The 230,686-nt window shown below is 60.5% G+C and carries 204 protein-coding genes and 8 pseudogenes (2 of these 212 cut by a window edge); 110 read left to right on the top strand and 102 right to left on the bottom strand.

The window, feature by feature from the left end; all coding sequences use genetic code 11:
- Together V1289_RS08920 and V1289_RS08915 are read left to right on the top strand one after the other, a co-directional pair.
- Positions 1-112 carry the end of a hypothetical protein gene (locus tag V1289_RS08920; RefSeq protein WP_334396604.1) on the top strand. It extends 560 nt beyond the left edge of the window, so the window shows 112 of its 672 coding nt (coding positions 561-672); the start codon falls outside the window, past its left edge; the stop codon is at positions 110-112.
- A 64-nt stretch (positions 113-176) separates the two neighbouring features.
- Positions 177-950, top strand: a complete 774-nt coding sequence (locus V1289_RS08915) for a helix-turn-helix domain-containing protein (protein WP_334396603.1) — start codon at positions 177-179, stop codon at positions 948-950.
- A gap of 59 nt (positions 951-1,009) precedes the next feature.
- Here the strand turns inward: V1289_RS08915 and V1289_RS08910 are convergent, their stop codons facing one another.
- Positions 1,010-1,903, bottom strand: a complete 894-nt coding sequence (locus V1289_RS08910; protein WP_334396602.1) for a LysR family transcriptional regulator — start codon at positions 1,901-1,903, stop codon at positions 1,010-1,012.
- 103 nt (positions 1,904-2,006) lie between these two features.
- Between V1289_RS08910 and V1289_RS08905 the strand changes: the two genes are divergently transcribed.
- The 16 genes from V1289_RS08905 to V1289_RS08830 all read left to right on the top strand — a co-directional run bounded on the left by V1289_RS08905 (position 2,007) and on the right by V1289_RS08830 (position 22,898).
- Positions 2,007-3,428, top strand: coding sequence for an aldehyde dehydrogenase family protein (locus V1289_RS08905; RefSeq protein ID WP_334396601.1), 1,422 nt, complete (start codon positions 2,007-2,009; stop codon positions 3,426-3,428).
- A gap of 495 nt (positions 3,429-3,923) precedes the next feature.
- The gene (locus V1289_RS08900) at positions 3,924-4,607 is read left to right on the top strand and encodes a helix-turn-helix domain-containing protein (protein WP_334407352.1); all 684 of its coding nucleotides are present in this window, start codon (positions 3,924-3,926) and stop codon (positions 4,605-4,607) included.
- A gap of 186 nt (positions 4,608-4,793) precedes the next feature.
- Positions 4,794-5,696: an alpha/beta fold hydrolase gene (locus V1289_RS08895; RefSeq protein ID WP_334396600.1), complete on the top strand. Its 903-nt coding sequence runs from the start codon at positions 4,794-4,796 to the stop codon at positions 5,694-5,696.
- 63 nt (positions 5,697-5,759) lie between these two features.
- A complete protein-coding gene (locus tag V1289_RS08890) occupies positions 5,760-6,212 on the top strand; it encodes a (2Fe-2S)-binding protein (protein ID WP_334396599.1) in 453 nt (150 codons plus the stop codon).
- A complete protein-coding gene (locus V1289_RS08885; RefSeq protein ID WP_334407350.1) occupies positions 6,209-8,359 on the top strand; it encodes a xanthine dehydrogenase family protein molybdopterin-binding subunit in 2,151 nt (716 codons plus the stop codon). Before V1289_RS08890 ends, V1289_RS08885 begins: the two co-directional genes overlap by 4 nt.
- Complete coding sequence (locus tag V1289_RS08880; RefSeq protein WP_334396598.1) at positions 8,356-9,654, top strand: c-type cytochrome; 1,299 nt, start codon at positions 8,356-8,358, stop codon at positions 9,652-9,654. The genes V1289_RS08885 and V1289_RS08880 overlap by 4 nt, the downstream gene beginning before the upstream one ends.
- A gap of 498 nt (positions 9,655-10,152) precedes the next feature.
- The gene (locus V1289_RS08875; protein WP_334396597.1) at positions 10,153-11,184 is read left to right on the top strand and encodes a GlxA family transcriptional regulator; all 1,032 of its coding nucleotides are present in this window, start codon (positions 10,153-10,155) and stop codon (positions 11,182-11,184) included.
- A 190-nt stretch (positions 11,185-11,374) separates the two neighbouring features.
- Complete coding sequence (locus V1289_RS08870; RefSeq protein WP_334396596.1) at positions 11,375-11,746, top strand: nuclear transport factor 2 family protein; 372 nt, start codon at positions 11,375-11,377, stop codon at positions 11,744-11,746.
- Positions 11,747-11,902: 156 nt separating this feature from the next.
- On the top strand, positions 11,903-12,925 hold the full coding sequence (locus V1289_RS08865) for a zinc-binding dehydrogenase (protein WP_334396595.1): 1,023 nt from the start codon (positions 11,903-11,905) through the stop codon (positions 12,923-12,925).
- A gap of 38 nt (positions 12,926-12,963) precedes the next feature.
- Positions 12,964-13,392: a nuclear transport factor 2 family protein gene (locus V1289_RS08860; protein ID WP_334396594.1), complete on the top strand. Its 429-nt coding sequence runs from the start codon at positions 12,964-12,966 to the stop codon at positions 13,390-13,392.
- A gap of 19 nt (positions 13,393-13,411) precedes the next feature.
- Positions 13,412-14,791 (top strand): aldehyde dehydrogenase family protein, encoded by a 1,380-nt coding sequence (locus tag V1289_RS08855; RefSeq protein ID WP_334396593.1) that lies wholly within the window; start codon positions 13,412-13,414, stop codon positions 14,789-14,791.
- A gap of 209 nt (positions 14,792-15,000) precedes the next feature.
- Positions 15,001-15,567, top strand: coding sequence for a hypothetical protein (locus V1289_RS08850; protein WP_334396592.1), 567 nt, complete (start codon positions 15,001-15,003; stop codon positions 15,565-15,567).
- Between the two features lie 282 nt (positions 15,568-15,849).
- Positions 15,850-17,637 (top strand): hypothetical protein, encoded by a 1,788-nt coding sequence (locus V1289_RS08845; RefSeq protein ID WP_334396591.1) that lies wholly within the window; start codon positions 15,850-15,852, stop codon positions 17,635-17,637.
- 950 nt (positions 17,638-18,587) lie between these two features.
- Complete coding sequence (gene ltrA, locus V1289_RS08840) at positions 18,588-19,760, top strand: group II intron reverse transcriptase/maturase (protein ID WP_334396590.1); 1,173 nt, start codon at positions 18,588-18,590, stop codon at positions 19,758-19,760.
- Between the two features lie 545 nt (positions 19,761-20,305).
- Positions 20,306-20,725: a hypothetical protein gene (locus tag V1289_RS08835; RefSeq protein WP_334396589.1), complete on the top strand. Its 420-nt coding sequence runs from the start codon at positions 20,306-20,308 to the stop codon at positions 20,723-20,725.
- 373 nt (positions 20,726-21,098) lie between these two features.
- Positions 21,099-22,898: an adenylate/guanylate cyclase domain-containing protein gene (locus V1289_RS08830; RefSeq protein ID WP_334396588.1), complete on the top strand. Its 1,800-nt coding sequence runs from the start codon at positions 21,099-21,101 to the stop codon at positions 22,896-22,898.
- A gap of 170 nt (positions 22,899-23,068) precedes the next feature.
- Here V1289_RS08830 and V1289_RS08825 read toward each other — a convergent pair whose 3' ends face one another.
- The 5 genes and pseudogenes from V1289_RS08825 to V1289_RS49580 all read right to left on the bottom strand — a co-directional run.
- A complete protein-coding gene (locus V1289_RS08825; RefSeq protein WP_079586564.1) occupies positions 23,069-24,043 on the bottom strand; it encodes an ABC transporter substrate-binding protein in 975 nt (324 codons plus the stop codon).
- A 244-nt stretch (positions 24,044-24,287) separates the two neighbouring features.
- Positions 24,288-25,277 carry an ABC transporter substrate-binding protein gene (locus V1289_RS08820; RefSeq protein ID WP_334396587.1) on the bottom strand — a complete coding sequence of 330 codons (990 nt, stop codon included), beginning with the start codon at positions 25,275-25,277 and terminating at the stop codon, positions 24,288-24,290.
- A gap of 230 nt (positions 25,278-25,507) precedes the next feature.
- Entirely contained in the window at positions 25,508-26,743 is a 1,236-nt protein-coding gene (locus V1289_RS08815) for an NAD(P)/FAD-dependent oxidoreductase (RefSeq protein ID WP_334396586.1), read from the bottom strand.
- A 214-nt stretch (positions 26,744-26,957) separates the two neighbouring features.
- A complete protein-coding gene (locus V1289_RS49585) occupies positions 26,958-27,272 on the bottom strand; it encodes an ABC transporter substrate binding protein (RefSeq protein WP_442896169.1) in 315 nt (104 codons plus the stop codon).
- A gap of 22 nt (positions 27,273-27,294) precedes the next feature.
- A pseudogene (locus V1289_RS49580) lies at positions 27,295-27,822 on the bottom strand (ABC transporter substrate-binding protein); the annotation flags it as partial.
- 294 nt (positions 27,823-28,116) lie between these two features.
- Between V1289_RS49580 and V1289_RS08805 the strand changes: the two are divergent.
- Positions 28,117-28,482: an alpha/beta fold hydrolase gene (locus V1289_RS08805; RefSeq protein WP_334396584.1), complete on the top strand. Its 366-nt coding sequence runs from the start codon at positions 28,117-28,119 to the stop codon at positions 28,480-28,482.
- 522 nt (positions 28,483-29,004) lie between these two features.
- Here the strand turns inward: V1289_RS08805 and V1289_RS08800 are convergent.
- Positions 29,005-30,060 (bottom strand): GlxA family transcriptional regulator, encoded by a 1,056-nt coding sequence (locus tag V1289_RS08800; protein ID WP_334396583.1) that lies wholly within the window; start codon positions 30,058-30,060, stop codon positions 29,005-29,007.
- 104 nt (positions 30,061-30,164) lie between these two features.
- On the opposite strand from V1289_RS08800, the gene V1289_RS08795 reads away from it, so the two are divergent.
- The 6 genes and pseudogenes from V1289_RS08795 to V1289_RS08770 all read left to right on the top strand — a co-directional run bounded on the left by V1289_RS08795 (position 30,165) and on the right by V1289_RS08770 (position 34,983).
- On the top strand, positions 30,165-31,184 hold the full coding sequence (locus V1289_RS08795; RefSeq protein WP_334396582.1) for an alcohol dehydrogenase catalytic domain-containing protein: 1,020 nt from the start codon (positions 30,165-30,167) through the stop codon (positions 31,182-31,184).
- A gap of 35 nt (positions 31,185-31,219) precedes the next feature.
- A complete protein-coding gene (locus V1289_RS08790; protein WP_334396581.1) occupies positions 31,220-31,648 on the top strand; it encodes a nuclear transport factor 2 family protein in 429 nt (142 codons plus the stop codon).
- 20 nt (positions 31,649-31,668) lie between these two features.
- On the top strand, positions 31,669-33,048 hold the full coding sequence (locus V1289_RS08785) for an aldehyde dehydrogenase family protein (protein WP_334396580.1): 1,380 nt from the start codon (positions 31,669-31,671) through the stop codon (positions 33,046-33,048).
- Between the two features lie 7 nt (positions 33,049-33,055).
- Entirely contained in the window at positions 33,056-33,385 is a 330-nt protein-coding gene (locus V1289_RS08780; RefSeq protein WP_334396579.1) for an HD domain-containing protein, read from the top strand.
- 42 nt (positions 33,386-33,427) lie between these two features.
- Positions 33,428-33,715 (top strand): hypothetical protein, encoded by a 288-nt coding sequence (locus V1289_RS08775; protein WP_334396578.1) that lies wholly within the window; start codon positions 33,428-33,430, stop codon positions 33,713-33,715.
- A gap of 203 nt (positions 33,716-33,918) precedes the next feature.
- Positions 33,919-34,983, top strand: a pseudogene (locus V1289_RS08770) (IS110 family transposase).
- Between the two features lie 575 nt (positions 34,984-35,558).
- Here the strand turns inward: V1289_RS08770 and V1289_RS08765 are convergent.
- The 4 genes from V1289_RS08765 to V1289_RS08750 form a co-directional block, all read right to left on the bottom strand.
- On the bottom strand, positions 35,559-36,620 hold the full coding sequence (locus V1289_RS08765; RefSeq protein ID WP_334396577.1) for an LLM class flavin-dependent oxidoreductase: 1,062 nt from the start codon (positions 36,618-36,620) through the stop codon (positions 35,559-35,561).
- 178 nt (positions 36,621-36,798) lie between these two features.
- Positions 36,799-37,656 (bottom strand): aldo/keto reductase, encoded by an 858-nt coding sequence (locus V1289_RS08760; protein WP_334396576.1) that lies wholly within the window; start codon positions 37,654-37,656, stop codon positions 36,799-36,801.
- A 94-nt stretch (positions 37,657-37,750) separates the two neighbouring features.
- Complete coding sequence (locus V1289_RS08755) at positions 37,751-38,632, bottom strand: NmrA family NAD(P)-binding protein (protein ID WP_334396574.1); 882 nt, start codon at positions 38,630-38,632, stop codon at positions 37,751-37,753.
- 38 nt (positions 38,633-38,670) lie between these two features.
- Positions 38,671-39,951, bottom strand: a complete 1,281-nt coding sequence (locus V1289_RS08750; protein ID WP_334396573.1) for a serine hydrolase domain-containing protein — start codon at positions 39,949-39,951, stop codon at positions 38,671-38,673.
- Positions 39,952-40,150: 199 nt separating this feature from the next.
- Here V1289_RS08750 and V1289_RS08745 point away from each other — a divergent pair, with 199 nt between their 5' ends.
- On the top strand, positions 40,151-41,053 hold the full coding sequence (locus tag V1289_RS08745; protein ID WP_334396572.1) for a LysR family transcriptional regulator: 903 nt from the start codon (positions 40,151-40,153) through the stop codon (positions 41,051-41,053).
- 1,588 nt (positions 41,054-42,641) lie between these two features.
- On the opposite strand, the gene V1289_RS08740 is transcribed toward V1289_RS08745, so the two are convergent.
- The 5 genes from V1289_RS08740 to V1289_RS08720 all read right to left on the bottom strand — a co-directional run bounded on the left by V1289_RS08740 (position 42,642) and on the right by V1289_RS08720 (position 48,704).
- Entirely contained in the window at positions 42,642-43,673 is a 1,032-nt protein-coding gene (locus V1289_RS08740) for an IS110 family transposase (RefSeq protein WP_334396571.1), read from the bottom strand.
- 198 nt (positions 43,674-43,871) lie between these two features.
- Positions 43,872-44,261, bottom strand: coding sequence for a response regulator (locus tag V1289_RS08735; RefSeq protein WP_334396570.1), 390 nt, complete (start codon positions 44,259-44,261; stop codon positions 43,872-43,874).
- On the bottom strand, positions 44,258-47,317 hold the full coding sequence (locus tag V1289_RS08730) for a GAF domain-containing protein (RefSeq protein WP_334396569.1): 3,060 nt from the start codon (positions 47,315-47,317) through the stop codon (positions 44,258-44,260). The genes V1289_RS08735 and V1289_RS08730 overlap by 4 nt, the downstream gene beginning before the upstream one ends.
- Before the next feature lie 164 nt (positions 47,318-47,481).
- A complete protein-coding gene (locus V1289_RS08725) occupies positions 47,482-47,760 on the bottom strand; it encodes a hypothetical protein (protein ID WP_334396568.1) in 279 nt (92 codons plus the stop codon).
- A gap of 44 nt (positions 47,761-47,804) precedes the next feature.
- Positions 47,805-48,704: an ABC transporter substrate-binding protein gene (locus tag V1289_RS08720; RefSeq protein WP_334396567.1), complete on the bottom strand. Its 900-nt coding sequence runs from the start codon at positions 48,702-48,704 to the stop codon at positions 47,805-47,807.
- A 217-nt stretch (positions 48,705-48,921) separates the two neighbouring features.
- On the opposite strand from V1289_RS08720, the gene V1289_RS08715 reads away from it, so the two are divergent.
- Positions 48,922-49,806, top strand: coding sequence for a GMC family oxidoreductase (locus V1289_RS08715; protein WP_334396566.1), 885 nt, complete (start codon positions 48,922-48,924; stop codon positions 49,804-49,806).
- A gap of 339 nt (positions 49,807-50,145) precedes the next feature.
- Here the strand turns inward: V1289_RS08715 and V1289_RS08710 are convergent, their stop codons facing one another.
- From V1289_RS08710 to V1289_RS08700, 3 genes are read right to left on the bottom strand one after another with little or no spacing between them, the layout of a single operon-like run.
- Complete coding sequence (locus tag V1289_RS08710; protein ID WP_334396564.1) at positions 50,146-50,970, bottom strand: alpha/beta fold hydrolase; 825 nt, start codon at positions 50,968-50,970, stop codon at positions 50,146-50,148.
- Between the two features lie 54 nt (positions 50,971-51,024).
- On the bottom strand, positions 51,025-51,309 hold the full coding sequence (locus V1289_RS08705) for a hypothetical protein (protein ID WP_442895973.1): 285 nt from the start codon (positions 51,307-51,309) through the stop codon (positions 51,025-51,027).
- Between the two features lie 40 nt (positions 51,310-51,349).
- On the bottom strand, positions 51,350-52,120 hold the full coding sequence (locus V1289_RS08700) for an alpha/beta fold hydrolase (protein WP_334396563.1): 771 nt from the start codon (positions 52,118-52,120) through the stop codon (positions 51,350-51,352).
- Between the two features lie 140 nt (positions 52,121-52,260).
- Here V1289_RS08700 and V1289_RS08695 point away from each other — a divergent pair, with 140 nt between their 5' ends.
- Positions 52,261-52,854 (top strand): integrase core domain-containing protein, encoded by a 594-nt coding sequence (locus V1289_RS08695; protein WP_334396562.1) that lies wholly within the window; start codon positions 52,261-52,263, stop codon positions 52,852-52,854.
- A gap of 11 nt (positions 52,855-52,865) precedes the next feature.
- On the opposite strand, the gene V1289_RS08690 is transcribed toward V1289_RS08695, so the two are convergent.
- The 20 genes and pseudogenes from V1289_RS08690 to V1289_RS08600 all read right to left on the bottom strand — a co-directional run bounded on the left by V1289_RS08690 (position 52,866) and on the right by V1289_RS08600 (position 72,519).
- On the bottom strand, positions 52,866-53,237 hold the full coding sequence (locus tag V1289_RS08690; RefSeq protein ID WP_334396561.1) for a hypothetical protein: 372 nt from the start codon (positions 53,235-53,237) through the stop codon (positions 52,866-52,868).
- A 41-nt stretch (positions 53,238-53,278) separates the two neighbouring features.
- Positions 53,279-53,494, bottom strand: coding sequence for a hypothetical protein (locus V1289_RS08685; protein ID WP_334396559.1), 216 nt, complete (start codon positions 53,492-53,494; stop codon positions 53,279-53,281).
- Between the two features lie 386 nt (positions 53,495-53,880).
- A complete protein-coding gene (locus tag V1289_RS08680; RefSeq protein WP_334396560.1) occupies positions 53,881-55,956 on the bottom strand; it encodes a recombinase family protein in 2,076 nt (691 codons plus the stop codon).
- Positions 55,946-56,161, bottom strand: a complete 216-nt coding sequence (locus V1289_RS08675) for a hypothetical protein (RefSeq protein WP_334396559.1) — start codon at positions 56,159-56,161, stop codon at positions 55,946-55,948. The genes V1289_RS08680 and V1289_RS08675 overlap by 11 nt, the downstream gene beginning before the upstream one ends.
- Positions 56,162-56,667: 506 nt before the next feature.
- Positions 56,668-56,924: pseudogene (locus V1289_RS08670) on the bottom strand (helix-turn-helix domain-containing protein); the annotation flags it as partial.
- A gap of 505 nt (positions 56,925-57,429) precedes the next feature.
- The gene (locus V1289_RS08665) at positions 57,430-57,768 is read right to left on the bottom strand and encodes a hypothetical protein (RefSeq protein ID WP_334396558.1); all 339 of its coding nucleotides are present in this window, start codon (positions 57,766-57,768) and stop codon (positions 57,430-57,432) included.
- A 2,063-nt stretch (positions 57,769-59,831) separates the two neighbouring features.
- Entirely contained in the window at positions 59,832-60,083 is a 252-nt protein-coding gene (locus V1289_RS08660) for a hypothetical protein (protein WP_334396557.1), read from the bottom strand.
- Positions 60,084-60,424: 341 nt separating this feature from the next.
- Positions 60,425-60,607, bottom strand: a complete 183-nt coding sequence (locus V1289_RS49575; RefSeq protein WP_442895972.1) for a zinc finger domain-containing protein — start codon at positions 60,605-60,607, stop codon at positions 60,425-60,427.
- 85 nt (positions 60,608-60,692) lie between these two features.
- Positions 60,693-60,998 (bottom strand): hypothetical protein, encoded by a 306-nt coding sequence (locus V1289_RS08655; protein ID WP_334396555.1) that lies wholly within the window; start codon positions 60,996-60,998, stop codon positions 60,693-60,695.
- A gap of 373 nt (positions 60,999-61,371) precedes the next feature.
- The gene (locus V1289_RS08650) at positions 61,372-62,376 is read right to left on the bottom strand and encodes a hypothetical protein (protein WP_334396554.1); all 1,005 of its coding nucleotides are present in this window, start codon (positions 62,374-62,376) and stop codon (positions 61,372-61,374) included.
- Positions 62,373-64,661, bottom strand: a complete 2,289-nt coding sequence (locus tag V1289_RS08645) for an ATP-binding protein (protein WP_334396553.1) — start codon at positions 64,659-64,661, stop codon at positions 62,373-62,375. The genes V1289_RS08650 and V1289_RS08645 overlap by 4 nt, the downstream gene beginning before the upstream one ends.
- A gap of 101 nt (positions 64,662-64,762) precedes the next feature.
- Positions 64,763-65,014: a hypothetical protein gene (locus V1289_RS08640; RefSeq protein WP_334396552.1), complete on the bottom strand. Its 252-nt coding sequence runs from the start codon at positions 65,012-65,014 to the stop codon at positions 64,763-64,765.
- A gap of 41 nt (positions 65,015-65,055) precedes the next feature.
- Complete coding sequence (locus tag V1289_RS08635; protein WP_334396551.1) at positions 65,056-65,652, bottom strand: hypothetical protein; 597 nt, start codon at positions 65,650-65,652, stop codon at positions 65,056-65,058.
- Between the two features lie 570 nt (positions 65,653-66,222).
- The gene (locus V1289_RS08630; protein WP_334396550.1) at positions 66,223-67,497 is read right to left on the bottom strand and encodes a DUF2130 domain-containing protein; all 1,275 of its coding nucleotides are present in this window, start codon (positions 67,495-67,497) and stop codon (positions 66,223-66,225) included.
- 161 nt (positions 67,498-67,658) lie between these two features.
- Complete coding sequence (locus V1289_RS08625) at positions 67,659-69,197, bottom strand: AAA family ATPase (RefSeq protein WP_334396549.1); 1,539 nt, start codon at positions 69,195-69,197, stop codon at positions 67,659-67,661.
- A 12-nt stretch (positions 69,198-69,209) separates the two neighbouring features.
- On the bottom strand, positions 69,210-69,611 hold the full coding sequence (locus V1289_RS08620; protein ID WP_334396548.1) for a DUF6634 family protein: 402 nt from the start codon (positions 69,609-69,611) through the stop codon (positions 69,210-69,212).
- Positions 69,612-69,663: 52 nt separating this feature from the next.
- Entirely contained in the window at positions 69,664-70,431 is a 768-nt protein-coding gene (locus V1289_RS08615; RefSeq protein ID WP_334396547.1) for a metallophosphoesterase family protein, read from the bottom strand.
- The gene (locus tag V1289_RS08610; protein ID WP_334396546.1) at positions 70,428-71,048 is read right to left on the bottom strand and encodes a hypothetical protein; all 621 of its coding nucleotides are present in this window, start codon (positions 71,046-71,048) and stop codon (positions 70,428-70,430) included. Before V1289_RS08610 ends, V1289_RS08615 begins: the two co-directional genes overlap by 4 nt.
- Positions 71,049-71,059: 11 nt before the next feature.
- Positions 71,060-71,992: a hypothetical protein gene (locus V1289_RS08605; RefSeq protein ID WP_334396545.1), complete on the bottom strand. Its 933-nt coding sequence runs from the start codon at positions 71,990-71,992 to the stop codon at positions 71,060-71,062.
- A 239-nt stretch (positions 71,993-72,231) separates the two neighbouring features.
- Positions 72,232-72,519, bottom strand: a complete 288-nt coding sequence (locus V1289_RS08600; protein ID WP_334396544.1) for a hypothetical protein — start codon at positions 72,517-72,519, stop codon at positions 72,232-72,234.
- Positions 72,520-73,137: 618 nt separating this feature from the next.
- On the opposite strand from V1289_RS08600, the gene V1289_RS08590 reads away from it, so the two are divergent.
- Entirely contained in the window at positions 73,138-73,446 is a 309-nt protein-coding gene (locus V1289_RS08590) for a glutathione S-transferase family protein (RefSeq protein WP_334396542.1), read from the top strand.
- Here V1289_RS08590 and V1289_RS08585 read toward each other — a convergent pair.
- From V1289_RS08585 to V1289_RS08570, 4 genes and pseudogenes are all read right to left on the bottom strand, one after another.
- Positions 73,412-74,191, bottom strand: coding sequence for a CoA transferase (locus V1289_RS08585; protein ID WP_334396541.1), 780 nt, complete (start codon positions 74,189-74,191; stop codon positions 73,412-73,414). The genes V1289_RS08590 and V1289_RS08585 overlap by 35 nt on opposite strands.
- A 22-nt stretch (positions 74,192-74,213) precedes the next feature.
- Positions 74,214-74,918 (bottom strand): annotated as a pseudogene (gene dinB / locus V1289_RS08580) (DNA polymerase IV); the annotation flags it as partial.
- A gap of 119 nt (positions 74,919-75,037) precedes the next feature.
- The gene (locus tag V1289_RS08575; protein ID WP_334396540.1) at positions 75,038-75,835 is read right to left on the bottom strand and encodes a hypothetical protein; all 798 of its coding nucleotides are present in this window, start codon (positions 75,833-75,835) and stop codon (positions 75,038-75,040) included.
- Complete coding sequence (locus V1289_RS08570) at positions 75,832-76,398, bottom strand: hypothetical protein (RefSeq protein ID WP_334396539.1); 567 nt, start codon at positions 76,396-76,398, stop codon at positions 75,832-75,834. The genes V1289_RS08575 and V1289_RS08570 overlap by 4 nt, the downstream gene beginning before the upstream one ends.
- Here V1289_RS08570 and V1289_RS08565 point away from each other — a divergent pair.
- The 6 genes from V1289_RS08565 to V1289_RS08540 all read left to right on the top strand — a co-directional run bounded on the left by V1289_RS08565 (position 76,293) and on the right by V1289_RS08540 (position 80,814).
- Positions 76,293-76,658, top strand: coding sequence for an SbtR family transcriptional regulator (locus tag V1289_RS08565; protein ID WP_334407348.1), 366 nt, complete (start codon positions 76,293-76,295; stop codon positions 76,656-76,658). The two genes, V1289_RS08570 and V1289_RS08565, sit on opposite strands and share 106 nt — an antisense overlap.
- A gap of 122 nt (positions 76,659-76,780) precedes the next feature.
- The gene (gene ku, locus V1289_RS08560; protein ID WP_334396538.1) at positions 76,781-77,713 is read left to right on the top strand and encodes a non-homologous end joining protein Ku; all 933 of its coding nucleotides are present in this window, start codon (positions 76,781-76,783) and stop codon (positions 77,711-77,713) included.
- Between the two features lie 8 nt (positions 77,714-77,721).
- The gene (locus V1289_RS08555; protein ID WP_334396536.1) at positions 77,722-78,222 is read left to right on the top strand and encodes an NUDIX domain-containing protein; all 501 of its coding nucleotides are present in this window, start codon (positions 77,722-77,724) and stop codon (positions 78,220-78,222) included.
- Positions 78,223-78,576: 354 nt separating this feature from the next.
- Positions 78,577-79,323 (top strand): isocitrate lyase/PEP mutase family protein, encoded by a 747-nt coding sequence (locus V1289_RS08550; RefSeq protein ID WP_334396535.1) that lies wholly within the window; start codon positions 78,577-78,579, stop codon positions 79,321-79,323.
- Between the two features lie 236 nt (positions 79,324-79,559).
- Positions 79,560-80,066, top strand: a complete 507-nt coding sequence (locus V1289_RS08545) for a DUF1993 domain-containing protein (protein ID WP_334396534.1) — start codon at positions 79,560-79,562, stop codon at positions 80,064-80,066.
- Positions 80,053-80,814: an alpha-ketoglutarate-dependent dioxygenase AlkB gene (locus tag V1289_RS08540; RefSeq protein WP_334396533.1), complete on the top strand. Its 762-nt coding sequence runs from the start codon at positions 80,053-80,055 to the stop codon at positions 80,812-80,814. Before V1289_RS08545 ends, V1289_RS08540 begins: the two co-directional genes overlap by 14 nt.
- 49 nt (positions 80,815-80,863) lie before the next feature.
- Here V1289_RS08540 and V1289_RS08535 read toward each other — a convergent pair whose 3' ends face one another.
- Complete coding sequence (locus V1289_RS08535; protein WP_334396532.1) at positions 80,864-81,478, bottom strand: TetR/AcrR family transcriptional regulator; 615 nt, start codon at positions 81,476-81,478, stop codon at positions 80,864-80,866.
- Positions 81,479-81,573: 95 nt separating this feature from the next.
- Here V1289_RS08535 and V1289_RS08530 point away from each other — a divergent pair, with 95 nt between their 5' ends.
- On the top strand, positions 81,574-82,434 hold the full coding sequence (locus tag V1289_RS08530) for an alpha/beta fold hydrolase (protein WP_334396531.1): 861 nt from the start codon (positions 81,574-81,576) through the stop codon (positions 82,432-82,434).
- Positions 82,435-82,496: 62 nt separating this feature from the next.
- On the top strand, positions 82,497-84,131 hold the full coding sequence (locus V1289_RS08525; RefSeq protein ID WP_334396530.1) for an FAD-dependent oxidoreductase: 1,635 nt from the start codon (positions 82,497-82,499) through the stop codon (positions 84,129-84,131).
- A 290-nt stretch (positions 84,132-84,421) separates the two neighbouring features.
- Here the strand turns inward: V1289_RS08525 and V1289_RS08520 are convergent, their stop codons facing one another.
- The 4 genes from V1289_RS08520 to V1289_RS08505 all read right to left on the bottom strand — a co-directional run bounded on the left by V1289_RS08520 (position 84,422) and on the right by V1289_RS08505 (position 89,024).
- On the bottom strand, positions 84,422-85,810 hold the full coding sequence (locus tag V1289_RS08520) for an MFS transporter (RefSeq protein WP_334396529.1): 1,389 nt from the start codon (positions 85,808-85,810) through the stop codon (positions 84,422-84,424).
- A 218-nt stretch (positions 85,811-86,028) separates the two neighbouring features.
- Entirely contained in the window at positions 86,029-87,174 is a 1,146-nt protein-coding gene (locus tag V1289_RS08515; RefSeq protein WP_334396528.1) for an alkene reductase, read from the bottom strand.
- Positions 87,175-87,302: 128 nt separating this feature from the next.
- Complete coding sequence (locus tag V1289_RS08510) at positions 87,303-88,076, bottom strand: SDR family NAD(P)-dependent oxidoreductase (protein WP_334396526.1); 774 nt, start codon at positions 88,074-88,076, stop codon at positions 87,303-87,305.
- A gap of 258 nt (positions 88,077-88,334) precedes the next feature.
- Entirely contained in the window at positions 88,335-89,024 is a 690-nt protein-coding gene (locus V1289_RS08505) for an antibiotic biosynthesis monooxygenase family protein (RefSeq protein WP_334407346.1), read from the bottom strand.
- A gap of 225 nt (positions 89,025-89,249) precedes the next feature.
- Between V1289_RS08505 and V1289_RS08500 the strand changes: the two genes are divergently transcribed.
- The 3 genes from V1289_RS08500 (at position 89,250) to V1289_RS08490 (ending at position 91,697) form a co-directional block, all read left to right on the top strand.
- The gene (locus V1289_RS08500; RefSeq protein WP_334396525.1) at positions 89,250-89,801 is read left to right on the top strand and encodes a TetR/AcrR family transcriptional regulator; all 552 of its coding nucleotides are present in this window, start codon (positions 89,250-89,252) and stop codon (positions 89,799-89,801) included.
- A gap of 324 nt (positions 89,802-90,125) precedes the next feature.
- The gene (locus V1289_RS08495; RefSeq protein WP_334396524.1) at positions 90,126-91,031 is read left to right on the top strand and encodes a ribonuclease Z; all 906 of its coding nucleotides are present in this window, start codon (positions 90,126-90,128) and stop codon (positions 91,029-91,031) included.
- Between the two features lie 36 nt (positions 91,032-91,067).
- Entirely contained in the window at positions 91,068-91,697 is a 630-nt protein-coding gene (locus V1289_RS08490; protein ID WP_334396523.1) for a cell envelope biogenesis protein TolA, read from the top strand.
- Positions 91,698-91,712: 15 nt separating this feature from the next.
- On the opposite strand, the gene V1289_RS08485 is transcribed toward V1289_RS08490, so the two are convergent.
- The 6 genes and pseudogenes from V1289_RS08485 to V1289_RS08460 form a co-directional block, all read right to left on the bottom strand.
- Complete coding sequence (locus V1289_RS08485; protein WP_334396522.1) at positions 91,713-92,519, bottom strand: EcsC family protein; 807 nt, start codon at positions 92,517-92,519, stop codon at positions 91,713-91,715.
- A 75-nt stretch (positions 92,520-92,594) separates the two neighbouring features.
- A pseudogene (locus V1289_RS08480) lies at positions 92,595-92,792 on the bottom strand (DUF1810 family protein); the annotation flags it as partial.
- A gap of 56 nt (positions 92,793-92,848) precedes the next feature.
- The gene (locus V1289_RS08475; RefSeq protein ID WP_334396521.1) at positions 92,849-93,343 is read right to left on the bottom strand and encodes a hypothetical protein; all 495 of its coding nucleotides are present in this window, start codon (positions 93,341-93,343) and stop codon (positions 92,849-92,851) included.
- A 24-nt stretch (positions 93,344-93,367) separates the two neighbouring features.
- Positions 93,368-93,943 (bottom strand): hypothetical protein, encoded by a 576-nt coding sequence (locus V1289_RS08470; protein WP_334396520.1) that lies wholly within the window; start codon positions 93,941-93,943, stop codon positions 93,368-93,370.
- 15 nt (positions 93,944-93,958) lie between these two features.
- Complete coding sequence (locus V1289_RS08465; protein ID WP_334396519.1) at positions 93,959-94,588, bottom strand: hypothetical protein; 630 nt, start codon at positions 94,586-94,588, stop codon at positions 93,959-93,961.
- Positions 94,585-95,247 carry a hypothetical protein gene (locus V1289_RS08460; protein ID WP_334396518.1) on the bottom strand — a complete coding sequence of 221 codons (663 nt, stop codon included), beginning with the start codon at positions 95,245-95,247 and terminating at the stop codon, positions 94,585-94,587. The genes V1289_RS08465 and V1289_RS08460 overlap by 4 nt, the downstream gene beginning before the upstream one ends.
- A 77-nt stretch (positions 95,248-95,324) precedes the next feature.
- Between V1289_RS08460 and V1289_RS08455 the strand changes: the two genes are divergently transcribed.
- Complete coding sequence (locus V1289_RS08455) at positions 95,325-96,341, top strand: integrase core domain-containing protein (protein ID WP_334396517.1); 1,017 nt, start codon at positions 95,325-95,327, stop codon at positions 96,339-96,341.
- Positions 96,342-96,974: 633 nt separating this feature from the next.
- Here the strand turns inward: V1289_RS08455 and V1289_RS08450 are convergent.
- The 7 genes from V1289_RS08450 to V1289_RS08420 all read right to left on the bottom strand — a co-directional run bounded on the left by V1289_RS08450 (position 96,975) and on the right by V1289_RS08420 (position 103,551).
- The gene (locus V1289_RS08450) at positions 96,975-98,009 is read right to left on the bottom strand and encodes an MFS transporter (RefSeq protein WP_334396516.1); all 1,035 of its coding nucleotides are present in this window, start codon (positions 98,007-98,009) and stop codon (positions 96,975-96,977) included.
- Positions 98,003-98,974 carry a ParB/RepB/Spo0J family partition protein gene (locus V1289_RS08445; RefSeq protein WP_334396514.1) on the bottom strand — a complete coding sequence of 324 codons (972 nt, stop codon included), beginning with the start codon at positions 98,972-98,974 and terminating at the stop codon, positions 98,003-98,005. The genes V1289_RS08450 and V1289_RS08445 overlap by 7 nt, the downstream gene beginning before the upstream one ends.
- Before the next feature lie 750 nt (positions 98,975-99,724).
- Entirely contained in the window at positions 99,725-100,030 is a 306-nt protein-coding gene (locus V1289_RS08440) for a hypothetical protein (protein ID WP_334396513.1), read from the bottom strand.
- Positions 100,031-100,097: 67 nt separating this feature from the next.
- Positions 100,098-100,712, bottom strand: a complete 615-nt coding sequence (locus tag V1289_RS08435; protein WP_334396512.1) for a hypothetical protein — start codon at positions 100,710-100,712, stop codon at positions 100,098-100,100.
- Entirely contained in the window at positions 100,664-101,104 is a 441-nt protein-coding gene (locus tag V1289_RS08430) for a hypothetical protein (protein ID WP_334396511.1), read from the bottom strand. The genes V1289_RS08435 and V1289_RS08430 overlap by 49 nt, the downstream gene beginning before the upstream one ends.
- 559 nt (positions 101,105-101,663) lie before the next feature.
- Positions 101,664-102,464, bottom strand: coding sequence for a cysteine hydrolase family protein (locus V1289_RS08425; RefSeq protein WP_334396510.1), 801 nt, complete (start codon positions 102,462-102,464; stop codon positions 101,664-101,666).
- A 79-nt stretch (positions 102,465-102,543) separates the two neighbouring features.
- Positions 102,544-103,551, bottom strand: a complete 1,008-nt coding sequence (locus tag V1289_RS08420; RefSeq protein WP_334396509.1) for a LysR family transcriptional regulator — start codon at positions 103,549-103,551, stop codon at positions 102,544-102,546.
- 188 nt (positions 103,552-103,739) lie between these two features.
- Here V1289_RS08420 and V1289_RS08415 point away from each other — a divergent pair, with 188 nt between their 5' ends.
- The 26 genes and pseudogenes from V1289_RS08415 to V1289_RS49570 all read left to right on the top strand — a co-directional run bounded on the left by V1289_RS08415 (position 103,740) and on the right by V1289_RS49570 (position 132,619).
- Complete coding sequence (locus V1289_RS08415) at positions 103,740-104,819, top strand: sugar ABC transporter substrate-binding protein (RefSeq protein ID WP_334396507.1); 1,080 nt, start codon at positions 103,740-103,742, stop codon at positions 104,817-104,819.
- Between the two features lie 84 nt (positions 104,820-104,903).
- Positions 104,904-106,475: a sugar ABC transporter ATP-binding protein gene (locus V1289_RS08410; protein WP_334396506.1), complete on the top strand. Its 1,572-nt coding sequence runs from the start codon at positions 104,904-104,906 to the stop codon at positions 106,473-106,475.
- Positions 106,475-107,470 carry an ABC transporter permease gene (locus V1289_RS08405; RefSeq protein WP_334396505.1) on the top strand — a complete coding sequence of 332 codons (996 nt, stop codon included), beginning with the start codon at positions 106,475-106,477 and terminating at the stop codon, positions 107,468-107,470. Before V1289_RS08410 ends, V1289_RS08405 begins: the two co-directional genes overlap by 1 nt.
- A 57-nt stretch (positions 107,471-107,527) precedes the next feature.
- On the top strand, positions 107,528-109,018 hold the full coding sequence (locus V1289_RS08400; RefSeq protein ID WP_334396504.1) for an amidase: 1,491 nt from the start codon (positions 107,528-107,530) through the stop codon (positions 109,016-109,018).
- Between the two features lie 825 nt (positions 109,019-109,843).
- A protein-coding gene (locus V1289_RS08395) for an IS630 family transposase (RefSeq protein WP_334396503.1) occupies positions 109,844-110,994 on the top strand; the annotation gives its coding sequence in 2 pieces (ribosomal slippage) (positions 109,844-110,306 and positions 110,306-110,994; 1,152 coding nt in all).
- Positions 110,995-111,133: 139 nt separating this feature from the next.
- A pseudogene (locus V1289_RS08390) lies at positions 111,134-111,654 on the top strand (IS5 family transposase); the annotation flags it as partial.
- Positions 111,655-111,673: 19 nt separating this feature from the next.
- Entirely contained in the window at positions 111,674-113,029 is a 1,356-nt protein-coding gene (locus V1289_RS08385) for an ABC transporter substrate-binding protein (protein WP_334396502.1), read from the top strand.
- A complete protein-coding gene (locus V1289_RS08380; protein ID WP_334396501.1) occupies positions 113,026-114,015 on the top strand; it encodes a GntR family transcriptional regulator in 990 nt (329 codons plus the stop codon). Before V1289_RS08385 ends, V1289_RS08380 begins: the two co-directional genes overlap by 4 nt.
- Before the next feature lie 121 nt (positions 114,016-114,136).
- A complete protein-coding gene (locus V1289_RS08375; RefSeq protein ID WP_334396500.1) occupies positions 114,137-115,282 on the top strand; it encodes an ABC transporter ATP-binding protein in 1,146 nt (381 codons plus the stop codon).
- Positions 115,283-115,291: 9 nt separating this feature from the next.
- Positions 115,292-116,191: an ABC transporter permease gene (locus V1289_RS08370; RefSeq protein WP_334396499.1), complete on the top strand. Its 900-nt coding sequence runs from the start codon at positions 115,292-115,294 to the stop codon at positions 116,189-116,191.
- A 5-nt stretch (positions 116,192-116,196) separates the two neighbouring features.
- A complete protein-coding gene (locus tag V1289_RS08365) occupies positions 116,197-117,045 on the top strand; it encodes an ABC transporter permease (RefSeq protein WP_334407344.1) in 849 nt (282 codons plus the stop codon).
- Positions 117,042-117,773: an SDR family NAD(P)-dependent oxidoreductase gene (locus V1289_RS08360; RefSeq protein ID WP_334396498.1), complete on the top strand. Its 732-nt coding sequence runs from the start codon at positions 117,042-117,044 to the stop codon at positions 117,771-117,773. Before V1289_RS08365 ends, V1289_RS08360 begins: the two co-directional genes overlap by 4 nt.
- Positions 117,770-118,525: an SDR family NAD(P)-dependent oxidoreductase gene (locus tag V1289_RS08355; RefSeq protein ID WP_334396497.1), complete on the top strand. Its 756-nt coding sequence runs from the start codon at positions 117,770-117,772 to the stop codon at positions 118,523-118,525. Before V1289_RS08360 ends, V1289_RS08355 begins: the two co-directional genes overlap by 4 nt.
- 57 nt (positions 118,526-118,582) lie before the next feature.
- Complete coding sequence (locus V1289_RS08350; RefSeq protein ID WP_334396496.1) at positions 118,583-119,803, top strand: ABC transporter substrate-binding protein; 1,221 nt, start codon at positions 118,583-118,585, stop codon at positions 119,801-119,803.
- Positions 119,804-119,907: 104 nt separating this feature from the next.
- Positions 119,908-121,008 (top strand): ABC transporter ATP-binding protein, encoded by a 1,101-nt coding sequence (locus V1289_RS08345; RefSeq protein WP_334396495.1) that lies wholly within the window; start codon positions 119,908-119,910, stop codon positions 121,006-121,008.
- Positions 121,009-121,073: 65 nt separating this feature from the next.
- Positions 121,074-122,261, top strand: a complete 1,188-nt coding sequence (locus V1289_RS08340) for an NADH:flavin oxidoreductase (protein WP_334396494.1) — start codon at positions 121,074-121,076, stop codon at positions 122,259-122,261.
- Positions 122,262-122,336: 75 nt separating this feature from the next.
- The gene (locus tag V1289_RS08335) at positions 122,337-124,427 is read left to right on the top strand and encodes a hydantoinase/oxoprolinase family protein (RefSeq protein ID WP_334396493.1); all 2,091 of its coding nucleotides are present in this window, start codon (positions 122,337-122,339) and stop codon (positions 124,425-124,427) included.
- A gap of 14 nt (positions 124,428-124,441) precedes the next feature.
- Positions 124,442-126,226, top strand: coding sequence for a hydantoinase B/oxoprolinase family protein (locus V1289_RS08330; RefSeq protein ID WP_334396492.1), 1,785 nt, complete (start codon positions 124,442-124,444; stop codon positions 126,224-126,226).
- A 46-nt stretch (positions 126,227-126,272) separates the two neighbouring features.
- The gene (locus V1289_RS08325) at positions 126,273-126,971 is read left to right on the top strand and encodes a cyclase family protein (protein ID WP_334396491.1); all 699 of its coding nucleotides are present in this window, start codon (positions 126,273-126,275) and stop codon (positions 126,969-126,971) included.
- Between the two features lie 175 nt (positions 126,972-127,146).
- Entirely contained in the window at positions 127,147-127,881 is a 735-nt protein-coding gene (locus V1289_RS08320) for a LamB/YcsF family protein (protein WP_334396490.1), read from the top strand.
- A gap of 9 nt (positions 127,882-127,890) precedes the next feature.
- Positions 127,891-128,127: an acetyl-CoA carboxylase gene (locus V1289_RS08315; protein WP_334396489.1), complete on the top strand. Its 237-nt coding sequence runs from the start codon at positions 127,891-127,893 to the stop codon at positions 128,125-128,127.
- A gap of 2 nt (positions 128,128-128,129) precedes the next feature.
- The gene (locus V1289_RS08310) at positions 128,130-129,518 is read left to right on the top strand and encodes an acetyl-CoA carboxylase biotin carboxylase subunit (protein WP_334396488.1); all 1,389 of its coding nucleotides are present in this window, start codon (positions 128,130-128,132) and stop codon (positions 129,516-129,518) included.
- Positions 129,515-130,390 carry a 5-oxoprolinase subunit B family protein gene (locus tag V1289_RS08305; protein ID WP_334396487.1) on the top strand — a complete coding sequence of 292 codons (876 nt, stop codon included), beginning with the start codon at positions 129,515-129,517 and terminating at the stop codon, positions 130,388-130,390. Before V1289_RS08310 ends, V1289_RS08305 begins: the two co-directional genes overlap by 4 nt.
- A complete protein-coding gene (locus V1289_RS08300; RefSeq protein WP_334396486.1) occupies positions 130,380-131,348 on the top strand; it encodes a biotin-dependent carboxyltransferase family protein in 969 nt (322 codons plus the stop codon). Before V1289_RS08305 ends, V1289_RS08300 begins: the two co-directional genes overlap by 11 nt.
- Positions 131,349-132,022: 674 nt before the next feature.
- On the top strand, positions 132,023-132,175 hold the full coding sequence (locus V1289_RS08295; protein WP_334396485.1) for a hypothetical protein: 153 nt from the start codon (positions 132,023-132,025) through the stop codon (positions 132,173-132,175).
- Between the two features lie 75 nt (positions 132,176-132,250).
- Positions 132,251-132,619: an integrase core domain-containing protein gene (locus V1289_RS49570; protein ID WP_442895971.1), complete on the top strand. Its 369-nt coding sequence runs from the start codon at positions 132,251-132,253 to the stop codon at positions 132,617-132,619.
- A 283-nt stretch (positions 132,620-132,902) separates the two neighbouring features.
- Here V1289_RS49570 and V1289_RS08290 read toward each other — a convergent pair whose 3' ends face one another.
- Positions 132,903-134,000 (bottom strand): helix-turn-helix transcriptional regulator, encoded by a 1,098-nt coding sequence (locus V1289_RS08290; protein WP_334396483.1) that lies wholly within the window; start codon positions 133,998-134,000, stop codon positions 132,903-132,905.
- Between the two features lie 304 nt (positions 134,001-134,304).
- On the opposite strand from V1289_RS08290, the gene V1289_RS08285 reads away from it, so the two are divergent.
- The 6 genes from V1289_RS08285 (at position 134,305) to V1289_RS08260 (ending at position 148,560) form a co-directional block, all read left to right on the top strand.
- Positions 134,305-134,598, top strand: coding sequence for a hypothetical protein (locus tag V1289_RS08285; RefSeq protein ID WP_334396482.1), 294 nt, complete (start codon positions 134,305-134,307; stop codon positions 134,596-134,598).
- Positions 134,599-134,649: 51 nt separating this feature from the next.
- Positions 134,650-144,786 (top strand): Ig-like domain-containing protein, encoded by a 10,137-nt coding sequence (locus V1289_RS08280; protein WP_334396481.1) that lies wholly within the window; start codon positions 134,650-134,652, stop codon positions 144,784-144,786.
- 67 nt (positions 144,787-144,853) lie between these two features.
- On the top strand, positions 144,854-145,183 hold the full coding sequence (locus V1289_RS08275) for a hypothetical protein (protein WP_334396480.1): 330 nt from the start codon (positions 144,854-144,856) through the stop codon (positions 145,181-145,183).
- Between the two features lie 531 nt (positions 145,184-145,714).
- On the top strand, positions 145,715-145,975 hold the full coding sequence (locus V1289_RS08270) for a type II toxin-antitoxin system Phd/YefM family antitoxin (protein WP_334396479.1): 261 nt from the start codon (positions 145,715-145,717) through the stop codon (positions 145,973-145,975).
- Between the two features lie 11 nt (positions 145,976-145,986).
- On the top strand, positions 145,987-146,388 hold the full coding sequence (locus V1289_RS08265) for a type II toxin-antitoxin system VapC family toxin (RefSeq protein WP_334396478.1): 402 nt from the start codon (positions 145,987-145,989) through the stop codon (positions 146,386-146,388).
- Positions 146,389-146,451: 63 nt separating this feature from the next.
- Entirely contained in the window at positions 146,452-148,560 is a 2,109-nt protein-coding gene (locus V1289_RS08260) for a 2OG-Fe(II) oxygenase (protein WP_334396477.1), read from the top strand.
- 343 nt (positions 148,561-148,903) lie between these two features.
- Here V1289_RS08260 and V1289_RS08255 read toward each other — a convergent pair whose 3' ends face one another.
- From V1289_RS08255 to V1289_RS08215, 8 genes and pseudogenes are all read right to left on the bottom strand, one after another.
- Positions 148,904-149,623, bottom strand: coding sequence for a hypothetical protein (locus V1289_RS08255; RefSeq protein WP_334396476.1), 720 nt, complete (start codon positions 149,621-149,623; stop codon positions 148,904-148,906).
- Between the two features lie 678 nt (positions 149,624-150,301).
- Positions 150,302-150,595 (bottom strand): hypothetical protein, encoded by a 294-nt coding sequence (locus V1289_RS08250; protein WP_334396475.1) that lies wholly within the window; start codon positions 150,593-150,595, stop codon positions 150,302-150,304.
- A 268-nt stretch (positions 150,596-150,863) separates the two neighbouring features.
- Entirely contained in the window at positions 150,864-151,097 is a 234-nt protein-coding gene (locus V1289_RS08245; RefSeq protein WP_334396474.1) for a DNA-directed RNA polymerase subunit alpha C-terminal domain-containing protein, read from the bottom strand.
- Positions 151,098-151,225: 128 nt separating this feature from the next.
- A pseudogene (locus tag V1289_RS08240) lies at positions 151,226-151,433 on the bottom strand (PRC-barrel domain containing protein).
- 130 nt (positions 151,434-151,563) lie between these two features.
- Positions 151,564-151,815, bottom strand: coding sequence for a hypothetical protein (locus V1289_RS08235; RefSeq protein WP_334396473.1), 252 nt, complete (start codon positions 151,813-151,815; stop codon positions 151,564-151,566).
- Between the two features lie 12 nt (positions 151,816-151,827).
- Positions 151,828-152,049 (bottom strand): hypothetical protein, encoded by a 222-nt coding sequence (locus V1289_RS08230; RefSeq protein ID WP_334396472.1) that lies wholly within the window; start codon positions 152,047-152,049, stop codon positions 151,828-151,830.
- Positions 152,050-152,139: 90 nt separating this feature from the next.
- Positions 152,140-152,403, bottom strand: a complete 264-nt coding sequence (locus V1289_RS08225) for a hypothetical protein (protein WP_334396471.1) — start codon at positions 152,401-152,403, stop codon at positions 152,140-152,142.
- An 853-nt stretch (positions 152,404-153,256) separates the two neighbouring features.
- Positions 153,257-153,436 (bottom strand): hypothetical protein, encoded by a 180-nt coding sequence (locus V1289_RS08215; protein WP_334396469.1) that lies wholly within the window; start codon positions 153,434-153,436, stop codon positions 153,257-153,259.
- A 1,416-nt stretch (positions 153,437-154,852) separates the two neighbouring features.
- On the opposite strand from V1289_RS08215, the gene V1289_RS08210 reads away from it, so the two are divergent.
- The gene (locus V1289_RS08210) at positions 154,853-155,203 is read left to right on the top strand and encodes an MAPEG family protein (protein WP_334396468.1); all 351 of its coding nucleotides are present in this window, start codon (positions 154,853-154,855) and stop codon (positions 155,201-155,203) included.
- Positions 155,204-155,505: 302 nt separating this feature from the next.
- Here V1289_RS08210 and V1289_RS08205 read toward each other — a convergent pair whose 3' ends face one another.
- Positions 155,506-156,741 carry an IS701 family transposase gene (locus tag V1289_RS08205; RefSeq protein WP_334396467.1) on the bottom strand — a complete coding sequence of 412 codons (1,236 nt, stop codon included), beginning with the start codon at positions 156,739-156,741 and terminating at the stop codon, positions 155,506-155,508.
- 175 nt (positions 156,742-156,916) lie between these two features.
- On the opposite strand from V1289_RS08205, the gene V1289_RS08200 reads away from it, so the two are divergent.
- On the top strand, positions 156,917-158,677 hold the full coding sequence (locus V1289_RS08200; protein WP_334395305.1) for an IS1634 family transposase: 1,761 nt from the start codon (positions 156,917-156,919) through the stop codon (positions 158,675-158,677).
- Between the two features lie 51 nt (positions 158,678-158,728).
- On the opposite strand, the gene V1289_RS08195 is transcribed toward V1289_RS08200, so the two are convergent.
- Positions 158,729-159,004: a hypothetical protein gene (locus tag V1289_RS08195; RefSeq protein WP_334396466.1), complete on the bottom strand. Its 276-nt coding sequence runs from the start codon at positions 159,002-159,004 to the stop codon at positions 158,729-158,731.
- A 561-nt stretch (positions 159,005-159,565) separates the two neighbouring features.
- On the opposite strand from V1289_RS08195, the gene V1289_RS08190 reads away from it, so the two are divergent.
- The 4 genes from V1289_RS08190 to V1289_RS08175 all read left to right on the top strand — a co-directional run bounded on the left by V1289_RS08190 (position 159,566) and on the right by V1289_RS08175 (position 164,047).
- Positions 159,566-159,829, top strand: a complete 264-nt coding sequence (locus tag V1289_RS08190; protein WP_334396465.1) for a hypothetical protein — start codon at positions 159,566-159,568, stop codon at positions 159,827-159,829.
- Entirely contained in the window at positions 159,829-160,083 is a 255-nt protein-coding gene (locus tag V1289_RS08185) for a hypothetical protein (protein ID WP_334396464.1), read from the top strand. Before V1289_RS08190 ends, V1289_RS08185 begins: the two co-directional genes overlap by 1 nt.
- Before the next feature lie 682 nt (positions 160,084-160,765).
- A complete protein-coding gene (locus V1289_RS08180; RefSeq protein ID WP_074279523.1) occupies positions 160,766-160,969 on the top strand; it encodes a cold-shock protein in 204 nt (67 codons plus the stop codon).
- 2,727 nt (positions 160,970-163,696) lie between these two features.
- Positions 163,697-164,047, top strand: a complete 351-nt coding sequence (locus tag V1289_RS08175; RefSeq protein ID WP_334396463.1) for a hypothetical protein — start codon at positions 163,697-163,699, stop codon at positions 164,045-164,047.
- A gap of 95 nt (positions 164,048-164,142) precedes the next feature.
- Here the strand turns inward: V1289_RS08175 and V1289_RS08170 are convergent, their stop codons facing one another.
- The 6 genes from V1289_RS08170 to V1289_RS08145 form a co-directional block, all read right to left on the bottom strand.
- Entirely contained in the window at positions 164,143-164,772 is a 630-nt protein-coding gene (locus tag V1289_RS08170; protein WP_334396462.1) for a hypothetical protein, read from the bottom strand.
- A gap of 637 nt (positions 164,773-165,409) precedes the next feature.
- Complete coding sequence (locus V1289_RS08165; protein ID WP_334396461.1) at positions 165,410-166,093, bottom strand: hypothetical protein; 684 nt, start codon at positions 166,091-166,093, stop codon at positions 165,410-165,412.
- An 81-nt stretch (positions 166,094-166,174) separates the two neighbouring features.
- The gene (locus tag V1289_RS08160; RefSeq protein ID WP_334396460.1) at positions 166,175-166,423 is read right to left on the bottom strand and encodes a hypothetical protein; all 249 of its coding nucleotides are present in this window, start codon (positions 166,421-166,423) and stop codon (positions 166,175-166,177) included.
- Positions 166,420-167,028 carry a hypothetical protein gene (locus V1289_RS08155; RefSeq protein ID WP_334396459.1) on the bottom strand — a complete coding sequence of 203 codons (609 nt, stop codon included), beginning with the start codon at positions 167,026-167,028 and terminating at the stop codon, positions 166,420-166,422. Before V1289_RS08155 ends, V1289_RS08160 begins: the two co-directional genes overlap by 4 nt.
- Positions 167,012-167,662, bottom strand: coding sequence for a hypothetical protein (locus V1289_RS08150; RefSeq protein ID WP_334396458.1), 651 nt, complete (start codon positions 167,660-167,662; stop codon positions 167,012-167,014). Before V1289_RS08150 ends, V1289_RS08155 begins: the two co-directional genes overlap by 17 nt.
- Positions 167,663-167,691: 29 nt before the next feature.
- Positions 167,692-168,045 carry a hypothetical protein gene (locus tag V1289_RS08145; RefSeq protein WP_334396457.1) on the bottom strand — a complete coding sequence of 118 codons (354 nt, stop codon included), beginning with the start codon at positions 168,043-168,045 and terminating at the stop codon, positions 167,692-167,694.
- 265 nt (positions 168,046-168,310) lie between these two features.
- Here V1289_RS08145 and V1289_RS08140 point away from each other — a divergent pair, with 265 nt between their 5' ends.
- From V1289_RS08140 to V1289_RS08100, 9 genes are all read left to right on the top strand, one after another.
- On the top strand, positions 168,311-168,568 hold the full coding sequence (locus V1289_RS08140; RefSeq protein ID WP_334396456.1) for a hypothetical protein: 258 nt from the start codon (positions 168,311-168,313) through the stop codon (positions 168,566-168,568).
- A gap of 162 nt (positions 168,569-168,730) precedes the next feature.
- Positions 168,731-168,946, top strand: coding sequence for a hypothetical protein (locus V1289_RS08135; RefSeq protein ID WP_334396455.1), 216 nt, complete (start codon positions 168,731-168,733; stop codon positions 168,944-168,946).
- Positions 168,943-169,299: a hypothetical protein gene (locus V1289_RS08130; protein WP_334396454.1), complete on the top strand. Its 357-nt coding sequence runs from the start codon at positions 168,943-168,945 to the stop codon at positions 169,297-169,299. The genes V1289_RS08135 and V1289_RS08130 overlap by 4 nt, the downstream gene beginning before the upstream one ends.
- 1,265 nt (positions 169,300-170,564) lie before the next feature.
- Positions 170,565-170,780, top strand: coding sequence for a ketopantoate reductase family protein (locus V1289_RS08125; RefSeq protein ID WP_334396453.1), 216 nt, complete (start codon positions 170,565-170,567; stop codon positions 170,778-170,780).
- A 452-nt stretch (positions 170,781-171,232) separates the two neighbouring features.
- Positions 171,233-172,048, top strand: coding sequence for a response regulator transcription factor (locus tag V1289_RS08120; protein WP_334396452.1), 816 nt, complete (start codon positions 171,233-171,235; stop codon positions 172,046-172,048).
- 740 nt (positions 172,049-172,788) lie between these two features.
- The gene (locus tag V1289_RS08115; protein WP_334396451.1) at positions 172,789-174,957 is read left to right on the top strand and encodes a hypothetical protein; all 2,169 of its coding nucleotides are present in this window, start codon (positions 172,789-172,791) and stop codon (positions 174,955-174,957) included.
- Between the two features lie 60 nt (positions 174,958-175,017).
- Positions 175,018-176,064 carry a TAXI family TRAP transporter solute-binding subunit gene (locus V1289_RS08110; protein WP_334396450.1) on the top strand — a complete coding sequence of 349 codons (1,047 nt, stop codon included), beginning with the start codon at positions 175,018-175,020 and terminating at the stop codon, positions 176,062-176,064.
- Positions 176,061-176,693 carry a hypothetical protein gene (locus V1289_RS08105; RefSeq protein ID WP_334396449.1) on the top strand — a complete coding sequence of 211 codons (633 nt, stop codon included), beginning with the start codon at positions 176,061-176,063 and terminating at the stop codon, positions 176,691-176,693. Before V1289_RS08110 ends, V1289_RS08105 begins: the two co-directional genes overlap by 4 nt.
- 73 nt (positions 176,694-176,766) lie before the next feature.
- Positions 176,767-176,916, top strand: a complete 150-nt coding sequence (locus tag V1289_RS08100) for a hypothetical protein (RefSeq protein ID WP_334407994.1) — start codon at positions 176,767-176,769, stop codon at positions 176,914-176,916.
- A gap of 166 nt (positions 176,917-177,082) precedes the next feature.
- Here V1289_RS08100 and V1289_RS08095 read toward each other — a convergent pair whose 3' ends face one another.
- The 6 genes from V1289_RS08095 to V1289_RS08070 all read right to left on the bottom strand — a co-directional run bounded on the left by V1289_RS08095 (position 177,083) and on the right by V1289_RS08070 (position 182,610).
- Positions 177,083-177,538 carry a cupin domain-containing protein gene (locus tag V1289_RS08095; RefSeq protein WP_334396448.1) on the bottom strand — a complete coding sequence of 152 codons (456 nt, stop codon included), beginning with the start codon at positions 177,536-177,538 and terminating at the stop codon, positions 177,083-177,085.
- 444 nt (positions 177,539-177,982) lie between these two features.
- Positions 177,983-178,711 (bottom strand): SDR family NAD(P)-dependent oxidoreductase, encoded by a 729-nt coding sequence (locus tag V1289_RS08090; RefSeq protein ID WP_334396446.1) that lies wholly within the window; start codon positions 178,709-178,711, stop codon positions 177,983-177,985.
- Complete coding sequence (locus V1289_RS08085) at positions 178,704-180,089, bottom strand: AMP-binding protein (protein ID WP_334396445.1); 1,386 nt, start codon at positions 180,087-180,089, stop codon at positions 178,704-178,706. The genes V1289_RS08090 and V1289_RS08085 overlap by 8 nt, the downstream gene beginning before the upstream one ends.
- Entirely contained in the window at positions 180,076-180,321 is a 246-nt protein-coding gene (locus V1289_RS08080; RefSeq protein WP_309178794.1) for an acyl carrier protein, read from the bottom strand. Before V1289_RS08080 ends, V1289_RS08085 begins: the two co-directional genes overlap by 14 nt.
- A 42-nt stretch (positions 180,322-180,363) precedes the next feature.
- Positions 180,364-182,172 (bottom strand): long-chain-acyl-CoA synthetase, encoded by a 1,809-nt coding sequence (locus tag V1289_RS08075; protein ID WP_334407343.1) that lies wholly within the window; start codon positions 182,170-182,172, stop codon positions 180,364-180,366.
- 168 nt (positions 182,173-182,340) lie between these two features.
- A complete protein-coding gene (locus V1289_RS08070) occupies positions 182,341-182,610 on the bottom strand; it encodes a phosphopantetheine-binding protein (protein WP_309178792.1) in 270 nt (89 codons plus the stop codon).
- A 231-nt stretch (positions 182,611-182,841) separates the two neighbouring features.
- Here V1289_RS08070 and V1289_RS08065 point away from each other — a divergent pair, with 231 nt between their 5' ends.
- From V1289_RS08065 to V1289_RS08045, 5 genes are all read left to right on the top strand, one after another.
- On the top strand, positions 182,842-184,068 hold the full coding sequence (locus V1289_RS08065) for an acyl-CoA dehydrogenase family protein (protein ID WP_334396444.1): 1,227 nt from the start codon (positions 182,842-182,844) through the stop codon (positions 184,066-184,068).
- Between the two features lie 29 nt (positions 184,069-184,097).
- On the top strand, positions 184,098-185,048 hold the full coding sequence (locus V1289_RS08060) for an amino acid--[acyl-carrier-protein] ligase (RefSeq protein ID WP_334396443.1): 951 nt from the start codon (positions 184,098-184,100) through the stop codon (positions 185,046-185,048).
- 83 nt (positions 185,049-185,131) lie between these two features.
- Complete coding sequence (locus tag V1289_RS08055; protein WP_334396442.1) at positions 185,132-186,406, top strand: O-acetylhomoserine aminocarboxypropyltransferase/cysteine synthase family protein; 1,275 nt, start codon at positions 185,132-185,134, stop codon at positions 186,404-186,406.
- A complete protein-coding gene (metA, locus tag V1289_RS08050) occupies positions 186,407-187,600 on the top strand; it encodes a homoserine O-succinyltransferase MetA (protein ID WP_334396441.1) in 1,194 nt (397 codons plus the stop codon).
- Between the two features lie 302 nt (positions 187,601-187,902).
- Positions 187,903-189,267, top strand: coding sequence for a cytochrome P450 (locus V1289_RS08045; RefSeq protein WP_334396440.1), 1,365 nt, complete (start codon positions 187,903-187,905; stop codon positions 189,265-189,267).
- 131 nt (positions 189,268-189,398) lie between these two features.
- Here the strand turns inward: V1289_RS08045 and V1289_RS08040 are convergent, their stop codons facing one another.
- Positions 189,399-190,280 carry an acyl-CoA acyltransferase gene (locus tag V1289_RS08040; RefSeq protein ID WP_334396439.1) on the bottom strand — a complete coding sequence of 294 codons (882 nt, stop codon included), beginning with the start codon at positions 190,278-190,280 and terminating at the stop codon, positions 189,399-189,401.
- Positions 190,281-191,051: 771 nt separating this feature from the next.
- Here V1289_RS08040 and V1289_RS08035 point away from each other — a divergent pair.
- The 6 genes from V1289_RS08035 (at position 191,052) to V1289_RS08010 (ending at position 199,080) form a co-directional block, all read left to right on the top strand.
- Positions 191,052-191,939, top strand: coding sequence for a branched-chain amino acid aminotransferase (locus V1289_RS08035; protein WP_334396438.1), 888 nt, complete (start codon positions 191,052-191,054; stop codon positions 191,937-191,939).
- 101 nt (positions 191,940-192,040) lie between these two features.
- Entirely contained in the window at positions 192,041-193,618 is a 1,578-nt protein-coding gene (locus tag V1289_RS08030; protein ID WP_442895970.1) for a thiamine pyrophosphate-dependent enzyme, read from the top strand.
- A 662-nt stretch (positions 193,619-194,280) separates the two neighbouring features.
- Positions 194,281-195,981 carry a polysaccharide biosynthesis/export family protein gene (locus V1289_RS08025; RefSeq protein ID WP_334396437.1) on the top strand — a complete coding sequence of 567 codons (1,701 nt, stop codon included), beginning with the start codon at positions 194,281-194,283 and terminating at the stop codon, positions 195,979-195,981.
- A gap of 230 nt (positions 195,982-196,211) precedes the next feature.
- Positions 196,212-197,696, top strand: coding sequence for a lipopolysaccharide biosynthesis protein (locus tag V1289_RS08020; RefSeq protein WP_334396436.1), 1,485 nt, complete (start codon positions 196,212-196,214; stop codon positions 197,694-197,696).
- A 79-nt stretch (positions 197,697-197,775) separates the two neighbouring features.
- On the top strand, positions 197,776-197,985 hold the full coding sequence (locus V1289_RS08015) for a hypothetical protein (RefSeq protein ID WP_334396435.1): 210 nt from the start codon (positions 197,776-197,778) through the stop codon (positions 197,983-197,985).
- Between the two features lie 12 nt (positions 197,986-197,997).
- Positions 197,998-199,080: a glycosyltransferase family 4 protein gene (locus V1289_RS08010; RefSeq protein ID WP_334396434.1), complete on the top strand. Its 1,083-nt coding sequence runs from the start codon at positions 197,998-198,000 to the stop codon at positions 199,078-199,080.
- A 481-nt stretch (positions 199,081-199,561) separates the two neighbouring features.
- On the opposite strand, the gene V1289_RS08005 is transcribed toward V1289_RS08010, so the two are convergent.
- From V1289_RS08005 to V1289_RS07960, 10 genes and pseudogenes are all read right to left on the bottom strand, one after another.
- Positions 199,562-200,401, bottom strand: a complete 840-nt coding sequence (locus V1289_RS08005) for a class I SAM-dependent methyltransferase (RefSeq protein WP_334396433.1) — start codon at positions 200,399-200,401, stop codon at positions 199,562-199,564.
- 641 nt (positions 200,402-201,042) lie between these two features.
- Positions 201,043-201,426, bottom strand: coding sequence for a glycosyltransferase (locus V1289_RS08000; RefSeq protein WP_334407339.1), 384 nt, complete (start codon positions 201,424-201,426; stop codon positions 201,043-201,045).
- 250 nt (positions 201,427-201,676) lie between these two features.
- A pseudogene (locus V1289_RS07995) lies at positions 201,677-202,318 on the bottom strand (glycosyltransferase); the annotation flags it as partial.
- A gap of 13 nt (positions 202,319-202,331) precedes the next feature.
- Complete coding sequence (locus V1289_RS07990) at positions 202,332-203,090, bottom strand: hypothetical protein (protein ID WP_334396432.1); 759 nt, start codon at positions 203,088-203,090, stop codon at positions 202,332-202,334.
- Entirely contained in the window at positions 203,077-205,044 is a 1,968-nt protein-coding gene (locus tag V1289_RS07985; protein WP_334396431.1) for a hypothetical protein, read from the bottom strand. The genes V1289_RS07990 and V1289_RS07985 overlap by 14 nt, the downstream gene beginning before the upstream one ends.
- 5 nt (positions 205,045-205,049) lie before the next feature.
- On the bottom strand, positions 205,050-205,646 hold the full coding sequence (locus V1289_RS07980; protein ID WP_334396430.1) for a glycosyltransferase family 4 protein: 597 nt from the start codon (positions 205,644-205,646) through the stop codon (positions 205,050-205,052).
- A gap of 49 nt (positions 205,647-205,695) precedes the next feature.
- A complete protein-coding gene (locus V1289_RS07975; protein WP_334396429.1) occupies positions 205,696-206,487 on the bottom strand; it encodes a glycosyltransferase family 2 protein in 792 nt (263 codons plus the stop codon).
- A complete protein-coding gene (locus V1289_RS07970; RefSeq protein WP_334396428.1) occupies positions 206,484-207,740 on the bottom strand; it encodes an NAD(P)-binding domain-containing protein in 1,257 nt (418 codons plus the stop codon). Before V1289_RS07970 ends, V1289_RS07975 begins: the two co-directional genes overlap by 4 nt.
- A gap of 222 nt (positions 207,741-207,962) precedes the next feature.
- On the bottom strand, positions 207,963-209,450 hold the full coding sequence (locus tag V1289_RS07965; protein WP_334396427.1) for a glucosamine inositolphosphorylceramide transferase family protein: 1,488 nt from the start codon (positions 209,448-209,450) through the stop codon (positions 207,963-207,965).
- A 106-nt stretch (positions 209,451-209,556) separates the two neighbouring features.
- Positions 209,557-210,147, bottom strand: a complete 591-nt coding sequence (locus V1289_RS07960; protein ID WP_334396426.1) for a hypothetical protein — start codon at positions 210,145-210,147, stop codon at positions 209,557-209,559.
- A gap of 307 nt (positions 210,148-210,454) precedes the next feature.
- On the opposite strand from V1289_RS07960, the gene V1289_RS07955 reads away from it, so the two are divergent.
- Positions 210,455-211,507 (top strand): glycoside hydrolase 5 family protein, encoded by a 1,053-nt coding sequence (locus tag V1289_RS07955; protein ID WP_334396424.1) that lies wholly within the window; start codon positions 210,455-210,457, stop codon positions 211,505-211,507.
- A gap of 114 nt (positions 211,508-211,621) precedes the next feature.
- Positions 211,622-212,710, top strand: coding sequence for a UDP-glucose 4-epimerase GalE (gene galE, locus V1289_RS07950; RefSeq protein ID WP_334396423.1), 1,089 nt, complete (start codon positions 211,622-211,624; stop codon positions 212,708-212,710).
- Positions 212,711-212,818: 108 nt separating this feature from the next.
- Here galE and V1289_RS07945 read toward each other — a convergent pair whose 3' ends face one another.
- Positions 212,819-213,931, bottom strand: a complete 1,113-nt coding sequence (locus V1289_RS07945) for a glycosyltransferase family 4 protein (protein ID WP_334396422.1) — start codon at positions 213,929-213,931, stop codon at positions 212,819-212,821.
- A gap of 16 nt (positions 213,932-213,947) precedes the next feature.
- Positions 213,948-214,991 (bottom strand): glycosyltransferase family 2 protein, encoded by a 1,044-nt coding sequence (locus V1289_RS07940; protein ID WP_334396421.1) that lies wholly within the window; start codon positions 214,989-214,991, stop codon positions 213,948-213,950.
- Positions 214,992-215,183: 192 nt separating this feature from the next.
- Here V1289_RS07940 and V1289_RS07935 point away from each other — a divergent pair, with 192 nt between their 5' ends.
- The 6 genes from V1289_RS07935 (at position 215,184) to V1289_RS07910 (ending at position 225,862) form a co-directional block, all read left to right on the top strand.
- The gene (locus V1289_RS07935) at positions 215,184-216,461 is read left to right on the top strand and encodes a glycosyltransferase family 4 protein (RefSeq protein ID WP_334396420.1); all 1,278 of its coding nucleotides are present in this window, start codon (positions 215,184-215,186) and stop codon (positions 216,459-216,461) included.
- 583 nt (positions 216,462-217,044) lie between these two features.
- Positions 217,045-217,260: a hypothetical protein gene (locus V1289_RS07930; RefSeq protein WP_334396419.1), complete on the top strand. Its 216-nt coding sequence runs from the start codon at positions 217,045-217,047 to the stop codon at positions 217,258-217,260.
- A 628-nt stretch (positions 217,261-217,888) separates the two neighbouring features.
- The gene (locus tag V1289_RS07925) at positions 217,889-220,750 is read left to right on the top strand and encodes a family 16 glycosylhydrolase (protein ID WP_334396418.1); all 2,862 of its coding nucleotides are present in this window, start codon (positions 217,889-217,891) and stop codon (positions 220,748-220,750) included.
- 150 nt (positions 220,751-220,900) lie between these two features.
- Positions 220,901-223,612, top strand: a complete 2,712-nt coding sequence (locus V1289_RS07920; RefSeq protein ID WP_334396416.1) for a type I secretion system permease/ATPase — start codon at positions 220,901-220,903, stop codon at positions 223,610-223,612.
- A complete protein-coding gene (locus V1289_RS07915; protein ID WP_334396415.1) occupies positions 223,599-225,026 on the top strand; it encodes an HlyD family type I secretion periplasmic adaptor subunit in 1,428 nt (475 codons plus the stop codon). Before V1289_RS07920 ends, V1289_RS07915 begins: the two co-directional genes overlap by 14 nt.
- 305 nt (positions 225,027-225,331) lie before the next feature.
- On the top strand, positions 225,332-225,862 hold the full coding sequence (locus V1289_RS07910; protein ID WP_334396414.1) for a DsrE family protein: 531 nt from the start codon (positions 225,332-225,334) through the stop codon (positions 225,860-225,862).
- A 427-nt stretch (positions 225,863-226,289) separates the two neighbouring features.
- Here the strand turns inward: V1289_RS07910 and V1289_RS07905 are convergent, their stop codons facing one another.
- Positions 226,290-226,916: a LuxR C-terminal-related transcriptional regulator gene (locus V1289_RS07905; protein ID WP_334396413.1), complete on the bottom strand. Its 627-nt coding sequence runs from the start codon at positions 226,914-226,916 to the stop codon at positions 226,290-226,292.
- Here V1289_RS07905 and V1289_RS07900 point away from each other — a divergent pair.
- From V1289_RS07900 to V1289_RS07890, 3 genes are all read left to right on the top strand, one after another.
- Positions 226,902-227,060: a hypothetical protein gene (locus V1289_RS07900; RefSeq protein WP_334396412.1), complete on the top strand. Its 159-nt coding sequence runs from the start codon at positions 226,902-226,904 to the stop codon at positions 227,058-227,060. The genes V1289_RS07905 and V1289_RS07900 overlap by 15 nt on opposite strands.
- Positions 227,061-227,866: 806 nt before the next feature.
- Positions 227,867-228,547: a response regulator transcription factor gene (locus tag V1289_RS07895; RefSeq protein WP_334396410.1), complete on the top strand. Its 681-nt coding sequence runs from the start codon at positions 227,867-227,869 to the stop codon at positions 228,545-228,547.
- A gap of 30 nt (positions 228,548-228,577) precedes the next feature.
- Complete coding sequence (locus V1289_RS07890) at positions 228,578-229,009, top strand: hypothetical protein (protein WP_334396409.1); 432 nt, start codon at positions 228,578-228,580, stop codon at positions 229,007-229,009.
- 698 nt (positions 229,010-229,707) lie between these two features.
- Here V1289_RS07890 and V1289_RS49565 read toward each other — a convergent pair.
- The 4 genes in view from V1289_RS49565 to V1289_RS07875 are tightly spaced (at most 58 nt apart) and all read right to left on the bottom strand, a layout consistent with a single transcriptional unit that may run on beyond the window.
- A complete protein-coding gene (locus V1289_RS49565) occupies positions 229,708-230,010 on the bottom strand; it encodes a DUF3551 domain-containing protein (RefSeq protein ID WP_442895969.1) in 303 nt (100 codons plus the stop codon).
- Between the two features lie 40 nt (positions 230,011-230,050).
- Positions 230,051-230,296 (bottom strand): hypothetical protein, encoded by a 246-nt coding sequence (locus tag V1289_RS07885; protein WP_334396408.1) that lies wholly within the window; start codon positions 230,294-230,296, stop codon positions 230,051-230,053.
- 58 nt (positions 230,297-230,354) lie between these two features.
- Entirely contained in the window at positions 230,355-230,600 is a 246-nt protein-coding gene (locus V1289_RS07880) for a hypothetical protein (protein WP_334396407.1), read from the bottom strand.
- 46 nt (positions 230,601-230,646) lie between these two features.
- On the bottom strand, positions 230,647-230,686 hold the 3' portion of the coding sequence (locus V1289_RS07875) for a hypothetical protein (RefSeq protein WP_334396406.1). It continues 191 nt past the right edge of the window; 40 of the gene's 231 nt are visible here — the last part of the coding sequence; its start codon lies beyond the right edge, outside the window; the stop codon is at positions 230,647-230,649.

Raw genomic sequence — 230,686 nt, 5'->3', positions numbered from 1 at the left:
GGCTTCAAATGCCCCAGGGCGTTGTGAAACCTATAGAGGAAGTGATGACCGAGGCTTATGGACAACGGCTTGGTGGGCGATTTCGAGTCGAGAGCGCGCCAGCGATCGTTAGCGGAGCATTGCGTACAGGTGATATCGCGGTCACGGAGATTCGAAGCGACAATCCGCTACCGGAGATGGCCGGTCCGATTCAGTATGAAGATGCTTTTGTCGTCGGTTTGAAACTCCGTGATTTTCCCGCTCACAAATATTGGGAGGATGGCCGACTGACGCCAGTGTGCGACTTGCGGGCTGGCGAGAGTTGTCTCCATGACCTGAAACGGGCTCCCACCGTTCTCCTCGATCAGCCCTATCACACTCTGGCGTTTTATCTGCCGCGTGCGGCGTTAGATGCGATCGCTGACGAGGCCAACGCGCCGCGAATTCGCGATCTGAGCTATCAGCCCGGCGCGGGCGTCAACGACGTCGCGATTTCCGGCCTCGGGGGCTTGCTGCGACCTGCCCTCAGCCATCCCGACCAAGCTAACCGGTTGTTTGTCGACCACGTCCTGCTGGCGCTTGGGGTGCATGTCGCTCAGACCTATGGAGGCATGCGGCCAATGTTGCGGCCGGCCCGGGGTGGGCTCACGCCATGGCAGGAGCGACGCGCGAGGGAATTTCTTCTCGCCAACATCAAGAACGGTGTGGCGCTTAAGCAGGTGGCGCGAGAGTGCGGCCTGTCAGTGGGCTATTTCTCGCACGCCTTTCGTCGCACGCTGGGAGTGGCGCCGCACAAGTGGCTCACTGAGCAGCGTGTCGAGCTATCCAAGGAAAAGCTGCGCGATGACGGGCTGTCGCTATCGGATGTGGCCGCGGAGTGCGGCTTCAGCGACCAAAGCCACCTCACGCGAATCTTCAGACAGGCGGTCGGCGTAACTCCGGGCGTGTGGCGTCGCGCCCTCAAGCGTTAGCGAGCGAGAAGCAAAACATAACCTCTAGTAGAATTCGTCGGGCGGCGTCAAAAGAACTTTCACCTCACTGCCTTTTCCCGGATCAGGTTGATCATGGCGCGCAAGGCGGCGGGTACATGCCGACGTCCGGGATAATAGAGCGACAGGCCTCGAAAGGGCGGCGTCCATGCATCAAGTACGCGAACCAGCGAGCCGGCCGCGAGATCGGCCGCGACATTCCATTCGGTGAGATAGGCTAGGCCGACCCCGGCCCGCGCCGCCGCCAACATTAAATTGGACTCGTCGAGGATCAGCGGTCCTTCACCGTCGATCGCCAGCGTTTCGCCGTGGCGCTCGAACTCCCAACGATAGATGCCACCGCTCGGCAGTCGGCTGCGGATACAGCGATGCCGAGAGAGATCGGCAGGCGTGCGTGGCTTCGGATGCTGCTTGAAATAGGCCGGCGATCCGACAACTGCGAAACGTTGATCGCGCCCCAGCGGCACGGCGATCATGTCCCGCGGCACCATTTCAGCCAGCCGCACGCCGGCGTCGAACCCATCAACGACAATATCGACCAGTCGTCCCTCAGTGACGATGTCGACCGTCACGTCGGGATATCGGCGCAGATACTCGAACACCAGCGGCTCCATCTGCCGCGCCGCGCCCGCCGACGTGCTGATGCGCAATGTTCCGGCCGGCGTCTCGCGATGACTTCCCGCCCGTTCCATTGCTTCTCTGATCTGGCCCAGCGCCGGCGCAACGCCGGAAACGAACTGCTCACCAGCCTCGGTCAGCGACACGCTGCGCGTTGTTCGGTGGAACAGGCGCACGCCGAGTTTCGCTTCCAGCGCGGCGATGGCATGGCTCAACGCCGAGCGCGACATGCCGAGTTCGGTGGCAGCCGCTCGGAAGCCGCGGTGGCGCGCCACCGCCAGCACAGCATCAAGTTCGATTAATCCCGATGACCGCATTGTCCGGATTCCTGCACCACTTCTTGCAGAATTATACACCTTATCGCACCAACGATAACGCCCTATCTTCCGATCCATCCACCGTTCTCTGGGAGAGAGTGCCATGCGCTTCATCGACAAGATCTATATCGACGGCGGCTTCGTCACACCGCACGGGACTGAGCTCTTTGACCTCCACAACCCTGCGACGGCGCAGGTCATCGGTCGGGTGCGCCTCGCCGACGCGGAGGACGCACGCGCCGCTATCGCTGCCGCCAAACGCGCCTTCCCGGCCTTCTCGCGCACGAGCAGGGCCGAACGCATCGCCCTGCTGCGGCGGATGCATGCCGCCATCAAGGCGCGTCGGGCGGACCTGCTGGAAGCAATCGTCGAAGAGTATGGCGCACCCGTCTCGCGTGCCGGCTTCATGGCCGACCACTCGGCAGATGTCCTCCTCGATATGGCGCAGGTGCTGGAGGATTATCGCTTTACACGTCACGTCGGCACCGCCGAGGTGATGATGGAGCCTCTGGGTGTCGCTGGCCTCATAACGCCCTGGAACAGCGATGCCAGCTTCATTTGCGGCAAGCTCGCTGCCGCCATCGCGGCCGGCTGCACGACGGTCATCAAACCGAGCGAGATGAGCGCGATCCAGACACAGGTGGTAACCGAAGCGCTGCATCAGGCCGGAGTACCGGCTGGCGTGTTCAACATCGTCACTGGCCGGGGCGAAGTCGTCGGCGCCGAGATCACCGGCCACCCCGATGTCGCGAAGATCTCCTTCACCGGGTCGACCGCGGTCGGCAAAGCAATCCTGCGCGCCGGCGCGGAGACGATGAAAAGGATCACGCTCGAACTCGGCGGCAAGTCTCCCACCGTCATCCTGGACGATGCCAATCTGGCCCAGGCGATTCCGTTGGCCATCGGTGCGGGCTTCATGAACAGCGGACAGGCTTGTATCGCCGGCACGCGCATCCTCGTGCCACGGAGCAGACTCGGTGAGGTGGAAGAGCTTGCGAAGGCGGCGGTCAGACAGGTCAAGACCGGCGATCCGCGCGACCCCAAAACGACCGTCGGCCCGATGGTCAGCCAGAAGCAATGGGATCGCGTTCAACGTTATATCCTTATCGGTATCGACGAGGGCACGCTGCTTGCCGGCGGCGAGGGCAAGCCGGACGGGCTCGACGGCTGGTTCGTGCGGCCGACGCTGTTCACCAACGTTCGCAATGACATGACCATTGCGCGCGAGGAGATCTTCGGGCCGGTTCTGTCGATCATTCCCTATGCAGATGACGAAGAGGCGATCGCCATCGCCAACGACACGGTCTGCGGCCTGCAAGCGTATGTCCTGTCCGGCGACACGGATCGTGCTAGACGAGTGGCCGACCGGATCGTTGCCGGTCGCGTGCTGATCAACACGCTGGCCCACGAGCCGATGGCACCGTTCGGCGGGTTCAAGCAATCCGGCATCGGCCGCGAATACGGCGACTTCGGGCTGGAGGCGTTTCTTGAGCCGAAATCCCTGCTCGGCCTCCACGCCGCCTGACACGCCAAATCGTCAACAATGCCGGCGGCACGGTCAGCTCAGTCGATATAGAGAGCTCGGTACAGCAAACGACTCACGAAATCGGCATCAACAAAAGTCGATCTCCAGCCCGCGTCTAGCTCGCATCCATCCGTGCTTGGCTGCAAGTCCGCGCCCAAAAAGAGCATAGGAAAACAGCGGAGATCACGTCCGTTCAAGAATTGTCTTAGCAACTGTGGGATGGTCGCCGTTGGACTGGCATTGACCTTCATACGAAAGGAAATCTTCACTGACGATGACCTTCCAATGCGAGTCACGACATCAGATCCAAGAAGCTACGAAATGTGGATCTGCAGTTTGGCGCTTTGAGCGATTGGTTGAGTGATGACCGAGGCCTATGGACACCGGCTTGGTAGGCGATTTCGAGTCGAGAGCGCACCGGCGATCGTTACTCGCGCATTACGCAAAGCGATTATAGCAGTCACAGAGATTCGATGTGACAGTCCGTTGTCCGAAATGTATGGTCCGATCCAGCAGGAAGATGCTTTTCTCGTCGGTTTATACCTCCGCGATTCTCCAAATCGCGAATATTGGGAGGATGGCCGACGAGTGTCGGTGTGCGACCAGCGGATTGGCGAGAGTTGTCTTCATGACCTGAGGCGAGTTCCCACCGCTCGATACGACAAGCCCTATCACACTCTGGCGTTTTATCTGCCGCGTGCGGCGTTAGATGCGATCGCTGACAACGCCAACGCGCCGCGAATTCGTGATTTAAGGTATGAGCCCGGCGCGGGCGTCAACGACCTCACGATTTCCGGCTTGGGAAGCTTGCTGCGGCCCGCCCTCAGTCATCCCGACCAGGCGAACCCGTTGTTTGTCGACCACGTTCTGCTGGCGGTCGGGGTGCATGTCGCTCAGACCTATGGAGGCATGCGGCCAATGTCGCGGCCGGCCCGGGGTGGGCTGACGCCATGGCAGGAGCGACGCGCGAGAGAAATTCTTCAAGCCAACATCAAGCACGGTGTGGCGCTCAAGGAGGTGGCGCGAGAGTGTGGCCTATCAGTGGGCTCTTTCTCGCACGCCTTTCGTCGCACGCTGGGAGTGGCGCCGCACAAGTGGCTCACTGAGCAGCGTGTCGAGCTATCCAAGGAAAAGCTGCGTAATGACGGACTGTCGCTATCCTGCAGAATTCCACAGTAACCGTCCAAATGGATCAGGAACGAACAAGAGCGTCGGAAGTAGGTCGGCTACTCCTCATCCGGAACCAAGAGGAGCAAGTCACATGTCCAAACTTGCAATCGTTACGACAACTTTGCCTGCAATCGGCCCCGTCCGACTTGACAAAGGATGGCGTTCCGAAAACCTGGCGCCGGAGGCACGAGATCGATGACCATCCGTCGAGCTACGTGCCGGGCAAACGGCATCCGCCAGTTCTACCTCGAAGCCGGGGCCGGTCCCCCAGTGGTCCTCCTGCACGGTTTCCCGCAGACCAGCTTCGCTTGGCGTTTCCAGATTCCAGCGCTTGACCCCCATTACCGCGTGATTGCTCCGGACCTGCGTGGGTACGGCGAGACCGACAAGCCGTCGAAAGGCTACGACAAGAGGACAATGGCCAACGATATCGTCGAGCTCTTGAAGACGCTCGGCGTCGGGCGCGTCGCATTGGTCGGCCACGATCGCGGCGCGCGGGTCGCGACCCGCCTCGCCAAGGACCACCCGAATTTGGTCGACCGCCTGGTCGTCATCGACAACGTTCCGACCCGCATCGTCGCGCGCGAAATGAACGCGAAGATCGCCCGCGAGTATTGGTTCTTCATGTTCCACCAGATTCCTGATCTGCCAGAGGCATTGATCGCCGGACGCGAGGACATCTGGCTTCGTCACTTCTTTTCCGACTGGTGCCACGATCCGATGACGATCTCCGGCGAGGCGTTCGAGACCTATGTGAGAGCCTACAGCGCCCCCGGCGCCATACGGGGCGCGATGTCCGACTATCGTGCCAGTGCAGAAGACGTCGCGCAGGACCTTGAGGATGCCGACCGGAAGATCAGGTGCCCCGTGCTTTCGCTTTGGGGCGCCGATTTCGGCGCCGTCGGCCGTCTGTTCGACATGAAGGCCGTTTGGAGCGAGATGGCAGAAAACCTCTCAGTAGCTCCGATCGAACGCTGCGGCCATCTTCCGCAGGAAGAGCAACCGGAAGCCGTCAACAGGCTGCTTCTCGACTTTCTCGACGGATGGGCCGGTCAAACTGGAAAGCAGATACGGCGAGAAACATCCAATGCGCGTTGAGCTCAGACAAGAAACGTTCTTCCCCGCTGGACAATGCTCCGTCCGCATCGACCGAGATGACAAATGATATCGCTTAACGTCAACGGACGGGACTATGCCGTGCAGGCTCCCGATGACATGCCATTACTCTGGGTCCTGCGCGATCTCCTGAACCTCAAGGGGACCAAATTCGGATGCGGGATCGCGCAATGCGGCGCGTGTACCGTGCATGTGGACGGCCGGCCCGTTCGATCTTGCATGTTGCCGGCCGCGAACGTCGGCTCGCGCGAGGTGACGACAATCGAGGCCATCGGGCAAAAGGAGAGCGGGCGCAGGATTCAACAGGCGTGGCTCGAACTCGAGGTCGTCCAATGCGGCTACTGCCAGTCGGGTCAGATCATGAGCGCGGCGGCTCTTATCGAGCACAATCGCTCTCCCGATGATGTTGAAATCGATGCGGCAATGGCTGGAAACATCTGCCGTTGCGCGACCTACGCCCGCATACGCGCCGCGATCAAGTCGGCCTCACGCACATGACCGGGCACCTGTCGATTTCCCGACGCAAGTTAATCGTAGGCGGCCTCATGGTCGCCTTCGCCTGTAGCGCCCGAGCAAGAGCCGCAACGTCCGGAGCGACAGGACCGAGCGCAATTAGTGGTTTCGTCCGCATCTCGCACAAGGGGGGCATATCGCTGGTGATGCCGAGCGTCGAGATGGGTCAGGGTATCTACACCGCGGAAGCGGCCTTGCTGGCCGAGGAACTCGACGTACGTCTCGATCAGATCATGGCGATTGCCGCGCCGCCCGACGCATCGCTTTACGCGCAGCCTCTCTTCAAGGCTCAGATGACGGGCGGGTCCACCTCGATCCGAGGATTCTGGACTCCTCTTCGGCAGGCGGGAGCGGCTGCGCGATCCATGCTCGTTGCCGCAGCGGCGCAGGCTTGGGGAGTGCACCCGGACGAATGCTCCACGAAGGAGGGCACGATCCTGCATTCATTGACGGGCCGTGTGCTGAGATACGAAGAGGTGGCTGAATCGGCCGCGACCCAGCCGATGCCCGAAGATCCGGTACTGAAATCGCGCGAAGAGTTCAAGATCATCGGCAAATCCCAACGTCGGATCGATACGCCGGCCAAGGTGAACGGGAGCGCGGTCTACGGGATCGATGTGACGGTCGATGGAATGAAGACCGCAGCCGTGGCGATTAGCCCCGTGGACGGAGGTAGGCTGAAATCGGTCGATGACAACCGTGCGCGAAAGATCCCGGGCGTCATCGACGTCTTGCGCATCGACGACGCGGTGGCAGTTGTCGGCGAACACTACTGGGCCGCCCGCGCCGGCGTTGAAGCACTGGATATCGATTGGGAGTTGGGACCGAACGCGAAAGTGACCACCGCATCGATTCGCGCCGAAGCAGCTAAAGCGGCCGATGAGGGCACGCCGATCAAGGCTCTCGAACGCGGCGACATCGAGACCAGCCTCAAGAACGCGACGAAGCGGGTGACAGCCGAATACGAACTTCCGTTTTTGGCTCACGCGACGATGGAGCCGATCAATACGACCGTTCACGTCCGTCCCGATAGTTGCGATATCTGGGTCGGCACTCAGACGCCCGTGGTGGCTCAGAAGCATGCGGCCAGGATCACCGGACTTCCGGTCGACAAGGTGGCGTTGCACAATCATCTCATCGGAGGAGGATTCGGGCGCAGGCTCCAAGCGGACACGATCGAGCAGGCCGTTCATTTCGCCAAGCAGGTCCCCTATCCCCTGAAGATCATCTGGACGCGCGAGCAGGATATCCGGCACGATCGCTTTCGCCCCTGTTATCTCGACAGGTTAGCAGCGGGTCTGGACGAGCAAGGCCAGCCCATGGTCTGGACCCATCGCACCATATCGGGAACGGTCAGGCGTTACTTCGCTGAAGACGGCTGGCCGGAAGGAAAGCTCGACAAGGATGCCGTCGATGGCGCCTGGGACAGCCCCTATGCGTTCCCAGCGATAAGGGTCGACTGGATCAGGCACGATCCGCCAGTCAAGTTGAACTGGTGGCGGGGCGTCGGCCCTACGCACAACGTTTTCGTCGTCGAGAGTTTCCTGGACGAGTTGGCGCATGAGGCAGGGCACGATCCGGTCGCCTACAGGCGGGCATTGCTCGACGCCAATCCGCGCGCGATAGCCGTGCTGGACAAGGTTGCCGACGCTGCTGGCTGGAGCATGCCGTTGGAGCCGAGGACGGGGCGTGGGGTGTCGCTACATCAGAACTTCGGAACCTACGCCGCTCTGGTCGTCGAAGTCGGAGTGGCTCTCTCCGGCGAGATCTCCCTGAAGAAGATCGTGGCGGCCGTCGACTGTGGTATCCAGATCAATCCAGACACCGTCCGCGCGCAGATTGAGGGCGGCGTTCTGTTCGGACTATCGGCCGCTCTGTTCAATGGCATTACCTTCGATGAAGGGCGCGTACAACAGGGCAATTTCAACGACTACAGACAACTTCGCATCAACGAGACGCCGCCGATCGAGGTCCACCTGTTGGATAGCGGCGAGGGGCCCGGCGGCCTGGGCGAGGTGGGCACGGTATCTGCGGCCCCGGCGCTCGGGAACGCGATCTTCGCAGCGACCGGCGTCCGCCTCCGCCGCCTGCCGGTCGAGCGGAGGCTGTTGTCCAAAAGGGAAAGCTCATGAATCGGCGGCGCACGCTCATCACTATAGGCGCTCTGGGTGTCGTCGGTGCGATTGCGGCCGCTTGCTTCTTCTTCTGGCCTGCCTCTATCGAGGCGGTCCAGGCCACGGACGCGCAACAAACCGGATCCGCACTGGTCGCGAAGGGTGAGTATCTGACCAAAGCGGCTGATTGCGCCGCCTGCCATACGGTTCCCGGCGGCAAACCATTCGCGGGCGGGCGTGCCTTCAAACTTCCGTTCGGTACGATCTATTCGACTAACATCACGCCCGATCGGGAAACGGGGATCGGCCGGTGGAGCGATGCGGAATTTGTGAGAGCGCTACATCGGGGAATCGGGAGAAATGGAGAGGATCTCTATCCCGCCTTTCCGTATACGGCTTATGCGCTTCTGTCGACCGACGACGTGCTTGCCATCCGTGCCTATCTTTCGACCGTGCTGCCGGTGACCGCGCGGAACGCCGATAACACGCTCGTCTTCCCTTTCAACCAACGGTACGTGCTGAGGGCCTGGAAGCTCCTGTTTGTGCCGACCAGGCCATGGAAGCCGTCTGCGACCCACGACGCCGCATGGAATCGCGGATCGTATCTCGCCGAAGCGCTCGCGCATTGCGGCGAATGCCACACCCCCCGCAATCTGATGTTTGCGACGAAGAGTAGCAGGAAGTACGCCGGGGCGGTCGTTGACGGGTGGAAGGCGTACAACATCACCTCCGACAGTGAGACCGGCATAGGCGCATGGTCCGCCGCCGAAATAGAACAGTATCTGTCTTCCGGGCACGCGCCCGCACATGGTAGCGCCGGGGGTGGCATGGCCGAGGCGATCGATCTCAGTCTTCGTCATCTATCTTCCGAAGACATTGCCGCGCTGGCCCGATATTTGAGGACAGTTCCGCCGCAACGATCCGAACTCGCTGCCCGAGTCGTCCGCGATCCGGGCACGTTGAATGGCGCTACAGCGTGGTCACCCGGAGCGGACCGCGACGAGAGTGCTGGCTTCCAGGTATTCGCTTCGGCGTGTGCGAGTTGCCACGGCTGGGACGGCAATGGTCAGCAGACCGGCAATGCTGGACTTCGCGGCTCCCGCAGCGTGAACGACCCCGATGGCACAAATGTTGTCCGCGCCGTACTTGAAGGCATCAAGATTGGGGCGCTTGGTGGCCACAACACGATGCCCCCATTCGCCGACGCATATTCCGACGCGGAGATCGCTGCCGTCAGCAACTACGTCATCGGGCATTTCGGCGGCAAGCAAGGCAATGTCACGGCGGCAGAGGTTCGTGCCTCTCGCGACTGAGCCATACCGTCAGATGAAGCGAAGTTGAGACCTGTGCAAATCATTGCGTTCCCAGCGCTGGCGCTGCTGATTTAGCGTCTTGTCGCAAACGCGAGCGGTCACGGGATCGCTGCGACGAAGTTAGGGAGTGTTGCGCTTGGCATTTTTTTTCCTCGCCCTGGGACAGACTGCGTCGGCGGACGCAGGATTGCAGAGAAGCTGAAAAGCTGTGTATCGGCGTGGGGTCCCGACGCCGATCGGCGAGCTAAGTTATTGATCTACTAAGCGGTGGAGGGGTCAAGCTTCGGCGCTTCCTCACAGACCAGAAGCGCTGGCCGAAGCTTGCAAAAGCTTTCTCCAGGCGCTTTGATTGAACGTCAAGCCCACGGGTTGGGTCTTGGAGCATTCGGTGATCAGTAGCGGCTCTGCGCTTCTCCTTCAGGCCTGATCAAGTGACTCCTTCTGGCGGATGCGTCGCAATCTAGAAGATTCTGGCTCAAAGCCGTCCGGTCGGACATAATGGCCAACATGAAACTTCAACCCGCCAGGCACGCGCCCACCAGCGATTCCGAGCCCCGCCACATTGGCATTCTCGCTTATCCGGGTGTGGCGTTGCTCGACGCTGTCGGTCCGCTTGAGGTCTTTGCCGCCGCAAATATCATTCTCGCCGAGCGTAAACCACCTTCTGCCAAGGCCTACCACGTCGAGGTCTGGTCCGAACACGTCGGAGCGATTGACGGATCTTGCGGTGTTAGCTTGAACGCGACGCGCTCGATTGCGACGGTAGCACCTTTCGAGCTCGATACCCTGATCGTGGCGGGCGCGCCAGGAATCGACAACCCCGCCTCCCGGCCATGTGTCGACTGGCTCAGGCAGACCACCGGAGGAATTCGCCGGGTGGGCGGAATCTGCACTGGCGTTTTCCTGCTCGCGGAAGCCGGCCTACTGGACGGTTGCCGCGCCGTAACACATTGGGCTTTTTGTGATGAATTGGCGCGGCGCTACCCTGCGATCCAGGTCGAAGCCGATCCGATTTTTCTGCGGGACGGTCGCTTCTATACTACGGCCGGCATGACCGCAGGAATGGACCTCGCCCTGGCGCTGGTGCAGGACGATCTCGGGCGCGATGTAGCACTTGCTGCCGCCCGATTGATGGTGCTGTTTCTCAAGCGGCCTGGAGGCCAGTCGCAGTTCAGCGCTCATCTCGCAGCGCAATTTGATGGGGATGGTCCCATCGGCGAACTGCAGCGCTGGATTCTCGACCACCTGTCCAGCGATCTGACGATCGAGGCGCTTGCTCAACGCGTGCATATGAGTCCCCGCAACTTCGTGCGTAACTTCGAGCGGGAAGCGGGCGCACCGCCCGGCGTGTTCGTGGAGCGCGCCCGCCTGGATGCGGCGCGCCGCGCTCTCGAAGATGACGAGTATCAAATTGAAACTATCGCCAGGCATTGCGGCTTCACCAGCGCCGAGATTCTTCGTCGCCTCTTTCAGCGGCGCTTGGGCGTGAGTCCGACTGCTTACAGAAAGCGCTTTCGATCGACGCATTGAAAGCGCCGCAGGAACGGGACGACCGGAAGATCGACCGACGGCTTACGCATGGTCGGAGATCGGCGCCCGCCTGATCGCGTCGCCGTACCCCTCCCGGTTTTTGGCACGAAACGTGGGATTAATGGCATGGCCTAGGGTGGTGCCGCGTCGGTAGAATTTAGCGGCATCGGCGGGCGGCGGAGCGAACGCAGTGGGAAACGCCAAACAAATCGCGCTTCGTGCATTGACCGGCGCTTTCATTCGGCGGGATCCGAGCGTGGCCGAACGCTATTTCGCCGAAGATTATGTTCAGCACAACCCCGCGATTCCTAACGGACGGGCGGCTATTCCCGGCCTCATAGCGAACTTGAGCAAGGACTTTTCCTATGAGCCCGGCATGGTCGTGGCGGAGGGAGATTTGGTTATGGTGCACGGCCGCTATGTCGGGTGGGGACCGAGGCCAATGATCGCGGTCGATATCTTTCGTGTGGCGAAAGGTAAATTGGCCGAACACTGGGATGTAATGCAGGAGGAAGTCGAGGCGTCCGCGACGGCGAGTGGCAACCCCATGTTTGGCGATTGATGTGCGGCCGCGGAGCGATGTCAAAAGCCACATAGAATTTTTATATCAATACCGAGACGCTGTAGAGCAACACCACCCCTCCTGTTTGGCAGGAAGCGCAGACCAATAGGAGAGGTGTGGATGATCCAGGCTTGAATGTAAGCGACGGAGGGGATTATGGCGAAATCGAAATCCATGTATCGCGCGGTGCACGCGGTGAGCCCGGGAAAGCTGGAGCTGACCGAGAAGCCGTTGTCTGATCCTCCGCCACAGCATGTCCGCATTCGCGTCGAGGCATGCGGCGTATGTCATTCGGATTCCGCGACGGTCGAAGGAATTCTGCCGATCCAGTGGCCCAGAGTGCCTGGTCACGAAGCGGTTGGACGGATCGACGCCATCGGAGACGGAGTCGAAGGCTGGAAGATGGGCCAGCGCGTCGGTGTGGGCTTCCTCGGTGGCAGTTGCGGGTACTGCGTGTACTGCCGCGATGGCGATCTCGTGAACTGCGTGAATCAGGGTTACACCGGCGTACAGCACGACGGCGGCTATGCCGAAATGATGATCGCCAGGTCGAGCGGTTTGATCGCTGTGCCGGATGATCTTTCCTCCGTCGATGCGGCGCCCCTGTTATGTGCCGGCCTGACGACCTTCAGCGCCCTCAGGAATTCTTCGGCGCGAGCCGGAGACCTCGTTGCGGTGTTCGGGGTCGGCGGGCTAGGCCACCTCGGCGTGCAATACGCGCGGCGGATGGGGTTTGAGGTCATCGCGATCGACCGCGGGGCCGATCGGGCCGAGCTTTCAAAAAAACTGGGCGCTCATCACTATATCGACAGCGATACGACGGACATCGCCAAAACACTCCAGGAGCGCGGTGGCGCTCAGATGGTGCTGGCTACCGCTTCCGGCGGCAAGGCGGTCGCAGCCGCACTCGGCGGCCTGCGGCGCGGCGGCGTTGTGATTTCGCTCGGGGCCACCGATGAGCCGATTGAGTTGTCGGCGTTCGAGCTTCTTTTCAAGCAACTCAGTGTTGACGGCGCCTTGACGGGTACGCCAGAGGCGGGAGACGCGACGCTCAGATTCAGCGTCCTTAGCGACGTCGCCGCCATGATCGAAACCTTGCCACTTGAACGCGCCGCGGAGGCCTACGCGCGGATGATGTCCGGCAAGGCGCGCTTTCGGATGGTTCTGACCATGGTGTAGGTGGCACTTGCAATCAATAACGCCTGGGAGAAGTGAGAATGAATAAAGACAACGATGTGAAGGCGATCACAAGAAAGTTTTTCGCCGCCTATAACGCTCATGATGTCGATGGCATGCTGGCTCTTTGCGCCGAAGGCGCACAAGGACGATATCTTCCTTATGGCAAGAAAAGCCTCATGCCGATCCGGGGTGGCCTTGAACAAATCTGGCGCGGCTTGCTGGGGGTCGTGCCGGATTTCGGTGTCGAGGTAGACGAGATGATCCAGGCCGAAGGACACATCGTCGTGGTACAGGCGCTGCTCGGTGGGGCCATGCCGGCGGACGTTCCTGGTCTTGTAGCGAAAGGCAAGTCCGATCGCATCGCCCACGCCTATATCATCCGTTACAACGCGGAAGGCAAAATCACGCATCTGGATTGTTATTGGGACAACACCGCGATCAACGCCATCAAGGCGAGCGTTTTGTGAGATGTCCGGAGAAACCGCAATGAACAAGTTCGAGGATATCTTCAAGGTGCAGAAGGCGCTGTTCGCGACAGGCATCACGCGTACGTACGAATGGCGTGTCGATCAGCTCGACCGTATGGCTCGCATGATCAGGGAGAACGGCGAGCGCTTTCAGAAGGCGATGGCCAAGGATTTCAAGACGGCCTCGCAGGAATACATCTTCGAGACCGCTGCATCGGCTGGCGAGTCCGAGGTCCAGAAGAGCCAGTTGAAGGAATGGATGAAGCCGGTCGAGGCGCCGATTCCAACCTTCCTGGCCAAGACCGGCCACAAGGGGATCATTTATCGCGAGCCATACGGCGTGGCGTTGATCATTGGGCCATTCAACGGGCCCCTGCTGTTGCTGATCCGCCCGGCGCTGGCAGCGCTCGCGGCCGGCAACACCTGCATTCTCACCCTGAGTGAGGCGCTCCCGGGAACGACCGAAGTGCTCCTCGACCTGGTCCCGAAGTATTTCGATCCGGGCGCCGTGACCGCCGTCCCGGGCGGCAAGGAGACGAATACCGAGCTGCTAAAGCTGCCTAATGACTTCATCTTCTTCACTGGCAGCACGTTTGTCGGCAAGATCGTCGCCCGGGCGGCTGCGGAAACCCTCACGCCGGTCCTGCTCGAACTTGGCGGGATGAACCCCGCCGTCGTGGACGAGACCGCCAACATCCCTGATGCGGCGAAGAAGATCGTCTGGGGGGCGATGGCCTGGGGCGGCCAATGGTGTACCTCGCCGGGCTACGCCTATGTCCATGAGTCTGTCGCGGACGCATTTGCGGCCGAGGCAAAAAAGGCGCTGATCGAGCTGTTTGGCAACGATCCAAAATCCAATTCCGACTATTCGCGGATCATCAACGCGCGTACGGTCGACCGGCTGGCGGGGCTCATCGACCCCTCCAAGGTCATCGCTGGCGGCAAGTCGGATCGGGATGCGCATTACCTCGACCCCACGCTCCTCTATCCCATCACCTGGGACGACAAGATCATGGAGGACGAGGTCTTCGGTCCGATCCTGCCAATCCTGACCTACAAGTCCTTCGACGAGGCGATGATGCGGATGGCGAAAACGGGACGTCCGCTCGCCGGCTTCATCTTCAGCCGCGACCAGAAAGCCATTGACCTGTTCATCGGCCAGTTGTCCTTCGGTGGGGGCGGCGTGAACCTGGTGAACGTGCACCTCTTCGTCGAGACCATGCCGTTTGGCGGCAGTGGGTCCGCGGGCATCGGCCACTACTACGGAAAATACGGCTTCGACGCGCTTACCCACGCCAAGTCGATGCTGATCTCTCCGCCCGACGTATCGATAGAACATTTGTACTCGCCCTTCACCGAAGAAAAGAACCGGCAACTTGCGGGATGGTTCGAGTACTGAGGCGGTCATGGCCCCGGTCTCATCCTGGACGGATGCCGTCCTCCCACACGCTCAGAGGCGCTGCGGCGGGCCGCAGCAGGTGTTGACGGGTGCATAGCGCAGCTTTGCGGAATGAAGAAAGTCATGACTTTGGCACGCTTAAAATCGGTGACCGGTATCAGGATTCCGGATACGGCCTTATGCAACGCGGCCGTAGACCTCTTGGAGTCATGCTCACCCGCATTTCTCTGCTCGCATTGTCTGCGCACGTACATTTTCGGAAGCCTGGCCGTCAGGGGTATCGGACGTTCAGTGGTCGACGAGGAGAAGCGTTTTGCGGGGCGGTCTTGCACGATCTGGGTCTGGTCCCGCCCTATCGCGGCGACAACCGGTTTGAGGTGGATGGCGCCGAGGCCGCTTTCTACATAAAGCATCAGGTGTCGCCGGAGCGCGCCGATGTGGTTTGGCAGGCGATCGCGCTACATACCTCGCCCGGGATTCCCACACGGCTGGCGGACGAAATAGCCATGGTTCATCTCGGTGCGGGGCTCGATTTCCTGGGTCTCGGCCTCGATCAGGTGCCGCCGCAAATGGTCGAGGAGATACTCGAAAAATATCCGCGCATGAGTTTCAAAGAAGAATTCAAAAACCTTTTGGTCGAGCACTGTCGGCACAATCCTGCCGCCCAAATCCTGAACTGGACTGACGATGTTGCGCGGACCGCAGGCTGCACACTCCACGGCCAGCCCATCCCGACAGTAACACAAATCATGTCGGCCGCGCCGTTTGATGAGTGACCCGTATTTTGGTCTATATAGCTTGCCGGTGGATGCAACACATTTGCAACACGGCTTTCCTAACCTATTGACATTGTTTCAGGCAAAGCGGTTTCCTAAACCGTAGGTCAGATGCCGACTGAATCCAGGCCGCAAGTCGGATTACCGGTTTTTCGGGTGAGCTAAGGAAGATCGTGGCGACTCGCCAAGAATTCCGCGTCAGCGTTTCGGATCAGCCTCCGCACGGCCGACTACAAGGTCGCCGCGGCGAGGGCGGCCCGAATAGGCTCGTGGATGTTGAACGTGAAGGCGGCGGATGATCCGGAGGCGGCACTGAAGGCGTTGTGGCCCAGGCTGCAGGTGCTTGCCCTCGAGCCGGCCCGGGACGAGGCGGACTACGTCGAGCGGTCCGCCTTCCAGGCCATGGCATTCGAGGCCCAGTATCGGGTACGGACATTGGGGTTGAAACCCAATGCGGTGGTCCCGGGCTGGGACGAGCATTTTGTCGCGCTGGTCCGGGAGAATTCGAGAGCGGCGAACGCCCGCGCCGCTGCCAACTCGGTCGAAGGGCGGTTGGAGCGGCGCCGCCAGGAGCTCTCTGCTCAAGGTGCCGAGCTTGCGCTGCTTCCGCGCGCGCCGGCTGCCGCGTCTTCCACGTCTGCTTTCGGTAGCCTTGCTGCTAATTCTCTAGTCGCAAATGGCGACAAACGCAGTCGGTTGTCCGCTGTGCTGGCGCGCTTTTTAGATTTGCGGGAAGGTGAGGATGGGGACCGCAGCGCTGCAAACGACATTGCTCCCATCGTTCAGTTCGCCGTCGATCTGTGGCAGGACCCCTGCCTGCAAGACGTCGGACCCGATCAAATCGTCCAGCTCAAGCAGGCGATGCCGGAGATCCCGACGACCGAGGGGCTGCCGGCAGACAAGCGGTCGCTGTTCCAGCGCTGGTCGATCGCAAAGGAATGCAATTATGTCTTCGTGAATTCCGACGGCAAGAAGATCAAACTAACCCGGGTCTCCGAATCGACGCTGCGGAAGCGCTATCGCACCGGACTAAACACATTCTGGAAGTTTCTGATCAACAACGGGTATGCGTCGGGTCCGGCTCCGGACTTCTCGAGCAGCTCCAAGAAAAATCCTCCGGCGGTCGAACGCGACGCGTTTCAGGAAGATGAACTTCTTGCGTTCCTCAGCAGGCCCCTGTTTACGGGGTGCGAGAGCATCAGCCGCACGTGGAAAGTTGGCCGCTTCTTCTGCCAGACCTTCTTCTACTGGGCGGTCTTGATTCAGCTGCTGTGTGGCATGCGACCCGGCGAGATCTCCCAGTTGCGCTGCGTGGATGTCGCCTTGCTTTACGACAAGTGGCATTTCCGCTTCGCCAAGCGCTCTCTGCTGGCCGAAGGCGATGAGGATGACGACGGCCCCCACGATGCCGCCGACACGGCCCCTGGGGGCAACGACGCGAAAACCAAGAATGCTTTCCGGTGGATTCCGGTTCATCCGCTGCTGATTGAACTCGGACTCCTTCACCAGCGTGACGCCGTTGTGGACGATTATCTAGCGCGGAAATTTTATGAAGTAGGCGGCAAAGACAAGCTGACGGCCCCAGAAATCGTGAAGCTCACCGACGAAGCAAGGCAACAATGGCTGTTTCCGGACTGGAAAGTCTACGTTCTTCCGACCGGAGAGATTCGCTGGTCGCAGGCTGCCTCGAAAGTTTGGCAGTACGTGAAGTCGAAATTCAAGATGACGCGGCAGGGATTGGCCCTCTATTCGGCACGGCATACGTTCAAGGGCTTCATTGACGATGTGAAAGGTCTTTCGGATCGATCGCGAAGGATCGTAATGGGCCACGCGCCGGCGGTCGATACGCCGGGCGGCTACGGTCCGAAGAGCATTACCGAAGAGCAGGCGGACGTCATTCTGCAACTATCCAATCGCACGATCGACCGCATGTCGATCATCCTTCTTGATGCAAAACGCAAGGCTGACAGCGGGAAGCTCAAGCGCGTGGAAGCTTGGCGCAACGACGAGCGGACCGGTGACGTGAAGCTGCAGGATGCTTTGGAAGAGCGTGCGAAACAGTACCGCTGAATCTTGCAAGGTTCCGGTCTCGCCTATCGTCCTATGAAGTTGCACCATCCCAACTTTGCGCACTGACAAGACGCCGCGGCGGCAGCGGGCGTCCGCTCGGTCCACGGCGCAGTGAGGTCAAGGCGACCAGGATATTCCTATTTCCACAACCTCGCCACTAGAACAATGGCCTCGGCAAGACGCGCGAGGTCGAACGCTAACGGGGGTGAGAGTCCCCCTCCCTCTCCGCCAAAAGCCCGCAGAAATCCAGGAAATTCAAATTGAATCGATGAACTAAGGCTTTTCGAAAACGGCCGGTGGTACACAGGGGTGGTCCACCATGGGTCTTCGAATGCTGTCGCCTTGGCAAAATCCCCGCAGCCGCTTCTAACGGCCGTTGCGAAGCGTAGACAGGGAGGTTGTAGGCCGGAATGAAGTGAACGGGAAAATAGCCCCGAAATCGAACGTGATCGGAGTAGCCGACCCTGTCGCTCAAAGGGGAAGGCGGAATCGCAGGCCGCGACAACGCGAGCGGTCTGAGATGCTCCCGGGGTTCGTACCGCCAGCATGCAACCAAAGGAAGCAACGTGAACAAGGGAGATCCATCCGGTTCAGGCGCAAGCCTGTAGGACCTGCCAAGCCGAAGAGGCGAGAAGGGTCTGATGACCGGGTGGAAGTCAGACTGACTGGTAGTACTCCGAGGACGGGAGAGCCGGCTACATGGGGAAGCGGTCAGCGGTAGTTGAATTGTTCTTGGGCGACATGGGCTCCATTCAACGGGAGTTACGGCCTTCTACTCAGTGAGAAGATCAGCTGACCATGGAAACGAAACTTGAACAAATAGCAGTGAAAGCTCGACGCGAACCAAAACTCCGTTTCACGTCGCTGGCTCATCACATCACGCGCGATCGGGTGCGGAAGAATCTGTTGCAGATTCCGAAGCGGTCGGCCACTGGGGTGGATGGACGACGGTGGAGACGGCGAAGAAGAGCTTCGATGGATGGATAGAGCCGATGCTCCAGTCCATTCACCGCCAAGGATATAGAGCGCCGGATATCCGGCGGGTCTATATCCCCAAACCCGGCAAGACGGAAAAGCGGCCACTTGGCGTGCCGACTGTCGCCGACCGGGCGCTCCAGCGCAGCACGGCCGAAGTGTTGTCTGCCATTTATGAGCAGGACTTTCTGCCCTGCTCATTCGGTGGCCGGCCAAAGCTCAGCGCTCATCATGCTCTGGCGACCCTCAATGAGGTCATCGCCGGCGGCAAGATGGGCTGGGTGCTGGAGGCGGATCTCAAGAACTTCTTCGGGAGTCTCAATCATGATTGGGTGCTCCGGTTCGTCGCGCATCGAGTCGGTGATCCACGCCTGATCAGTTTGATCCGGCGCTGGCTGAAAGCGGGTGTCTTAGAAGATGGAAAGGTCCATCCGAACGAGGAAGGAACACCGCAAGGGGGATCGATCAGCGTACTTTTGAGTAACCTCTATCTTCACTACGTGCTCGACCTCTGGTTCGAACGCGTGGTGAAGAGCCGGTTGCGGGGCGAAGCCCGGCTGGTGCGCTATATCGATGACTTTGTGATCTGCTTCCAATATCGATCGGACGCCATCCGTGTTCAGGACGCCTTACGCCTTCGGTTGGGAAAGTTCGGCCTCACTCTTGAGCCGACCAAGACCAAATTGGTTGAGTTTGGTCGGTTCGCGCAGCGACACGCAGGCAAACGCGGCAGAAAACGCCCGGAGACCATCTACTTCTTGGGTCTGACGCTGTATTGCACGCGAAACCAGAAGGGTAACTTCAAGGTTGGGATGCGCACTGAGAAATCTCGCTTGTGGCGCAGCCTTACGTCTCTGCAGGAGCTTATGCGGCAAATACGACATCACACGATCAGTGACCAGGTCGGCGAAATCAACGCCTTCCTACGCGGCCACTATGCCTATTACGGTGTCGCCGGGAATCTTCGGTGTCTCGTGAAGGTGTACCGCGCCGTGGAGCGTTACTGGCATCGGATGTTGCGCAGCCGCAGCTGGGCCGGACGAGCCCTCAACTGGAGCATGTTCAACCAGATCAACGAACGGACGCCGTTACTGAAACCAAAGCTGCGCCTCCCATATACGGAGTTGCAGGCTCTTGCAGTGCTGTGAATCAACTGTCGAAGAGCGTAGTGCGGCAAATCCGCATGCTACGTTCTGTGGGAGCCGGAGGCGGGCAACTGCCTCCGGCGACCCGGTGGATGTGGAAACGGAGCCATGGTGGAACTACTAAGGCACCGCCAGACGAAAGGGGCGGCAACAGATATGTTCTACCTAACGCCACCGCGCCACATCTCGACTCTACCAATCGCGTCATTTGCGCCGTCGGCCGACTACTTCCGGTCTTCCGCTGTAAACGGACGTCGTCAGGGCCAGTGGGCACGTCTCAAAAGTGCCGCCAGAAGCGGACATTTCATTCAGTACTGGAGCGAACCAACAGTCGCTGCTCAAAGGAGAGCTTTGCCTGTACTACCAATTCGCCGGGCGGGAACCGGATATGTCGGTAATTGGGGGTCTTTGGAGCTTATCTGTGGCCGGCCCGTTCACCACGGGTTCAGTCCAAATGACTAAAGCTGAATTGGTCACAACGGCTGCAGGAATTCCTGACGACGTTGTAGGCGCAGAATCATTGTTGATTTCCAAAGGGAGCAAGTTTGATGATCAATCGGCGTCTCGCACTGGGACTGATCGCGACGGCCACCACGATCGGCGCGTCTCGCATCGCCTTCGCGAAGGAGAAACATCATCTCAACGGAAAAGACCTCCTTGGCGAAAAAATCAAAAAGAATGGCAAGCACAAGATCCATACGACTGGGAAGAAAGCTGATGTCTTTGCCGAAGTGAGCAACGGCAAGGTCACCTCGGTTACCGCCGCTGGAATGCAGGTTAAGAAAGTGAGGTCACGTCAGAAGCTGGCCGACACGACCCCTGGCATAACGCTTGCCAGCATGCAACTCGCACAAGCCGACATCTACTACTACGGCTATTGGGTCTATGACGATCTGACTGACTACTACTATTGGTTCCCAGCTGACTATGTGATCGTCGATTCGTCCTGGATCGACTACGTGGCTTAGGATGCGGGAGCGATCGGCCGAGGATCAAGCTTCGGCCTGACCTGCGCCGTGAGGCTCCCACCTGTGGGCACATGGGTGACTGACCACAACGCTCGCTTCCCAGCGAGCGTTGTGACGGCAGCTTCGGGTCAAACGCGTCGTTTTGGCCGCCCCCCCGATCACTTCCGGTCCACCCCATAGAACAGACATTCTCACGGTTTGTCGGCATGTCTCAAACGTGCCAAGAGCGGAAATGGCTTACGGTCGGGGGCGGACGGTCTAATCCCCGGAAACGCAATCGTTCAGCGATGACACTGCCGTCCACGTTTCCTATAGTGTACCCAAACGGGCTAAAGTGCCCTGGCGCGGCAAGGCGCAATCTTGGGGGCCTTCCTTGACCGGAGAGCGGGTTGTACGGCGACTGGCGGCGGTTTTGGCGGCGGATGTCGTTGGCTATTCGCGCCTAATGGGGCGGGACGAGAACGGCACGCTTACTCGACTGAAAGCCCACCGCACAGAGCGTCTTGAACCGATGCTGGCCCGGCATGGCGGCCGGCTGGTCAAGCTCACGGGCGACGGCGCGCTAGTTGAGTTCTCTAGTGCCGTGGACGCTCTGGGTGCTGCGATCGAGTTCCAAGAAGCAATGACCGAGGCCAACAAGGTTCAGCCCAAAGACACTGCCATCGTCTTCCGCGTAGGCCTTCACCTTGGCGACCTTATCGTCGATGGTGATGATCTCTACGGGGACGGCGTGAATGTCGCGGCACGGCTTGAGGCCGAAGCACCACCGGGCGGCATCGTGATTTCGGGCAATATGCATGACGCAGTGGCGGGCAGGCTCAACGCCAACTTCGACGATCTTGGCGCGCTGTCGCTGAAGAACATCGAGCGGCCGGTGCAAGCGTTCGGCGTGAGGTGGGAACCAAGTGATTGGAAGGTGTTGGCATCGCCGGCCGCTGCAACATCGAATTCTGCAGCGTCATTGGCAGCCGAGGCTCCACTTGCGCTTCCAAATAAGCCGTCGATTGCAGTTCTGCCCTTCCAGAACATGAGCGGTGACCCGGAGCAGGAGTACTTCGCCGACGGGATGGTCGAGGACATCATCACCGGGCTGTCGCGGATCAAATGGCTGTTCGTCATCGCGCGTAACTCGACATTCACCTACAAGGGCAAGCCGATCGACGTAAAACAGGTCGGCCGTGACTTGGGCGTGCGCTATGTGCTGGAAGGCAGCGTGCGCAAGCTCGGCAACCGGGTGCGAATCACCAGCCAGCTGATCGATGCGACAAATGCCGCGCATGTCTGGGCCGAGCGCTATGAGCGCGCGCTCAACGATGTATTCGTCTTGCAGGACGAGCTTACCATGAGCGTCGTCGGCGCAATCGAGCCGAGCCTGCGCCAGGCCGAGATCGAGCGCGCCCGGCGAAAGCGGCCGGACAGCCTTGACGCCTACGACCTCTACCTGCGTGCTCTCCCGGATGCTTTTAGCGGCATGCCCGAACTCTCCGCCAAGGCATTGCCGCTGCTTGAGCGTGCGATCGCGATCGACCCGGACTACGCTATAGCCCATGCGGCGATCGCCCTTTGCCATCATTCCCGCTATCAGCGGGCCGGTTGGCGGGAGGAGGACAAACTTGCCGCGCTCCGCCATGCGCGGATCGCGATCGCCGCCGCCGACGATGCAACGGCGCTTGGGGCTGCTGCCTTCGTGGTCGGCTCCGAGGATCGGGACTACGATACCGCATTCAACGCCTTTAATCGCGCACTGGCATCAAGCCCGTCATCTTTTGTCGCATTGAGTTTCGGCTCGATGATCTACGGCTGGGCCGGCGATTACGCGACCGCGGTCGAATATGGCGAGCGGGCGATCCGCCTCAGCCCGTTCGATGCGGCCCTGCACCTGCCCTATAACGGCCTAGCCTATGCGCATTATTTCGCCGGCGAATTCGAAGAGGCGGCGCTCGCAGCCAGCCGATCCGCGCAAGCTAATCCGCGATTTGGCCCACCGTGGGTCGTGCGGGTCGCCGCGTTAGCCGTGCTGGGGCGGGAAGACGAGGCGCAGGCGAGCGCCCGGCGCCTGTACGAGCTGTTGCCGAATTTCACGGTCACCCGGCTGATGGCGTCCGATTTTAGCAGCCTCGAACACCGCGCCATGCTGGCAAAGGGGCTTCGCCGAGCCGGGGTGCCGGAATGACGGCGCGCCGAATCTCTGCCATCGCTTCGGCCATCCGCCATGGCCGCTCTGGGTCAATCGCGACACTTTCGCCAGTTACCGGCTACTTCCGGTTCTCACCGGACAGCGGACATGGCCGGACGGGCATGGCAGGTCAGTTTCGGACTCATGCACTGCAACAACAAGAAGCTTTATTCGATCACCTCGTCGGCCGTGGCAAGCAGGGTCGGCGGTACCGCAAGCCCGAGCACCCGTGCCGTCCTGAGATTGAGCACGAGTTCGAATTTGGTGGACCGCATCACCGGTAAATCGCCCGGCTTCTCGCCTTTGAGAATACGGCCGGCGTAGATACCGGTTTGGCGATAGGCATCGGCAATGCTGGCGCCGTAGCTCATCAAGCCGCCAATGCTGGCGAACTCTTTGAGGTGATAGGTCGCGGGCAGCGCATCGCGAGCCGCCAGCGCGACCAGCCGTTCCCGATGGGAAAACGTGAAAGTACCTGAACCGATGAGCAAGGCGCCGGCCCCGCGCTGGACGAATGTTGCAAAGGAAGTATCGATTTCTCGGTCGTTGCTGGCATCCAGAACGATGAGTTTTTGCCCGGACACCTGCGCTGCGGCTTGTACGTCGCTTCGTTCCGCCTCGGTATTCGGAGTGTTCGGGTGAACCAGCATGGCAATCGTCCCGGCCTTCGGGACGAGCTGGCGCAGCAGTTCCAGTCGCTTCGCCCCCAACACGCCTCCGAAAAAGCTCACCCCCGTAACGTTGCCGCCCGGCCGGTTCAGTCTGGCGACAAGACCCTCCCCGACCGGATCGCCTCCGGCCGCGAACACGATCGGCACACTCGTGGTTGCGGACTTGGCCGCAAGCATCGCCACGGCATCCCCGACAATCAAGGCCACAGGCCAGTGGATCAGCTCATCCACCAGAGCCGGCAATCGATCGGTCCTGCCCTCTGCCCAGCGAAATTCAATCGCAACATTTTGGCCCTCGACGTAGCCCGTGTCCTTCAAGCCCTGGCGGAACGCTGTTACGAACTCCGTTGCGTCCGCGGCCGTCGTGCTGCGCAGAAATCCGATCACCGGCATCGACTGCTGCGCGCGGGTAGCAAACGGCACACTCGCCGCCGCGCCACCGACCAGTGTGATGAACTCGCGCCGCTGCATGTAACCCCCTGAGAAAGCGCCTTGTGCAAGACTTAAAGCCCAGCACTTTGCGACTGTCCAGCGCGGAACAAATGGCACTCACCTGGCTTTCGACACGACAACTCCTGATGTCTCAATTGGGTCAAAAGCTGAAAAGCTCAATGTGAGCATATGTTTTCCGCTCTGCCCCCAACAACGGACATAGAGCAACCACGGCGGCATGTCCGAGTTGTGCCATTACCGGAAATAGCGGAAATGGCTTCTCTTACTCTATCACCTCGTCGGCCTCGGCGAGTAGTGTCTGCGGGATGGCAAGACCGAGACTTGTCGCCGTGTTACGATTAATGACGAGTTGAAATTGCGTCGGCGCCTGAACCGGCAGCTCCGCAGGCTTTGCGCCACGTAAAATTCTGTCAACGTAGGCTGCGGATTTAGCAAATAGGTCGACCGGATCGACGCCATATGACATCAGCCCGCCGTCCTTGGGAAAATGCGCGTAGCTATAAATCGAAGGCAGCCGATATTTCGCCGCAGCTTCGATGATGGTCGTTCTGTTCTTCGACGTCGTCACATCGGGAAGCACCAAAAGCCCGCTTTTAGGATTGCCCGCGAATGCGCGAATTACCGGTTCAAGCTCTGCGGCATTCCGGAACGGACTAGAAATCACATCAACGCCCAACTTGGGGCCGATGGCCTTGAGGTGATCGGTGTACAGTCCATACACCGGCAGCGTATCCGGATCGTACATGACCCCAATACGTTCAATCTCGGGTTCAATATCCCTGAGCAGGCTGGTCCACTTGCCGGAGAGGCTGATCTCATAATTGGTAAAGCCGGTGATATTGCCTCCCGGCTGCGAAAAGCTATTCACCAGCTTTGCGCCAACGGGATCGACCACCTGCACGAATATGATGGGAATTGTATCAGTCGCCCGTTGGAGCGCGGTCGCGATATAGGTCGATTGCGCGACGATAGCGTCGGGTTTCAACGATACAAGCTCGGTTGCACAAGCGCGCGCTCCCGCGGTGTCCCCTGGCGCCCAGCGAAATTCTAGCTGAATATTGACACCGTCTGTCCATCCCAATTTGCCCAGGCCCTCTCTAAAGACGGCGATCCTCGGCGGCACATCCGGATCGCTTTCCGGAAGTCCCATCAAGATTCCGACCCGTCGCATCTGACCTGGCTGCTGCGCGCGAGCAACAATCGGCCATACGGCCGTCACGCCCAATCCGGCAATAAATTCTCTTCGCTTCATGTGTCCTGCTAAATCAAACTGACGGCCTATCCCTAGCATTTTCTTGCCCAGAAACGAGCGTGCGGGGACCAACTTTATGGATATTTCGCAAGGGAATGTCCGAGATGTGTGCCAAAAGCGCCGTTTGGACGGCGGGTCGGCGACTTCCGATCTTCCCCGATGAACAGACATCGTCAGCGTTGGTCGGCATGTCCCAAAAGCCAGAAGCTGACATTTTCGGAATGCTGACTTTAAGCCGCGAACAGGTTTTCAATTGTCTCTGGCAGGAAAGCTTCCGGCGGCAGGCGCTCGGGACCGATCAGCACAGCCGGGTAAGGCGACAGGCGACGCTCAGCTGCACGCATAGTCACGCGGGCCCGGCGCGCTTTCGCGTCCGGACCGAACTCCACCCTGAGCTGCCTTGCAAGACGGGCCGCGATCCTCAGCCGGCGCATGCGTTCACGCCGTTCCTCGACATAGGGTGCGAAGTCGCTCTGGCTCCAGTCGCCGCCGCCGGAGAGGAGAATGTCCCTCATCAATCGCACATCCCGCAACGTAATCGAGACACCCTGTCCGGTGATGGGATCATTGTGGCCGGCAGCATCGCCGATCAGCACGACGCCAGGTACCGTCGGATCGTCGATCCAATGATCCTCATTTGAAACTCCGTTCAGTGGTCCAATCGGCGTGCCTGCTGCAATAGCCTCGCCCAGCGGCAGACAGTTCAACCGAAAGGCACGGAGCATCTGGGCTTGCTTGTCGGGGCCGGCAAATCGCGCGCGGTCAGCAAAATCGTAACAGGCATAGAGGCGAACTAGATCCTTGCCCTGCGGGAAGACCAAATAATGAAGCCTGTCCTCGGTTCCGATCGCCTGCACGTCGCGGGGCCAATCCGGTACATTGGCCACCAGCATGCCGCAGATAATACTGTGCGGCGGATCGGCTTCGACGCGAAACTCAAGCCGCTTCCTGACTTGCGAATTGCGCCCGTCGGCCCCGATGACGAGACGGGGCGACAGTGTTGTCGTCACTCCGTCGTGGACAAAGGACACCGCAGGCCGAGCGCCTGGCGTCACCTCGATGTGCTCGACGCGCCTGATGAACCGAACGCCGCACTTAACAGCCGCGTCGTGAAGGATATTGCACATCAGCGGATGACCAATGCACAACGCTCCTGGCGCTTCCGGATGCATCACGGTCATATCCATCGCATGCTGCTCGGCGGCATCCGACGGCCAGATTTCGTCGTACAGAACGTTGCGCGAGATGCAGAGGCCGCCGTGCTCCCGCAGCAGATTGAGAAGGTCGAGCCGCTTCGCCTCCGCGACGCCCCAGGGAGCGATCCATTCGCCGCGAACCCGATCGGGAAAGACGCTCTCGCGTTCGAGCACGACGATCTTGATGCCATCGCGGGCGAGCACGCTCGCCAGCGCACCACCGCCAATGCCTCCACCCACTATCACGATATCCGGCGATGCACTGGTCATCATAATCCCCGTTTTATCGACAATCGATTGCGCAAAAACGGGACTATGGAGCAACTTTCGACGATTGACGAGAGGCAACTACTCCAGCCCAGATCAGAGGGGCGAAGAAAACATTGCTCTTAGGCCAATGAAAATACGCTTCCAAGCGCCCGCTATGGGTCAAAACCAGCCCAGACCGGTCCGAAACGCCACTTTCAAGCGGCGCAGCAAACAGTTATTCGATCACCTCATCGGCGTTAAGCAAGATACCTTCGGGTATAACGAGGCCAAGCGCTTTTGCGACCTTGAGGTTGACAACGAATTCGAATTTTGTCGGTTGTTCGACGGGCAAATCGGCGGGTTTGGCACCCTTGAGAATCTTGTCCACGAAGGTCGCCGCCCGTTGAAAATAGGCGGCATGATCGGCCGAATAGGAGATAAAGCCTCCTGCGCGCGTGGTATCGCGATAGCTCGAAATGATGGGCAGGCGATGCTTGGCTGCAAGTTGAACGATTAGTGATGTGAATGACGCGAACAGTGGCTGGATCATCACTGCTTGCGGCACTGATGTTCGCAAACGCGGCTTCAAAATCATTGGGACCGTCGACCATCGCCGGATGGAGCGTGAGAGCGGCCCGTGTCGCCGCCGACTGCACGTCCGCTAGGTAGGGACGAGTGAAAGGATCGCTGCGCGAGGCCAGAACAGCGACGTTCTTGAGACCCGGAATGGCGTCGCGGAGGAGGTTAAGCCGCTTGCTGCCGAGTTCGGCTTCCATGGAGGAAAGCCCAGTAACGTTGCCCCCTGGCCGGGAAAGACTGCCGACGAGCCCGGTTTCTAGCGGCGCGCCCGCCGGTGACATTACGATCGGAATCGTAGTGGTGGCCGTCATGGCGGCTTTAACCGCCGGCGTGTGATGGGCTACAATAATATTGACGCCAAGCTTGACCAATTCCTTCGCTTTTTCGACGGCACGGCTATAAAGCCCGTCTGCGTAGAGCCATTCGATCTCGATGTTACGACCCACAGAGTATCCAAGGCTTTGTAGCCCGGCTTGGAACGCATCTGGAAACGAATGCGGCGCCGCCTCTGCTACGAGCACGCCGAGAAGCGGCACTTTGTTGAATTGCTGCGCTTCGACCCTTTGTGAGGAATTTGATGCCGTAAGGACACCGCCGATGAGCCCTATGAATTCGCGCCGTTTCAATGCACCGCCCCCACTGTCAATGGGACGTGCCTAACACGATTACAACCTGGAGTCGCCTACAAAATCGCGACAGGTTTCGCGATGCGCCGATTTCCGAGTTGGGTTGAGCAAGAAGTATCGTGTCATCGCTCCTGACCTGCGTGGATACGGTGAAACTGACAAGCCATCATTGGCTACGACAAGCGCAATATGGCTAAGGACCTACGCGAACTCATGCGAGCGCTGAAAATCGACAAGATCGCCTTGGTGGGACACGATCGGGGGGCGCGTGTGGCTACCAGGTTTGCAAAAGATCATTCCGACGCCATCGATCGTCTCGTCGTCGTCGACAACGTGCCGACGCGGATTGTCGCAAGAGATTTCAATTTTTCGAAGATGGCCAAGACCTATTGGCTGTTTCTGTTTCATTTAAAGCTCGACCTACCGGAGATATTCAAAGCACGAAGTCGCTGCGCTCCAGCCCGCTGCGCGGGGGCAAGAGCCGAGAGGCCGGTAGCGATGGAGAGGACAGCGATAGCGGGGGTGCCACGATCAACTCGCGTATTGTCGGCGTGATCAAGAACAGCAAGATCATCTGCGGCCGGCCCCGTCTTACACGGCGAACCACATCTACCCAGCCTACAACGCAATGACAAAATTGGCTTGACGAACAGCGCAAACCAGTTTGCTTGAAAGTGCCGTAGGTATTTCTGCTCACAAGAAATTGATTTACACTATACCACTGAATGCAGATCGACCGATTAATCGCGCAACAGTTGTCGGATGCGCTATTTCTACTACGCCCAACTATCTGAGTACACGGGCCAACAAAATTAAATCCCCCATTTAGCAACAATCGTGCCAAAACGCTTAAGTTGTGCACGCATTCGAGGCCGCCACTCTTCGAATTTTCCTAAGTCGAGCACCTCATAGCACTCGCTGCTCCGCCGGTGCCAAACTTCCCGCGACTTCGTGCCTTGGCGCTTTTTGGACGCCGGCCAGTTGAGCATGCGGAGGAGCCACCTTGTTGCCGGCGTCCAAAAACCTACACAATCGCGGACATAGGACAGGGTCGGTCGAAGAATGACGGTATCTCGTTCAGTCCGTACGAGGGTCCGCCTCGAACAAGTGCTTCTTCTGGCTTAAACCATCTTTCGCTGCGAAATCGGGGGACGAGATGTCTTGGCCGCCAAACCTTTTGCGGTAGGTTCCCGGCGTTTCGCCCATAGCCTTGCGAAATACTCGTGCAAATGAGGCCACGTCGCTGTAGCCGAGGGCTTGGGCAATCTCTTTCTGCGAGAGTTCCCCTCCACCCAGGAGCTCGCGCGCTCGCGCAATGCGAACACGCCGAGAATACTCGATTGGGGTCATACCCGTTGCACTTGCAAACCGCCGTAGCAGCGTTCGGCGTCCCAGTCCGGCCGCCGTCGCCAGGGCCGCAAGGGAAACGCCTCGTCCGTCCCTCATATGCACCCACTCTTGAGCCTTCAACACGGCGCCATCTCCGTGCGTCTGAGGAGGAGCAAAGCCAGTAAAATAGCGCGCCTCACTCGCTTCTGGGCCATCAAGAACAACGCGTGCGGTCTCCGCCCTTACGGCTGGGCCAAGAATCCTGCCGACGAGAAACAGGCCAAGATCGACCCATGACAGAAATCCGCCCGCCGTGATGATGTCGCCATGACCAATGATGCGCCGATTTGTGTCGACGACGATTTTCGGAAAACGCTTCGCCAGCGCCATTGCGTACATCTGATGCGTGGCAACCGACTGCCCGTCCATCAGACCCGTTGCGGCAAGGATAAACGCGCCCGAGCACAGGGAAACCAAGGCGGTGCCGGCGGCATGACGGTTACGAACCCACGAAACAACGCCGGCAGGTATATCAGGATCTGGGTCCACCATGGTGGGCGGGATGATTAACGTCCGCGGCTGTGGGCTGTCGCTCGGTGCGCTGTCGTAGATGCATGAAAGATTCGCGTCGGACGCATCGATGGGCTTCCAGTGCGTGACGCGAAGCGCGGTTTGGCCAGATCGCCGTTGATCGAGTGCAATCGTGCAGGCGATGCTGAACAAATCGGTCAGGCCCAGGATACATGCCACCTGTGCGCCGGGGTAATCTACGATGCCGACCTCGTGTGCGGCTCTTTCAGACATCGCTTTGTCCCTCCCGATCAAAACTCTGACCCTTCCGGCAATTGAAGATGCCGAGGGAGCGGAAACATCTTAGCAAAATCAGCATCGGTCGAAGGAACTGAATAATGGAAGGCGCTGCGACATATCGGGCCGTCCAGGCGGTGAGCCCAGGCAAGCTCGAGCTAACCGAAAAGCCGGTGATCGATCCGCCAGAGGGCCATGTCCGCATCCGTGTCGAGGCTTGCGGCGTGTGCCATTCGGATTCAGCGACGGTGGAGGGAATCTTGCCGATCGAGTGGCCGAGGGTGCCTGGCCACGAAGCGGTCGGGCGGATCGACGCAATCGGAGAAGGCGTCCAAGGCTGGAAGATGGGCCAACGCGTCGGCGTCGGATTCCTCGGCGGTAGTTGCGGCTACTGTGTGTACTGCCGCGATGGCGATCTCGTGAACTGTACCAACCAGGGCTACACTGGGGTGCAGCACGACGGCGGCTACGCCGAGATGATGATCGCCAAGTCAAGCGGCCTGATCGCAGTGCCGGACGATCTCTCCTCGGTCGATGCGGCGCCACTGTTGTGCGCCGGCCTGACGACTTTCAGCGCGCTCAGGAACGCGCCGGCGCGGGCGGGAGACCTGGTCGCGGTGTTCGGGGTTGGCGGACTAGGCCACCTCGGGGTGCAATATGCACGTCACATGGGGTTCGAGGTCGTCGCGATCGACCGCGGAAGCGACCGGGCCGAGCTTTCGAAAAAACTGGGCGCGCACCACTATATCGACAGCTCCACCACCGATGTCGCCAAGGCGCTGCAGGCGCGTGGGGGTGCGCAGGTGGTGCTTGCCACCGCCTCGGGCGGCAAGGCGGTTGCCGCCGCTCTTGGTGGCTTGCGACGCGGTGGCGTCGTGATTTCGCTCGGCGCGACCGATGAGCCGATCGAGTTGTCGGCGTTCGAACTTCTATTCAAGCAACTTGGTGTCGACGGCGCCCTCACGGGTACCCCCGAGGCCGGCGATGTGACGCTCCGATTCAGTGTGCTCAGCGACGTCGCCGCTATAGTCGAGACCATGCCGCTCGAGCGGGCTGCGGAGGCCTACGCGCGAATGATGTCCGGGGAAGCACGTTTTCGGATGGTTCTGACCATGGCGTAGGCCGCGCCGCCAACAGCAGCCCCAATGGAGGTCATATGAGCAACAATCCAGATGTGAAGGCGATCACCAAAAAGTTTTTTGCCGCCTACGACGCTCATGACGTCGAAGGTATGCTGGCTCTTTGCGCTGACGGCGCACAAGGACGATATCTTCCCTATGGCAAGAACAGTGTCATGCCGATCCGGGGCGGCCTCGAAAAAATCTGGCGCGGCTTTCCGCAGGCCGTACCGGATTTCGGGGTCGAAATAGCTGAGATGATCCCAGGCGAAGAGAACACCATCGTGGTGCAGGCATTGCTTGGTGGGACTATGCCGGCGGATGTCCCAGGCCTTGTAAAGAAAGGCGAGGTTGGACGCATCGCGCACGCTTATATCATCCGCTTCAACGCGGACGGCAAAATATCGCGCTTGGATTGTTACTGGGACAACACCGCCATCAACGCCATTAAAGCGAGCGCTTTGTAAGCATGTTCCGGAGAAACCCAATGAACAAGTTCCAGGATATCTTCGACGCGCAGAAGGCGCTGTTCGCCTCCGGGATCACCCGTACCTACGAATGGCGCGTCGACCAGCTCGACCGCATGGCCCGCATGATTCGGGAGAACGAGGGGCGCTTCCAGAAGGCGATGGCCAAAGACTTCAAGACCGCCTCGCAAGAATACATCTTCGAGACCGGGGCGTCGGCCGGCGAGTCCGAGGTCCAGAAGAGCCAGTTGAAAGAGTGGATGAAGCCGGTCGAGGCGCCCATCCCACGCTTCTTGGCCAAGACCGGCCACAAGGGGTTAATTTATCGCGAGCCATATGGTGTGGCGCTGATTATCGGCCCGTTCAACGGGCCCTTGCTCTTGCTGATCCGCCCGGCGCTCGCGGCGCTCGCGGCCGGCAACACCTGCATTCTGACGCTGAGTGAAGCGCTCCCGGCAACGACCGAAGTGCTGCTCGAGCTTGTCCCGAAATATTTCGATCCGAGCGCCGTGACCGCCGTGCCGGGCGGCAAGGAGACGAATACCGAACTCCTGAAGCTGCCTAACGACTTCATCTTTTTCACCGGCAGCACATTCGTCGGCAAGATCGTCGCGCGGGCAGCCGCGGAAACCCTCACGCCGGTTTTGCTCGAACTCGGTGGAATGAATCCGGCGATCGTCGACGAGACCGCGAACATTCCCGATGCGGCGAAGAAGATCGTCTGGGGTGCGATGGCCTGGGGCGGCCAATGGTGCACCTCGCCGGGCTACGCCTATGTCCATGAGTCCGTGGCGGACGCCTTCGCCGCCGAGGCCAAGAAGGCATTGGTTGAGCTATTCGGCAATGACCCAAAATCCAACTCCGACTACTCGCGCATCATCAACGCCCGTACGGTTGACCGGCTGGCCTCGCTCATCGATCCCGCCAAGGTGATCGCCGGCGGCAAGTCAGACCGCGATGCGCACTACCTCGATCCCACGCTTCTGTATCCCGTCACCTGGCATGACAAGATCATGGAGGACGAGGTCTTCGGACCCATCCTGCCGATCCTGACCCATAAGTCATTCGATGAGGCGATGGCGCGGATGGCGAAAACGGGACGTCCGCTCGCTGGCTTCATCTTCAGCCGCGACCAGAAGACCATCGACCGGTTCATCGGCGAGCTGTCCTTCGGTGGGGGCGGGGTGAACCTGGTCAACGTTCACCTTTTCGTCGAGACCATGCCGTTCGGCGGCACCGGATCCGCCGGGATCGGCCACTATTACGGCAAATATGGCTTCGACGCGCTCACCCACGCCAAATCGATGCTGATCTCCCCGCCCGACGTGGCGATCGAACACCTATACTCGCCCTTCACCGACGAAAAGAACCGGGCGCTGCATCAGTGGTTTGAGTATTGAGGCGAGCATGGCCTTGGCACGTTTGAAATCGGTGGCCGGTGTTACAATTCCGGATACGGCGCTGTGTAATGCCGCAGTCGACCTGTTGGAGTCTAGTTCACCGGAGTTTCTCTGCGCTCATTGTCTTCGAACATACATTTTCGGTAGCCTTGCTGTCAGGGGCCTCGGCCGTTCGGTGGTCGATGAGGAAGCCGCTTTTTGCGGCGCGGTTTTGCACGACCTCGGACTGGTTCCTCCTTACCGGCGCGACAATCGGTTTGAGGTGGATGGCGCGGATGCTGCTCGCCAGTTCTGCTCAAAGCATCAGGTGGCGCCAGTGCGCGCCGATCTGGTTTGAAAGGCGATCGCCTTGCACACCTCTCCGGGGATCGCAACTCGGTTGGCAGACGAGGTAGCATTGGTCCACCTCGGCGCCGGGCTCGAGTTGTTGGGTCTAGGCCTTGATCAAGTGCCGCCGCAGGTCGTCGAGGAAGTGCTCGAAAGATATCCGCGGATGAAATTCAAAGCCGAATTCCGAAATCTGTTGGTCGAGCATTGTCGGAATAATCCGGCCGCCCAAGTCTTAAACTGGACCGACGATGTTGCGCGCACCGCCGGCTGCAAGTTGCAGGGTCAGCCAATTCCGACGGCATCACAATTGATGTCGGCCGCGCCGTATGACGAGTGACCCGACTCATTGGCCGGCTTTCTTGGGTCGCGTTTGCTGGGAAGCAACGCAACCAGTGGACCGCACATTGGCGATTTGAGGGTCTGCATTGCACAAAGCTGCAAGCGGTGCGCCGAATGCCCGCTAATGGGATGGTCCGGCCGTGCTCCAGCCCCCGCCAGCGATAGAAGCTGGCTCGGGGCAGCGAAGACAAGGAGCACGCCATGTCTCAGCAATCCAATTGCGCAATCGCCGTGATCGGCATCGATATCGGCAAGAACTCGTTTCACGTCGTGGGACACGATCAGCGTGGTGCGATCGTGCTGCGGCAGAAATGGTCACGTGGCCAGGTCGAGGCGCGACTTTCCAACTTGCCACCGTGCCTGATCGGCATGGAGGCCTGCGTCGGCGCGCATCATCTCAGCCGCAAGCTGCAGCTATTCGGCCACAATGCCCGGCTGATGCCGGCCAAATACGTGCGGCCGTATTCGAAGGGACAGAAGAACGACTTCCGCGATGCGGAGGCGATTGCCGAGGCGGTGCAACGCCCGACCATGAAGTTCGTTGCGACCAAGACCGCCGACCAACTCGACCTGCAAGCCCTGCACCGTGCCCGCGAACGCTTGGTCAGTCAGCGTACCGGCATCATAATCAGATCCGCGCCTTCCTGCTGGAGCGGGGTATTGCAGTCCGACAAGGTCTGCGTTTCCTGCGGGCCGAGCTGCCGAGCATTCTGGCCATGCGCACCGATGATGTTCTGTCGCCCCGCATGTCGCGTGTCATCGAGGCGTTGGCTGGAGACTGGCGTCACCCGGATGCACGCATTCAAGAACTCACCGGTGAGATCGAAACGCTCGCCCGTCAGGATCAGCACTGCGAGCGGCTGATGACGGTACCCGGCATCGGCCCCATCATCTCGAGTGCGATAGTGGCTGCGATCGGCACCGGAGACGTGTTCTCCAAAGGCCGCGACTTCGGCGCCTGGCTCGGGCTGGTACCGAAGCAAATCTCGACCGGAGACCGGACGATCCTTGGCAGCATATCAAGGCGCGGCAATCGCTATCTGCGTGCCCTGTTCGTTCAGGCGGCCTGGGTTGTGCTGGTCAAGCTCGGGCCAAAGCATTGGGAACGCTATGGGCTCAAGTCTTGGATCGAGACCGCGAAGAAGCGACTACACCACAACGTGCTCGCCATTGCGCTGGCCAACAAGCCCGCCCGCATCGCGTGGGAACAAGGGACGCGCCTTCGCGTGCGTCAAGACCGATACGATGGCGTCCCATCCAGCGTGATCCTCGCGCCGTGCTCGGGGCCGTCAAGGCGTGGCCTGGCAGCATGGAAGCGAGAGGCAAGGCCCGCGCGACGGCCAGCCTTGACGGCTCCTGCGCGCGGCTCGTCTGAACGTGCAGGTCGGGACGAAGGAACGGCCGCTAGGCACGAACAAAGGAACAGCGCAAAAAGAGAGCTTTCGATGACGTAGCTTAATCCGCCCGCCGAGGTCTGCGAGAGGATGAGACGACGATGGAGGATCGGTCTTCGCGGCGCAGGCGAACACTGGTGACCCCAAATGGCCCCGTTCGAGGCCTGTCCGCTAATCAGATCGCATGCGCGCTGATATCCATGATGGCCCGGAGCAACACAGCTCCAAGCAACGGCCGGATACATTGATGCAAGACCGTATCTACCGGATCGACGAAAACCTCTTGCACCGCATGGCCGGACCATACATTGGGTCAAAACGCGACGTCGCGGGGAGGGCAGCTTTTGGCGCAAAGCGGCCATTCGTGGTCTGGGCCGAACCGGCGCACGCTCTAGGGTTGCGAGCTTCTTTACGATCGACACGTCGAATGCACCACCAGCACCGTCTTCAATGATGCTCACCTTGCACAAAATCGGGCACATGCCACGTGGAATCGGGAATGATGGTCGACCGCATGACCGCGATCGTTTGGAGCGATGCAGCGAGCGGCAGGTCTCCGAAAGCGAGTTGGCACATGACGTATGTCACACCAGCCTCAACGACCTGTCTCTTGAGCGTTTCCCGCACCGTGGAAGGTGATCCGACCAGGCAAAAACCGTCGTCCAAAGCTTGCTCGAACGACTTCGGCAGATTCGGCGGAGCGGGCAAATTGCGAGTGCGCGACAGGAAGGTGAATGTACTGAGCCAGCGCGCATAGGCTGGAGCGGCCAGAGCACGCGCCTCAGCGTCGGACCCGGCAATCACCACAATGCGAACCATGCCAAGCAGCGGCATATCTTGCGTTGGTCGCGTTTTCCAGTGTGCCCGATAAGCGTCCGTAATTGCTCGAATCGCGATGCTCTTTCCGACACAAGCAATATTGATCGAGTTCTCCGCAGCCCATCGGGCTGTCTCAGGCTTCGTCGTCCCGTACCAAAGCGGTGGATAGGGCTTTTGGATGGGTGAGAGCGTGATCGGTACGTCAGTGAAGCTGAAATGGCGGCCGCTGTACGTAAGGGTATCGGTTTCCATGGCCTTGATAACAATCTCAGCCGCCTCGCTGTAACGGTCCTGTGCCTCCGCGGCTGAAACGCCGAAGAAGGAAAGCTCAAGCGGGACGGCGCCGCGGCCAATACCAAGATCGAGTCGGCCCCCGCTCAGCTGGTCAAGCATGCAGATTTCTTCGAAAGCGCGCAGGGGGTGATATAGATTCAACAACATCACCAACGGTCCGAGCCTCAGCTTTCTGGTGCGTTGCGCCACTGCGGACAAGAACAAGTTGGGCGACGCCGCCAGACCATGTGGCGTCCCATGATGCTCTGCGACGTGGTAGGCGCGAAAACCTGCCTCATCGCACGCCGAGGCGATTTCCAATCGGTCGCTGTACTGCTGGCGAAGGCTCCCGCCCGCATGATCTAAATGATCAAAAATGCCAAAGCTCAGGGTGGGCAACATTTGTTGGGTCTGCATTGCAATTCCTCTTCACGTTTCATGACCGGGCAGGACGATGCCTGATCATCTTCCGCGGTAGGTAGGCAAAGCTCCTTGAGCAATTGCTCATAGACCGCGACGTCTCGTTGATGCTCGGCACGCATGGCTTCGGACCAGCGCCGGAACATGGAAGCCGGCATTCCGCCTGGCGCTCGTTTTACCGCGAAGGCCGCGGCGCCGATGAATTGCATCCGATAGCGTCCCACTCTGGCGCGAAGGGCGGCCGGACGAAGCGCTGGTCTTTCGGCAGAGCGGCGATAGCGGCGCGATCCTTGTCATCAAGCTGGGTGCCAAGCGCGTCAAGATTGGCCTTCTGGCTTTCGAAACGGGCGGCCTTCGGAATCACGATGACACCCGTCTGGTCGAGGAGCCAGGCAACGGCCATCTGAGCGGCACTACAACCGTGCTTGTGGCCGAGGAAGGCGAGCGTGGGATCACTTGCCGCCCGCCCTTGCGCGAGGGGCGCATAGGCTGTCAGCGGAATCCCCTTGCCGCGCAGATAGGCGAGCATCGGCGCCTGCGACAGGAACGGGTGGTATTCGACCTGGAGGCTGGCAATCGGCGCGCCGATCTCCTCCACCGCGCGACGGATCATCGGCAGGTTGAAGTTGCACACGCCGATCGCGCGCGTCAGGCCGCGCTCCCGCAGCGACATCAACGCTTCCAGCGTCGCTGCCATGTCCATGTCTCGTGACGGCCAATGGATCATATAGAGATCGACCTGGTCGAGCCCCAGCTTCCGCAGACTGGTGTCGAAGGCGCGGTAGAGCGCATCCGGCGCAAGCTGGTCATGCCAGACCTTGGTGGTGATAAAGAGCTCGTTCCGGTTCACGCCGGACGCCGCGATGGCCGCGCCGACGGCGGTTTCGTTGTCGTACATCGCGGCGGTGTCGATATGTCGGTAGCCGAGCGCGATCGCACTCTCGACGACCGGCTGGGCGTCGGCTCCCGGCATCCGGAAGGTGCCGAAGCCGAGGCGAGGCATAGCAACACCCTGTGTCATGATCGTCTCCATGATGTTTTCCTTTCTCGGATTTCCTGCCGGCGGGTCGGTGCGGTCACCCTTTTGCGCTGCCGGCAGGCGGCAAGCCATCACAAGGGCGGCGGCGTCAGACGGATGCTTTGGCCTGGCTCGCCCTGACGAGTTCGGCGATGACGCTTTCGAGTGCCGTAGTGCCCTTCACCGCCGACCGGCCGTGCTCGCTGAAGTCGATCCAGCCCTCATTGAAGCCGTCGAGCATCCGGATCCGAGGCAATGGATTTCGCGTTCCCTGAGAGCGGAAAATCTGCTCCCAGCTCTCGCGCGGCACCGTCTCGACCCGGACGGGGCTCTTCAGCACCGTGGCGAAGGCCCGGGCGAGATCGTTCGGCGATATGCGTGCGGGCCCCTCCAGTTCGACGACCCGCGTCCCGCTCCAGTCCTCGCGGAGAAGCGCGGCGGCCAGGCGCCCGACATCCTGCGTCGCGACCGTCGGGAACAGCTTGTCGGCCGGCTGCAGGAAGCTGCGCAGCACGCCTTCGTCGCGCGCCGAGGGAATGTCCCAGAGCGCATTCTCCATGAACCAGCCGGGCCTCAGGAAGGTGACCGGAAGGCCGATCTCCTGCAGCGACTGTTCCATCAGCGTGCGCTGGGTCAGCAGGTTCTCGTGCGGCGCATCCGCGCCGATGGTCGACAAGCAGACCACCTTGCCGGGACGAGCCTCAACCAAAGCCGACGTTACGGCGGCGATGACGTGCCTGGCCTCGGGAAAGCCGGGCTCCGGATCGAACTCGGAGGGCGGCAGGATGAATACGCCCGCGGCACCCCTGAAGGCTGAAGTCAGGCTTGCCGCGTCGTCCATCTCGGCCAGGGCGACGTCGCAGCCCCGAGTTCTCCACTCCGCCGCCTTGACCTCGTCGCGCAGAACGGCGCGGACGGGCAGTCTTTCGGCGAGAAGGGCGCGCGCAAGCGCGCCGCCGACCTTGCCAGTGATTCCGGTGATTGCGTACATGATGGTTCTCCAGAAGGTTGATGTCGATCGCGCAGGGCTCAGGCGAGCCCGGCATAGAGGCCGCGCTCGAACTCGCCGTAGAGCGCGACGACCCGCTCGTCGAAGAAGGGCAGGATCTGGGTGAAGAGCGCGCCGGTGACGTGCTTCACCGGGTCGAGCCAGAAGTAGCAGTTGAGCAGGCCCGCCCAGGAGATGCTGCCGGCGGAGCGCCCGTTTGGTCCCGGCTGCATGTTGATGTCGAAGGACAGGCCCCATTTATGCGGCTGTCCCGGGAACTGGTCGAAGCTGCGGGAATAGGGCGGCTGCGCCGAGCGCATCTCCTGGACGTTTAGCTCGCCGATCTGGTTCTGCATCATCATGGCAACCGTCTCCGGACGCAGGATTCGGACGCCATGCAGCGCGCCGCCGTTCAGCAGCGCCTGCAGGAACGCCATGTAGTCCCGCGGCGTGCTGAAGGCGCCGCCGCCGCCCATGAAGAACTCCGGCCGTTGCGGCATCTCGAAGGGCGCCGGATCCAGCCCGCCATCGGCGCGGCGGTTGTGGAAAGTGGCTACGCGCCGCTTCTGCTCGGTCCCGATCAGAAACCCCGAATCCTTCATGCCGAGCGGCGCGAAGATGTTCTCGCGGAAGTAGATCTCGAGCGACTGGTCGGACAGCGCCTCGACCAGCTTGCCGACCCAGTCCATGCTGATGCCGTATTCCCACCGCTCGCCAGGCTCGAACTCGAGCGGAGCCGTGAAGGCGGCGTTCTTGCAGGTCGCGATGTCGGGCATGCCCGTCACCTTCTCGTAGCGGGTCAGAGCCTCGCTCCAGATCGAGTAGGTGTAGCCGGAGGTATGCGTCAGCAGATGGCGCACCTTGATCGCGCCCTTGGCCGGCCGCAGTCGCGGCGTTCCATCCTCGCCGAATCCTTCGAGGACCTGCGGCGAGGCCAGCTCAGGCAGGTACTTCGCCGCGTCGTCGTCCAGATGCAGGCGGCCCTGCTCGATCAGTTGCATGCAGGCTGTTGCCGTGAAGGCTTTGGTCATCGACAGGAGCCAGAACACCGTGTCCACTGTCATCGGCGCGCCGGTCGCAACATTCGCCTTGCCGAAGGCGCCCTCGTAGACAACGCCCTTCGGCGTGGCCGCCATGGCGACGACACCGGCAACGTCGTTCTTTGAGACGCCTCCCCGCAAGGCGGCGTCGATCGCCTTGAATCTTACTGACGAGGCGGCCGGCGTTGTCCCGGCCAGGGTGGGGCTGACCGCATCGAGAGCCAGAATGGCCCCCAGCATTCCCCCGCGCTGAAGCATCGTTCTGCGTGTGAGGTGGTTCATGGCTAACTCCTTTCCGGATCGAAGGAAATCCGATTTGCTCGGCCGCTCACCGCCGATGTTGCTAAGACGTCACCCTTGTAAGCCGTGCCATGACGTGATTCACGCTCATTAGAATCAATGCTACAGTGACTCAGATTCACTGCTTATCCGCCTCGGAGTGAGGCGCCGGCGGAGACCTGCAGAGGCGAAGGGAGATCGAATGGTTTTCGACACGCGGCTTCTGACCGGCGTCGGTGTCCTGACAGCGGTTACGGAGGCTGGGAATTTCGCCCGCGCCGCGGAGATGCTCGGCCTGACGCCGTCAGCGGTGAGCCGCGCCGTCGCGCGTCTGGAGGCGCGGGTCGGCGTGCGGCTTTTCGATCGCAATCCACGCGAAGTCAGCCTCACCGAGGAAGGCCGCCGCTTCCATGCGCAGGTGATGCCGCTTCTCGCTGGCCTGGATGAGGCGACCGCCGAGGTCGCGGGGGCGGCGGCGGTCGTGCGCGGCCGCCTGCGCGTATCGGTGGACCCGTGGTTCGCGCGTACGGTGCTTGCGTCGAAGCTCCAGCAGTTTCTGGTCCGCTATCCTCTGCTGTCGGTCGATTTCTCCACCAGCAACTATCGCCAGGAGATGATGACCGGCGTCGACGTGGCGGTGCGCTTCGGTCCCCCCGATGAGTCATCCCTCATCGTGCGCAAGCTGCTGGAGACCCGCATCCTGACGGTCGCCGCTCCGGCCTATCTCGAAAAACACGGCGAGCCGCGATCACCGCACGACCTCGTCCATCACGAGGCGCTTCTCTTCCGTGATCCTCAGACTGGCCTTCCTTTTCCATGGGAGTTTCACCGAGGCGGGGAGATCGTCGAGGTCAAGGTCTCCAGTCGCCTGGTGTTGGATGATCCTTCCGTCGCGGTAACAGCCTGCGTGGCGGGTCAAGGCATTTTCCAGAGCCTCGCGATCGGCTTGGCGCCTTTACTATCGCGAGGCGAGCTTGTTCAGATCCTGCCGGAATGGTCGGAAGAACTCTATCCGCTCTATGCCTATCATCCCTCGCGCCACCTCCCGCCGGCAAAGGTCCGAGCGCTTCTGGATTTCATCCAGGAGATTGCGGTCTCGACATAATTGGCGCTCGGTCAGAATCGGACTGAAGTACGCGTCGGGATCGAGAAGGCTGTCCGGAGTGTTGGGCCAGGCGTCTGGAGCGGCCATTCGGGCGAGACACGATGTGCAGGTACGTGGGCCGCGCAGAGAAATTGACCACCCGCGCCATCCGACATATCGAATCCGAATATGCATGATGGACGAAGTGATGGTTAGCCGGCCCAAAGCGACAATGACTGAACGACCACTTTTGGCGCAAAGCTGCCGCTCACGGGCATGTCCGTCTTGTCGGTGCCGGCTCAACCGGAGTACGCAACATAGGCGTTAAATCTTTCTGCTGGGGTTCAAATGTAAGGCCTCAAGGTTCTTCCCCAAAGCTTCCGCCAAGTCGGTTGCCGAGTTCGAGACGTTCGTGTCGGTTGCTTGTTTTGCGGCCTGGGTTTGCTGATGTCGCTGAGCGTCCAGCAGTACACGATTGGAAATTCGCGACGCGTGTTGAATGGTTGAACGGACACTAGGATTCCAGCCCAGACTCGCGTCGCCGATCAAAAACCGTTGGCCTGCAGCGCTTTCTGTGGAGCCACGGCGGTCCGTGTCGGCGCACTGTGGACCATCGCTGTGGACCATTCAAGTCGCCGCGGGATAACTGGCACAGCGACGCCCTGGGTGGCTAGGGCCTGGGCTGGCGCCACGAGACTCCATCTTGCCGAACCTGGTAGATGACCGGCAGGGCGGCCTGACGGCCCCGGTCGGTCGTGGCCCCGGGGGTGTGTAGCCGGGCGGTAGCGGAGCCGCTCGCGAGCGCGCCCGCAATGCCAGACGTTGGGTCCGGAATACAGGTTCTCGATGGCGGTTAAGGGCGTCGCTCGCTCATTCCATTGATGTTCCTTTCGATCAGAAGCCAACACCAGCGGCTTCGAATTTGTGGGGCTTATGCCCGCACGCGCGTCGTCTTCAAGGCCGCTCGTTTCGGTCGCCTTCGGCTCCCTGCCAACTCCGCGCCGCTTCGCGGTGCCCTGCGGGCCACCTTTGAAACGCGCCGCTTTTCCGCGCGGGCCTTTGTGCCCCACGAAGGCAAGGTGCATGGCTTTCAAACCAAGACGAAAGGCACATCACATGAGCAAGACAACCAACCCCCCGAGCCACCGGGTTTACGCCGTGACCAAAAACGGTGAGCGCAGTTTCTGGCAGCCGATAGGCGCTGCCTGGGTCCACAGCGACGGTTGGGGTTTCAACGTGAAGCTCGATTAGGCCCGAACTCGTAAATCCAAAAGCGTTGGCGGACGTCCGCTTTGGCTCGCATAGCGGACTCAACTCGGACATCGCGGCATGTCCGGGATGTGCCATGTGTGGACGGCTCCGAGTTGGCAAGAGGCTTTCTTCACGTATGCAGCATTGGTCGGTGCAGCCATGTGTTCGGCCTGTAGGTGCGGTTCACATGACCGCTGGCCATAATGCCCTCCGCGGATCAGGTCCCGGTCAACAACCCGCATTCGACAATGCGATGGCACAAGTGGGGTGTCCTGACCGCCGGATCGACCGGCTCTGCATTACGTGCTGTTCGCCCTCCCAACCTTCACATCACGCCGGCTGTCCGGCGCGATCTCGTTTACGCCGCCAGCGCGGCGGGTTGCTTGTAACGCTCGCCCTTGGCCATCATGGCCCAGGCCATCCGCGCAATCTTGTTGGCAAGCGCGATGGCGGCGACCTTGGTCGGGCGCCGCCCCAACAATGCCGTGAGCCAGGGCCGATGCTGGGTGCCGTGGATCTTGGCGTAGCGGATGACGGCGAGTGCGCCGGCCACGAACAGGCTGCGTAGATAGCGGTCGCCCTGTTTACTGATGCTGCCGAGCCGGTCCTTGCCCCCACTCGAGTGCTGCTTCGGAACGAGCCCAATCCAGGCCGAGAAGTTACGACCTGACCGAAAGGTCCTGGGGTCAGCAACACTCGCGACCAGGGCGGTCGCCAGCATCGGGCCGACCCCGGGAATGTAATGCAGGCGCTTGCTCGTTTGGTTGGATCGGTGCCAGGCCATGATCATCCGATCGAACTCCACAATCTGTTGCTTGAGGCGGAGCAGTTGAGTGCCGAGCGCGGCAAGACACGCACGGGCCACCTCAGGCACCCGTTTGTCGCTTGGGTCGGCAACAACATGCAGCAGTTCCGTGACCCCTCTACGCCCGACCGGCGCGACAATGCCGAACTCGGCAAGGTGCGCTCGGATCGAATTAATCACCGCGGTCTGCTGGCGGATGAACAGATGGCGGGTGCGGTGAAGCATCAAGCAGCTCTGCTGCTCAGGCGTCTTGGTTGGCACGAACCGCATGTTGGCTCTGGTGACCGCTTCGCAGATCGCCTCGGCGTCAGCAGCATCGTTCTTCTGCCGTTTGACGTAGGGCTTCACGTAAGCCGGCGGCATCAATCGAACGGTATGGCCAAGTGCCTGGAGTTCGCGCGACCAATAGTGGGACGAGGCGCAAGCTTCCATGCCAACCAGGCAGGGTGGCAGTTTCTGGAAAAACGCCAGGACGGAGCGCCGCTTCAACTGGCGGCGGATGGCCACCTCGCCAGCGGCATCAACGCCGTGAACCTGGAACACCGACTTGGCGAGGTCGAGGCCGATTGTCGTGATCGTCTGCATGGGTAGCTCCTCTGAATCGTGGGGCCTTTAACAGCGCCCGCATTCATGGCACTTGCGTGCCGGTGGAGGAGCCGTCCACAGCATCAACAAGAGACTCATGCACCGCAGCAATGGCGGCTTTCATTCGATCGCCCCGGGCACGTGCGATGATTGTGGTAGACACGTCGAGGCGACCGAAGCCCAAGGGAAGGCCACCAGTCACACGGCTCGTTCAAGCCGTGTGTCAATTTCTTCCCTTAGCAAGATGAAATCGATGGGCTTGGTCAACAAGCCTTCCGCACCACTTTCGATCGCCTTGCGTTTGGTTTCGGGATCGCCGTAAGCGGTAATCATGATAACGGGCACGTCAGGCCGCAACGCTTTAACTTTGGGCAGCATTTCGAGGCCGGTCATCCCGGGCATGTTGATGTCCGAAAGGATCAGTATCAGCGACTGTTCAATCGTGTTTGCAATGCGCGCCAGCGCGTCCGCCGCTGAAATGGCAAAATCCATTACAAAACGTTGCGCGCGCAAATCCCGCCGGAACTGCTGGCGGAACAGCGCCTCGACGTCGGGCTCGTCATCGACCACAAGAACCAATACGCTCACGTCTGACCTCTGATTTTGTTTGAAAAATTGCTCGTCCGCGGCAAAACGATCGTGAATTCCGTAAAATCTCCGGGTTCCGTCTCGACCTCGATCCTGCCGCCGTGTTGTTTCACGATAATGTCGTGGCTCATCGAGAGGCCAAGCCCGGTCCCTTCGCCCGCGGGTTTCGTCGTAAAGAACGGGTTGAACATCTTTTCCTTCACATCGGCCGGGATGCCGGTGCCGTTGTCGCGAATCCGGATTTCCACCCTGTCGCCCAGATTTCTCGTGGTTGCACTGACAACCGGCTCAAAACCCGAGTTGCCGATCTCCGTCTTGCGCTTGGTTACGGCGTAGAATCCATTCGAGATCAGATTGAGGAATACGCGGGTGATCTCCTGCGGAAACAACTCGATCATACCCGCCATCTCGTCGAAGTTCCGTTGCAGGGTAACGTTGAACTGCGGCTTCTCGGCCCGCGCGCCATGATAGGCAAGATTGAGGCTCTCATCCAGGAGTGCATTGATATCGGCGGGCCGATGCTCGCCGGTCCCTTCGCGCGAATGCAGCAGCATGTTCTTGACGATGGAATCGGCCCGCTTCCCGTGCTGCACGACTTTGTCGAGATTGTCCTTCAAAAGGCCAGTCAATTCATCGACTTCCTCGCGGATCTTATCGCTGAGTGTAGCCGATTTGAGCGCCTCATTAAGTTCGTCGGTCAATTCCGCTGAAAGTGCTGAGAAGTTATTGACGAAGTTGAGCGGGTTCTTGATTTCGTGCGCGATGCCGGCCGTGAGCTGGCCGAGCGAGGCCAGCTTCTCGGTTTGAACCAGGCGGTCCTGCGCGGTGCGCAAGTCGTCGAGCGAAGCGGCGAGTTCTTTGGTTCGCGCCTGCACCTCGTCGAACAGGCGGACGTTCTCGATAGCGATCACCGCCTGGTCGGCGAAGGTGGTCACAAGTTCGATCTGCCGGTCGGTGAACGGGCCCGGCGTGGTCCGCGACAGCGCCATGGCTCCGATCGGCTGCGCTTGCCGCATCAGGGGGACGGCCAACATCGCGCGAAACCCAGTAAGTTCCTGCCACGAATTGTTGCTGAATTCCGGGTCGATCAATACGTCGGGTACGTGCGCGGTTTGGCCGTCGAGCACGGCCCGACCGCTCATCGTGCCCCGATGCGGTGCCGCGGCGAGCGACTTTCTGAACTCGAACTTATCGGAATGTGGGCCGAAATAGGAAAGCGGCTTCAGAACACCGCCCTCTAAAAGCAGCAGCATACCCTGATCTGCGCTGCAGAGCGTCGAGGCCGAGGCGACAAGCGTGTCGAGCACGGTCTGCAGATCGAACGCCGAGCGGCTGATGACCTTGAGCACGTCGGCAGTCGCGGTTTGCTGTTGCAGAGACTCCGTGAGGTCACGAGTTCGCGCCTGCACCTCGTCGAACAGGCGGACGTTCTCGATAGCGATCACCGCCTGGTCGGCGAAGGTTTGGATCAGATCGATCTGCCTCTGCGAAAATGCGCCGACGTGATTGCGGCAAAGAGCAAATACGCCGACACCTCGACCTTCTCTCATCAAGGGCACTATCAGGATCGCCCTGAAACCGATGGCCTGCTGGAACGTTCGCACTCGAGAGGTTGTATCGCTCGCAAAGTCCGGAATATTCGCGACGGTCCCGCTCAGGACGGAACGGCCCATATAGCTTTGATCATCGATCTCGACCCTGGTCTGCCTTAAGAAGTCAGCCATTTTCACGTCAAAAATATCGGAAATGCCGCGGAGAGTCAGAAAATTACCGTCCCGAAGAAACAAGGCGCTCAAATCGGCTGCGCACAACTCTGATGCCGAGCGCGCGAGCGTGTTCATGACGGTTTCGAGATCAAACGCCGAGCGGCTGATGACCTTGAGCACGTCCGCGGTCGCTGTCTGTTGCTGAAGCGCCTCGCTGAGGTCGCGGGTTTTCGCCTGTACCTCGTCGAACAGCCGCGCATTTTCGATTGCGATCACCGCTTGATCGGCGAAGGTCTCAAGCAGCTGAACGTGGTGCGCAGGAAACGTACCGGTCTGTATCCGCGTGACGCTCAGGATGCCAATCGGCGCCCCGCTGTTCATCAACGGCGTAAACACCATGCTGCGATAACCACGCAAGCGGGCTAGTTGCCTGTTCAGGGGCGGCACATTTTCCGCTTCCGTATCGGCAAACTGCACGGTTTCGCCGCCCCGAACCAGCGCGAAAGGCGGAAACTCGGAAAGCGGCCTGGGAAACGATGCCTTCATCGCTTCGTCCGCTGCTGCATTCGTCGGTGTCAATGCGACTAGATGGAGCGCGTCGCCAATAAAGAGCATTACTGTGGCTGTAAAGCCCCCGATCAGCCTTTTGGCGCTCGCCGCAATCGCTTCGAACACGGGCTGCACGTCCGACGGCGACCCGGCGATAACCTTCAGAATGTCGGCAGTTGCGGTTTGTCGCTCCAGCGCCTCTTTGGTCTCGTTGAACAGCCGCGCGTTTTCGATGGCGATCACGGCCTGGTCGGCGAAACCTTGCTGAAGTGCAAGCTCCTCGGCCGTGAAAGGTTCGGGGCGGTCGCGATGCACGATGAGAACGCCGATCGCCTTGCCCTCGCGCCTTAGCGGTGTGCCGGCCATCGCGCGGGTGCCCGCCGCGCGCGCGGGCGGAATACCGGGCCAGTCGGCGATTGCGGGATCGGGATTGTCGAGGTCGCGAATGTGGACCTGCCGGTTTTCGCCTAACACCGTGCTCGGCAGGTTGCGCGCGCCAAGCCGCAGTCGCGCCGCAGAAACCTCCGCGGCGATACGTTCCGAGCCGGCACCGACGTTGATCGACTGGCCCCATTCGTCACCCCGGGCGATACGAATCGTGACGCTGGAAGCGCCGAACAGGCGCGCGGTGGTCTCGGCAACCTTTTGCAACGCACGCTCGGCATCGCCCGGCGCACCGGCGATGGTGCTCAGGATTTCGGCGCTGCAGGCCTGGCGATCCCGGGCGGCGCGCAACTCGGCCAGCAGCCGGGCGTTTTCCTGCCTGAGATCGGCCACCACGTCCTGGGGAAGCCCGGTCATTCACTCAAATCCATTTTGCCTTGCGCCTGGCGGCACCGGGCTCAAATAACAGAGATACCCGTCTGGGTTGCTAATTCATATGACGGACTGACTTGCAATGCCACTCGTCCGTCCAACGGCCAGTATCTGATTATTCCACCCCGGACGCTGCTCGGCCAGCGGCATCAGGCCCCTTTGGCCGCGATCGCCGAAGGCGCGCCGCCCGTAGTCACAAGCACGGCCACAGACCGGCGGACCAAGTCAGCCGCCAATTCCGGCAACCGATCCAACCGGCCATCCGCGAACCGGTAGTCGATAGAAAGGTTCTTGCCTTCGGAAAAGCCGGCTTCCTCCAACCCTTTTCCGAACGCGGCGATCAACCTCGCCAAATCCCTTGCCGACCGAGTGCTGAGAAATCCGATCACCGGCATCGGCGCCTGCTGCGCACGCGCCGCGAACGGCACGCTCGCCGCCGCGCCGCCGAGTAGCGTAATGAGCTCCCGCCGCTTCATTCGATCACCTCGTCGGCACGTGCAAGCAGCGTCGGCGGTACGTCGAGCCCAATGGCCTTGGCGGCTTTCAGATTCACAGCGAGCTCAAATTTTACGGTCGCCTGCACCGGCAGATCGGCAGGTCTGGTGCCCTTCAGGATACGGTCGATATACGAGGCAGCCTGGCGAAATTGATCGACGGTATCGCTGCCATAGGAGAGCAAGGGATACACCGCCGGGAGGCGATACCGGTTGGCCAGCTCAAAAATCATTTGCTGGTGCTCCGTGGTGACTGCATCGGGCGGCACCAGCAGGCCGGCGTCGGGAGTGTTGGCGAACGTCTCGATGCTGCGCGAAATGTCGTCACGGCTCCGGACGGCGCCCGGGATGAGTTCGACACCGGCAACGGGCGCCGCCGCTTGGAGAGCCTGAAAATATCCGGTCCACCGGGCGGTGTTTCCTGGACTGAGCAGGACAAGGAGGCGCGCAACCCGAGGGGCCATCTCCTTAAGAACTTCGAGCCATTTCCCACTCATGGTGTATTCAGCGTCTGTGAAGCCGGTCATGTTACCGTCCGGGCGGGCCAAGGTTGCGACGAAGCCGCCGCCGACGGGATCCGCTACTTGCACGAAGACGACCGGCAGAGAGCGTGTCACCTGCTGCATCGACTGTGCCCCTAGTACACCCTGGGCCAGGATCACATCTGGGTTGGACTGCAACAGATCAGCAGCATGACGTTCAATACGTTTGATATCGCCGTCACCGAATCGATAATCGATCTGGACATTCTTGCCTTCGATCCAGCCGAGGCTTTGCAATCCCTCTTGCAGGGTCTTCTTTCGGGCGGCGGCTACCGGAACCTTCTCACCACTTCCGGTCCACCCCGATAAGCGGACATGCCCAGAGTTCGTCGGCATGTCTCAAAGGTGCCATGTGTGGACGGCTCCGGGTTGGCAAGGACTTTCTTCACGTTTGCAGCATTGGTCGGTGCAGCCATGTGTTCGGCCTGTAGGTGCGGTTCACATGACCGCTGGCCATAATGCCCTCCGCGGATCAGGTCCCGGTCAAAAGCTCGCATAGTCAGCGGGCGATCGGGATCGAATACGTCAAAGACGGAAGGTCCATCAGGCGAAGGTGACGCATGAAGTCGTCTTGACGGCCGGGGCGTTCGCCACGCCCAAGCTCCTGATGCTTTCAGGGATCGGACCTGCCGATCACCTGGCCCAGTTCGATATCCCAGTCGTCGCCGACCTGCCCGGCGTCGGCCAGAATCTGCAAGATCACAACGAAGTCTTTCTGTCGCTTTCGACGAAGGGCCCATTTGGTTATTTCGGCGAGGACGCAGGGATCAAGCTGATCCGGAACGTCATTCAGTATTTCGCTTTTGGCACAGGCCCTATCGCTTCCACGGGATCCGAGACGATGGCGTTCGTCAATTTGGACGATCCCGCCGGGCCGCCCGATATCCAAATCTATTGCATTGGTCTGATGTGGCCAACACTGACGGTCAAGCCACGCAACGCCGTTACGCTTCTGGCCAATTTGGTTCGCCCGCTTTCCTACGGGTCCGTCCGCTTGAAGTCGGCGCTTCCAGAGGATGACGCTGAGGTCGATCCGAATTGGATGAGCGATCCGGAGGACACGCGGCGCCTATTGAAGGCGCTAAAGTATCTCCGGACGATCGTCGCAACAGCACCGTTCATTGACATCGTGGAAGAAGAGCTTTCGCCGGGACAGGCAATAACGGACGACGCGGAGCTCGTCGAATACATGAAAGCGACGACGCAGAGCAACTTTCACCCGGTCGGCACCTGCCGAATGGGCAGGGCGGAAGACCCCACGACCGTGGTCACGCCCGACTTGCGGGTCAAGGGGATAGACGGCCTTCGGGTTATGGACGCCTCCATTATGCCCAGGATCATCAGCGCCAACACGAACGCCACCGTCATGGCGGTCGCCGACAAGGGCGTCGATCTTCTGACTGGGACCTACACAGGGCGCGTTGCCGCCGCGCAGTAAACCTGCCCGGCCATTGGGACCACGCCTTGTCCACGACGCGAAGCCCGTCGCCATCCTTCGGAATGGCGTGTACAGGACCTGAGCCACCAGGCTGCGGCGGCAAGCTCCTGAAGGTTGCGTCGGCTTCCAGCAGTTTGGACAGCTGGGGCGCAGCGAACTCGTGGGAGAGTGGCACCGTGAGCGGTTATGGAACGGCCGCTGTTGGCGCGAAGCGGCCGTTCGTGCGCAAGCAGCACTTCGTGACTGCCGTGAGTTGAGGGCCTATTAGTCTGGAATCAGGCTCGGGAGGGGGCCGGAAAAAGTCCCTGTCCCGGAATTCCTTCGGCATTCGGCTGGCAGCTAACCCTTGATGAAGGCGAGTAGGTCTGTGTTGATGGTGGCCGCTTCGGTCGTGGGCATGCCGTGCGGAAAGCCCTTATAGGTCTTCAGCGTCCCTTTCTTCAGGAGCTTGGCTGACAATGGCCCGGCGGCCACATAGGGAACGATCTGATCGTCCTCGCTATGCATCACCAGCACCGGCACGGCGATCCTCTTGAGGTCTTCGGTGAAATCGGTCTGCGAGAAAGCGACAATGCCGTCGTAATGCGCCTTGGCACCGCCCGTCATGCCCTGACGCCACCAATTCTGGATAACGGCCTCAGAAGATTTGGCGCCCGGCCGGTTGTAGCCATAGAACGGACCTGAGGCGACGTCGCGATAGAACTGCGAGCGATTGGCCGCGAGCTGTATCTGAAATCCGTCAAAGACTTCCTTGGGAAGGCCGTTGGGATTGGCCGGCGTCCTTACCATCAACGGCGGCACCGCGCAGAGAATGGCCGCCTTCGCCACCCGGCTCTCGCCATGCCGCGCCAGGTAATGCACCACTTCGCCGCCACCGGTGGAATGGCCGACGTGAATGGCCTTCTTCAGGTCAAGATGCGCTGTCACGGCAGCGAGATCGTCGGCATAATGATCCATATCGTGGCCTTCGCCGGTCTGGCTAGAGCGACCATGGCCGCGGCGGTCATGGGCGATGACGCGATAGCCGTGATTGAGGAAGAACAGCATCTGCGCGTCCCAGTCATCCGATGATAGCGGCCAGCCATGGCTGAACACGATGGGCTGACCGGAGCCCCAGTCCTTATAGTAAATCTCGACACCGTCTCTGGTCTTGATGGTCGTCATCATTAGCTCCTGTCGTACGTGCCTCGTTATCCGCTATGCCGTTACTTCTGCGCTTCAATCGTCGCGCGTGCTTTCGGTTGAACTCGTCCTCCAATGGGTGACAGGGCCGTTCTGCTCCGGCACGAAGTTCGCCATGTCGAGCAGTCTGACGAACGACATGGTGAAACAGGCGGCGTGAGCCGCCCCAAGCAATTCCTCCGGATTGGTGCCCGGCTTTTCACCGTAGCGGCTGAAGAACGTGTAGGGATAGGTTTCCAGCGCGTGGCTCTCGGTCGAGACCGAGCCCTTGCCTTCACGAAGGCCGCCCTTGTTCCAGGCGGCAGATCCAAAGTGTTTCATGGCTCCTTGCTCCTTTCGTGCTCTGCACGTGCTGGGCTCGTCAGGCTTGCTGTCCCGCGGCTTCGAGGATCAGCCGCGTGATTTCCTCGGGATGGGAAATCAGCGACAGATGGCTGGCCTTCACTTCGATGGTCTTGGCGTTCATCCGCTTGGCCATGAAGCGCTCAAGGTCCGGATTGATGGTGCGGTCTTCCGTTGAAACCGCATAGTAGCTCGGTTTCGATCGCCACGCCGCGTGCGTGGTCTTGCCTGTGAGCAGAGCCTTGTGGAATGGTTCCTGCACGGCATAGAGCACCCTGGCTTTCGCTTCGGGCAGGTCGCCGGCAAAATCGTGAAGGAAAGCCTGCTCGGAAAGGCGTCCTTCATCACCGTCGAAGACAATCCCGGCGGATGCCGGGGGCGTCGGATATGTCTTGGCCAACGCCGTGTAGTCCTCGCCTGCATCCGGTGCCCGCGCCGCCACATAGACAAGCGCCGACACGTTCGGATGCATGCCGGCCTCGGTTACGATCATTCCGGAGAAGGAATGCCCAACCAGGACCGTCGGACCATCCTGCCGCGCCAGCACGCGCTCGGCCGAGGCTACCGCGTCAGGCAGGGTTGTCAGCGGGTTTTGCACGGATGTGGCATTGAGCCCCGCTGCCTGCAATCGTGCAATCACCTCGGACCAGGATGACCCGTCGGCGAACAGCCCGTGCACAAGGACGATGTTTTTGGCCGTCGGCGCCGGCTGTGCAGCGGCGGCGGTGCCCTGGACAAGAGTGCCCGCTGCCCCCGCGGCCACCATGCTTACGAATGCGCGTCGATTCATTGGATACCTTGGCCGAAGATTGTCTTGGCTATTCATGGAAGTTCTCCTTTGCGTAAAATTAGAGTTGGCTACTGGGACGGTAGCGTTAAAGGGGACGTTCTCGCTCCTTGACACCGTGGCGACCGCAGATCGAGACAGAATTGCGCGCGCTGATCCGGCAGATGAGCACAGAGAATTTGCTTTGGGGTGCGCCGCGCATCCACGGCGAACTGCTCAAGCTCGGGTTTAGCGTCGCTCAATCAAGTGTCGCGAAGTATATGGTCAAGCGACGCGGGCCTCCAAGTCAGGAATGGCGGACCTTTCTGCGAAACCACGCGCCGGACATCGCCGCCATGGATTTGTTCGTAGTACCGACCATTGGCTTTAAGCTGCTGTATGGCTTCGTCATCATCCGGCTTGATCGCAGAGATCTCGTCTGGATCGGCGTCACAACCAACCCGGCGGCGGAGTGGGTTGCACGTCAGATCACCGAGGCTTTTCCTTGGGATGGCGCTCCGCGCTATATGATCCGAGATCGAGATCGAATCTACGGCACTGTCGTCACGCGCCGACTGCGTGCCATGGGTATCCGAGACAAGCCAATTGCACCGGCCTCGCCTTGGCAGAACTGCTTTGCCGAACGGCTGATCGGATCGATCCGGCGCGAGTGTTTGGACCACATCATTGTCCTGGACGCGGAACATCTGCGTCGGATTCTGAAAAACTATGCGGACTATTACAATCCTGTTTCATAACACCCATCCGTCTACGCGATTGAAGAGAAGAGGTTTTGCCGATCTGGATGCGATCCCGTGGGGTGATTGGGGTTCTGCCTCGCGCGATGAACGATGCGCTGAGCGGCCGGTTCGCCGAGGGTTGATCGGCGGAAGAGCCACGGACCATCCGGCAGGGGATGCCCCGCTTCGATTTCGCCCGCTTCGGCGGCGAGCCTGAGCGTCTTCGGTGCAATTCCGAGCAAACCCGCCGCCTTGTTCAGATTGAGCCATGGCTCGTTCCCATCCGGCACCGGTCGAAAGACCGGGATCTTATGATGCGACCTGAGCGCGGTGACCCGCTCCCGTGTCCAGCGATTGCCGTGGCCGGTCACCAGGCTGATGGGCGGAGGACTGCCGTACATACAGGATCGCCTTGCGCTCCAGATGATGCGGCCTGATCTTCTCAGACATCATGACGCATCTCCTCCCTTTGCCGGAGGTCGCCGTCGGCGTGGCCGAAGATCAGGCGGACCATCAGCTTCGTCAGCGTATGGCGCGTCTCGGCGGGCAACGCCTGCCATTGCGGCGTCTGCGCCGCGGCGGTGGGCGGATCGCAGAACAGATCGAACTGACGTGCATTGCTGTGAGGATGGCGGTGAGCGGTAGGCGGGCGCGGCATGGACATCTCCCCGATTCGCGTCGTGAGAGCCCAATGCTGCGCTGGAATTCCGCAATTGCGATGGTGCGCCCGAAACCGACGTCACATCCTGCAGCAGCGTTGCCAAGGCGGTGAGCACCGCAAGCTCAACATAGGGAGTGGCGCCAACACGCCAGGTCGCGCGAGCCGCCCGATCGAACATCCAGGCCGGAATCTCCAGCCATCGCGCAGATGCCCGACCAGAGAGGCTGCAACGGAAAACCTCTCTGCCAGCCTTCTCAACCACCTCATGAATATGGACCAGGCAGCCGGCCCAAGGATGCCACGGATAAAGAAGCTCGTACTCCGCGATCCCGTGGGCGTTCCGTCGTCGTGTTGTACAATCCTGTTTCATAACACCCATCCGTCTACGCGATTGAAGAGAAGAGGTTTTGCCGATCTGGATGCGATCCCGTGGGGTGATTGGGGTTCTGCCTCGCGCGATGAACGATGCGCTGAGCGGCCGGTTCGCCGAGGGTTGATCGGCGGAAGAGCCACGGACCATCCGGCAGGGGATGCCCCGCTTCGATTTCGCCCGCTTCGGCGGCGAGCCTGAGCGTCTTCGGTGCAATTCCGAGCAAACCCGCCGCCTTGTTCAGATTGAGCCATGGCTCGTTCCCATCCGGCACCGGTCGAAAGACCGGGATCTTATGATGCGACCTGAGCGCGGTGACCCGCTCCCGTGTCCAGCGATTGCCGTGGCCGGTCACCAGGCCGTTCCGGTTGAGGATGCCGGCAATCAGATCATCATTGGCGATGAGAACCAGCTGGCGGATGGCGGCGAGCATGTCGGCGGAGATGCTGTTGCGCTGTCCGCGGCGACGCCTCGGCAGGCGCAGTTCGGTATGAACGCCGCCCATCCAATGGATCAGGAGAACGATCTCTGACGCTTCGTCATCGATATCGGCGACCACCTCGTGGATGACGGTGCGCACGATTCGCTTCTTGAGCCTCGCGTCGGTCGGCGGCGCCGACCAGACAGCCTTGAGATCAGCGGCCAGCGCGGCGACGTGTCCTGGCGAGCGTGATGGTTCCGATGTCGAGGCATCATGCGCGGCAATCCTGGTCTCGATCTCGCCTACACGTGTGAGCGCGCTGTTCCATCGCAACTCCAGTTCCGCCGCGATCAGCCGGTTCTGCGGATCGATGGCGTCATACTGTCGGAATGCCCGATCGGCGCGGTAGCGCGCCGCCTCGAGGTCGCGCGCCAGCGCATCACGAACCTGATCGCGGCGGCTGGCCGCTTGGGCTTCGGCCTCGACGGCCGCAGCTATCGCTGCCGGTTCGACAACCCGCAGAAGAGCTTCCTCGACGGCGTCGTCGACACGCAATCCTCCGAATGCGATGCAGCGTGGCTCGCCATTGTCGAGCGAACCCCGCCAACAGGAATAGCGCGGAATGTTATGCTTGGCGCCGGTGTAGCGGACCGTCAGCTTGCGTCCGCAACGCCGGCAGCGGACAAGGCCGGCGAGCAAAGCGTCGCCGTGCTTCGGCGCTCCGTGATGTCGGCCTGTGGGCAAGTTGTCGCTCACCATCTTGCGGATCGCCTCCGACCGCTCCCAGCTGACGTAACCCTCATGGACGCCTGGGATCAGCGCCAGCCATTCGGCTCGCGCCTTACGACGGCTCCTGGGTCGGATCACGCCTGCGGCTGCATCATATCCTGTCGCGACACGACTCTTACCATAGGCGTAGGCGCCGCCGTAGATCGGGTTCTCGATCATCCGGTGGATGGTGGTATAGTGCGGCCTGCGCCAGACCACGTCACCATTATGGCGCTTGGCGGGCAAGTCCAGCCCATGCTCGATGAACCAGAGCAGGGCTTGCCGGACACTGCCGAGTTCGGCCACCTTGTCGAAGACGAGGATGATGGCCTCCTGGACACGGCGATCGGGATCCTTCTCGAGCCTGTCGCCGACCTTCACGAAGCCGACCGGGGCAGCGACGATGAGTTCGCCGCGCCGGGCCTTCTCATAGCGGGCCGACAGCGAACGCTGGCGCAGAAGATCGAGCTCGTACTCGTTGAGGCTGCCCTTCAATCCCAGCAACAGCCGGTCGTTGCCCTGACGCGGCGCATAGACCGTCTCCTGATCGATCAGCACGGTATCGACGACGCGGCACATCTCGATCAGCTGCTGCCAGTCACGGCTGTTGCGGGCGAAACGCGAGACTTCCCGCGCCGCGACCGCACCGACCTTGCCCAGGCAGACCTCGGCCACCATTCGATCAAAGCCGGCGCGCGCGACGCCGCCTGCCGCCGAGCGCCCGAGATCGTCATCGACCGTTTCGATGCGAGACCAGCCCAGCGCCGTCAGACGATCGCGCATCGCATATTGCAAGGCGCTGCTCTCGCGATTGTGGAGAACCTGATGGGCGGAGGACTGCCGTACATACAGGATCGCCTTGCGCTCCAGATGATGCGGCCTGATCTTCTCAGACATCATGACGCATCTCCTCCCTTTGCCGGAGGTCGCCGTCGGCGTGGCCGAAGATCAGGCGGACCATCAGCTTCGTCAGCGTATGGCGCGTCTCGGCGGGCAACGCCTGCCATTGCGGCGTCTGCGCCGCGGCGGTGGGCGGATCGCAGAACAGATCGAACTGACGTGCATTGCTGTGAGGATGGCGGTGAGCGGTAGGCGGGCGCGGCATGGACATCTCCCCGATTCGCGTCGTGAGAGCCCAATGCTGCGCTGGAATTCCGCAATTGCGATGGTGCGCCCGAAACCGACGTCACATCCTGCAGCAGCGTTGCCAAGGCGGTGAGCACCGCAAGCTCAACATAGGGAGTGGCGCCAACACGCCAGGTCGCGCGAGCCGCCCGATCGAACATCCAGGCCGGAATCTCCAGCCATCGCGCAGATGCCCGACCAGAGAGGCTGCAACGGAAAACCTCTCTGCCAGCCTTCTCAACCACCTCATGAATATGGACCAGGCAGCCGGCCCAAGGATGCCACGGATAAAGAAGCTCGTACTCCGCGATCCCGTGGGCGTTCCGTCGTCGTGTTGTACAACGGCGTGAGAACGCATCGGTCATTGAACGAAGATGCGCCTGTCTCTCGCCAGGTTCAGCGATCCGGCGTCATAAATTCGCGCGCCATACTGGGCGGACTTCATCGTCAATACGTTCGGATTTAGATTTTCGGTACACACACAGTCCAGTGCGGCTTCTCGGCCTTGAGGCGGACAATCAGGCTCTCGATCTGCTCCGGCAGCTGGTTGGCATAGCGCACCGGCCGCCTCGATCGATCGCTCAGGGCTCAAGCCCGTGCTCCTTGTAGCGATCGAAAATCTTGTAGCCGGTCTTGCGGGATACGCCGAATTCCCGGCACACGTCCGTCATGGCCTCCCCGTCCAGCAGGCGGGCAACAAAGCGAAGGCGCTCTTCCATAACCGAACTCGCTTTCCACGGCATCCACACCTCCCGCTTGCGAAAAAGCGAAAAGTGTAACCCATGTGTCCGGTACGAAATGTCACCTATGTCTCGGGTCGCTCACCTGAAATCAAAGAGTTAGACGCTTCCGCCGCCGGCGGGCTCCTCGCCAAAAATCTCATAGCAAATCCGTAGCAAGGGTTCGGTGCGAATCCTTCGTAAGCGATTTTCCACCGGCAGCCGTCCGCGTAACAGTTTTTCGATGGCCTTAATTGATTTTCGACGGTGAGGGCCTGCAGGATTTGAAATTCCTACACCTCGCGCCGGTGCGGCGAGCCCATGCGGCATCAACTAGTGCATTTATTCAGCACGGAACTAGTGTATTTATACGGCATCAGACTAGGGTATTTATACGTCGCTGACCCTGGAGGTCCTCAGCCGGGCTGCGCCGTCCGGTTGCAATCAGTTTGCGTTGTGCGACTTCAATCAGTTTGTGCAGATGCGGCCACGCCCTTGGAGATTTTACGCTTGGGGCCGGATGTACCATTCACGTTCGCGCTCTGTTTCCGAGGCATTCCTTATGTTGTCGTATGAGACAAAAGTTCACGTTATGTCGTCCGAGTACCCGCGCCAGCACGGCCACATCGACGCCGGCGTCGACGATGACGCGACGATCAGTCCCGATCTCTATCTCCATGCGGTCGCTCGCCGGTGCGGCGGGAACCGACGGCGCCGGATCCGCCACGACCATCGCCCGCGCTAAGCCGGATTTCTGCTCCTCAGCGCCATCCGGTTCTGTACAGAGCGATCGTCGCCAATTCAGCAACAGCGAGCGCGAGATGCCGTACCGCCGCGCGGTCGACGAGATCGCTCGTGGCGTCTCCATGCTCTCCGCAAACGAGCCGCGCCGGTGTGCTCAGCGCACGATTTCAGAAAGGACGTCGTAGGGAGTGGCCTGGGAAGGAGCGTAGGCGGATTTCGGTCGACGCCCCCCGTTACTACCCTAGAAAAGTCACGCGCAATTTGGGAAAAAGTAACGCCCAATTTGGAAAATGTAACGCGCAATTTGGGTCAGTCGAATCTCGAATTGTCCGTTACATAAGTCCGAACTGAGCGTTACATTTTCCAAATTGGGCGTTACCAATCCTGTTCTTTCCATAGGCCGCATCCTTCACGGTCGGAAAGCCGTGTATTGTCGCGCCGCGGCAGACCGTCTTTTGTCGCGTTGCAATTACTGAGATCGAAACCAAGGAAGCCGCTCACGTCCGCACCAATGTATGAATGAAGCTCGCCGACAGCTTAAATTTGGGGCTTGCAAGAGGAAAGCCGCCCAACGCTGCATCCTCCGCAGAACCAGCCGCGAGGGACAATCATGGAGCGGGCTGGCCGGCAAGAGTAGCAAGGCATCCAACGCTGCGGCTCCCGCTGGGGGCCAATGCTTTCCGAATGCGGAGTCGTGTCCACGATCGCGGAATAGCTCGAGCCTGAAGTCATGGCGGAGATGCCGTCGACGTGAGCGCCCGGATGCGGGCTTGGGCTAGTCGACATGGTTCGACGTCTAGATGTCAGCGAGGCGCACACGAGCGGCAAGGCGTGCTTGCAGAGTGCCGCACTGAGATGCTACACACGCAGCGTGTCGCTCCGGTTTTGTGAGTTTTTTCAATCGGTTGGGTGCGGCGCGGTTGTGGCTGAGTACCCTCCCGCCCCAGCCAGGCAGTCCGATGGGCGCAGAAAATGCCCAGGGTACTCGCAGAAAGGCCCGCCAATGGCGGGCTTTTGGGAATTAGCTTCCTGTCTCCAAACTCCGATTTGGGACATTTGCTCAGCCAATTTGGCGATAGTCTCCGGCTCACGTTTGAAAAACTCCCGTTTTCGGGAGATTGAGGCCGGAGACCGGGTTCGATAGCCACTGCCGCGTCGAGTAATGCCGGCATGCTCTGGTTTCCCGTTCTGATTGCAACCGATTAGTTACTCGGAGCGGCTCCGTCGGTGAGTGGCACAATAGTGCTGGGCTCCTCGGATATTTCCTCGGGGACGGCCCTCAATCCACGGCTGGCGACTATGAGTCGGGCCAAACCAGCCGGGGTTCCGGTATGCAATAGACGGCCTCAGCGTAATCGTGCGCTGGGGCCGTTTTCTTTGGATGTCGGAGAGGCCAGACCGGCGCGGTGGAGGCTGATGGATTGATATGCATTGAACAGACGGCAGGGACGACGCCTTGGCCGTGCTGGAGTGCATGAGAGAGTTGGTCCTTACATTCCTCCAGTCGGACGCACCTGAGCCGGCGAGGGCGACGATCGTAACGCTAGTCCGAGATTGCCAAGACTTATCAGCCTGAAAGCACGTGGCCCGCCGGTTCACGCCGGCGGGCTGGTTTCCTTGTCACACGACCGTAACATGAAGATTGCTACGTTTGGCTGCTGGGGATTTGAGTGCCCGGCCGGGGAAATACCAGTGGGACCGAGCGATCATACTCCGCTTGGTGGCAGCTGTTTTGGGAATGCTTTACCCCTGACCTCCAACCGCGGTGCATCACTCACATGCCTGAATCGTATACTCGTGCCGAGCCGTCTCAGCTTCCGATCGAGCGGCATCGTTGCCCCCGGTGTCACAACCACATGATGCTGGCACGTATCGAATATCCCAACGGTTCCAACGTCCGAACGTTCGAATGTCTGCGGTGCGATCATGTGCAAAAAATGTTGGTCGAGTACGTGATGTGAGTGGACGTCGGTGGGGCGGGCGAGCTTAAAGCTGCACAGTCTGTGTCATCCGGACGAGGAGAGGTGAGTCTCGCCGGGTTAACGCCGGCGGGTTTTTCTTGTTGGAATGGTCAGTCGACCAGTCGCAGCACTCTACCCCCATGATCGGTAGGCGGCCGGCTCACGGTCAGTTTATTGCAAACGCTGTCTGATCGCCGAATAATCCCGCTGCGAAAGTGTTGTATGCCTAGGAGCGACCTTCGTCCAAGGGAGGGAAGGCATAATGCGAAAAACGATTATGGCCCTGTTCGCACTGGCAGCGGTCGGCTTGGTTCAGCCAACTGCGGCATTCGCTCGTGGCGGCGGTGGCGGTGGTGGCGGCGGACACGGAGGTGGCGGCGGCGGTGGTGGACACGGAGGCGGCATGGGCGGCGGTGGTGGCTTCCATGGCGGTGGATTTGGTGGTGGTGGCTTCCACGGCGGCGGTGGTGGCTTCCATAGCAGCGCTGGTTTCCACGGCGCTGCTTTAGGTGGAGGAGGTTTCCGCGGTGGCGGCTTTCATGGACGTTTCGCGAGCGGTGGCTTCCACGGTGGAGGATTTCACCGAGGCGGATTTCACCGACGTGCGTTTGTAGGGTTCGGCCTCGGATCCTACGGCTACTACGACGGATACTATCCCTACGCGTACAATGACGACTACTACGATGACGGCGGTTGCTACGTTGTCCGTCGCCGCGTGCATACCCGCTACGGCTGGCGGGTTCGACCGGTCCAGATCTGCGGATAATATGCTGCCTGAAAAGACCCGCCGGTTCGCGCCGGCGGGCCGCTTCTGTCGTTTCAGGGCCGGGGGCGTCGTCGCGCTTCAGCCAGCCGACTCTTAAACCGAACCGGCTTAGGATCAGCAACTACGCCCGTCCCCTTGCAGGTCGGGCACGGCTGGTTGGGTTTGATCGGTTCACCAAGAACCGCATCTTGCATTTTTACGATAATTCCTTCGCCTTTGCAGTTGGGGCATTGCATGACTTTTCTCCAAGAATCGCGGCCCGGTTGGTCCGCCGCTGGAGCCTGTCAGGACCGCGTGCTCTCGCAACGCACTGCCAACTTTTCATTGGTCTCGCTTCAGCTTCCGCTTTCCCCATTGCGTATCCGTGCGGTCCGGGTTGAAGACGCGCTCGACGTGGCGGTCCAGCGCTCGCATAACTCCGATCCGCGCAAGCATCGTTGGCCCGTTCCGCTCGACAACCAACATCAGCGCTTCGATCGCGGCTTGCCATTCCGGGAAAGCCGCTTCCGTTTTCGGAAGTGCAGTGATGTGATGGGTTGCTGCGTCGCGCAAGGTGACGAGTTTCAGACCGTCGGGTAGCGGTATCAGCTCCTCGAACTTGCGCTGCCAGCCGCGTTCTGCCGCCACGGACCTTATCGCTCTGGCCCGGTACCGCGGCTTGCGAACTTGAGATCAATGGGCGTTAGCGTGGTCGGAGGTTTGAGACCATCGTCTTCGTATCGCGCTGCCAAGTCCTGAAGGCGCCTCTTGATGAAGGGATCGGCCGCCTTGTCTGCCAAATCGCGCACGGTTTGGGCGCGTTGCATCTTAAATTCCTGGTCCAACATGACTGAACCCCAACGCTACTGAGTGAAAGGCCGAATGCTAGATCAAAACAATGGCCGGAAAAATAGGGTAATGGGGTCAGGCGAACAGGCCGGCATCGGCTGAGTGAAGCAGCCTGCATGGGCAAGGTTGGACGCATATCCAAGCCCCGCCATAAGGCAGGGAAAACCCGGCCCTAGCGCTGGGGCTGAAGCGAGACCATCGTGGCCATCCGGTCCTCGGTCAGCTGGGCCTCAAAGGCGGTCTCGTCGAAGTGTGCATCGCTGAACGTGGAAAAGCGCGCGGTCCGTCCGCGCATGGTTTCGATGAATTGCTGCTGGCTCACGATGATGTCGACCACGTCGCGGAACCTGGCCTTGCGGACGAAGTCCAGGCCGCGCTCCGACTCGCGCCATACCTCGTCGGGGGGGTCTCCTCGCGTGAGGAGGTCGGTGATGGCGTGGTTGGAGCTGAAACAAGCAATGGCAAGGTCGCCAGCTTCGACGCCGGCGCGAAATGCTGCCCGGATGTAGTCAAGGGCGGTCTCGATCGGCTGTGTCCAGAGGACGACCATCTCCATGGGGAAGTAGGTCTTCGCCTTGCAGGCCACGAACTCGTACCTCTCGACGAGCTCGCAGGCGACTTTTCCGAAGCGGTAGCCGTCGATATAGCGCCGGTACCTCGAACCGAGGGTCGTGCCGAACCAGGAGTAGGCCTGGGCGGAAGCGTCGGTCGTCCCATACCTCATACTGACGTTCACCATGTGGCAGAGGTGCAGGCGGACCAGGTTGATGTCGGTAAAGTACGCCGGCGCGAACAGGACCGACAGCACCCGCATCGCGGCCTGCATGTCAGGGTCGGTCATGAGCGGCAGGTCGATCAGGCTCTCGATCGGCCGTTCGCCCAAACTGGTCCAGACCTTCTCGTACTCGGCGTCAACCTGTTGACTCGTGGGATGCGCCGGCATCTCGATGCCGAAGAGGCGCAGGCACTCCAGGGCGCTTTCGACGCCCTTCGGGTTCTCCGATTTCATGACGTGCAGATCGATCTTGAGACGATAGGCGGCCGCCCTATCGATCTTCGACGCGCCTCTCTCTAGCAGCTCCGCGATGAGCCTCTCGGCCTCATAGAAGTTACCGCTCAGGTATTCGCACTCCGCGCGTTCGAGCCACAAGGCGAACGCGAGCTCGTAGCGGCTCATCCAACCTTCGCGCCAAGCAGGGTCATTCCTGTGGACAGGTAGGTGCACGCCGAGGCGTACGCGGTGGACGCCTTGGCCTTCCTCCCGGCACGCAGCTCGATCGCCACCACCTGGGCTTTCTCGTCGGGGTCGACCAGGAGCTCGGCGCCCCGATTGAGCTGGTTCGCGACATCGAACAGATGATCGGCGAGATCGTTTTGCGTCATGCTCGCGAGCAGCGCGCGGCCAATGCGCAGGTGGACATCGGCGCGTTGCTCGTCGGGAATCAGCGAATAGGCCGCCTGCTGAAACCGGTCATGCAGGAATTTGCAGGCGCTACCCTGATGGACGACGAGGCCGGCGTGGACGGCTTCCCACAGAGCGGCGTGCATCGCCTCCGCTGTTGTCCCGTGAATGAGGGACAGAGTAGCGATCTCGGCGACGTTGCCCAGGCACGCGAGCTGTTTCAGGACTTCCTGGGTGGTGGAAGACAACCGCTTCAGCTTCCCGGCCAAGAGGTCCACGACGTTATCGGTGTAGCTCTTGGCGCGGATGCGATCGATGTTCCATTGCCATGCGGATGCGACTGGGTCGAATGCGAGCAGCCGCTCGTCGGCCAGGGCCATGAAGAACTGGATCGCGAAGAATGGATTACCAGCGGTCTTCTCGTGCACCAGTTGCGCCAGGGGCCTCGCGGGATCCGGCGCGCAATGCAGGGCATCCGCGATGAACCGGTTGACATCATCGAGCCCGAGGGGTGCCAGCACTATCTCACGCACCCTCACATCGGCATCGCGGATAGCATCGAGGGTCCGCAGAAGCGGGTGCGCAGGGCTGATCTCGTTGTCCCGGTACGCTCCGACCAGCAGCAGGTGCCGCACTTCCGAGTGCGTCACCAGATGTTCGAGCAGGTCGAGCGTTGCTCTGTCCAGCCACTGCAAATCATCGAGGAACAGCGCGAGCGGGTGCTCCCTGCGCGCGAACACTCCAAGGAACCGTCGGAAAACCATCTGGAAACGGTTCTGCGCATCCTGCGGCGGCAGCTCCGCGACCGGCGGCTGTTTGCCAATCACGAGTTCCAGCTCGGGAACGAGGTTGACGATGAGCTGACCATTCGGGCCTAGAGCCTCCCTGAGGGAGTCCCGCCAGCGGCCAAGCTCGGCGTCGGTCTGGCTCAGGAGCGAGCGGACAAGGCTCTGGAAGGCTTGGCCGAGAGTGGCGTACGGGATGTCGCGATTGTACTGGTCGAACTTGCCGGAGGCGAACAGGCCACGCGGCGGGACGAGGGCCTTGTGCAGCTCGTTCACCACCGAGGACTTGCCGATGCCGGAATATCCGGACACCAGCACGAGCTCCACGGTGCCGTCCGCCACGACCCGGTCGAAGCAACCGAGCAAAGTGTCGATCTCGCGCTCGCGGCCGTAGAGCTTCTCCGGGATCAGCAGCCGGTCCGAAACGTCGTGCGCGCCCAGCGGAAATGGCCCGATGCGCCCGGTCGCCTCCCATTCCGCGAGGCAGCGCCGGATATCAACCTCGGCACCAGCGGCCGTCTGGTAACGCTCCTCGGCGGTCTTGGCGAGGAGCTTCATCACAATTGCCGAGAGCGGCCCCGGGATGCCCGCGACCCGCTCGTTCGGCGGCACCGGTTGCCGCGCGATATGACAGTGCACCCACTCCATCGGATCGGCGGCGGTGAAGGGGAGCTGTCCCGTAAGCATCTCGTAGAAGGTGACGCCGCCCAGTGCATAGAGATCGCTCCGCGAGTCCACCGAGCGGTTCATCCTGCCAGTTTGTTCCGGCGCCATGTAGGCGAGCGTGCCCGAAATCACTTCAGGCGGCGCCGGGGCTTGGTGCTCGCGCGGCAGGCGCGAGGCAATGCCGAACCCCGTCAGCCACGCGCCGCCGCTTGCCGCGTCCACCAGGACATTTGCCGGCTTGATGTCCTTATGGATAAGGCCGCGCTCGTGCACTCGGCGCAGCGCGCCGGCGAGAGGGATCGCGATGCGCAGGAAATTCGTTACGCCCAGTGGCCGGCCAAGCAGTCGATCGACCGGCGCACCGCCGGGATCCTCAAGCACCAGCGTCAAGCGGTCGTCGTAGCGCGTCAGCGCGACTGGTCGTGCCGCCCAGGCAGCGTCAAGTTCGCCCTTCAGCGCATATTCGTGTTCGAGCCGCTCGATGCAACCCAGCGACGTTTTTTCCGCGGCAGCAAGCAGGATCGGCGCCAAGCCGTTGCCGGAGCCCCGGTAGAGGGCGATGTCTCCTTCCCTCAGCGGCGAGAATACGTAGCCCGAGAGCTCCTTCACGAGGGCCTCCTGCCCGGAGGACTACCTTAGCACATTGATTAGGTTACGTTTGCTCTCGCCCGTCAACCCAAAGTTCGTCGAGTACATGCGTTCTGGGTCCATTACGGCGTGTTGACCGGCAGTGCGGCTACCGGCCGCAGAACCGCTCCCACAGAGGCGCCTGCGGTGGGGACGATTTGAAGGGGCTTCCAATTTAATTCGGCCGCCTTCTTCAAGGCCTGGGCAGTGAACTTGGCCGATGTGACATTGACGAACACATCGGCCTGCGAGGCCTTAAGCTTGACTATTCGAGAGTCTAGAGGCGGCTCGGATACTTCGTAAGCTTCTTCGCCGACGATATAGCCATTACACATCTCCAGCTAATTCGTAGCACTCACACTGAGACAACTCGATTTCAGTCGGTCCAACCTACCTCGCAAGCCAGATACCCCCTCAACTCCATGAAAATGCGAACCCCGTCTTCCCAACAAGGGCGGTATCGATACCGGTTCTCCTGAACAACAATCCAGCCGTTTTCAAACACGTCCGGATCCGCTTCGACTAGCCTTGTCAACATGCGCGACCCAACCTCAGGCCACAGGCCAACCAGGCCGTTAGGCCTTCCTTCGAAGTAGTCACGTTCGTTCGCAGACAAGGTGCAGAGAGGGCGAGCCCAATATACGTCTGGTTCATCCATCCTGGGTGTGTTGAGTTCGAACGTCGCGTGCCCCCGCGCCAACTTCAAAAGCACACGCTTTACCCTATCTTCCTCGGTCGCCCAGACGGGCCCCGCGTCGGTTTCAGTTCTAGCTCGCTTCAACCGCTCAACCAACGCCGGGCTATTCTTGAGGATGTTCGCCACCTTGCGCCGCTCCACCAATTCGGGATCGGCTTGCCCAGTTGCGGCGCACTCCAGTATGCAAGCGAGGTACTCTTCGTCTGACCCGAGCGAGTTGTTGCATGCAAAACACGCGGCACAGCCGTCCACGTTGGCAGGCAGTGGCTCGTCCAAGAGTAGTTTCGATGGCACGTGGTCCAGAGTGTCGGCCGGGCCGCCACAGTGAATGCAGCCGCCGATCTCTCGCTCATCACCGGTAAACAATACCCGCCGCAACTGATTCCTCCGCCTGACGAAGCTAGATTACAGGTGGAGCGTATGGCGGGATTCGACAAGTTGGTATCGGAAAAACGACGGATTCCTATGACTGCACTCTAGAAAGGACCCCCCTCGGTTTTTCCGCGGTCAAAAATTGGCGAAAAAATCGAGACGAAATTCGTTAGGTGTGTCAGCGGGATGGGAAATCGAGTCGTTCTCAAAACGAAATCGAGTCGTTCTCAAAGTGTCCGCACATAAATTTCGGAATTGGTGATCCCGTCAGACATAAGTCCGCAACCAGGCGGTTATGAACGAATGATTCTAACCATTGGACTACGAGTACAAACATTCATCACATACAAACGGAGTTGTCGCACCAACTGATAAGAAAATTACACAAAGCTTATCAGTTTAGCGGCACTTTTTCGCTCTTGCTCCATAACATGCGATTGCGAACGTCGTGTCTGGCGCAACGGGCAAGGCGTCCTATTCCGCCGCCTGGTCCTTCACCTCGATCATCAACACATCCAGGCTCTCGATCTCCTGCATGGCGCGGCCAGCGATGCCCTGCAGGTCGCCGTAGAGGCCGGCGGTGGAATCGAGCACGCCTCTGAGCTGTTCCTCCCTCTTGGCCCACAGCCGCATCATGGTCTTGCGTTCGCGATCGAGGTCGGCCTGCATTTCGGTGAATTTTTCGACGATGGCGTCGATGCGGTGACGGAAGCGCGGACCGGTCAGGTAGGCATAGACCATCTCCATCTTGGTCTGCTGGCCTTCCTGCGCCTGGCGGCTGGCGGTGACGTCGATCAGCGACTGCCGAAGTGCAATGGCGAGCGGGATCGCGAACCTGGGCTCCGTGACCCAGACGTTATCAACGAGGTCGAAGGTCTCAATCCCCTTGGGAAGCGCGGTCGAAACGATTAGCGCGACCTCCGCCTTGGCGGCGCGCTGGTCATCGCGCAGCTTCGCGAGCCAGGCGTCATTCCAATTCCGCGTGCGCTTGGACTCCCAGAGAATGGTGCCGCAGGTTTGACCGCCGGGGCCAAGCACGCGGTGGATCACATCGCCGCCGAACTCGCCCTTGGCCACCGGCTCGATCAGGTCGCGCGGAAAGCGGCTGCGGAGCAGGGATTCAAGTTCGATCTCGAGCGCTTCGCCCTGCAGCTGCTGCGAGCCCTGGTCGGCCTTCCGCCGGAGTTCCTCGATCTGGCGCTGCATGCCGGCGATCTGGGCCTCCTTCTCGGTGACCTTGGACTTGAGCGCGTCCTCTGCCTCGAGCCTGGCCTTGTCGCGGACGGCACCGAGATTCGCCTGCACCTTTTTCTCTACGGTGAGCTCGACCTCGCGCTTGGCGTCTTCGAGTTCACGCTGCTTGCGCAGCATATCGGTCTGGGCTTGCTGGGCTTCGGCGAGCTTCGCGCTGTTCGCGGCCAGCATCTGCTGCAGTTCCGCAAGCTGCCGGTCGCGCTGGCCAAGATCGTCAGCCAGCGCCAGACGGGCTTTCCTTGCCTCGGCTTCGGCGATGGCAGTGCGCTCGGACCGCAGCTTGGCCGCGACCTGTTCGTCGATCGCTTCGCGCGCCTTGGCGAGGTCGTCCTGCGTTTGCCTGAGCTGGGCCTCACGACGGCTGAAATCGGCCTCCTTGGCCGCAAGCTGCGCCTCGAACTGCTTGCGGGTCTCGGCGACCAAGGGCGCCGCGAGCGATTCGTTGAGCTTGATCTCGGTGTGGCAGTTCGGGCAGAGGATCTGAGGGTCGGTCACGGTGTCGGTCCTTTGGTGATTGCGCGGGATTGTATCGGGATTTCCGCCGTGGCTCGGGCCGAGTCGGGGCGTTATCCCCGGCAATCGCGCCGGTCGTGGCAATGGCGAAGCCCTGCGCGGTGTCGTCGGTTTCGGCTTCTCGGCGGGGTCGTGCGTCATGGTCAGTTCCTCGTGGCGCGGAGGTCGCGTTCGCGCAGGATGGCTTCGACGATCCGGCGCAGGCGGCGCACCGAGCCGCCACGCCAGTGCCGCGCGACCGCGGCATGTTCGGCACCATCGAGAGGCAGCACCCAGCTTTCGTCGAGGCCGCGTTCTCGGGCGAGGTCGGCGATCACGGCTGGCAAGAGGCTGTCGCGATCTTCAGCGGCTGGCTTTCTAAAGGTGGTGACACGAAACCGGTCGCGGATCGGACTCGGCAGAGGATCAAGACTGTTGGCTGTTGCCACGAACGAGACGTGCGATAGATCGAGGTTCGTCTGCAGCGCGGGATCCGGATAGCGCGCACTAGTTTCGGGTTCGAGGAAACCGAGCAGACAATCCCATAGCCGTCCATAGTCGGTGCGGGTGGCGGCCTTCTCGATCTCGTCTATGAGGACGAGCGGATTGGCGATTTTGCCTTGGGCAACAGCGAGAAAGGGATGGCAGGGTTCGGCCGAATACCAACGCCGGTCGGTTCCCCCGAATGTGGCGCCGTCGGCACGGGACGCGTCTTCGCGCCAGACGCTCAGACCGAGGATCTCCCCGAGCCGCCGAGCAAATCGGCTCTTGCCGCCGCCGGGGTCGCCGACCAAAAGCAGCGGCCGCAGCAGGATCGTGGTGCGGCCGACGAGATCAGCGAGGGCAAAGTCGATGGCGTCCATTGCATAGGGGAATTCGAACAGCAGCTTGCTGCGCACCTCATGCAGCGGCGGCACCTCGATCAACGGCAGGGGAACGTTGATGACGCCCTTCAGCGGACCGAGGATGTCCTTCAACTTGGTGTTCTTCATCTCCTCGCTGCTCAAGCGCGCGACCATCAGGTAATGGTCGGGAACAGCTTGCACGCCAGCCAAGGAAGCTTGGTCCGAGACCTCGACGGCCTTTTCTTCGGCCTCCTTCCTCCTGCGCTCTTCCTCCTCCTTGACCTTACGTCGCACAGCATTGGCGGCCGCGGCGACGCGGTGCTCCGCCATGCGATTACCGACGAAGCCGGCGTTCCGCCCCGCTGAAGTTCCCCGCCGCAACAGGTCGGTGCAGGCCGGTAGCGCCGCCCAGCCAAAGACAAAATGCTCAAGGTCGCAGCAAAGCTTTTCCCCGGCATGCTGAGAGGCGGCCTGGAAAGCCTGGATCAGCGCTTTCCCGACCCTACGGTGATCCTCGAAGTAGGTCCGGTCGCGCGGTGTCGGCAGGCACAACAGTCGTACGCAATCGGCAAGGCTGCGCAAGTTCGGCTCGTTCTGGGTGACGGCGCGGTGGTCGAGCTCGGCGGCGAGCACAAGTCCGGCATCGACGCCAAGCGCCGCGGCCCAGGCCGCATTGTGGGGGAGCTGCGGACACAACTCGTCGATCTCTGCGATCAGCCGCTGCTCGACGTGGTCGGCGCTGTCGGTGACGAGCATGGCGTAGCGCAGGAGCCGGGGCAGGTCCTTCAAACGCTCATCCCAGTCTGACGAATCGGCCGCCGCTCCGGTCGAGACGGCGTCGTCTGCCGCCGCCGGCATCGTCGGTCGTGCTCATGCCTCGTCCTCCGAGCCGTCGCCGCCGGCACCGCTGGAGGTCGCCATCTGCGTCAGCACGCGGCGGAGATCCTCGCGATCGAGTGGCGGCCCCAGCCGGTAGAAGCGCGACAGCGAGCGCGCCCATCCGCCATCGGGATCGGCGAACCACAGGGGCGTGGTGACAGCTGCGCAATCCCCGAGCCGGGGGTGGCCGGTGACGCGCCCGATCAGCTGCACGCCTTGCGGCGTCAGGGCAGGCAACCAGTCCGTAAGGAGCGGGGCCTTCTGCAGCACGACCGGCGAGACGGGGCGCCCGCGTTCGAGGCGGTCGCAGTCATCGGCCAAGGCGCGGAGCCGGCGGCCCAGGTCAGGCGTAGCGTGGGTGGGATCGAGGAAAGGAAACAGGCGCGTCAGCATGGATGAGCACTCACATATATGGGATGGGGGGACTGACAGTGATGGTCGTCGCTCATTCGATCTCCACGGTGAGGGCGCCGTCGAACTCCGGGTTCTCGGGCCCGTAGCCGTGGGGATTGCAGACGATCCGGGTCCCGCCGACGCGATAGTCGCAGGAGTTGTGAACGTGGCCATGTACCCACAGCGTCGGACGGAACGCTTCGATCGTTGCGGACATGTCAGACACGAAGGCCGCCGTGACCGGATCAGTCCGGTACTTCGGCAGGATCGAATTCCAGTGGACGGCGTGATGGGTGATGACCACGGTGGGGCCGGCGAACCCTGTGGAAAGCGTTTCTTCCAGGTATGACTTCGAGCGGTAGTGCAGCAGCGCGGCCTCCTGCGGCCTGAATCTCAGCCAGGGTTCCTTCTGCCAGCCGATCCGACGGTGATCGTTCATGCCGGCCGCGCACGCGTTCATGGCCGCCATCAGGTTCGCGTCGCCGAAGACTCGGTAGTCGGTCCAAAGGGTCGCGCCGACGAAACGAACCCCGTTGAGCACGACAGTGTCGCACTCCATGAGGTGAAGGTTAAAGGCCTGAGCCCGTGAACGAGCGAGCGCGAGCTCATCCGGGACGAAGCGGCGATAAAATTCGTGGTTGCCGAGTACCATGAGGATCGGAATGGACATCGGAACGATCCGCCGCAGGTGCTCGAAGGCCTGCACCGCACCTTCGCAGGTGTCGCCGGCCACGATGACGGCGTGGATGCCGTCGACGATCGTAATTTTCTTGATCGGCATCACATCGAGATGCAGGTCCGAAAACACTTGAACCTTCATGCGCTCTCTCCGTCGCGGTGACGTTCCTGGAAGGCCGTGAGCAGCACGGCCTCGGCCTGGCTGAACTTGCGCGGATTGCTCGAGTAACGCAGTCCGTGCGTGTACCAGGACGCGGCCAGCTCGGTGGCCAATCCGTGATCGAGGCCGGTCAAGCCGATGACCTGAGCCAGGACCAGCGCAGCCGCTGCGTTCCGCGCGAGCGCGCAGCGGCAAAGCGCCGTCATCGCGATGTCGATGGTGAGCGTGGTCTCTTCGATCGGCATCAGGGAGAACGCGACGCCGATGGCGGCTGCCGCGTCGCCTGCGAGCGCGCCCGTGAGATCATCGCCACCATGGAGCACGCCGATCCGCTCCACCGTCGTGAGCAGGAGGATCTGCTCGGCGTCGCGAAACGCATCGGACAGCAGCGTTCGCCACCATTGCAGGGGCGAGACATTCGCGGCCTTGAACGGCCACGGACGATCCGGCGGCCTCTTGATCCGCCAGGCCGGGTTGTCGATGGACGCGTTCGCCGCGACCGATCCGCGATCGATCGCGAGCGGAGCGCTGGCAGCGCTGGCACGGCGGGGTTCCTTGTGCCGGAGCTTGCGCTCCGGCACCTTCGTGTCATCCGTCATGGTCGACATCCTTACGCCGCGATCAGGATCGGCCGCGGATAGCGCGGCGGCTGCCACTTGCTGGAGTCGACATGCGCGCCGGTGACGACCTTCGCCGCGATGGCCGCGGACGGGAAGCGGACGGCGACGCACAGACGCTGCCGGTCCTGCACGCCCGGGATCGCCACGAGCGCCTCGGCGTCCATCAGCTCGTCACGCCGCGTATCGACGATCTGCGGCGCGCTCGGGTTGACCGTGCTGCGGACCTCGGAGCCCGCCAGCACCACGAAGCCCTCGGGCGTCGGATAGCCCCTCGCCCAGAGATCGCCATAGACGAGCTCGAGCTCGCTGCCGACCGGCGGCGTGGCAACCACGCCGATCTGCATCGGGCCGGCGTCATCGAGCCCGACGGCGTCGGCCTCGACGACCGGGCGACGCTGGCTGGCGAAGTTGGAGCGCAGCACACGGCACCCGGCGTCGAACAGCAGGCGCTCGCCGTGCTCGACAAAGATATCGAGCGAGGCGCGGCGGTGGCTCGGCAGCTCCAGGACTTGCGGGTTGGCGCCCTTCATGATGTCGACCAGGCCAGCCTGCTCGGCGATCTTGGTGAGGCGGTACTGCAGATACAGAGCCGCGGTGGTGTCGAACCAGGCGCCTTCGTACCCCGAGATCACGTAGACCTCCCGCGCGAAGCTCTTGCTCTGGTCGCGGAAGTGGTCGGAGAGGCGGCGGCCAATGTTGCCGGTCTCGCCGATATAGGCCGTGCAGTGGTCGGCCAGAACGTAGCAGGCCGGCACGGCGGCGCGCGTCATCGACATGTCCTTGATCATCGCGGCCGGGAAGGCGGACACCGAGAGGCGGCCGACGTCGTCGTGCACCTCACGCAAGCCCTCGATGCCGCCCATCGGACGGTGAACGTTGGTGCAGGCGGCCTGCACCGAGCTGTTGGCAGAAAAAAGCGTCATGGTGGTTCTCTCTTTCTCGTCAGTTGTGTTTGAGAGATCGAAGAGCCCAGCGCCGTCGAACCTGAGCGAGCACGGCAACCCCACCGCTAAAGGGCGGAGGCATGCCCGGCCGTCCCGACTTTCGCCCGTTGGCAGGGTCGACGCCGCGTTTGAGCGCCGTGACCTTGCCTGGAGAGCTGGACGGGAGACGAACGGTCCGTGCAACGCTTGCGTTGCCGACGTCGAGCTTCGCGATCCGGCTAGTCGATGGAGGAGGTGGGGGTGGAGGGCGAAATCCCGTCCGGGCACGGCGTCGCGTCGGCGCCGTGATCCCGCAGCCGGCGCGCGCAGTCGATGCTCTCGCCGATGTACATGGCCGCGCCGCCGTTCAGGATGTAGGGCGCGGGCACGGGGGACGCCTCGATCGCCGGCATGGCCGGGAAGGAAGCGCGCTTGACGGGAATGGTCTCGGGGCTGCCGGACATGCCGGGGTGCTCAGAGATCGGGGACGGGAACAGCGAATCGCCGTTATACTGGCTCTTAGCCATGATCGACTCCTAACTAGTCGGTTGTGGTCAGGCCGTTGTCGTGTGTTGGTAGCACCGGCAGCGGCCGCCTTCGCAGGGATTGCGATCGGCACGACTAATATGGGGAGCCTTGTTTCCGAATTGCAAGTTCCGCCCCCGCTCCGCCGAGCGACATGGTTAATTGGCGTTCACAAATGGCGCCCCGGGGGGTCGGCGTCGATGCGCGCCGCGGACAAGGCGGCCACGCCGCTTTAACCGCGCATCATGGTTCGCAGGCGCGCGCACTGAGATCTCGGCGCCCGCGCCGTGCTGGCCGCCGATAGTGTCCCTTGAGCGTGGTGTTGCCGGCGGAGGCTCAGCCGCCGGTGCCGGCTTGGCGACGGTCCGGCCGGCGGGGCCGCGAGCAAAGCGGCCGGCCCGATGCTGTCAGAGATAGGTGATCTAGCCGCCTTCGGTGGATTAAATTGACGTGATTTGGCCCACTTGCTCAACGAGATGCGCAAGGGAGGGGCGCTGGGTCGAACCGATTGCCGAAGTATTGCGTTTCGCTGGACACCAGCCCCTCGCGGAATTCCATGATGCTCACTGCATAAGAGGGGATGCCGTCGTAGGTAAGGATGAATTCGCGCCCACTGGGCAATGCACGAACTCGGACTGCAATACGAATGTCGTCCGATACTACCTCGCTCCGGCGAAACGAAGACTCCTGAGTATACGAAGTTGAATCCGCGTCAGAAGATCCCGCTGCTCCAGGATGGCTCATTCACCATTGGAGAAAGTGCGGCGATCGTAACGTATTTGTCGCGGACCTATTCGAAGCCGGACAGTTCGCTTGTCCCCGATGACCCCGCGGAGTTCGCCCGATGGCTCGAATGGTGCTTTTTTGGCCATCGCCGACCAGTGTTCGGGCGTCTCAATCGAAAGCGCCGAAGGGTCCTCGGCGACTAAGAAGAACCTTGCGTTTCTTCAAGTCCACGATCTCATCCGCGGTAAGATTTCGCTCCGTGAGGATCTCTTCGTTGTGTTCGCCTTGGAATGCCGGTACGCCGGGGGCAGGCAGCTCAGACCGACTGAATATCCACGGGTTACCTGGCATGCGTACCGTGCCGCCGGCACGGTCGTCGATCTCGACCACCGCGTTCCATTCCTTGACCCAATCCGATGCAGCAAATTCATTAACAGATCGAATCTGCCCGATTGCGAGTCCACCCTCGCTGACTTGAGCCTGCAACTGCTCGAGATCGTCAAAAGTTCCGAGCCACGCTCTGACCTCCGCGAGCAATGAAGGAAGGTTCTTGCGGCGGAGGTTCGCTGTTGCATAGCGAGGATCCCGTAGCAGGTCGCTTCGCCGCATCATGGCGCAGTAGCGCGTGAACATCGGCGAATAGATCGGACTGCCCGCGATGGTCAGGCGGGTGCCGTCGGACATCTCAAAAATGTGGGACTCGTTGGCCGATAGCGCGATCGGCTCGCCGTCGGTATCGATTCCAGACAGTAGGGCGCCGGCACGTTCGTTGACCGACAACATCGTCGCCGCCATCGAAACGTCGACATATTGTCCTTCACCGGTGTTGTTGCGGTGCTGCAGGGCCGCGAGTACAGCAATCACCCCTTGCAATCCGGTGTAGACATCGGCATGGCTGCAGGCATCGCCCCGGGCTTCAGAAAGCGCTTCGCCGAAGTGATCCTGCACGATTTCCGTCAGGCCTGTTTCGGCCTGCCGACTTCCGTATCCGGTTGGCGCGAACCTCGCGATTGTCGACGCCTCTGGAAATCCAATAGTAATACGCGCCTGCCTTGCCGAAATGGGCCTGCATGAATTCCAGCGTCTGATTGCGCATGTCGAGGCCGGTGTGGAGGCCGAGCGAATTCATCTTCGCGCTCGTCGCTGGCCCGATGCCGTGGAATTTGCCGACGGGCAGCGTCTCGACGAACCCCGGGCCCATCTCCGGCGTGATGACGTACTGGCCGTTCGGTTTGCGATGGTCGGAGGCGAGCTTTGCCAAGAACTTGTTGTAGGAGATGCCGGCGGATGCGTTGAGCCCGGTCACTTCCTTGATCTTGGCGCAGATCGCCAGCGCGACGTCGCGCGCCAACGGTATGTTCTGCAGGTTCTCGGTGACGTCGAGATATGCCTCGTCTAGCGACAGCGGCTCGACGATCGGCGTGTGATCGGCGAAGATCTCGCGGATCTGCTGCGAGACCGCCTTGTAGACCTCGAAGCGCGGCTTCACGAAGATCAGGTCTGGACACTGTCGCTTCGCCGTCACCGACGGCATCGCGGACCGCACGCCGAACTTGCGCGCTTCGTAGCTCGCCGCCGCCACGACCCCGCGTTCGCGGGATCCGCCGACGGCGACCGGCTTGCCGCGGAGTTCCGGATCGTCGCGTTGCTCGACGGAGGCGTAGAACGCGTCCATGTCGACATGAATAATCTTCCGCTGGCGAAGCGGCGCTTGATCGATCGTGAACGTCGTATCGTCTTCGAGGTCGGGCAAGAGGATTACTTGTTGGAACGAGTTCGGGCCGGCTTTCGGCGTCAGGGCGCCGCGGTGGTGGTATCCGTCTCTGGAGGCAACAAAAGTGAAATCCAGTATTGCGGAGGAACGGGTAGCCGGTAGTGCCTGCAGGCAGTCAGAATTAAAGGAAAACAGCCTACCCCGATGGCGGAAAGGCTGTTGAACCAATCCGTCGCTTTGCAGGCCGCGAGCAGAACTTTGAGTAGATCTTTACCACCGGCGCTCGTAGGAAGATCGGCTAAGGCTGCGCCGTGAACGGCGTCGTTCAGGTAGAAGTGCTTCTCGCTTTCCTCGTCCGGGAGCCAAAGCTGCAAAGTGCAATGAGCAAGTGGGCCGGCGATGAGTTCCTCCAGCGAAGCGATGCTTTTCACGTCTCCGAGTCCGGCGGCAAAGGCAAGCAACAAGGGAATCAACACGCTGCCGGAAGTGACCTCTCGCCTGTATTCGTCGGTTTGGGCTTTCGGATGCGCGAGCAGGTCGGGATAGTCGGTCAGAGCAGCGGGATATCTGCCGTGGCTTACGACGGCGACCTTCAAGCGGTGCACCATCTCCGATAGCCACCCCGCAACGTCCGCCTGCGCGTGGCCCATCAGGGTCGCGAGCGAAAGGAAGAGAGCCAGTTCGATCGCATGCTCATCCATGATTGGCAGTAGCAAAGATGGATTGTTCGCGATCATGCTGAAACCGCTGGTGACATGCTTGCGCAGTCCCGCGATCTGCTCGGCATTGAGGTCCCGTCCGCTGCGCCGTCCCAACCAAATCATCCAGTGGCCGGTCAATGCCAAACGCCCCAACGTATCGAACATCTTGAGGTTCACGTCGGTCGGCTCGGTAGAGTTAACGGCGAACGAAAGGGCGTGTTGTCGAAACGAACATCCTCGTCCGAATCTCCATCGACGATCGCGATTAGCCTTCCGAGCGTTGCGTCGGCCGCTTTCATACTCCGCGGCTTAATCGCGCCCAATGCGGCGATTGCCGGCTGCCTTCTGGCGTCGGCCGCGGCAATGAACGACGTCGCGGCGGTTTCGTCTCCAAAAGCAACGAGGGCATCCACCAGTATATCGCGGTCGAAAGCGGGATCCGACCGTGCCATCTCGACGACTTCCTTCGCGCGCTCTGGGACCTGTCCGATCCAAATACGTAACGTGCCACGCGGCAGTGCCGCGAATCCGCCGATTTGCTTTTCGATACGGCGGATCAACTCCAACATGTCGGACGGAGTTGCCTTCATGTCGGGTATGGCGTTGCGGTAGACCTGTTGAATCGTGAAGAAATATCGCCGGTCGAGACCCTGAAATTCGGGCGTGGCGCTTAACGCGAGCAAATCGATGCTTTGCGAGTTGTGCAGCGCCGCCAACCGGGCATGCAACTCCTCCTGCACGGTCGTGTCGGCCGGCCGATGCAGTTCTCGAATATTCGAGCAGGCTCTACACTGATGCCGTTACCCTACTTGTTCAACGCGCGACCGAGAGTGGGGATATTCGTGAAGGTGTCGATCCGGTCGATTTGCTAGGAGCGCTGGGGGCTCTTGCACACGGAAGCGCACGGGCGGACTGGCAGGCGCGCGCACTACGGCTTCTTGATATTCTAATGGATGGATTGCGATGCAAGCAGCCGATACGGCTACCGACGCCGGAATAGTGCGGTAGCGGGAAGAACGGATAGTCGGAAAGAGAAAAAATCATCCGGGGACGCCGCCTCGGGTGTCGGAACCAAGGTCCCCCGTTCGTCTTGAATCCGGATCAGTAATCGGAGTTCCCGCCATGGCCCCCCGCGCGAATTGGAAAGGCTTTCTGCGTCTTTCGCTCGTCACCTGTCCCGTCGCGCTCTACCCGGCTACGTCGGAGTCCGAGAAGGTCTCGTTCAACCAGCTCAACCGGAAGACCGGCCACCGGATCAAGTACGCAAAGGTGGATGCCGACACCGGCGAGGAGGTGTCCAACGAGGACATCGTCAAGGGCTACAAGGTCGACACCGACACCTTCATCGAGGTGACGAAGGAGGAGCTCGAGAACGTCGCCCTGGAATCGACGCGAACCATCGACATCGACGAATTCGTCGACCGCAGCGAGATCGACCCGAGGTACCTGATCCGTCCTTACTACCTGGTGCCGGACGGGAAAGTCGGCCACGACGCCTTCGCGGTCATCCGCGAAACCATCCGGGAGATGAACAAGGTCGCGATCGGACGCGTGGTTCTGACCAATCGGGAGCACATCATCGCGCTCGATCCGCTGGACAAGGGCTTGATGGGAACGTTGCTGCGCTATCCCTACGAAGTCCGCTCCGAAAAGGAATATTTCGACGACATCCAGGACGTCAAAGTCACCAAGGACATGCTCGATCTCGCCAGGCACATCGTCAATCAGAAGGCGGGCCATTTCGAGCCGGACAAGTTCGAAGACCAGTACGAAACCGCGCTCCTCGATTTGATCAACCAGAAGCGCGCAGGCAAACCCATCGCCGCGAAAGAGCGGCCGCGCGGCGAGAACGTGGTGGATCTGATGGACGCGCTGCGCAAGAGCATTGGAGGAGGCGCGGCGCCCCCGACAGAGGCGCCGAAGAAGTCAGCCAAGAAGCCGCGCAACGCGGCGGCCGGTCAGAAGGAAATGCTGATGCCGATCGCTGGCAAGAAACCGGCGAAGGAGACGGTGGCGAAGAAGCCGGCGGCCAAGCCGCAGCGGAAGTCGGCCTAGCGTCCGCGATGGCTTCGCGGAAACCGCAGAGCGCCGGGCTCCTCCTGTTTCGAAAAGGTGCCGCCGATCTCGAAGTCCTGCTCGGTCACCCGGGAGGACCATTTTGGCAAAAGAAGGATGACGGTGCCTGGAGCATCCCGAAGGGCCTGATCGGCGCCGACGAAGCGCCGCTATCCGCCGCTCGGCGCGAATTCGCCGAAGAGACCGGGTACGACCCGGACGGAGACTTCTGGCCGCTCGGCGAGGCGCGGCAGCCGGGCGGCAAGATCGTTCAAGCTTGGGCCGTCGAGGGCGACTGGGATCCCGCACTCATCAGCAGCAATACCTTCGAAATGGAATGGCCGCCGCGCTCCGGACGCCGTCGGAGTTTTCCGGAGATCGACCGCGCCGCTTGGTTCGGTATCGCCGACGCACGACGGAAGATCCTGAAGGGACAGACGGTTTTCGTCGATCGATTGCTTGAGGCTTTGGGTCCTAGCCCGCTGCCTGAAGAGGGCTTCGGGTGGTGACCAGGAGGAGGCCGAAGAGGAGTGCGGTCTGGCGGCTTAGGTCCTACACCAGGCCTGTCGCGCCGCCTCCCAAAGAGCTTTGTCCGCTACCTGCAGGTTTACGTTTCTCGCGACTGGGCCTTCGAAGTTACCGAAGGTTCATGGAGGTTGACATGGTTGGATAGCGAGCGTATCACCGCCACGATCTATCGGTAGATAGATTGCGCCGCTCAGTGACGCGCGGCAGCCGATGGTGACCCGCTGCTCAATGCTGCGCGGCGGGTCACGGTCGCCGGCAGCGTGCGCAAGCAAGGCTTCGACTCCAAGTCTGTCTGCGATTTCACCATTGAGCAATCTATGAACGGGAGGATGACAGTGAGCCAGACCAAGAAAGCCAAACAGTTCGCCGCCCTTCACGTCAAAGGGACGCCATTGATACTTTACAACGCGTGGGATGCAGGCAGTGCGAAAACGATCGTCGATGCCGGCGCGACGGCGATCGCGACCAGCAGTTGGTCTGTCGCCAGTGCGCAGGGATATGAGGACGGCGAGGACCTTCCGCTTCCTCTTGCCGAACAGATCGTCGAGCGGATCGCGGCGGCAGTCGACGTGCCTGTGACCGTGGACTTCGAAGGCGGGTATAGCGACGATGATCGCAAGCTGGCCTCGAACATTTCCAGGCTTCTCGATCTTGGAATCATCGGGATCAATTTCGAGGACCGCGTGGTCAAGGGCAGAGGGCTCTACGACATTGATCGACAGGCGAAACGGATCGCAGCGATTCGCCATGCTGCCGAGCGGAAGGGCGTTCCCCTCTTTATCAATGCACGGACTGATGTGTTCTTAGGTAACAGCGGCGATGTCGACGAAGCTCTGAAAAGAGCGAAAACATACGCGTCGGCCGGGGCGTCCGGCTTCTTCATTCCCGGGCTGACCGAGGCCGACCATATCCGTCGGATTGCTGAGGAAGCGACGCTGCCGGTCAACGTCATGGTCATGGAAGGCGTCCCGTCGAACGACAAACTCGCGAAACTGGGGGTTGCCCGCGTGAGCTACGGGCCGATTCCGTACATCGAGACGATGGAAGCCCTCCAGAAGAAGGCGGGCAAGCTCTTTTCGTAATGCGCCCGCGACGTCTGGAGGACGGCCAATCCTGCGACGCCCTTGCAAGGATTGTGAGTAAACTTGCGCCGCGAAGGATACGGCCAATTCCGCGGCGCCGTTTGCCCAGATATCCTCATCTTCGTCTCGTGGACGTGGACCAGGACGCTTTCTATAGGGCCGTTTGAGCACGCAACGGCCCCCTTTTACGACGGCATGACAAGCCACTAGCGCAAAGTCTACCAAAGGAAGATCCCATGTATTATCAAGTCGTTTCGCAGTGCGTCCAGTCCTTGAAGAATGTGGAGGTCTTGCTCGGCAAGGCCGAACAATTTGCATCTGCCAAGCAGCTTGACGTCCGTGTGCTGTTGAGCGGCCGTCTTGCGCCCGACATGAAGCCCTTGATCTACCAGGTGCAGAGCGCTTGCGACTATGTCAAGGCCGCCGCCGCCTGGCTTTCGGGGCAGACGCCTCCAAAGCACGAAGATAATGAGCAAACCCTCGAAGAGCTGCGCGCTCGCATTCGGAAAACCGTCGATTTCGCCGAAAGCGTACACGAAGCACAATACGAAGGCGCAGAAGGCCGCAAGGTCAGCCTTTCGTGGGTTCCCGGGAAGGTCATCGGCGGCGAGGACTATCTGCTTCAGATAACGATTCCGAACGTCTATTTTCACATTGCGATGACGTACGCGGTCCTCCGCAACGGCGGCGTCGACGTCGGCAAGATGGACTTCCTTGGGCCAATGAATTTTGTCCAAGCTTGACAAGACAGGCTCTCCTTTCTTGCCCGGACCCTCTCGGCGCCGATCGGGGGCGCGGTCGCCCTGCGGCAAGCCGTCCGCTCACTACAAGTCGAGCCCCCAAGAAGAATCTCCAGATTCGATGCCCGTGAAACGCGCTTCAGCGAAATACACCAGCAGTCCCATCAGCAGCATGGACAACCTGTTCGGGGAGCCTGAGCTGCCTGCCGGTTTCCAATATATCCCGGATGCAATATCGACCGCCGACGAAAAGAGCCTCGTTCAGCGATTTGAAAAGCTGCCCCTGAAGCCTTTCGAATTTCACGGCCATCAAGGCAATCGCCGCATATACACCTTCGGGCACAGGTATGTCTTCGCAGGCCAAGAGCCACGCGCCGATGCGAGCATTCCCGATTACCTTCTGCCGCTCACCGACGTTGCAAGCCAGATCAGCGGCGTACCGGCCGAGGCGTTTGAACAGCTCATGGTGACGGAATATGCGCCGGGTGCTGGAATCGGCTGGCACCGCGACCGACCGTCGTATGAAGATATCGTCGCAGTGTCGTTTCTCGCGCCTTGCACATTGCGGCTGCGTCGGAGGCTGGGGGAGGGCTGGGAGCGCCGGTCCGCGCATGTCGAGCCACGATCGGTGTATTTGCTCCATGGCCCGGTGCGGAACAGCTGGCAGCACAGCATCGCGCCGATGGACGTTCTGCGCTACTCCGTGACCTTGCGTACGTTTCGCCCTGGCCGAAGCTCCTCGAGCGATTAGCGTTCCACCATTGCGGTTGTCAGATCGGCGAATAGATGGGGCGAAGTGATCAGACAAAACGTCCGCGGCGATGGTGACGTCGCTTCAGCCCGGAGCCGGGAGCATGACAGCGCGCTTTCGCGCGATCATCAGGCGACTGCGAATGTGGACCCGGTAAGCCCCGCAGTCGCCTGACGAACGCAGAGATGTCGCCATAGGCACGCGCAAGAATCAGGCCTCCTTCCAAGGCCGCCATCACATGGAACGCCCGAGCCACAGCATCCGCTCCGCCAATTCTGCTCGAAAGGTCGTCGATGCAGCGTCGAAAGAACATCTCGATTTCCTGCACGATCTCGGGCGGTAGACCGCCCGCTTGAGCGCCAAGCATGCCGCCTAGACACATCCGGCCATCCCGTTTGATCGCGCTGCGAAATACGGATCGATAGATCGCAATCACGTCGTCGCCGCTCTCATCCTGCCGCCGCGCAACCATTTCGAAGAAGCGATCCCCGTACCGGCGCGCGACCGCAGCGGCCATTCCCGCCTTGGTCGGGAAATGGTGGTGGACACTGGCGCTCTTGATGCCGATCTCGGCTGCGAGATCGCGGAAGCTGAAGCCACGGTAGCCCGCTTCGCGAATGCGAGCCTCGGCTAGGTCCATCAGGCGCTCTGCCGTTTCGTTCATCGCATTTCCTATCTCTACTGATAGATAGACGTTGACGGCAGAGATTTCCAGAGTTATCCCGTGCTCTACCTATCGATAGAGCGAAGTAGGACCTCATGAGCAACGAACAGGATACGCCGGCCGTTCGCCACGTCGACACGCCGTCAGGCCGAATCGGTTACGTGGAAGTGGGATCGGGACCGGTCGCTCTCTTCGTGCACGGCGTGCTGCTGAACAAGCACATGTGGCGCTACCAGCTCGGCGCGCTTTCGGATTTTCGGCGCTGCATCGCGGTCGATCTGCTTGCGCACGGCGACACGGAGATCGCAGCGGCTCAGGATGTGTCTGTGACCGCCAACGCGAAGATGCTGAAGGAAGTGCTCGACGCGCTGCATATAGATCAGGTCGATCTGATCGGAAACGATAGCGGCGGCGGAATTTGCCAGATCTTCGCCGCGCTCAATCCGGATCGGGTGCGGACGCTGACGCTCACCAACTGCGATACCCATGACAACTGGCCGCCCGAAGCGTTCAAACCTTTCGTGGAAATGGTTGCTGCCGGCGGGCTGAGCAAAACCCTCAACGCAATGCTCGGCGACAAATCGATCTATCGCTCGCCAGGTGCGCTTGGCCCGGCCTACGAGCACCCCGAAGCCGTCAGGGATGAAGATATCGAAATCTACCTGCGGCCACACCTGCGCAACGAGCAGCGTACCCACGATCTGGAGCGCTTCGTCGGCGCATTCGACAACAAGCACACTTTGGCCATCGAGCCCCAATTGCGTCAGCTCAAGGCGCCGACGCTGATCGTCTGGGCCACGGACGATGTCTACTTTCCGGTGGAATGGGCGCACTGGCTGGCCGAGGCGATCCCAGGAGCGAGACCGCCTGTCGAGCTCTCCGGAGCGCGGCTTTTCTTTCCCGAGGAGCGGGCGGACGCATTCAATCGGCTGCTGCGCGGCCATTGGGCCGGCTGACCAATCTGACCCGTACGATTCGGCGTCGCACGAACCGAATCCCCATCAGCGAGGCACTTGGTATGCTGCTGGACGACCGACTGGCCCAAATCGTTCCGACGCTGACTCCGGCTCAAATACAGTTCGCTCTTCGTTTCGCGAGCGGTCCTGAGCGGCGTTTTGCACCGGACGAAAAGCTTCTCGATGTCGGCGATCGGGACATGGCCGTGTGGCTGGTCGTCGAGGGGGGCATCGTTGCGAGCCGACGGGATGGTCTGGGCCGGGAGGGGATATTTGCCACCGGCGGACCGGGTCAGTTCAGCGGAGAAGTAAGCGATCTTGCCGGGCATGCCTCCTTGGCCATGGTCTGCGCGGGACCGGACGGGTGCACAGCCTATCCGTTCGATCTCCCTCACCTTCGAGCTCTGCTCATCAGCAGCGCGGACATCGGTGAACTGATGATGCGAGCCTTTATCCTGCGGCGCGCCGCGCTGTTGGAGGGGGACAGCGTTGGCTCGGTCATCCTTGGAGAAGCGGGATCGCCGGCGACGGTTCGCCTTCGGGGCCTGCTTACCCGGAACAGCTACCCGCACTCGCTGATCGATGCAGGTGGTACTGAAGGTAAAGCCCTTGTCGAGCGCCTCGGCGTGCAGGCGGCCGATTTGCCGATCCTGATCTGCCCGAACGGGACGGTGCTGCGGCGGCCCAGCGATACTGAGGCGGGAGTAGGGCTGGGAATCGTTCCCGATATTAAGCCTGGAACGACGTACGACGTGATCGTCGTTGGCGCGGGCCCGGCAGGCCTCGCTGTTGCCGTGTATGCGGCATCGGAGGGGCTCTCCGTTCTGGTTGTCGATAGCCGCTCGTTCGGTGGCCAAGCGGGCGCCTCCTCGAGGATCGAGAACTATCTGGGATTTCCGACCGGCATTTCCGGCCAGGCGCTTACGGCGCGCGCATTTCTTCAAGCTCAGAAATTCGGTGCTCAATTTGCGGTGCCGGTCTCGGTCGTCGAACTCGATTGCTCGCAGCCACCGTTGCACCGCGTGGCACTCGACAATGGCGTTTCAATTTATGGACGGACGGTTGTGATCGCGTCGGGCGCGCGTTACCGGCGGCCAGAGATCGAAAACCTCGACCGCTTCGAGGCAACCAGCGTCTCGTACTGGGCGACGACGATCGAGGCGGCCCTGTGCGAGGGCCGCGATATCGTTCTCGTCGGAGGAGGCAATTCTGCGGGGCAGGCGGCTGTCTTCCTCGCCGCGCACGCGCGCCAGGTACATCTGGCTGTCCGCTCATCGGGCCTCGATGCCTCCATGTCCCGCTACCTGATCGACAGGATCGAGGCGACGCCCAACATCGACTTGCGGGTCCGCACCGCCGTCACCGGATTGTCGGGTACGGCAGATGGTACACTGGAAAGCATCGACATGACCTGCCGTGAGAGCGGCGACAGTCGCCGGGTCGACGCACGGCACATGTTCTTGTTCATCGGTGCCGATCCCAACACGCAGTGGCTCGATCGGCGTATCACCCTGGACAACAAGGGCTTCGTCGCCACCGGTAGCGATCCGCAATTGCCGTTGGCAACCAGCAGCCCCGGTGTTTTTGCGATCGGAGACGTGCGGCGCGGATCGGTGAAGCGCGTGGCGGCCGGCGTCGGCGAGGGTGCCGCGGCTGTGGCTCAGATCCATGCCTACCTCGCCACCCTTCATTCGTAGTCCATGGTGACTTAAGCGGATGGAGCGTCGGCGGCTTGTCGCAGGCAGGTGAGGCAGTCGAACTGCCTTTGGTCGGCGTACCCGGACCTCCTGCTCGACCTGCACATCGACCCCGCCACCTATGACGACGCTGCACGAAGCGCGGTGCCGGCAGGTCGGTGGCAAACATATGCTGCGTGTCCCGCTCTAGGATGAGCGCGTTCCAGCCGCCCGGATGAGCCGCCAACTCGCCAGGCTTGCAAAAACTGCGACGACCGCGGCAACGGAGAGTGCAGCACCGAAGCCGGCTGCTACGCTGGCGTGCACCGTGCCTTGGAGGGCGATTCGAATCGGATCTGATAAAGCGACAAAGCACCGCTCGCGTCGCCGCCCACGATCCGAAGGCTCAGGTCGTGCCAATCGATCCTCTGATCGAGCACGAGGGGCTTTCCAAGCCTTCGAAGGTTGGCCTCGGCCACGCCCGCGAGCACTGCGCCCAGCCCCGCGACACCGGCGATGATGCCAATGAACCGCGTCGTACTTGCCAATCCGGAGGCCATTCCGGCGCGCTCTGGCGGAACGGAGCTGACTTGAGCTTTCGCCGTCTCGCTGTTGAGCAGGCCCGCGCCGGATCCCGTGATGAACATGCCGATCGCAGCCGTCCAATATGCGAGGTCCGCCAGCACGGCTGCTGCCGCGATCGCATTGCCAAGCGCGACCAATCCAAGACCAAAGCTCAGGATCGCACGGCTCGACATGCGCGTCGCGAGCCTGCCGCCCACGCTGGGACCGATCAGCAGCGGCAATGCGAAAGGTATCATTGCGAGACCTGCGATCGCCGGCGAAAGAACAAACGCATCCTGGAGATAGAGCGGCAGGATCGTCATCATGACCTGTGCCGCGGCCGCGTAACCCAGCATAGCGACGGCTGCTCCGGTGACGGTCGGATCGCGGAATATCGACAGGTCGATCATCGGGCGTGGGTGTTTGCGTTCGGCAAAAACGAACGCCACAAGCAGGACCGCGCCCACGGCTAATCTGATGATTGTCGGCGCACTCTCCCAGCCGATGCTATTTGCATCGATCAGAGCCCACACGACGCTGAAAAGACCGGCGCCAAAGAGGAGGATTCCCCGATAGTCCAAGCCTGACGCTTTCGGGTCGCGAGATTCCGCGACCGACGTCAGGGCGAGGACGATCAATCCGGCGCCCAACGGCAAATTGATGTAAAACGCCCATCGCCATCCCAGATAGGACGTAACGAGGCCGCCGAGGATCGGACCGAGAGGCGGCGCCATGCCCATTACGGTGCCCCAGATCGCGTAGACGCGGTCTCGTTCGTGAGGTTCGAATCCGTGTGCGACGACGGCCAGCGACGACGTCAGCTGGAGCGCGGCGCCGACCGCCTGCAATGCGCGCGCCCCGTTCAGCGTAGCGAGATTGGGTGCCGCACCGCAAAGAAAAGAGGCGAATGTGAAGATCGACAGCCCGATAAGCAGCATGCGCCGCCGCCCAAGACGGTCGGCCAAGGCGCCTGCTGGCATCAGCAGTGCTGCGAACGGAAGGATATACGCGCTGACGACCCATTCGACATCAGTGAATCCGCCGTGCAGGTCGCGCGCGATAGACGGCAGCGAGACCGCGACAATGTTGGTGTCGAGCATGATGAGGAAGGGCGCGCCGGCACAACAAAGCAACATGCGCAGCTTCCGGCCAGAAAACCGAGCCGTCGAAGACGGTGACATGGCGTGAGCCTGCGGCTGTCCCGCTGCCTCACCGAAACTATTTTCGCCATTTCTGAGCACGAAACCATCCATTCCGCTATTCCGCGACCCTGCGCGATGAGCTCGGCTATGCAGATCAATGACAAGAGGTCCTGCCGACGCGCGGACGATCCGCAGGGATTTCGCAATCTCAATCAGGAAGTGGGAAGCAGAGCCTGTAAGGACGCTTCGTAGGTGGGATAGTCGGTGTAGCCGCGCGCGGTGTAGCCATAGAAGGTGCTGCGGTCATATGGGTTCAGCGGCAAGCCGAGTTCGATCCTCCTGGGCAGGTCGGGATTCGCGATGAAGTGACGGCCGAAGGCGATTAGGCTCGCATCGCCATTGACCACGCTTGCCTCGGCCGTCTCCGGATTGAATCCACCGGCTGCGATGACTGGTCCCTTGAAGATCTTGCTCAATTCCTGGGCTGCGACCGGCGCCTGCGCTTCGGCAACGGTCTCACCGCCCTTCACCCGCGGTTCGATGAGGTGAAGATACGCGAGCCCGAAGCCGTCGAGCCGCTCTGCCACCGAGCGGAACAGCGCACGGGGGTTGCTGTCGCCCATGCCGTTGAACGTCCCGCTTGGCGCGAGTCGAACCCCGACCCGATCCGCACCCCAGACCTCAGCCAACGTCTGGACGACCTCGACGAGAAGACGCATTCGATTCTCGACCGTACCGCCGTATTGGTCGGTCCGCTTATTGGTGTTGTCCTGCAGAAACTGATCCATCAGGTGGCCGTTGGCCGCCATCAGTTCGACACCATCGAAACCCGCCTTCTTCGCGTTCTGGGCGGCCGCGCGGTACTGTTCGAGAACACCGGCGATTTCCGCCGTCTCCAGCGCTCGATGCGGCGATGTCTGACGAAACCCGTCACGCGTATCGACCACGATGCTCGGATCAGCCCAGTAAGTCGGATCGACAGACGCCGTGACCGGCTGCGATCCAGTGATCGAGACATGTGTCGTGCGGCCGGCGTGCCAAAGCTGCGTGAAGAAGTATGCGCCCTTGGCGTGAACTGCATCCGTGATCCGTTTCCAGGCCGCCACATGGTCGTCGGCGTAGAGACCGGGCGCATGGTAGTAACCTCGCGCGGATGCCGCGATCGCCGTCGCTTCCGTGACGATCAGCCCGCCGTCAGACGCGCGCTGCGTATAATATTCGAGCTGCAAGTCGCTCGGAATGCCCGTCCCTGGCTGCGCCCGTAGCCGACTCATCGGCGGCATGACGACACGGTGTTTCAGTGTGATGGGCCCGATTTGAACCGGCGTGAAGAGTTTCTTTTGAACGTTTGTACCCACTGGGATTCTCCGTTCGTGACGGGCCTGCGCCGGAAAGGGAAGGGAGGGGCGTGACGGGGGAGGTTGGCCCCGCGCGGTCAGGCGCGGGACGGATCACCGATGTCGGACGTCGACCTGGTCACGAGCGATCACTGCCTGCCAGCCATGACGCCACCGTCGACCGGAAGGATGACACCGGTGATGAAACTCGCCTGATCCGAGGCAAGGAACAGAAGCGCCTCGGCCGCGTCTGCGGGCTGACCGTTGCGGCCAAGAGGGTGCATCGCATTGAAGGTCGGCAAAACGGTCTTCACCTGTTCTGGTGTCAGGAACGTGCTGAAGACCGGTGTCTCGATCACGCCGGGCGCGATCGCATTCACGCGGATCTTGTCGGGGGCGAGCTCGATCGCGAGGTTCTTGACCAGCGCATGGACGCCACCATTGGCCGCCGAATAGGCCGATGATGGCGTGGCGCCGATCGCCTGCAGGGCCCACATAGAGCCGGTCTGCACGATCGCGCCGCCGCGGCCCGCAGCCTTCATGGCCTTCGCCGCCGCCTGCGCGATGAAAAACTTGCCCTTGAGGATGATGTTCAGGAAACGATCGTATTCCTCTTCGGTGACATCGAGGAATGGCTTCGGCCCGAAGATGCCGGCGTTGTTGAAGAGCACGTCTATGCGGCCGAAGCGATCGAGCGCTGTCTTTACCGCTGCTTTTCCTGTCGCCGGCAGGGAAATGTCGCCCACATGGGCGACCGCGCGCTTTCCGGTCGCGTCGATTTGCTTGGCTGCGGCCTCAGCTTTGGCGGCATCGCGTCCGACGATGACGACAGAACCGCCTTCCGCGACGAATCGGGTCGCCACTTCCTTGCCGATGCCTGAACTGCCACCTGTGACGATCGCGACCTTGTCCTGAAAGCGCATGGGTAACTCCCTGGTGAATCTACCTATCGATAGATTTATGAATTTCGGAGAACTAACCCCTGGAAGCTGGATGCGTCAAGCCCGATCTATCGATAGAGAGGAACGATTTTGTGACGGGCGGCGGAAGGACTGACGATTTCGCTGAAAGGTTTCCCTCGATGTCGTTTCGCTGAGCAGGGAGAGGTGCAATTGCGAGTGCGGAGCGGCCTCAGATTTGCCGCGGGCAAATGCTGGCTTTGTTTTGGTGAACCACGGAGCCTATCGGTGCGTCGTCGGGCCACGTTGTATGTCAGGATAATATTGTGGGCTCTCACGTCGATCGAACATGCCGTAGTCACGTACGATGCGCACGACGCGATGACGAACAGCGTCAGCCTCGGTGACCAGCTGTGGTTCAAACTGCTCAGCGGAGTTGCGGTCGCGCCAGGTCGCCAACAATGCAAGTTTTCCCGCATTGTAGATGCTTGAGAAAACATCGTGGTCGATCAGGGCCGGGTGCCTTCGATCGAGCGACAAGCGGTCAGCGAGCTCCGACGGAGCCAGCGACCCAGCTCCAGCCGACGCTGGCAAAGCCTCGGTAAGCGTCGCAAACTTTCCGGCACCGACTTCCGTCTCGTCCAAACGCTGTTCAACCAGAGGGGCGCCATCGGGAAGCGCCGTATCCGACACGACTTCGCCAACCCGCAAACGATAATCTTGAAAGACATCGTCGCGCCCGCGTTGTTGAGTCTCGTGGTGTCTGGCGATGGTGCGCCATCTCACAACGGACTTTTCGTCTCGCCATGTGGAATGCGACAGGATCCACCCCGGCCGACGCGCGCTTTCGAAGCGCTCGTTGTCGATGAACCCGTCGATGCCCTCTAGGATCGGCTTCAAGTCTTTCGCAAGAGCGAGGTAAAGGTCGAATTGCTCTTTCTTGGGATGGACTTCGAAGATCACCGAGAACATCTTGATCACCCAGCTTGCCTGAGATTCGTGCCCGAGGGAGGGGTGATGTCTTCCTGTCGCGATCGACGGGCCGAAGCCCGGCCAAGGGCCCGAAGATCAGGCTTGCGAAAGACGTTCGCTGCCCTGCTTAGCATAATGCCCTATCGATAGATAGACTGACAGGCGCATTGTTTTTTGATCTCTGTAAGCCCTACCTATCGAGAGGTAGCCACGGGAGCAGATCCAATGAGTGACGTCGCCGCCGCCATCATGGACGCCGCTGAGCGGAGAATGCGGAAGGGCGGCTTCAACGGTTTCAGTTTTCGAGAGATTGCAGCGGACGTGGGCGTCAAGAGTTCCAGCGTCCACTATCATTTCCCGACCAAGGAGAATCTCGCGGCTGCCGTCATCCAGCGCTATACCGCACAGACGGCGGATTTGATCGAACGGGAGCTCCAGAAGGAGCCAAACCCGGTGAAGGTTTGGGTGAAAGCGTTCCGAGGGACCCTGCACTCAGAGGATCGCATGTGTCCATGCGCCGTGCTCGGTGCGTCAACCATGGATCTGCCGTTGGAAGTATCAGCGGAAGTAAAGAAGTTCTTCAAGATGTGCCATGAAAAGCTCGTGCAGGAGGGCCTCTCGTCGGATGAGGCCTCGCAATTGCTGGCAACGATCACGGGCGCATTGGTGGTGGCCAATGCGGTAAGTGACTTCGCGACATACGATCGAGCTACGCGTGAGTTTGCCCGAGCGTGGAAACCTGCGCCGGCGAAAGTTGGTCGCCAGCGCTCGAAGTAAGCCTCGAACTCGTGCCGCGTGAATTCTGTTTCGAGATCACGGCTAACGAAGGACCGCTTGGCGGAAGCGGCCAGCCACAGGGCCGATCGGCCCGGCGCTCCCATCCAATGCGGCGACTGCGGCGTCGACGTCCCGGAAGACAGCTGTCGGAGGGCCAGTGCTATTCCGCCGACGTCATCTACGCCTGCTGGCTGCTCTACCGGGTCTGCTGTCTGCCTCTTCTCACAAGATGGGACGAGTTCGTGCGTCCCGGTCTTGCGATCGAGGAACCGGGACGAGGAGGTCTTCGGTAGGAGAAACGAAGAGCGGGGAGGTACCCGCGCGATGTTCGATCTGACCTTTCTCGGGACGTCCGGCAGCGTTCCTTCTGCCGATCGCAATCACCCGGGCCTTCTGGTCGAGGCGGGTGGCCGCCGCATCATGGTCGATTGCGGGGAGGGCACGCAGCGCCAGCTGCTCCGGAGCGGCGCCGGATTCCGCAGATTGGATCGCCTGCTGCTGACGCATGGCCATTTCGACCACGCGCTCGGCATTCCCGGTCTTTTCTCCACGCTGCGGCTGCGGCAGAGTTCCGACCTGATGACCATCCATGGCGGGCCGGGCACGCTGGATGTCGTCGTCCGGATGCTCGCGGGTCTGTGGGGCGAGGGGCGGGCGCCCATTCCGCTCGAACTCGTTCCGCTGTCCGAAGGACAGGTCTTCGACGCCGGCGAATTCACCGTCGACTGCTTCCCGGTCCGCCACCGCGACACCGACAGCTTCGCGTTCACGTTCGAAGCGCGTGCGCGGCGGCATCTGTTGCCCGAGCGGCTGGCGGCGCTAGGCGTCCCGGACGGACCGGCGCGCGGAGAGTTGGCGGCGGGACGACCGGTGGCGCTGCAGGACGGCAGGACGATCGACCCTGCAGACGTTCTGGGGCCGCCTGCGCGCGGCACCAAGTTGGTGGTGGTCGGCGACACCGAAACCACGGGCGGCTTGTCTGAGCACGTCCGGGACGCCGACCTGCTGGTGATCGAGGCGACCTTCCTCGAACGCGATGCCGCCATGGCCCTCGAATACGGCCATCTCACCGCGGCGAAATCGGCCGAGCTTGCCGCGGCCGCCGGCGTGAGGCGACTCGTCCTTACGCACATCTCGGGCCGCTATACCGACGAGGAGATCCTGGCGGAGGCGACAAAAATATTCCCGAACTCCCGAGTGGCGGCTGACCTCGATCGACTTGCGGTCTGAAGCGTTGCCGACGATGTCCACGAAAGAACATGTCGAATGGCTAAGAAGCTAAAGACCTACGAAACTTCGCTGGGATTCTTCGACCTTGCGATAGCGGCGCCCTCGATGAAGGCCGCCTTGGAAGCCTGGGGCGCCGACAGCAATCTCTTTCACCAGGGCGCAGCCAAGCAGAGTGAGGATCCGGACGTCGTGGCAGCGACCATGGCGAAGCCGGGCGTCATGCTCAAGCGTCCTGTGGGTTCGAATGGGCCCTTCAAGGAGCATGCCGAGTTGCCGACGAATCTAGGTAACGCCACCGCACGACCATCTAAAGCCGCCCGCAAGCCGGCCGCCCGCAAACCGAAGAAGACATCCTCCCGGCCGGCCGACAAGGCGGCGGAGCAGAAGGCCGCTGTCGCCTACGAACGGGAGCAGAGGAACCGCGAGCGTGAACAAGCGAAGCAAGAATCCGCCAGGCAGAAGGAGCGTGATCGCCGGCAGCAGGCCATCGACAAGGCGCAAGCGGCGCTGGACAAGGCCGAGCGGGAGCATGCGGACAGAGCCGGAGCCATCCAGGCCGAGGCGGACGCTATCGAGAAGAGAGCGCAGGCCGAAAATGCCCGCTGGAGAAAGGAGAAGGAGCGATTGGATGCGGCGCTGCGGCGTGCTCGGGGCCAGAGTTCCTAGTGCTGATGCCGCCGGTCAAAGCTGTCCGGCGATCAAGTCATATTCGGAGCGGATCCGCTCCTTGCCATAGAGCCGCTCAAGGCGGCGCACCGTAAAATGACCACGGGCGACATCCTGGAAATGCTCGATGAACGCGTAGTTCACCGCTGCACCGCCGAGGGCGCCGACGAGGGGCAGGGCTTGCGCCGCAACCTTCTGCGTGACCACCAATCCGAAGCGTGCAGCGACCTGGGTGACGAACTTCAGCAGGATGGGCGCACCTTCCTTGAGGAGGCCGCGTTCGGCGACGAACCGGGCGGCTTCCGTCACTGTCTTGGCGAGCATACCTCGAACAGCGAAGTATCCGCTCTCCGATGCGTCAGCCGATCCAGCCCGCCCGCCCAATGCGAAGACCTCGACGCAGGCGAGGGCGGTCTCCGGATCGGACAGGTCCTCGCCCTCGCTGCGTGCGATGTCCGCGATCGACCGCAGCATGATGGTAGTCGAAACCGGCAGTTCGACCGGAAGCGCGGCCAGTCCAAACGTTCCTCCCGCCGCGCCCGATGCCGTCGCGAGCACCCGATGCAGAAATTGCGAATTGATCCGGGGTGAAGACCGGAGCGTGCGCAACGCGACCTTGAGCGCCGCTTCGAGCCCCTTCGAGGTGGCGGAAGCGATGGCTTTGGAAGCGAAAGAGGGAAGCGCGTAACCTATAAGTTCGACGGGCTTGCCGACGAGGTTGGTGAGCCGGCCGGCAAGGCTCGGATGCTCAAGCGACTTGACGGCCCTGCGCAGGGCTTCGCGGTCCTCGATGGTGATTTCTGAGGTTTCTTGCAGCGACAATTTTCATCCGGTTCGTTTGGGGGCGCCTGAAAGAACAAGTGAGCTGCGGCCGAGTTCCCTGTCACCGGAGTGCAATCACGATAGGCGTCGGCTCGTTTCCAGAATTTCCAAAGTCGCACGGTCCTTCCCGTCTGGATAGAACGCGGCGATGGCTTCCGCAAAGAGTTCCAGCTTCGAAACGGCGTCGAACAGCGTCATGTACGACCGGAATTTCATGTCATCCGGAGAACCGAGGATATCGGTTATGGTCTTTTCGCTTGCCGCCAGAACGAGGCCTGTGCATCTGCCTCAGTAATAATTGGCGAGGAAAACGGCCGCGCCAGATGGCGCTAATTCCCGCGCTCGAAAAGGACTGTTTCCTTGTCGCCATCTTTAATAATCACTTGCCATTCAGCAGACCAAATAGAATTAGCCGAGTCAGGGCCCGAAATCTGGTTTCCGCTCGTAATGCTATACGTGAGGGTGTGTAGGTTCGGCCCTCTTACGCGAACTAGCACGTCTGTGGGTGTTATGATGAGTGAACCCATGCCTATCGATCCGGCACCAGCGGCGCCGCTGATGATGTTCGCAATCCCTGGCTTTGGGCGAATGATGGCGGCAGGTACTGAAACTACTACCAAGGTGTCTAGGTCATCAACATCCACCAAAGAGGGCTGGCGTCTCCCATCTTGCTGTTCCAAGTTGAGGTCTATCATAGCTTCTTTGCCGTCAGCGCGGATGACCTTTAAAGCAGGGGAATGGTCTCCGGTCAGAGGGTGGAAGAAAAAGTCACCCGCTTTGAGGGCGCTAAACTTGACATTGGAAAACGGACTCTCGAAGTTCATATTGCACCTATGGGTGACTGGTTTCTACGGCTGAGTGCTACGAAGGAAGTAGGGAGGCGGGGCAACGGCCGCTGGCAGAGGAAAAATCTGCTGTTTCAGAGCACCAGAATTGAATCTCCCCTGATAATTGAGGTAGGTGATTAAATTTCGCGTATACCAGAAGAACGCTTCCTGTCTGAGCAAGAGCTCTTCATCGATAAAAAAGAACTTCAGAGTCGTGAGATCGCGGACTTCGGCTGGTTCCTTTGCCAGTTCCTCGACGGACACATAGCAGAGCGTCTTTCCCATGTTGGGGTCGTGCCAGTAGGCGTGTGCGTACTTGTTTCTGATCCGAAGGCAATGCTTCATCGCAGCGATCATGCTGTCGAATTCGGTTTCTAAGTTGACGGCCACGTAGGCAGTCCGGCCGAGTCCATCAGCGATGTCGATACGGTTGGATTCCCCTCGCACCCTGAACATGACTTTAAGCGTGGCGTTCAAATCAAATGATCTCGCCACCTGAACGCAATTCATCAGGTCGAGTTCAAGCTCGCCATAATCGACCAGCAATCGGCCAATGACCGACATTTCTCGCGGGAATGTATTGTGGATCGGGAACATCACCGTTTCCGGTCTCTAAGGTGGCCAGGCATCGATCCGTGTTCGGGGTGGGGAGACAAATTCAAATTCTAGTGGGGTGACCAATGGTGACGGAATAGGGTCTTGCAGCATGGCGCGGTAGCCGACGGGCAGTTGGTCGGCCGGGATGTCACGGCACCGCAGGTAAATCAAGAATCCCGCGCTTTCCCGTTTCCCGTGCTCGATCTTGTCGGCGATGTCGCGAAGTTCGTCCAAGGTGAGCCACGTGTAAGTCGAGTCGGGCTCTCGCCTGGAGATCGGTTTTGTCAGATAAAGCTTATCTGTGTCGCCACCGAAAAGTGTGGGATACAGCTCGGAATGGAGCAGGGTGTTTCGAGCGTTTGAGCACCAGTTGAAATAATCGATTAGTGACGAAACGAATGCTAGGGCAGCCGGCTCTTTCTCGTATGTATCGAATATCGTCCTGATGGCCTTAAGCTGGGACTTCTCGTTAAGCGACGAGTAGTAGAGGTACACCAACTCGTAGGGCATGTGCTGTTGGGCGCAGTGGTTGGCGTAAATCGTGACGAGACCGCGCTCGAACGCGCTGTATCCCAAGGCAATCACGCCCAGAGCATGGATGTGATCCCGCCGACCCCTGTGGTAGCTCGGCCATTCCTCCGTCATGGTTCAACCGGGTTCGGGACGTTGACAGCCATGACGTTGAGAATGATCTCGCGCGCCGGATCGTCCTTGCTGGCAAAGACGTACCTGAAGCGAGTCTCGGTCTCCTGTGTCGGACTACGCTTGCAGTTCGGATGCTCGGTAGCCGTCTCGACCATCTTTTTGACCATGGCGGTGAAGTTCTTATTGCGATTGAACATGACAAGCGCAGCTTTGGTGTCGCGCCACGTCAGGTATGCAAGCAACTGGTCGAGGGCGTCGGTCACGGTCTGTGGGCCGTGCCAGTATTTGCACTCAGCGATAAAGACGTTCCTGTTGTTCTCCCGAATAAGGATGTCGGTCTTTCCGCCCGCATTGAAGGTTTCGCCTGTCGCTCGGCCCTCGTAATGGCCATTTAGGACGACAAGATAGAAGTCCCTCAGATGTTCTTCCTCCAGGCGTTCGAATGCTGTGGGGCTGCGCTCCATCATCACGGACATATCGTCCATGACTTTGAGCATGTACTGGTACTCTGCTTCCGCTATTGCAGGTTCTGGCTCAAACTTCGTGGTTGCTGGGAGCTGGGGCCTGATCTTACGCCTGACCTGTACGTGGGTCATCGGAACATGGCCGGCGCGAATCATCGGGTAACCGAGCGACGCGGCAATGTTGCGAGCGTTCAATATGCTTTGTTTGCGCTTGTGTGTACCGAAAACCCTATCCGGGTTTATCGAATGATAGAATCGGCTAAGTTGGCGCGATGATCGCGCTGATCTGCTTCGTTCTGGCCGTGCTGGCCTCGCCATTCAAGTCGAACATCCGGCTTGAGGCGGAGAATGCAGTGCTTCGACATCAGCTGATCGTCTTGCGACGCAAGCTGAAAGGCCGGGCTCGCCTCACGAACAACGACCGCTGGTTCTTGGTTCAGCTGTATCGCTGGTTCCCGTCGATCCTTCCGGTTCTCATGATTATTCGACCCGAAACGCTGGTACGTTGGCATCGGGCCGGCTTTCGCCGCTATTGGCGTTGGAAATCGTGTCGACGGGGCGGGCGACCGCAGATCGAGACAGAATTGCGCGCGCTGATCCGGCAGATGAGCACAGAGAATTTGCTTTGGGGTGCGCCGCGCATCCACGGCGAACTGCTCAAGCTCGGGTTTAGCGTCGCTCAATCAAGTGTCGCCAAGTACATGGTCAAGCACCGAGGACCACCAAGCCAGGGGTGGCGGACCTTTCTGCGAAACCACGCGCCGGACATCGCCGCCATGGATTTGTTCGTAGTACCGACCATTGGCTTTAAGCTGCTGTATGGCTTCGTCATCATCCGGCTTGATCGCAGAGATCTCGTCTGGATCAACGTCACAGCAAATCCGACGGCGGAGTGGGTTGCACGTCAGATAACGGAGGCGTTTCCTTGGGATGAGGCTCCGCACTACCTCATCCGTGATCGCGACCGGATCTATGGCAGCGTCGTCACCCGCCGATTGCGCTCCATGGGCATCCGGGACAAGCCTACCGCACCAGCCTCGCCTTGGCAGAATGGATATGCTGAAAGGCTGATCGGTTCGATCCGCAGGGAATGCCTCGACCACGTCATTGTATTCAGCGAACGCCACCTCCGTCACTTACTGCTCTGTTACATGAAATATTACAATGGGACCCGCACTCATCTATCCCTGGAGAAAGATGCACCGGTCTCGCGCGCCGTCGATCGCGCCGGGCACATTCTTTGTCGCCCAATATTGGGTGGACTCCATCACCGATATGGCCGGATTTAATTTACGACAGGCACAGGTATCGAGAGCCGGCGGCCCGGAGCGATGGTAGCCAGGCTTCGACGGAATTCCTCGACTGCTCCGTGATATCGAATTGGACTGGTCGACCAGTCTTCTTTTGTACGATCGTTGCTCGTTGCCGCACTCTTAACCCAGAGCAAATGTCGTCCAGCCGTAATTTGACCAGATCGCAAGCGCGCAGCTTGCTGTCGATTGCTAGATTAAAGATTGCAAGATCGCGCTTTGATCCTGCGATTTCTAACCGAACTCGAATCGACCATACATGCTTCGGTTCGAGAGGCTTCTTCTGGCCGACGAGCAATCGTTTGTTCCAAGGTTGACGACTGGGGCTGACACGACGTACAGGCATAGGGGATCCTCCGCCATCCCGCCCACCGCGTCGCTCTCTCGTGAGCGGTTCATTCAATGACGAGCGACCATTTTTGCGCGTTTATGAAGGCGCGACATGCCACTTCTGGCGCAAGGCGGACATTCGCCGAGACATCACGGTCGGCATGTGTTGGACAGCGGAAGTGGGAGTCCTGCTGGAGGGATGATCCGAACTTAGAATAGGTCGGGTCGGTATCGTCAGGATTTGAGAACAGGACGAGGGGAGGAGCAACCGTCATCATCGTTCTACCGATGGTTGGGTTTTCCCGGCGGGGCGATCAACGTAAAAGCGCTCGCCGCTGCTACGGAGCAGATGACTGCGCCCATCGCTGCGGCGACGCCAAAAGCTGAAAGCAAAGCAGGTCCGGATGACGCTATCACAGGTCCAATAAGGGCTGTAGCAACCAATCCGCCAGTACGCGCTGCTGCGCTGTTCAGCCCGGATGCTGCACCCGTGTGGTGGCTGTCGACGGACATCAACACTGCTGTCGTGAGCGGGGCGACCGCACCAGCCATTCCCAAAGCAATCACGACCATCGCGGGAAATACCCCGAGCCAATAGCTTGTGTCCGATCCGATCCGCACCGCCAGGAGAAACCCGGCCGCGACGATAACCGGTCCTGTGATCAGCAGCCATCGTGGACCCACCTTGGCTGCCAACGCACCGGCGGCAGGCGATGCCACGGCGATTACCAGTGGCAGGGGCAGGAGCGCAGCGCCGGCCTGCGTCGCGGCGTAACCGCCCGCCTGAATCAACACATAGGGCACAAGCACGAACAACCCGCCGAGAGCGCCGTACAGCAGGAGTGTCAAAAGCGTGAGGCCGACGAAGCTTGGAGATCCGAACAACGAGAGCGGCGTCATGGCCCTGTCGCCAAGCCGTCGCTCCGCAGACAGGAACAGGAGCAAGAAGATTAGGCCCGTTCCGAGGACGACGAAGGCGGAAGGCGACCAGGCCCGCCCTGATCCTTCGGTCAACGCCCAGGTCGCAAGGGCCAATGCAGCCGTGACCAGCGCTCCACCTAACCAGTCGAGACTGCCGGCTGCGTCGTCGACGTTCCTGTCGACGTAGCGGGACGCCAGTATGATCGCAGCTGCAGACAGCGGAACGTTGATCAGAAAGGCAAGGCGCCAACTGCCGGCATCGATGAGCCACCCGCCAAGGACAGGACCGATCGCGCCCGCAGCAGCTCCGGTCGCCGCCCATATGCCTATCGCCCGGCCTTTCGCCTCTCCAGAGAAACTCTGGCCCAGGATCGCGAGGCTGTTTGGCATCAGCATTGCGGCGCTTGCTCCCTGCACGACGGTGGCACCAGCGGCAACGCATCGAGCTCGGCCCCGCGGTCGAGGCTGGTCCCAGCGATTCGCGCCAGATCCACGCGTCCGTTTTTGGCCGCCCTCTGGACGACGCGTTGTATGGTGCGCGGAGACTTGCCGGTTTTTTTGGCGGTATCGGCGGTAAACGACGCATCCGCCAATTTGGCGGTTGCGTTCCGTCCCATGGCGGCGTTAGCGGCGACCGCGCCCACGGCCTTGGCCTTGCCGTGCAGCTGCTCATGGAGCTCTCGGCGGCGATCGATAAAGATCGCTTCTTCGGCGGGGCTGAGCGGGGCACGAACGAGGTTTTCGTCGATCTCCCACAGCGCGGCCTGGGTGTCGGTGAGTTCGGCCACGCGGCAAAGAATTCCGTCCTTGCCCTGGAGATACGCGGCGTTGATGCGCTGCAAGCCGCTGACCAGCAGGAATTTGCCGGTATTAAGTAAATCGGGACGGACCACCGGAGGCTGGATGACGTCATAGGTGGATAACGACTGGACGATCGTGACGATGAACCCCTCAACGACACCACGCAGCCGCTCACCGATTGCGATGTCAGCCAGTTTCACCAGCCGGAAATCACCTGCGTTTCGAGTATCGAGGGGGTCGTCCAGCGGTTCACTGAGGGGATTGGGCGGCAGCGGGGTCGCTGCGCTGGCCTCGCGAGCGTCGTGGCAGCCCTGCGACAAAGGGGCCGGATAAGTGGCATCTGGGATCTGCTGCGCGAGCGATGCCGACGACGCCCCGAGCTGTGCTGGCGTATGATCCGGAGCCAGCGCGGGCGGCAGTCCATCTTCACTAGAATCCGGCATTGAACCTCCAGCGACCATTGCCATATATTCAGAGACATCGAGCTTTACTGGTGCGCCTGTTCTGTTTTGTGCTACGGTCCGAACGTTCAAAGGCGATGCCCACATCTCAGGGCTCAACTATTCCAGCTCCCTGGATGCCCATCAAATCGCTCTATTCGCGCAAAATTTGTTGACGCGGCCTGAAAGGCTCAAGCGAGATTCAGTGCTGGTGCAAAATTGGCAGAAAAGTTTTCCACGGGAAAATTACATATTGCCCCAAATAGCGCTTGTTTCGATTGACGGCCTATCGATGTCATCATCGGCAATAGCCGGTAGAGCGGCGCTGATCGTGATCAGTCCTGCGCCTCTCTGACTTCAGCCCCTCTCGAGCGGAGTTTGGTTGATCAGTCGGGCACGGTCCGCGCGGCACAAAGACTCGCTGATGATGCAGACCGGTATGAAAAACTCCTGATCGCGCGCAAATCTGGTGTCGACGCTTGAGCGAGCCACGACCCAATTGGGCTCTCGCCGTGACGAACTATCGGCTCACCGTCAATCAGATCGTTCCGATGGCTGACCGCATCCTTCGCGGCGAGGCTAGCTACGACACCTGAGATGCTGTATCATAGACACTAGACACAGGCGACGTTTACCGCCCCGATTCATTGTTTTTGTTGAAGAAAATTACCTCGTGGTAGCGGCTCCCTCTCTCGCTACCATCTCGCCGCTAAAGCATTGAATTCAATAGAACTTGATCTGGTGCCTCTCGCTACGAAGGATGTCACACGATTACATCCGCGGGCTGATCTTGGCAATAATCAAGCGCGCCCGTTGATTCCGCCAGTTCGAGAAGCGGGCTTGTCGTAGACCGCGATGACTCTTAATCATCTAACCATCGGGTCCTAGGTTCGAGCCCTGGTGCGCCCACCACCCAGTCCTTGGGTTGAGACCTTCGCCGGCTCGTTGAAGCCCCAGCATCGCTTGAAACAATACGAACGGCGACCCAGCCGCCCAAGCCTGCGGCACGTTCGCACCGAGATATTGCACCGGGAAACCTGTCGGATCGCGCTGCAAGCCGGCATAGAGTTCGGGCAATTGATTCAGCAGGAAGCGGCTTGCGGCACCGCTGATGTCGCCTGCTAACGCTGCCGCTTCTGTGTCAAAGCCGTAATGCCGCACGCCCAGCGCAATCAACGAATTGCCATGCGGCCACGCCGCGCGACCCCTAAAACTTCCTATCGCTCCGGAGCGTGGTCGGTCATCATCCCAGCGCCATTCGCAGTCCGGTTTCAATGAATTCCTTGTCGCCCGGATTCCACACCGTCATGTGCCCCCAGATGGAAGGAATGACGCGACAAATGGCGTTTGGTATATTGCTCGCCTCAAATTCGCTGTCGGCGGGGGGGAAGTATCGGTCATGCTCGCCCGGCATGATAACGGTGCGCGCCTTGATCGATTTAAGCGCTGCGACGAAGTCGCCGCCAAAGGTGGGATTGTCCGACACGTCCCCGTCATCCCAGGTACGCAACAAGGTCAGAAGATCGTTGGCGTCGGAATGGATGAACGCATGCTCCCAGAAATTGATCACGAATTCTTCGGGCGTCGCGGCGCCAAACTGGCGATAGGCTTCGGTTCGAAAAAACGGTTCGGAGAAGCCCCAGCCGGCATAAATCGCGGCAAATGCCTTGAGACCGGCCAGCGGCGGCCGCGTGTAAAATCCTTCCGCAAAAACCGGATCGAGCTGTAGCGCTCGGCGCAGAGCCAATAGGAATACCTTGTTGTAATTCGCGGTCCGTGCCGAACAGCACATCGGCGCAATCGCCTCCATCATGTCCGGATATTGCACGCCCCACTGGAAGGCCTGGCATCCCCCCATTGACCATCCAGCACAACGAGTTTGATCCGGTCGACTCCGAGGTGTTCGGTCAGCAGCATGTGCTGCAGCCGGACGTTGTCGAACAGCGTCACGCGCGGGAATCGGGCGGCGTTGAACGGCGCCTCCGTGTTGCTCGGCGACGACGAGACCCCGCCGGACATCAAATTGGCGAGCACGACAAAATGCTTGTCCGGATCGATGGCACGACCCTGTCCGACCAAGCACAGTTCGGACTCGCGATGCGTGCCCGAATACCAGGACGGGATGACCACCACATTGTCTCGACCGGGCGAAAGATGGCCAAGGGCCTTGTAGGCAAGGCGGGCGACCGGCAACGCGCTACCCTTTTGCAAGGTGAAGTTGGGGGCTTCGAAAACCTCAAAGTCTCTCATCACTAGACTACCTCCGAAATTCAGATTGCGCGCTTCTTATGCCGCCATAGCTCCAGACGGTGCGACTGCCGTTCGGCAGTCGGTCTATCTGGCTGTCCCCTAGTTTTCAGGCTGCGACCGGTCCTCGTAGAAATTCGCGCGCCGCCACGTTCGAGTACTGTGGCCGCAAGCTTTGGGGGTGCCAAAGTTTCAAATCCGATTGTTCAATTTGGCAAACGATCCTCGTCGCGAATTTCGAGCGCTCACTTTGGCAGAGGTCCCATGTAAGCGGAAGCCTCGCTGGTTGCGCCCCTGTCGTGCCATCAGAGTCCATTTTCAATGGTGATCGCATTGCTGGTGCCTGCTTACAACATTCGATGATTACGTTACATCGAGGGTGATACTGTCTCGCAGTATTGGGATTGGGATCCTGGCGACATCCTGTTCGCGAACTCTCGAATTAAAACGTGTCTCTACGCCTGAAAATCTCGCGACCCGCCCGCATCGCCTGCCGCCCCGGAATCGAGACTTATCCTACAAACCGATGAGCTGTGCGCGGTTGAGCTCCCGCAATTCCTGCTCATGCCGTGAGTCCTTCTATGATCTGATTCGCATTAGTAACGAAACCAAAGCAAAATTTAACGTTCCAAATTGTTGCCTCACGGCAAAAGTCGGGCGAGGTGGTTCCACAGCAATCCTCCACGAGCACGCAATTGTAGCCGAGAAAATGCGCGTCAGTCAGCGAGTGCAGCACGCATTGATCGGTGTTGACTCCGCTGAAGAACAAAGTCTTGACGTTGAGGTTCTTGAGGATGCTATCCAATGGCGTATCCCAAAAGCCGCTAATACGATATTTGTCGACCTTAATGTCTTCAGGAAACTGATCAAGTTCGTCGACGACAGCGGCCGACCAGCTGTCCTTCTCAAGCAAATGCGCGCCATTACCGGGCAGTGCGCCGCCAATGCCTATACCATTGCCGTCGCGATTGAAAACATACAGTGTGGTCGGCGGCAGGTTTTTGCGATCCGGCCGGTTACCCCAGTTAAGCCAGATGATCGGAACCCCGCTCGCGCGAAGCGCCGGGAGCAGACGCTGCAATGGCTTGATCGGCGCACGCTCGGGGGTGAGGTCCGCACCAAGCCAATCGACCCAGCCGCCGGGAGCACAGAAATCATTCTGCATATCGACGACGATCATCGCGGAGCGTTTGAGATCGACCGTGATGGTTTGCGGTTCCGCAGCGATGGTCGCCAGCAATGGCGTTGCGGGCGGCATCGAGAGATCGACATGCGTGGGGCTTACCTTCCAGGCGTAAGCGCCGTCACCAATTTGCGCCATGCCGGCGTCATCTTCTGCAATGGGCATCAATTTCGTTGCCATCTCGCTTCTCCTAACGCTGCAGCCGCTGTTTCGGAGATAAAAATAAGCAAGGCATGTGCCAAACAATGGCAAGCGAGGATCACTCGCGTTCAATCGGCATATTGCGACGGCCTCCGATCCGGCCGCTCTCGCATTCAATCCTGCAGAATTCGACGAACGTTCGGGCCGCAAGATTGAGGTTTTTTGCGCGTGGCCATGCGATGCCGATGTTCATTGTAGGAATATTCGCCGCGACCTCCCGCACCTCGATCCGGTCTCCCTCCAGCGACCACGGCCGGTACATCGTGTCGGACAGGATCGTTACGCCGTTTCGAAACGCGATCAGACCCCGCACCGCTTCGACCGATTCGGTTCGCACGACGATATTCGGTTCGAGCTGGTGAGCTTTCCAATACGAATGAGTCGAGGTTTCTGCATCGTCGATCAGAAGCTGGATGTAAGGTTGGCGCGCCACGTCGTCGAGCGTAATAATTTCGGCATTGAGCAGGGGATGCTTGGATGGCAGCCAGAGCCGGCGCATGGAACGAACCAGCGTATGGCTGACCAAGTCAGCGTGCTTGGATAGGTTCGACACCAGCATCAGGCCGAGTTCGTATTTTCCGGAAACAAGGCCGGCTTCGATGTCGCTCCGCTTCACTTCCTGGATCGACACTTCAATGGCCGGGAAACGCTGGCGGAAGTGCGCGAGCAAAGGCGCAAGAAAATATCCGCTGATCGTAATTGTGACGGCAAGCTGGATACTGCCCGAAATATCGTGGGTCGGCCGCGTCATGGCATAGCCGGCGCTCTCCACGGCGGAGAGAATGTTCCTGCAATGCGCGAGAAGCCGGTGTCCTTCGTAGGTGAGCGTGAGTCCGCGCGGATGGCGGTCGAACAGCTTCATTCCCGATACGGCGGTGAGTTCTGCGACCGCCTCGGTCACCGCCGAGGGCGAAATGCCGACCATCGAAGCCGCAGCGCTGATCTTCCCCGTCTCCGCCACGGCGACGAAATAGCGAATTTGACGAAAGGTGACTGAGGCCATGAACCGGTGCGGCCCATGGAGTGATTGCAGTTCAGGTGCGCTACCGATCTCCAGCTTATTCATGAGGCATATTTCTGCACCGCTGCATCATTCTTAATCGAAGATCATTCGGAATTTCCGAGATCATAGATCGTAAAACGCAAGTTTACAAACGCATGGCCCGGGCTTCACTCTTGTTCAACCGCCATCAACAAAATAGCCGCATCACGCCTTAGCGGGCGAATGCAACCAATGATCGCAGAGGAATGAGAATGACGCACAGACTCAAAATTGCTGAATCTTTCAGCGGGATCGCGCGCGCCTTTGTCGTCGCCATCGTTTGCGCCATCGGTCTCGCGGCGAGCAACATCAATGCGGGCGCCGTGGAAATGTCAGCAGCGGCGAAAGCCGTCGTCGACTACGACAAGGCCTTCACCACCCCGACGAAAAAATATCGGATTGCCTATCTCACCGAGTGCGTGGACAATCCCTATTGTCTGGCGCGCCTCGAAGGTCTTAAGGCTGCGGCGAAGAAATACGGGTTCGAATTCAAGATATTCGATGCGAACTTCAGCCCGGCGACCCAAGCCAAGGTTGTCGAGAATGCCGTGACCGAAGGTTTCGAGGGCTATCTGTTCGGGCCTGCGGCCGCGCAGCCCGGATGCGGTCTTTACAACCGCTTGTTGAAGCCCACCGGCAAATCGGTGGTCTCAATCGATATCGCAATGTGCGGCGATGCCGACTATACGCCCGGCCTTGCGGCGACGCTCACCATGCAGGGCCCCTACCACTTCGACAACATGCTCGACAACGCGTTTGCCTCCTGCAAGGGGAACTGCGAGGTCGCGGCGGTCGGCGGCTTCGTCGGTTCCGATCTGTTCACCTATTGGGAGAACGCCATCAAGAAGGCCGCTGCCAAATACCCGAATGTGAAGGTCGTCGTTGACGAGCCCGCCAATTTCGACCCGCGTATCGCGCTGAAGAAGATCCAGGATGCGCTGCTGGCGCATCCCAACATCAACATGGTCATCTCCTCCTGGGATGACATGTCGCGCGGTGTCGAGCAGGCCGTGGTTGCCGCGGGCAAAACGCCGGGCAAGGATGTCAGCATCTTCTCCGGCGGCGCCACCAAGGTCGGCGTCGACAAGGTCAAATCCGGCAAATGGGCTTCGACGATGGCCTATCTTCCCTACCAGGAAGCATATTACGGCGCCGTCGCGCTGATGATGGCGCTGGATGGCAAGCCGATCAACGCGCACATCGACGAGGCGCTGCTTCCCGAGATCGTCAATACGACCGGCACCGTCTTCATCAGCAAAGCGAATGTCGACAAGTACAAGCCGGTTTACTGAGCCAGCCGGACGAAAACTCATGCGTGCGGGTCCAAACCTCCCGCACGCATGAGGAAGCGAAGCAAAGCGGTGATCGAGCAAATAATGGGGAACAAGACGGCAGAGCGCCGAAACGCGCCGATACGAAAGCGTGATTCCAATTCGACAGTTGCGATCCGCGTACGTAACGTATCGAAGTCCTTTCCAGGCGTGCAGGCGCTGCGTGGGATCAATTTTGAACTTCTGAGCGGGGAAGTGCACGGGCTTGTCGGCGCCAACGGCGCGGGCAAGTCGACGTTCATCCGAATGCTGTCCGGCGCAAGCCAGCCCGACACCGGCACAATCGAGGTTCAGGGGGCACCGCTGCTGTTCGAAGATCCCCGGCTGCAGCGGAGCATGGGCATCGCCGCCATCTACCAGGAACTGACGATCATTCCGGAGATGTCGGTTCTTTCCAATGCCTTTCTCGGCAAGGTTCCGAAACGCTTCTTTTTCACCGACAAAAGGCGGATGGAACGCCGCTTTGCCGAGTTGTCGCGCTGGATGGGCCTGAATATCCCGCCGCATGTGAACGCCGGCACGCTCTCGGTCGCCAATCAGCAGATGATCGAGATCCTGCGGGCCGTGCAGACCGACCAGAACGTGCTCATCATGGATGAGCCGACGGCGCCACTGGGTCCCAACGAACGCGCGAGACTGTACGACCTGATCAGTCGCCTCAAGGAAAGTGGGGTGGCAATCATCTTTATCTCGCACGATCTCGATGAAGTCCTGAAATTGAGCGACCGGGTCTCCGTGATGCGGGAAGGCCTGCTGGTCGAGACCCGCAATGCTTCGAAATGGACCAAGGACACGCTGGTTCAGGCGATGCTGGGCGATGTCCAGATCGTCCCCGGCAAGAAGCGAAGCCATGCGAGGGACGTTGAACTGTTGCACGTCAGCAATCTTGCGCTGCCCGGTCGACTGTCCGGCCTTTCCTTCGGTCTTCATCAAGGCGAAGTTCTCGGAATAGGAGGACTGGTCGGAGCCGGACGCACCGAGGTGCTGCGTTGTATCGCCGGGGCCGAGCCTTCGGCACAGGGATCGATGCGCTTTGCCGGTATGGATTGCTCCTGGCCACGAACCATTCGTGAAGCGATCGGACGGGGCATCGTTCTCGCTCCTGAAGACCGCAAGCGCCAGGGCCTCGTGCTTTCCCGTTCGTCGCTGTCGAACCTTATGCTCGCCGACCTTCACGCCGTGGCCGCAGGGTCGGTCATCGACCGGAACAAGACGCGCACACGGGGCGAGACGCTGGCCCGTCAACTTGGATTCAATCCCGAACGGCTCGATGCCGAGGTGCTCAACCTGTCAGGCGGAAACCAGCAAAAGCTTGTGCTCGGAAAATGGCTCAACCGAAAACCCAGGATACTCCTGCTTGACGAACCAACGAGAGGCATCGACCTCGGCGCCAAGCAGGAAATCTTTCAGGCGATCCGCCGCCTCAGCGACGAGGGCATGGCGGTGATCCTGGTCTCGTCCGATCTCGAAGAGGTGGTCGAACATTCAGACCGCGTCCTCGTCATGGCGCGCGGCCGCCAGATCGACGTGCTCGACGGCCGCGACGCCACGGTTGAACGGATTCTGAATTTGATCTTCGCGGTCGAAAGCCGCGCCATCGACGCGGGAGTAAACTGATGAGCGAAGTGAACCTCCTTGCCGGGAGGCCGGCACGGCAGACCGCCGGTTGGCGCGCACAGTTGCCGACGTTGATCAGGGTCTACGGCATCATCCTCACCCTTGTTTTGTTGCTGACCGTGGTCACGATCGGCAATCCGGCGTTTATTTCGCAGCAGAACGTCTTCAACATGGCGTCGCAATGGGCTCCCGCGGGAATCATGGCGGTGGGCATGACCTTCGTGATTCTCACCGGCGGCTTCGACCTGTCGGTTGCGTCCGCCTACTCGCTTTGCGCGGTCGTCGCGGCCTATGTGGGGCAAACCCACGCGCCGTCGATTGCGTTTGTCGCGGCGATCGCGGTCGGTCTGCTGTTCGGGCTTGTGAACGGCATCCTGGTCGCGGTGGTTCGCATCAATCCCTTCATCACGACGGTCGGCAGTGGCTTCATCATCAATGGCGTGGCTCTCGTTATGACCCAGAACGCCGCCTTTCTCGTCGACAATGAGGACTTCGGAATCCTGGGGGCGGGGCGTTGGCACGGCGTGCCCTATTCGGGGATGCTGCTTGTGATCTTCCTCGTCGTCTTTGGCTTTGCTCTCGCTCGCACTATCTACGGCGAAGCCATCTACGCGGTCGGCGGAAATTACGAAGCAAGCCGTCTGTCCGGGATACGAGTCAGGGCGGTCGTCGCGAGCGCCTACGTGCTGATGGGCGGCTGCGTCGGTCTCGCGGGCTGCATCGCGGCGTCACAGCTCAGTTCGGCGCAAGCCAATCTCGATCCCGGCATTATCTTCGACGTGCTGACGATCGTGGTCGTTGGCGGCACCTCGCTCTCAGGCGGCTCAGGTGCGATGTGGCGAACCGCCGTCGGTCTCGGGATCATTGCGACGATCTCAAACGGCTTCGTGCTGCTCGACATCAGCCCGTATTATCAGTCGATCATCAAGGGCTCGATCATCGTTGCTGCGCTGGCGCTCGATACTGGATTGACTCGTCTGGTGCGAGCCAAATGAACCGCGCCAAGCCGTTTACGCAGCACTTATCGTTCTCATCAGCCACCGGGGTTTAGCATGAGTTTCACGTTGAACGAGACCACGATCCGCGACATTCAGGCGGCCTATCTCGACGGGACACTGACCTGCGTTCAATTGGTTCAGGCCTATCTGGATCGAATATCGGCCTACGACCAGAGCGGCCCCGCCTTGAATGCATTCGTCAAGCTCAATCCTGCCGCGATCGAGGAAGCCGCCGCGCTCGACAGGATGTTTGCCCAGACCAAGACGCTGGTGGGCCCGCTGCACGGTATTCCAGTAGCGGTGAAGGATCAGGCCGAGACCAAGGGTATCGAGACGCGGTTCGGATCGGTCGCGCTGTCGGGTTATGTTCCCGAAAAGGATGCCACCATCGTCTCCAAGATGAAGGCCGCCGGAGCGATCATTCTGGGCAAGACCGCGATGCCGGATTTTGCGACATCTTGGTTCGGCTATTCCTCGGTGAACGGTGAAACCAAGAATCCCTATGATCTCGATCGCGATCCCGGCGGCTCCAGCGCCGGCACCGGAGCAGCGATCGCAGCGAATCTCGCGACCGTTGGAATTGGCGAAGACACCGGCGGCTCGATCCGGCTGCCATCCAGCTTCAACAGTCTCGTCGGCGTGCGGGTGACGCCCGGCCTCATCAGCCGGGCCGGCCTATCGCCGCTGGTGGTCTTTCAGGATACCGCCGGGCCAATGGGCCGAACGGTGACCGATACCGCAATCCTGCTGGATGCGCTGGTCGGCTACGATTCCCAGGATCCCTACACAACTGCGTTTGTCATTGCCGATCACAAGGGCAGCTACACCCAAAATCTGGACCCCGACGGACTGAAGGGCGCCCGCATCGGCGTACTCAAGGAAGCGTTCGGCAGCGACGAGGATCCCGACTGCGCGCAGGTCAACGCGGTTGTTCGCGCCGCCATCGCGCAGATCAAGTCCGCCGGCGCGGAGATCATCGAGGTCAGCTTGCCCAATTTGCTGGACTTCGTCGTCGAAACGTCGCTCTACATCACGCACTCGCGACACGACATCAACAAGTTCCTGTCGTCCCGCCCGTCATTGCCTTACGCGTCGATCGACGCGATCTACAAGGATGGGCGCTACCACAAGAATCTCGATCTGATCGACGACATCATGACCGGACCGGCGCATCCGGACGAGGACCCGAGCTACTATCGAAAGCTCGCCGCAAGGGAAGCCTTTCAGCGTGCCGTCGTCAAAATCATGGCAGACAACCGCCTGCTTTCAATGTGCTTCCCGCCCAGCCAGGTGCTGCCGCCGACCCGCGAAGAACTTCGCAACGGTCGCTGGCCAGTCCTCGGCTTTCCGACCAACACGCTCATCGCAGCCCAAACTTGGTTGCCGTCGATCTGCCTGCCGGCCGGTTTCACGAAAGGGGGACTGCCGGTAGGCATAGAGATGGTGGTATTGCCTTATCACGAACCCGATCTGTTCAAGGTCGGCTATGCCTTTGAGCAGGCAACCCGTTATCGCCTTCCGCCACAGAGCACACCCCCTCTTTGATTTTGTGTTTTTCTGCATCAAGAGGCGACTTCAATTCGTGATCTAACTCGCCGGCGCGATAACAAGAAAGGAAAGATTGCGAAAGGAAAGATTGCATGAGATTGTTATATGCATCCGTGGCTTTGATCGGTCCAGTGAGTTCAGCATTTGCGACCGAGACTTTGTATCGGTGCCCGGACGGAACCGCTGTCCAAGCCGTCTTCAGCGCACCTGGCCTCACGGGTACGGTGCGGCTGACTTTCTCAGGGTAGCGCCGCTCCTTTAAGCTTCCGCAGGTGCTCTCCGCCGATGGTTGAAGGTACGCGAACGACGCCGTCGAATTTTGGATCAAGGGCAGCGAAGTCGCGACTGACGCGTGGGCATCCGTGCCTTAACCGGCCGCGCTTACATGGATGAGCATTCTGGCGTGAAGGCCCATGGGTTGGAAGTTACACTTGGTCGGTTCATCACGCTGTCTGCTGAAGCCGCAGCGCTACACGCACCCACCTGATCGACCCATCGAGCCCTGATCATCACATTTCAATGCTGCGTCTCGCCGAGACCGGTGTGTGCCCAAACGGTTTCATAGCGGCCAGTCCGTTTGGACCATCGCTTGCGGCCAGTATCGAACACGACCCTCTTCAACGAGATCCTGGATTGCCGCTTTAATCGCGATACGGAATTGGGCCGGATCCACGGGGATGTCTTTTCGTGTCATATCGAAAATCCTCATCTTGGGTTGGTGTGGCGAACAGCTAGTCTAGACTAGTCGGCCGCTTCAATTAATTTGAGCGGAGATGGGTTTTGTGATTCGATTCCGTCGCAACGCGGGCGACGGAGGCAATCATGGCTGCCAAGGAGATTTCGGTAAAGAAGTATGTTGTTCGGCTGAGCGGCGAGGAACGCGAACAGCTTGAAGCGCTGATACGGAAAGGCAAAAGCCCGGCGCAGCGGCTGCTGAAGGCTCGGATATTGTTGAAGGCCGATATCTCGGAAGCCGGTGCAGGTTGGAGTGACAGCCGGATCATCAAGGCTTTGGACACCAGCGTTTCCATGGTTTACCGGGTGCGAAAGCAATTGGTGGAGGAAGGCTTCGAGGCTGTGTTGAGCCGCAAGCAGCGGGCGACACCGGGGGTTGCTCGGATTTTTGACGGCGAGAAGGAAGCCAAACTGATTGCCCTGGCTTGTTCCAAGCCGCCCAAGGGACGCGCGCGCTGGACCCTGCGGCTGTTGGAGAAAAAGGTCGTGGAACTGAAGATTGTCGATCGTGCCAGCGACTCAACGATCGGAAGGACGCTAAAAAAAACATTCTCCAGCCCCACCGCCGACAGTGCTGGGTCATTCCGCCGAAGGCCAATACCGCGTTCGTAGCCGCCATGGAGGACGTGCTGGCCGTCTACACGCGACCGCGCGATCCTGATCGTCCGCTGGTGTGCCTGGACGAGACCTCAAAGCAACTGCTCGCCGAAACGCGCCTGCCGATCCCGATGAAACCGGGACGTCCGGCCCGTTGTGATTACGAGTACGAGCGCAATGGGACCGCCAACCTCTTCATGATGTTTGCGCCGCTCGAAGGCTGGCGCCACGTCAAAGTCACCGATCGTCATACCGCCGTGGACTACGCTCACGTCTTGAAAGACTTGGCCGATGTCCACTTCTCAAGCGCCAAGACCATTGTTCTGGTTCAGGACAATCTCAACATCCACAGCAAGGCGTCACTTTATGAAGCTTTCCCGGCTGCTGAAGCCAGGCGCCTGGTCGAGCGCTTCGAATGGCACTACACCCCAAAGCACGGCAGTTGGCTCGATCTGGCGGAATCCGAACTCGGCGTCCTGTCGTCCCAGTGCCTCGATCGCCGGATTCCCGACAAACAGACCCTCGTCGAGGAAATCGCTGCTTGGCAACACGACCGCAACGCCAACCACACCAAGGCCAATTGGCACTTCTCAACATCCAACGCACGTATCAAACTCAAGCACCTCTACCCCTCAATCTGAATGAATCGGGCGACTAGGCCAGAAGCTTTTACCCCCATTCCGCGCATGCGGGCACCGACGTCGATGCGCGGACCCTGGCTCGCGGCCCGCGCCGCGGCGCCGACAGCGGCGATCCCCGTAGACCTTTCTCACCACCAGCCGAGAACCCAGCCCGAGCGTCGCCATCATCGACAGTCAAAGCGTCAAGAGCGCGGAAAAAGGGGGCGTGGATTGACCCGCATGGCTACGATGCGGGAAAGAAGATCAAGGGCAAGAAGCGCACTCCTAGTCGATACCCAAGGCTTGCTGCTCCACGCCCTCGTGCATTCGGCGGACATCCAGGATCGTGACGGCGGGGTGCTGGTGATGGCCACACTGTTTGGGCTGCATCCATTCCTGCTGAAGCTCTATGCCGACGGCGGCTATCAGGGGCCGGTCTTTCAGTCCGCCGTTCGCAAAATCCTCCGGCAAATCGATGTGGAGATCGTCAAGCGCTCCAATATAGCAAAGGGCTTTGCGGTCTTGCCCAAGCGATGGATCGTCGAACGCACCATCGCCTGGCTCAACCGCTGCCGCCGCTTGGCCAAGGATTGGGAGTGCCTCAACCGAAAGGCCTTGGCGTTCTTGCGTCTCGCCTCAATCCGCCTCATGCTCAGAAAGCTCTGTCAAAAAAGATCATGATCCCGGACAGACACTAAGGGTGCAGACTCATGAGAAGCCGGTCTATCGTTTGATCGACTCCAAATCCACCTTTCCTCTTCGCCGTGACGGCGGCATTGTGTTCGAAAGAATGTCTGTTGCAATCTTGGAGGAAAATACCCGAATGATGGCCCGCAATAGTCGAAAGCAGCCTTTGGCCTCCATTCATCGTCAACGGACTTTACGTGTCTTAGGTACAGACATTTCTTTACTGGAGGCTGTTCGACAGAAAGCGATCAGAGATCTTGGATTCAATATCGAATTCGAGGTGCTCGACTTCCCGAATTGCCAGCGCAAGGCGGCGCTCAATCCGGAGGCCTATGACGTCTATGATCAGTGCTTTCATAATCTGGCGATCGTCTGGTTCTGGGGCGCCCTGCAACCCATCGACACGACTTGGTTAAGCAATTGGACCAAAGTCAGTGCGCTGACCAAGTCGGGCGGCGTCGGCAAATATGCCAGCAGGGGCTTCGGTGACGCGCCAATGCACAAGCTTTATGTGCAACCCGATCATTCACTCGGGCCAGAAGAGACGCGTTATATCGCGATGTTGCCGACCGTCCACAATTTCGATTCTTTCGGTTATGACACGCGGGTTTTCAACAGAGACGGCAATGAGCGCGAGAGCTGGGCTATGCTGTTCGACCCGCGAGCACATGGAAAGCTTGCGTTTGTTGACGAGCCCGCGATCGGCCTTTTCGACGCAGCGCTGGCTGCCGAAGCCATGGGGGCTTTGCGGTTCGAAAACATCGGCAACATGACCCCGGCGGAGATTGGCGCTCTTTTCAAGTTCTTGAAAGACAAGCGTAAGGAAGGCTTCGTTCATCGTTGCTGGCGTACGGGCGAGCAAGCCGCCAAATTGTTCAGGGACGACGATGTGGTGATCCAGAGCATGTGGTCGCCGGCTTACAACGAGTTAGGAAGCGCGGCTGCCGTCGTGAAGGAAGCCGTTCCGGCGGAGGGCTATCGGGCCTGGCATGGAGGACTTAGCATAGCGCGCCATGTCTCGGGGCCGATGCTTCAAATGGCTTGCGAATACATGGATTGGTGGCTTTCAGGTTGGGCAGGAGCAGTGATGGCTCGACGAGGCTACTACATGTCGGTGCCCTCAGTGGTCGAGGAGCACCTGAGCGCTGCGGAATGGAGCTACTGGTACGATGGCCAGGAGGCGAGCCAGGATATCTTGGCTGCCGATGGCGAGACGATCATCGTTCGACGAGGTGCAAGGCGTTCCGGCGGAAGCTATCTGGAGCGCGCGCGTCGCATTGCGCTTTGGAACACCGTGATGGACGAGCACAATTATGCAGCCCGTGCATGGACCAGGTTCGTCTCCAGCGTGAACGGTAAACCGAGATGAGGAAAAGCATCAAGCGTTACGAGCTTGTCGCCGCCGCATTGAGGTCAAATATCGTTTCGGGGCGATTGGAAACAGGCCTCGTTCTGTTGGAAGGCCCGATCGCCAACCTCATGAAGACGAGCCGGGCGCCGGTGCAAGCCGCGTTGCGAATCCTGGAGGAGGAAAAGCTGATTCGCCGTTTCGACGGGCGCGGCTATCTGGTCGGTCGCGCCGGAACGTCGGTGGCGCTGATTCGACGTGACATCGGCAAGCTCGATCTTCGTATCCCCAACGAAATCAACGCCGCGCTCCAGAATCGAGGTCTTTGGGAGGTTGTCTACGAGGAAGTGGAATCCGCCGTTGCCGCTTGTCTGATTTTTGGCGAGTTTCGCATTATCGAGTCGGAGCTCGGCGACTATTATGGCGTCAGCCGAACCGTCGTCCGCGATGTGCTTGGCCGACTGCATGAGCGCGGCATCATCGCCAAGACCTCGAGTTCTCACTGGATTGTAGCTCCCCTCACGGCGGAGTCGGTTCGAGAGCGTTTTCAGGTTCGACGACTCCTGGAGCCCGAAGCGCTTCGCCTGGCTGGCGATCGCATCGACCTCGAGAAGATCGCTCAATCACTGCAACGTGAGCGAGTCCGCGACCCGGCTAAACAGGGCGCGGCAGACTGGATGCAGCTTGAGCGGGACCTGATGGAATTCTGCATCTTTCGCGCGCCGAACCAACATCTCCTCGAGCTCATTCGTCATAATCAGATGCCGCTTGCGGCGGCATCTCGGGCACTGACCAAGCTGGGACTGCCCGAGGATGAGATTGCGGTCGGCGAGTACCTCATGCTGTTCGAACTCATTACAGCGCGCGCGATCGATGCAGCGGCGATTTACCTGAGTAATCATCTGACCGCCTTGGCAGAAAAGAACTTGGCGAGGCTGAAGATCGTCGCGGTCATTGGTGAAGCGCCGGTCGGGGTGCCTTACCTGTCGTTGCGCGAGTCCGAATAACGGATATTGAATTCAATAATCATTATTTTGAAGCTTGATCGTTTTCGCGCCAGAGAGTTGGTGCGGAAATAGGCAGCTTTATGAAGATCGGATGTCGCATGCTCCTCTCTACGAAATTAGGTTGCATACATTAAGCATTTTTGCTTTCCTTGGTTCAACGCCTTCGCGCAACGCCGTGCGAACCAAGAAGGGCATGTCGATCTTGTCCGAAGAACCCATTTTGAGACTGGAAGGTCTGACGAAGCGGTTCGGTCGTCACGTGGCTTTGGGCGACGTCACGTTTGCCGTCGAACGCGGCGAGTACGTTGCGCTTTTAGGGCCGAGCGGATCTGGCAAGACCACTCTGTTGCGTTCTATCGCCGGATTCGAAATCCCGGATGCCGGAAAGATATTCCTGTCCGGCCAGGAAATCACTCGCGCGAACATCTATGAGCGCGGCATCGGGTTCGTGTTTCAGAACTTCGCGCTTTTTCCTCATCTGTCAGTGAAGGACAACGTCGCGTTTGGCCTCCGAAACGGGGCCAAGCGGTTACCGAAAGACGAAGTGCTGTCTCGCGTGCTGCAGACAATTGCAATGGTGGGACTGATGGGCCTCGAAGAACGCGGCGCCGCTCAAATATCGGGTGGCCAGAAGCAACGGGTCGCGTTAGCCCGCACGTTGGTCATGCAGCCGAAATTGGTTCTTCTCGACGAACCGTTGGGTGCGCTCGACGCCAATCTGCGATTGCGTATGCGCGCGGAGCTTCGGCAAATCCGTGAACAGCTTGGCATTCCATTCCTGCATGTGACGGGGAGCGAAACCGAGGCCTTGGCGATGGGCGATCGCGTGATCGTTCTGGACCAAGGCCGCATCGGGCAATTTGGCAAGCCGGACGAAGTCTATAACCGTCCGGCCACTCCAAATGTCGCCCGCTTTCTTAATCGCTACAACGTGTTTGATGGCGCTCTCGACGGCGAAGTGTTTACGAGCGCTTACGGACGCTTCGCTTTCGGCGTTCGCATGCCGAGTGCGAGGTCTGCCTATGCCGTGCGCTACGACCGGTTGGTCGCCAAGCAAGCGGGCACTGTCTCCCGGGCGCCGGCAATCAGGGTCAACTATGTCGCTAGCGAGTACCTCGGCGCAGCGATCATGCATTTCTTCGAAACGAACGACGGCAAAGTCGTGGAAGTCGAGCACCATCTCAGCAATGGCCCGCCGTCCACATTTTCCGAAGGCCAGGCCTACGATCTGACCTGGACTGCAGAAGATGGCATAGTTTTTGGATGAGTGGTGGGCATGAGTTCTATCGAAGCCGTCGTCAGTAAGACAGAGCAGCCTGATCGAGGCAGAAGTGGCGCGTTGCGGTCCTATCTGCTGATCGCGCCCTCCGTCATCTGGATGGCTTTATTCCTGATCCTTCCCTTGGCGATGATCGTTTACGTCTCGTTCTGGACGCAGTCGACCTTCAAGATTGAGCCGAAGCTGACGCTCGATAGCTGGCAGACGTTTTTCGGCTCCGACACCTATCTCAATTCGTTATGGACCACGATACGGATCTGGCTGATCGTCCTGATCTCCACGTTCGTCCTTGGCTATCCGACCGCCTTGTTTGTAGGCCTGTTTGTCAGGAATAAGACCCTGCAGACAGCGCTTTTGGTCCTGTGCGTCATCCCCTTTTGGACGTCGTTCTTGATACGCGTGATCGCGTGGCGGCCTATGCTGGGGAAAGAGGGCGCCATCAACATCCTTCTGATGAAGTTCGGCTTCATTCATCAGCCGATCGAGGCCCTGCTGTTCACTGAGCTTTCGGTCGTGATCGGCATGACCCAGATCTATGTGGTGTTCATGGTCGGCCCCATCGCATTCATGCTGGGACGCATCGATCCTAACATCATTGAGGCCGCGCGGGATTTAGGCGCAGGTTTCTGGCGGATTTTGCGTAAGATCATCTTTCCGTTGAGCCTGCCCGGCGTCGTCGTTGGCGCCATGTTTGTAAGCGTGATGGTGCTCGGGGAATTCGCCACCAGCGCCGCGCTGTCAGGACGCAAGGTGAACCTGCTCGGCAATATCGTCGTGACGCAGGTTGGCTCGTTGAAATGGGCGCTCGCGTCGGTCGTGGGCGTCATCCTCACGGTGATCATGGGTTTTGTGATCGCGGGGCTTCTGCGCATCGTCGATCTGAAGAAGGAGCTTTAGGAGCGATGGAGTCGCGCGTCTTCAAGCCGATGCTGGCCGTCTATGTGGGATTGTTCCTGCTGTTTCTCTATGGGCCTTTCATCGTGCTCGGCATACTTTCGTTCCAGCAGGGGCCGGAAGGCGGCCCGCAATTCCCGATTACCCAGTGGTCGATCTTCTGGTACCGGGACATTTTTGGCCTAACTCCTCCGTCCCGAGTGGCCCCGCTTCCCATTGGGGTATCGCTGTTCCGCTCGCTCGTGCTCGCGGGCATGACCATGATTACCTCTACGGTTCTTGGCGTCATGGCCGCGCAAGCGTTCAGGAAGAATTTTCCTGGAAAAACCGTGAGCTTCTACTTGATTGTGCTCGGCATGATCGTCCCCGGGATTCTCGTCGGTCTGGGTTCGGGGCTGGTTGCGACCACCACCGGGATTGAGCGGCATTGGTGGAGCACGGCATTTGCAACGCATGTCGTCTATACGCTGCCCTTTGCATTTCTCGTGATGCTCGCGATCTTCAACCGGTTTGATGCCTCCGTCGAGGAGGCTGCCTGGTCGCTTGGCGTCTCGCCGATCACGACGTTCCGCAAAGTGACGTTTCCGTTGATATTTCCGGGTGTTCTCTCGGCGATGTTGTTCGCGTTCACGCTGTCTTATGACGAGTTCTCGCGAACGTTGTTGTCTTCCGGCCGCGAGCAAACGCTGCCCCTTGCGATTTACTCGACGTTCTCGGTCGAGATTCATCCGAACGTGTTCGCCTTTGGTGTGCTCACAACTCTGTTTTCGTTCTCGCTGCTCGCTGTCTACGCAATTCTCATGACGCTGAGCGTGCGGCGAGCCAAACGTGTGGCAATCCAGGAGGCGGTCGGATGAAGACGGCGATCGTCACGGGATCGGGCTCGGGAATCGGTCGCGCGGTCGCGATACGGTTGGCCGCTGACGGCTATCGGGTCACGGCGAATGACATTCTCCTTGATCAGGCCGAAAGCGTTGCCTCGCAAATCCGAAGCAATGGTGGGGAGGCGATCGCCATTGGCGGCGATGTTTCCCTTGAGGATGATGTCTCTTCGATCGTAGCCGCTTGCCGGAGCGCGTTCGGCGATCCCACTCATTTGATTAGCAACGCCGGCCATGTGCATCAGGCTCGTTTTACGGAACTGACGCCCAAGGATTTCGATCGGATGTTCGCCGTGCATGTCCGCGGCGCTTTCTTGATGACCCGGGCCGTGCTGCCGGCCATGCTTGCCCGCAACGCCGGCGCGATCGTCTACACGGCTTCGCAATTAGGGCAGATCGGCGGTGTTGAGCTCGTTCACTATAGCGCCGCCAAGGCGGCCATTATCGGTCTTGCCAAATCGCTCGCGCGCGAAGTGAGCGCACAGGGCGTTCGGGTCAACGCGGTCGCGCCCGGCCCAATCAATACGCCGCTTGTTCGAGCGCTTTCGCCGGAGTGGCGAAAGGCCAAGGCGGCGGAACTACCGTTGGGACGATTTGGCGAGCCGGAGGAGGTCGCGGCGGCGATCGCTTTTCTGTGTTCAGGTGAGGCAAGCCTGTTTGTCGGGCAGACAATCGGGCCCAATTCCGGAGATGTGATGCTGTGAGTGCGACAGTCCTCATTACAGGCGCCGGCATCGGTATCGGTCGGGCAACGGCTAAGGCTTTCGCCAAGGCCGGCTACAAGGCCATCGTGACCGATATTCTTGAAAAGGAAGGTCGCGCTGTTGCTGCCGAAATCGCCGACGCCGGCGGAACTGCGGAGTTTCACAAACTTGACGTGCGTTCGACGACTGACGCGGACGCGCTCGTTGCTGCCGTTGAACAGAAGCACGGGGGCATCGACGTCATCGTGGCGAATGCGGGCATCGCGCACAAGACGCCGCTCGCCGCGTTAACCGACGATAAATGGGATCATACCCTGGACATAGACCTGAAGGGCATCTTTCGCGTGGTCAGGCCGGCTCTCGCCGGCATGAGAAGACGCCGGAAGGGAGCCATCGTCTGTCTGTCGTCGATCATGGGCGTCGCCTACGGGTGGGATGAGCACGTGCACTATTCATCCGCCAAGGCCGGCGTCGTCGGTCTTGTCCGCGGGCTGGCGGTTGAACTCGCCAAGGACGGCGTGCGGGTCAATGGCGTTGCGCCCGGATACATTCGCACAGCGCAACTGCTGTCCGAGGAGCATTCGTTGGGGCCTGTTGGCGCCGAGAAGGCGGGCGAGTTCATTCCGATGGGCCGGATCGGCGAGCCTGAAGAGATCGCCGACGTCATTCTGTTTCTTGCATCCAACGCTGCTCGATACATGACAGGGCAGGTGGTGGTGGTGGACGGCGGATTGTTGGTGGGACGGTACTGAAGCGATTGCACCTTCCAGGTGAATACGTGACGCAGTGACAACAGAGGTGAGGTTCAAATGTCTGGTTATCAAGTCTCGCGCAGAAATTTCATGAAGGGAACGGCGGGTGGCCTCGCCCTTACTTCGTTCGGATCGCCATTCGGAGCCCAGCAGGCCTTCGCGGCGGATCTTGCCAGCGAAGAATTGCGCACGGTGGGTCTTTCGGTCACGGTCCAGGAACGCATTCTCGCCGACTTCAAAGCCAAGTCCGGCGTAAAGGCCGTCTCCGGCAAGGGGGCGATTTTCCCGGACGCGCAGACCGAACTGCTGTCGGGCTCGACCGCCTACGATTGCTGGGAAACGATCGGAGAGCGCCTGCCGGCAGTGATCGAGACCAACAAGATCGAGTCGATTCCGGTCTCAGCTCTGAAGAGCTGGGCCAATATTCGCGACACCTTCACCAAACCGAACCCGAAATGGGGCAAGGGGCAGCAAATCGCGGGGCAAATCTGGACGGATGACAAGCAGACCGCTCTCTGGATGGTGCCGACGGTTTATAATTACGACTCGATTGGTTATCGGCCGGACCTCGTTTCGAAAGAAGAGGCCAGCACGTGGACCGCCATTTTCGACGACAAATTCAGAGGCAAGACCGGCCTGAACGTCGATCCGCTCATCGCGTTCGGCCAAGCCGTGCTGGCGATGAACTCGTTGGGCTTGCTACAGGTCCCCAATCCCGGCAATCCGGATAAGAAATCGATCGACGAGGCTTCCAAATTCCTCATCGCCAAGAAGAAGAATGGCCAGTTCCGTGCGCTATGGGGCGACTTCGGTGAACTCGTCAATCTGCTCGCGTCGGGCGAAATGATCCTGGCTGATGCTTGGCAACCGGCCGTTATGGCCGTGAAGGCTCAGGGAAAACAGTGCACCTACGCGGTTCCCAAGGAAGGCTACCGTGCCTGGTCGATCGGCGTCTCCCCGATCACGGGCACGCCGAACAAGGAAGCCGTGATTGCCTATGCCGATTACTGGCTCTCCGGCCCGCCGGCCGCCATCGTGTCCGAACAGGGCTACTATTCGCCCTCGACCGACATCAAGAAAGTCATGTCGCCCGACAAATACGCCTTCTGGTACGAGGGCAAGCCCTGGAAGGGGGCGCCGGAGCGCGGCATCAAGGAAGGCGATTTGCGAGACGGCGGCTCGCTCGAACAGCGCGCCTCCACCGTCGCCTATTGGCATCAGTGGCCGGATGAATACGACTACCTGATGAAGAAGTGGGACGAATTCCTCAGCGCCTGATTGATGGCAGGTTTCGAACCTCACATTTCCTTTGAGCGGGTACTCCCGCGTCTTCGGGCGCGGGACATGGAGCCAATGAGTACAGCAATGTCTGGAACTGTCGCGTGACTATCGATCTGCAACTCGTCGGTGTCGGGAAAGTCTATGACAATGGTACGCCCGCGGTTATCGATTTCGATCTTGAGGTTTCGAAAGGCGAGTTCATCGCGTTTCTGGGGCCATCGGGCTGCGGCAAGACAACCACACTCCGAATGATCGCGGGATTTGAGGCGATCTCGTCGGGCGACATCTTCATTCGGGGCAATCGGATCAACGATGTGCCGCCGGAGCGCCGGCCGACCGCGATGATCTTTCAGAATTACGCACTGTTTCCGCACATGACCGTGCGCGCAAACGTTCGTTTTGGTCTCGATGTCAAGAAGATGCCCGCCGCCACGCGCGACGCCATGGTTGAACGCATTCTCGAAAAACTTGGCTTGACCGACATCGGGGACCTCAAGCCGGAGCGATTGTCCGGCGGGCAAAAGCAACGCATCGCGCTCGCACGGGCCCTTGTGGTCGAGCCGGACATCCTGCTGCTCGACGAACCCTTGGGTGCGCTCGATGCGAACTTGCGCAAGAGCATTCAGAATGAACTCAAGCTGCTGCAGCGCCGTTTGGGCATTACGTTCGTGTTCGTAACCCATGCCCAATCCGAGGCGTTGGCCCTTTCGGACCGCATCGTCGTCATGAACGCCGGCCGTATCGAGCAGATCGACGCTCCCTATGAGCTCTACACCCGTCCTCGCAGTCAGTTTGTGGCGAAATTCATCGGTCGCAATGCGCTGATAAACGGCAAGGTGATTTTGGCGGACACCAACGGCTGCCGGCTGGACACGGCCTTCGGCGAGCTTGTTGGCGCGTCCAAGGTGGCGATGCGCGCCGGAAGCACGGCAAGCCTCGCGGTGCCCGCAGAAGCGATCGACGTTCTGCCAGCCTCGACGCCGCTGAGCTATTTCCCTGAAATCTATGGTGGCAATCCCATCAAGGGAACCGTCGAGTCGATCCAGCAGGTCGGACACATCGTCCAACTGGTCATCATCGTTGGCGCCACCCAACCAATCGTCGTTGAGGGGCATGCAGACAAATACGTCGGCCGATTCCAGGGGGGTGAGGACGTGTTGCTCGCCTGGAAAAAAGACGTCGCCACGCTCATCAGCCGTTAGCAACGCTGCATCCTCGATGGAAAGCGTTTAGTCGAACCGATAAACCGCATTATGGAAATTTGACGATGCCAGAGGTTTTTCCGCACCTTTTCTCTTCGACGAAACTGGCGGGCTACACACTGAATAATCGTATCGCCATGGCGCCGCTAACGCGGCAGATGGCGGAGCCCGATGGAACGCCGACGGACGAAATGGCGGCCTATTATGCGCGGCGCGCGCGTGGCGGCTGCGGCCTGATCATTACCGAGGGGACCTACCAAGAGGATCGACTAGGATGCCGCGCCTATCTCTCGCAGCCAGGCGTCGCCAACGCAAGGCATGTGGCGGGTTGGCGCAAGGTTACGGATGCGGTCCACAAGCACGGAGCCGTCATCATCCTGCAACTCATGCATGGCGGCCGTGTCACGGATCCCCGATGCCTCGCTCGAGGCGAGCGGTCGGTGAGCGCCAGTGCGACCAGGAGCGACGGCTGGACGCTCTATACCGATACCGACGATGAAAAGATAATTCGGAATATCGAAGGAGACTGGCCGAAGGTCACCTTCGGTTCGGCGCGTGCGCTGACGATATCCGAGATTCATCAGGTCGCTGACGGCTTTGCCGCTGGCGCCAAGCGCGCCATGGAAGCCGGCTTTGACGGAGTGGAGATCCACGGGGCGAACGGATATCTGCTTTATCAGTTCATTCACCCCAAGACGAATCTGCGGACCGACGAATTCGGCGGCAGCCCGGAAAACAACATTCGAATCGTCACGTTGACATGCGAGGCCGTCCGCAAGGCGATAGGGCCGGGCAAGATTATCAGTTTGCGCCTGTCGCAGGACGGTGTCGACGACTTCACGGGGGCGTGGCTTGGCGGCGTCGCTTATGCCGAACAGATCGGCAAGGTTTTAAAGGACTCGGCGGCGGACGCCTTGCATTGGTCGAGCTTCAACTACCTTGACAATCGCGACTCGAGTTCGACGACCCCGATGCCCACTGCGTTACGCGAGGCCTCAGGGCTTCCCTTGATCACCAACGGCGGCATCGCCGACGGCCCACAGGCCGAGATGGCGTTGACTAGCGGCGCAGCGGACATTGTCGCGGTTGGACGACCGATTTTTGCGCAACCAGACTGGCCTTACATCGTGCGTTCGGGGGTCCCTTATCCCTGGGCCGAATTCGACCGGAAATACGTCATCCGACCACCGCTGGATTATGGGCTCGCCTATCCGATGGCGATCAATGATCCGAATTGGGCGACGAGTTGGTGAACGGATGCCAGCCATGAAAACGGAATTTCAACGCCCGCGCGGACGGGCCGAAGCAATCCATGAGGGAGCAAGATCATGATACGTGTCGGCGTTGATGTTGGGGGTACGTTTACCGACATTGTCCTGGAGCAGACGACCGTCGGCGCCAGTCAGAAAATCTTCGTACACAAGGTGTCGTCGACCCCCGCAGACCAATCCGTTGGCGTCGTTCAGGGCGTGGTGGAAGTATGCAAGATCGCTGGAGTGTCGCCGGGAGATATTGATCTAGTGTTGCACGGAACCACCGTGGCGACAAACATGGTGATCGAGCGCAAGGGCGCCGATGTCGGCATGATAACCACCCGCGGATTTCGTGACATCCTCCATATGGCACGTCACAAGAGACCGCATAATTTCTCGCTGCAATTCGATGTGCCATGGCAATCGAAACCGCTGGTCAAGCGCCGTAATCGATTAGTCGTGGACGAGCGGCTGCGCCCGCCGACCGGGGAGGTCGAGGTACCGCTTGCGCTCGATCAGGTCGAGGCCGCGGCGGAGCTTTTCAAGAAGCGCGGCCTCAAGTCGATTGTCATCTGTTTTTTGTTCTCATTTCTCAACAGCGAGCACGAGGCGCAGGCCCGCGACGTCGTCAAGCGCGTGATTCCCGACGCGTTTGTTTGCTGTTCGCACGAGGTGGTGAACGTCATCCGGGAATATGAGCGGTTCTCCTCCACGGCAATGAACGCCTATATCGGTCCGACCACCGCGCTGTATCTCCGGCGGCTGGAAGGTCGCCTTCGCGAAAACGGCATCGCGGCCAAAGTGCGGATCATGCAGTCGAACGGTGGCATCTCCACGGTCGAAAATTCCTCGCTGCGTCCTGTAGGGCTCCTGCTTTCCGGACCGGCGGGCGGCGTCATTGGTGGACGCTGGACTGGTGAATCCAGCAAGACCAAGAACGTGATCACCATCGACGTTGGCGGAACGTCGGCCGACATCTCGGTGATCCAGAACGGCGAACTGAGGATCAAGAATCCACGCGACACCGAGGTTGCCCATCTGCCCGTGCTGGTGCCGATGATCGACATTGACGCCATAGGCGCGGGCGGAGGCTCAATCGCTTATCTTGATCCAGGCGGGGCGTTCCGCGTCGGCCCGCGATCGGCCGGCGCCTCTCCGGGGCCGGCATGTTACGGCAAGGGCGGCAAGGAGCCTGCCGTAACCGATGCGCAAGTTGTATTGGGTCGGCTTGATCCCGAACATTTTCTTGGCGGTGATCTGAAAATCGATCCTTCGCTGGCCCACGCGGCGGTTGAGCAATATGTGGCCAAGCCTCTCAATCTCAGCGTTACGGACGCCGCGCTCGGAATTCTGCGGGTGGTGAACAACAATATGGCGCTTGCCATCAATGCAAACTCGGTCGCCAAAGGCATCGATCCCCGCAATTTCACGCTGATGGGCTTCGGCGGCGCCGGCCCGCTGCACGCAATCGCGCTGGCGGAGCTGATCCGCGCCAAGGATACCATCGCGCCTCTGCATCCCGGCATCACGGCGGCGATGGGTCTGCTTCTGACGGAGCTTCAATACGAATATACGCGGTCGGTACTTGTGGTCGCAAACAAGGCCGGAAAGGCCGAATTTGAACTCGTGAACAAGATTGTCGCGGATTTGAAGGCGGAAGCCCGCGAACAGTTGCTCTCGGACGGCGTGCCTTCCGATATGCACCGTTTCGCGACCGTTGCCGAGTGCCGCTACGTCGGGCAGGGCTTTGAATTGCGCGCCGCGATGCCAGACGGGCCGCTCGGCGAAAACAATATCCATTCGGTCGTCAAGAGCTTCTTCGATGCGCATAAGCTGGCCTATGGCCATGCGTTCGAGGATCAGCTGGTCGAGATCATCACGCTGCGGGTGGTGGGCTCCGCCGCGACCGAGACGCTGAAGTTGCCGGAACTGGCCCATGGCGGCCGCGCCAATCCGAAGACTGCCGAGCTCTACACCCGCCACACCGTTTTCGACGACGGAAAAGCGGTCCCGACGCCCCGCTACGATCGCGCAAAGCTGCTCGCCGACGATGTCGTCAGCGGCCCTGCGCTTATCGTTCAGCACAATTCCACGACGTTGGTGCCGCCGGGTTATTCCGCCAACGTTCTTTCGCACGGCGATATGCGCATCGCGCGCTTGGGTTGAGGGAGGTAATAAAAATGGATCAGGGAACAATGGCTGCAATCGATCCGATCACGCTGCAGGTCATCGGCGGCGCGTTGCATTCGATCGCCGAACAGATGGGCAATGTCCTTTATCGGATGTCCTATTCGTCGATTATTCGCGAAAGCCAGGATCTGGGCGCCGGCCTGTTCGATTGCGACTTCAACACGTTGTGCGAGTCGGATTCGACGCCGATGCATATCGGCTCGCTTCCCGGCTATCTGCGCGGCATCGAGAAGTCGATCCCGCTGAATGCCTGGAAACCGGGCGACTGCGTCATTCACAATCATCCGTATTATGGGGCGAGCCATTCGCCCGACATTGCGATTGTGATGCCGGTTTTTTTTGAACAAGAACTCGTTGGCTTCGCCGCGAATACGGCACATCACGTCGATATCGGGGCCGCGACGCCGGGACTGATCATCGACGTGCCCGACATGTTCGCGGAAGGCATGCTGTTCAACGGCATCAAGCTCTACGAAGAAGGAAAACGCAGCGAGAGCATGTGGCGCTATATCAGGGACAACACCCGTGTACCCAGTCTTGTGATGGGCGACCTCGAGGCGCAGATCGCCTCAGCCGAATTGGGAGTCAAGCGTTTTCAGGAATTGCTCGGCACTTACGGCAAGGAAAACGTAATTCAGACGACGCGGCAACTGATGGATTATACCGAAGCGATGTTGCGCCGTGAGATCGCCAAGATTCCCGATGGCGACTATACTGCGGAAGGGTTTCTGGACGACGATGGAAGAACTCGCGGCAAGCATCTGCCGGTGAGGGTGACGGTGAAGAAACGCGGCGACGGCGTGGAGGTCGATCTGACGGGTTCTGCGGAGCAATCACCGACGGCCTTCAACGTTCCTTTCGAGGGATCGACCAAGGTGGCGTGTTATTTCGCCTTCCGCGCGCTGTTGCTCGATACCTATACGCATGAGGAGCATATCCCGCAGAATGAGGGGTCGTTCCGCCCGGTAAAGGTTACCGCTCCGCTCGGTTCGATCTTCAATCCGATTGCCCCGGTCGCGGCAGAAGCCCGCTTTTGCCAGATCCAGCGTATCGTCGATCTCATCATCAAGGCGTTGTCGCCGGTTCTTCCTGACCGCTGCACCGCCGGCAATGCGGCGACGCTTTCGTTCGCGGCTTTCTCCGGTGTTCGCCCGAACGGCGAGTATTGGGTCTTTTTGGAAGTGAACGAGGCGGCGATGGGCGGCCGTCCAAAATCGGATGGGCCCGATACGGTGGAAGAGTTGATGCGCAACACGCGCAACAATCCGCTGGAAGATCTTGGCATGCATTTGCCGCTGATCTGCGATCGCTATGAGTTGCGCGACGACGTCATGCCGGGCGCGGGCAAGTTCCGGGGCGGGCAGGGTGTCGTGAAATCGCAGCGCTTCTTGACGCCCGGCTTCGTCACCCACGAGTCTGACAGGCATGACGATGCGCCATGGGGCGTATTCGGTGGTAAGCCAGGTTCCGGCGGCAAGTATGAGATTTATAATGCCGGCAAGCCTCACGAGATTGCTCAGTATCCCGCGAAGTTCTCCGGATTGCGCGTGAGCGAAGGCGATGTCGCCTGCTACTTTTCCCCATCGGGTGGCGGCTACGGCGATCCGCTGGAGCGCCCCGCGCAGCAGGTTGTCGAGGATGTGCTCGACGATTTCATTACGCCGGAGCATGCGCGCGAAGCCTACGGTGTCGTGTTGAAATCCGCAGATGACGGCTTTGCCTGGGCGCTCGATGCTGCCGCGACGGAGGTGTTGCGGTCATCGATGCGAGCTTGACGTTGCGTGCGATCTTGCGAACCAGAGCCATCGAAGGATGAATTTCATGTCGCGCGTTATCGATCTCTCGCTTCTCATCGAAGACAATATGCCGGTGCATAAGCTGTTTCAGCGCCCGGTGTACACGGTCCACATGACCCATGAGAGCGCGAAAGCCCATAATCTCGGGGTGCCGGGCGACGCCATGACGTTTCAAACGAACTTCATCGCCATGGTCGATCACGTCGGTACGCATGTCGACGCTTTCCGGCATGTCAGTCCCGGCGGCAAGTCGGTGGACGAGATGCCGCTCGATCTGTTCATGGGCAAGGCCGTCTGCTTCGATCTGCGGCATATTCCTGATCTGGGTGAGATTACCGTCGAGGATATGGAGAGGGCCGAAGCCAAATGCGGCACGAAGGTGAATGGCCACATCGTGCTGCTCTGCACGGGTTTTCACAAACGAAATTATCCGTCGATTGACAGTGTCTGGAAGAATCCGCTGCTGACCGTCGAAGCGACGCGCTGGCTTCACGATCGCGGGTCGCGGATGCATGGCGTCGAGGGACCATCGACGGATAAGCCGACCGACAACATCTTCGCACAGCATCGGCTTTGCCGGGATCTTGGGATCTCGCATTGGGAGTGGCTGGTCAACCTCGAAGAATTGCTGGACGAAAAAGAGTTTCAGTTCTTTGGTGTCCCTCTGAAATTCAAGGGCGGGTCGGGTTCGCCGGTGAGGGCTTTCGCGGTGCTGAATGGATGATGCGCAGACCCGCAGTTGTCGCGATCGCCGCGTTTCAAATATTGCGCAGAAAGTTGCGCGATCGATGGCTTGGCGGCAGGCTTCGCTTGATCAGGTGTTCGGTGGGGCAGGGCGCGTTCAATTTGCAACTTACTGAGGTTCGTCCAACTTTCTCTAACTGACCCTCGGAGGGCACATGGCTACGATCAATTGTGATATGGGTGAAGCGTTCGGGCTCTATCGGATGGGCGACGACGCGGGCCTTATGCCTTTGATTGACATCGCGAACGTGGCGTGCGGTTTCCATGCTTCCGATTTCAACCACATGCGATCGACGGTTCGGCTGGCCAAAGCGCACGGCGTTGCGGTGGGTGCCCATCCCTCGTTGCCGGATTTGCAAGGGTTCGGCCGACGTGAAATGAAAATCGGGCGCGAGGAGCTAGCCAACTGCCTGATCTACCAGATTGGCGCCTTGAAGGGCTTCCTCGAAGCCGAAGGCATGGAACTCAACCATATCAAGCCCCACGGTTCACTATACGGAATGGCCGCGCGCAATGAAGACACCGCGCACGCGATTTGCGACGCTGCGGATGTGTTCAAGACCCCCTTGCTCGGTATGGTGGGAACGCTACATGAGACCATCTACTCCGCTCGCGGCCATCGCTTCCTGGCCGAATTCTACGCCGATCTCGACTACAATGATGACGGAGGGCTCATCATCACGCGAGAGCACGAGGCGAAAGATCCTGCCGCCGCGGCTGCCAAATGCCTGCGCGCCATCTCGGAAGGCAAAGTCACGACCGTCGGCGGCCGCGACGTTCGCGTGGGCGCGGAAACGATCTGCGTGCATTCGGACACACCCAACGCCGTCGCGATCGCGTCGGCGGTGCGCGGTGCCGTCCCGCGTCAAGCCAATCGGCCTCAAGCCTGAGAGGGTGCCATGCCCAAAGAACTTCTCGCCCCTTTGCCCGGAGTGTTTTATCGCAAACCGGCTCCGGACAAGCCGCCCTACAAATCCGAGGGCGACATCGTCGCGGTCGGCGACGTCGTCGGATTGATTGAAGTGATGAAGTCTTTCATCGAAGTCCACGCTGAAGGGAGCGGCAAGGTCGTTCGCTTTGTCGTCGGCGATGAGGAGCCCATTATGGCAGGTCAGCTGCTCCTGGAGATCGAATAGGCATGCCCATCTCTCGATTGCTAATCGCAAATCGCGGGGAGATAGCCGTGCGCATTCAGCGCGCGGCGCGGGAGCTCGGCATTAAAACCATTCAGGTTTACAGCGCCGCCGACGCCGACTCGCTGGCGGTTCGCATGGCGGACGAAGCGATTAATATCGGTCCTTTCCAGGCGGCGAAATCCTATCTCAACATCGAAGCCGTTCTCGCCGCAGCCAGGGCGACCGGCGCGGACGCAATTCATCCGGGCTATGGCTTTCTCTCCGAGAATCCGGTCTTCGCGGACGCAGTAGAGGCGGCCGGGTTGATTTTCGTCGGTCCGAAAGGCGAGACGATCCGAACCATGGGCGACAAAGCCGCGGCTCGCGGTGCGGCGCAAAGGGCCGGCGTACCCGTCGTGCCCGGTTCCGAAGGCCATGTCGCCGATCTTGATGAAGCGGTGAAGCTTGCGGAGAAAATCGGTTTTCCCGTCATGATCAAGGCGTCGGCGGGTGGCGGCGGACGCGGCATTCGCATCGCGGAAACCGTCGAAGCGCTTGGCGCGGCGTTCGATCAGGCCGCCGCCGAGGCCAAGGCTGCCTTCGGGGATGCCGGGCTCTATCTGGAAAAGTTCATTGGCAACGCTCGCCATATTGAAGTGCAAATTCTCGGCGACGGCGTGAACGCGATTCACTGCTACGAGCGGGAATGCTCACTGCAGCGGCGTCGGCAAAAAGTGTGGGAAGAAGCTCCGGCCCCCGTGCTTTCGCTCGACGTGCGAGAGGCGCTCTGCGCCTCGGCCGTCGCCCTTGCAAAGTCTGTGAGCTACCGAGGCGCCGGAACGCTCGAGTACCTCTATGACGAGGAAAGCCGCTGCTTCTATTTCATTGAGATGAATACCCGCATCCAGGTCGAGCATCCCGTGACGGAGATGATCACCGGGATCGATCTGGTGCGCGAGATGATCCGTATCGCCGGCGGCGAACCGTTAAGTTACCGGCAGAGTGACGTACGCTTGAGCGGGCACGCGATCGAGGTTCGCATCAATGCGGAGGACGGCTCGCACGATTTTCGCCCGTCGCCCGGCAAGGTGACTGCGCTGCAGGTTCCCGGAGGCATGGGCACGCGCTTCGACACGCTGCTTTATGCCGATTATACGGTGTCGCCTTTCTACGATTCTCTGCTTGGCAAGTTGATCGTGTGGGATACGTCGCGCGAGATGGCGCTGCGCCGCCTTGGCCGCGCGCTCGGCGAACTAAAAATCGACGGCGTCATTACGACGGCACCCTTGCTTCAGCGCCTCGTGGAAGTACCCGAGATCCGTTCGGGAGCATTTCACACGCGGTGGTTGGAGCAATGGCTCATGACGACGACGAAGCCGCAAGACGCCATGATGGAGCAAAGCAACCAATGAGCAGCCGCTATTCGTTTGGAGGCGATGAACATATCTTCGTCGAGTGCGATGAAGCGATGTCGCTGGAGGCCTTCTTCAAGAGCTTGTCGGTCACCAAGGCGGTGCGTGCCGCCCAAATTCGGGGCGTTACCGAAATATGTCCGGCTAATGCCTCGTTCCAGATCAAGTTCGATCCCGACGTCATCAAGCCCGACGATCTCTTGCGCGAGTTGAAATCGATCGAAGCCGCCGCAAGCGGCGGGGATTCCTCGCTCAAGACACGGATTATCGAGATCCCCGTCCTGTACAACGATCCCTGGACGCACGAAACGCTGATGCGTTTTCGCGATCGCCATCAGGCGCCCGACATGACCGACGTCGAATACACCGCCAAAATCAATCACCTCGACGGCGTTGATGGTTTTGTGAAGGCGCATTCCGACGCCCCTTGGTTTGTATCGATGGTTGGGTTCGTGGCGGGCCTGCCTTTCCTCTATCAGATGGTCGAGCGTCAGCGACAAATCCAATCGCCGAAATACCTGCGGCCACGCACCGATACGCCCAAGCTGACCGTCGGGCATGGCGGGTGCTTCGGCTGTATCTATTCGGTGCGAGGCGCCGGCGGTTATCAGATGTTCGGCATCACGCCGATGCCGATCTACGATCCCAATCAGGAGGTCAAGTATCTCAAGGACTTCATGTGCCTGTTCAACCCAGGCGATATCGTGAAGTGGCGGCCGATCGATCGCGCCGAATACGATCAAACCGTCGCAGACGTCGAGGCTGGAAAATTTACGCCGCGGATGACTGACGTCACCTTTTCACTGGAAGAATTTCACACCGACATCGACGGAACCAACGCCAAGCTGACGGGGGCGCTCCATGGCCATTAAAGTCGTCAAACCCGGTCTTTCGACTACGGTGCAGGACCTTGGCCGACCTGGATATTACCATATCGGCATCCCGATCTCGGGCGGCATGGACCGGTTCGCGCTATGCGCCGCCAATTGGCTCGTCGGCAACAAGGAAGACGCCGCTGTTCTCGAAGCGACGTTCCAGGGTCCCGAACTGGAGTTCACGTCCGATGCGACCGTCGCGGTCACTGGCGCGGAATTGCCGCCAAAGGTCGACGGGCAGCCCCGCGCCACCTGGACCACTTTCAAGGTCAGGAAGGGCCAGACGCTGGCGTTCGACTTTTTGAAGGCGGGAGCGCGTGCGTATATCGCAATCTCGGGCGGCGTCGATGTGCCGGTCGTTCTCGGTTCGCGCTCGACCTATACGCTTGGCGCCCTTGGCGGATATCAGGGCCGCAAGCTCGCTGCGGGTGACGAATTACCTCTGGGCTTCGGCGGAGAAATCGCCGAGGGCCGTGCGGTCCCGGCACGACTGCGTCGTGCGCCCGGTTCTCCCGCGGAATTGCGCATGATGTCGGGCCTTTATTGGCATCGCATCACCGAATCGGCGGGCCAGCACTTCTTCGAAGACACCTGGAAGGTGGCGCCGGAGGCTGATCGGATCGGTTACCGCTTCCGTGGCGGTCGGTCGCTGGACTTTGTGCCGCGCGAACCGCCGTTCGGGGCTGGCTCCGACCCCTCCAACATTGTCGACGCCTGCTACCCCTACGGTTCTATCCAGGTGCCGGGCGGGACCGAGCCGATCATTCTGCATCGCGACGCCGTTTCTGGGGGAGGCTACTTCATGATCGGCACGGTCATTTCCGCCGACATGGACCTGATCGGGCAATTACAACCGAACGCCCCCGCGCGCTTCACACCGGTTACGATGGAACAGGCATTGGCGGCCCGACATGATCGGGAGAAACTGCTCAACGAGGTCCGCGAAAGTCTATAAGGCATCGCATCGGCGACCGGAGCGTATCAGTCGGGACAGACGCGGTAGCGCGGTTGTATGTACCGCAAATCGCCTGTCTGGCTTTCCCTCGATCTTGTCCGGCCTGCCTCTTGTGTGTACCGAAAACCTGATCCGAGTTGATGAAGCGATGGAATCGCCTAAGCTGGCGGAATGATTGGGCTGCTCTATTTCGTTCTGGCCGTCCTGGCCTCGCCATTCAAGTCGAAGTTGCGGCTTGAAGCTGAGAACGCCGTGCTTCGACATCAGTTAATTGTCTTGAGGCGCAGGCTGCATGGTCGCGTCCGGCTCACGAACCATGATCGCTGGTTCTTTATTCAGCTGTATCGCTGGTTTCCGTCAATCCTGCAGGTTCTCACAATCATCCCGCCCGAGACCCTCGTGCGTTGGCATAGGGCCGGATTTCGCTGCTACTGGCGTTGGAAGTCGCGCCCACGGGGAGGGCGACCGCAGATCGACACGGAGCTGCGCGCGTTGATCTGGCGAAGGAGCATGGAGAATCCGCTTTGGGGTGCGCCACGCATTCACGGCGAACTGCTCAAGCTCGGGTTTGAGGTCGCGCAGTCGAGCGTCGCCAAGTACATGGTCAAACGGCGAGGCCGTCCAGCCAGGGATGGTGGACCTTCTTGCGCAGCCACGCGCCGGACATTGCCGCGATGGACCTATTCGTTGTTCCGACCATCGGTTTCGACCTGCTCTATGCTTTCGTCATCGTCCGGCTCGGCCGCAGAGAGCTCATCTGGATCAACGTCACAGCAAATCCCGCGGCTGAACGGGTTGCGCGTCAAATAACGGAAGCATTTCCTTAGGACGAGGCTCCGCACTACCTCATCCCCGATTGCGACCGCATCTATTGCAGCGTCGTCACGCGCCGATTGCGCGCCATGGGCATCCGGGACAAGCCTACCGCACCAGCCTCGCAGTGGCAGAATGGGTTTGTCGAACGGCTGATCGGATCGATCCGCCGTGAATGTGTGGACCACATCGAGATGCATTTGCGTCGGGTCCTGAAATCGTACGCCGACTATAATAGCGTCAGAACCCATCGATCATTGGAGAAGGATGCGCCGGTCGCTCGCAAAATTCAGCGAATCGGAAGCATCACATCACACGCCATCCTGGGCGGACTTCATCACCACTACGCCCGAGCTTACGTTTTCGGCACACACAGTCCATCGAAAGCAGCGTTCCACCGTAGCAGATTGCTATTCTTGAGAGGTCACCCAATACAGCTGGCCACATTTCGGGGATGAAGGCGGCCTCGTAAATTCGATTTACCAACTCAAGGTCATCGATCATTGCGGGCCCTCGGTTAGCCGGACTTGGAGCGAGGAGCAGCTATGGAGCATCACCAACATTCTTCAATAGCGGCAAAAACGTCGCGAATTCGGCCCGGTGATGGATCCCGAGCTTTGCGATGAGGCCCCTTTGAGCTGGTTAGCGAGATGGTACGCAGGACGTTTTGACTCTCCAACAGTTCACGACGAAATGTTGACCTGGGTAGCCCGGGGGCGTTGTCGGCTTCGCTAAAAATTCTTATTTGATCCATCCCAAGAGCGGTGCAAGAAGCGCCACGAGTTCGGCTTGCCGATGCACGCCCGTCTTTGCGAAAATACTCTTGAGTTGACTTCGCCCGGTTTCCTTGGCGATGCCGAACTGCTCTGTAACCGTTTCGAGCGCTTCGCCCGAAGCCAGTCGCGCCGCGAGCCGAGCTTCGGCCTCGCTCAATCCGAAGGCTGCCTGTAGCGCAGCCTGCGGTGGCCGCGAGACATCGTCTGGGTCAATTAAAATAACAATGGCCTGGCAATCCCCGAGGGCATTGGCAGTCATGCTTGCAAGTTTTACGGGATACGCAAACAGAGGTCTCCGACCCGTCCGGGGTAGCGGCACCGGCGGAGAAAGGCCGCCGCCAATACGTCGCCACAACAAATCATGAAGGGCGCGGTCCAATGCGTTGGTGGGACCCCTGTCCTTCGCGACCAATTTCCTTTTCGTGATCCGGACATCCCCGTTCAGAAGCCGCTCTGCGGAGGGATTGGCCTTGAAGGCTTCGCCCATCCGATTGATCAACACCACGGCGGTACCGCTGACTTCAAATGCGTCAAGTGCTCCATTCGTTGTAGCGCACCCCATGGCACGAGCAAGTGCGGCAGTTGCCGAAAGACGGCTCGACAACAGCGCAAGTTGACGTTTTTCTGTTTCCGAGAATGGGCCTTGCTCGATCGTGCGCTGGAGAGACAAACACCACAAGTCATCCCCGCAACCAACCCCGACGCCGGCAAACCACCGCAAACCGTGCGGGGCCAGGAACTCCTGGTAATACGGATCGCGTTTTATTCGATCAGGGCTTGAAATATCGAGATCGTCAAAGACGCCTCGTTGCATGATGATGTTGATGCCGCGATAGCGCTCATCCCGCAGATACCAACTTTGCCGAAAATACGTGTCGGCCGATTCACTCATCCGTTCTGTGAACGGGATGTTCGGAATCAGGCCGCCTTTGATGGGGAAAAGAAGGGCTCCGAAACTCTCAGTGAGCGCGGTTGCGGTATCCAGAGCCTTCACCCACGAGGCGGGATTGAGGGCTGCGTCGGCAAAATCCCGCTCGATGGGTTCAAGATTCCAGTCCGGCACGGCTTCGTCCCCAACACTTCCGACCGAGGAAACTGAACTCAGTGTCCCGGCCCCCAAAGCGAGTGGGTAATACCAAATGGTAGGTTACCTCACCCAAATGGGTCAAGACCCTGAATTAATTTTACGTAAACATCTCAACGACTTTCCGTATTTTTGCGGGGTTTTGGGCAGTTTTTTAAGCCAAGGATATGGGTGACTCGAATTGTGAGCGTGGAAGATCGCGCAGGGATCGAATCCGCGCGGGATCCTCTAACGAGGGTCTCCCAGCATTTGCTACCGGAGAAATTAAAACGGGGGCAGTCTGATGACCGTAATTACCTACAACTGGATTGACGGGACGAGCGGGACCTGGGGTACGGCAGCGGACTGGTCTGGCGGAGTGGTTCCGGACGGCACGAGCAACGCGACGATTGCCGGCAGCAGGACGGAGACGGTGACGGTTTCCGCCAATCTGCTGACGCTTGGCGATGCGAATGCGACGCTGGCGGTGACCGCCGACCACTTTCAAGAGGGCAGAACAGAACCACCCAATGGGTCCCGGACCACTACGATAAAGTCGCCGGCAATTTCCTCGCCGCCGAAGCTCGTTGAAACCTAAGATAGCCTTGATGTTGCAGTCCGTGCGCCGATTTTTTGCAAGGAGTTTTCAATGACTTCATATTCTCTGACGTCGAATTCCGACATTTTAACAGGAACGTCCGGGGACGATACGTTTTCGGCGACCTCCACGACATTGAACGCGACGGACAGCCTGGATGGCGGTGGCGGATATGACACGCTGCTGCTGACGGGGGGCGGCACGTTCGACCTGTCGACGCTGGCGCAGTTCGTCAACTTCGAGGAAGTGGACGTTTCGGGCAGCGCGAATTTGACGTTGCGCAACGGCGTCAATCTGACGGTCAACACGTTGGCGACTGGCGAGACGGTTTATCTGGCCAGCGGCACGGTGACGGTCAACAGCAATGGCAGCGATGCCTATTATTTATCGACGGGGAACGCGACCCTTAATAATCTTTATTCGGATGCGGTTTACCTGGGGACGGGCAATGCCGTGTTGAATGCAACTCGAGGAGCTTACATCTATGTTACGGATCCGTCGCAATTGCACGCCGGCGACTCTATAAACCTGTCGACGATCTATGGAAGCTATCAGACGTATGTCAACTTGAATAAAGCTAACGCCGAGTTTGACCTTACAACAATATCGATAAACAATAATTCAGACCCGTACCTCTACTTAAATTTACAAACTACAAATGAAACGGTTGACGTCAATCAGAGCGTCCTTAATTCCCTCTATCAAATAAATAGCTATTACCCTTCCGACAAAATACAAACCGCCGCTGCGACGCTGGACCTTACCCACCCCGGCTTCAGCGGCGCCCTCACCATCGCCAGCACCAACTCTACGGGCACGACCTTCACGGTAAACAATGCCAGCCTGGGGCTGGAGGTCATCGGCGGTCCGGGTAACGATACTCTTGTAGGCCAGGGCTTCACCTTCACCGCCGGACAGCGTGCCGCCATCTTCGCCGGCGGATCGGTCGAAACCATCAAGGATGCCTCCGGAATAACTTACTCGGCGCCTGTGATTGTTCCTCTAACCGCTGGTCCAGATACGATTCTTGGCGCGGCTGCCGATTCAATCGTGTCGGCGACCTCCACGACATTGAACGCGACGGACAGCCTGGATGGCGGTGGCGGATATGACACGCTGCTGCTGACGGGGGGCGGCACGTTCGACCTGTCGACGCTGGCGCAGTTCGTCAACTTCGAGGAAGTGGACGTTTCGGGCAGCGCGAATTTGACGTTGCGCAACGGCGTCAATCTGACGGTCAACACGTTGGCGACTGGCGAGACGGTTTATCTGGCCAGCGGCACGGTGACGGTCAACAGCAATGGCAGCGATGCCTATTATTTATCGACGGGGAACGCGACCCTTAATAATCTTTATTCGGATGCGGTTTACCTGGGGACGGGCAATGCCGTGTTGAATGCAACTCGAGGAGCTTACATCTATGTTACGGATCCGTCGCAATTGCACGCCGGCGACTCTATAAACCTGTCGACGATCTATGGAAGCTATCAGACGTATGTCAACTTGAATAAAGCTAACGCCGAGTTTGACCTTACAACAATATCGATAAACAATAATTCAGACCCGTACCTCTACTTAAATTTACAAACTACAAATGAAACGGTTGACGTCAATCAGAGCGTCCTTAATTCCCTCTATCAAATAAATAGCTATTACCCTTCCGACAAAATACAAACCGCCGCTGCGACGCTGGACCTTACCCACCCCGGCTTCAGCGGCGCCCTCACCATCGCCAGCACCAACTCTACGGGCACGACCTTCACGGTAAACAATGCCAGCCTGGGGCTGGAGGTCATCGGCGGTCCGGGTAACGATACTCTTGTAGGCCAGGGCTTCACCTTCACCGCCGGACAGCGTGCCGCCATCTTCGCCGGCGGATCGGTCGAAACCATCAAGGATGCCTCCGGAATAACTTACTCGGCGCCTGTGATTGTTCCTCTAACCGCTGGTCCAGATACGATTCTTGGCGCGGCTGCCGATTCAATCGTGTCGGCGACCTCCACGACATTGAACGCGACGGACAGCCTGGATGGCGGTGGCGGATATGACACGCTGCTGCTGACGGGGGGCGGCACGTTCGACCTGTCGACGCTGGCGCAGTTCGTCAACTTCGAGGAAGTGGACGTTTCGGGCAGCGCGAATTTGACGTTGCGCAACGGCGTCAATCTGACGGTCAACACGTTGGCGACTGGCGAGACGGTTTATCTGGCCAGCGGCACGGTGACGGTCAACAGCAATGGCAGCGATGCCTATTATTTATCGACGGGGAACGCGACCCTTAATAATCTTTATTCGGATGCGGTTTACCTGGGGACGGGCAATGCCGTGTTGAATGCAACTCGAGGAGCTTACATCTATGTTACGGATCCGTCGCAATTGCACGCCGGCGACTCTATAAACCTGTCGACGATCTATGGAAGCTATCAGACGTATGTCAACTTGAATAAAGCTAACGCCGAGTTTGACCTTACAACAATATCGATAAACAATAATTCAGACCCGTACCTCTACTTAAATTTACAAACTACAAATGAAACGGTTGACGTCAATCAGAGCGTCCTTAATTCCCTCTATCAAATAAATAGCTATTACCCTTCCGACAAAATACAAACCGCCGCTGCGACGCTGGACCTTACCCACCCCGGCTTCAGCGGCGCCCTCACCATCGCCAGCACCAACTCTACGGGCACGACCTTCACGGTAAACAATGCCAGCCTGGGGCTGGAGGTCATCGGCGGTCCGGGTAACGATACTCTTGTAGGCCAGGGCTTCACCTTCACCGCCGGACAGCGTGCCGCCATCTTCGCCGGCGGATCGGTCGAAACCATCAAGGATGCCTCCGGAATAACTTACTCGGCGCCTGTGCAAATTAATGTCAACATCGCCGCAGGCGATGGCATTCTCAACGCGTTAGAAGCGCAATCTGCGCTGATTATCACGGGAACAACATTCGGCGTGGAGGATGGCCGTCAACTGACACTCGGCTTGAACGGCCACAACTACGCCGCGACTGTTACCGCGAATGCCTGGTCGGTCACGGTGCCGCAGATCGACGTCGCTGCGTTGGTTGACGGACAAAAATATCAAATCACCACCGACGTCTCCGATGCGGCGGGCGATTCCACCCACAATGCCACGCGAACACTGACTGTCGACAAAACGGCGCTCGCTCCTGTGATCGTTGGCTTCACCCCCGACAGCGGGGTGGCCGGCGACCACATTACCAGCGCCACATCGCTTACCGTCAATGGTACCGCCGAGGCCAACAGCACCGTCACCGTCTATCAGAATGGCACCTCTATTGGCACGACGACAGCCGATAGCGTTGGCAACTGGACCAAGGCCGATGCCAACGTCCTAGTTAACGGCACGACCTACCAGTTCACCGCGACGCAAACGGACGTGGCCGGCAACAGCAGCGTTGCCTCTTCAAGCTACGCCGCGACGATCGACACCACGGTCGCCGCTCCCATTATCACAGGATTTTCGACTGACAGCGGAACGGTGGGAGACCATCTGACCAATGACACATCGCTCACCATCACCGGCAGCGCGGAGGCCAACAGCAGCGTGACCGTCTATCAGAACGGCACCTCGATCGGCACGACCACGGCCGATGGCAGCGGCAACTGGACCAAGATCGACAATAATACGCTTGTAAACGGAAATACTTACCAGTTCACGGCTGCGCAAATAGATGTGGCCGGGAACAGCAGTATTGTTTCAGCCAGTTATGCGGCAACGATCGACACCACCGCACCGGCGGCGCCGACCCTGGTTCTGGCAAACGACACCGGAACGTCGCCGAGCGACAAGGTGACGAGCAATCCGACCGTCACCTATACGGCCTCGGCCGCGGGTGACATGCTGCTCTACAAGCTGGACGCCGGCAGCTTCTCGGCGACGGTCCCGACCCTGGCCACCAACGGCACTGCCGATGGTGTACACACGGTCTCGGTCGAAGAGCAGGATGCGGCGGGCAATGTCAGTACTGCGGCAAACCTGACCTTTACGCTCGACAGCATTGCTCCGATTGTGCAGAGCTTCACAGCATCAGATCCGTCACTGACGAATGGGAACACCGTTCATTACGCATTGACGTTCTCGGAGCCTGTCACGGGAGTCAATTCAAGCGATTTCAGTCTGGTGACGACTGGGTTGAGTGGAGCGTCGATAACGAGCGTGACCCCGGTCAGCGGTAGCAATGGTGCGCAATACACAGTTGCCGTCGATTTAGGTTCGGGAGACGGCACGCTCGGACTCAATCTCACCGGCACCGCAATCAATGACATCGCCGGCAATGGGCTACCTGGAGGCAGCTACCAACCGCAAACCAGCTACAGCACTGGAAGCAATGGCGCGGCGCGCACGGTCTCGATTGCTGACCTGAACGGAGATGGTCATGCAGACCTTGTAATGGGTAATATTTCTGGGGCCCAGTCGATTTCCGTCCTGCTGGGAAATGGAAGCGGAGGATTTCAGGCGCCAGTTACTTACGCCAACTCTGGCTCTGGCGGCTTTGGTGTCTACTCCCTCGTGGTGGGAGATATCAATGGCGACGGTATCCCCGATCTAGCGGATGTCGGTGGCGGACCGGTCGTAGTTTTCGTTGGTAAGGGCGATGGCACATTCCAGGTTCCGACTATTTATGCTGCTGGTAGCAATCCTACTGCGATTGCGCTCGGAGATCTGAATGGGGATGGCAGACCGGATCTGTTAGTCGCGAATAGCGGCTCGAACACCGTGTCGGTCCTTCTTGGAAATGGCGACGGTACCTTCCAGGGACAAACAACCTACGCCACGGGAAACGTACCGAGGGGTGTCGCCATCGGTGACGTCAACGGCGACGGTATTGCCGACCTCGCCGTGGCAAATGAATTTTCGCACTCGGTTTCGATATTGTTAGGCAATGGTAATGGCACGTTCCAGAGCCAGGCAACATATGCCGTCGGCTCTGGTAGTTTTTCTCCGGTCTCGGTTACGATTGCTGATCTGAACGGGGACGGCAAGGCGGACATCGTCACCGCTGACGGCGACGCATCGACGGTCTCAGTCTTGTTGAGCAACGGTAACGGCACGTTCCAATCGGCGATCACGTACGCAGTGGGAAGTACGCCTAACTCGGTCAGGGTCGGAGACGTGAACGGCGACAACAAGCCGGATCTCATAGTGTCAAATCAAGGCCCGAATTCCGTGTCGGTGTTGCTCGGCAATGGCAACGGCACGTTTCAACCGCAAATCAGCTACGCGACCGGAAGTACTCCTCAACAGGTCGCTATTGGAGATCTGAACGGCGACGGCAGGCCTGACATCGCAACCGCAAACGCAGTTGGCAGCAGCGTGTCCGTTCTTATGAACGCACCACCAACGGTGGCGGGCCCGACTTTCACGGTCGATAGAACGGCACCGGTGGCTCCGACCCTGGTTCTGGCCAACGACACCGGGACGTCGCCGAGCGACAAGGTGACGAGCAATCCGACCATCACCTACACGGCCTCGGCCGCGGGTGACACGCTGCTCTACAAGCTGGACGCCGGCAGCTTCTCGGCGACGGTCCCGAGCCTGGCCACCAACGGCACCGCCGATGGCGTACACACGGTCTCGGTCGAAGAGCAGGATGCGGCGGGCAATATCAGTGCGGCGGCCAGCCTGACCTTTACGCTCGATACCACGGCGCCGGCGGCGCCGACCCTGGTTCTGGCCAACGACACCGGGACGTCGCCGAGCGACAAGGTGACGAGTAATCCGACCATCACCTACACGGCCTCGGCCGCGGGTGACACGCTGCTCTACAAGCTGGACGCCGGCAGCTTCTCGGCGACGGTCCCGACCCTGGCCACCAACGGCACCGCCGATGGCGTACACACGGTCTCGGTCGAGGAGCAGGATGCGGCGGGCAATGTCAGCGCGGCGGCCAGCCTGACCTTTACGCTGGACACCACGGCGCCGGCGGCGCCGAGCCTGGTTCTGGCGAACGACACCGGGACGTCGCCGAGCGACACGGTGACGAGCAATCCATCCATCACCTATACGGCCTCGGCCGCGGGTGACACGCTGCTCTACAAGCTGGACAACGGCAGCTTCTCGGCGACGGTCCCGACCCTGGCCACCAACGGCACCGCCGATGGCGTACACACGGTCTCGGTCGAGGAGCAGGATGCGGCGGGCAACATCAGTGCGGCGGCGAGCCTGACCTTTACGCTCGATACCACGGCGCCGGCGGCGCCGACCCTGGTTCTGGCCAACGACACCGGAACCTCGCCGAGCGACAAGGTGACGAGTAATCCGACCATCACCTATACGGCCTCGGCCGCGGGTGACACGCTGCTCTACAAGCTGGACAACGGCAGCTACTCGACGACGATCCCGAGCCTGGCCACCAACGGCACCGCCGATGGCGTACACACGGTCTCGGCCGAGGAGATGGATGCGGCGGGCAATATCAGCGCGGCGGCCAGCCTGACCTTTACGCTCGACACCACGGCCCCGGCGGCGCCGAGCCTGGTTCTGGCCAACGACACCGGAACCTCGTCGAGCGACACGGTGACGAGCGATCCGACCATCGCCTACACGGCCTCGGCCGCGGGTGACACGCTGCTCTACAAGCTGGACAACGGCAGCTTCTCGGCGACGGTCCCGACCCTGGCCACCAACGGCACCGCCGATGGCGTACATACGGTCTCGGTCGAGGAGCAGGATGCGGCGGGCAATGTCAGCGCGGCGGCCAGTCTGACCTTTACGCTGGACACCACGGCGCCGGCGGCGCCGACCCTGGTTCTGGCCAACGACACCGGGACGTCGCCGAGCGACACGGTGACGAGCGATCCGACCATCACCTACACGGCCTCGGCCGCGGGTGACACGCTGCTCTACAAGCTGGACAACGGCAGCTTCTCGGCGACGGTCCCGACCCTGGCCACCAACGGCACCGCCGATGGCGTACATACGGTCTCGGTCGAGGAGCAGGATGCGGCGGGCAATGTCAGTGCGGCGGCGAGCCTGACCTTTACGCTCGACACCACGGCGCCGGCGGCGCCGACCCTGGTTCTGGCCAACGACACCGGGACGTCGCCGAGCGACAAGGTGACGAGCGATCCGACCATCACCTATACGGCCTCGGCCGCGGGTGACACGCTGCTCTACAAGCTGGACGCCGGCAGCTTCTCGGCGACGGTCCCGACCCTGGCCACCAACGGCACCGCCGATGGCGTACATACGGTCTCGGTCGAGGAGCAGGATGCGGCGGGCAATATCAGCGCGGCGGCGAGTCTGACCTTTACGCTCGACACCACGGCCCCGGTGGCTCCGACCCTGGTTCTGGCCAACGACACCGGAACCTCGCCGAGCGACACGGTGACGAGCGATCCGACCATCACCTACACGGCCTCGGCCGCGGGTGACACGCTGCTCTACAAGCTGGACGCCGGCAGCTACTCGACGACGATCCCGAGCCTGGCCACCAACGGCACCGCCGATGGCGTACATACGGTCTCGGCCGAGGAGATGGATGCGGCGGGCAATATCAGCGCGGCGGCCAGCCTGACCTTTACGCTCGACACCACGGCCCCGGCGGCGCCGAGCCTGGTTCTGGCCAACGACACCGGGACGTCGCCGAGCGACAAGGTGACGAGCAATCCGACCATCACCTATACGGCCTCGGCCGCGGGTGACACGCTGCTCTACAAGCTGGACGCCGGCAGCTTCTCGGCGGCGGTCCCGAGCCTGGCCACCAACGGCACCGCCGATGGCGTACACACGGTCTCGGTCGAAGAGCAGGATGCGGCGGGCAATATCAGTGCGGCGGCCAGCCTGACCTTTACGCTCGACACCACGGCGCCGGCGGCGCCGACCCTGGTTCTGGCCAACGACACCGGGACGTCGCCGAGCGACAAGGTGACGAGTAATCCGACCATCACCTACACGGCCTCGGCCGCGGGTGACACGCTGCTCTACAAGCTGGACGCCGGCAGCTTCTCGGCGACGGTCCCGACCCTGGCCACCAACGGCACCGCCGATGGCGTACACACGGTCTCGGTCGAGGAGCAGGATGCGGCGGGCAATGTCAGCGCGGCGGCCAGCCTGACCTTTACGCTGGACACCACGGCCCCGGCGGCGCCGAGCCTGGTTCTGGCCAACGACACCGGGACGTCGCCGAGCGACACGGTGACGAGCAATCCATCCATCACCTATACGGCCTCGGCCGCGGGTGACACGCTGCTCTACAAGCTGGACAACGGCAGCTTCTCGGCGACGGTCCCGACCCTGGCCACCAACGGCACCGCCGATGGCGTACACACGGTCTCGGTCGAGGAGCAGGATGCGGCGGGCAATATCAGTGCGGCGGCGAGCCTGACCTTTACGCTCGATACCACGGCGCCGGCGGCGCCGACCCTGGTTCTGGCCAACGACACCGGGACGTCGCCGAGCGACAAGGTGACGAGTAATCCGACCATCACCTATACGGCCTCGGCCGCGGGTGACACGCTGCTCTACAAGCTGGACAACGGCAGCTTCTCGTCGACGGTCCCGACCCTGGCCACCAACGGCACCGCCGATGGCGTACATACGGTCTCGGTCGAAGAGCAGGATGCGGCGGGCAATATCAGTGCTGCCGCCAGCCTGACCTTTACGCTGGACACCACGGCGCCGGCGGCGCCGAGCCTGGTTCTGGCCAACGACACCGGGACGTCGCTGAGCGACACGGTGACGAGCAATCCGACCATCACCTATACGGCCTCGGCCGCGGGTGACACGCTGCTCTACAAGCTGGACGCCGGCAGCTTCTCGGCGACGGTCCCGACCCTGGCCACCAACGGCACCGCCGATGGCGTACATACGGTCTCGGTCGAGGAGCAGGATGCGGCGGGCAATATCAGCGCGGCGGCGAGTCTGACCTTTACGCTCGACACCACGGCACCCCTAACGGCCGAGAGCTTAACTAACGATACCGGCGTATCGCCGCTGGACAAAATCACTTCAAACGCCGCCTTGAGTGGATCGGGCGATCCTAACGCGGTGGTTCACTTCACAGTAGACGGCACCGCGAGCGCTACGACGGCTACAGCCAATGGCAGCGGCGCCTGGACCTTTACGCCGAGCGGTCTGGCGGACGGCTCGCATACGGTGGTGGCTAGCGAGACCGATGCGGCTGGCAATATCGGCACGTCCTCGTTGACATTCACGCTCGATACCCATGCGCCGGTGGTGACGGAAGGGCTGGTGAGCGACACTGGCTCGTCATCGACGGACAAGATTACATCAAACGACACGCTCTCCGGCACGAGCGATCCTAATGCGGTGGTTCACTTCACGGTGGACGGCAACGCAATCGCCGGATCGACTACAGCCAATTCCAACGGCACGTGGAGCTTTACGCCAACAGGCCTAGTGGACGGCTCGCACACGATTGTGGCGAACGAGACCGATGCAGCGGGAAATGTCGGAACGTCATCGGCGTTGACATTCACGCTGGATACCCACGCGCCGGTGCTCGTGATAAGCAGCGAGGCCAGCAACGGTAATAGCGGAAAGGTAATGTTGGCTGGAACTTCCGATCTAAGCGGCGCTGTACAAGTTTTGGATGGGACTACGCTCATAGGAACGGCCGCCGTCAGCAGCGGCAACTGGAGCTTCGCAACCGCCAAATTATCTGACGCGGTTCACAGTTTCACTGTGACCGAGACCGACATCGCTGGAAATAAGGGAACCTCTAGCCTGGCGATATTTGGCAGCTCAAATGGTGATACGCTCAACGGTGGATCGGGCAACGATATTATCATTGGCAATGGCGGTAATGACGTCATCAAGGGCGGGGGTGGCGGCGACAGTCTCACTGGAGGAGTCGGCAACGACACCTTTGTCTATACCTCGATCAGCGATTCGCAGCCCGGGGCTGGTAAGTTTGATACCATTACCGACTTCACACACAATGCTGACAAGTTCGACTTTTCTGCAATCAGCGGATTGAACAGCACGGTTCAAAACGTAGCGATAAATTTCATCGCAAATACGACCCCCACAAGTATTGCAGCGCACACTATCGACGTCGTCACAATTGGCCAGAATACCATTGTCTATGCGAATGCCAGCTCATTACCGGAGACGATCAACAACGGCCATGAGGATATGCAGATCAATTTGACCGGAGTGACTTCATTGAGCGCGTCCGATTTTCTCCTCCATGCTTAAATTTATATCAGAATGATCGGCCCCACGCCGGGGCGCTAGACGCATTTAGGAATATAGGACGAGATGTATGGTCAAGAAAGTTCAAGAAGCGACGGAACAGCAAGCGCTGAAAGTCCAACACGTGGATTTGCCCGAACTCGGCGAGACCTTCGCTGATTCAATCGATTTGGTGTTTTTCGATGGCCAAACGCTCAGGATAAATTTCGGTGTGACGCGATTCGAAAAGCCGGAGCAAACTGCTCCAGCGATCGCGAAGCGATATCCCTCTTGCCGACTGGTTCTCACGGCGGGGGCAGCCGTCGAGCTGATGAATCAAATCCAGCAACTTACCGCCAGAATGGTCCAGAGCGGAGTACTCAAAGCAAACGCGGCGACAGATTCGGAACACAAAAAATAGCGCCTGGAGCGAGGCCACCATCGCCCAGGTTCTGGGGTTCTGGTGTTCAATTGCCGCCGGATCGAGGCTCAGATTTGCGCGACCAGGGCATTGAACTGGATCGCTCGACGCTGGCTGACGGCGGTGGTCATGGGCAGTAGAGCATGCCGTAGATGGTAATTACATAGTAATTTCAATAATATAAGAGTTCATAGTTTTATTCTGGGTGGCGCGCCAAATTGCCACCATTCAGAACAAAACCGCGAACCCTGCGGATGCCGGCGGAAGATTGCGGATCTTCCAATCTCCATAGATCTTTGGCGGCGAAAGGAAGTGCATGTTCGTTCTCCCACCCAATGATCGAGATCGTTCCGATCTAATCGCCGTCATGGACTCCGCCACCGTGCAGCCCTTTGTTGTGATTCTCCCGGTTAAGCCCGCGCCCAGAGAGATGCGGTCGGTGTGGCGAGCCCAGTGAACGTTTGAGCGGCGCACGCGACGGATGCTTGACAGAAGCTGTACGGTGCTGTACGGTTATTTCGGAGGCAAGCAATGGTGAATCCCATCTTGCGCAAAGGCGCTGAAGAAGCCCGCAATCAGCTCCCGGATCTTCTCGATGCAGCCGACAAGGGCCGTTCGACGATCATTACCAGACATGGTCGTCCAGTTGCGGCGCTCGTCCCGATCGAGGCGTATGGCGCCGCTGTCATTCGCCAGCAGCCGCTGATGCCCGTCACAGGATCGGGTCGTGGGCTATGGGGAAAGAACAGTACCCGTACGCTTCGAAAGCTGCGTGACGAATGGAGCCGCTAGATTTTGGGGATATGCCGGAGGATGCGCTGGTTCTCATCGATTCGGCGCCCATCATTTACTTCCTCGAGGGGCACCCGAAATTCGGGCCCCGCTTCAAGCCGCTCTTCGAAGCCCATGGAACTGGGCACCTGCGTTTCGCCGTAACAACCATCACCATCGCCGAGGTGCTGACCAGCCCCCTGCAGGCGGCTGATGACGCACTCGCGCAGCGTTATCGTGCGATCCTCGAATCGTGGCAGCCGATCGCGCTTGACGTCGACATTGCGGAAAGCGCTGCAAGACTGCGGGCGTCGCTGCGCCTCAAGCTGGCAGATGCTGTTCAAGCGGCTAGCGCATTGGCGATCAACGCGGCCGCCCTGGTGACCCATGACCGCGATTTCTCGCGCGTGCGTTCGCTGCGTATCATTTCTTGAAGGCCCAGCGCGTCGACTTGACGATCGTTCACGAAAACGCTGTCCAGCTTGCGGGGAGTTGCCATGCCGTCGATCGGTACCACGCTGGCCGCCCCCTATGGGCGCGGCGAGGAGACGGTGGTCGATCGCGAAGTCCGAAGAACCTGGCAGATCGATTCCGCCAAGATTCGCATCGGGGGGCGTCACTGGGACAAGACCCTGGCCGAACTCGTCGCCGACATAGCCCTTGGGCTCGGTGTGAGTGAGCCGGTTGCGGCCGACTTCTATAAGTTTCTTGTCTACGATACCGGCAGCTTCTTCGTCGATCACCGCGATACCGAGAAGGTCCCCGGCATGTTCGCGACGATGGTGCTCGTGCTACCCTCGACCCATAGCGGCGGCGAATTGGTCATAAAGCATCTCGGCCGGGAGGTGGTGCTCGACCCGCGTCCGGAGGAACCGTCGGACATCGGATTCGCGGCCTTCTATGCCGATTGCGTGCATGAAGTGCGTCCTGTCAAGACCGGATGTCGCCTGACCCTCGTCTACAATTTGCGTTTCGTCGGGAAGGGGCGCCCGCTGAAGGCGCCCGACTATCGCGCAGAGCACGGGCGGGTGGTGGAGTTGCTGCGGAGCTGGGCGAGCGCGGAGGACGAGCCCGATAAGCTGATCCTGCCCCTGGAGCACGTCTATACGCCGGCGGAGCTGTCGTTCAGTGCCCTCAAGGGTGCCGATGCGGGCGTTGCCTCCGTGCTGGTCAAGGCCGCCGCTGAGGCGGAATGCGATCTCCACCTCGCTCTCGTGTCGATCGAGGAGAGCGGCAGCGCCGAACATACCAGCTATTACGGCCATCGCCACCGGAGTCGTGACGAGGAGGAGGAGGAAGAATTTGAAGTTGCCGAGATCCTCGACCGGGCGCTGATCCTGTCCGAGTGGCGGCGTCCGGATGGCGGCAAGGCCGAGTTCGACGTTTTTCCATTCGCCGAGGATGAACTTTGCCCGCCCGATGCCTTCGAGGATCTAACGCCGGACGAGCAGCACTTTCACGAGGCGACGGGCAACGAAGGCGCGTCCTTCGAGCGCACCTATCGCCGTGCCGGTTTCGTGTTGTGGCCGACCGCGCGGCGGCTCGCGGTGCTGAATCAGGCCGGCCTCCGCACGACGCTGCCGTATCTCGAAGATCTAACCGCGCGCTGCGAGACGAGCAGCGCATCGATCCAGTCGCCGTTGTGGCGTGAGGCCGATGAGCTATCGGGGCACATGCTGCGCTCCTGGTCCCGCTCGTCTTGGCGGGCGGACGGCGACGCCGAAGCCGGCCGGATGCTCGATTTGCAGGTCAGGCTGGGGAACGTGGAGCGCATCGATACGTTTCTCGCCGAACTGTCCGCCGAAGGTCATTATGCCGCGCCCGACAACGGGGCGATCGTGCGCGCCGCCGCCCTTCTTCCGGCCCCGCGTGCCACGGAGCTGCTGGTCCGGATTGTCAGGTGTAATGCTCCGGCCCATCTCAGCGCCTGCGGCGATCTGCTGTTGAGCTGCGTCGCGGAACCGACGGGTGCGACGGGTGATCTGGAGCAGATCGGCGCAGCCTTGGCAGACACTTTGCCGGGCGACCCGGCCAAGCAGGTGCTGGTTAGCACTTGGGCTCGGCCAACGCCGGTGAAGCCGGGCTTCGTCGTCGATCTTCTGACGGCGACGAGCCGGATCGATGCGGGGCTCGCGGCGCGTGCGATCGAGCACCTGCTGGCCTGGCCGAAGACATACGAGCCGGACGACGTGCTGGTCCCCGCCGCTCGTGCGTTTGCCAAGCTGGTGGAAAGCACGGCGTGGCCGGCGGTGGGGCGGCTTCGAGAGGCGTCTCTCGACCACCTGCGCAGGCGCATCGCCCTGCCGCTGGAGGCGCCGCGGGACTGGACCAGGACCAACCCGCTCAAATGCACATGTAGCGACTGCCGTGGGCTGGGCGCGTTCCTGGTTGCGCCGGATCAACAGCAATGGCGCCTGAAGGCGGTCCAGGATCGAAGGACCCACGTCGAGCAAAGCGTCCGGAGCGCGGCGTGCGACCTTGACCTCACGACGGAAAGGCGCGGCAGCCCCCACACGCTGGTCGCCATCAAGAACCGGGCCAGCTACGAACGGCGCGCGAAGCAGCGTCGGCAGGATCTTGAGCATGTGTCGGCGCTGGGCGGATGACGATGGCCTCGCACCGCACGGAATAGGGGGGGCGCCCCCAGATGAGTCGGAAGAATCGGGTTCCACGTTCTGATCGTGTCGCCAAAGTGTCCGAAGCGGCACTTGCCGCCCGGCACTTTGCAAGTGCCATCGACATCCTCGTCGGGATTGGGTGGCTTGACGCTCGAGCGGTGGAACGCTGGCGCTGCGGGCAGATCGACTGCCTGGAGGAAGCTGTCCGGCTCAATTTGCAGCACATCTCGGAAGCCATGCGGCAATTCCGGTCCTGGGCGACCGCGAGAGGATTGTTCGCAGGTCGCGCTTCATCGCGCGGAGGCTTGCCGTTCCCCGGGTGCCGTTGAGGTCAGGCACCATCGGGTAGATCGAGGTAGGTCATGCGATCCATGACGCCGTTCGCGAGCCCTACCTTGTAGACGGCTTCAGCGAAGCGCCTGTCCTCAGCTATTCGGCTCAGCTTGCCATTGCCCATGCGCTGCGGCAACAGCATGCAAATCGGTTCGAGCATTTCGATCTCGAACGGAATATTGACGCCGGCGGTCATCGAGAACTTCCCGGGGGTGAGCAGCCTGGTAGCGATCAATTCTCCATCGTCCATCGAATTCTCAAGCCCGACATCGAGCAGCCATACCTTGAAGTTGCGGAGAATGTCGGTGGCGATCAGGCCCACCGTATCGTGACGCTGTTCGATCAAGAGTATGGCAAACTGCGACGCGCGCATCGCGTCCAGCATCAGCCGCTCGTCAGACTGCGCGTCGAATTTGGCGGACTTCGCGTAACGGTCGATCGCTCGCGAACGATCCGCAGGCGCGGTGTAAACAGCAAGATCGTAGACGTAGTACATCTCTTCGACGTCTTCGAGAAACAACGTCTTTCCTCGCGTCAATCCGAGCCGACGCGCGTGATCCAGCAGTCTGTCGCCGGAGACGCAATTGAGAACTTCCTCATGAAGTCTCTTGGAGATTTCCCGCAGGCGAAGATACCGGAGAAGGATATCGTCGCGCGTCGAGCGCATATCGTCGTCCCAAGGCAGTGTGGGCTGTTGTTTGGCAAGCGAAAGGGCCATGGGACGCCTCCGAGTTGGGCCGGCAGCTCGTCGCGATTATTAGCGAAGTGTATTGATTCGCGGAACAGCAACCTCCCGAATTCGAATCGGCCGGCGCCGCGAGCCCAGAAAGGTACAGGTTGGGTTGATCGAAAGCGAAACTCATCAGCCGAAGCGGGGACCCTGCGATTGAGGCGACGTGCCGGGCCCATTGGATTTTGCAAGCGCTTTCCGAGAAGAACGCGAACGCTTGGCAGAGCAGGCAAGGCGTGCTCCGGGTCTGGTGTTGATCCTACCGTTGAACAGCGAATGGAAATGCCACAGGTGCGGCGGCAGCGGTGATGCAGATTTAGGCGTCCGGAAAGCTTGGCTGCTTCTGCGATCGCGATTTGCAAAGAAAGAGAAGGTGGTCCGGCGGTGCATGTCGGAGTAGCCTTGCGGTCGCTGTGAAGCCAAATTGCTGTGAATCAGCACGGTCCAAGAACCCCGTCCGATTCCTCCCGAACGCATTGATTGGATGAACGAGTTTGATTGGTCACAGGGGTCCCGATCGGCGCGGATCGGGATCCCACCTCGAACCGATTTTCTCGATTGTCTTCAAAGCATTGCTGCTTTCGCCCGGAGGGGTCCGACTCCGGTGCTGATTCACACTCATACTCGAACGCAACGCCTTCCGGCTCGTGTTCCTGCAGCCATGTCTCAGCAGCGATCTCGCTCGCAAAGACCTTCAGGTGATCGCGGTCGCCAACTTATTGCTTGTTGGTGTCGACGTAAATCAAAACGGTCGTCGGATTCTTCATTGGCCGGAAAGCCCGTATCAGGTTCGGGAATTTTGTATGTCTTACGTTCTAGGCGCGCCCATTGCATCGCCTGGCGATAGTCACGGCAGCGGAGAATCATTTCCTGGTCCCGAACGACAACCACAACATCGCAAATCGGAGAATCCGGATAACTCCGGATCGTAACTGCCGGCGGAGCGTATTTGCCGGTCATCGCAACATCTTTCTTTGCCCGGAAGCATTTCCCCGGCTGGATGACACGGGGCGGTAACAGCCGGACAGCTTCACGGAGCGCGGTCCCTGAGTTATCGACTCAAACTAGCCTGAGAAGATTCGTTCCACCCGCCAGAGCACAATTAGCCCAAGGTTTTTTGTCCGCTACTGGTCCCAGGAGGCGTTGGTGCACACATGCCACCCGCGCCATCACGCCTTACAAGTGGGTGCATCCGGACGAGGAGAGGTGAGTCCGACCGGGGGGCTGATTATCGGACTCTTGTTCGAACGCCGTCAGTCGAAGGCAGGCCCAGCGTTTCGCGGAGAAGGGTGACAGCGGCTTTTCCAATATCTTGAAAGCTCAACAGCACTTCGTCGGGTGCCTCGCGCACCTCCCCGACCGTCTTGAGCCCAGCGGCCGCCAGCATGTTGCGAATACGCGCCGGAAATTCAACATCGGTGATCGGCGTATTATCCGGAAGTTCTTGGGTGGGATCGAGCATAGCCAATCCCTTTGGTTGCAGTTGATACGCCTTCAATGTCCGCGAGGGTCTGTTTGTTCCAGGGCGCTAACGCTACAAAAACCCGCCCCCGATGGAAATGAACGGTTCGCCTCTCAGGGGCAACCGATCTAGCTCTGCTCAAGTTTGATGGTGGAGACCGGCCACTTCCCATCGTGGTCCTTAATCGAGATTCGCAGACCGTGAAGCTCGTCAAGCCAAACTTTTTTCTACGGTCCCAGCCTTTCCATCGGTGAGGATTACAGCCTTGCCGACGAGCTCGGTCTGGGCCTTCTCGAATGCACGGAGGATGGTTGATGCACGGCGCTTGATTGGCATGCTTGCCTCCGAAGCGAGAGGAGGTATTTGCACAGGAGGTCGCCGGATTGTCGCCCTCGCCACCCGCCGACCAAACGCGCGAAATTACGCCTTTATCTTTGGGTGCACCCAGACGGGGAACGGGCAGCGGCTATTTAGGCTGCTGCTGCTCAACCTTCGGCCTCGCCGCTTCCTGCGCCCGCTTTGCCATCCATGCATCGTATTCCGGCGTGCCGCGGCGCGGCGGTGCGTCTTCCGGCAGGCCGCCCATCCAATGCGGCATGTCCGCGATATGTTCGCCTGCGGTTCGACCGCTCGCGCACGATGACAGGGAAACGCACGCAAGGCACAGGAGAGCCGATTTGATCGCGGGCGTTCCCTTCGCCTTCAGCCGAGTTCGCATGACAGCCTCTGGTCAGTCCCTGTCGACGAGACTACCGATCAGCCGGGCAAGCGCTTGATGCTCGGGGCCTGCTTTGCCTCCTCCAAGAAAGTCTCCGAGCTCGATTTTGGTCGCCATTCCGCCCGAAGGCACGTTGGCTTTATGTAAGACGAAAACACGTCCATTGTCATTGCGACAGAGCAACCATCGGTCGCCGTTCTCGCTGTGGTAAATCTCGCGCTGGTGATCGGACATCTCGGCCTCCGCGGAATCAACCAACGGCGAACCGCCTTCGTTCCCTGCCGTTCACTGATCCCGCGCCAGCTTGCGGCGTCCCCAATGATGCTATTTGCCGGAGCTGTTGAATACTCGCTCGACATTTCGGTTAAGCGCTCTCACGACACCGATCCGGGCGAACATCGTCGGGCCGCCGAGATCCGCCACCAGGATGAGCGCCTCGATCGTGGCCTGCCATTCGGCGAGGGCGGCTTCTTTCGCCGGAAGCGCTGTGATGTAGGCCGCGTCGCGAAGAAGGACGAGCTTGCCGCCGTCCGGCAGCGCGACCTGCTCGTCGAATTCTCGGCCCCAGCCTGACGAAAGCTCTGACATTTCCCCGCCCCGGGTCGCATCCAACCGGAGGTGAGAGTGCGGCACAAGGGGAAACGGCCCCAGCGGTGGACGCCGGGGCCGCCAACCTGGTTGGCAGGTTTTCTTCCGGTTGGGGCTTTCGGGGGCATCTAAACCGGAAGCAGGAACCGACTCTTTCGGGCGCTCCTTGGTTCCAGTGTGTCAAAACGAAAACGGCCCCAGCTCCTCGGGGACATGGACGAGCTGGGGCCTGATCATGGCAGCCACCGAGCCAAACCGGACGCGACACGAACTCGTTCCGGGAACATTGCAACTTTTTCCCGACGGCGGGGTGTTCCTAATTCGCAGTTGCGAGTGTCCTAATAGGACAGCACCATGTTCGGGCGCTGTCCGTATTTAACCCCAGTGTCATCTTTGGAGTGTCCTAGTTGCCCAGGAAGGGTATAGCGTTCGGGAATGAAGGACATCCTGACGTACTTGGAGAAGCTCCGCTGCGATGCTGCGGAGTGCGCCATTATCCGTGACCTAGCCACCGATGTTCCGAAACGAGAGCTATTCTCAAGCCTAGCCGAGCACTTGAGTTTGCTGGCGTCAACGGTCGAACGCGAGATCGCGGCGCGCGGGGAGTCGCCAGCCCTGTAGTGCTCCGGCTAGGAACAAAGTTTCGCATGTAAAGGCCGCCTCAGTTGGCGGCCTCTTTTCAGTCATCGTGAACCCCCGCGGAGAGCCATCAAGCAAAGCTGCTGGGCGGGACCAGGCAGCGGTTTTCCAGCTTCGGCCCGGATGATCAAGCTGACCGAGAAGCGGGAGATCACGCCCTACAAGTTGGTGCATCCGGATGAGGAGCGGTAGGCCGGGCGGTGTGCCGCGGCCATCAGCGTTCTGTGCGCTCGGAGATTGGCCTCAAATCGGGATCATCATTTAAGGAATGAGAGGTTTCCATCTGCAGAGTGCTCCGTTGCAGGGGCCTCTTTTGCGCATCTCCCAAGACAAACCAGACAATCACGCCAAACAGGACCGAAGCCGCGGCAATGGTAAAAAGGTCGCGGACCATGGGTGTGTCCTCCCTTTCGCTGTCCAATACGAAAAGGAGGCGAACGTTCCTCGAGCCGCTGCTGATCGCGAGCGGCGCGCCGTTCTAAATGCTGGCGCCGGCGAATTGATTGCGGCGCCTCGCCGCAATTGGCCCCGTATGTGCATCTCAACCTGAAACAGGAGGACGCAATGAAGCGGGACCTTTGGCTCACAGCGGCGTTCTCGCCGTCGGCGTTACCGTCTGGATCTTCTGGGGCAACCCGGAGAACGTGCCCCGCATGCATGCCGTCGCCCAGGCGATGAATGCAGACCCGGCACTGAAGCTCGTCTCCGAACGGAGCCCCTACATGCGGAACGAACGTTAGACACAGGCTCCTTAAGAAACGGCCCCAGCTCGGGGGCGTCTGAGGCCGTTCTGGCTCGGTAGCGCTCAGCGGGCGGCGGAGCGCACCCGACCATTCCAAGGAGCGGGGACGGGATTGGTTCCAGATCCCAGTGGCCTGTTTTGTTCTTGCGAGTGGCCGATTTCGGCAGTACCCGACGCTATTGGTCGGTGCGCGCAGTCACTCTGCCCATCTCGTGTCTACCCGATCGAGGGCTTTAAGGGTGCATCCGGACGAGGAGCGGTGAGCGGCGAGGGCCAGCAACGTGGTGCAGCTGAGGGCCTCGCGATTGACTTTCCAGGCTACACGCTGGCGCTGGAGCCGAACCGACGGGTTCGCGTAGGCTGAACCGGTAGTGAGATATCAACCACGAACCCCCAGGGTAATCATCTGCAACGACACGCCACGCCACCCGACTGTACCCGCGGTCGGCATCGTCGGGGCTCAGCCTGGATTTGTAAAGAGCCGCAGTCGATACTGCAGGAAAACTATGCAGTCGCACGCTGGCTGCGCGTCATCACGGAAGGAGTTGTCGAGCGCCGCTCTCGTTCCGCGCCTGCTCGGTGAGACGAGCGAGCTTGTGGAAGCGGCTTCTGTTAATCGCAGGGCTCCTCCTTTCCGTCCCGACCGTGCTTGGGAGTGCGCGCCGCGGCTTCGACCAACTCAATTATTTTGCGACGTTTCGCACTATCCTTGATCCTTGCGAAGGCCCTCAACAGCCTAAGCGTCTCAATCTCCTCACGGGCAATGGTCATCCAATCTCCGAGCAATGAATTCAGGAGATACGGCATGACAAAAGGAAAACCCCCGCCCTGATTGTGGGGATCATTCCGCAACCTGACCGGGCGCGCTAGGCCACAGTGCGGTGCACTCGTAAATAGATCGCGCTGCATCCAACGCGGTACCTAGTCAGACGCTTCCAAAGTTCGAATCATATCGTTGCTCTCGAAACAGCCTGAATTTGTTGACTAAAGTGCGCAATGCATATGAGCAGTTTCATGGAATCGGTCGTCTACTTAGTATGCCGAGGATTCGCACCGAGGAGAATTCCCATGTCAGCACAAATCGTTTTGCTACCGGTTTTTGTTCTGGTCGGTCTTACCTTCGCGTTTTTGTTGGTCGGTGCGCGGCGAGGGGTGCTCGCGGGCGGAGAGACTCTGACTCCCCAGTCCGAGCTGCCGCTATTGTTCTATACTTTGGTCGCGCTGGCGCTACCGCTGCGCCATGCGGATCTCGTCATCGTGTTGCTGTCCTGGGTGTTCGTGGTGACGTGCTTCGCCCAAGCCGGAATTTTCGCAACGTCGAACGACGCTCGGCGGCGCTCTATGGCCTCGCTTGCGGGCGCAATGGTGCTTTTCGCGATGTGGATCTACTTCGCCCTGAGAATTCTTCTTTTGATCTAACAGCGGGCAATGAAAAGGCGACAGGTGCCGCGACCGTCAGCGCGATCATTCATCATTCCATTGTGAGCCGGTCCGCTCATTTCCCCTTCGCTTTCCGAGCAGCCAGACCTTGAGCTAGCTTCTTCTCGAATTCGGCCCGCCTTTCCTCTAGCATTACAGTTGTCGTTTTTTGAAGTGGGCCCGTTGGGCGGCGGCCTGGTGAGTTCTGCGCCAGAGTGACCATGCGATGATGTGTGCGGGTTGGATCCGCTTTCGGGCGAGCCTGATGGCGATGCGGCGGACTTCCTGGATTGACCAACGGATCAATGACGGATTGGTGATATTTTGAGTTTTGCCGTGGTTCGGCGTTTCGTTTTTTTGGGCGGCGGCGAATTGGCGCGATGGCGGATCACCGCCATCATGGCGAAGGCGAGCATCACCAGGGAAACGTGGCGATGCCACCCATGCCAGGATCTGCTCTCGTTGTGATCGAGCCCGAACTCGTTTTTCGCGGTCTCAAAGCTGTCCTCGATCGCCCACCGATGGCCTTCGACCGCCACCAGCGTTTCGATGGATGTTCCCGCTGGACACCAGGTGGTGAAGAAGGCGAGATCGCCATCGGCGATACGACGACGGATCAGCAGACCTCGTGTCCAAAGACCATGATTTGCGCTGTAAAATTCTTCGACCTCGAGATCGGCCAATTCGAGATAGCACCAATCGTGCAGCCGCGGTCCTTTGGTTCCGGCCCCTGCCGACAGGCGTTTCCAATCGGACGCGCGCCGCGTCCGAGCGATGTCCGCGGCCTTGCCGGCGACCGATCGCCGCTTGCCCCAGGATTGAAATACATGAGCGCTGCTGACCCCGAGCACGTAGCCTTTGCCTGCCCGGCGTAATTGCTGTTCGATATCGCCAACACCGTAGACAGTATCACCGGCAACCCACTTGAATGGTACAGACGCGGCTATGGCGCGTGCGATCATGCTCGTTGCAAGCTTTGGCTTGGTCGCAAAGCCGGCACCGGGAGGCACATATGCGGCTTCCAGACGATCTGGATCGTCGGTCCATTCCTTCGGAAGATACAGCGCGCGATCGATGAACGCATGACCGTGGCGCGACACGTAGGCGGCGAAGACGCCGATCTGGCAGTTCGTGATCTTGCCGGCGGAACCAGTGTATTGCCGCGCCACCCCGCACGACGCCTTGCCCTGCTTGAGAAAGCCGGTCTCGTCGATCACGAGCACCGCATCGTCATCCGCCAAATGCTCGATGACATAATCGCGGACGATATCGCGCAGACCATCAGCATCCCAATCCCTGCGACCCAGGATCGCCTGTTGCCGCCAAGGACCGGGATCGCCAGCTGCCTCCGCGCGCATCCAACCGGTCTTGCGTTGCTCATCTCCGAGCAGGCTTTCCAGAAACAAGCCTGCATTCCTCGCAACACGATCTTGATTGAACAACGGACGTATCCGTTGCTTGATCTCACGAAGCGACGCCGCCCACAGCGCAAGCGTCTCTTCAATCGACGCTGGCCGCGTCCACGATCTTCGAATCATGGTTGCCCATGGATTCAGAAAACTGCATAAAAGGCAACTGTAGTGCTAGCCCGAAGTTTGCTCGTGTCGTCAGGAGAGACTTGAGTCAGTGCAGTGGGTTAGGGTGGGAATGATCCTGTGATTGTGTCCATGTAAGGGGATTCCCAAATCGGCGAGGATATGATTCGATTCGGGCATGTTCATCGAGATGGTGCCCAATCGAGACTCTCCGCCTGCGGTGTTGCTGCGGGAGAGTTATCGCGACGAGCAAGGCCGTTCGCAGAAGCGGACGTTGGCCAATCTCAGCAAGCTGCCGCGTGATATGATCGATACGTTGAAGGCGGTGCTGAAGGGCGGAACGGTCATCGGCACTGGTCCGCAGGAACTGGAAGTCGAGCGCTCATTGCCGCACGGCCATGTTGCGGCGGCGCTTGGAATGATCCGCAAGATTGGCCTCGACCGGTTGATTCTGGGTGCGGCGAAGGATCCGGCCTCGCGACGCTGCTGCGATCTCGTTGTCGCCATGGTGGTTGATCGGTTGATTGCGCCACGATCGAAGCTGGGCTTTGTCCGCGCGATCGATGAGGAGACGGCGGTATCGAGTCTGGGCGCGGTCTTGCACCTTGGCCGGGTCAAGGAGCGGGAGGCCTATGAGGCGCTGGATTGGCTGCTCGAACGTCAGGGCCGCGTCGAAAATGGCTTGGCGCGGCGGCATCTCGAAGACGGCGTGCTGGTCCTCTATGACGTCAGCTCATCTTACTTCGAGGGCCGCTGCTGCCCGCTGGCGCGCTATGGCCACAGCCGGGATCACCGCAAGGACCGGCCGCAAATTGTCTATGGGCTGCTCTGCACACGCGAGGGACTGCCGATCGCCGTGGAGGTGTTCGACGGCAACACCGCGGATCCCTCAACCTTGAGCGCGCAGATCGAGAAGGTGAAGGATCGCTTCAGGATCAGTCGTCTGGTGCTGGTCGGAGATCGCGGCATGATCACCTCGGCCCGCATTCGCGACGAACTTAGGCCCGCGAATCTCGATTGGATCACCTGCCTGCGTGCACCGGCGGTGCAGGCGCTGGCCGCGGAAAATGGGCCGTTACAGCTGTCGTTGTTCGATGATCGCGATCTCGCCGAAATCAGCGCGCCGGACATGTTCCCAGGCGAACGGCTGATCGCGTGCCGCAATCACGACCTCGCCGCCGAACGGGCGCGCAAGCGTGAGGACTTGTTAGCAGTGACTGAACGCGAACTGGCCCGGATCGAAGCCAAGGTCCGGCGCAGGAACGCTCCCTTGCGTGACGCTGCCGAAATAGGTCTGGCGGTCGGCGCGGTTCTTAACAAAAGAAAGATGGCCAAGCACTTCGTCGTTACGATCCGCGATGGTCATCTCTCCTGGCATAGACGGCTCGATCAGATCGAGGCAGAGGCGCGCCTCGACGGCATCTATGTGATCCGAACCAGCATGCCTGCCGAGCATCTGAATGCCGCAGAAGCAGTTCAGGCCTACAAGGATCTCTCGCACGTCGAACGGGCATTCCGATCCCTGAAGAGCGTCGATCTGGAAATCCGGCCGATCCGTCATTGGACCGCGGACAGGGTGCGGGCTCATGTCTTCCTGTGCATGCTCGCCTACCATGTCGAGTGGCTCCTACGGGAGGCCCTAGCGCCGCTGTTGTTCCACGACACCGATCTGGCAGCAGCCAAAGCGGAGCGAACTTCTCCAGTTGCGGCCACCGCACCGTCAGACGTCGTCAAGGTCAAGAAGACAACCAGGCGATCGGCAGACGGTCAGCGCGTCATGAGCTTCGGTGACCTCATTGCGCATCTCGGAACACTCGCTCGCAACACCATGCACGTGCCCGCGCGCCCCAAGCACCGCTTTACCCTTCACTCCAAACCAACCGCCCTCCAGGAGGCGGCCTTCGATCTGCTCGGGCTCAATCCCGTTCGTGTCCAGTAACCGAGTAGCCTCGCGGACGAATGATCAAACCGCATCAGATACTTATGCGATTCATGGGTGAAAACTTCGGTCTAGCGGCCGATCGAAGAAATTATCCCTCACGTACAACCCGCGCCCTTCATCCTGTTCCAACTTATCGATGTTGCAGTCTTTGAACACGCAGGCAGTGAACGCTAGTTGCTCTGTTAGGTAGTCGATGAGCAGTGTGCATTTCACGAACTCGCAACCGTCAAAGCGAGTGAAAATGCTTTTGCCCCGAAAATCAAAATGCTGGCCTTGAAAGCGTTTGCGCCAGATCACGCGTTCTTCCGGCGGTCCAGCGCTCATTTCCCCTTCGCATTCAGTCCTAGTTCTAGGATGCCCCGTATGGCTTCGGGGCGGGTTACAGGAGGCTTCTGCCTGGCCGCCCATGCATCGACCGCCTTGATCTGTTCGGACTGCAAGCGAACGCCGACCAGCGTCCCGGTCTTGGCGGATCGCTTTCTGACCGGTTTTGCTATGTTATCATAACTTGATTTGGCCATCAGCTATGATAACATAGAAGCAAGCCGGGACAAGGCTGCCACCTCGCTCCCGGCTCTAACCCGAGCCACGAAGGACGCAAATCCAAATGACCCAAGCTGATCGCGTGCATAGCACGCCACCCACAAACATGCCCGCAGATCCGACGCGGCGGCATTTCCTGTCCCAATCCGCTGGCGTGGCCGCCGGTGGCGCTGTCCTGGCGCTGGCGACCGTTTCAGCCTCGGCGGACGCCACGGCGCCTATGGCCGCCCTAGCGCCCTCTGACGTCGATCCCATCTTCTCGCTGATCGAAGACTATCGGACGGCCCGCCCGACCGGTTCAGCAAGTTGAATGCTTCTGCCCACGCCTCGCTCGATGGTAAAATGGAGCAGCACAAGGCAATCTTGGGCGATAGCGAGGCCGTCTTGAATGCCGCTCAGGACGCGGAAACCGAGGCGCTGGACGAGCTCGTCTGGACGGTACCAACCACGATAGCCGGGGTTCTCGCACTACTGGAATTGTTGCCTGAGCTGCGCCGCTCGCGCGTCTTAGCCCACGACCAAGCCGACGCAATCATAATCTCTGTTATCGACGCCTTGGATGACATACACCCGGACGCGCGATTGGAAAACGTGGGGACGGTGTGATGGACATGAACGATGTCGATCTCTCGCTTCATCAAATCGAGCAGATGGCTTTAGTCGCCGTCAAAGTCCACGAGAGCCTGATGGGCAGCGATACCGCCCCGGGGTTCTTCCAAATGCCGGCAGAAGATTCCGAGCTGCTTTCCTTTAGCATCTATGACCCCCTAAAACGGGTCAGGGCACTAAGGGCCGAGCTGCAGCCGCCAGAGTCCGCCACGGCGCCCGTGCTAACGCTCATCCGGGCCCGGCTGGATTGAGCGCGTAAGTGAGACGGCCCGCCGGTCGCGACCCCGGCGGGCTTTTCTTTATTTCCTTTAAAGGATACGGGCCACTCTGCGGGCGACCTTCTGGTGGTCAATACTGTGGCAAGTCGAGAAGCCGCCACCGCTTTCAACCCGGTGGCGGTTTTTTCGCGAAGATGCTTCTTAGCGGCGGCCCGCAGCTTTCCACACGCGCGGAACCATCGTCCGAGATATCTCCAAAGGATATATGCCAGACGGTGTTCGGATAGCTGCCGGCGCACACCAAATGGGTCGTATCGCACATATGCCAAAACTATGATGGCCAGCTTGAGATATCGCATTGCCGTCCTGCCATTCCGCTTGGGCGGGCGTTGTGCGGTTCGCGCCAAACGGCCCCCTCATCTTTGGGGGCGCAAGAGACGGGGCCGCTGGCGGCGGGTGTTACATGAGGGGACCCCGCCGCAAATGGTCAATGCGGATTTCTAAAACACGTTCCTACCCATCAAGGACTACCCCTGCCGCAAGCCGCCGGTGCACATGATCAAGCTGACCGAAACGCGCGAGATCACGCCTTACAAGTGGGTGCATCCGGACGAGGAACGGTGAGCCCGCCGGTTCACGCCCGGCGGGTTTTGCTTGCGGTGTACTGCGCGCCCGCCCTACGCTGCCACCATTGCTTCAAAAGGGAGAGAGCGACGTGGCGACAGGCACTGTGAAATGGTTCAATCCAGCCAAGGGATTTGGGTTCATCCAACCCGACAGCGGCGGCAAAGACGTATTCGTGCACATCTCGGCCGTGGAAAAAGCCGGTCTGAGCAGTCTCAATGAGGGTGCAAAGGTAAGCTACGAAGAGAAGGAAAACCGGGGCAAGACGTCCGCGGAGAATCTGAGAGTCGGCTAACGAGGGTCGGAGTCAATTTCCCGCCGGGTTCACGCCCGGCGGGTTTTTCCTGGGCGGCATGAGTTTATCAAATGCCTGTGGATTTGTGCGCAGCTAGGCGTTGTCGAACAAGGCATATTCTCGCTTTTGCGCCTGTGGATATGCTGCGGATAACTCCATGGACTCTCTCCGCCGGCTGTTGCGCATTTAGCGCACTACGCGAAAAATCGTTCCGCCCCCGAAACGTATGTTCGTTTGTCGACACACGTTCTCGGAAAGAACGCGTAGGCTCCTCGCATTGAATTTTTAAGGTTATCCCTTGCGTCTCGAGGCGTTTGGTGAGTTTTCAAATTACAGTCTTGAAAGTTTTGGCTGGGCATCCCGGGGGCCGCGCTTCGCTTGCCGATCTTAGGCGCGCGGTAGCAATTTTGATTTCTAGCGGCCCCGACTGGACCAATCGGACGAAACGTTTGGCCGCCCGCGCCCCTGATCTCGATATCTTCAGCCAATCATTGGTTCTGCGGGACAATGACGGATGGGAAATTACCCCTGCCGGTTTGGCGTTCCTCGCCGTCATCGAAAGCCCGCTACCCTCGACCTCCGGCAGCGAGCCGCCGTCGGAAGCGATCGCAACGCCACCGCCGATCGCTGCATCGCCGCTTATAAGGCCGATCGTCGCAAACCGGCGCAGGTCACGCCGCCGCCGAACTGGTGATCGCGAGCGGCCATCCTCTGCGGTCGCATAATGTCAGGAGATCGCGCCTTACAAGTGGGTGCATCCGGACGAGGAACGGTGAGCCCGCCGGTTCACGCCCGGCGCGCTGCTTAGAGACTGCTGAGGCTGGGAAGATGAAGACAGGCGAGGCAACGTCCTCTTTCGTTCCCGCTCGGGACACCTGTCAGACCTGCGTTCCGAAGGGCGCGCGCCCATCTCACGGGAAGCCTTGAGGAGCTTTATAGCAGGTCTCATCGCTTTCTTCTAGGCGACGCATCCGATGCATCGCCAAAGCGGGCGGGGCCGCCCCGGCTTGACCAACCGGAAGCAGGAATCATGAGAGCAAGGGCGTCCAGATAATCGGCGAAGCCAGACCGGCGCGGTGGAAACTCGCACCGGGGTAGTGGGTCAGTTTGAAGCGAGTTGGTTGTCGGTCAAAGCTTCTTCCCGAAGGTCATAGGTTTCATTTCGACGGCTTTCCAATCGAAGAAATCATAAATGCCAGACCATGAGTAAACCTCGATTCCGCACGCCTGACATTTGAAGCTACCGGAAGTCCGGATCGGGTGCTGTTCTTGCGTGCTTTGGTAGCCCGCGCCGCACTTCGGGCAGCAAAATAGAACCGTGACTTGCGTTCCGCTGGTCATCCTCGAAATATGCGCCCCGACTCACCCGTTTTCCAGTGCGTGAGCCTGCCACAATCAAACTGATCCACCTACCCGGCCAGGTCTCTTTTGCGCCGCCACAAGAACGCGACAATTACGGCATTGCCTTCGTGTGCCGGAACCTCGGCTGGCGACTATGAGTCGGGCCAAACCAGCCGGGGTTCCGGCAGCAATAGACGGCCTCAGCAAAACGGTGCGCTGGGGCCGTTTCTTTTGCGGGGCTGGCGAAGAAATTGGCAGTCGTGTACGCGCCGCCTGTGCACATGATCAGGCTCACCGAGACGCGGAGGAGATCGCGCTTTACAAGTTGGTGCATCCGGAAGAGGAGGTGAGCCTCCGGTTCACTAGCGCATATAGATGCTGAAAAAGACAAATAGTGCCGTGACTACCTCGGTCATCGCCTTGCTCCCTGGCTTGCCATGCCTGGAAGGGCGGCCTTGAGGAATTGGCGGTAAATCGCGTTGAGGAGTAGGGCCAACATGATCGAACCCCGTTGTTTGAGCGACGGGGAGGCTAGACCGCCTTTGTTTCACGAGCTTTTCGTCGGCTGGAGAAATGGTTTCGTCGGAACTCGTGCATCCGGACGAGGAGCGGTGAGGGCGCCGCGGGTCCTCCAGATGAACAACACAGTCTGGTGACGGACTTCCTCGCCGAGCCGGACCCGACGCAGAAGGCTGGCCCCGTTGTCGTTCGGATCGCGGGCAACAAGGTACAATCCTAATAAATTGTTAATCACGGATTGGTACGCATTGGCTCAATCGCGGATAGCCTCCCCAAGTTACCGCGAGAATACGGAGACCCGCCGACCTCAACCCCGGCGGGTTTCTGCGTTATGAGCCTGTGCCCATGCGCGCTTGCTCAAAGAGCGGCCGGACACGGCACCACGGTGGCCGCATGCCTGACAGGTGAACTTCCGGCTGTATCACGCTGTTGCCCTACGATCGGGTGGAAATTTCGGGTTCGACCGCGAGCGGCCCGCAGCAGCAGATGGGCTCGGCATGGGTCGGCATCGCGTCTGCACCAGGATCAGCCCTCACCATCTACGAATGGGAATAGGAACCATCGCCATGATTAGCACCGCCACGATCTACAGCCCCACCGGCGAAAGCCGAACCCTGGAAGCCAATGCCGCGGCGCGCGAGGTGCGCAAGGATCCCACAGCGTGGTCCTTTACGAAACCGCCGCCGATCGGCTGGCACCGGGAAGTCCCGAAATACCGTGTCACCATCCAGGGCGGGGTGTATCCGTCGCCGAACAACCGTTTTCGGTTCGAGCCGCCCTTCGCCAGCTGCTCGGACAACAACGTCTGGCAATACGCAACGCGGCCCTACGACCACGGCGAGATCATCGAAACCCGCGAATGGCCACATGCCTCATTTCATCCGCTCAACTACGCGGCCGAGAAGGTGCTCGACTATTTCAGCCGAACACGATCAAGCCGAAGCCCGCGCGTTCGCTGCGATTGCGTGCGCGGCGCCAAGCGCAGCAGGTGCGCTGATTGCGTATGCCGAGGCCGAAGCCGAAGCGATGTTGCGTGCTCACCCGATTGTCGTGACGGCGTTGGTGGATGCGATCGTCGAGAAGGGCACGCTGAGCGGCATTGAAGTCGACGGGATCATCATGCAGGCGATGGCGGCTGAGGGCTTGGCCCTGGAGCGCCAGCGCCGAGCCGACTGGACCCGTGTCGAGCAGTCCGCCGCACGATTCGTGCGCTCGTGATCGGAAGGGGGAGGAAAGACCCATGGCCGCAGCGCAAGTCGACCGACTATCCAAGATATCTGGTCCGCATGAAATCAAAGTCAACGCCGAGATGATCAGGGCCGGGCGCGCCGCGCTGTTTTCTTGGCGGTTTTCTGGCGACGACGACTGTATTGAAGAGGTTTATACCGCGATGGAGACAGCGCGGCGTAAACCTCGGCGCAAAAAGCCTGCAGCTCCTTCGCGTCGTAGATGATGTCCTCGGCTATCGAAGCCACCATTTCTCGCGTGACCAGCACCCTTTGAGGTACAACGGGACGCGACACTTTCTCGAAATCGGGCCTAAGTTCGGGAGTTTTCCGGGAGGCCCGAAGGCGGAGCACGTACCATTTCCCGTCACGCTTGGTCCAAAGTCCGTGGGCAACCATATCCCGTTTTGCTTGCGTCTTGCTCGTGATGCGACTTGCTAACTTAGTGAATCGATCGGCAAATCTATGGTCCAGCTTGTCGTGGTACACACACCACTCCACAAGATAATCAATGACGAAGATGCGGTTCCGCGCCTGCATCGAGTTCACGACGATTCTGGATAGTGCGATCTCGACATCCAGGAGCGCTTGAACGGTTTCTTCTAACTCACGCTCCAGCACTGACCACTCGGCTACAATTTGACCAATCCCGGCCTTTAGCCACGTCGGCAAGTCGGTGCGATGGTCAAACCACTTCCAAGACAACTGCTTTTTCATGAGGGTGTCCCACGCTGGTCGAGTTCGGTCGGCATCGAGACATCTTGATCGCGGGTCGCAGGGCTAGGCAATACCCCGGCGAGCGCGCGGGGCGGCCCGTGGTGCGCCGAAAATTGGCAGGCGCAGGGCCTCGTCCAGTGCGGCGCCCGCACGGGCGCTCGGCGGCGGCCCCGTCGATCGGGTATTGCCGGTCTACCCGGGCCTTTCATTTGGATTTTTCAGCGGAGATCATACATCGGCGGAAACGGTGCAAGGGAAAGGGTTTCACTATGGGCTGGGATGCAAGTACACTTCATCAAGAAATTGATGTCGGCACGTCGTTTTGTATTACTGAATCGCCACAAGTGAGCGGTGCCCCAAGGTCACCCGCCGCTGGCGATATTTTGAGGATCGAGCGCAGCAACAACGAGAGAATGTCGGCGTCTATCGTTACCGCCTCTGGGTCAGAGATGGTGATTCACGCCAGTGATGGCTCTAGCTGGCATCTCACCCCTTGGACGCCCAACGATGGTCCTGTTGGAATTACGACGCCCGGGATGCATTCCGAATATTGGGTCATTCGCTCATCGGCATGATGCACGGTGTTAACCCGTCCGTGACTGACGTGAACGTCGGACCGTGACCGGCGCGATGTTTCTTAGAATCGGGCTGTTTGGTAATTGGCTTTTGCTTTTGTCCTAGCGAGAAATTCGTCGGTTACGGCCAAAGCTGACCTAACCGACCATTCTGCACAACCAGCCCCCAAGCAATGATCCGGAAAGTAAGGATTACCCGACCCCTGCACGAGTGCATTTGGAGGGAACAGTCGTTCCGTCCGACTGCGCAACCGCTCTTGCCGTTCTGAATCTGTCTGGTCAGTTTTAGCGCGCGAATGAACCAACTGGTTGCGAAGCTCTATAAGTATTTTCGCGTCGTGAAGCGGGGCGCCACCTTCATCGAATTGCCTGCAGCCAGTGGCAAGCAACGCGAATTGATATTTATAGAGGATCGAGCTGCGCTCCAATCGTTGAGGCTTCATTTTCCAAAAATCGGCGACGGCTTGCCGATGATTTCCGGACATGTCGGATAAGTAATTGAAGTGGCCATCGGCCGCATCATCAAAGAACTCGTTGATCACGGCCTCAAGGAAAGCGACAGTCGATAGAAGGCAATTGACCACGTATGCGCGGTGTAGGACATCGAATTTCGGTGGACCAACGTGGCCGACTTCGTTCTGTGCAGCTTGCTCGGCAAAGTGTCGGGCTCCCCAGAGATGATAGGAAGAGAAATATAGACGCATCGAAACGCCGATCGCCCCTGCAGCGCCGATCGCCCCTGTCATTTAATTTCCCCGTACTTCAGGGCATGGAAATCCCGTCATCGATCCCGCGCCCGCTTCCGCCGTTCCCAATGATGATCCTTCCTATCGGGATTGTACACGCGCTTCAATGCCTTCATGAACGCCGATCCGCGCCAGCATCGTCGGCCATCCGCGCTCCGCTGCATACGTCAGCACCTCGGCCGCCGTCGTCACCGCTGGCATGTTGCGTTCTGATTTTGGGATGGCTTTGGCGAGATAGGCAATCGCTTCGCGCAATGTGTTGAGCCTTGTGCCGTCCGGCAGTTCGATCGGATCATCGAACTTGCGCTGCCAGCCGCCCCCCTGCGTCATTTGATAGGCTTATCGATGCCTGGCGTTTCTACTCGCTCTTTCGCAGCAAGAACGGTTCGGGCACCCCAGCCACAGCCGATCACGAATGCGATCAGCGACGCGCCAAAGAACACCAACCCGGCGATGCGGTATATGTCCGAATGGCCCAGTCTCTTGTTCGCATCCGCATGCCGATCATCCGCAAGTTTCAGGTATTCAGTATTTTGCGGCGTGTCGTGCGGAAATCCCAACGAGGCAACCCGGTTAAACTGTTCGCATCTCAGGCGGTCCGATGCTTCGGCTCGTTTCGCCATGGTGAAGAAAGCAGCGGCTTGTGCAAGAACCACGAAAAACAAACCAGTCACGAATAGCCCGGCCGTAAATAGGACATCGGTCTTTGCCACGTCTGCCCGGAAAAAGGCCATTGCGGTTGGGATTGCCACCAGCGCGCCGCCGTTCAGATAGGTGACGGTCTGAAAGCTCTTGTTGGAATAGTCGACGGCGAGCTTTTCGTATTCAAAAGCCAAGGTCCGGAACGGTCCCGCGCGCTTCTCTACATCCTCGTAATAAAACTTGATGTCGATCCGATCCACGCGCTGCCGGAATTCCTCAGGGGTCTCGGTCATCCTGTTTCCTCGATCTCGGTAGGGACTTGCCTATCACCTTTTTGGCGAGGTCGCGGTACTCCTCAAGCATGTGGGCATTGAAAGCCATCTGGCTCTGGCAAAGGTGCTGCAGGATCGCAGTCAGCCGACTCACGATCTCAACCAAGGTCCGGAGTTCGGACATTGTGACCGATTTTTTCATCTCCTCCGGCGTGAGGTGCGCAATTCCAAGATTGCGCAGGTGGACAAGTCGACCGTGCACTTTCCAGTCGATTTTTTGATAGGTCTGTCGGAATTCTTCAATCAGTTCGGTTCGTGACGACGGGAGGACATCCGACCCGTGTCGATCTTCAAGCGTCTGCAAAAGACCTGTCACCACGGTAGGGTCTTTCAAGAGCCGATGAACTGCTTGGAAGCTCACCATTTGATCATCACGGTCGAGCAGGATCGAGACCCGCAGCGCCGCCATCATGAGCGCGTCACGATGCAAGACTGCGATAGATTGACGCCATTCGCCGTGCGGGTCGTCTGGAAGCAACAGCAGATCGTTTAATCCATCGCCCGACCCGAACGAGAACACGCATCGGCTCGCCACCGTGATGAGCCGGTCAGCATTGGCAAGGATGAAGCCAGCGTCACTCTGGAGAGCCATCAATCAGCCGATCGCTCGGTCGGTGGCATATCTCATCGGTGAGCCTGCTGCGATGGCAGCCGCTCGCTACGCTCCCACATGGCGTATTTCCGCGCCGTCCAGTCGCGTTGATCGCGCCAAGCCTGATAATCGGCTTCCGTCCGTTTTGCCGAAAACTCCCGCCACGCGGCCTCGAAATCCGCGCGCGCACAATCAAACGTCGGCGCGGTGCCGCCATGCTGCTCGCCGGGGTCAGACCCGGGATAGAAGCCACATAGCCATTGCCACGCGTCCTGATCGTGCGGCTGGCCGACGCGGCGCGCGATCGTGCCGACCTGCACATCGCCGAAATGGACGTGCCAACAGTCTTGGCCTTCGGGATAGCGGCGGCGGGTGAGGTCGGGCATGCGCTATTGAAGCGCGGCGGGGGCGGCAAGGGCAAGCCGCTACCGGTTGCGGTGGACAACGGTGGCGAGGGCTAACGCCGGGGCCGCGAGGGGGCGCCCCATGCCTTTCCTGGGCTGGGCCGCCATCACATAGGGGCAAACGCAGGGGCCTACGGGCGGGGCGCCCGGGGCAACGCACCCGAGGTTGCCACCTAGCCGGGGGGCCATGAGACGCTGGCAGACAGTCCGCCATTACGCTCGGCCCGGCGTTCGCGATGACGCCGAGGTGACGATCGATGCCGCCGACTGCCGGGCCATGCTCGAAAACCGGCGGCACCTCGACGACACGTCGCGCCTGATGTTGGAAATTGCGGTCAGGCACGGCAACGGCGTGATGACGTTTGGCGAAATGAAAAAGATCGCGCTCCGCGCCGTTGCCGAGGCTGGCACCATCAAGGCGGCGATCAAGGTGCTGGCGAAGTCACCAGCAGCGGCGCGCGTCGCTGTAGTCACGCCGGGGATGCACGCGAAAACCCGCCCGTGAAGGGGGTTCAACGAGCGGGTTCTCACTTTCCCCAAAGTCTGGCGCGGCGCGCGGCGGTTGCTCCGCGACCGGATGATAGTAGCGTTGAATCGACATTTCGTCTGTCCGGTGTCCAACTTTGAGACTCGACGAACCCGCTCGTCCTCGCTATTGGCAGGCGCCATGACGATCATGGAAGTCGAGATCGGCGACGCGCGACCGGCACGATCACTGGACACCAAGGCTGCCCTCGCATATCTCACCGCATCCGGCGCGGCGGCGATCACCATCATCGAGCGCGCAGGCGATCGTCAGGCTGGCCCGCAAGCTTGCAGCGAGAGCCCCGACACCGCAACGCAGCGAGCGCGCTGGCGCAATCTGCGGCCGATCAGAGGGTGACGCTGACGCCGCACCACGTTGCGATGACGCGCGCGGGCGATGCCGCAAACCGGATCGAGCAACACATGCATTTCCTGCGACGCACCGGCGAGCTGCGCGAATTCACCGGCATGTATAAACAGCGGCGCATGGCGGCGGCGGCGCAGGGCCAGGGCTTCATGACATATCAGGTTGCGGAAGCGCGGCTGCGGCGCGCGCTGATCCCGCTGCTTGTCGGCGGGCATGCCGCCCCGATGCAAATCACTGTTCGCGCATATTTTCGATCGATCTGGCGCGGCAACGAAAGAGGCAGCCAACTGAGGCGGCCTTACCACATGCGAATCTCTGCTCTGGGTCGGAGAACTACGGGCTAGCTGTTCTTCCGGTCTTGTGAGGCGGTCCACTCGTCAACCTGAGGCGTGAGGTCTTCTACCCGCTTCAATGTCCCGAGATGGAAGAGGCCAATTATTGCAATGCTCGGGATCAATACGGTTGCAGTTACTAGCGCCACTAGCGTCCACATGACAGCACCCGGTCTTTGACGCCCCGTTCGTAAACGAAAGCGGACTCAGGCGGGTTCCTAAAATCAAAAGGGGCCAGTCCCCAAAACGTAAAGTGACCACTAACCAAGTCCTTGAATGGAAAGGGGCCAGCACCAGTACTTGGGTACTGGCCGAATTAGGCCACCCCGCTTTTCAAAACAGGCCACTGTAAGTCGGGAACAAGTGGCAACGGGGCGAGTTTTGGGAACGCGCTTCTTTTCCCGAGAGACGCACAATCTACCTTCCCTAACGGCCCCAGATGGCTTTGCCACTCGCAGATTCGAAATAGGCCACTCTCGATTGGAACCTTTGTCCCAATGGAACTTTTGAAATAATTGGGTGCGTTCCCCGCCGGGGGCGGGCCCGATCTAGAACGGCCTCATACGGCCTCAGTCTGCCCCCGCGCTGAGGCCGTTTCTTTTTGGGCAAAGAAAAAATTCGCCGAGAGGCCGCCAACTGAGGCGGCCTTTTCTGTCAGATAAGCTGACCGTATTGCCCCGGAATAGACGGCTGTCAATTGCGGCTTTAAAGCGTTTTTTTCTTGCAAAATGATACTTGCGATCAGCCCGGCACACCAGTTGCCGGGCTTTCGCTTTCCTGCGTAGGGGCCAACTGAGGCGGCCTCACTTCGGGGGCTGTAGCTCGCCCTTCAGCCAGTCCGTTACTTGATCCGACTTCAGCGGATCGGGGCGGTCGCAATCGAAGCACTGGAACGTGCGCGGACCTTTGCCACCGGGAGGTAGCGCAAGGATCAAGAATGCCCCGCAACCGGGGCAGGTTGGTCGTTCAGCCTGGCCCATGGCCGATATTCAAAATCGTTACTCTTTAATTGCCTGTCCAATACCGGACTCAAATTAAGCCACTGCAATTTTCAAAATAGGCCACTGAGGGTCGAACTAGGCCAGTGCGCAGGGGCGGGCATCCGGGCCGGGCTCACCGAGGCCGACATCGCGACGGCGCAGGAACGAGCGCAGCGCCGCGCGGTATGAGCGGAAGGGCGGGCAGGCCGATTACTAATTGATTACTAGGAGCCCGTCCAGATAGGCGTTGCGATGGGCATTGTTGCAGGTTAGCCGGCTGAGGCTGCGTTTGCGAGGGTGAACAGCTTCAGGAGGTTGTCCAATGGGACGACAGGACTCTCGTCCCCCTCGGCGATTACGCAATTGCCCTACGGCCGGCTCGTGAAAGGCGAGGGCATGACTGCCGTCATGCGCGACCTCGTCGACGAATGCGTGGCCGTTGCGAAGGCGGATGGCGTGACGATTCCGGGCGACCGCGTAAGATCTATTGCACAGCAAGCGCAACGAGATTGATCATCTGATCACGATGTCAGGCACGAAAATCCGAATCGCTTCGACGCAATTCGTTCCGTTTCTGCAACATGCCAAGTCCTGAAGTCACGCTGCGTCGAGCACGCTGCTCAAACCGTGCACACCACGGGATGCCTATCTGCGATCGCCGCGCGAATATAACGCATGCGGTCCTGATAAACTCCGGTCCCGCGCCAACTTGCATATACCCAAGGGTAGATAGAAGTACTGACAATTTGATTCTACCCTCATTGAACTTTCACGAAAGACAGGCGCCACCGTATTACCACTAAGTGCATTGCTGCTCAGGGGCGTCTCACTGACTCAAGAATCCGAAACTCCAATTCTTCTACTGAAGGATGGGTCCTTAGCGCTACCAGAAATCTGCAAGTGAGAGAGTTGGAGCTCAAGTGCCTCGTCGAGCTTCTGGTTGTGTGCAGGTTGGGAGAGCCAGCATGAGGCGGAGACATTCTTTCGCAATCGTCCTCGTTGGAAATCGTAGTTTACTTAGAGACGGCGTCGCCGGAATCCTGCGTTCGGCAAATTTTCGTATCGTAGCATCCGTGTCATGCGCCGATGACTTTCTTGGCAGCAAAGTCCAACCACACCACCCGCTGTTTCTCATTGTCCATATTGGCGATGATTTCGACGTAGTGACCGAACAAATCGAACTTTTAAGGCGCAGCAACCCGGGCGGCCGAATCGCGATCGTTGCCGATCGCTATCGGCTGGAAGACGTGGTTTCAGCATTTCGGACAGGCGCCAATGGCTATTTCGTCGAGGCCATGACGTCCGAAATATTCATCAAATCAATAGAACTGGTAATGATGGGTGAAACAGTTCTCCCCGCGGCATTTCTGCTATTCGTTCTGGGTCCCGAAGGCGAGCCCCTGGACCATGCTGGCCCACGCGACGCCAGCAGCGAGGCGCTCATCGCCACGCCACAGGACGCGGCTGCACTGCAGCTTTCGCCACGGGAGAAAACGATTCTACGCTGTCTGGTTGATGGCGATTCCAACAAATCCATAGCGCGAAAATTTCACATCACCGACGGGACCGTGAAGGGCCATGTCGCGTCGATCCTTCGCAAGATGCGGGTCCACAATCGCACACAGGCGGCGACTTGGGGGATGCTCACACGAACAACCAGCACCAACCCGCCGCCACCGGCAGCCGGCGCGGGTAGCCAGCTGCCAGCGCCAGTGGGGGTGAACTCTGCGATCGAGCAAATTGAAGGACCGTTGCGACCAACCGGAAGCAAACCGCACTGAGGTGCCTCGCCTCGACCGCCTCCTCTGAAACGGCGCAGCCCGACTCCGCAAATAACCGGCATGTGATTTTCTTTCCGGCGATGAGAGGAATTGAAAATGAGCTGGTGTCGGCCAGCGGTCGGCGCCGGTTTTCTAGCCAGCTCCCTCTTTCTGCGTTCCTTGTTCCAAAGGGTTGACGCACATTTGAGGGGTACCTCCGAAGAAGTACACTGAAAAGAAGCCGCTCCCAGCTTTGGGTGATTTTCCGTGGGTATCTCCGTTTGCTACGTCCGGAGGACAGAGAGACGAGCAATCAGATACGTGCGGCGGTCGGTATTGATGACGAGGCTCGTTTTGATCGAAGCGCGGGCTGGCCTTACTGGAACACGGATGCGACGACTACCGGCGCGCATGAATCCCATGTCGCCGTTGATCGGGACTGCCGTGGCAATCCGCGCAACGGGTCGGCACGTCGTGAACGACCGTTGAGCGCATTCCGTCGCGGCCTGTCGGCAGAGATTTTCCGATTCCAAGAACCGCCTCGACCGCGGGTTCCTCAACGCGCTGTCGGCGATCAGTTCAAGTCATGAAATAATTCGCAAGGGAACTTTGAGCAGTTCACGCCTTCGATGATCGAACACAATTCTCCGCAGCCTAACCCCAAAAGGGGTAGGCCATGCGAGTTATAGGTTTCGGGTATAGGCGGAGCGCATAATGACGCATCTGAACAGGCCATTTCGCCACGCGACAGGTGATTGCAGATGGGTCGCACGGTCATTCTCAATGAGGTAGTGAATACGGCCTGCGACATCGCAGGCTCGTCGCGCAACGATTCGGACAAGACGCTGTTGGCGAAGACAATGAGGCCCCTGCCCACGCAGGGACGATCCGCGACCCTGTGGGCGGCTGCGGCTATGCTCGCGATGACTTGGATGTCGGAAACCCGGGCTTCCCCGGATCAAGCGCCATACCTGGCGGATGCGCAACACGCGACGGCTGCCCGCAATCTCGATTCTGTCGGGATGGCAGGTGAAGGCGAGTTCGAGGCGTTGCCGCTGAGCCGGCGCAGCAACGACAAATCGGTGCAAGTTGCGCAAGCGACGACGAACGATACAGGAGTTCTGCAGCAGTCTTCGGAGCAGGAGCATCCCGGGGCGGAGACGCTGTCCTGCGAACTCACCGTTGCAAGGCGCGATGTCGAGTTGCTGCAACATCTCGGGCAGGAGCACGATCGGGCTGAACGGCTGGAGCAGGATCTTGCGGCGGCGCGGCGCGACGTCGAAACCCAGACCGCGCTGGCGACGAAAGCGGGTGAGGAAGCGTCCCGGCTGAAACAGGCGGGGGAGAGCGGCGCGGCGGAGTTGCAGAAGTCGCTGCAACAGGAGCGCGAGCGGTCCGCGCGGCTGGAGCAGGATCTGGCGGCGCGGCGTGGTGTCGAGACCGCACTGGCGACGAAAGCAGATGAGGAAGCGTCCCGGCTGAAACGGGCGGGCGAGAGCGGCGCCGCGGAGTTGCAGAAATCGCTGCAACAGGAGCGCCAGCGGGCGGAGCGGCTGGAGCAGGATCTTGCGGCGGCTCGGCGCGATGTCGAAACCCAGACCGCGCTGGCGACGAAAGCGGGTGAGGAAGCCTCTCGGCTAAAACAGGCAGGAGAGGGCGGTACGGCGAAGCTGCAGAGGTCGCTGCAACAGGAGCGCGAGCGGTCCGCACGGTTGGAGCAGGATCTTGCGGAGGCGCGCCGTGATGTCGAAACCCAGGGCGCGCTGGCGACGAAAGCAAGCGAGGAAGCGTCCCGGCTGAAACAGGCGGGGGAGAGCGGCGCGGCGGAGTTGCAGAAGTCGCTGCAACAGGAGCGCGAGCGGTCCGCGCGGCTGGAGCAGGATCTGGCGGCGCGGCGTGGTGTCGAGACCGCACTGGCGACGAAAGCAGATGAGGAAGCGTCCCGGCTGAAACGGGCGGGCGAGAGCGGCGCCGCGGAGTTGCAGAAGTCCCTGCAACAGGAGCGCGAACGTTCCGCGCAGCTGGAGCAGGATCTGGCAACCGCACGCCGCGATGTCGAGACCCAGACCGCGCTGGCGGCAAAGGCAAGCGAGGACGCTGCGCGGCGGAAACAGGCGGCGGATGCCAGTGCCACGGAGTTGAGGCAATCAATGCAGAAAGAGCACGACAGGGCCGAGGCGCTTGCGCGCGACCTCTCGCTGGCGCGGAGCGAGGTCTACGCGTATCAGGCTCGAGCCAGTAAAGCCGGCGACGAAGCGGCAGAGCTCAGACAGGCGGTTGCAAACGGCGCGCCGTCGCTCCGCAAATCCGCGCAGGACGCGCGCGATCGGGCGGAGCGGCTGGAACAGGATCTTGCAACGGCGCGTCGCGATCGCGAAACCCAGACCGCACTGGCGGCCAAGGCGAGCGAGGAGGCCGCCCAAGCGAGGCAAATGGCGGAGCGGGACTTGGCCGCGTTGCGCAGTTCGCTGCAGCAGGAACGCGCCAGGGCCGAACGAATCGAACGGGATCTCGCGCTTGCGCAACGGGTTGCGACCAATCTCGTGACCATCGGTTCGAACGCTCGGGACAAGCCGGTCGATGAAAGCAACAATCCCGCCGCCGACCAGGCACCAGCGGCGAGCGCCCAGGGCGATGCTCAGCCCAATTCCGAGGAAGCTGCGGTGGCGGCGGGGTTGGTTGCGCGCGCGAGCACGCTGCTCCGGCAGGGCGATATAGGCGCAGCGCGGATTGTGCTGGAGCGCGCCGTCGAGATGGGCAGCGCCCAGGCGAGCTTCTCGCTCGCAGAAACCTTTGATCCATTGATCCTTGCCAAATGGGGAACATATGGGACGCGCGGCGATGCGATCAAAGCGCAAGATCTCTATACGAAGGCCGACGCCGCAGGAATCCAGGAGGCGAAAGCGCGGTTCGAGGCGCTGCGTCGGTAGCACCAATATTCTCGGACCGGCGAAATCGCCAACAGTCTTGGCGCGGAAAGGAGTTGGTCGATGGACAGATTTGTAGGAATACGCCCGTTGCTTCGGCTCACGCTGTTGGCCCCGCTGCTCCTGATCATTCAACCTTCCTGGGGGGGGGCGCGGACGCAAAATCTCCATACGCAAAGCGTTGTTCGCCCGATGCGGCCTCAGCCGCAGCTAAAGCCGGAAGTGGCGGCCATGAACGCCTGGACCGTCGGTCTCGCCGGGGGGCTCCTGGAGGGCGCGCCCATCCGCCTGGCCGCGGAGATCGCTCGCGTGGTCGACGATGGAGACAACCTGCATGTTCTGCCGGTCGTGACTCGAGGGGCCACGGAAAACGTGAATTCACTGCTCTATCTGCGCGGCATCGATGCGGCGATCATCAATTCCGACGCGCTCGAGGAGTACAAGAGCCAGGTGCCGGACATCCAGCGCCGGCTTGCCTATGTGCTCAATCTGTTCCCGTCTGAACTGCATATCTTTGTCCGACCGGAGATTCAGAGCCTGAACGACCTCGTCGGCAAGAAGGTGAATTTCAATACCCAAGGCACTGCCGCAGCCTATTCGGGACCGCTGATCTTCAGTCGCCTCGGTCTCGAGGTGGAAAAGACCTTCATCCCGCATCAGGTCGCGCTGGAGCAGATGCGCAAGGGCGAGATGGCGGCCGTCGTCTTCATTACGTCGAAGCCGGTGGATGCGTTCGTGAAAGGCCGATGGGAGTCCGGCTTCAAGTTCCTGCCGGTCCCCTATGACAGCAAGTTCGAGGACTATTATCTTCCAGCCGCTCTCGACGCGACCGACTATCCCAATCTGATCAAGCAGGGCGAACGCGTGACCACGATTGCCGTGCCGACCGCGCTGGTCGCCTTCAACTGGCCGGCCAAATCGAACCGCTTTGAGCGTGTCGCCCGCTTTATCGAGCACCTGTTTTCGCGGATTGAAAAGTTGCAGGGACCCGGCTTCGACGCGAAGTGGAAATCGATCAATCTGGGGGCCACCGTTCCTGGTCTCGCGCGCTTCCCGGCGGCGCAGGCGTGGCTCGATCGCCAGCCCCGCGCGACGCAAGCATCGCAATGAAACGCGCGGCCATCCCGCTCGCGGTTGCAATCACCGTCACGAGCGGGATTGCCTTGGCGCAAGGGATAGAGGACCCGATGGCGCAGCTTCGCGCCTGCTCGATGATGGAGCGCGCCGAACGGCTCGATTGCCTGGACAAGGTGTCGCGCAGCATCCCGCCTGAACGTCGCCAGGCGCGCAACACAGACAATTGGATTGTCAGCGAAACAACGTCGCCCGTGGACTATTCACCGATCGCCGCGGCCACGACGTTCTCGCGCGACGGTCCGAGCGAATCCGCGATGAGGCTCTCAATTCGCTGCCGCGGCGGACGGACCGAACTGGTGGTCGTGGGACCCGGCATCTCCGGCCGCAGCGACGATTATGCGATTTCCTATCGCATCAACGACGGTCAACCGCTGCAGATCGCGGCAGCCGTGCCGGCATCCGGAGCTGGTGTCGCGTTTGCGGGTGACGTTGTTCGCTTGTTGCAGTCGCTTCCGGACGGTGGAAGCCTCCGCATCCACCTTGCACCCCGGGCTGGAACCGCCTTGGCCGGAATGTTCTCGCTGGCCGGGCTGGAGACGGTGCGTGCCAAGCTGGCCGCAACGTGCAAATGGCCACATGCGATCGCGAAACCCAACGACTGATGCAGTCCGCTAAAGTTTCTTCGATAGGAGAGGCACCGCCCGAGACCTGCGAAGCGCGTGCCGTGATCGTGGCGTGGAAAGCCGCATCGATGTCGAGCTTGGTGCCCGGCTGTTTCGTCACCTGATGGCGTTGCCGATCGCATATTTCCGGACCCGCCGCGTTGGCGATTCGATGGCACGCGCCCGCGAGCTCGAGAGTATCCGCCAGTTCCGTTTTCCGTGACTATCCTGCGCCCGTGACCCGCAACGCGGGCGAGGAGCACGAGATGGTGTTGATGCGGTGGGGTATGCCGCCGCTGCGCGTCGAGCTGCCGTCCTGATCAAGAAGGGGCCGGGGGTTGTTGTCCCGGCCCCTTCTCACACGCAGGGAAGCGCTTCGCTGAAAGTCGCTAGCCGGCCTCTATGAGGCGCGCGGCACGACGCTCGGCGGAGACGAAGAACATCCGCTTGAGCTTGTTGACGGCGCGGATGGCGAACCCGAGCCCGAGCGGATTGCTCTGCCGGAGGAAGGCGACCTTCTTCACATAACCCTCGACATGCCATTTGGCGTGCGCACCCTCGCGGAAAAAGATCACGTCACCGACGCCATAGCGCTTCGGCGGCATGCCCTCGCTCTCGAGCACGATTGATCCTTCGAGGATCATGATGGTCTCGTCGAGATCGTAGTACCACTTGAACTTGCCCTCGGTGCAGGACCAGATCAGGGTCTTGGCAGTGCCGCACGCGCTGGTTGATAGCGGGTGCGAGCGGGCTTCCGGATTGCCTTCAAGAATCCAGGATGGTTCGATCGGCGACGGCTTGAGATCCACGTTGCAATGTCCGGTTTCAATAAGTGTGAGCGGCATCGGTCACCTCAAATGATTGAATAAAGTACGCGCTTCTAAAGATCCCGGTGATGCTAGCTGCTGATCTTCAATTCCTCCGGGACCCGTATAATGAGATTTTTCGCGAAGAGTATAAAGAGGCCACTTTGCCGCAAGTAGTGCGGCGGCGCGCCGCACGCGCTCAATCTGTCTGAGGATTTCCACACATGGAGCGTCCTTTGCGGACTGCCACAAAAAGCGCGGGGCCAAGGCCAGGTCCTCGCACCATTGTCGACCTCAACGCTACTCTGGATTGCGTTGGCCAGGATATCCTGGTCGACGAAGCAACCATGAGTTGCGCAAGAAAGTGGCGAATGAGCTACGATGTGCCCTATCTGGTCCGCGCAATCGGATTGATCTGCGCGAGGGATGATCGTGCATGGATAACGGTGCGCTGCAAACGGTGCGCGTCTGCCATCGCGGCGGTCAGGCGGTGTTGCCGGCGTCCACCGTCAGCACCGTGCCGGTGATGTTCCGGCCGCCTTCGCCCAGGAGATACTCGACCATGGAAGCGACGTCGTCGGCCTCGGGCAGGCGGCGCAACGCGCTGCGACCGGCGATGCGCCGGCGGCCGTCGTCGTCTAAGGACCTGGTCAATTCGGTGTCGACGAAGCCGGGGGCGATCGCATTCACGGTGATGCCGAGCTTGCCAACTTCGCGGGCCAGCGAACGGGTGAAGCCGGCGGCCGCGGCCTTGGACGCGGCATAGACGGAGAGGCCGTTGTAGCCGGTCGAGGCGATGATGGAGGAGATGTTGACGATGCGTCCGGCGCCGTCGGCCATCATGTGCCGCACCACGTATTTGGTCAGAACGATCGGCGACAGCACGTTCAGACGAATCAACGCCTCGATCTCGGAATTGCGCATGGTGGCCAGCAGCCCCTCGGTGCCGATCCCGGCATTGTTGACGAGGCCGTGGATCGCGCCGAAGGCGTCGCGCAGCTCCTTCACGAAGGCGGGAATCTCGTCGGTCCGGCCAAGATCGAACGCCCTGAAGTGAAGGCGGTCCGCTCCCGTTTCGCGGATGGCGTGTCCCAGATCCTCGCTCTCGCGGCGCGCGACCGCGATCACGCTGTAGTCGCCGGATGCGGCGAGCCTGCGCGTAATCGCAAGCCCGATGCCACGGCTACCGCCGGTGACGAGGACGTTACGCATCGGCGCGCACCAGTTTCCCGGCTTCCGTGACGTCGAGCCGCTCGACGAAGCGGATCACCGCAGGCACCTTGTGCGCCGCGAGCGAGTCTTTGCACCGGCCGAGAATTTCCATGCGGATCGTCTCGTGGCAAGCCGCATCGGTGCCGTCGGCGAGGACGACGTCGGCGATCACGATGGCGCCGGTGATCGGGCTCCTGCGCGACCGCGCGCGCGACATCCGCACGGACTCGTGCCGGTTGATCACGGCCTCGATCTCCTCGGGATGGACCTTCAGCCCGCCGATGTTGATGATGCCGCCGCGCCGGCCGACGAAGTGGTAGCGCTCGCCGCGCAGCTCGATCATGTCGCCGGTGTCGACGAAGCCCTCGGCATCGGCGAGCGGGGGCGCATTGGCGCCGATATAGGCGCGCGCCGTGCGGTGGGAGCGGATCCGGAGTGAACCGTCGACGACCTTCATCTCGACGCCGTCGCGGTTCCGCCCGATCAGGTCGGCGGGAAAACCCTCGCGCCCGTCGTCCACCGCGAAACCGACGCCGGCCTCAGTTGAAGCATAGGCATGCCCGATCGACGCATGCGGAAACGCCCGGGCAAGGCCGTCGAGCACCGCCTGGTCGGCGATTTCACCGGACAGGCGGACATATCGCGGCGAGAAGTTCGCGGCCGCACCGCTCATCAGGAGCTTGCGCCAGTGCGATGGCGTCCCGGAGATGTGGGTGACGCCGCCTGCCCGCAGCCGTGCCACGTGGTCTGCGATGGCTTCCCCGGGCTCCGACAGCACGATCGATCCGCCGCCGATCACGGCGCGCAGCAAGATCTGCAGGCCGCCGTAGCGGCGGATGTCGTAGAACGTCGCCCAGGTCGCGTTCGGGTGGCGCGCAGGCCCCTCGGCGATGATCGCGCCGGCCAGCCCATCGAGCGTATGTCCGACGATCTTCGGCAGCCCGGACGTCCCCGAGGTCAGCATCAGCCACTCGGTCGCGCGTTCGGTCTTCCATCCCTCGGCCGCCCGTTCGGGCAGGCCGGCGCCGACAACCAGGTACGCGCCAGCATCGTATCGGTGCAGCGACTGATCGGTGACGATGGCGTCGATCTCGGCATCCGCAAGCAGGGCCTGGATGCGATCCGGATCGAAGTCGGGCGGGCACAGCAGCATGCGGCGGGCGATGCCGTCGAGCTCGATCATCGCGAGCGCGGACAGCAGCTGTCCCGATGTCGCAAGCAGCACCGAGCGGCCGGACAGCTCGCGGGATCTGCCGATCAGGCAGCTGTGCCGGAGAATGTCGGTCAGCGATACGCCGTGCCGGGCATCGGAAATCGTGCGGCCCTTCAGCTCCGGGCCGAGATATTCGCGCAGCGCGAAGATTTCAGGCGGGGACATTCTCGTATGCTCTGACGAATTCGCCGACGGTCGACGGGAAGGCGGCGTCCTCCGCGACGGTGAACGGATCAACGCCGAGATCGTCCTCCAGCCGCGCGACGAGGATTGCGAACGCGAGCGAGTCGAACCCGGTTTCGTGCAGCGACAGATCGTCGTGGAGCGGCGGAAGCGTGACCTTCTGCTCTTCAGCGATCCGTTGCATCGCCGAGAAAATCCTCGACCTAACCGACATGGGACACCTCATCTCTCAAAAAAGCGGCTTTTCGAGCCGATGCTAGAATCTGATTCCGCCCTCCACGATGCGCGCGTAGACGGCCCGGTCGATCGGACGATAGTCGCCGGTCGCCGGATCGCGCAGGAACAGCAGGTCGCCCACGACCGAGGGATCGAATCCCTCGCGGATCAGGCGCTGCTTGTTCTGCTTGAAGGTCTCGGTGGCGTCGAGCGCCCGGCATAACCTGACGAAGATCGGAAGCGCATAGACCGGGAGCCGGCGCGACAGCAGTTCCGCGAAGATTCCGAAATCGAACCCTTGGTCCACCACCAAAGCCGCCATGCCGGCGCGGCCGTCGGCGCCGGGGACCGCGACCCCGTAGGTCGAGGCGTCGAGAACGCCGGGGCAGTCCCTGATCGCGTCGTTCACCTCGCTGGTCGCGACGTTCTCGCCCTTCCAGCGGAAGGTTTCGCCGATCCGGTCGACGAAATGGAAGTAGCCCTGCTCGTCGCGCAGCATCAGATCGCCGGTCCGGAACCAGGCATCGCCTTCGGCAAATACGTCGCGCAGGATCTTCTTCTCGGTCTCGGCCGGGTCCGTGTAGCCCTCGAAAGGGCCGCCGCCCCGATCGGCGGTGCCGATGCGCCCGATCGCCTCGCCGACCTCGCCGTGGGTGCAGGCGATACAGAGCCCGTCGTCGCCGCGGACCGGGCTGCCACGCTCCGCATCGACCCTCACGATCGAGGCGGGAAAGCGATGCGCCAGCAGCGGCGGGATACGGCCGATCGCGCCGGGTTTTCCTTCGAAGTTGAATAGCGAAAAATTAGCTTCTGTCGCGGCGTAGAATTCGAGGATCTGCGGAATCGCGAACCGCTTCGCGAACGCCTCCCAGATGTCGCCGCGCAATCCGTTGCCGACGGCCAGCCGCAGCCCATGTACGACCTCCAGCCCGGACGCCGGCGCGTTCAGAAGGTAGCGGCAGAGTTCACCGATATATTGGAAGATGGTGCAGTCGAAATACATGATGTCGTCCCAGAAGTCTTCCGCGGAGAATTTCTCCGCGATCACCACTGAACCGCCGGCGCGGAGCATGCTGCAAGGCGCGACGACACCGCCCACTGAATGATGGAGCGGAAGACAATCGTAAAGGCGGTCGTGGACGGAAGCGTCTGTCAGCCCGGCAAACCATCCGCCCCAGCTGAGGATGCGGCGATGACTGACGTTTACCGCCTTCGGCAGCCCCGTGGTGCCCGAGGTGTAGATGAGTAAGGCGCGTCCATCGATCGTGACGTCGCCGCGCTCGGCGGAGGACAGCGGGCGCGGATCCGCGGCGGCGAGCGCCGCATCCAGATCGGCGCCAGCGCTGCCGGGACCGAGTCTCCAAATTTGGGGCACGCGACCCAGGTGCGGACGTGCGGTTTCGAACGCATCCACGCAATCGACGGCAAGAACGAGGTGGTCGGCACACGCAACGTCGATGCAGTGAGCGAGGGACTGGCCGACCAGCCGGGTATTGATCAGCGCCACCGTGCCGCCAACGCTGCTGATGCCGAGCCAGCAGGCAACGTAGTCCGGCCGGTTCGGCATCAGCAGGCAGACGGTACGGACGCCCAGGTCCCGCGCCCAACGCGCATATTGGCTGATCCGGGCGCTGAACTCCCCGTAGGTGAAGGATTGGCGGTCCGAGCACAATGCGGGGCGTCCGGGCTGCCGTTTCGCCCATTCTTCCACGACGTCGGCGAATAGCCGTTGCGGCTCGGCCTCGATCCGCGAGGTCAGTTCGATGGCCTTCAGCCAGGCTTTGGCGGCGGAGGGTCTGCATCGCGGGTCGCCGCTTCCGGTCGCCCGCTGAATCACGCCTGCTTTCATGATCTGACCATGCAGATGATTTCGATCGATGTCCGGGCCGACCGGCTCCCGAGGCGATAAGGCTGCGGCGGAAGGAGGAAAGCGGCGCGCCGGACCGGGCGCGACCTTGCGATCATTGTCGATCCGGTTTCGCTCGCTTTCCGAAGACGCATGTCTGTTCAAGTCGCTTCATCCCGGTCCGGGTCCGAGCTGGTTGAGGATCATCAGCTCCATTGTCTTCACCGATTGGAAGTTCTCTGGCGTGATCTCGGGCTGGGGGAGGGTGAGATCGAACTCGGCTTCGACCTTGAGCATCAGCGCGACCATATCCATCGAGTCCAGTCCGATATCTACCAGCCGGGATTCCGGGTGGACATCGGCGATGATCGCGTTCTCCTGGAGGACGATCCTGACGACGGAAAGAACACGGTCTTGGACGCTGGCGGCAAGGTCTAGCATTTCAACTCCACTCGTCGCGATGAGGTGACAGATCATAATCGACGTGACGATACCTGACTGCAGCTCAGGTCAGTAGTTCTACTTCGGAGGTACCTCGCAAGGGCACCCGTGCTCACTTCTGCGCCGCCGACTCCTCGAGTGCGGTTGGTTAGATTGCCACCATCGAACTCGAGTGGAATTCATGTCCACGCGGTTCGGGTCGTCCGACCATCAAACGGGAGGTTTTGGGCCATGAACGTGCAGGAAGTCCAATTCCGCAGCTTCGCCCCCGAAAGCAGCCGAGTAGCATTCTCTCCCGACCGCGCCTCGTTCCGGGAACGGGCGGCCGCCGTCGCGGAGGCCGCGGCGACGGAGGCCGAAGCGGTCGACCGCGAGGCGCGCTTCCCGCTGAAGGCCATCGACGCGGCGCGCAAGGAGAGGCTTTTGGGCGCCCAGATCCCGATCGAGTTCGGTGGCGACGGCGCGTCGATTTCCGAGGTGGCCGACATGTGCTACGCGCTCGGCCGCGCCTGCGCGTCGGCCGGGATGATCTTCGCGATGCATCAGACCAAGATCGCGTGTCTGATCCGCCACGGCGCGGGCAGCGGCTGGCACGAAAGGCTCATGCGCCGCGTGGCGGCCGAACAGCTGCTCTTGGCATCTTCGACCACGGAAGGCCAGAACGGCGGAAACATACGCTTCAGCTCGGCCGCGGTGGAGCGCGAGGGCGCCGAGATCTCGCTGGAGCGCGACGCGACGGTGATTTCCTACGGCGCCGAGGCGGACGGCATCGTCACCATCGCCCGCCGCGCCGACGACGCCGCCGGATCCGATCAGGTGATGTTGGCTATCACCCGGGACGACTACACGCTGGAGCAAACTCTCGCATGGGAGACGCTCGGCATGCGGGGGACCTGCAGCGCCGGCTTCAAGCTGAACTTCAAGGGCTCCGCGGAACAGATATTCCCCGTGGCATACGAAAGGATCCATGCGCAGACGATGACGCCCGTCGCGCATCTGTGCTGGTCGTCGGTCTGGGCGGGAATCGCGGCCGCGGCGGTGGACCGGGCGCAGCTCTTCATCCGCAAGGCCGCCCGCGGGTCCGGCGGCAATATGCCTCCCGGCGCGGCGCATTTCACCGCCGCCAAGATGACGCTGGCGAAACTGCGCGCCATCATCGCCGTGAACACCGAGTCCTTTGCTGCCCGTGAACGGGACGAGCGCGCGCTCTCGTCCGTCGACTTCCAGTCCTCGATCAACCTTCTCAAGGTGGAGGCCTCCGAACTCGCGGTCGCGGCCGTCATGCACGCGATGCGCGCCTGCGGCCTGTCCGGCTACCGCAACGACACCGACGTCAGCGTCGGCCGCCACCTCCGCGACGTGCTTTCGGCTCCGATCATGATCAACAACGACCGCATCCTTGCCAGCATGGGTGCCGCCACGCTGATGAGCGCCGTCCCGGCGTCCCTGCGCGATTGATGTTCTCCTCGAAGGAAATGGGGCTTGATATGAACGTGGCCATGTTTGCACCTTCGGAACCCGCTCAGCCTCGGGCCGATCCGCTGGACTATCTTGCCGATGTGCTGTTCCAAAAGATGGGCTCTCCGGGGGTCTATGGCCGCACCGCGCTCTATGAAGACGTCGTGGAGCGGCTTGCAGCGCTGATCACGCGGCATCGCGAAGTGGACACCGAGGTGCTGCGCTTCCCCCCCGTCATGAACCGCACGCAGCTTGAGAGGTCGGGCTATCTGAAGAGCTTTCCGAACCTGCTCGGCTGCGTCTGCGGCCTGCACGGCACGGAAAGCGAGATCGATGCGGCGGTCAGCTGCTTCGATGCCGGCGGCGACTGGACCCTGTCACTTTCACCGGCCGACCTCGTGCTGTCGCCGGCCGCCTGCTATCCGGTCTATCCGATCGCGGCGAGCCGCGGTCCCGTGCCGGCTAGCGGCTGGTGCTTCGACGTGGCCGCCGATTGCTTCCGTCGCGAGCCCTCGCGCCATCTAGACCGGCTGCAGTCCTTCAGGATGCGCGAATACGTCTGCATCGGCAGCCCCGACCACGTCTCGGCGTTCCGGGAGCGCTGGATGGTGCTCGCTCAGGAGATCGCGCGCGATCTCGGGCTGACCTTCAGGGTCGACTACGCCAGCGATCCGTTCTTCGGCCGGGTCGGCCAGATGATGGCGGTGAGCCAAAAGCAGCAGTCGCTGAAATTCGAGTTGCTGGTCCCTCTGCGCTCCGAGGAGCAACCGACCGCATGCATGAGCTTCAACTACCACCGCGATCACTTCGGCACCGCCTGGGGCATTGCGGACGCGGCCGGTGAGCCGGCCCATACTGCTTGCGTAGCCTTCGGAATGGACCGTCTCGCCGTCGCCATGTTCCATACCCACGGCAGAGACGTCGCCAGGTGGCCGACCGCAGTGCGGGACCTGCTCGGCTTCCCGCGGGACGACCGGTAGACGGCGTGAGCATTCGAGGAACTTCGATGCGCCAAGGACATCCAGTGGTCGCCCGGGACCGAAGAGCCGAAGGGCCGGCTTCCATGAGAAGAGAGACTCTCGCTGTCCACGGCGGCTACGAAGTCGAGCCGACCACCAAGGCCGTCGCCGTGCCGATCTACCAGACGGCCTCGTACGCCTTCGACAGCGCCGACCATGGAGCCGCGCTCTTCAATCTCGAAGTGGATGGCTTCCGCTACACCCGGATCGGTAATCCAACCAATGCGGTGCTGGAGAAGCGGGTCGCCGCCCTGGAAGGAGGCATCGAGGCGATGAGCGTGGCGTGCGGCCAGGCCGCGGTGAACTATTCGGTGATCAACATCGCGGAGATGGGCACCAACATCGTCTCGGTCCCGCAGCTCTACGGCACCACGCATACGCTGTTCGCGCACATCCTGCCGAGGCAGGGGATCACGGTCCGGTTCTCGGAAGACGACCGGCCGAAAAGCATGGAAAGACTGATCGACGACGATACGCGCGCGGTGTTCTGCGAGAGCGTCGGAAATCCGGCCGGAAACGTCTGCGACATCGAAGCGATGGCCGAGGTCGCCCACAGGCACGGCGTGCCGCTGATCGTCGACAACACGGTGCCTACCCCGATCCTGCTCAGACCGATCGAATACGGCGCGGACATCGTGGTGGAGTCGCTGACGAAGTTCATGGGCGGGCACGGCACCACGCTCGGCGGAATCATCGTCGATAGCGGCAGGTTCCCATGGGCGGAGCATCGCCGGCGCTTTCCGATGATGAACGAGCCGGAGAAATCGTACCACGGGCTGGTCTTCACCGAGCGTTACGGGGCCGCCGCCTACATCGCGCGCTGCCGCGCCGTCTCCCAGAGGACCACCGGCTCCATCCTGGCACCCTTTAACGCCTTCCTGCTGCTCCAGGGCATCGAGACCGTCGCGGTGCGGATCGAGCGGCACGTCGAGAATGCCGGGAAGGTCGCCCGGTTTCTGCGCGACGACCGCCGCGTCGGATGGGTCAACTACGCGGGCTTCCACGATAGCCCCTATCACGAGCTGACGCAGAAGTATCTGGGCGGCCGCGCGTGTTCGTTGCTGACCTTCGGCGTGGCTGCAGGGTTCGAGGCCGGCAAGCGGTTCTATGACGCGCTGAAACTGTTCAAACGGCTGGTCAACATTGGCGACGCGAAATCGCTCGCCTGCCACCCCGCATCGACCACGCACCGGCAAATGTCGCCCGAGGAGCAGGAAAGGGCCGGCGTGCGGCCCGAGATGATCAGGCTGAGCGTCGGTATCGAGCACGTCGACGACATCATCGCCGACCTCGATCAGGCGCTCCATGCCGCAGATTGAATGCAGGTCAACCATGAAGGCATTCCGATGCCTGTCCTAATCGACATAGACTCGTACGACCACCACCTCTTCTCGAGAGCGCGGAACGGAAGCGGCGCCGCGTCACCGAGAAACCGGGAGGAGTGCCTCGATATCGGGCTGATCAACAACATGTCGGATTCCGCCTTGATGTCCACCGAGCGCCAGCTGTTCGACCTGCTCGGCGCCGCGGCCGGAGGGCTCTTCGTCAGGCTGCATTTCTACACGATGGAGACGACGCCCCGCTCGGACTGGGGGCGCGATTACGTGCGTCGATACTACCGCGGCACCGACGATCTGCTGAACACGAGCCTGGACGGTGTGATCGTGACCGGCGCCGAACCGAGAGCCGCCAGTCTGACGGAAGAACCATATTGGGGCACCTTCGTCCGAATCATCGACTGGGCCAGGGAGAATACCGTGTCATCGGTGTATTCCTGTCTGGCCGTCCATGGGGCCGTCCTGCACATAGACGGCGTGGCGCGCCACAAGCTGCCTGCCAAATGCATCGGTGTCTTTGCTCAAACGAAGACGAGAGATCATCCCTTGATGCGCGACGTTCCGGCGACCTTCAGAACACCGCACGCCCGCTGGAACGAGGTGCAGGAGAGGGCTCTCGAGAGCTGCGGATATTCCGTCCTCACCAGATCGGTGGCGACTGGCGTCGACTGCTTCGTCAAGCAGCAGAAGAAGAGCCTTTTCGTCCATTTCCAGGGCCATCCGGAATACGAAACCCATACCCTGTTGGGCGAATACAGAAGGGACATGGGTCGCTTCCTCCGAGCGGAGAGTGAAGTCTGTCCGACGATACCGACAGGCTATTTCAACACGGAGGCGGAACAGCTCCTGACGGCCTTCCGGCGGAAAGCCCTTACGGACAGAAGTCCGGAGTTGTTCGCCGATTTTCCAGCCGATCAAGCGGCAAAGGATCTGAGAAACGCCTGGCATCCGGCGGCCAGGCGCTTGTACCGCAACTGGCTATTGTACATGGCGTCACAGCGAGCCGGACGCTCAAAGCCGCTAGCCTTCAACGGAAGGTGTCGAACGACGTCGGATTCCGGAATTCCGGCTCGTCACCATGGACGCAAGCTGGTCGCCCTCCGATCCGGAGAGCCCCGCGCCGGACGCGATCCGCTCGCCGACTTGCTCGCGGAAAAGCGGGATCGGGTCCCATAACGGAGTTCGGACCATGATCCGATGCCGCGAGATAGGAATAGCCGATCTTGACGCTGTCGCCGATCTTCTGACGCGCGGCTTTGCGCGCCGCTCGCGCGACTACACGGCTGCCTCAGCCTGGTGTGCCGCGCGGACGGCCGCGGCTTTCCCTTCGTCCTGCAGCCGATGGGCATCCGCCGGGTCGCGCTGTCGGCGTCGCCGAGGCGTGATGGCTCACCTATCGAAAGGCCAGCGACCAAGTCCATCACGTCCCGGTGCCCTCGTCGCCAAGAACCGCCGGGTTCAAAGTTAGGGACACGAGTATGATGTCCGAAACAAACACGAGAACGGCGCACCTTTATCCACCAGGGCCTGATGAGCCCTACAGCCCAACTCAGGATCTCTTGAGTTGGATGAACAATTATTTCAAACGATACGGCAACATCTATAAAGCGTCTGTCTACGGTTCCAGCGTATATATGATCAGTGCCCCCGAGTACGCGGAGCACGTCCTTCGCAAGAATTGGCAGAATTACAAAAAAGGCATGGCGATCAAACGTATTGCCTGGCTCCTCGGTAATGGCCTTATGGTGAGCGAAGGAGAATTCTGGAAACGTCAGCGGCGGATGATCCAACCCGCTTTCCGCCATGACGCGATCGGAGCGTTAAGTCACGTCATCACAGCGGCTAATTTGGCATTGCTCGAAAGATGGAAGGAGGCAGCTCGAGAGAAAAAGAGTGTCAATGCCACCCGTGACATCAGCCGTATGGTCGCCGAGTCGGTTCTCATGGCTATCTTTGGAGTCGACTACGAACACGTGCGCCCGCATTTCAGTATTCTGACCGACGAATCTGCGCGCAACCTCCAGTTCGCGGAAGAGTTTAGGTCTTTGGGAAAAATCGTGAGCCGGGTTGCCGCTGAAAGGCGGAAAAAGAACATAAAATCCACTGACATGCTAGGCATGCTTATGGAAGCTCGCGACCGAGACAGCGGCCAAATAATGCCGGACCGCCAATTGGTCAACGAGACTATGACCCTCATTGTGGCTGGACACGAAACTACGGCTTCCACCTTGAATTGGGTTTGGTACTTGCTCTCCCAGCACCCAGAGGTTGAGGAAAAGCTGTGGAGGGAGCTCGATAACGTACACGCCAGCGAGCTTCCTGACCTTAATGACCTCAGAAGATTTGCCTACACGCGGCACATTCTCGACGAGGCACTACGCTTGTATCCGCCCGGCTGGCTGATGACGCGCAGGGCGCTGAAGGACGATCACCTTGGCGACTATTTCGTGCCTGCCGGAACTGAAATTTATATTTCAACTTACCACATCCAGCGGCACCCCGAGCTCTGGGAAGCAGCGGATTGTTTCTGTCCGGATCGCTTCGGTCCCGATTTTTCGCAGGAACGACATCCGCCAACGATGCTCCCGTTTTCCGTAGGGCCGAGGAACTGCATCGGTGAAATCTTTGCGCGGCTCGAAATGCAAATCCATTTAATGATGATCGCCAAGCAGCTGCGGCTGGGTTACGATGAAAAAAAGCCACCCGAGCTAGATGCCGCCGTGAACTTGCGCAGCAAGTATGATTTCGTCATGATTCCGGAGATCAGAGCGTCGGGGAATGGCTATGAAACCCACCAGCGGGAACAGAGATTAGAGGGCAGTACATTCAATAGTGTATCGTGACGCAGGATACTGCGACGGCAAGTCGAGCGCTGAGCCCCCCGGGACAGGGCATGAATCCGGCCCTCGCTGCACATGGCCGGAACGGAAAGTGCCAGCATTTTTGGTGATAGCTGCCGGAAAAGGCGAAAGCCTCAGGGGCCGATGTCGAATAGTGATATCTCTGTATAAGCTAAATCTCCCAACCGTGGCCGATCCGATCCGCGGAAATATCTATTAGCTTTTCCTGCGAAGTATTTACCAACCAGTCCCTGAACTGGTCCGTTCGCGTCGAGCAACACCAAAAAACGCCCGGTATGCCGGGCAAGAAATAAACCTATCGGCCGCGCAAAGCGTACAAAGTCATCCACATTGCGGCAATAGACAAGCTGCGCACATGGAACCTTCTTAACCTGCCGGCTTCGAAATACAAAAGGATGTGCGCCTTGGGGCGTAATGCACCACAGACTCGTGCATCCGCAATCTGCGTGCTCAAGCAGCAGATCGCGATCATGCGGATCTAATAGAACATCAAGTTTGGTGTGCACATCGACGACCCTGAGAGGTGCCTCCTTGGGAGCTCGACTGAACAACGGAATTGAAACAAAGATTCCATCGCAATATCTGACGTAGCTCAAAGCTTCGATCATGCGAAATGTATGTTTCCCGGGCGTAAGGTTAAGTACCGTGGCGTCCTTGAAATCGGAGGCCTTTCTTATTAGCAGTGGCGCGCACAACCTAAATGCCGGATCAACATACAAGCCTAACCCATTGCAACGGATTTTGGCTTTTCCATTTTCCCAAATTGTCGAGAATATTAAGAGCAAAATACCAACAAGCTCGCCGTCACTGTCGATGACGTATCCATAACGTGGCAATTCTCCTGCGGGCAGCGGTCGGTGGCTCAAACAGGAGATGATATCCTCCCAAAAATTGCGAGAGCGGGGCGCGCGCCCTGACCCATATCCGCGGGTCAGCAGATTTATGGCCGCCGGGATGTCGGCGTCGGTTATGAGTCGGACTTTGATGCGGGACAACGCCTGCCTACCTCTAAACTGCACCGAACAGATAACCCATGATATCGGCTATCCTGGAACGATGATTGTGACATGACATATTGACGCGATAGGCCGCTTGAAATGGAAGTCTTTGTCGCCAGCCTCCTAGCGAGTGACAAAATGCTCATGACTACTGTGATTTCAATTTTCGGATTCAAGAGCACGGGCGCACTCGAATTCCAACACGCCAGGACCCCACAAGCACTTCCAACGAATCTTGCCAGTACTCTCTCGCCAGTAGATGCGGAAATTGACGCCGGCCGGGGGAAACAAAAAAGGTCGACAAACTTCGCCTTCGTTTGAGCAAGCACATCTAATCTCGCTTTCATGCGCTTTAAGTTTTTCTAGCAAATCATTAAAGGCCAAATCCTTCGTGTCTCCGTATCCGACTACGGTTCTCGCATCATTGACGTACTGTCTTTCGGAAGAACGAGCCATTGGCCATCCCTCAACCGAGCGAACCCGCTGCGAACCACAACCGAGCGTAGCCACAAAGTCAGTTACAAGTTTACCTGACCACAGCTCGGGTCAGTAACTCCCCTTCGGAGGTACCTCGCTCGCAAGCGCGGGCCTTCCGACATCCACCTTTGCGCCCCCGACTACGCAAGTGCGGTGGGTTAGATTGCGGCCATCGAATGCGCGCCGCATCTCGGCGCCAACGGTCGCATGAAGGGCCTGGTCGGCCTCTACAGGGAACCGATCGGCCGCAAATATCGGACCGGAACTCAGTCGCGCTTATGGAGGGCCGTCATGATTCCAAACAGCAAGTCCGTCAGCCATTCGCGGACATGGACATTCTTCCAGGGCCAGTGGCACGAGGGCAACGTGCCGATCATGGGGCCACGCACCCATGGGCTCTGGCTCGGCTCGACGGTGTTCGATGGTGCACGCGCCTTCGAAGGCGTTGCGCCCGATCTCGATCGCCATTGCGCCCGCGTCAATCAATCCGCGCTCAACTTCGGGCTCAAGCCAATCGTCGATCTCGACACATGGCTGGGTCTGGCGCGCGAAGGCATCGCGCGGTTCCCGGCCAATGCCGAGCTCTACATCCGTCCCATGTATTGGCCGCAGAATGGCGTCGGCGGCGGCGTGCTTTTCGATCCGGAAACGATGGACTGGTGCCTTTGTATCTACGAAGCGCCGTTGCCGAAGCCTGTCGGCAGCGCGATCACGCTGTCGCCGTTCCGCAGACCGACCGCCGAATGCGCGCCGGTCGATGCCAAGGCCGCCTGTCTATACCCGAACTGTTCGCGTGCGCTGATCGAGGCCGCCTCGCGTGGCTTCCAGAACTGCCTGATGCTGGACATGCTCGGCAACGTCGCCGAGTTCGGCAATGCCAACGTGTTCATGGCGAAGGATGGTGCCGTCTACACGCCGGCGCCGAACGGCACCTTCCTGAACGGCATCACCCGGCAGCGGGTGATCGAACTCTTGCGCGGCGAAGGCGTCACCGTGGTAGAGGCGACGCTGCGCTATGCCGATTTCCTCGCCGCGGACGAGATCTTTTCGACCGGCAATTTCGCCAAGGTCGCGCCGGTGATCCGGATCGACGACCGGCAGCTCACGCCCGGGCCTTTCTATGCGCGTGCGCGGAGGCTGTATTGGGATTTCGCGCACGCGGTGAAGCTTGCGGCGTGATGGTGATGAACCTCCAACCGAGATTGTGTCGCATGGCTTTTCGGGTCGCCGATCTAATCGTGGATTCTCTGATTGCGCACGGTGTCGACCGGGCATTTAGCGTGCCCGGCGAAAGCTTTCTTGCGCTCCTCGACGCATTGTACGAACGCGACGAGATCGATCTCGTGACTTGCCGCCACGAGGGAAGCGCGAGCCTTGCCGCAGTTGCCGACGCCAAGCTCACCGGCCGCGCGGGCGTGGTGATGGTAAGCCGCGGACCGGGCGCATCCAACGCGGCGCTTGGCCTGCATGTGGCTTCCCAGGAAGCCATACCCCTCGTATTGCTGGTTGGTCAGGTCGATACGCCGAACCTGAATCGTGACGCAGTGCAGGAGATCGACACCGGGCGGGCGTTCAGCGGCCTCATTAAGTGGTCCACCAGAATAGATTCAGCGGCCAGGGTGCCCGAGATGATGGCGCGCGCATTTTCTGTGGCGCTTGCCGGCACGCCCGGGCCGGTTGTGATCGAGCTTCCTCAAGACGTTCTCGAGATGGAGGCCGGTCTGCTCTCCGCCAGGGTTCACGGCGTTGCACGAGCCGAGCCCAGTCGCGCCGCCGTGGAGCAGGCGGCCGCCTTGGTTGGCGAGGCGGAGAGGCCGATTCTGCTTGTCGGAGGACAGTGTCGAACTGCGGAATTTCGCGAGGATCTGCTCGCGGTGAGCGAGCGCTGGAATGTGCCGGTCGCGGCCACCTTCAAGATGCAAGATCAGTTTCCGAACGATCACCGGCTCTGGATCGGGCAGCTTGGCTTCTTCACCTCGCCAGCGCATGTTGGGCTGTTTGAGCGAGCGGATCTGATTGTTGCGATCGGAACGCGGCTCGGCGACTTGTCTACTCTGGGATTTCGGTTTCCGCGACAGTTGCCGACGTCTCAGCCACTGGTTCACGTCTACCCCGATCCGAATGCGATCGGGACTCACTTCCATACGGATCTTCCGATCGTCGCGTCGGCGCATCCCTTCCTGATATCCTGGCTCGACCTGCCGGTCGTCTCACGCGAGCGCGCGGGGTGGATCGAAGCCGTGTCGAAAGCTCGGGAGGCAGTGCACGCATGGCCCGAGCAGCGCATCCCCAGCGCGGATGTCCTGGGGCATGCGGTTGCGGCCGTCGCCAAGCTTTTCCCGGCAGATGGTATCGTGACGACCGACTCCGGCAACTTCGCCGCCTGGGTGCACCGTATATTCCGCTTCAAGCCGTCGGCCCGACTGCTCGGCTCCACCTGCGGCGCGATGGGCAGTGGTGTTCCTTCTGCATTGAGCGCGAGCCTTCGTCATCCGAATCGTCAGGTAATCGCGTTTTGCGGAGACGGCGGTTTCCTGATGACCGGGAACGAGTTGGCAACTGCAGTTGCCCGCCGGCTCAATATCAAGATCATCATCTCCAACAACCAGTCGTACGGGACTATCCGTTCGCATCAGGAGAAAGCATTTCCGAAACGTCCCTGGGGTACAGACCTGTCCAACCCTGACTTTGCGGCCCTTGCCCGCGCATTCGGCGCGCAGGGCTATACGATCACGAACGCCGCGCAAGCGGCCGATATCGTCGCGGACGCAATGTCGGCGAAGGGCCCCGCGGTGGTCGAAGTTCGATCGGATGTGCGCCAGACAATCGATCGATCCCTCGCTGCGGTGTCGGGCTGATTCTTCAGAGCGCTCTGATAGTCTGAACTTTCACCGGTAAAGCATGAACGCGCCGGCAGTCATCGATTTTGAAGCAAGCTTCCTCGTGAATTGGAACCGTCCGTTAAAAAAAAGCCGCGAGCGTTTCTTCGCGTCGCGGTTTGTCGGCAATGGTTTCCGGTTCCAGGATTCGCATCGGTCGCGCGCTCCTCAACGCTCGCCAGGCCTGGGCGATCAGTTCAAAATCATGCGTGAACGGAACTTTGAGCAGTTCATGGCTTCGATCGGACTCGATCCCCTGCAGCCTAACCCAAAAGGGGTACCAATCGCCACCGCCACGACGCTCTCGCGCGAGGGTCCGAGCGGATCCGCTGCCGCGTGGGCGGAGCGAACGGGTGGTCGCGGGACCTGGCATCACCCGCCGCGGCGCCGATCACGCGATGTCTTATCGCATCAACGACGGTCAAGCGGAGCAGATTGCGGCAGCCGTGCCGGCATTCGGAGCCGGTGTCGCATTTGCGGGCGATGTTGTCCGCCTGGAGCAGTCGCGCCCGGATAATGGAAGCTCCGCAAGGGTACCCTCCCAAAAGGGGTGCCCACAAAGGGTGGGTTGTGCCTCTGGCACCGGAGAGCCACGATACTTGTCGTTCCATGCCTGCGCCCGGTGACCAGTCCGGGGCCGGATGGCCAACATCGAACCAACATCGAAATTGAAAGTCACGCGCATGTACGCCCGAGGCAAATCCGAGCCCATCACCGCCTTGCTGCTTAAGGCGGCCTCCCGCAGGGGAATGAAGCTCCTCTTGCTTGTCTTGGGGATTTCCGGGCTCGTCGTCCTCGGGGCAGGAGCGGTGAAAAACTGGCAACCCTTCGAGCTTGCTTCCGAATCCATGGTGCAGAAGGTGTTTGCCGCGATCGATGCCCGGCACGCCGAGCCGGCTCAAGCCACGGCTGAATCCTCCCGCGCGGTCGTGCCGGGACCGGCTGTGGCGGATGCGCCGGCCGAGACGCTGGTTGAACGGAGCGGCGTCCCTGTCACCTCCGTCGCCGAGCGCCCCAAAACCGTCGGCATGGCGCCGACCCCGGCCGGAGGCCCGTTCGGCGTCGGCGATCGGCTGAAGGTCGCGTTCTACGAGCTCGTCGACGTCGAGGAGGACAAGTGGGGACGCATGCCCTACGCCTCGGCCCTGCGCGGCATCCTGCAGCGTCCGGAACTGAGCGGGGAATACACCGTCCAGCAGGACGGCACGATTTCCGTTCCGTTGCTCGGCTCGATTCCGGTCGCCAACCGTTCGGCGCAACAGGTACACGCAGACCTGATGGAAACCTTCGAGCAACTGTTGGGCCGCAAGGGGATGGTCAACATCCTGTCGCTGGAGCGCTCGCCGATTTACGTGCTGGGGCCAGTCAAGAATCCGGGCTCGTTCAAGTACGCGCCCGGCATGACGGTGCTGCACGCCATCGCGCTGGCCGGCGGGCTCGACCGGGGCACGAACGAGCCGTGGCAGAAGATCGAAGCCGTGCGGGAAATCCAGAAGCGCAGCGGGGCGGTGGAAGCCATGCTGAGGTTGCTGGCGCGCGTGGCCGTGCTGAAGGCCGAGCGCGACGGTACGGAGCCCAAGATTCCGGTCCAGCTGCTTGAGATGGTCGGCGCGACCGAGGCCGCCAACCTCGTCCATGAGCAGAGCGAGCGGCGCCAGGCCGTCGCCACGGCCCGCAAGAACCGCGAGCGCGCGATCCTGACCGGATTGGAGTCGGCGAAGCAGGATGTCGCCGTGTATGGGCGCATGGATGCGCTCGACGAACTCGTCAAGCTGCGCCAGGATCGCGTCAACGGCATGCGCACGCTCGTGGACCGCAACGTTCTCAGCACGATGGTGCTGAATCAGGTCCAGAGCGAATTGACCGACGCCGAACAGCGTCGGCGCGACGCCCTCAATCAGTACGCGATGGCCAAGCAGCGCCTCGCCTCCATGGAGGCCGAGGCTCAGAAGGTCCAGGCCGACATCAAGAACGATCTGGAGGTCGAGATCGAGACCATCGAGCGCCAGGTCGCGGACAATGAGCGCGAGTTCAACATCAGCGAAGGCGTCCTGGGCACGTTGCCGGCGACCCGCTCCCAGTTTGTGAAGGATGCAAACCGGGTAACCTACCAGATCGTGCGGCAGACCGCAGCCGGACCGGTCAGCATCGAGTCGGTCGGGATGACCGCGTTGCAGCCGGGCGACCTCGTCAACATCATCGTGGGCGAAAGCGAGCTGAGAGAGCAGGCTGGCTCGCCGGCCACGACCTCGCCGCAGAGCGAGAAACTCCCGGCCGGGCGCACCGCTAAGCGTCAAGAGACGGGCCCCGCGGTCGCGGATCAGAGGATTGGTCCGAAGTGATGCCGGCAAGTGAATGGTGGATGGGCTTCATCTACATGGATAACCCCGTTGGGACCCAACCAGGGAGAGGAGGCCCACCTGGGGCGCGGCGCGCTCCCATCGGAGGACGAGTGAAAAGCTTGAAATCACCACTTCCCCTGCAGCTTGGGCCTCGTGAACAAGCATGTCCGCTTCCGCAGAGGGATTCGGAGCACTGGCACGAGCGCAGTCAGATGAATTCGAACGGGACAATGATGCCCATCAAGCGGCATTGGTCAAAGATTCCGAAATTGTATCGCGACTCGCGGACGCCTGAGAAGTTATCTGCTCACTATCAGATCGAGAAAGGTCTGGCTCCTCAGCCGATGAATGCTGATCAAGGCGTTCGGATGCCTTCAACGCACGATAGTCCGTTAACGACCAGGCAAGGAACGCTCGGCCTTTCAACTGCCGCCAGTTTCCTGCGGATGGCGGTGAGTGCAAATGCCGTATTCGCGCTAAATTCCGCCGCTATAGTGATCGGAAATTGTACCAACGCCGCTTTGGGGTTCGTATTCTGGTGGTTGGCCGCACGTTCGCTTTCGGCTGAGGCGAATGGCTCGGCGTCGGCTCTTATCTCAATGATGCTGCTAGTGGCTCAACTGGGGGATTTCGGGCTCGCCACCCTGCTGCTCGGCGAAACGCAGCGGCATCCAGGCCGCGCGCATGGCCTCATTGTGGCTGCGTTGCTGACAGTATTGGCTTTATCAGCCCTCTTTGGGTCAGTTTATTGCGTTCTGGCAGGTTCGCTCTCACTGCTCGGTCCGTTCTCCCAGAGTTCGTTTGCAGGAACACTGTTCGTCGGTGGCTGTGCGATCACCGCCTTCGCCAGTTTGCTCGATACAGCGTTGATCGGACTCCTTAGAAGCACGCTGTGTATGTACCGAAACTCGGTCTTTGGGATCGTCAAGCTGCTCCTACTTGCGGCCGTGGTCATGGTGTTCCCTTCGATGGAAGGCGTATCGGCCGTCCTCTTTAGCTGGGTGGGCGGCATCTGCATTTCGCTTCTGCTCCTCCTTCCCTTTGCGTGGAATTATCGAGTGCGCGTCGTGCGGGCTCCAGACTTCGACTTACTGGCTACTCTCAACTCCAAGGTCATCGATCACCACCTTCTCAATGTCTCGACCCAGGCGCCCGCTATCATTTTGCCCTATGTCGTCGCGGTGCTTTTGTCGCCGGAGGTCAACGCGGCCTTCTACCCCACCTGGATGCTCATCACTGTAGCCTTGATAATTCCCTCGGCGCTCACCACGACCTTGTTCGCGGCAGCTGCGGCCGACCCCGGAAAGCTGCGCCACCATTTGCGATTTTCCCTCGTGATCTGCGGTGCTTGCGCGCTAGCAACCGGCATATTCCTTTTGTTGTTCTCGTCATTCGTTCTCCGCATCTTCAATCCAGCCTATCCGGAAATCGCCGGTTCGAGCCTCAATTTCCTGGGTTTCGGCTTGCTCGGCGTCATCATCAAGTTTCATTACATCGCTCTGATGAGATTGAGGAACCGCATGCGCCTTGCTTCGGTGTGGCTCGGCCTCGCGGCTATCTTCGAGTTAGGAATGGCAGCTGCGGGAGCCAGAATTGGTGGGTTGCAGGGGCTCGTGCTGGGGTGGCTGCTGGCCATCTTCATCCAGGCAGTCCTTATGTCGAAGCCGATACTGGAGGCCGGGTTGGGTGCGGAGCAGCATAACGGCACTTCGTGAAAGGCATTCGCTAGGCTATCGCGCATCGCAGATCGGACCAAATTTCCATATCTGACCTGCACGGCTTGAGGATGGACATATGCAAAGACAGAACTTCTCGTCCCGCGCGCAGGATCGGATCCCTGATCACTGTGCGAACTCGCAGATAGTCATACGAATGTCTTCAAGCGGTAAGTTTCCTGCCGACGAGCACGATCAGTTCAATATTCGCAACGACGGAAGCCGCATCTGGCTTGTGTTGAAAGCCGCGGCGGTTAAGCAGCGCGCCAAATCCACTTCAGGATATTGAGGAACGCAATCTATGGAAAAGACCGTTCTGTACATAACTTGTTCGGAAAGCACTAAATACGGAGCAGGGGAACATTTTTTTCTTGAGACGGCCCGCCAATGCCGCCAGTTGGGTTACAAGACTGTTGTGCAATATCAGGACCGGCCTCGAAGCAGCGCCTATTTGCAGGATCTAAGGGATTTGGACGTTGACGTTGTAACGGTGTCACTGAAATTAAATCCCCTGAAGATTTTAAAACTAATCTTCAATGCGAAGCCAGAAATTATTCATGCAAACTTTGCAAATTCGGTTCTTCTATTTGAAATTGCGATTATTGCCAGGCTGTTGAGAGTCAAGAAGTTAATTGATACGGAGCATTGTATATCATCGCCCATAATCAGAAAATATGTGCTCGGTCTGTACAATAATGTTATCTGCGTCTCGAATGAAATACGAAATATGATGAGCTATTCCCGTGCTAAAGGCAGTAATTTATCGACATTATATTTAGGTGCATTTGTAGCTTTCGCAGACTCAGCGCAATTGAGGAACAAATTCAGAGGTGAATTTCGAATTTCTGCCCAGGACAAAGTCCTTGCGTGTATCGCTTTCGACGCTCCAGTAAAAGGCTTGGATATCCTGCTAAAATCTTTTCAGAAGGTCTGCGGAGATTGCCCCGATGTGCGCTTGATCATCATCGGTGTAGATCCGGAGGCATCGCAATTGCCAGCTTTGGCAAGGGATCTAGGAATAGCTCACCGTGTTCATTGGGCGGGAATTCGGGACGAAGGCTGGAAGGTTTTAACTGCAGCCGATGTCTATGTTCAGTCCTCTCGATCGGAAGGGGGGCCGATAGCTGTAATGGAGGCGATGGCATTGAAGTTGCCCATCGTGGCGACGCGACTAGGGGCAGGGGGTGAACTTTTGGCTGATGGAGAAGCTGGCGTCTTATGCACAGCCGGTGATGTGGACGGCTTAACCAAAGCAATCCGGGACATGCTCAAGCAACCAGAGGCTTGGAAGAGGATGGGAGAGGCAGGCTATAGGCGTTATATGGAAATGTTGCAGGGTGAAAAGGTAGCAGAGACCTTAGTTCACGATTACTACTTGGCATGATCTGGTTGCCTTCGTCCTGGGCTCGGCAGTGGCTATTGCCGAAAAGGTCGATCTCGAAATCGTTGGCGAAACCGAGGGCACGTTGAGCCCGCCGAACGGCCTCTCGACGATCAAGCGCAGACGGTGATTTCGATGCGGCTCGCCTCGAAGGCGGCGCGTTTGTGTTGCAGTTCGTAGGAACAAGGTGATGCGCGCAAATGAAGGCGGCGACGATTCATGCTGTCGTGATGGAAACGGGGATGAGCACGCGGATCGCATTAGGACGATTGGCTTGTATCGGCGCGCGTCTTCAGTCTGCAGTCGACAAGCTTGTGCGATGAGCGGGATCTTTTCTCAAATTTGGAGTGGCGACGGGCTCGCGCCTTCGTGCAAAGGGTCGCTCTCTCAGCGCGTCAAGCCAATTGACGGCGTTGCACTCGGATCAAGACTCGTGCGCAGAACAGCTGTCGTCAGCGGCGTTCGATGCGCTCGTCGGCGGTATCTATCGCTGCGCGCCCCTGTAGTAGACAATGATGTCCTTCGGTTTCATTGCGCGCTCCGAACGCCGGCCCAGAAAATAGACTCCGCTCGCGCCGTCGGCTGCGTATTCCCGCCGGGAGAGTCTTTCGAAATGACGAAGCCAGAACAGCCCCGTGGCTGCCATCGTACCGATCTTATAACTCCCAAAAAGAGAGCCGACGAAGTAGCGAATGGACCAAAGCATCACAATCGCGGGACCGCGCGTGATGCCGCCGTCGATCTCGTCAAAATGGCGGAACAGCCAACGATGTCCGCTAGGGGTGAAACGGGTGAAATCGTAGGGCCCCTCGTGGACCTGCTGCATGAAGGGCGTCTCTGCATAGACCACCCCGTCCGGGACTAGGACGCGATGAATTTCGGCTACGACCTGCTCGGGCGTCAAGACATGCTCCAGGACGGCTTGGATCCAGACGCCGTGGATTGCGCCCGAGGCCAACGGAAGCTGATGCCCATCCGCGATGATCTGGGTGAGGTCGGATTTGTAGATATCCGTTCCGATCAAGGTGATGTCGGGATCTCGGTAAAGCGCTTCCGCGTCGCCGCCGATTGTGCCGCCTCCGATGACCAGGATGGTGGGATGGGGATCCAAGCGCTTCGCCTCGGCGATGAAGCGGTCGGCATTCGCGGCGGTCGGGCTGGCGGATCGCCAGAAAAAGTCGTGGATCTTATGGAGAAAGCCCGTGCTGCGTTCCGTGTAAGAGCTTCCCCCGGTAAGTTGCACCGCTTCCCGGGACAGGACGGAGTTGTCAAAGTCGACCAGTACGGGAACGCCGTCGAGCGCCGGAAATCCAGCCTGCGACATTTCGCAGTTGGGATCCTGGCACACGAAAGCGCGTGCTCGCGCATCCGTCTGAACAGCCGCAATGCCGGATTTGCAGCGCGGGCAGCGCAATAGCCCATGGACGAGTAACCTAGCAGTCGAGTCCACCTTGCCTCCAGTTGCTCGCAAGTGCTGTCGATTGAATCGTCATCCTGGTTCAGCCCCGGAAACCTTCACTCGGGCGCGCGAAGAGACCGCCCGGTGTCTGCATGCCACTTGTGCTCAACGCCGCCGAACCCAAAATAGTCCACCGAAGGCGGCTGCGGTGCGCTCCAAGGTCTCGCTGACGACGAGCAGAACGCAGTACTTCCAGTGCCCGGTGGCGTGCTGGCCAGCTTGCGGCCTGTGAACATGCCGAGCGTCGCCCCGTTTCGGCCGCGGCAGAATAGGCAGAAAAATAGATGCTATCGTCGGGTCCATCGATCATTTCCTGCACAAGAACTGCGCCGGTCCGGTCCAGAAGACCACGGCGCTTGGCGACCGTCGCGTCGTGAGTGGCTGCCACCACCAGGCGGGGGTATTGCCCTCGTGAGAGTGGCGCTTGTCGGCCGGCTTGATAATCACCGGGAGGCCGAGCGACCTGATGCCCGAGATGTCCGAGGCGATGGCCGTCCTAGCGAAGTTTATCGGCATGATGGCTCTCCCGACCCCTGGGGCGCCGGCAAAGCGGCCCCGCCGGTGGCTGGGCGCAGGACATCGCGGTAGACTCGCTCGATTCGTGTCACGACCGTTCCGGCCTTGAGGCGCCCGATCCTTGCGAAGCTTGTCGCCTCCAGGCGGGCCCGCAAGGCGCGATCCTCCAGAAGTCGTTGCATTGCGTGGGCCAAGGCCTGCGGGTCGCCGGGTGGCACGAGAAGCCCCGTTTCGCCGGGATCGACGAGGTCCGGCATGCCGCCGACGTCGCTCGCGACAACAGCCTTGCCGGACGCCATCGCCTCTGATGACTGTCGCGCAGGCTTTCGGCCTGACCGATGGCAGCACACCGTACAGCGAGCGGTGCCATGCATGCATGATGGCGGAATGCGGCCAGTTGCTGAAGACGCGGACGTCCGGCCGAAACTCGGTTGGCGGATCGGCGACCCGGCGCCCGATCAGGACCGGCTGCGGCGCCTGCTCCAGACGGGCATAGGCCTTCAGGAGAACGTCAATGCCCTTGAGCCGCATCATGTCACCGACGAACAGGATGAATCCATCCTCGGGCAGCTCGCGCAGGCAGGAATCTTCCGAGCCAAGCACTTCGACATCATCAGGCACGAAGTTGGGGATGACCTGGTAGGGCGTGCGGCCTCCAGTGAGACCGGTGTGGCGCGCCACCGCGTGGCTCACCGCGATGAAGCTGTCTACCACGCGCCGGGCAGCGAAGCTCGACGCCCAGTTACCAAGCGCGGTCGCAGTGGCCTTCACGGCGCCGTAGTGAGTGGCGGCGCAGGGCAGGCACTTCGCCAGCGCCGGGCCACCACACAGATGTGTGCCCAGGTGCATGAAGTTCTTCTTGGCGCAAACGAGGCCGTAATCATGGAGCGTGACCACGAGTGGCGCCCCGCTCAGAGCTTTGAGCGGCAGGAAGGAGGCGTAGATCCAGTTGTGGGCGTGGACAATGTCCGGTCTCTCCTCTCGGACCAGCCGCCTCAGCGCCAGCACAAGCTCGGGATCCGGTAGGGGTGGTGCGTGGCGGCGCTCGGAATCGGTGTGGAGGCTCGACAGGCGCTGAAGCGTGCCGCGCAGGCGATGCACGTGGACCGCGCCGTCCAGCTCGGTTTCGGGCGACCCGGGACGCATCAAGGTCCCGACGCTCACATGGTGGCCCCGCTGCGCCAGCGCTGCGCCGAGATTGCGGACGTGCCGCTCCTCTCCCCCGATTACCGGCGGATAGAACTGCGACAGCAGCAGGATGCGCATGTCGAGCCTCGTTTCAGATGCGCAGCACCAGTGTCGAAACGCTGCGATAGAGTCGATTGTCGTCCGGTCGGTAGAGCCGGGCCTCGGCCTTCTGCGAGTTGGCCGAGACGGGTACCGGGATCTGTCGCGTCCAGGTGTCGCCCGGCGCGATGGTGAGCGAGCGGAAGACGGCGAACAGTCGCCCGTCGAGCGTGATCTCCAGGTCGAATCGCAGCGCCTGGGTCTCGGCGCTGCGGACGCCGACGGTAAGACGGCCCGGGTCGCCGCTGGCCGATGGCAACATCCACAACTCGGTGTACCGGAATTCCCGGTAGCTTGCCTCGTCGCGGACGGCGAGGGCATAAGCTCCGGTCGCCAGGAGCACAGCGAGCGCGATTGCGGCTCCCTGCCAGAAGCGGACCCGCACCGGACCCGGCCAGGGCGGCAGATCGGGAGTGTCGCTCCGACCGTCGGCCACGAGCGCAGTGCCGACGGTAACGGCGCAGAACCAGATCGCCCAGCCGAGCGGCGTCAGGAAGCCTGCGGCGTTCAGGGCAAAGCCACCGGCGATGCCGACAGCGAGGCTCGCGCCAACCGCGTAGGCGAGATGTTCAGACACGGAGGTGGTCCTGATGCCGAGGGCCCGCAGCACCACATGGCCCGAGACGAGGAACACCATGGGCGCCGCCAGAATGGTACGCAGGAGCAAGCTGTCGCTGACGGCAACGGCAGCCAGCGTGGCTACCGCCCAAAGGCAGACGACCAGAAGATCCCGGTTGTTAGGAATTCCCATGCAATCCCCTCACGTCGTAGATGATGATCCAGCCGTTGTCGTAGACGCGGGTGACGCCCTTGACGTCGTTGAATTTGAGCAACTGGGCGCCCGAAAACGGCTTTCCCTGCTGCGCTTCCCACTGCTCGAAGTAGAAGCCGAGCACCGGCGGGGCAGTGGACAGACGCAGGTCCACCAGCAGGAAATCGATATCGCTTCTCACCAAGGCCCAAAACTCGTCGGGGCCCAATGTCTCGTTCTCGAACATGCGCCAGGGGTCCACGCCTTCGACGATCTTTATCCTCACGTCCTGGCGCCCGTAGCTTGCGAGCAGCAGGCGATTGATGCGGTCGGATGTGAAGCGGTTGCCGGCCCCGAGCCATGCTTTGGTCCACAGCGCCGCTTCGACGCCCATGGGTTCGACAGATTGCCCGTCGGCCGCTACCCTATAGCGTCCGTGGATCGGATAAAGCGCAGCGGCCGTGACGCCGCCTGAGACGATGACCGCCAGAGCAAGCGCCGGTGCGATGCGCTGCCACCCGCGTGGTGCATGGCCCTGCCAGAAGCGGACGACGCTCACCGCGATAACCAGCCCGACGCCGACGAACACGAACGTTCCCATGCGGTTACCGATTTCCCATCCGCCGATGGTGAGCCGGAAAGCCACCGAGATCGGGAAGCCGAAGGCCAGCAGGGTGAGAAACACGATGCGGCTGTCGCGCCAGCGTCTCCTGAGAATATCCTGGATCGGACGCCAACCCGTCCGCGCGCCGCTCGGCGCCGTCACGGCCAGCGACCGAAAGAATCCTGTCGCCAGCCCAAGTGCCAACAGCAGGATTGCGAGCAACGTGGTCAGCCGCACGGCGAGGGGCTGCGCTGGCACGCCGAGGTGCTCCGACTTTGGGGTGGGCGCGCCCATGATCTTTCCGAGCAATGTCTTGAAGCCGGATTCGACGACGGGGCCGAGATAACCTGTGAGAGGGTTGCCACGGGCCTCGATCCACAGGAGCGGCAGGGCGATGGCGAGGATCGCCGTGACGCCCATGGCGAACCTTGCCTCAATCCGCAGGGGGCCGCGTCGCAAAGCCTCGAAGCCGGCCAGTGCTCCGAAATAAATGGCGGCGAATGCGGCCGAGACGTGATGCGTAACCGCGAGGCTCGCCAACAGCGGGGCGATCAGTCCGAGCGCCCTCAGCCTCTCTCGCCCCTCGAGATCCCTGGACGCTGCTTCGACCGCGAAGGTCAGCACGCACAGCACGATGCCGAGGCTCTCATAGGAGAAACTCGACTCGAACAGGACAAAGGTCGAGCAGCCCATATTGGCCAGCGAGGCGATGGCAGCGATGCGCGGCGATCCGGCGATCCTTTCGTAGAAGAGAAACAGGGCAGCGATGAACGTGCCCCTCAGGACGGCCAACAGCAGCATCCCGGCCGCAAACAATGGCAATCCGGTCAGTTCGACGATTGCCGTCGTCAGGATTTCCAGGGCGGGATACGCCGGCCCGATCGGGTGAAGCCGATTGGACACGAACAGTCGGCGGGCCGTCATGAGATCGTCGGCCGCGACCCAGTGCAAGAACTCGTCATGACCGACGAAGCTCGTCGGGGAATAGACGGCCTTGTAGTAGAGCAGGGCTTCGGCAAGCAGGAACAGGAGGAAGAGGCGCTCGCCCCGGGCGACCCTCGGCCAGACGATGCGAAGGCTGAACGGGATGACCAGCAGGACGACGCCAGACCAGAACAGCAGTGGCGCCACGTCGTAGCTCCGGCGCCCGGCGGCGTGCCCCGCCACGACCAGCAGCAAAGCTATGGCCGCTGTCAGGCACAGAGCCGCGATCCATCCGCAATTCACCGGTCGCGGCGGGGCGTCGGAGCTGCCGCCGCGAAGGTCGGGGCCGATCACAGCCGAGACAAGTTGGATTCCGGTCTGGAGCGGGTTTATTCCGGTTGCTGCGGTGAAATGAGCCGGCATCATCAGCGTCACGCTCCCGTCGCAGGAGACCACGGCAGCACGCCGCCGGGCGGAAGCCGCACTCTCGACCGGCCGCCCAGAACGTCACGGTACACATCGACGAACCGCTCGCGCGGTACGCCCATCCTGGCGCTGAAGAAGTCGGCTTCGAACTCGGAGACGCCGATCAGCCGCGCGGCTCGGGCCACGAGCGGCCGGAGCAGCGCGTGCTGGGTCCCGCGCACGGCATTGCGCAGCCGGGAGGAATGTCCGCCGCTGTGGAAGGTGAGCATGAACGGCAGGTCGCCGCGGACGACCGCGAGCAGTCCGATCGGCACCACGAAGGTGTTGTAACCCTGGAAATGAAACAGATCCCAGGCTCCGCGCCGGATCGCGGTATAAATTCCGGGCGACACATAGAAGTCCAGCTCCCGCGGCCAGGTCGGCACGCGCTGCACGCGCATGCCGCGCACCTCTTCTTCAACCGGCAGTTCGCCTGAGGGATCGGTGGTGAGCACGTCGACCACGTGGCCACGTGCCACGAGGCGAGGGCCGACCTCCTGGATGTGGGTTTCGATGCCGCCCATGAAGGGGGAGCAGCGGGCGGCAACCATCAGGATTCGCATCGGGCCTATCCACTGTCATTCAAGGGTTTTCGCGATCTGCCCGAGCCGTTCACGGATACCCATAAGCAACCAGCGAGACCGGGGAAAACACCCGCTCGCGCAGAATGGTCTTGAGGACGCGCCAGCCGTCCGGGATCGCGCGCAGATTGCTGTGACCACTGATACGCGGAGCCTCGAAACTCGCGACCTCGACGATGTTGAGGTGGTTCTTCAAGGCGCGCACATTGATGAGAGTCTCGATCTCGAATCCGTCGCAGTCGCAGTTGAGCGTGGCGACATGCTTGGTCCAGAACGCCATGTATCCGTAGCAGAGATCTGAGAACACGCCGCCGTAGAGCATTCGCACGATCACGGTGAGTCCCCAGTTGCCGAGCATCCGGAACAGCGACATGTCGTCGGTGCCGGCGCCCTGGAGGAAGCGCGAACCCTTGACCAGATCCGCGCCGGCCATCAACGCACTTACAAAGACGATGGCCTCCTCCGGGACCATGGAGCCATCGGCGTCGATCATGACGATGATGTCGCCGGCGGCGGCGCGGAAACCTGCTTGCAGCGCGGCGCCCTTGCCCCGGCGGGGCTCCATGACAATCTTGACGTTCTCGCGCAGGCGGCGCGCGACCGTGACCGTGTCGTCCGTCGAACGACCGTCCACGATAATGACCTCGTGCGCCCAGTTCGGGATGCGCGGCAGAAGCCAGGGGAGGTTCTTGGCTTCGTTGAGCGTCGGCACGATGAAGCTCACGCGGGGCAGAATCAGCGACCGCCCTAGTGCAATGTTGATCGGGTCAGGCGCCGTTATGACACCGGCCTGGGCAAGAATGCTGGGGACAGGGGCGTTCATGGCAACACCGTGCGGTCGAGCGGCCGAATCTGGCGCGCGGGCTGGAAGCGTGCCAGGACTGCCGACAGGTGGCGGGCGAGATGCCGGGCCGGATGATATGTGCCGTAGACGAAGCGACACACCGGACCAAAGCTGTTTGCGGCGGCCGGACCGATGAAATGCAGGCCCGGCACTGTGGTCTCGTAATGCGCCGAGAGTTGCGGCGCGCCCTCGACCAGTTGAATCCGGCGCAACAGCGTTTGGTTCAGGAAACCCAGCCGGCTCACATCGATCTTGTACCCGGTCGCGAAGATGACGTGGTCGGCTCGCATCGGACGCCGCGCACCACCGGAATCCACGAGATCAAGCATGACCTTGCCGTTGTGCGTCTCGATGCCCCGAGTGGCATGACTGAGCCACACCGGCACTTTCCCGACAACGCGGTCCTTCACGAAAGCACCACCCAGCGGGCCCAGCGCCCTGTGGTTGGCGAGCTGGACTCGCAAGTCCTTCGACAGAAGCCGGATCAGTTGCGGATAGTGGGCGCAGGTCGCCAACATCCAGCCATGGCCGATGCCGCTCATCGGAGCCGTGGTGCGCTCGAACAAGGAGCGGTGCCGGGGGCGGTCGGCGAAATGCAGTTTTGGCCGGCGTGCAACGAGCGAAACCGCAATCCCTCGCTCATGGAGTAACGCCGCCAGATCAGACGCCGATGATCCGGATCCGACCACGATGACCTCTCTGCCGTCGAGCGACTCCAGCGAGCCGTACTCGCCACTATGCGAGCACAGATCGGCCGGTAGATGCGCCGCCTCCTGCGGCAGGCGCTTGAAGGGATGCACGCCGACCGCCACCACGACGCGGCGCGCATGGACCGTTTCGCCATCATCGAAAGTGGCGCGAAGGAAACCCGGGCCAGGCTCCAGTTCCATCAGGATCTTGCGCTCCACGGCGGGCACGTAACGCGCCTGGAAAGCTTCGCCGTACTCGATGAACCGGCTGAGCGGCAGCGGCATCAGCTCGTCATGATAGGGCAGGGCGCGTTCGGTGCAGAAGCGCTTCAGTTCGAATTCCGATCTCGGATCGGACAGGCTCGACGCCCAGGGATAGGATTTGAGCAGCATGCCGGCGGGCATGTTGTTCTTCCAGGACGCCATGGGCTCTCCGAAAATCCGGTGCTCCACACCGCGCGCCCGCATATGCGCGGCCAGCGACAAGCCGTAGGGGCCGGCTCCGATGACCGCCACATCTACGGACGTGCTTGATCCAACCATATGCAGGCTCCCGCATAGGATAAAATGAACATGAGCTGAAAGAAGATTTGGGAGGAAAGTTTTGGGCCCTCTCCTGACCTGAGTTGAGCCGAGCATCACCGATGTGACACTGCAATGGAAGCACGATAGATGGTTAGCTCTTTGTGGTTATGCCCCTTGGGCTTGTCTTAACCGTATCAACGGCCAACTGGCTCGGCAGCGGCACTTGATCACCTTGTGCCGCTATTTTCGCAACGCTGCCAAATCCGTATCGGCCAGGACAGGAGCCTGCCCATGCGCGGCCGGTGGGCGGGATGCAAATGCACCATAGCAGGCGGTGACCTCTCGCAAGCCCCTGACATGACCGAGCAGGTCGATGACCTCCAGGTCGGACTGGCGATTATAGGTGTGGCACCCGAACGTGCCGCACTGCATGCGGCCGACCGGAGTCTGCGCAAAGTTCAACCGGTCGAGCGCATCGATCTGGCAAAACGTTACCCCGCCGCCATAGCGGCGCGAGCAGTCCTGGACCGGGCGTAGCGTGCGCCCACCGCGCCGGATGAAGGCGCCTGCGGGACGGCTAAGTGTCGCATCGATCAGCACGGGGTTTTCTGCATGCGGTGTCCACGCCCCTGTCAGGCCCTCGGCACGGTAAAGGCTGAGGACATCCCAGGACGTGGACCCCCACACCCCCGGGCTGACGAAAAACCAGAAGGCGCCCGCATGGTGCAGCGGCGTGGCATCGTAACATTCAATGCCTTCGACGAGGCAGGCCTCGCGCGTCCATCGATGCGGGAATTCCACGGCCCTGTAGAGACTGACATTCCTGGCCGCCCCCGATTCAGGGATCATCCAGATCTGTCCGTCCTGCTCGAACACGAACGGGTACGACAGGTGATACGGCTCCTCCAGGACGATCTGCGGTGCGGTGGTGGCTCCGTTCCGGTCCGCGGTCACGACCGCGATGCATCCCCGGCTCTTGGTATTGAGGTATTGCTCGACAAAGATGAAATCGCGCCCCTGATGTCGAAACGGGAACGGGTCGGCAAGAAAGCTGTTGGCGTCGCCGGTGAGGACACGGAAGGTTGCGTCACCTTTGTCGAGCAGACTCGTCGCTTCGTCGAAGCGCCAGCCGATCGCCCAGGTCTTGCCGCCCCTCGCCAGGATGTCCACGAACTTGACTGCCTTCGATGCCACCGTGCCGGTCGCCCATGCGAGGGCCGAAAGCGTGCCAAGCTGCGGGCTGGTTGTCCGTGCCCCGCGGACACCGGACGCAGCCGCACCGGCTTCCTCGCGCAAGGCCTTGAGGATCAGCGCCACGGTGCAGGAGAGCGCGCCATCGAGGCTCGCTGCGAATACCTCGCGATCCGCACTAGCTGGTCTAGCCGTCCATGGCGACGAAGGGCGCGCCGTGTCGTGCAGGTCGACGAGAAGGTCCTGATCATTCACCAGTGCCGCCATGATGCCGATCTCGCCGGGCACGCCGTTGAAGAGCGGCGTCAGCACACGCCCTCCTGCCGTGAGCAGCTCCTCTCCGCTGAAATTGATCACGACATCGACTTCGCCGGCCGGACGCTTTGGCAGGGCTCGCAGCGCCGTTTCGACGGGGTCGGTGGCGCCGTTCGCGCCAAACCCATAGACCAGCCGTTCGAGTTCGAGCAGCAGACGGCATATCGACGGGAGCGGGCGTCGTTGAGCTGCGAACGCGCAGGAGACGTCGTTGCCGGGCATCGCGGCAACCGCCTCCGCCAACCACTGATGCCAGCGCAGAAGTCGAGACGGATCAAGATACAAGCAAATGCGCATTGTTGGTCTCACGCCGCAGAAGGACGCCGGCTCACGACTTCGACGAGCTCCGGTGATCAGCCCTGCCAGGATTCCGCCGCAATTCCGCAAGCCACGGCGGCAGATGCAAAGCCACGGCGTGCGCCACATTTCTCGAATAGTGCACGCGCGCCGGCAGCGGATCGTCGCGGCGCCAGAAGCCGTCCACCACGACGGACCGAGGTGGGATCGGCCTCGCGCCCAAGCGCACCGGCCAGCCGTGCACGTCGTGCAGCATGAGAACCGTCTCGTGAGCCGGAAGGCGGAAGCAATAGAGCCCCTCCAGTTCTTTGCGGTGCTCCGAGATCGCAAGGAGTGCCAACTCGTCCGTGACGACGAGGAAAGGCGGCTCGCCGATCCGGCTTTGAAGATCACGCAGAAAACCAATGAAGCCTGGACCATGCAGGGAGTCCGTGAGGACCGGATGGGCGTAGCGCGACCACAGCGCCGGGTTCGAGCGCTTGGAGTCGACGACCCAAACGGAGATCCCGCTCATGGCCAGGCTGCGGCACACCCCGAGGCCGTTCAGCTCGCCACCGATCACAACAGCGGGGACTCGCGAATCCTGTGAGTCGAACACTTTGTTGGATGCGACTGCTGACAATACGAGCCCCTGTGAGGCGACGGTAATCCGCCAAGCACCACTATGCCTGATCGGCGTCCGGCCATGGCGAGGCCAGAGGGGGTAATCCTTCGGCGCAGTTGCGCTCGGCCCCTGGCGAGGGTCACTTGGAGCGATGATTGTCGGCTGGCAACGGGCGAGAAACGGGCTGCGCAACACCGGACTGCGGATGCTGGTGTTTGCGTTGCTGTCTGCTCAGGCGGCCGTGAGCGCCACGGACAAGCCATCGGTGACGTCCTTCATCAAGACTTCCGGAACGCAGTTCACGTTGGACGACAGACCGTTCTTCGTGATCGGCGTCAACAATCACTATCTCACCTTCGGATCGAAGGACGAAGTTATCCGCGTTCTCGATGATGCGACGGCCGTTGGCGCCAATGTGATCCGCACCTTCCTCCAGCCGGTGATCGGGTCGCTTGACGGAAGCGTCGCGACCATCTGGGACTGGCGCGCCAAGCGCGACGCCAGCGATCTCGGGGTCAAAGACACGTACTTGCTTTACTGGGACCCTCGCGCCGGCAGGATGGCGATCAATGACGGCGCGAACGGCATGCAGAAGGTCGACTTCCTCATCGCCGAGGCCGGCAAGCGACGCCTGAAGCTCATCATCGCCTTCCTGGATTTCTGGTCCTACACGGGCGGCGCCCAGCAAATGCGCGCCTGGTATGGCAGCCCCGACAAGTCCGGGTTTTTCTTCCAAGACCCGCGCACGAAGCAGGACTACAGGACTTGGGTCAGCCACGTCGTGCAGCGCGTGAACACGCTCACCGGGCTGGCGTACCGTGACGACCCGACCATCATGGCCTGGGAGCTGATGAACGAAGGCAACGCGCGCCCGGACGCCTTGCGGCTGGCATGGACTGCCGAAATGTCGGCCTACGTGAAGTCCCTCGATTCCAATCACCTCGTCAGCTCCGGACACGCCAGCGTTTCGGACAAGCTGTCCGATCTGACGATCCCGACGCTCGATTTCGGGACGTGGCACGGCTACCCGCTCTTCTACAAGCTCACCGTCAAGCAATTCAACGACACGATAATCGAGTTCTGCCAGCTGGCATTGCGCGCCGGGAAACCGGTCCTTCTGGAGGAATTCGGCTATGCCCGCTCCAATCGGGACTCGGCCGAGGCTTACGCGATGTGGCTCGACACGCTTGTGCGCGATCCTAACTGCGCCGGCTGGGTCGTGTGGCGGCTGGTGTCGCGGCAGGACAGCGGAGGCTACCCCGCCGACGAAGACGAGCAGTTCGACATCCGCAACGACGGAGGCGCGATCTCGAACATCGTCAAAGCGGCAGCGGAGTGGGCGGCGCAGATCCGAAAAGCCGTAGGGGGGATCCGATGACCGAGGCTCCGTCGTGATCTGCGCGCTCAGGCCGCAGCATCTGTTATCGCGGGTCCAGGTCTGGAGAGCGTAGCCGGCGCCGACCAAGGCGTTGTACGGAGGCAGGTTGGGCGAATGCGGAAAGTGTCCAAGACGATCTTGGTGACCGGAGGCGCCGGCTATATCGGGTCCCACGTCTGTATCGCGTTGCTGGACGCCGGGCTCGACGTCGTCGTCGTCGACAATCTATCCAACAGCAACAAGGCCTCGCTCGAACGGGTACAATCCATTTGCGGGCGGTCGCTCGTCTTTCGGCACGCCGACATCCGGAATGAAGAGGTCATCTACGACATACTTCGTGCCTGCGGAGTGACTGCCGTCATTCACCTTGCAGGGCTGAAGGCCGTGGGCGATTCCAACGTACGGCCCATGACGTATTACGAGAACAACGTCCTGGGAACGATGCGGCTCGTGTCGGCCATGAAGAGGGCAAAGGTCAAGACCCTCGTCTTCAGCTCTTCCGCCACCGTTTACGGGATACCTAGATACCTGCCTCTCGACGAGAAGCATCCCCTCGGGCCGACCAATCCGTACGGCCGCACCAAGCTCTTCATCGAAGAGATGCTGAAGGATCTCTACAGGTCCGACGACGATTGGCGGATCGGCAATCTGCGCTACTTCAATCCGGTTGGTGCGCACGAGAGCGGGCTCGTCGGAGAAGATCCGCTGGGCGTTCCGAACAACCTGTTGCCGTTTGTGGCGCAGGTGGCAATTGGACGGCGGGAGAAGCTGCTGATTTGGGGAAACGACTATGACACGCCCGATGGCACCGGAATCCGCGACTTCATCCATGTGGTCGACCTCGCATCCGGGCATTTGAGCGCCTTGCGCCACCTGAGACAGCCCGGTGTGCTCACGGTCAATCTTGGAACAGGCAACGGCAGCAGCGTTCTGGAAGTCATTCGCACATTCGAGGCTGTGAGCGGGAGATCGGTCCCCTATGAAATCGGGGCGCGCCGGGCCGGTGATGTCGCCATTTGTTATGCCGACCCGACGTTGGCGAAGCAAGCGTTGTGCTGGAAATCGACGCGGTCGTTGAAGCAAATGTGCGCGGACCATTGGCGCTGGCAATTGCAGAACCCCAACGGCTACCCTGGTACCGAGCTTAAGGTCCGGGGAGTGGTCCAGGCATGTCTACCGTCACGGCTGAGTGTGCGCTCCTGAGGTGTTTGAACAAGCACCGAATGGTCCGAGGGCACGAGCGGGCTTGAGAACGAGCTGCGGCACTGGGCACGGCGTTCTGGACGACGGCCGGTTTCGCATCTCACTAATTCAGCTGGTCACACCGCCTTGGCGCGCTTCCAAGATATCGAGATATAACGCCCGAATCCTGTCGGCACAATTGTCCCAAGTCGGTAGAGTCAATTCACGGGGGATAGCGGGATGATCCAGTTGATCGGCTATTGCAGCGGCAAGTTCTGTGTCGGTGCACTCAAGCGCGATCATGCGGCCGTTTCCAGCCTTCGCGACCTCCGCGAGACCTGAGGTGGCGGCGACAAGCAGTGATCGCCCGAGTGCCAACGCCTCGAGCGCGGCCAGAGGATGCGTTTCGTATTGGCTCATCAAAACAACAATGGCTGCGCGCGCAATAGCGTGGGCCATTGCCTTGCGATCAGCGGGAGGAATGGCCCGAATCTCGACGCGGTCGGCGACACCCAGGCTCTCGGATAGATCTCGCAGCTTGCTTTCATATGGGCCAGAACCCAGAATCAGCAATCGAGCGCGCGGCCGCACCGAGAGGAGAGCAGGGAGAGCGCGGATAACTCGATGATGCCCCTTGTATTTCTCAAGCCGACCTATCGAGACGACAAGATCGTGGTCGGTTTCATCAGGGGCGTCGCCAGGGCCTTCTGGAAAGTCCGAACCGTTCGGTATGACCGCGAAAGCCTCCGGGCCCAAACCGAAAGCCCGACCATAGAGCTCGACCTCAAATTTTGCGAGGGCTACTAGCCGCTCGGCTCTCCGGACGAGCGGACGTAACGCACGCCATTGGAAGGACCGCATGCGATTTCGCAGGACCGAAGAGTGCCCGCCGCCGTGGAATGTGAGAACATAGGGTCGCCTGGATCTCAGAGCGCCGAGCATCGCAAGCGGAGCGACGCAGGTGTGATAACTTTGGACATGGACGATATCCCAACGTCCATAGCGAACGATGTGATACAGCTCCGGCGAGAAGAGCCAGTCTTTGCTGCGCGGTCGAGCTGGAGTGCGCAAAACTTCGACGCCGCCGACGAATTCCCGTGCAGGATAGCGCTGCCAAGCATCGGTCGTCACGACCGTGACGTTAGCGCCGTTCTGGACGAGACGCTTTGAAACCTCCTGCACATGGTTCTCGACCCCGCCTATATCCGGATGAAACCGAGGCGTCGCCATCAAGACGCGCAAAGCAATTACCTCATGCCTATTGCCGCTCTAATGACGGTGGGGAGGATCGATTTGAGGAATGCGACAGCGCCCCCTTAAGCGCGCCCAAGGAGAAGCCGGCAAACGCGCAACTGACGCCCGAAATGATAGCTCCAACTCTCGCCAGCCCGTCGAAGTGACCTCGGAAAAACGCTTCGTGACAGCCGGCCAACACGCTCTCGGAGAGAACGCGACGAAGATAGCGTTGTTCAACCCCAAGCGCAGTGGATGGACGAACATATCGGGTCAGTTCAGCCTTCCCGAATCCCTCATGATAGCAGCGTGACGCGAAATAGCTAAAGCGAGCTCTGCCCGCATGGACTTTGTGAAGGACCTTGGCGTCCGGGTTGTACATGATCGCCTTGCCCGGCCAAGCCTGGCCTATGCGGATGCACAACTCGGTATCCTCGGGCCGCGACCGCGCGCCAACCTTTCCAAAATACGGTCGAAAGCCACCAACGCCGTCGAAAACAGATCGCAAGACCGACATGTTGACTGTCCAAAGATTGCGGACGGCTTCCATCCGAACCGGCCCCCCTTTGTAGGACGCGCCAACGACCCAGTTGAACTCCTCGGGGAACCATCTCGGTCGTCCGTCAAGCCAGAGCGGATCGATGCGGCCGCCGACGGCGCAGACGCTTTCGTCTGCGTACCCGTCGCTCAGTCGTAGGAGCCAGTCAGGATCTGCGACGGCATCATCGTCAAGGAAAGCAAGGATGGCGCCGGTTGAGGCGGCGACTCCGCTGTTCCTCGCACCAGGAGCGCCTCGTGCGAATTTATTGGGAATGGCAATTACATCGCTTATCTCAGTTGTGATGCGTCTCAAGAGAGAAGGATTGTGGTCGACAGCAATGATAATCTCCTTTGCCGGAAGGCTCTGTTTCTTCACCGACGCCACGGCGTCGACAAGATCGGACCACCGCTGCTCAGTAAAGGCGGCTATCACTACGCTGGCGGGTTTGAATGAGCTCGCGGGGCGGCCATCATGAGAAAGCCCCTGAGCGAGATGGGTCGGTTCCGGAAGAGAAGACGAGAATGTCATTAGCGGGGACGCCTACGGTTGCCGAAGGCCCAACTCGCGCGAACTAGGATCCTAAATTTGCTTCCAAGGTTCTCAACTACGAGACAGATTGTCCATTTCTCCTAAGAGGACCGATATTGGCCAAAGGGAGTAATCCGCACTGAGTATTGGTGGTCCACACGCATAGTTCGCACAAGCCAACAATATAGCGGTATGAAAATAAAATGCAGGGGCAGTGGTGCCTCGGACAGGACGACCACGATGCGAATTCTTATGCTCGCGCAGTTCTATCCGCCTGTAATAGGTGGAGAGGAGCGGCACGTACGGAACTTGAGCATCGCCCTCGCCAGACGAGGGCACAGCGTAACGGTAGCGACGACGTGGCAGCGCGGCCTTGAGGAGCGCGATATCGACGAGGGCGTCTGCATACGCCGCTTACGCGGAAGCATGCAGCGTGTCGGACTTTTATTTAGCGATGCGAGCCGACGGTACGCACCGCCGTTCCCAGATCCTGAACTGATGTACGGTATCCGTGAACTCGTTCTGGAGCAGAGTCCAGACATCGTACATGCGCATAACTGGCTTCTTCATTCCTATTTGCCTCTCAAACGCGAAAGTGGACCTGGGCTCGTGGTAACGCTGCACGACCTGAGCCTTGTTTGCGTGCAGAAGAACGCGATGCGCCAAGGCGCGCCGTGCGACGGTCCTGCGCCCGGCAGGTGTTTGCGCTGTGCCAGTCGCTTTTACGGGCCGGTTAAGGGTGGAGTTACGCTTCTTGGCAACTACCTGTTCGGGGCCCTAGAGAGGCGTGTTGTCGACAAGTTCTTGGCGGTCAGCGAAGCGATAGCGATTGGGAACAGCCTCTCCAAGGCGCGACTGCCATTCGAAGTTGTGCCGAATTTCGTTCCTGACGATTTCGGATCAGCGCGTCCGTGCGACGATCCACGGCTTTCTCAGCTCCCGGGCGATGGATACCTCTTGTTCGTGGGCGACTTGCGCCGGTTTAAAGGCGTACATGTACTCCTCGAAGCTTATGCGATGCTCAATAATGCCCCACCGTTGGTCCTCATCGGACGTCGGTGCCCCGATACTCCAAGAGAGCTGCCGCCAAACGTAATTCTCTTTGAAAGCTGGCCTCATGACGCCGTCATGCAGGCATGGCGAAATTCTCTCTTCGGGCTTGCCCCTTCGATCCTTCCCGATGCCTGTGCTTCAGTTGTGCTTGAGGCAATGGTGGTCGGAAAGCCCATGATCGCTACGAAGGTTGGAGGAATGCCGGAACTCATCGACGAAGAAGTGACGGGGCTCCTGGTGCCGCCGGGCGATGCAGTGGCGCTGGCCAAGGCGATCGGTCTCTTGATTGGCAACCCGGATCTGCGCAGGCAAATGTCAGCCGCCGCTCAGAAGAAAGTGCAGTCTTTCAAGGCCAGCACGGTCGTACCGCGTATCGAACAGATCTATTCGGACATCGCGGTCAAATATCTCACATGATGGCTTCGCAATTACTATGAGCGTGCGCGAATCCGTGGCTACCTAGATCGTGCGTTCCAAAGAGCTTTCATGATGTTTGGGCTTCAGAGCAGCAACCTTGGAGGCGTGGTCACCGTCCTCTTAGCTTTGGGCGTCGCCATCATGAGCTGGGGTGCGCAATCGGCGCGGAGACCCAACACGAACCCTTGGTGAGCGTAGAGGGCGCGCATTTCATCCTCCAGGGCCATCGCTTCAACGCCGCGGGATCTGACCTTCGGCTCCGGGGCGGAAGTTGATCGCGTGCTCGACGATGCCGTGGCCAAGAGCGCCAATGTCGTCAGGACGTTCATTCAGCCGTTCATCGGCTCGCTCGCCCACCATATGGGATTGGCGCAAGAAGGCGAGTTCGAGCGATTTGGGCGCGCGCGGCGCCGATGTCCTCAACCGGGACAAGCGCCGAAGGGGCCGACAGCATGAGCGGGGTTCGGGGCGAGCCGCGGCAGCAAGCATGCTTCCCATCGGAGGTAGCTCGTAAGGACCCAAAATCTCCAAGCACGATCGCGACGCTGGCAGCTAGAATGGCGCCGCTGGCCGGGGACAAGCGATGCCGCTCTATCGTGTCTACATCCTGGACGAAGATGGCCAGTTGGAGGGCGTGCTCAATCTTGACTGCGCAGACGACCTTTCCGCGAAAGCGCTCGCCGGGCAGCTAGCGGACGGTTACGAGGTGGAGCTTTGGCGACTGGTCGCGGAGTTCGAATTTCAATATCCGCGGCACCGACCTAGGCGGCGACGAAGCGCCTTCGCACACACGCGCTAGAATCGATCGACAGTTGGGTGCGTTCGTCGCGATTGGCTCTCGCGTCGTGCTTCGAAAAGTTACCCAGGCTTGATCCAATGTTCGGGCCTTTGGGGATTGGCCGAGCGTCTTCGCAGACGTCAGGATGACGACTGCGCCGCTCGATCGCCTGACCCATTGATTGACTGCGACATCGTCGGAACCGGAACGACAGCTGGTGCTCCAAAACCGGGAAGACGATCACGCACTGATTGCGCTCGCGATCTCACCACAAATCCGGCGCCGCGAGCGCTACCGCCGAAGCTCGGCGCGCTACAGCGGGCCAAAAGGGACGCCGATCGGGAGGCAATTGTGGATTTTAAGAGACAAAATACGGCGCTTCTCGGCGTCATATACCTGTGTATGTCGGTCCTAATACGATGTGCATAATTCACATTTCGAAGCTTTTTTTGCCATCTTTGACAATTAACCCACCGCCCCAGCAGTAGGGGGGGCCCAAGGTTTTCCAAAGTCCCACTGCTTTGAAATCTGTTCGCGGTACAACGCTGCGAGCAGGGAGTATGTCGCGCGCCCGCTGTGCGCGGCAGTGGAATTCTCGTTCTCAACGTCAATGGAATTCTCGTTTTCAACGTCTAAAGAGGAACACGGAATGGCTCTTTCCGCACCCGCGGGCTATACCTCGAGCAATCTCGACTTCGAGGAAAACTTCTCCAGCTCAACGCTCGACAGCTATTGGCATAGCTACATCACGAGTAATGCCGCCGGCGGCTATCCTTGGAATGCCAATGGATCAGGCGGAAGCTTCGGCGGGACTTATAATGCCGACTACGACATGCCGAGCCAAGTGTCCGTGTCCAACGGTACGTTGGATCTTACGGCGATCAGACAGCCCGTCAGTGGCTCCTTCAATGGGACGGCACAGACATACCCGATAACGTCCGGTGTGGTCAGCAGCTATGGCGACTTCGAATTCAATGGCGGCTACCTTCAGATCAGCATGAAGGCGCCGAGCGGCGGCGGCGCATGGCCAGCCCTCTGGCTGTTGCCTGGCAGTGGTGCGGGAGGCAGCGGCGACAATTTCGAGATCGATATGCAGGAAGGTGGAATGCTCGGCTCGGGGCCTGCAAACCAGACCTTCTCCTGGCATCTTCACGCGGGGGCGGCGGGGACCTTCGGCGGCGTCATCGATACCGGTATCGACCTGACGGCGGCCTTCCACACCTACGCCATCAACTGGATACCCGGTCAATCCATCACGTGGTATCTCGACGGGAATCAGATGGCGCAGGTGACCAGCGCGCAGACGACGATCCCGAATGAACCGATGGAATTGATCATGAACAATGGGGTCGCGAATTCGAACGCGACCGGATGGCATACGACTCTCGACAGCTCTTATCCTTCGTCGACCCAGATGCAGGTCGACGGGATTCAGCTCTATCAAAAGGCGGGTAGCGGCGAGACCGTCACGGGTGCGAACGTCACGCCCACGACGCCGCCGACGGTCCAGCCGGCGGTGACGCAGGCCACGGCTGCTCCGGCAACGGGCATCGAGCATGCCGGCGATACCGTCACATTGACGCTCGGCTTCAACGAGGCCGTGTCGGTGTCGGGCACGCCGACGCTGTCGCTCAATGATGGCAATACCGCCACCTATGTGAGCGGCTCCGGCACGGGCACGCTCACCTTCCGCACCACGGTCGCATCGACCGACACCAATACCTCGGCGCTCGCCATCACCGGGGTCAATCTTGCGAACGGTGCGAGCATCCATGATGCATCCGGCGTTGCGGCGAACCTTGCGGGCGCGGTGAAGACGTTCTCCGGTCTCCAGATCGATCCGGTCCTGCCGGCGGTGACCCAGGCCACAGCCTCTCCGGGAACCGGCACCGAGCTCGTAGGAGACACGATCGCGCTGACGCTCGGCTTCAATGAGGCCGTGACGGTGACCGGCACGCCGACGCTGTCGCTCAATGATGGCGATACCGCCACCTATGTGGGCGGCTCCGGCACGAGCGCGCTCACCTTCAGCACCACGGTCGCGTCGACCGACACCAGTACCTCGGCGCTCGCCATCACCGGGGTCAATCTTGCGAACGGTGCGAGCATCCATGATGCATCGGGCGTTGCGGCGAACCTCGCGGGCGCGGTGAAGACGTTCTCCGGTCTTCAGATCGATCCTCCGGTCTCGCCTCCGGTCCTGCCGGCGGTGACGCAGGCCACGGCCTCTCCGGCAACTGGCACCGAAGTCGTAGGAAACACGATCACGCTGACGCTCGGCTTCAACGAGGCCGTGACCGTGACCGGCACGCCGACACTGTCGCTCAATGATGGCGATACCGCCACCTATGTGGGCGGCTCGGGCACGGGCACGCTCACCTTCCGCACCACGGTCGCATCGACCGACACCAATACCTCGGCGCTCGCCATCACCGGGGTCAATCTTGCGAACGGTGCGAGCATCCATGATGCATCGGGCGTTGCGGCGAACCTCGCGGGCGCGGTGAAGACGTTCTCCGGTCTTCAGATCGCGACGTCATCGACCTCGCCATCGAGTCCGTCCACCCCGCCATCGATCGCGCCGGTCCTCACCGTCGCGGATTCGACGCTCTCGGTGGCCGGGCGCGGCGGCACGGTCGGTTTGGGGGTCAATGTGACAACGACCGATCCCAACGACGCCGTGACCGTGAACATCACGGGGTTGCCGAAGTACGAGACGATCACCGACAAACTCGATGGTCGGACGTTCAGGGGAAATAACGTCACCTTGACGGCTGCGGAGGTCGACAGCGGACTGGTGCTGCAATCGAACTACCGGGGCGGGGGTCATCCTGTAGCGACCCTAACGCTGACGGCAACGGGGAAGGATCCGAGCACCGGCGCCGTTACGACGTCCGCGTCGCAGACCATCACCGTGACGGATCCTCGGCCTGCGACCGCCACGACCACAACGTCGCCGCACACGACCGCCGTGACGAATCCTGCGCCGGCGACCGACACGACCACAACGTCGCCGCAGACGATCAACGTGACGAATCCTGCGCCTGCGACCGACGCGATCACGGCGTCCCCGCAGACGATCAGCCTGACGAATCCTGCGCCAGCGACCGACACGACCACGGCGTTCCCGGCAGGCAAGGGCTTTGCGTGGCTGAGCCAGGACCAGGCTGCCAGCAACGCGGCGACCACCGAGCCGCAGGCGATCGCCGCGAAGAATCCTTCGCCTGCAACGATAGGGTCCCTGGCAAACCAGGGCTTTGCGCTGCTGCAGCAGCATCTGGACGGGGTCACCGGCGCCGCGCCTATCTCCGTGCCGCAGACGTTCGCCGAGACGGATTCTGCGCCTGCGACCGGCAAGGCCATGGCGTCCTTGGCAAGCCAAAGCTTTGCGCTGCTGAACCAGTATATGGCCGGTAACACGGGCCGGGTCGATCCCGGTCAGATCGTGGCGGCGGTGTCGCAAGGAGCCGGCTGGGGGCAGGATTCGCTCCTGACCAGACCGCAACATTGATCTGCTCCCGCACCCACGCGCTCCATGCCGTCGATCGACGGCGTGGAGCAGCGTTCGGCCTCGGCAAGGGTGCGACACCATCACGTTGGGAATGCATGAGAAGGAACTTCGAACGCGGTCGGTAGCCGCGAAGGGTTGATGAGTTAAAAAATGGCGATCCAGAATGGAAATGCCCACGCCGCAGATCTCGGGCTTCGAGCCCTGGCTCTGTTCCTGCGCCTTCATGGCGTGATCGCTGAGCCCGACCAGCTCCGCGATCGCTGCGGGAGCGAAACGATCGGCATCCGCGCGATGCTTCGCTGTGCCCGCGAACTCGGACTCAAGGTCCGTTCGCGCACGACACATTGGAAGCGACTGGCGGGCATCGGGCTCCCCGGAATCGCATCGCTGCGTGATGGCGGATTTCTGCTTCTCGGAAAGGTCGACGATCAGGCGGCGCTTGTGCTGCATCCAACCTCGTCGCATCCGAAGCTGATGACGCGCGCGGAATTCGATGCGGTCTGGGATGGCCGTTTGATCCTGGCTGGATCACAGAGTCCCGCACGGCGGGCGCTTCATGCACTTGCCGGCATGAGCGGGCGGGTGCTTCAGGCACTTGCCGGCATCAGCGGACGTGGCCTTGTGCGGCGCGTCCGCGATGTCTTTATGCGTGCCGGAGATACCGTGCGTGCGCGTTTTGCCGATCAACGCGATACTGCCGTCCCGGCAGCGAGCATCGAATCCGAGGCGAGCCCCGAATCTGCCAGCGGCGATGAATCCGGGCTTCTGGCCCTGGCGATATTGCTGCGTTGTCACGGCATCGCGGCGGACCCGGACCAGATCAGGCACCGGGTGGGTGCGGCGCGAGTAGGCGTTACCGAAATTCTGCGCTGTGCCAAGGATTTCGCGCTCAAGGCTCGGGTACAGAGGACGAGCTGGAACCGGCTTTCGGTCACTCCGCTGCCGGGGATCGCCGTGCTGCGGGACGGCGGATTTCTGATCCTCGGCAAGGTCATCGACGACAATCTCCTTGTCCAGCGCCCATTGTCCCCCCGACCCGAAGCAATGACACAGGCCGAACTCGAGGCCATCTGGGACGGCGACATCATCCTGATGACCCGGCGCGCGGCGCTGACGGATCTCTCACGGCGGTTCGACATCGGCTGGTTCCTTGGCGCAGTCCGCAAATACCGCGGTCTTCTGAGCGAGGTGCTGCTAGCGTCGTTCTTCCTTCAGGTCTTTGCCGTCATCTCACCGCTGTTCTTCCAGGTGGTCATCGACAAGGTGCTCGTGCATCGAAGCATGAGCACGCTCGACGTTCTGGTCACGGGCCTTGTCGCGCTGACCGTCTTCGAGGCCATTCTCGGCACGCTGCGCGTCTATCTGTTCGCGCACACGACGAACCGCATCGACGTTGAGCTCGGTGCCCGGCTGTTTCGTCACCTGATGGCATTGCCGATCGCATATTTCCAGACCCGTCGCGTCGGCGATTCGGTCGCACGTGTGCGCGAGCTGGAAAATATCCGCCAGTTCCTGACGAGCTCGGCGCTTACGCTCGTGATCGATCTCCTGTTCACCGTCGTATTCCTTGTGGTGATGTTCTATTATTCGACGACGTTGACGCTGATCGTTCTGGCGTCGTTCCCATTCTATATCGGCATCTCTGCGGGAGCTGCGCCGCTGTTTCGCCGGCGCCTCGACGAGAAGTTCAATCGCGGCTCCGAGAATCAGGCCTTCCTGGTTGAGAGCGTCACCGGCGTCGAGACACTGAAGGCCATGGCGGTCGAGCCGCAGATGCAGATCCGCTGGGAGGAGCAGCTCGCGGGCTATGTGGCGGCAAGTTTCCGTGTGCTCAGCCTGAATAATACGGCGAGCCAGGCGGTCCAGATGATCAACAAGCTGGTCGTCGCCGCGACCCTTTACTTCGGCGCCAGGCTCGTGATCGGCGGCGAACTGAGCGTCGGCGAGCTCGTCGCGTTCAACATGCTGGCCGCGCGCGTCAGCATGCCGGTGCTGCGGCTCGCGCAGATGTGGCAGGATTTCCATCAGGCCCGTCTGTCGATCGATCGTCTCGGCGACATCCTCAACACCATTCCTGAGCCAAGCTTCAATCCCGGCCGCGCCGCGCTGCCGCCGATCCGCGGGCAGGTCACATTCGAGCATGCGACTTTCCGCTACCGCATCGATGGTCCGGAGGTGCTGCATGACGTGTCGTTCAGCGTCGAGCCGGGTCAGATCATCGGCATCGTGGGCTCCTCGGGTTCGGGCAAGAGTACCATCGCCAAATTGATACAGCGTCTCTACGTGCCGGAGAGCGGACGCGTGCTGGTCGATGGCGTCGACCTGGCGATGGTCGACCTCGCCTGGCTTCGGCGCCAGATCGGCGTCGTCTTGCAGGAAAACGTGCTCTTCAACCGCTCCATTCGTGAGAACATCGCGCTCGCCGATCCGGCGATGCCCATGGAGCGTGTCATTGCGGCGGCATCGCTCGCCGGTGCTCACGATTTCATCCTGGAGCTGCCTGAGGCCTATGACACGATCGTGGGCGAACGCGGCAGCAGTCTTTCCGGCGGGCAGCGCCAGCGAGTCGCGATCGCCCGCGCGCTCATTACCGATCCGCGCATCCTCATCCTCGACGAGGCGACCAGCGCACTGGACTACGAAAGCGAGCGCGCCATCCAGCAGAACATGAAACGAATTTCCGCCGGCCGGACCGTCTTCGTCATCGCTCACCGGCTCTCGACCGTGCGCCACGCGAACCGGATCATCACGATCGAGCATGGTCGCATCGTCGAGGACGGTACCCACGATGAGCTGATCCGCTCGAACGGGCGTTACGCAAACCTTCACTATCTGCAGGCCGGCATCCATGACGTCCGCTAGCCGAAACATCGTTCCATTTCCGAGAGCCGAAGTTCGCCGTCGCGAGCAGGAAATTGCATTCCTGCCGGCGGCGCTCGAAATCACTGAATCGCCGCCGTCGCCGATCGGGCGCGCGATCGGGGCGAGCATCATCGCGGTCTTCTGCGTTGCGCTGCTGTGGGCGTCATTCGGCAGCGTCGACATCGTCGCTACCGCGACGGGCAAGATCGTGCCGGGCGGACGCACCAAGCTGATCCAGCCATTCGAGACAGGCGTTGTCCGCGCCATCCACGTACGCGACGGACAGAGCGTCAAGGCCGGCGACGTCCTGATCGAGCTCGACCCGACGATGACGGATGCCGACCAGGAGCGCCAGAGGAGCGATCTCGTGGCGACCGAACTCGACGTCGCGCGGCTGCGCGCGGCGCTCGCCGAGGATCCGCTTGCCGCCTTCCGGCCGCCGCAGAGCGCGGGCGCTGCCGAAATCGAGATGCATCGTCAGTTCCTGATCAGCCAGCGGGCCGAGCAGAACGCCAAGCTCTCCGAGATCGAGCGCCAGCAAGGCCAGAAGGAGGCGGAACGGGCGACCACGTCGGCGAGCGTCGCGAAGCTGCAGGCGACGATACCGGTGCTGCAGGAGCGGGTCGACATTCGCAAGAGTCTCCTCGAAAAGGCACTGGTTTCGAAGGTCACCTATCTCACCGAGTATCAGGATCTCGTCGGCCTTCAGCAGGATCTCGTCGTGCAGCAGAGCCGGCTCCACGAAGCCGATGCGGCCATCGCTTTGCTAAAGGAAACGAGGGAAAGGACCGCCGCGGAGTATCGGCGCACGACCTTTGACGCACTCGCTAAAGCCGAGCAGAAGGTGGCGAGCGCCGCGCAGGAAGTGGTCAAGGCGGAGCGGCGCACGAAACTCCAGCATTTGACTGCGCCGGTCGATGGCGTCGTGCAACAGCTCGCCGTTCATACGGTGGGAGGCGTGGTGACGCCTGCTCAGGCGCTGGCCGTGTTGGTTCCGAGCGACAGCCATCTCGAGATTGAGGCCATGCTCTCCAACCGCGATATCGGATTCGTCCATCCGGGACAGAAGACGGAGATCAAGGTCGATACATTCAACTTCACGCGCTACGGGCTCCTTCATGGAGACGTGCTCAGCGTGTCGACGGACGCCATCACGCGCGACAGGCAACAGGGCGGGTCGAATGACCGGACACCGGGCGCAGTGCAGAGCAGCAGTGAGCCGAAAGGTCAGGAGCTGGAATATGCGGCGCGCATTTCACTCGACCGCACGCACATGCAGGTGGAGGACAAGCTCGTCAACCTCGGTCCCGGCATGGCGGTGACGGTCGAGATCAAGACTGGTACGCGCAGGATCATCAGCTACCTTCTCTCGCCGCTGGCGAGATACAAGCAGGAGTCGCTGCGAGAGCGATGAAGCCGGCGTTCATCCGGCAAACCTGCGCGCTTCACGTCGTCAACGCGAGAGCGCCGCGATCCTGTACGACTCATGCAAGAGCGGCAGGAGAGCATCGCGCTTGGCGCCTGGATGCCGGAGAATTGGAACCGCTACTCCTATGTCGGTCGCAGTAGAGGTAGTCCCAATGAGGTAGACGCACGAATACCGGCAATTAAGTAGATCGCGCCCGCATTTGTTGAACGATTCTTGACCCGCATATTCGCGCATGACTACGTTGTGGCGCAGACTTGAGTCGGAATTTCCTGCACACTCAAGGAAACAACATGAACAGATCATTCGCCGTATTCACCGGCGTGGCCACTGTTGGGCTCACCTTGATGCTGAGCACTCAAACCAGCGGTTCTGCGCCAGCCGGTACTCTCGGCAAAGCCACTCTCTCCAAAATCAATGCAAACGCCAGAATGACCGCCGGCGTCCACCGAACGCAGCCGCATCGGCTCGCCATACAGGTTGACGTCAATGACCCCGCGACCATGAATCTCGTTCTCAATAATGTGAGCAATACGGTGCAGCACTACAGCGAGATCGGCCAGAAGGTTGAAATCGAAGTGGTCGCCTTTGGGCCCGGATTGCACATGCTGCGCGAAGACACCTCTCCCGTCAAAGCGCGCATCAAGTCCATGAGCGAAACCACGCCCGAGCTCACCTTCTCGGCATGCGGGAACACTCGCGAGAACATGACAAGAGCCGAGGCGAAGGAGATCCCGCTCATCTCGCAGGCAAAGGTCACCAAATCCGGAGTGGTCCGGCTCATGGAGCTGCAGGAGCGAGGCTGGAGCTACCTGCGACCGTGATCCAGTCGGCGCACTTCTGTGATCCGCGTCGTCTCGTTCCAATCTGTCGGATCTACCGGCGTCGGGTTGGCGTGGACTGCGCGTGGACGCGGCCAGGATGGCGATGACGGTCAAATGACGAGTGTGCGCAATAAGCCGCGTTGCAACAATCCCTGTTAGCATCTAACGGCTTGGGCCCGTCGGTCGCTTGAACGGCATCCCGAATGCTGTGTCAGTCATCGGTTGAAATGAAATAGCGGATTTAAGTCGCGGCGGCGCCTGGCGCTGCCGACGCCCCAGAGCTTTGCGTTGCCCGGTGTGCCCGAACCCACAGCCATCCGGCGGCCGTTAATAGCAGCGGCGTGGTCGCCTTCAAATCTGCCGCCGCCGACGCGTCGCAGTCGCCGGAGCGCCTGGGCCCCTTCGCCTGGCTGTCGAGCCGTGCCGTTCAGAGGGCTCTTCGGTTGATGCCCTTGCGGGTCAGGCCGTCAATGCGAGGCACCCCAACGTGATTAACCACCTTTAGTGAATCCGGAGCCTCGATTTGCTTGATCTCGGAGATCACCTCGATGGGCTTTGGAAGCCGTGGGCTCATATCGACGGTTGAGGGCAGCGCGTAGCCGTTTTGCGATTTTGCCAGGGTCGCATTGTTCATCCCCCAGATCGCCGCCTGGGTCCGGTTCTGGACCCGGATCTTGCGCAGGATTGCCTTGACGTGAACCTTCACCGTCGCCTCGGCGATATCGATCTTTCGGGCTATGCATTTGTTGGAGTCGCCTTCGATCAGGCATTGCAGAATTGACTGCTCCCGCGGGGAAAGCTGCGGCGCGATCCTGTCCTTTGTCCTGAACAGCATCGCCTGTGCGTTTTCGTCGCGCAGCACAGCCTTGCCGACGCGATCGTTTTCGGGATCGAGAGCGAATGACAAAAATGCCGGCGGAAAGATCGTCTCGCCCATTGCCACCAGTTCAACGGACTTGATGAACAAATCGCACGTCATGACGTCGACGAAATAACCGTTCGCGCCTGCTCGAAATGCGGAAACCAGGTCGTCCAGCCGATGGTGATCGGCCACGATCGCAATGCGTCCTTTCGGATGGCTGTCCCGCAAGAGTTCGATTTGTTCAAGGACGGCGTCGAAATCATCGCCGGTGTGGACAATGAGAAACAGCAGTTGGTGCGGTTGGAGTTTATTCGGCGCCAGATCGTCACCGCATGATACCGAGGCGGCGATGCGAAGATTTGCCGCCCGGAGAATTTTCGCAATTCCTTCTCTGATTAAGACGCTTCTTCCAATGAGTATCGTTGCAAATGAATGTTGTCTGTACATTTTACTCTCCCAGCCCTTACGCTACATTTGGTTTTGACCATTTGGTTTCTTCGGTCGGCGCTCCTTCGTTCACAGGATATTTTTCGTTCACAGGATATTTTTCGTTCACAGGATTTTTCGTTCACAGGAGTTTTCGTTGGCAGATTTCGAGGGCTCCGTATCGTTAACCCTTTATGAATGTTAGATTCGAATTCACGATATCCCTATATACCATTCGTTATAGGTGCTCGCGTGTGTCCGGATGAATGTCGTTCATAATAACAAACGGCTGTCGACGTCCGAGAGGCAACAACGTACCGCGGATTCTTAGTCCGGTAGGTGATATTTGTTCAGGTCAACGACATTCTCTGCGCGAGTGAGGAGTGCGACGTTTATCAAACGTTGTGAAAATGTTCTGCTGAGGCACCCAAATTGGGAAGCGCCTAGAACGGATCTGCACAGGCAGCGGCGCTCCGCCGCGCCTAAACCAATCCGCAGTTTTACGGATATCCGTTGGGAGTTGTGCCAATAGCTTTTCTCTCGACGAGCGCAGGCAAGCGGACAGACCCAAATTCCCGTTAACCTCGTTTTTGCGCTGCGGAATCCACACGTGTTGGATTCTTGGAAATTTGTTATGATCTCGTTTAGGCTACAGGTGAAACAAGTCAGGGCGCGAGGGGTTTAAGCTATTGGGGCGACAGGCTGAGGACCGCGCAATGCGTAGTACCAGCGTCGTGATCGCAGACCGCCATCCCGTGGTTCTGCACGGTTTGAGCCACCTGCTCGGAGCGCACCGGGGCTTCGATGTTGTTGCGTGTTGCGGCGATGGTACGAGCTGCATCGAAGCGCTTCGGAATTTAACGCCTGACATCGCCATTCTCGACGTCTCAATGTCCGGCGTGAGCTGGCTCGAAATTCTCTCCATCGTCAATTCCGAAGGTCTTTCCACGCGACTGGTCTTTTTCACCGCATCTGATGAAGAGAGCGAACTGGTTCTGGCAGCGGCGGCCGATGGCTACAGCATCATTCCGAAGGACGTCACGGCCGAGGTTCTGGTGCAGTCCCTGCAGCAGGTTGTCGAAGGCCAGTTGCTGTTGCCGCTGCCTTCATCCGTGCAGGCTGTGTCTCCGGAGCAAAACGCGATCAGGGAGAATGCGCTGACAACGCTGACGGAGCGCGAGCGCCAGATCATGGGTTTGGTGTCCGAAGGGTTGTCGAACAAGGAAATTGGACGACGGCTGAATATTACCGACGGTACCATCAAGGTGCATCTGCATCACATCTTTCAGAAGCTCGAAATCAGCAACCGGACAGAGCTCGCGACGTTCGCGATTTCACGGAGCGATCGCGCGAGTCCTCCCGAGGACAGGCCGCCTCTGCCGTTCTGGTCGGACTGAGTGCAAAAAGGAGCGGGCGGGCTCCATGGAATGCCGCGCCTGTTCGACCCCGAAATAGCGGCTGAACAGCCAAGCGTGGTTAACGAGACGCTTGCGCAATATCTTGATGTCGCTCGCGGCGCCGTCAAAATGCCGACAGACGTGGAATTGGACTTTCACGATATCAATCGGGTGTCGATCACGGCCTGTGGCACCTCGTTTTATGCCGGGGTGCCGCCATCGACCTGGACCGTCGGCATAAAGACGACGATATGGAGCTTGAGGTCAGCGGTGGCGGATGCGGCGTTCGCAGCACCGCTTGGCGGCGTCGAAGTGCGTCGTTATACCCCGCCCGCGGAAATTCTCGCTTTCAGCGCGGCGTCGCCGTGCTGTCTCGGGGTGTGTCCAGGCCCGGCAGCAGCACTTCGACGTATTCACGATGAATTGTGGTCCGTGTTCTATTTCCGTCGAACAAGACGCTGACGCTATTGGCGTAGACGCTTCCTCCGACAATCGTGCCCGTCTTGCTGGCGAGGCGCGCACAGCGTGACGCACCGAGTGCGCTCATTCGAACGCGAACGCCAACCGCAAGATTGGACTTCATCGGGCCAGTCCAGGCTGTAATCGATTCAATCAGAAGCTATTCTAGCACATCGTCGCATTCGGCTGGATGCGGCGCAGCCGGAGTACCTCTTTTGGGGTATTCGCGCGCGGGCCTGAATCAGATAGACGCGAACGAACGCTGTTCCAATATTGTTCATCCGCGTCGGCTTCGCTCGTTCGAACAGGGGGGCAAATGCGCGTCGCTCTGCCATACACAGCTATCGTCTGGTGCATTGCTCTTGCGATCTGGATCGCCCTGGGCACGGCGCTATAGCAGGCGCCTCCGGATCTGGAGGTGATGTCGCTGTCCAAGCCCCCTCGGGGCTCGTTTCGGTGACAGCCTCGGTCACATCGGTAACTCGGGGCTTGGGGGACCTTGAGCGCCTCGCAAGCCTTTTCGACGGCTCGACCAGAAGCTGACAAAGACGTGGAAAGAATGGACCCGGTCGCGGGAGATAGCCATAAGACCTCGTATCCACGATCTCAAATCCCTCATCGTTCAGAACGCTCGAATTTCAGAACGCTCGAAAACTGATCCAGCGTCAGGGTGTTTCGAGGTATTTTCGGATATGCCCAATTCAGGACACGACTAGGAATCGCGCGGTTTGATCGAAAAGCAAACGCGGATTGAGCGCGCAGCCGCCGATGCCGGAGGCGGTCCACTGACATTGCTGCTGCGTTTTGTAGAAACAATAGAGATAGCCTTCCCGCGACAGGCACCACGGATATTCCTGGGCATGAGCCGTTCGAGGCGACGACGAGGCGGCAATAACGATCGCCAGCCCCGCCGCTGCATATCGAACAAGGCGTGCGATTCGAAATCCGCCGGCGGTTCGGCGAAACGAGTTGACGGTCCGTGAATGGATCCGATCTCGGCGCATTGCGTTCCTCTCAAGTGCCGCGGTGTCGGACACCGGCTTGTCAGAACGCATTTCGGTATGCGGCAATTGCCTCAGGGGTGCCGTAGATCCACATTGGCTCGCCGCACTCGCTTGGGCCGTGGTCGGTCATGCAGGCGGCGCTCCATGGCGGTGCCGCGACCTCGCGGCCTTCGATTCCCTGTGTCTGAGGGGGCGCGCTGCGCTTGTGGGCTCGCTCCTGAGCCGTCGCCGGCGCCGCGAGCGACGCCACGAGGATGAGCGCGGTCAGAATTTTAAAGGTCTTCATTGTCAGGTTCCTTTGATGGTTGGATATCAACGTCAATTCACGGTGATCAGCAGCCTTGTCAGAACGCATTTCGGTATGCGGCAATTGCCTCATGGGTGCCGTAGATCCACATTGGCTCGCCGCACTCGCTTAGGCCGTGGTCGGTCATGCAGGCGGCGCTCCATGGCGGTGCCGCGACCTCGCGGCCCTCGATTGCCTGTGTCTGGGCTCGCGGGCTATGCTTGTGGACGCGGTCCTGGGCCGTCGCCGGCGCCGCGAGCGACGCCACGAGCATGAGCGCGGTCAGAATTTTAAAGGTCTTCATTGTCAGGTTCCTTTGATGGTTGGATATCAACGTCAATTCACGGTGATCAGCAGCCCCGGCAAACGTTGCTGATCTTCCGGTCGACA

This window comes from Bradyrhizobium sp. AZCC 2289 (assembly GCF_036924615.1).
Classification (GTDB): domain Bacteria; phylum Pseudomonadota; class Alphaproteobacteria; order Rhizobiales; family Xanthobacteraceae; genus Bradyrhizobium.
This window is presented reverse-complemented; position numbering and strand designations above follow the sequence as displayed.

Excerpts from the sequence above, each read along its gene's own strand:
- V1289_RS08620 (WP_334396548.1), bottom strand. The coding sequence starts at position 69,611 with ATGCTGACGCGCCTGTTTCCTTTCCTCGATCCCACCCACGCTACGCCT.
- V1289_RS08000 (WP_334407339.1), bottom strand. The coding sequence starts at position 201,426 with ATGCATGGCACCGCTCGCTGTACGGTGTGCTGCCATCGGTCAGGCCGA.
- V1289_RS08640 (WP_334396552.1), bottom strand. The coding sequence starts at position 65,014 with ATGTGTAATGGCTATATCGTCGGCGAAGAAGCTTACGAAGTATCCGAG.
- V1289_RS08115 (WP_334396451.1), top strand. The coding sequence starts at position 172,789 with ATGGGTCGCACGGTCATTCTCAATGAGGTAGTGAATACGGCCTGCGAC.
- V1289_RS08250 (WP_334396475.1), bottom strand. The coding sequence starts at position 150,595 with ATGACCGGCAAATACGCTCCGCCGGCAGTTACGATCCGGAGTTATCCG.
- V1289_RS08085 (WP_334396445.1), bottom strand. The coding sequence starts at position 180,089 with ATGTCCCCGCCTGAAATCTTCGCGCTGCGCGAATATCTCGGCCCGGAG.
- V1289_RS08500 (WP_334396525.1), top strand. The coding sequence starts at position 89,250 with ATGAGTGACGTCGCCGCCGCCATCATGGACGCCGCTGAGCGGAGAATG.
- V1289_RS08045 (WP_334396440.1), top strand. The coding sequence starts at position 187,903 with ATGATGTCCGAAACAAACACGAGAACGGCGCACCTTTATCCACCAGGG.
- V1289_RS08700 (WP_334396563.1), bottom strand. The coding sequence starts at position 52,120 with ATGAATCGACGCGCATTCGTAAGCATGGTGGCCGCGGGGGCAGCGGGC.
- V1289_RS07900 (WP_334396412.1), top strand. The coding sequence starts at position 226,902 with ATGGTGATCGGCCACGATCGCAATGCGTCCTTTCGGATGGCTGTCCCG.
- V1289_RS08520 (WP_334396529.1), bottom strand. The coding sequence starts at position 85,810 with ATGTTGCTTTGTTGTGCCGGCGCGCCCTTCCTCATCATGCTCGACACC.
- V1289_RS08625 (WP_334396549.1), bottom strand. The coding sequence starts at position 69,197 with ATGCCGGCGGCGGCAGACGACGCCGTCTCGACCGGAGCGGCGGCCGAT.
- V1289_RS08815 (WP_334396586.1), bottom strand. The coding sequence starts at position 26,743 with ATGACCAGTGCATCGCCGGATATCGTGATAGTGGGTGGAGGCATTGGC.
- V1289_RS08195 (WP_334396466.1), bottom strand. The coding sequence starts at position 159,004 with ATGAGCGCTGGACCGCCGGAAGAACGCGTGATCTGGCGCAAACGCTTT.
- V1289_RS08450 (WP_334396516.1), bottom strand. The coding sequence starts at position 98,009 with ATGCTGATGCCAAACAGCCTCGCGATCCTGGGCCAGAGTTTCTCTGGA.
- V1289_RS08795 (WP_334396582.1), top strand. The coding sequence starts at position 30,165 with ATGGAAGGCGCTGCGACATATCGGGCCGTCCAGGCGGTGAGCCCAGGC.
- galE (WP_334396423.1), top strand. The coding sequence starts at position 211,622 with ATGCGGAAAGTGTCCAAGACGATCTTGGTGACCGGAGGCGCCGGCTAT.
- V1289_RS08410 (WP_334396506.1), top strand. The coding sequence starts at position 104,904 with ATGGGGAACAAGACGGCAGAGCGCCGAAACGCGCCGATACGAAAGCGT.
- V1289_RS08080 (WP_309178794.1), bottom strand. The coding sequence starts at position 180,321 with ATGTCGGTTAGGTCGAGGATTTTCTCGGCGATGCAACGGATCGCTGAA.
- V1289_RS08475 (WP_334396521.1), bottom strand. The coding sequence starts at position 93,343 with ATGAACTTCGAGAGTCCGTTTTCCAATGTCAAGTTTAGCGCCCTCAAA.
- V1289_RS08910 (WP_334396602.1), bottom strand. The coding sequence starts at position 1,903 with ATGCGGTCATCGGGATTAATCGAACTTGATGCTGTGCTGGCGGTGGCG.
- V1289_RS08015 (WP_334396435.1), top strand. The coding sequence starts at position 197,776 with ATGCAAAGACAGAACTTCTCGTCCCGCGCGCAGGATCGGATCCCTGAT.
- V1289_RS08235 (WP_334396473.1), bottom strand. The coding sequence starts at position 151,815 with ATGCGAACTCGGCTGAAGGCGAAGGGAACGCCCGCGATCAAATCGGCT.
- V1289_RS08020 (WP_334396436.1), top strand. The coding sequence starts at position 196,212 with ATGATGCCCATCAAGCGGCATTGGTCAAAGATTCCGAAATTGTATCGC.
- V1289_RS08225 (WP_334396471.1), bottom strand. The coding sequence starts at position 152,403 with ATGTCAGAGCTTTCGTCAGGCTGGGGCCGAGAATTCGACGAGCAGGTC.
- V1289_RS08600 (WP_334396544.1), bottom strand. The coding sequence starts at position 72,519 with ATGGCTAAGAGCCAGTATAACGGCGATTCGCTGTTCCCGTCCCCGATC.
- V1289_RS08905 (WP_334396601.1), top strand. The coding sequence starts at position 2,007 with ATGCGCTTCATCGACAAGATCTATATCGACGGCGGCTTCGTCACACCG.
- V1289_RS08455 (WP_334396517.1), top strand. The coding sequence starts at position 95,325 with ATGATCGCGCTGATCTGCTTCGTTCTGGCCGTGCTGGCCTCGCCATTC.
- V1289_RS07975 (WP_334396429.1), bottom strand. The coding sequence starts at position 206,487 with ATGAACGCCCCTGTCCCCAGCATTCTTGCCCAGGCCGGTGTCATAACG.
- V1289_RS08730 (WP_334396569.1), bottom strand. The coding sequence starts at position 47,317 with ATGACCGGGCTTCCCCAGGACGTGGTGGCCGATCTCAGGCAGGAAAAC.
- V1289_RS08350 (WP_334396496.1), top strand. The coding sequence starts at position 118,583 with ATGTCTGGTTATCAAGTCTCGCGCAGAAATTTCATGAAGGGAACGGCG.
- V1289_RS08745 (WP_334396572.1), top strand. The coding sequence starts at position 40,151 with ATGGTTTTCGACACGCGGCTTCTGACCGGCGTCGGTGTCCTGACAGCG.
- V1289_RS08900 (WP_334407352.1), top strand. The coding sequence starts at position 3,924 with ATGTATGGTCCGATCCAGCAGGAAGATGCTTTTCTCGTCGGTTTATAC.
- V1289_RS08665 (WP_334396558.1), bottom strand. The coding sequence starts at position 57,768 with ATGGAGACGCCACGAGCGATCTCGTCGACCGCGCGGCGGTACGGCATC.
- V1289_RS08145 (WP_334396457.1), bottom strand. The coding sequence starts at position 168,045 with ATGCCCGACCTCACCCGCCGCCGCTATCCCGAAGGCCAAGACTGTTGG.
- V1289_RS08710 (WP_334396564.1), bottom strand. The coding sequence starts at position 50,970 with ATGACGACCATCAAGACCAGAGACGGTGTCGAGATTTACTATAAGGAC.
- V1289_RS08855 (WP_334396593.1), top strand. The coding sequence starts at position 13,412 with ATGAACAAGTTCGAGGATATCTTCAAGGTGCAGAAGGCGCTGTTCGCG.
- V1289_RS08205 (WP_334396467.1), bottom strand. The coding sequence starts at position 156,741 with ATGATTCGAAGATCGTGGACGCGGCCAGCGTCGATTGAAGAGACGCTT.
- V1289_RS08165 (WP_334396461.1), bottom strand. The coding sequence starts at position 166,093 with ATGACAGGGGCGATCGGCGCTGCAGGGGCGATCGGCGTTTCGATGCGT.
- V1289_RS08740 (WP_334396571.1), bottom strand. The coding sequence starts at position 43,673 with ATGCAGACGATCACGACAATCGGCCTCGACCTCGCCAAGTCGGTGTTC.
- V1289_RS08785 (WP_334396580.1), top strand. The coding sequence starts at position 31,669 with ATGAACAAGTTCCAGGATATCTTCGACGCGCAGAAGGCGCTGTTCGCC.
- V1289_RS08365 (WP_334407344.1), top strand. The coding sequence starts at position 116,197 with ATGGAGTCGCGCGTCTTCAAGCCGATGCTGGCCGTCTATGTGGGATTG.
- V1289_RS08110 (WP_334396450.1), top strand. The coding sequence starts at position 175,018 with ATGGACAGATTTGTAGGAATACGCCCGTTGCTTCGGCTCACGCTGTTG.
- V1289_RS08055 (WP_334396442.1), top strand. The coding sequence starts at position 185,132 with ATGAGAAGAGAGACTCTCGCTGTCCACGGCGGCTACGAAGTCGAGCCG.
- V1289_RS08615 (WP_334396547.1), bottom strand. The coding sequence starts at position 70,431 with ATGAAGGTTCAAGTGTTTTCGGACCTGCATCTCGATGTGATGCCGATC.
- V1289_RS49570 (WP_442895971.1), top strand. The coding sequence starts at position 132,251 with ATGGGCATCCGGGACAAGCCTACCGCACCAGCCTCGCAGTGGCAGAAT.
- V1289_RS08155 (WP_334396459.1), bottom strand. The coding sequence starts at position 167,028 with ATGACCGAGACCCCTGAGGAATTCCGGCAGCGCGTGGATCGGATCGAC.
- V1289_RS08330 (WP_334396492.1), top strand. The coding sequence starts at position 124,442 with ATGGATCAGGGAACAATGGCTGCAATCGATCCGATCACGCTGCAGGTC.
- V1289_RS07885 (WP_334396408.1), bottom strand. The coding sequence starts at position 230,296 with ATGAAGACCTTTAAAATTCTGACCGCGCTCATCCTCGTGGCGTCGCTC.
- V1289_RS08005 (WP_334396433.1), bottom strand. The coding sequence starts at position 200,401 with ATGTCGCAGGCTGGATTTCCGGCGCTCGACGGCGTTCCCGTACTGGTC.
- V1289_RS07880 (WP_334396407.1), bottom strand. The coding sequence starts at position 230,600 with ATGAAGACCTTTAAAATTCTGACCGCGCTCATGCTCGTGGCGTCGCTC.
- V1289_RS08465 (WP_334396519.1), bottom strand. The coding sequence starts at position 94,588 with ATGACGGAGGAATGGCCGAGCTACCACAGGGGTCGGCGGGATCACATC.
- V1289_RS08820 (WP_334396587.1), bottom strand. The coding sequence starts at position 25,277 with ATGAAGCGAAGAGAATTTATTGCCGGATTGGGCGTGACGGCCGTATGG.
- V1289_RS08555 (WP_334396536.1), top strand. The coding sequence starts at position 77,722 with ATGGCTTCGCGGAAACCGCAGAGCGCCGGGCTCCTCCTGTTTCGAAAA.
- V1289_RS08590 (WP_334396542.1), top strand. The coding sequence starts at position 73,138 with ATGCACGAACTCGGACTGCAATACGAATGTCGTCCGATACTACCTCGC.
- V1289_RS08210 (WP_334396468.1), top strand. The coding sequence starts at position 154,853 with ATGTCAGCACAAATCGTTTTGCTACCGGTTTTTGTTCTGGTCGGTCTT.
- V1289_RS08530 (WP_334396531.1), top strand. The coding sequence starts at position 81,574 with ATGAGCAACGAACAGGATACGCCGGCCGTTCGCCACGTCGACACGCCG.
- V1289_RS08245 (WP_334396474.1), bottom strand. The coding sequence starts at position 151,097 with ATGCTCGATCCCACCCAAGAACTTCCGGATAATACGCCGATCACCGAT.
- V1289_RS08800 (WP_334396583.1), bottom strand. The coding sequence starts at position 30,060 with ATGTCTGAAAGAGCCGCACACGAGGTCGGCATCGTAGATTACCCCGGC.
- V1289_RS08915 (WP_334396603.1), top strand. The coding sequence starts at position 177 with ATGGCCGGTCCGATTCAGTATGAAGATGCTTTTGTCGTCGGTTTGAAA.
- V1289_RS08275 (WP_334396480.1), top strand. The coding sequence starts at position 144,854 with ATGGTCAAGAAAGTTCAAGAAGCGACGGAACAGCAAGCGCTGAAAGTC.
- V1289_RS49585 (WP_442896169.1), bottom strand. The coding sequence starts at position 27,272 with ATGATCCAGCCACTGTTCGCGTCATTCACATCACTAATCGTTCAACTT.
- V1289_RS08720 (WP_334396567.1), bottom strand. The coding sequence starts at position 48,704 with ATGCCGACGAACTCTGGGCATGTCCGCTTATCGGGGTGGACCGGAAGT.
- V1289_RS08780 (WP_334396579.1), top strand. The coding sequence starts at position 33,056 with ATGGCCTTGGCACGTTTGAAATCGGTGGCCGGTGTTACAATTCCGGAT.
- V1289_RS07985 (WP_334396431.1), bottom strand. The coding sequence starts at position 205,044 with ATGATGCCGGCTCATTTCACCGCAGCAACCGGAATAAACCCGCTCCAG.
- V1289_RS08260 (WP_334396477.1), top strand. The coding sequence starts at position 146,452 with ATGCCGTCGATCGGTACCACGCTGGCCGCCCCCTATGGGCGCGGCGAG.
- V1289_RS08660 (WP_334396557.1), bottom strand. The coding sequence starts at position 60,083 with ATGGAAGCCACCACCGCCGCCGTGGAAGCCACCACCACCAAATCCACC.
- V1289_RS08335 (WP_334396493.1), top strand. The coding sequence starts at position 122,337 with ATGATACGTGTCGGCGTTGATGTTGGGGGTACGTTTACCGACATTGTC.
- V1289_RS08340 (WP_334396494.1), top strand. The coding sequence starts at position 121,074 with ATGCCAGAGGTTTTTCCGCACCTTTTCTCTTCGACGAAACTGGCGGGC.
- V1289_RS08300 (WP_334396486.1), top strand. The coding sequence starts at position 130,380 with ATGGCCATTAAAGTCGTCAAACCCGGTCTTTCGACTACGGTGCAGGAC.
- V1289_RS08425 (WP_334396510.1), bottom strand. The coding sequence starts at position 102,464 with ATGGCAACGAAATTGATGCCCATTGCAGAAGATGACGCCGGCATGGCG.
- V1289_RS49565 (WP_442895969.1), bottom strand. The coding sequence starts at position 230,010 with ATGCGCCGAGATCGGATCCATTCACGGACCGTCAACTCGTTTCGCCGA.
- V1289_RS08765 (WP_334396577.1), bottom strand. The coding sequence starts at position 36,620 with ATGCAGACCCAACAAATGTTGCCCACCCTGAGCTTTGGCATTTTTGAT.
- V1289_RS08230 (WP_334396472.1), bottom strand. The coding sequence starts at position 152,049 with ATGTCCGATCACCAGCGCGAGATTTACCACAGCGAGAACGGCGACCGA.
- V1289_RS08760 (WP_334396576.1), bottom strand. The coding sequence starts at position 37,656 with ATGGAGACGATCATGACACAGGGTGTTGCTATGCCTCGCCTCGGCTTC.
- V1289_RS08605 (WP_334396545.1), bottom strand. The coding sequence starts at position 71,992 with ATGACGCTTTTTTCTGCCAACAGCTCGGTGCAGGCCGCCTGCACCAAC.
- V1289_RS08405 (WP_334396505.1), top strand. The coding sequence starts at position 106,475 with ATGAGCGAAGTGAACCTCCTTGCCGGGAGGCCGGCACGGCAGACCGCC.
- V1289_RS07930 (WP_334396419.1), top strand. The coding sequence starts at position 217,045 with ATGCCGCTCTATCGTGTCTACATCCTGGACGAAGATGGCCAGTTGGAG.
- V1289_RS08255 (WP_334396476.1), bottom strand. The coding sequence starts at position 149,623 with ATGGCCCTTTCGCTTGCCAAACAACAGCCCACACTGCCTTGGGACGAC.
- V1289_RS08505 (WP_334407346.1), bottom strand. The coding sequence starts at position 89,024 with ATGTTCTCGGTGATCTTCGAAGTCCATCCCAAGAAAGAGCAATTCGAC.
- V1289_RS08890 (WP_334396599.1), top strand. The coding sequence starts at position 5,760 with ATGATATCGCTTAACGTCAACGGACGGGACTATGCCGTGCAGGCTCCC.
- V1289_RS08065 (WP_334396444.1), top strand. The coding sequence starts at position 182,842 with ATGAACGTGCAGGAAGTCCAATTCCGCAGCTTCGCCCCCGAAAGCAGC.
- V1289_RS08305 (WP_334396487.1), top strand. The coding sequence starts at position 129,515 with ATGAGCAGCCGCTATTCGTTTGGAGGCGATGAACATATCTTCGTCGAG.
- V1289_RS07990 (WP_334396432.1), bottom strand. The coding sequence starts at position 203,090 with ATGGGAATTCCTAACAACCGGGATCTTCTGGTCGTCTGCCTTTGGGCG.
- V1289_RS07935 (WP_334396420.1), top strand. The coding sequence starts at position 215,184 with ATGAAAATAAAATGCAGGGGCAGTGGTGCCTCGGACAGGACGACCACG.
- V1289_RS08360 (WP_334396498.1), top strand. The coding sequence starts at position 117,042 with ATGAAGACGGCGATCGTCACGGGATCGGGCTCGGGAATCGGTCGCGCG.
- V1289_RS49575 (WP_442895972.1), bottom strand. The coding sequence starts at position 60,607 with ATGCAATGCCCCAACTGCAAAGGCGAAGGAATTATCGTAAAAATGCAA.
- V1289_RS07895 (WP_334396410.1), top strand. The coding sequence starts at position 227,867 with ATGCGTAGTACCAGCGTCGTGATCGCAGACCGCCATCCCGTGGTTCTG.
- V1289_RS08880 (WP_334396598.1), top strand. The coding sequence starts at position 8,356 with ATGAATCGGCGGCGCACGCTCATCACTATAGGCGCTCTGGGTGTCGTC.
- V1289_RS08280 (WP_334396481.1), top strand. The coding sequence starts at position 134,650 with ATGACTTCATATTCTCTGACGTCGAATTCCGACATTTTAACAGGAACG.
- V1289_RS08495 (WP_334396524.1), top strand. The coding sequence starts at position 90,126 with ATGTTCGATCTGACCTTTCTCGGGACGTCCGGCAGCGTTCCTTCTGCC.
- V1289_RS08095 (WP_334396448.1), bottom strand. The coding sequence starts at position 177,538 with ATGCCGCTCACACTTATTGAAACCGGACATTGCAACGTGGATCTCAAG.
- V1289_RS08680 (WP_334396560.1), bottom strand. The coding sequence starts at position 55,956 with ATGATGTCTGAGAAGATCAGGCCGCATCATCTGGAGCGCAAGGCGATC.
- V1289_RS08750 (WP_334396573.1), bottom strand. The coding sequence starts at position 39,951 with ATGAACCACCTCACACGCAGAACGATGCTTCAGCGCGGGGGAATGCTG.
- V1289_RS08895 (WP_334396600.1), top strand. The coding sequence starts at position 4,794 with ATGACCATCCGTCGAGCTACGTGCCGGGCAAACGGCATCCGCCAGTTC.
- V1289_RS08490 (WP_334396523.1), top strand. The coding sequence starts at position 91,068 with ATGGCTAAGAAGCTAAAGACCTACGAAACTTCGCTGGGATTCTTCGAC.
- V1289_RS08135 (WP_334396455.1), top strand. The coding sequence starts at position 168,731 with ATGACGATCATGGAAGTCGAGATCGGCGACGCGCGACCGGCACGATCA.
- V1289_RS08825 (WP_079586564.1), bottom strand. The coding sequence starts at position 24,043 with ATGCAGCGGCGCGAGTTCATCACACTGGTCGGTGGCGCGGCGGCGAGT.
- V1289_RS08265 (WP_334396478.1), top strand. The coding sequence starts at position 145,987 with ATGCCGGAGGATGCGCTGGTTCTCATCGATTCGGCGCCCATCATTTAC.
- V1289_RS08035 (WP_334396438.1), top strand. The coding sequence starts at position 191,052 with ATGATTCCAAACAGCAAGTCCGTCAGCCATTCGCGGACATGGACATTC.
- V1289_RS08215 (WP_334396469.1), bottom strand. The coding sequence starts at position 153,436 with ATGGTCCGCGACCTTTTTACCATTGCCGCGGCTTCGGTCCTGTTTGGC.
- V1289_RS08380 (WP_334396501.1), top strand. The coding sequence starts at position 113,026 with ATGAGGAAAAGCATCAAGCGTTACGAGCTTGTCGCCGCCGCATTGAGG.
- V1289_RS08320 (WP_334396490.1), top strand. The coding sequence starts at position 127,147 with ATGGCTACGATCAATTGTGATATGGGTGAAGCGTTCGGGCTCTATCGG.
- V1289_RS08705 (WP_442895973.1), bottom strand. The coding sequence starts at position 51,309 with ATGAAACACTTTGGATCTGCCGCCTGGAACAAGGGCGGCCTTCGTGAA.
- V1289_RS07915 (WP_334396415.1), top strand. The coding sequence starts at position 223,599 with ATGACGTCCGCTAGCCGAAACATCGTTCCATTTCCGAGAGCCGAAGTT.
- V1289_RS07920 (WP_334396416.1), top strand. The coding sequence starts at position 220,901 with ATGGCGATCCAGAATGGAAATGCCCACGCCGCAGATCTCGGGCTTCGA.
- V1289_RS08610 (WP_334396546.1), bottom strand. The coding sequence starts at position 71,048 with ATGACGGATGACACGAAGGTGCCGGAGCGCAAGCTCCGGCACAAGGAA.
- V1289_RS07890 (WP_334396409.1), top strand. The coding sequence starts at position 228,578 with ATGCCGCGCCTGTTCGACCCCGAAATAGCGGCTGAACAGCCAAGCGTG.
- V1289_RS08025 (WP_334396437.1), top strand. The coding sequence starts at position 194,281 with ATGGCCAACATCGAACCAACATCGAAATTGAAAGTCACGCGCATGTAC.
- V1289_RS08510 (WP_334396526.1), bottom strand. The coding sequence starts at position 88,076 with ATGCGCTTTCAGGACAAGGTCGCGATCGTCACAGGTGGCAGTTCAGGC.
- V1289_RS08090 (WP_334396446.1), bottom strand. The coding sequence starts at position 178,711 with ATGCGTAACGTCCTCGTCACCGGCGGTAGCCGTGGCATCGGGCTTGCG.
- V1289_RS08685 (WP_334396559.1), bottom strand. The coding sequence starts at position 53,494 with ATGCCGCGCCCGCCTACCGCTCACCGCCATCCTCACAGCAATGCACGT.
- V1289_RS08420 (WP_334396509.1), bottom strand. The coding sequence starts at position 103,551 with ATGAATAAGCTGGAGATCGGTAGCGCACCTGAACTGCAATCACTCCAT.
- V1289_RS07925 (WP_334396418.1), top strand. The coding sequence starts at position 217,889 with ATGGCTCTTTCCGCACCCGCGGGCTATACCTCGAGCAATCTCGACTTC.
- metA (WP_334396441.1), top strand. The coding sequence starts at position 186,407 with ATGCAGGTCAACCATGAAGGCATTCCGATGCCTGTCCTAATCGACATA.
- V1289_RS07965 (WP_334396427.1), bottom strand. The coding sequence starts at position 209,450 with ATGCCCGGCAACGACGTCTCCTGCGCGTTCGCAGCTCAACGACGCCCG.
- V1289_RS08435 (WP_334396512.1), bottom strand. The coding sequence starts at position 100,712 with ATGGGGGGATGCCAGGCCTTCCAGTGGGGCGTGCAATATCCGGACATG.
- V1289_RS08285 (WP_334396482.1), top strand. The coding sequence starts at position 134,305 with ATGACCGTAATTACCTACAACTGGATTGACGGGACGAGCGGGACCTGG.
- V1289_RS07980 (WP_334396430.1), bottom strand. The coding sequence starts at position 205,646 with ATGCGAATCCTGATGGTTGCCGCCCGCTGCTCCCCCTTCATGGGCGGC.
- V1289_RS07970 (WP_334396428.1), bottom strand. The coding sequence starts at position 207,740 with ATGGTTGGATCAAGCACGTCCGTAGATGTGGCGGTCATCGGAGCCGGC.
- V1289_RS08175 (WP_334396463.1), top strand. The coding sequence starts at position 163,697 with ATGCCTCATTTCATCCGCTCAACTACGCGGCCGAGAAGGTGCTCGACT.
- V1289_RS08470 (WP_334396520.1), bottom strand. The coding sequence starts at position 93,943 with ATGTTCCCGATCCACAATACATTCCCGCGAGAAATGTCGGTCATTGGC.
- V1289_RS08675 (WP_334396559.1), bottom strand. The coding sequence starts at position 56,161 with ATGCCGCGCCCGCCTACCGCTCACCGCCATCCTCACAGCAATGCACGT.
- V1289_RS08790 (WP_334396581.1), top strand. The coding sequence starts at position 31,220 with ATGAGCAACAATCCAGATGTGAAGGCGATCACCAAAAAGTTTTTTGCC.
- V1289_RS08850 (WP_334396592.1), top strand. The coding sequence starts at position 15,001 with ATGCTCACCCGCATTTCTCTGCTCGCATTGTCTGCGCACGTACATTTT.
- V1289_RS07910 (WP_334396414.1), top strand. The coding sequence starts at position 225,332 with ATGAACAGATCATTCGCCGTATTCACCGGCGTGGCCACTGTTGGGCTC.
- V1289_RS08690 (WP_334396561.1), bottom strand. The coding sequence starts at position 53,237 with ATGTACGGCAGTCCTCCGCCCATCAGCCTGGTGACCGGCCACGGCAAT.
- V1289_RS08650 (WP_334396554.1), bottom strand. The coding sequence starts at position 62,376 with ATGAGCCGCTACGAGCTCGCGTTCGCCTTGTGGCTCGAACGCGCGGAG.
- V1289_RS08400 (WP_334396504.1), top strand. The coding sequence starts at position 107,528 with ATGAGTTTCACGTTGAACGAGACCACGATCCGCGACATTCAGGCGGCC.
- V1289_RS08295 (WP_334396485.1), top strand. The coding sequence starts at position 132,023 with ATGGACCTATTCGTTGTTCCGACCATCGGTTTCGACCTGCTCTATGCT.
- V1289_RS08860 (WP_334396594.1), top strand. The coding sequence starts at position 12,964 with ATGAATAAAGACAACGATGTGAAGGCGATCACAAGAAAGTTTTTCGCC.
- V1289_RS08325 (WP_334396491.1), top strand. The coding sequence starts at position 126,273 with ATGTCGCGCGTTATCGATCTCTCGCTTCTCATCGAAGACAATATGCCG.
- V1289_RS08160 (WP_334396460.1), bottom strand. The coding sequence starts at position 166,423 with ATGACGCAGGGGGGCGGCTGGCAGCGCAAGTTCGATGATCCGATCGAA.
- V1289_RS08120 (WP_334396452.1), top strand. The coding sequence starts at position 171,233 with ATGAGGCGGAGACATTCTTTCGCAATCGTCCTCGTTGGAAATCGTAGT.
- V1289_RS07940 (WP_334396421.1), bottom strand. The coding sequence starts at position 214,991 with ATGACATTCTCGTCTTCTCTTCCGGAACCGACCCATCTCGCTCAGGGG.
- V1289_RS08535 (WP_334396532.1), bottom strand. The coding sequence starts at position 81,478 with ATGAACGAAACGGCAGAGCGCCTGATGGACCTAGCCGAGGCTCGCATT.
- V1289_RS08885 (WP_334407350.1), top strand. The coding sequence starts at position 6,209 with ATGACCGGGCACCTGTCGATTTCCCGACGCAAGTTAATCGTAGGCGGC.
- V1289_RS08525 (WP_334396530.1), top strand. The coding sequence starts at position 82,497 with ATGCTGCTGGACGACCGACTGGCCCAAATCGTTCCGACGCTGACTCCG.
- ku (WP_334396538.1), top strand. The coding sequence starts at position 76,781 with ATGGCCCCCCGCGCGAATTGGAAAGGCTTTCTGCGTCTTTCGCTCGTC.
- V1289_RS08105 (WP_334396449.1), top strand. The coding sequence starts at position 176,061 with ATGAAACGCGCGGCCATCCCGCTCGCGGTTGCAATCACCGTCACGAGC.
- V1289_RS08370 (WP_334396499.1), top strand. The coding sequence starts at position 115,292 with ATGAGTTCTATCGAAGCCGTCGTCAGTAAGACAGAGCAGCCTGATCGA.
- V1289_RS08875 (WP_334396597.1), top strand. The coding sequence starts at position 10,153 with ATGGCCAACATGAAACTTCAACCCGCCAGGCACGCGCCCACCAGCGAT.
- V1289_RS08170 (WP_334396462.1), bottom strand. The coding sequence starts at position 164,772 with ATGAAAAAGCAGTTGTCTTGGAAGTGGTTTGACCATCGCACCGACTTG.
- V1289_RS08200 (WP_334395305.1), top strand. The coding sequence starts at position 156,917 with ATGTTCATCGAGATGGTGCCCAATCGAGACTCTCCGCCTGCGGTGTTG.
- V1289_RS08545 (WP_334396534.1), top strand. The coding sequence starts at position 79,560 with ATGTATTATCAAGTCGTTTCGCAGTGCGTCCAGTCCTTGAAGAATGTG.
- V1289_RS08270 (WP_334396479.1), top strand. The coding sequence starts at position 145,715 with ATGGTGAATCCCATCTTGCGCAAAGGCGCTGAAGAAGCCCGCAATCAG.
- V1289_RS08070 (WP_309178792.1), bottom strand. The coding sequence starts at position 182,610 with ATGCTAGACCTTGCCGCCAGCGTCCAAGACCGTGTTCTTTCCGTCGTC.
- V1289_RS08010 (WP_334396434.1), top strand. The coding sequence starts at position 197,998 with ATGGAAAAGACCGTTCTGTACATAACTTGTTCGGAAAGCACTAAATAC.
- V1289_RS08755 (WP_334396574.1), bottom strand. The coding sequence starts at position 38,632 with ATGTACGCAATCACCGGAATCACTGGCAAGGTCGGCGGCGCGCTTGCG.
- V1289_RS08190 (WP_334396465.1), top strand. The coding sequence starts at position 159,566 with ATGGAGCAGCACAAGGCAATCTTGGGCGATAGCGAGGCCGTCTTGAAT.
- V1289_RS08805 (WP_334396584.1), top strand. The coding sequence starts at position 28,117 with ATGGCTAAGGACCTACGCGAACTCATGCGAGCGCTGAAAATCGACAAG.
- V1289_RS08075 (WP_334407343.1), bottom strand. The coding sequence starts at position 182,172 with ATGAAAGCAGGCGTGATTCAGCGGGCGACCGGAAGCGGCGACCCGCGA.
- V1289_RS08310 (WP_334396488.1), top strand. The coding sequence starts at position 128,130 with ATGCCCATCTCTCGATTGCTAATCGCAAATCGCGGGGAGATAGCCGTG.
- V1289_RS08185 (WP_334396464.1), top strand. The coding sequence starts at position 159,829 with ATGGACATGAACGATGTCGATCTCTCGCTTCATCAAATCGAGCAGATG.
- V1289_RS08865 (WP_334396595.1), top strand. The coding sequence starts at position 11,903 with ATGGCGAAATCGAAATCCATGTATCGCGCGGTGCACGCGGTGAGCCCG.
- V1289_RS08415 (WP_334396507.1), top strand. The coding sequence starts at position 103,740 with ATGACGCACAGACTCAAAATTGCTGAATCTTTCAGCGGGATCGCGCGC.
- V1289_RS08835 (WP_334396589.1), top strand. The coding sequence starts at position 20,306 with ATGATCAATCGGCGTCTCGCACTGGGACTGATCGCGACGGCCACCACG.
- V1289_RS08060 (WP_334396443.1), top strand. The coding sequence starts at position 184,098 with ATGAACGTGGCCATGTTTGCACCTTCGGAACCCGCTCAGCCTCGGGCC.
- V1289_RS08315 (WP_334396489.1), top strand. The coding sequence starts at position 127,891 with ATGCCCAAAGAACTTCTCGCCCCTTTGCCCGGAGTGTTTTATCGCAAA.
- V1289_RS08430 (WP_334396511.1), bottom strand. The coding sequence starts at position 101,104 with ATGAGAGACTTTGAGGTTTTCGAAGCCCCCAACTTCACCTTGCAAAAG.